At 71.4% G+C, this 227301-nt stretch carries 200 protein-coding genes, 1 tRNA gene, 6 pseudogenes and 2 riboswitches (2 of these 209 only partly in view); of the genes and pseudogenes, 87 read left to right on the top strand and 120 right to left on the bottom strand.

The annotated features are described in order from the left end of the window. Nucleotides 1–652 carry the 3' end of a helix-turn-helix transcriptional regulator gene (locus K3769_RS37915; RefSeq protein ID WP_267030743.1) on the top strand. The gene continues 2276 nt to the left of window position 1, outside the view, so 652 of the gene's 2928 nt are visible here — the last part of the coding sequence; its start codon lies off the left edge, out of view; its stop codon occupies nt 650–652. Nucleotides 653–675: 23 nt separating this feature from the next. Here K3769_RS37915 and K3769_RS37910 read toward each other — a convergent pair whose 3' ends face one another. Further along, nucleotides 676–1470, bottom strand: a complete 795-nt coding sequence (locus K3769_RS37910) for an SDR family NAD(P)-dependent oxidoreductase (protein ID WP_267030742.1) — start codon at nt 1468–1470, stop codon at nt 676–678. A gap of 248 nt (nt 1471–1718) precedes the next feature. Between K3769_RS37910 and K3769_RS37905 the strand changes: the two genes are divergently transcribed. Then, on the top strand, nt 1719–2384 hold the full coding sequence (locus K3769_RS37905) for a GAF and ANTAR domain-containing protein (RefSeq protein WP_267030741.1): 666 nt from the start codon (nt 1719–1721) through the stop codon (nt 2382–2384). 72 nt (nt 2385–2456) lie between these two features. Here K3769_RS37905 and K3769_RS37900 read toward each other — a convergent pair whose 3' ends face one another. From K3769_RS37900 to K3769_RS37890, 3 genes and pseudogenes are all read right to left on the bottom strand, one after another. Further along, on the bottom strand, nt 2457–3464 hold the full coding sequence (locus K3769_RS37900) for a LysR family transcriptional regulator (protein WP_267030740.1): 1008 nt from the start codon (nt 3462–3464) through the stop codon (nt 2457–2459). Nucleotides 3465–3852: 388 nt separating this feature from the next. Beyond that, a pseudogene (locus tag K3769_RS37895) lies at nt 3853–3993 on the bottom strand (hypothetical protein); the annotation flags it as partial. Between the two features lie 52 nt (nt 3994–4045). Further along, nucleotides 4046–5008, bottom strand: coding sequence for a zinc-binding dehydrogenase (locus K3769_RS37890; RefSeq protein WP_267030739.1), 963 nt, complete (start codon nt 5006–5008; stop codon nt 4046–4048). A gap of 109 nt (nt 5009–5117) precedes the next feature. Between K3769_RS37890 and K3769_RS37885 the strand changes: the two genes are divergently transcribed. Next, entirely contained in the window at nt 5118–5753 is a 636-nt protein-coding gene (locus K3769_RS37885; protein WP_267030738.1) for a TetR/AcrR family transcriptional regulator, read from the top strand. Nucleotides 5754–5789: 36 nt separating this feature from the next. Here the strand turns inward: K3769_RS37885 and K3769_RS37880 are convergent, their stop codons facing one another. Both K3769_RS37880 and K3769_RS37875 read right to left on the bottom strand, forming a co-directional pair. After that, on the bottom strand, nt 5790–6905 hold the full coding sequence (locus K3769_RS37880) for a DNA alkylation repair protein (protein WP_267030737.1): 1116 nt from the start codon (nt 6903–6905) through the stop codon (nt 5790–5792). A 242-nt stretch (nt 6906–7147) separates the two neighbouring features. Then, nucleotides 7148–7600 (bottom strand): ATP-binding protein, encoded by a 453-nt coding sequence (locus tag K3769_RS37875; protein WP_267030736.1) that lies wholly within the window; start codon nt 7598–7600, stop codon nt 7148–7150. A gap of 177 nt (nt 7601–7777) precedes the next feature. Here K3769_RS37875 and K3769_RS37870 point away from each other — a divergent pair, with 177 nt between their 5' ends. Then, nucleotides 7778–8143, top strand: a complete 366-nt coding sequence (locus K3769_RS37870; RefSeq protein WP_267030735.1) for an STAS domain-containing protein — start codon at nt 7778–7780, stop codon at nt 8141–8143. A gap of 195 nt (nt 8144–8338) precedes the next feature. After that, a complete protein-coding gene (locus K3769_RS37865) occupies nt 8339–8674 on the top strand; it encodes a YnfA family protein (RefSeq protein ID WP_267030734.1) in 336 nt (111 codons plus the stop codon). Nucleotides 8675–8764: 90 nt separating this feature from the next. Here the strand turns inward: K3769_RS37865 and K3769_RS37860 are convergent, their stop codons facing one another. The 15 genes from K3769_RS37860 to K3769_RS37790 all read right to left on the bottom strand — a co-directional run bounded on the left by K3769_RS37860 (nt 8765) and on the right by K3769_RS37790 (nt 25015). Beyond that, entirely contained in the window at nt 8765–9913 is a 1149-nt protein-coding gene (locus K3769_RS37860) for a DUF475 domain-containing protein (protein WP_267030733.1), read from the bottom strand. Between the two features lie 440 nt (nt 9914–10353). Continuing rightward, nucleotides 10354–11715, bottom strand: coding sequence for an NAD(P)/FAD-dependent oxidoreductase (locus K3769_RS37855; protein ID WP_267030732.1), 1362 nt, complete (start codon nt 11713–11715; stop codon nt 10354–10356). A gap of 163 nt (nt 11716–11878) precedes the next feature. Beyond that, complete coding sequence (locus K3769_RS37850) at nt 11879–12820, bottom strand: SGNH/GDSL hydrolase family protein (protein ID WP_267030731.1); 942 nt, start codon at nt 12818–12820, stop codon at nt 11879–11881. A 134-nt stretch (nt 12821–12954) separates the two neighbouring features. Beyond that, nucleotides 12955–13536 (bottom strand): tellurite resistance TerB family protein, encoded by a 582-nt coding sequence (locus tag K3769_RS37845; protein WP_267030730.1) that lies wholly within the window; start codon nt 13534–13536, stop codon nt 12955–12957. Between the two features lie 168 nt (nt 13537–13704). Continuing rightward, a complete protein-coding gene (gene ssuE / locus K3769_RS37840) occupies nt 13705–14262 on the bottom strand; it encodes an NADPH-dependent FMN reductase (RefSeq protein WP_267030729.1) in 558 nt (185 codons plus the stop codon). Nucleotides 14263–14365: 103 nt separating this feature from the next. Beyond that, the gene (locus K3769_RS37835; protein ID WP_267030728.1) at nt 14366–15145 is read right to left on the bottom strand and encodes an alpha/beta hydrolase; all 780 of its coding nucleotides are present in this window, start codon (nt 15143–15145) and stop codon (nt 14366–14368) included. 1 nt (nt 15146) lies between these two features. Next, on the bottom strand, nt 15147–16211 hold the full coding sequence (locus K3769_RS37830; protein ID WP_267030727.1) for an LLM class flavin-dependent oxidoreductase: 1065 nt from the start codon (nt 16209–16211) through the stop codon (nt 15147–15149). 9 nt (nt 16212–16220) lie between these two features. Further along, entirely contained in the window at nt 16221–17561 is a 1341-nt protein-coding gene (locus tag K3769_RS37825; protein ID WP_267030726.1) for an LLM class flavin-dependent oxidoreductase, read from the bottom strand. A gap of 66 nt (nt 17562–17627) precedes the next feature. Continuing rightward, nucleotides 17628–18503 (bottom strand): ABC transporter ATP-binding protein, encoded by an 876-nt coding sequence (locus K3769_RS37820; protein WP_267030725.1) that lies wholly within the window; start codon nt 18501–18503, stop codon nt 17628–17630. Then, on the bottom strand, nt 18500–19453 hold the full coding sequence (locus tag K3769_RS37815) for an ABC transporter ATP-binding protein (RefSeq protein WP_267030724.1): 954 nt from the start codon (nt 19451–19453) through the stop codon (nt 18500–18502). The genes K3769_RS37820 and K3769_RS37815 overlap by 4 nt, the downstream gene beginning before the upstream one ends. After that, nucleotides 19453–20340: an ABC transporter permease gene (locus K3769_RS37810; RefSeq protein WP_267031719.1), complete on the bottom strand. Its 888-nt coding sequence runs from the start codon at nt 20338–20340 to the stop codon at nt 19453–19455. The genes K3769_RS37815 and K3769_RS37810 overlap by 1 nt, the downstream gene beginning before the upstream one ends. 2 nt (nt 20341–20342) lie before the next feature. After that, nucleotides 20343–21371: an ABC transporter permease gene (locus K3769_RS37805; RefSeq protein ID WP_267030723.1), complete on the bottom strand. Its 1029-nt coding sequence runs from the start codon at nt 21369–21371 to the stop codon at nt 20343–20345. A 63-nt stretch (nt 21372–21434) separates the two neighbouring features. Further along, nucleotides 21435–23009 carry an ABC transporter substrate-binding protein gene (locus tag K3769_RS37800; RefSeq protein ID WP_267030722.1) on the bottom strand — a complete coding sequence of 525 codons (1575 nt, stop codon included), beginning with the start codon at nt 23007–23009 and terminating at the stop codon, nt 21435–21437. Between the two features lie 606 nt (nt 23010–23615). Beyond that, nucleotides 23616–24521, bottom strand: a complete 906-nt coding sequence (locus tag K3769_RS37795; protein ID WP_372515187.1) for a DsbA family oxidoreductase — start codon at nt 24519–24521, stop codon at nt 23616–23618. 47 nt (nt 24522–24568) lie between these two features. Continuing rightward, on the bottom strand, nt 24569–25015 hold the full coding sequence (locus K3769_RS37790; protein ID WP_267030720.1) for an RrF2 family transcriptional regulator: 447 nt from the start codon (nt 25013–25015) through the stop codon (nt 24569–24571). A 138-nt stretch (nt 25016–25153) separates the two neighbouring features. Between K3769_RS37790 and K3769_RS37785 the strand changes: the two genes are divergently transcribed. After that, nucleotides 25154–25678, top strand: a complete 525-nt coding sequence (locus K3769_RS37785) for a cupin domain-containing protein (RefSeq protein WP_267030719.1) — start codon at nt 25154–25156, stop codon at nt 25676–25678. A 30-nt stretch (nt 25679–25708) separates the two neighbouring features. Here the strand turns inward: K3769_RS37785 and K3769_RS37780 are convergent, their stop codons facing one another. Both K3769_RS37780 and K3769_RS37775 read right to left on the bottom strand, forming a co-directional pair. Then, nucleotides 25709–26146: an ankyrin repeat domain-containing protein gene (locus tag K3769_RS37780; RefSeq protein WP_267030718.1), complete on the bottom strand. Its 438-nt coding sequence runs from the start codon at nt 26144–26146 to the stop codon at nt 25709–25711. Nucleotides 26147–26313: 167 nt separating this feature from the next. After that, nucleotides 26314–26387, bottom strand: a tRNA-Met gene (locus K3769_RS37775). A 505-nt stretch (nt 26388–26892) separates the two neighbouring features. Here K3769_RS37775 and K3769_RS37770 point away from each other — a divergent pair. The 3 genes from K3769_RS37770 to K3769_RS37760 all read left to right on the top strand — a co-directional run bounded on the left by K3769_RS37770 (nt 26893) and on the right by K3769_RS37760 (nt 29434). Beyond that, a complete protein-coding gene (locus K3769_RS37770) occupies nt 26893–27492 on the top strand; it encodes a cysteine hydrolase family protein (RefSeq protein WP_267030717.1) in 600 nt (199 codons plus the stop codon). 10 nt (nt 27493–27502) lie between these two features. Continuing rightward, nucleotides 27503–28411 (top strand): GlxA family transcriptional regulator, encoded by a 909-nt coding sequence (locus K3769_RS37765; protein ID WP_267030716.1) that lies wholly within the window; start codon nt 27503–27505, stop codon nt 28409–28411. A gap of 156 nt (nt 28412–28567) precedes the next feature. Beyond that, entirely contained in the window at nt 28568–29434 is an 867-nt protein-coding gene (locus K3769_RS37760) for an ANTAR domain-containing protein (RefSeq protein WP_267030715.1), read from the top strand. 169 nt (nt 29435–29603) lie between these two features. Here the strand turns inward: K3769_RS37760 and K3769_RS37755 are convergent, their stop codons facing one another. After that, complete coding sequence (locus tag K3769_RS37755; protein WP_267030714.1) at nt 29604–29822, bottom strand: hypothetical protein; 219 nt, start codon at nt 29820–29822, stop codon at nt 29604–29606. A 665-nt stretch (nt 29823–30487) separates the two neighbouring features. On the opposite strand from K3769_RS37755, the gene K3769_RS37750 reads away from it, so the two are divergent. Together K3769_RS37750 and K3769_RS37745 are read left to right on the top strand one after the other, a co-directional pair. Continuing rightward, nucleotides 30488–31540, top strand: coding sequence for a glucose 1-dehydrogenase (locus K3769_RS37750; protein ID WP_267030713.1), 1053 nt, complete (start codon nt 30488–30490; stop codon nt 31538–31540). 532 nt (nt 31541–32072) lie between these two features. Then, nucleotides 32073–33605, top strand: coding sequence for an alanine/glycine:cation symporter family protein (locus K3769_RS37745; protein ID WP_267030712.1), 1533 nt, complete (start codon nt 32073–32075; stop codon nt 33603–33605). A gap of 34 nt (nt 33606–33639) precedes the next feature. On the opposite strand, the gene K3769_RS37740 is transcribed toward K3769_RS37745, so the two are convergent. Then, nucleotides 33640–33798: a hypothetical protein gene (locus K3769_RS37740; RefSeq protein ID WP_267030711.1), complete on the bottom strand. Its 159-nt coding sequence runs from the start codon at nt 33796–33798 to the stop codon at nt 33640–33642. Nucleotides 33799–33996: 198 nt separating this feature from the next. Here K3769_RS37740 and K3769_RS37735 point away from each other — a divergent pair, with 198 nt between their 5' ends. Together K3769_RS37735 and K3769_RS37730 are read left to right on the top strand one after the other, a co-directional pair. After that, on the top strand, nt 33997–34482 hold the full coding sequence (locus K3769_RS37735) for a hypothetical protein (RefSeq protein ID WP_267030710.1): 486 nt from the start codon (nt 33997–33999) through the stop codon (nt 34480–34482). Next, the gene (locus K3769_RS37730; protein WP_267030709.1) at nt 34479–34793 is read left to right on the top strand and encodes a winged helix-turn-helix domain-containing protein; all 315 of its coding nucleotides are present in this window, start codon (nt 34479–34481) and stop codon (nt 34791–34793) included. Before K3769_RS37735 ends, K3769_RS37730 begins: the two co-directional genes overlap by 4 nt. Before the next feature lie 169 nt (nt 34794–34962). Here the strand turns inward: K3769_RS37730 and K3769_RS37725 are convergent, their stop codons facing one another. From K3769_RS37725 to K3769_RS37710, 4 genes are all read right to left on the bottom strand, one after another. Beyond that, nucleotides 34963–35397 (bottom strand): STAS domain-containing protein, encoded by a 435-nt coding sequence (locus tag K3769_RS37725; protein ID WP_267030708.1) that lies wholly within the window; start codon nt 35395–35397, stop codon nt 34963–34965. Nucleotides 35398–35760: 363 nt separating this feature from the next. Continuing rightward, nucleotides 35761–37089, bottom strand: a complete 1329-nt coding sequence (gene nhaA / locus K3769_RS37720) for a Na+/H+ antiporter NhaA (protein WP_267030707.1) — start codon at nt 37087–37089, stop codon at nt 35761–35763. A 414-nt stretch (nt 37090–37503) separates the two neighbouring features. Next, nucleotides 37504–38175 (bottom strand): STAS domain-containing protein, encoded by a 672-nt coding sequence (locus tag K3769_RS37715; protein ID WP_267030706.1) that lies wholly within the window; start codon nt 38173–38175, stop codon nt 37504–37506. Continuing rightward, complete coding sequence (locus tag K3769_RS37710) at nt 38060–39565, bottom strand: SulP family inorganic anion transporter (RefSeq protein ID WP_267030705.1); 1506 nt, start codon at nt 39563–39565, stop codon at nt 38060–38062. Before K3769_RS37710 ends, K3769_RS37715 begins: the two co-directional genes overlap by 116 nt. 410 nt (nt 39566–39975) lie before the next feature. Between K3769_RS37710 and K3769_RS37705 the strand changes: the two genes are divergently transcribed. From K3769_RS37705 to K3769_RS40995, 3 genes are all read left to right on the top strand, one after another. After that, the gene (locus K3769_RS37705; protein ID WP_267030704.1) at nt 39976–40389 is read left to right on the top strand and encodes a MerR family transcriptional regulator; all 414 of its coding nucleotides are present in this window, start codon (nt 39976–39978) and stop codon (nt 40387–40389) included. A gap of 262 nt (nt 40390–40651) precedes the next feature. Beyond that, complete coding sequence (locus K3769_RS37700; protein ID WP_267030703.1) at nt 40652–40804, top strand: hypothetical protein; 153 nt, start codon at nt 40652–40654, stop codon at nt 40802–40804. A 366-nt stretch (nt 40805–41170) separates the two neighbouring features. Continuing rightward, the gene (locus K3769_RS40995; protein ID WP_308216445.1) at nt 41171–41302 is read left to right on the top strand and encodes a hypothetical protein; all 132 of its coding nucleotides are present in this window, start codon (nt 41171–41173) and stop codon (nt 41300–41302) included. 434 nt (nt 41303–41736) lie between these two features. Here K3769_RS40995 and K3769_RS41300 read toward each other — a convergent pair whose 3' ends face one another. Then, nucleotides 41737–42306, bottom strand: coding sequence for a DUF3885 domain-containing protein (locus tag K3769_RS41300; RefSeq protein ID WP_435369377.1), 570 nt, complete (start codon nt 42304–42306; stop codon nt 41737–41739). Between the two features lie 233 nt (nt 42307–42539). Here K3769_RS41300 and K3769_RS37685 point away from each other — a divergent pair, with 233 nt between their 5' ends. Next, the gene (locus K3769_RS37685; protein ID WP_267031718.1) at nt 42540–43157 is read left to right on the top strand and encodes a DUF6000 family protein; all 618 of its coding nucleotides are present in this window, start codon (nt 42540–42542) and stop codon (nt 43155–43157) included. A 55-nt stretch (nt 43158–43212) separates the two neighbouring features. On the opposite strand, the gene K3769_RS37680 is transcribed toward K3769_RS37685, so the two are convergent. Next, on the bottom strand, nt 43213–43974 hold the full coding sequence (locus tag K3769_RS37680; RefSeq protein WP_267030701.1) for a hypothetical protein: 762 nt from the start codon (nt 43972–43974) through the stop codon (nt 43213–43215). Nucleotides 43975–44767: 793 nt separating this feature from the next. Between K3769_RS37680 and K3769_RS37675 the strand changes: the two are divergent. Beyond that, a pseudogene (locus K3769_RS37675) lies at nt 44768–45179 on the top strand (AAA family ATPase); the annotation flags it as partial. A 195-nt stretch (nt 45180–45374) separates the two neighbouring features. After that, the gene (locus K3769_RS37670; RefSeq protein ID WP_267030700.1) at nt 45375–46115 is read left to right on the top strand and encodes a DUF4142 domain-containing protein; all 741 of its coding nucleotides are present in this window, start codon (nt 45375–45377) and stop codon (nt 46113–46115) included. A gap of 950 nt (nt 46116–47065) precedes the next feature. On the opposite strand, the gene K3769_RS37665 is transcribed toward K3769_RS37670, so the two are convergent. From K3769_RS37665 to K3769_RS37645, 5 genes are all read right to left on the bottom strand, one after another. Further along, the gene (locus K3769_RS37665; protein WP_267030699.1) at nt 47066–47602 is read right to left on the bottom strand and encodes a MarR family winged helix-turn-helix transcriptional regulator; all 537 of its coding nucleotides are present in this window, start codon (nt 47600–47602) and stop codon (nt 47066–47068) included. A gap of 34 nt (nt 47603–47636) precedes the next feature. Continuing rightward, nucleotides 47637–48680 carry a PP2C family protein-serine/threonine phosphatase gene (locus K3769_RS37660; protein ID WP_372515115.1) on the bottom strand — a complete coding sequence of 348 codons (1044 nt, stop codon included), beginning with the start codon at nt 48678–48680 and terminating at the stop codon, nt 47637–47639. 842 nt (nt 48681–49522) lie between these two features. Then, nucleotides 49523–50464, bottom strand: a complete 942-nt coding sequence (locus tag K3769_RS37655) for a DNA-directed RNA polymerase subunit alpha (protein ID WP_308216443.1) — start codon at nt 50462–50464, stop codon at nt 49523–49525. Nucleotides 50465–52112: 1648 nt separating this feature from the next. Beyond that, the gene (gene arsB / locus K3769_RS37650; RefSeq protein WP_267030697.1) at nt 52113–53225 is read right to left on the bottom strand and encodes an ACR3 family arsenite efflux transporter; all 1113 of its coding nucleotides are present in this window, start codon (nt 53223–53225) and stop codon (nt 52113–52115) included. Next, nucleotides 53222–53530 (bottom strand): ArsR/SmtB family transcription factor, encoded by a 309-nt coding sequence (locus K3769_RS37645; protein ID WP_267030696.1) that lies wholly within the window; start codon nt 53528–53530, stop codon nt 53222–53224. The genes arsB and K3769_RS37645 overlap by 4 nt, the downstream gene beginning before the upstream one ends. Before the next feature lie 92 nt (nt 53531–53622). On the opposite strand from K3769_RS37645, the gene K3769_RS37640 reads away from it, so the two are divergent. From K3769_RS37640 to K3769_RS37630, 3 genes and pseudogenes are all read left to right on the top strand, one after another. Then, on the top strand, nt 53623–54036 hold the full coding sequence (locus K3769_RS37640; protein WP_267030695.1) for an arsenate reductase ArsC: 414 nt from the start codon (nt 53623–53625) through the stop codon (nt 54034–54036). Continuing rightward, complete coding sequence (locus tag K3769_RS37635; protein WP_267030694.1) at nt 54033–54443, top strand: thioredoxin family protein; 411 nt, start codon at nt 54033–54035, stop codon at nt 54441–54443. The genes K3769_RS37640 and K3769_RS37635 overlap by 4 nt, the downstream gene beginning before the upstream one ends. A gap of 33 nt (nt 54444–54476) precedes the next feature. Continuing rightward, nucleotides 54477–54617: pseudogene (locus K3769_RS37630) on the top strand (ribonuclease domain-containing protein); the annotation flags it as partial. 9 nt (nt 54618–54626) lie between these two features. On the opposite strand, the gene K3769_RS37625 reads toward K3769_RS37630, so the two are convergent. From K3769_RS37625 to K3769_RS37555, 15 genes are all read right to left on the bottom strand, one after another. Then, nucleotides 54627–55439, bottom strand: a complete 813-nt coding sequence (locus K3769_RS37625) for an ABC transporter ATP-binding protein (protein ID WP_267030693.1) — start codon at nt 55437–55439, stop codon at nt 54627–54629. Further along, on the bottom strand, nt 55436–56410 hold the full coding sequence (locus K3769_RS37620) for a FecCD family ABC transporter permease (protein WP_267031717.1): 975 nt from the start codon (nt 56408–56410) through the stop codon (nt 55436–55438). The genes K3769_RS37625 and K3769_RS37620 overlap by 4 nt, the downstream gene beginning before the upstream one ends. Nucleotides 56411–56478: 68 nt before the next feature. Next, nucleotides 56479–57516 (bottom strand): ABC transporter substrate-binding protein, encoded by a 1038-nt coding sequence (locus K3769_RS37615; RefSeq protein ID WP_267030692.1) that lies wholly within the window; start codon nt 57514–57516, stop codon nt 56479–56481. Nucleotides 57517–57652: 136 nt separating this feature from the next. Beyond that, nucleotides 57653–62002, bottom strand: a complete 4350-nt coding sequence (locus K3769_RS37610) for a non-ribosomal peptide synthetase (RefSeq protein ID WP_267030691.1) — start codon at nt 62000–62002, stop codon at nt 57653–57655. Further along, nucleotides 61989–62246, bottom strand: coding sequence for a phosphopantetheine-binding protein (locus K3769_RS37605; RefSeq protein WP_267030690.1), 258 nt, complete (start codon nt 62244–62246; stop codon nt 61989–61991). Before K3769_RS37605 ends, K3769_RS37610 begins: the two co-directional genes overlap by 14 nt. Before the next feature lie 37 nt (nt 62247–62283). Further along, complete coding sequence (locus K3769_RS37600; RefSeq protein ID WP_267030689.1) at nt 62284–63882, bottom strand: long-chain-fatty-acid--CoA ligase; 1599 nt, start codon at nt 63880–63882, stop codon at nt 62284–62286. Then, a complete protein-coding gene (scoD, locus tag K3769_RS37595) occupies nt 63879–64427 on the bottom strand; it encodes a (2E)-enoyl-ACP glycyltransferase (RefSeq protein ID WP_267030688.1) in 549 nt (182 codons plus the stop codon). Before scoD ends, K3769_RS37600 begins: the two co-directional genes overlap by 4 nt. Beyond that, nucleotides 64424–65320 carry a (3R)-3-[(carboxymethyl)amino]fatty acid oxygenase/decarboxylase gene (scoE, locus tag K3769_RS37590; RefSeq protein WP_267030687.1) on the bottom strand — a complete coding sequence of 299 codons (897 nt, stop codon included), beginning with the start codon at nt 65318–65320 and terminating at the stop codon, nt 64424–64426. Before scoE ends, scoD begins: the two co-directional genes overlap by 4 nt. Before the next feature lie 58 nt (nt 65321–65378). Further along, a complete protein-coding gene (locus K3769_RS37585; RefSeq protein ID WP_267031716.1) occupies nt 65379–66743 on the bottom strand; it encodes an MFS transporter in 1365 nt (454 codons plus the stop codon). Nucleotides 66744–66811: 68 nt separating this feature from the next. After that, nucleotides 66812–67564: an aspartyl/asparaginyl beta-hydroxylase domain-containing protein gene (locus tag K3769_RS37580; RefSeq protein WP_267030686.1), complete on the bottom strand. Its 753-nt coding sequence runs from the start codon at nt 67562–67564 to the stop codon at nt 66812–66814. 188 nt (nt 67565–67752) lie between these two features. Next, nucleotides 67753–68442, bottom strand: coding sequence for a sigma-70 family RNA polymerase sigma factor (locus K3769_RS37575; RefSeq protein WP_267030685.1), 690 nt, complete (start codon nt 68440–68442; stop codon nt 67753–67755). Nucleotides 68443–68656: 214 nt separating this feature from the next. Further along, entirely contained in the window at nt 68657–69397 is a 741-nt protein-coding gene (locus K3769_RS37570) for a hypothetical protein (protein ID WP_267030684.1), read from the bottom strand. Between the two features lie 18 nt (nt 69398–69415). After that, nucleotides 69416–69940, bottom strand: a complete 525-nt coding sequence (locus K3769_RS37565) for a copper chaperone PCu(A)C (RefSeq protein ID WP_267030683.1) — start codon at nt 69938–69940, stop codon at nt 69416–69418. Next, a complete protein-coding gene (locus K3769_RS37560) occupies nt 69937–72312 on the bottom strand; it encodes a heavy metal translocating P-type ATPase (protein ID WP_267030682.1) in 2376 nt (791 codons plus the stop codon). The genes K3769_RS37565 and K3769_RS37560 overlap by 4 nt, the downstream gene beginning before the upstream one ends. Continuing rightward, entirely contained in the window at nt 72312–72605 is a 294-nt protein-coding gene (locus K3769_RS37555) for a hypothetical protein (protein ID WP_267030681.1), read from the bottom strand. The genes K3769_RS37560 and K3769_RS37555 overlap by 1 nt, the downstream gene beginning before the upstream one ends. Before the next feature lie 235 nt (nt 72606–72840). Between K3769_RS37555 and K3769_RS37550 the strand changes: the two genes are divergently transcribed. Genes K3769_RS37550 through meaB form a run of 3 tightly spaced genes read left to right on the top strand, consistent with a single transcriptional unit; the run spans nt 72841 to nt 77830 of the window. Continuing rightward, nucleotides 72841–74649 (top strand): methylmalonyl-CoA mutase family protein, encoded by a 1809-nt coding sequence (locus tag K3769_RS37550; RefSeq protein WP_267030680.1) that lies wholly within the window; start codon nt 72841–72843, stop codon nt 74647–74649. Continuing rightward, nucleotides 74649–76835 (top strand): methylmalonyl-CoA mutase, encoded by a 2187-nt coding sequence (scpA, locus tag K3769_RS37545; RefSeq protein ID WP_267030679.1) that lies wholly within the window; start codon nt 74649–74651, stop codon nt 76833–76835. The genes K3769_RS37550 and scpA overlap by 1 nt, the downstream gene beginning before the upstream one ends. Next, nucleotides 76832–77830: a methylmalonyl Co-A mutase-associated GTPase MeaB gene (gene meaB, locus K3769_RS37540; RefSeq protein ID WP_267030678.1), complete on the top strand. Its 999-nt coding sequence runs from the start codon at nt 76832–76834 to the stop codon at nt 77828–77830. Before scpA ends, meaB begins: the two co-directional genes overlap by 4 nt. Nucleotides 77831–77841: 11 nt before the next feature. On the opposite strand, the gene K3769_RS37535 is transcribed toward meaB, so the two are convergent. Next, nucleotides 77842–78171 carry a hypothetical protein gene (locus K3769_RS37535; protein WP_267030677.1) on the bottom strand — a complete coding sequence of 110 codons (330 nt, stop codon included), beginning with the start codon at nt 78169–78171 and terminating at the stop codon, nt 77842–77844. Nucleotides 78172–78375: 204 nt separating this feature from the next. Between K3769_RS37535 and K3769_RS37530 the strand changes: the two genes are divergently transcribed. Then, entirely contained in the window at nt 78376–78681 is a 306-nt protein-coding gene (locus tag K3769_RS37530; protein ID WP_267030676.1) for a hypothetical protein, read from the top strand. Between the two features lie 214 nt (nt 78682–78895). On the opposite strand, the gene K3769_RS37525 is transcribed toward K3769_RS37530, so the two are convergent. Both K3769_RS37525 and cobN read right to left on the bottom strand, forming a co-directional pair. Further along, on the bottom strand, nt 78896–79537 hold the full coding sequence (locus tag K3769_RS37525) for a superoxide dismutase (protein ID WP_267030675.1): 642 nt from the start codon (nt 79535–79537) through the stop codon (nt 78896–78898). 149 nt (nt 79538–79686) lie between these two features. Continuing rightward, nucleotides 79687–83280 (bottom strand): cobaltochelatase subunit CobN, encoded by a 3594-nt coding sequence (gene cobN / locus K3769_RS37520; protein WP_267030674.1) that lies wholly within the window; start codon nt 83278–83280, stop codon nt 79687–79689. A gap of 91 nt (nt 83281–83371) precedes the next feature. Further along, a riboswitch (cobalamin riboswitch) is annotated at nt 83372–83447 on the bottom strand. Between the two features lie 100 nt (nt 83448–83547). Between cobN and cobG the strand changes: the two genes are divergently transcribed. The 3 genes from cobG to K3769_RS37505 are packed head-to-tail and all read left to right on the top strand — an operon-like array spanning nt 83548 to nt 87081. Continuing rightward, nucleotides 83548–84918 carry a precorrin-3B synthase gene (gene cobG, locus K3769_RS37515; protein WP_267030673.1) on the top strand — a complete coding sequence of 457 codons (1371 nt, stop codon included), beginning with the start codon at nt 83548–83550 and terminating at the stop codon, nt 84916–84918. Next, the gene (locus K3769_RS37510) at nt 84899–85561 is read left to right on the top strand and encodes a precorrin-8X methylmutase (RefSeq protein ID WP_267030672.1); all 663 of its coding nucleotides are present in this window, start codon (nt 84899–84901) and stop codon (nt 85559–85561) included. Before cobG ends, K3769_RS37510 begins: the two co-directional genes overlap by 20 nt. Then, nucleotides 85558–87081: a precorrin-2 C(20)-methyltransferase gene (locus tag K3769_RS37505; RefSeq protein WP_267030671.1), complete on the top strand. Its 1524-nt coding sequence runs from the start codon at nt 85558–85560 to the stop codon at nt 87079–87081. Before K3769_RS37510 ends, K3769_RS37505 begins: the two co-directional genes overlap by 4 nt. A 42-nt stretch (nt 87082–87123) precedes the next feature. Here K3769_RS37505 and K3769_RS37500 read toward each other — a convergent pair whose 3' ends face one another. Next, complete coding sequence (locus K3769_RS37500) at nt 87124–87891, bottom strand: cobalt-precorrin-6A reductase (RefSeq protein WP_267030670.1); 768 nt, start codon at nt 87889–87891, stop codon at nt 87124–87126. Nucleotides 87892–87909: 18 nt separating this feature from the next. Between K3769_RS37500 and K3769_RS37495 the strand changes: the two genes are divergently transcribed. Further along, nucleotides 87910–89082 carry a cobalt-precorrin-5B (C(1))-methyltransferase gene (locus tag K3769_RS37495; RefSeq protein ID WP_267030669.1) on the top strand — a complete coding sequence of 391 codons (1173 nt, stop codon included), beginning with the start codon at nt 87910–87912 and terminating at the stop codon, nt 89080–89082. Nucleotides 89083–89116: 34 nt separating this feature from the next. On the opposite strand, the gene cobM is transcribed toward K3769_RS37495, so the two are convergent. Then, entirely contained in the window at nt 89117–89866 is a 750-nt protein-coding gene (gene cobM, locus K3769_RS37490) for a precorrin-4 C(11)-methyltransferase (RefSeq protein ID WP_267030668.1), read from the bottom strand. Further along, nucleotides 89863–91215 carry a precorrin-6y C5,15-methyltransferase (decarboxylating) subunit CbiE gene (gene cbiE / locus K3769_RS37485; RefSeq protein WP_267030667.1) on the bottom strand — a complete coding sequence of 451 codons (1353 nt, stop codon included), beginning with the start codon at nt 91213–91215 and terminating at the stop codon, nt 89863–89865. The genes cobM and cbiE overlap by 4 nt, the downstream gene beginning before the upstream one ends. A 205-nt stretch (nt 91216–91420) precedes the next feature. Between cbiE and K3769_RS37480 the strand changes: the two genes are divergently transcribed. From K3769_RS37480 to K3769_RS37465, 4 genes are all read left to right on the top strand, one after another. After that, nucleotides 91421–92128 carry a winged helix-turn-helix domain-containing protein gene (locus tag K3769_RS37480; RefSeq protein ID WP_267030666.1) on the top strand — a complete coding sequence of 236 codons (708 nt, stop codon included), beginning with the start codon at nt 91421–91423 and terminating at the stop codon, nt 92126–92128. Continuing rightward, nucleotides 92125–93420, top strand: a complete 1296-nt coding sequence (locus tag K3769_RS37475; protein ID WP_267030665.1) for a sensor histidine kinase — start codon at nt 92125–92127, stop codon at nt 93418–93420. The genes K3769_RS37480 and K3769_RS37475 overlap by 4 nt, the downstream gene beginning before the upstream one ends. A gap of 96 nt (nt 93421–93516) precedes the next feature. Then, on the top strand, nt 93517–95466 hold the full coding sequence (locus tag K3769_RS37470; RefSeq protein WP_267030664.1) for a glycoside hydrolase family 9 protein: 1950 nt from the start codon (nt 93517–93519) through the stop codon (nt 95464–95466). Nucleotides 95467–95510: 44 nt separating this feature from the next. Then, complete coding sequence (locus K3769_RS37465) at nt 95511–96368, top strand: class I SAM-dependent methyltransferase (protein WP_267030663.1); 858 nt, start codon at nt 95511–95513, stop codon at nt 96366–96368. A 78-nt stretch (nt 96369–96446) separates the two neighbouring features. On the opposite strand, the gene K3769_RS37460 is transcribed toward K3769_RS37465, so the two are convergent. Then, complete coding sequence (locus K3769_RS37460; protein WP_267030662.1) at nt 96447–97469, bottom strand: LacI family DNA-binding transcriptional regulator; 1023 nt, start codon at nt 97467–97469, stop codon at nt 96447–96449. Nucleotides 97470–97849: 380 nt separating this feature from the next. Here K3769_RS37460 and K3769_RS37455 point away from each other — a divergent pair, with 380 nt between their 5' ends. The 6 genes from K3769_RS37455 (at nt 97850) to K3769_RS37430 (ending at nt 106321) form a co-directional block, all read left to right on the top strand. Further along, nucleotides 97850–99217 (top strand): extracellular solute-binding protein, encoded by a 1368-nt coding sequence (locus K3769_RS37455; protein WP_267030661.1) that lies wholly within the window; start codon nt 97850–97852, stop codon nt 99215–99217. A gap of 118 nt (nt 99218–99335) precedes the next feature. Continuing rightward, nucleotides 99336–100244, top strand: coding sequence for a carbohydrate ABC transporter permease (locus K3769_RS37450; RefSeq protein WP_267030660.1), 909 nt, complete (start codon nt 99336–99338; stop codon nt 100242–100244). A gap of 2 nt (nt 100245–100246) precedes the next feature. Then, a complete protein-coding gene (locus tag K3769_RS37445) occupies nt 100247–101134 on the top strand; it encodes a carbohydrate ABC transporter permease (protein ID WP_267030659.1) in 888 nt (295 codons plus the stop codon). A gap of 102 nt (nt 101135–101236) precedes the next feature. Beyond that, the gene (arfA, locus tag K3769_RS37440; RefSeq protein WP_267030658.1) at nt 101237–102754 is read left to right on the top strand and encodes an arabinosylfuranosidase ArfA; all 1518 of its coding nucleotides are present in this window, start codon (nt 101237–101239) and stop codon (nt 102752–102754) included. Between the two features lie 88 nt (nt 102755–102842). Then, nucleotides 102843–104039, top strand: coding sequence for an exo-alpha-sialidase (locus tag K3769_RS37435; protein WP_267030657.1), 1197 nt, complete (start codon nt 102843–102845; stop codon nt 104037–104039). A gap of 329 nt (nt 104040–104368) precedes the next feature. Then, nucleotides 104369–106321, top strand: a complete 1953-nt coding sequence (locus tag K3769_RS37430; protein WP_267031715.1) for an FAD-dependent oxidoreductase — start codon at nt 104369–104371, stop codon at nt 106319–106321. 75 nt (nt 106322–106396) lie between these two features. Here K3769_RS37430 and K3769_RS37425 read toward each other — a convergent pair whose 3' ends face one another. The 10 genes from K3769_RS37425 to K3769_RS37380 form a co-directional block, all read right to left on the bottom strand. Continuing rightward, entirely contained in the window at nt 106397–106975 is a 579-nt protein-coding gene (locus tag K3769_RS37425) for a TetR/AcrR family transcriptional regulator (RefSeq protein WP_267031714.1), read from the bottom strand. Nucleotides 106976–107016: 41 nt separating this feature from the next. Further along, complete coding sequence (locus K3769_RS37420) at nt 107017–108543, bottom strand: MFS transporter (RefSeq protein WP_267030656.1); 1527 nt, start codon at nt 108541–108543, stop codon at nt 107017–107019. A gap of 143 nt (nt 108544–108686) precedes the next feature. Beyond that, nucleotides 108687–109208, bottom strand: a complete 522-nt coding sequence (locus tag K3769_RS37415) for a hypothetical protein (RefSeq protein ID WP_372515113.1) — start codon at nt 109206–109208, stop codon at nt 108687–108689. 109 nt (nt 109209–109317) lie between these two features. Then, nucleotides 109318–110505 carry a glycoside hydrolase family 64 protein gene (locus tag K3769_RS37410; protein ID WP_267031712.1) on the bottom strand — a complete coding sequence of 396 codons (1188 nt, stop codon included), beginning with the start codon at nt 110503–110505 and terminating at the stop codon, nt 109318–109320. Nucleotides 110506–110655: 150 nt separating this feature from the next. Next, a complete protein-coding gene (locus K3769_RS37405; RefSeq protein WP_267030655.1) occupies nt 110656–111693 on the bottom strand; it encodes a glycoside hydrolase family protein in 1038 nt (345 codons plus the stop codon). A 44-nt stretch (nt 111694–111737) separates the two neighbouring features. Beyond that, nucleotides 111738–113024, bottom strand: coding sequence for a TRAP transporter large permease subunit (locus K3769_RS37400; protein WP_267030654.1), 1287 nt, complete (start codon nt 113022–113024; stop codon nt 111738–111740). 3 nt (nt 113025–113027) lie between these two features. Next, on the bottom strand, nt 113028–113621 hold the full coding sequence (locus K3769_RS37395) for a hypothetical protein (RefSeq protein ID WP_267030653.1): 594 nt from the start codon (nt 113619–113621) through the stop codon (nt 113028–113030). After that, nucleotides 113618–115762 (bottom strand): hydantoinase/oxoprolinase family protein, encoded by a 2145-nt coding sequence (locus K3769_RS37390; protein WP_267030652.1) that lies wholly within the window; start codon nt 115760–115762, stop codon nt 113618–113620. Before K3769_RS37390 ends, K3769_RS37395 begins: the two co-directional genes overlap by 4 nt. A gap of 88 nt (nt 115763–115850) precedes the next feature. After that, nucleotides 115851–117464 (bottom strand): FAD-dependent oxidoreductase, encoded by a 1614-nt coding sequence (locus K3769_RS37385; protein WP_267030651.1) that lies wholly within the window; start codon nt 117462–117464, stop codon nt 115851–115853. 174 nt (nt 117465–117638) lie between these two features. Further along, nucleotides 117639–118742: a LacI family DNA-binding transcriptional regulator gene (locus K3769_RS37380; protein WP_267030650.1), complete on the bottom strand. Its 1104-nt coding sequence runs from the start codon at nt 118740–118742 to the stop codon at nt 117639–117641. 413 nt (nt 118743–119155) lie between these two features. On the opposite strand from K3769_RS37380, the gene K3769_RS37375 reads away from it, so the two are divergent. The 7 genes from K3769_RS37375 (at nt 119156) to K3769_RS37345 (ending at nt 130139) form a co-directional block, all read left to right on the top strand. Beyond that, complete coding sequence (locus K3769_RS37375; RefSeq protein WP_372515186.1) at nt 119156–120574, top strand: glycoside hydrolase family 76 protein; 1419 nt, start codon at nt 119156–119158, stop codon at nt 120572–120574. A 435-nt stretch (nt 120575–121009) separates the two neighbouring features. Beyond that, nucleotides 121010–122584 (top strand): glycoside hydrolase family 43 protein, encoded by a 1575-nt coding sequence (locus K3769_RS37370; protein ID WP_267030648.1) that lies wholly within the window; start codon nt 121010–121012, stop codon nt 122582–122584. A 212-nt stretch (nt 122585–122796) separates the two neighbouring features. Further along, on the top strand, nt 122797–124965 hold the full coding sequence (gene helR, locus K3769_RS37365) for an RNA polymerase recycling motor ATPase HelR (protein WP_267030647.1): 2169 nt from the start codon (nt 122797–122799) through the stop codon (nt 124963–124965). Nucleotides 124966–125031: 66 nt separating this feature from the next. After that, entirely contained in the window at nt 125032–125685 is a 654-nt protein-coding gene (locus K3769_RS37360; protein ID WP_267030646.1) for a maleylpyruvate isomerase N-terminal domain-containing protein, read from the top strand. Nucleotides 125686–125765: 80 nt separating this feature from the next. Then, nucleotides 125766–126545: an SDR family NAD(P)-dependent oxidoreductase gene (locus K3769_RS37355; RefSeq protein ID WP_267030645.1), complete on the top strand. Its 780-nt coding sequence runs from the start codon at nt 125766–125768 to the stop codon at nt 126543–126545. 30 nt (nt 126546–126575) lie between these two features. After that, nucleotides 126576–126793: riboswitch (cobalamin riboswitch) on the top strand. 165 nt (nt 126794–126958) lie between these two features. Then, on the top strand, nt 126959–129277 hold the full coding sequence (gene metE, locus K3769_RS37350; protein WP_267030644.1) for a 5-methyltetrahydropteroyltriglutamate--homocysteine S-methyltransferase: 2319 nt from the start codon (nt 126959–126961) through the stop codon (nt 129275–129277). 427 nt (nt 129278–129704) lie between these two features. After that, the gene (locus K3769_RS37345; RefSeq protein WP_267030643.1) at nt 129705–130139 is read left to right on the top strand and encodes a cupin domain-containing protein; all 435 of its coding nucleotides are present in this window, start codon (nt 129705–129707) and stop codon (nt 130137–130139) included. Nucleotides 130140–130152: 13 nt separating this feature from the next. Here K3769_RS37345 and K3769_RS37340 read toward each other — a convergent pair whose 3' ends face one another. The 5 genes from K3769_RS37340 to K3769_RS37320 form a co-directional block, all read right to left on the bottom strand. Continuing rightward, nucleotides 130153–130605 (bottom strand): MerR family transcriptional regulator, encoded by a 453-nt coding sequence (locus K3769_RS37340; RefSeq protein WP_267030642.1) that lies wholly within the window; start codon nt 130603–130605, stop codon nt 130153–130155. A gap of 178 nt (nt 130606–130783) precedes the next feature. Beyond that, entirely contained in the window at nt 130784–131620 is an 837-nt protein-coding gene (locus tag K3769_RS37335) for a carbohydrate ABC transporter permease (protein ID WP_267030641.1), read from the bottom strand. Beyond that, entirely contained in the window at nt 131617–132621 is a 1005-nt protein-coding gene (locus tag K3769_RS37330) for a carbohydrate ABC transporter permease (protein ID WP_267030640.1), read from the bottom strand. The genes K3769_RS37335 and K3769_RS37330 overlap by 4 nt, the downstream gene beginning before the upstream one ends. Nucleotides 132622–132623: 2 nt before the next feature. Continuing rightward, the gene (locus K3769_RS37325; RefSeq protein WP_267030639.1) at nt 132624–133928 is read right to left on the bottom strand and encodes an ABC transporter substrate-binding protein; all 1305 of its coding nucleotides are present in this window, start codon (nt 133926–133928) and stop codon (nt 132624–132626) included. A gap of 86 nt (nt 133929–134014) precedes the next feature. Next, complete coding sequence (locus K3769_RS37320) at nt 134015–135256, bottom strand: aminotransferase class V-fold PLP-dependent enzyme (protein ID WP_267030638.1); 1242 nt, start codon at nt 135254–135256, stop codon at nt 134015–134017. Nucleotides 135257–135504: 248 nt separating this feature from the next. On the opposite strand from K3769_RS37320, the gene K3769_RS37315 reads away from it, so the two are divergent. Further along, on the top strand, nt 135505–136215 hold the full coding sequence (locus K3769_RS37315; RefSeq protein WP_267030637.1) for a FadR/GntR family transcriptional regulator: 711 nt from the start codon (nt 135505–135507) through the stop codon (nt 136213–136215). An 87-nt stretch (nt 136216–136302) separates the two neighbouring features. Here K3769_RS37315 and K3769_RS37310 read toward each other — a convergent pair. Next, nucleotides 136303–138069: pseudogene (locus K3769_RS37310) on the bottom strand (FAD-binding dehydrogenase); the annotation flags it as partial. Between the two features lie 222 nt (nt 138070–138291). Between K3769_RS37310 and K3769_RS37305 the strand changes: the two are divergent. After that, on the top strand, nt 138292–139464 hold the full coding sequence (locus K3769_RS37305; protein WP_267030636.1) for a PucR family transcriptional regulator: 1173 nt from the start codon (nt 138292–138294) through the stop codon (nt 139462–139464). A gap of 9 nt (nt 139465–139473) precedes the next feature. On the opposite strand, the gene K3769_RS37300 is transcribed toward K3769_RS37305, so the two are convergent. From K3769_RS37300 to K3769_RS37290, 3 genes are all read right to left on the bottom strand, one after another. Beyond that, nucleotides 139474–141108, bottom strand: coding sequence for a phytoene desaturase family protein (locus K3769_RS37300; RefSeq protein ID WP_267030635.1), 1635 nt, complete (start codon nt 141106–141108; stop codon nt 139474–139476). Nucleotides 141109–141151: 43 nt separating this feature from the next. Further along, nucleotides 141152–141628, bottom strand: coding sequence for an SRPBCC family protein (locus K3769_RS37295; RefSeq protein ID WP_267030634.1), 477 nt, complete (start codon nt 141626–141628; stop codon nt 141152–141154). A 70-nt stretch (nt 141629–141698) separates the two neighbouring features. Beyond that, a complete protein-coding gene (locus tag K3769_RS37290) occupies nt 141699–142595 on the bottom strand; it encodes an SDR family oxidoreductase (protein WP_267030633.1) in 897 nt (298 codons plus the stop codon). 308 nt (nt 142596–142903) lie between these two features. Between K3769_RS37290 and K3769_RS37285 the strand changes: the two genes are divergently transcribed. The 5 genes from K3769_RS37285 (at nt 142904) to K3769_RS37265 (ending at nt 147821) form a co-directional block, all read left to right on the top strand. Further along, nucleotides 142904–144292 carry a glycoside hydrolase family 43 protein gene (locus K3769_RS37285; protein WP_267030632.1) on the top strand — a complete coding sequence of 463 codons (1389 nt, stop codon included), beginning with the start codon at nt 142904–142906 and terminating at the stop codon, nt 144290–144292. Nucleotides 144293–144369: 77 nt separating this feature from the next. Next, nucleotides 144370–144762 carry a TOBE domain-containing protein gene (locus K3769_RS37280; RefSeq protein ID WP_267030631.1) on the top strand — a complete coding sequence of 131 codons (393 nt, stop codon included), beginning with the start codon at nt 144370–144372 and terminating at the stop codon, nt 144760–144762. A gap of 235 nt (nt 144763–144997) precedes the next feature. After that, entirely contained in the window at nt 144998–145840 is an 843-nt protein-coding gene (gene modA, locus K3769_RS37275; protein ID WP_267030630.1) for a molybdate ABC transporter substrate-binding protein, read from the top strand. Next, complete coding sequence (gene modB, locus K3769_RS37270) at nt 145837–146709, top strand: molybdate ABC transporter permease subunit (protein WP_267030629.1); 873 nt, start codon at nt 145837–145839, stop codon at nt 146707–146709. The genes modA and modB overlap by 4 nt, the downstream gene beginning before the upstream one ends. Next, complete coding sequence (locus tag K3769_RS37265) at nt 146706–147821, top strand: ABC transporter ATP-binding protein (protein WP_267030628.1); 1116 nt, start codon at nt 146706–146708, stop codon at nt 147819–147821. The genes modB and K3769_RS37265 overlap by 4 nt, the downstream gene beginning before the upstream one ends. 423 nt (nt 147822–148244) lie before the next feature. Here the strand turns inward: K3769_RS37265 and K3769_RS37260 are convergent, their stop codons facing one another. Then, nucleotides 148245–148472, bottom strand: a complete 228-nt coding sequence (locus K3769_RS37260; RefSeq protein ID WP_267030627.1) for a hypothetical protein — start codon at nt 148470–148472, stop codon at nt 148245–148247. 96 nt (nt 148473–148568) lie between these two features. Then, nucleotides 148569–148706 (bottom strand): hypothetical protein, encoded by a 138-nt coding sequence (locus K3769_RS37255; RefSeq protein WP_267030626.1) that lies wholly within the window; start codon nt 148704–148706, stop codon nt 148569–148571. A 446-nt stretch (nt 148707–149152) separates the two neighbouring features. On the opposite strand from K3769_RS37255, the gene K3769_RS37250 reads away from it, so the two are divergent. The 3 genes from K3769_RS37250 to K3769_RS37240 all read left to right on the top strand — a co-directional run bounded on the left by K3769_RS37250 (nt 149153) and on the right by K3769_RS37240 (nt 154337). Beyond that, entirely contained in the window at nt 149153–149674 is a 522-nt protein-coding gene (locus K3769_RS37250) for a P-loop NTPase family protein (RefSeq protein ID WP_267030625.1), read from the top strand. Between the two features lie 227 nt (nt 149675–149901). Then, nucleotides 149902–153126, top strand: coding sequence for an alpha-L-rhamnosidase (locus tag K3769_RS37245; RefSeq protein WP_267030624.1), 3225 nt, complete (start codon nt 149902–149904; stop codon nt 153124–153126). Nucleotides 153127–153221: 95 nt separating this feature from the next. After that, nucleotides 153222–154337 (top strand): AI-2E family transporter, encoded by a 1116-nt coding sequence (locus K3769_RS37240; protein ID WP_267030623.1) that lies wholly within the window; start codon nt 153222–153224, stop codon nt 154335–154337. Between the two features lie 99 nt (nt 154338–154436). On the opposite strand, the gene K3769_RS37235 is transcribed toward K3769_RS37240, so the two are convergent. Beyond that, nucleotides 154437–156041: a hypothetical protein gene (locus K3769_RS37235; protein WP_267030622.1), complete on the bottom strand. Its 1605-nt coding sequence runs from the start codon at nt 156039–156041 to the stop codon at nt 154437–154439. Between the two features lie 137 nt (nt 156042–156178). Continuing rightward, the gene (locus tag K3769_RS37230; RefSeq protein ID WP_267030621.1) at nt 156179–157222 is read right to left on the bottom strand and encodes a medium chain dehydrogenase/reductase family protein; all 1044 of its coding nucleotides are present in this window, start codon (nt 157220–157222) and stop codon (nt 156179–156181) included. Nucleotides 157223–157365: 143 nt separating this feature from the next. On the opposite strand from K3769_RS37230, the gene K3769_RS37225 reads away from it, so the two are divergent. From K3769_RS37225 to argG, 3 genes are all read left to right on the top strand, one after another. Beyond that, a complete protein-coding gene (locus tag K3769_RS37225) occupies nt 157366–158079 on the top strand; it encodes a TetR/AcrR family transcriptional regulator (protein WP_267030620.1) in 714 nt (237 codons plus the stop codon). A 296-nt stretch (nt 158080–158375) separates the two neighbouring features. Continuing rightward, on the top strand, nt 158376–159476 hold the full coding sequence (locus tag K3769_RS37220) for a M23 family metallopeptidase (protein ID WP_267031711.1): 1101 nt from the start codon (nt 158376–158378) through the stop codon (nt 159474–159476). Between the two features lie 83 nt (nt 159477–159559). Beyond that, the gene (argG, locus tag K3769_RS37215) at nt 159560–161014 is read left to right on the top strand and encodes an argininosuccinate synthase (RefSeq protein ID WP_267030619.1); all 1455 of its coding nucleotides are present in this window, start codon (nt 159560–159562) and stop codon (nt 161012–161014) included. Nucleotides 161015–161137: 123 nt separating this feature from the next. On the opposite strand, the gene K3769_RS37210 is transcribed toward argG, so the two are convergent. Both K3769_RS37210 and K3769_RS37205 read right to left on the bottom strand, forming a co-directional pair. Further along, nucleotides 161138–162250, bottom strand: coding sequence for a winged helix DNA-binding domain-containing protein (locus K3769_RS37210; protein WP_267030618.1), 1113 nt, complete (start codon nt 162248–162250; stop codon nt 161138–161140). 3 nt (nt 162251–162253) lie between these two features. After that, entirely contained in the window at nt 162254–162850 is a 597-nt protein-coding gene (locus K3769_RS37205) for a DinB family protein (RefSeq protein ID WP_267031710.1), read from the bottom strand. A 107-nt stretch (nt 162851–162957) separates the two neighbouring features. Between K3769_RS37205 and K3769_RS37200 the strand changes: the two genes are divergently transcribed. Together K3769_RS37200 and K3769_RS37195 are read left to right on the top strand one after the other, a co-directional pair. Beyond that, complete coding sequence (locus tag K3769_RS37200) at nt 162958–163980, top strand: helix-turn-helix transcriptional regulator (protein ID WP_267030617.1); 1023 nt, start codon at nt 162958–162960, stop codon at nt 163978–163980. An 84-nt stretch (nt 163981–164064) separates the two neighbouring features. Then, nucleotides 164065–165075, top strand: coding sequence for an NAD-dependent epimerase/dehydratase family protein (locus K3769_RS37195; RefSeq protein ID WP_267030616.1), 1011 nt, complete (start codon nt 164065–164067; stop codon nt 165073–165075). Between the two features lie 26 nt (nt 165076–165101). Here the strand turns inward: K3769_RS37195 and K3769_RS37190 are convergent, their stop codons facing one another. The 4 genes from K3769_RS37190 to K3769_RS37175 all read right to left on the bottom strand — a co-directional run bounded on the left by K3769_RS37190 (nt 165102) and on the right by K3769_RS37175 (nt 169454). After that, entirely contained in the window at nt 165102–166550 is a 1449-nt protein-coding gene (locus K3769_RS37190; protein ID WP_282566186.1) for an NF041680 family putative transposase, read from the bottom strand. A gap of 149 nt (nt 166551–166699) precedes the next feature. Continuing rightward, on the bottom strand, nt 166700–167290 hold the full coding sequence (locus K3769_RS37185; protein WP_267027046.1) for an SMI1/KNR4 family protein: 591 nt from the start codon (nt 167288–167290) through the stop codon (nt 166700–166702). Nucleotides 167291–167440: 150 nt separating this feature from the next. Then, nucleotides 167441–168556, bottom strand: a complete 1116-nt coding sequence (locus tag K3769_RS37180; protein WP_267030615.1) for a sensor histidine kinase — start codon at nt 168554–168556, stop codon at nt 167441–167443. Continuing rightward, entirely contained in the window at nt 168549–169454 is a 906-nt protein-coding gene (locus tag K3769_RS37175) for a response regulator transcription factor (protein ID WP_267030614.1), read from the bottom strand. Before K3769_RS37175 ends, K3769_RS37180 begins: the two co-directional genes overlap by 8 nt. Before the next feature lie 103 nt (nt 169455–169557). Here K3769_RS37175 and K3769_RS37170 point away from each other — a divergent pair, with 103 nt between their 5' ends. The 3 genes and pseudogenes from K3769_RS37170 to K3769_RS37160 form a co-directional block, all read left to right on the top strand. Continuing rightward, on the top strand, nt 169558–170316 hold the full coding sequence (locus tag K3769_RS37170; protein ID WP_267030613.1) for a glycosyltransferase family 2 protein: 759 nt from the start codon (nt 169558–169560) through the stop codon (nt 170314–170316). After that, on the top strand, nt 170313–170930 hold the full coding sequence (locus K3769_RS37165) for a TIGR04282 family arsenosugar biosynthesis glycosyltransferase (RefSeq protein WP_267030612.1): 618 nt from the start codon (nt 170313–170315) through the stop codon (nt 170928–170930). The genes K3769_RS37170 and K3769_RS37165 overlap by 4 nt, the downstream gene beginning before the upstream one ends. 8 nt (nt 170931–170938) lie before the next feature. Further along, nucleotides 170939–171493: pseudogene (locus K3769_RS37160) on the top strand (methyltransferase domain-containing protein); the annotation flags it as partial. A gap of 326 nt (nt 171494–171819) precedes the next feature. Here the strand turns inward: K3769_RS37160 and K3769_RS37155 are convergent. Beyond that, nucleotides 171820–172314, bottom strand: a complete 495-nt coding sequence (locus tag K3769_RS37155; RefSeq protein ID WP_267030611.1) for a hypothetical protein — start codon at nt 172312–172314, stop codon at nt 171820–171822. Continuing rightward, the gene (locus K3769_RS37150) at nt 172314–173564 is read right to left on the bottom strand and encodes a molybdopterin-dependent oxidoreductase (RefSeq protein ID WP_267030610.1); all 1251 of its coding nucleotides are present in this window, start codon (nt 173562–173564) and stop codon (nt 172314–172316) included. The genes K3769_RS37155 and K3769_RS37150 overlap by 1 nt, the downstream gene beginning before the upstream one ends. 113 nt (nt 173565–173677) lie before the next feature. Here K3769_RS37150 and K3769_RS37145 point away from each other — a divergent pair, with 113 nt between their 5' ends. Next, the gene (locus tag K3769_RS37145) at nt 173678–175150 is read left to right on the top strand and encodes a hypothetical protein (RefSeq protein ID WP_372515112.1); all 1473 of its coding nucleotides are present in this window, start codon (nt 173678–173680) and stop codon (nt 175148–175150) included. A gap of 196 nt (nt 175151–175346) precedes the next feature. On the opposite strand, the gene K3769_RS37140 is transcribed toward K3769_RS37145, so the two are convergent. The 9 genes from K3769_RS37140 to K3769_RS37100 form a co-directional block, all read right to left on the bottom strand. Next, entirely contained in the window at nt 175347–175754 is a 408-nt protein-coding gene (locus K3769_RS37140) for an STAS domain-containing protein (protein WP_267030609.1), read from the bottom strand. 147 nt (nt 175755–175901) lie between these two features. Beyond that, a complete protein-coding gene (locus K3769_RS37135) occupies nt 175902–176408 on the bottom strand; it encodes a DUF5990 family protein (protein ID WP_267030608.1) in 507 nt (168 codons plus the stop codon). A gap of 64 nt (nt 176409–176472) precedes the next feature. Continuing rightward, on the bottom strand, nt 176473–177432 hold the full coding sequence (locus K3769_RS37130; protein ID WP_267031708.1) for an SMP-30/gluconolactonase/LRE family protein: 960 nt from the start codon (nt 177430–177432) through the stop codon (nt 176473–176475). Nucleotides 177433–177632: 200 nt separating this feature from the next. Further along, a complete protein-coding gene (locus K3769_RS37125) occupies nt 177633–178568 on the bottom strand; it encodes a helix-turn-helix domain-containing protein (protein WP_267030607.1) in 936 nt (311 codons plus the stop codon). A gap of 55 nt (nt 178569–178623) precedes the next feature. Beyond that, entirely contained in the window at nt 178624–180774 is a 2151-nt protein-coding gene (locus K3769_RS37120) for a xanthine dehydrogenase family protein molybdopterin-binding subunit (protein ID WP_267030606.1), read from the bottom strand. A gap of 25 nt (nt 180775–180799) precedes the next feature. Next, nucleotides 180800–181792, bottom strand: coding sequence for an FAD binding domain-containing protein (locus K3769_RS37115; protein WP_267030605.1), 993 nt, complete (start codon nt 181790–181792; stop codon nt 180800–180802). Further along, nucleotides 181789–182544, bottom strand: coding sequence for a (2Fe-2S)-binding protein (locus K3769_RS37110; protein WP_267030604.1), 756 nt, complete (start codon nt 182542–182544; stop codon nt 181789–181791). The genes K3769_RS37115 and K3769_RS37110 overlap by 4 nt, the downstream gene beginning before the upstream one ends. Before the next feature lie 134 nt (nt 182545–182678). Beyond that, entirely contained in the window at nt 182679–183104 is a 426-nt protein-coding gene (locus K3769_RS37105) for a DUF6003 family protein (protein ID WP_267030603.1), read from the bottom strand. A gap of 98 nt (nt 183105–183202) precedes the next feature. Further along, nucleotides 183203–184312, bottom strand: a complete 1110-nt coding sequence (locus tag K3769_RS37100) for a hypothetical protein (RefSeq protein ID WP_267030602.1) — start codon at nt 184310–184312, stop codon at nt 183203–183205. A 221-nt stretch (nt 184313–184533) separates the two neighbouring features. On the opposite strand from K3769_RS37100, the gene K3769_RS37095 reads away from it, so the two are divergent. From K3769_RS37095 to K3769_RS37075, 5 genes are read left to right on the top strand one after another with little or no spacing between them, the layout of a single operon-like run. After that, a complete protein-coding gene (locus tag K3769_RS37095) occupies nt 184534–184722 on the top strand; it encodes a hypothetical protein (protein ID WP_107014931.1) in 189 nt (62 codons plus the stop codon). Nucleotides 184723–184734: 12 nt separating this feature from the next. Beyond that, a complete protein-coding gene (locus K3769_RS37090; RefSeq protein ID WP_267030601.1) occupies nt 184735–185451 on the top strand; it encodes a hypothetical protein in 717 nt (238 codons plus the stop codon). A 35-nt stretch (nt 185452–185486) separates the two neighbouring features. Further along, complete coding sequence (locus K3769_RS37085) at nt 185487–186524, top strand: DUF6895 family protein (protein ID WP_267031707.1); 1038 nt, start codon at nt 185487–185489, stop codon at nt 186522–186524. Continuing rightward, complete coding sequence (locus tag K3769_RS37080) at nt 186521–187441, top strand: DUF6895 family protein (protein WP_267030600.1); 921 nt, start codon at nt 186521–186523, stop codon at nt 187439–187441. Before K3769_RS37085 ends, K3769_RS37080 begins: the two co-directional genes overlap by 4 nt. Further along, nucleotides 187438–188562: a serine hydrolase domain-containing protein gene (locus tag K3769_RS37075; RefSeq protein ID WP_267030599.1), complete on the top strand. Its 1125-nt coding sequence runs from the start codon at nt 187438–187440 to the stop codon at nt 188560–188562. Before K3769_RS37080 ends, K3769_RS37075 begins: the two co-directional genes overlap by 4 nt. An 11-nt stretch (nt 188563–188573) precedes the next feature. On the opposite strand, the gene K3769_RS37070 is transcribed toward K3769_RS37075, so the two are convergent. Next, nucleotides 188574–189956 (bottom strand): carbohydrate-binding protein, encoded by a 1383-nt coding sequence (locus K3769_RS37070; RefSeq protein ID WP_267030598.1) that lies wholly within the window; start codon nt 189954–189956, stop codon nt 188574–188576. A 276-nt stretch (nt 189957–190232) separates the two neighbouring features. Continuing rightward, a complete protein-coding gene (locus tag K3769_RS37065; protein WP_267030597.1) occupies nt 190233–191897 on the bottom strand; it encodes an alkaline phosphatase D family protein in 1665 nt (554 codons plus the stop codon). 289 nt (nt 191898–192186) lie between these two features. Here K3769_RS37065 and K3769_RS37060 point away from each other — a divergent pair, with 289 nt between their 5' ends. Both K3769_RS37060 and K3769_RS37055 read left to right on the top strand, forming a co-directional pair. Next, on the top strand, nt 192187–192450 hold the full coding sequence (locus tag K3769_RS37060) for a hypothetical protein (RefSeq protein ID WP_267030596.1): 264 nt from the start codon (nt 192187–192189) through the stop codon (nt 192448–192450). Nucleotides 192451–192485: 35 nt separating this feature from the next. Further along, the gene (locus K3769_RS37055) at nt 192486–193052 is read left to right on the top strand and encodes a hypothetical protein (protein ID WP_267030595.1); all 567 of its coding nucleotides are present in this window, start codon (nt 192486–192488) and stop codon (nt 193050–193052) included. Nucleotides 193053–193204: 152 nt separating this feature from the next. On the opposite strand, the gene K3769_RS37050 is transcribed toward K3769_RS37055, so the two are convergent. After that, nucleotides 193205–193384, bottom strand: a complete 180-nt coding sequence (locus K3769_RS37050) for a hypothetical protein (RefSeq protein ID WP_282566321.1) — start codon at nt 193382–193384, stop codon at nt 193205–193207. A 110-nt stretch (nt 193385–193494) separates the two neighbouring features. On the opposite strand from K3769_RS37050, the gene K3769_RS37045 reads away from it, so the two are divergent. Beyond that, nucleotides 193495–193989, top strand: coding sequence for a hypothetical protein (locus tag K3769_RS37045; protein WP_267030594.1), 495 nt, complete (start codon nt 193495–193497; stop codon nt 193987–193989). Between the two features lie 4 nt (nt 193990–193993). On the opposite strand, the gene K3769_RS37040 is transcribed toward K3769_RS37045, so the two are convergent. After that, nucleotides 193994–195073: a protein kinase family protein gene (locus K3769_RS37040; RefSeq protein WP_267030593.1), complete on the bottom strand. Its 1080-nt coding sequence runs from the start codon at nt 195071–195073 to the stop codon at nt 193994–193996. Between the two features lie 211 nt (nt 195074–195284). On the opposite strand from K3769_RS37040, the gene K3769_RS37035 reads away from it, so the two are divergent. After that, entirely contained in the window at nt 195285–196475 is a 1191-nt protein-coding gene (locus K3769_RS37035; RefSeq protein WP_267030592.1) for a PP2C family protein-serine/threonine phosphatase, read from the top strand. 201 nt (nt 196476–196676) lie between these two features. Here K3769_RS37035 and K3769_RS37030 read toward each other — a convergent pair. Continuing rightward, nucleotides 196677–197012 (bottom strand): annotated as a pseudogene (locus tag K3769_RS37030) (transcriptional regulator); the annotation flags it as partial. A gap of 876 nt (nt 197013–197888) precedes the next feature. On the opposite strand from K3769_RS37030, the gene ppk2 reads away from it, so the two are divergent. Continuing rightward, nucleotides 197889–198863: a polyphosphate kinase 2 gene (gene ppk2, locus K3769_RS37025; protein WP_282567414.1), complete on the top strand. Its 975-nt coding sequence runs from the start codon at nt 197889–197891 to the stop codon at nt 198861–198863. A gap of 55 nt (nt 198864–198918) precedes the next feature. On the opposite strand, the gene K3769_RS37020 is transcribed toward ppk2, so the two are convergent. Further along, on the bottom strand, nt 198919–200568 hold the full coding sequence (locus K3769_RS37020; RefSeq protein WP_308216440.1) for a protein kinase domain-containing protein: 1650 nt from the start codon (nt 200566–200568) through the stop codon (nt 198919–198921). 471 nt (nt 200569–201039) lie between these two features. Here K3769_RS37020 and K3769_RS37015 point away from each other — a divergent pair, with 471 nt between their 5' ends. Further along, on the top strand, nt 201040–201477 hold the full coding sequence (locus K3769_RS37015; protein WP_267030589.1) for an ATP-binding protein: 438 nt from the start codon (nt 201040–201042) through the stop codon (nt 201475–201477). A gap of 143 nt (nt 201478–201620) precedes the next feature. Here K3769_RS37015 and K3769_RS37010 read toward each other — a convergent pair whose 3' ends face one another. The 4 genes from K3769_RS37010 to rpmG form a co-directional block, all read right to left on the bottom strand. Further along, nucleotides 201621–202187: a snapalysin family zinc-dependent metalloprotease gene (locus K3769_RS37010; RefSeq protein ID WP_267030588.1), complete on the bottom strand. Its 567-nt coding sequence runs from the start codon at nt 202185–202187 to the stop codon at nt 201621–201623. 204 nt (nt 202188–202391) lie between these two features. Next, nucleotides 202392–202514, bottom strand: coding sequence for a type B 50S ribosomal protein L36 (gene ykgO / locus K3769_RS37005; protein ID WP_266801006.1), 123 nt, complete (start codon nt 202512–202514; stop codon nt 202392–202394). A gap of 85 nt (nt 202515–202599) precedes the next feature. Further along, nucleotides 202600–202860, bottom strand: coding sequence for a type B 50S ribosomal protein L31 (locus K3769_RS37000; protein ID WP_267030587.1), 261 nt, complete (start codon nt 202858–202860; stop codon nt 202600–202602). A gap of 46 nt (nt 202861–202906) precedes the next feature. Beyond that, nucleotides 202907–203071: a 50S ribosomal protein L33 gene (rpmG, locus tag K3769_RS36995; RefSeq protein WP_107014951.1), complete on the bottom strand. Its 165-nt coding sequence runs from the start codon at nt 203069–203071 to the stop codon at nt 202907–202909. Nucleotides 203072–203272: 201 nt separating this feature from the next. Here rpmG and K3769_RS36990 point away from each other — a divergent pair, with 201 nt between their 5' ends. Continuing rightward, complete coding sequence (locus tag K3769_RS36990; RefSeq protein ID WP_267030586.1) at nt 203273–206230, top strand: SpoIIE family protein phosphatase; 2958 nt, start codon at nt 203273–203275, stop codon at nt 206228–206230. Nucleotides 206231–206353: 123 nt separating this feature from the next. Here the strand turns inward: K3769_RS36990 and K3769_RS36985 are convergent, their stop codons facing one another. The 3 genes from K3769_RS36985 to K3769_RS36975 form a co-directional block, all read right to left on the bottom strand. After that, nucleotides 206354–207907 (bottom strand): CYTH and CHAD domain-containing protein, encoded by a 1554-nt coding sequence (locus tag K3769_RS36985; protein ID WP_267030585.1) that lies wholly within the window; start codon nt 207905–207907, stop codon nt 206354–206356. A gap of 270 nt (nt 207908–208177) precedes the next feature. After that, nucleotides 208178–208495 (bottom strand): AzlD domain-containing protein, encoded by a 318-nt coding sequence (locus K3769_RS36980; RefSeq protein ID WP_267030584.1) that lies wholly within the window; start codon nt 208493–208495, stop codon nt 208178–208180. Next, nucleotides 208492–209256 carry an AzlC family ABC transporter permease gene (locus tag K3769_RS36975; RefSeq protein WP_267030583.1) on the bottom strand — a complete coding sequence of 255 codons (765 nt, stop codon included), beginning with the start codon at nt 209254–209256 and terminating at the stop codon, nt 208492–208494. The genes K3769_RS36980 and K3769_RS36975 overlap by 4 nt, the downstream gene beginning before the upstream one ends. Before the next feature lie 49 nt (nt 209257–209305). Between K3769_RS36975 and K3769_RS36970 the strand changes: the two genes are divergently transcribed. After that, entirely contained in the window at nt 209306–209911 is a 606-nt protein-coding gene (locus K3769_RS36970; protein WP_267030582.1) for a CGNR zinc finger domain-containing protein, read from the top strand. Here K3769_RS36970 and K3769_RS36965 read toward each other — a convergent pair. Then, a complete protein-coding gene (locus tag K3769_RS36965; protein WP_267030581.1) occupies nt 209881–210258 on the bottom strand; it encodes a DUF952 domain-containing protein in 378 nt (125 codons plus the stop codon). The genes K3769_RS36970 and K3769_RS36965 overlap by 31 nt on opposite strands. A gap of 170 nt (nt 210259–210428) precedes the next feature. On the opposite strand from K3769_RS36965, the gene K3769_RS36960 reads away from it, so the two are divergent. From K3769_RS36960 to K3769_RS36935, 6 genes are all read left to right on the top strand, one after another. Next, a complete protein-coding gene (locus tag K3769_RS36960) occupies nt 210429–212018 on the top strand; it encodes a sulfite oxidase (RefSeq protein WP_267030580.1) in 1590 nt (529 codons plus the stop codon). A 98-nt stretch (nt 212019–212116) separates the two neighbouring features. Then, entirely contained in the window at nt 212117–212776 is a 660-nt protein-coding gene (locus tag K3769_RS36955) for a fasciclin domain-containing protein (protein ID WP_267030579.1), read from the top strand. A 241-nt stretch (nt 212777–213017) separates the two neighbouring features. Next, nucleotides 213018–213242, top strand: coding sequence for a hypothetical protein (locus tag K3769_RS36950; protein ID WP_267030578.1), 225 nt, complete (start codon nt 213018–213020; stop codon nt 213240–213242). 58 nt (nt 213243–213300) lie between these two features. After that, the gene (gene hemC, locus K3769_RS36945; protein WP_267030577.1) at nt 213301–214236 is read left to right on the top strand and encodes a hydroxymethylbilane synthase; all 936 of its coding nucleotides are present in this window, start codon (nt 213301–213303) and stop codon (nt 214234–214236) included. Nucleotides 214237–214374: 138 nt separating this feature from the next. Beyond that, nucleotides 214375–214944, top strand: a complete 570-nt coding sequence (locus K3769_RS36940) for a TetR/AcrR family transcriptional regulator (protein ID WP_267030576.1) — start codon at nt 214375–214377, stop codon at nt 214942–214944. Nucleotides 214945–215003: 59 nt separating this feature from the next. Next, nucleotides 215004–216176 carry a GDSL-type esterase/lipase family protein gene (locus K3769_RS36935; RefSeq protein ID WP_267030575.1) on the top strand — a complete coding sequence of 391 codons (1173 nt, stop codon included), beginning with the start codon at nt 215004–215006 and terminating at the stop codon, nt 216174–216176. A gap of 9 nt (nt 216177–216185) precedes the next feature. On the opposite strand, the gene K3769_RS36930 is transcribed toward K3769_RS36935, so the two are convergent. From K3769_RS36930 to K3769_RS36915, 4 genes are all read right to left on the bottom strand, one after another. Next, a complete protein-coding gene (locus K3769_RS36930) occupies nt 216186–216647 on the bottom strand; it encodes an ATP-binding protein (RefSeq protein WP_267030574.1) in 462 nt (153 codons plus the stop codon). Nucleotides 216648–216783: 136 nt separating this feature from the next. Next, nucleotides 216784–217446, bottom strand: a complete 663-nt coding sequence (locus K3769_RS36925; RefSeq protein WP_267030573.1) for a YceI family protein — start codon at nt 217444–217446, stop codon at nt 216784–216786. Nucleotides 217447–217701: 255 nt separating this feature from the next. Beyond that, entirely contained in the window at nt 217702–219258 is a 1557-nt protein-coding gene (locus K3769_RS36920) for a hypothetical protein (RefSeq protein ID WP_267030572.1), read from the bottom strand. A gap of 174 nt (nt 219259–219432) precedes the next feature. Beyond that, the gene (locus K3769_RS36915) at nt 219433–219750 is read right to left on the bottom strand and encodes a hypothetical protein (RefSeq protein WP_267030571.1); all 318 of its coding nucleotides are present in this window, start codon (nt 219748–219750) and stop codon (nt 219433–219435) included. 447 nt (nt 219751–220197) lie between these two features. Here K3769_RS36915 and K3769_RS36910 point away from each other — a divergent pair, with 447 nt between their 5' ends. Continuing rightward, complete coding sequence (locus K3769_RS36910) at nt 220198–222768, top strand: SpoIIE family protein phosphatase (RefSeq protein ID WP_267030570.1); 2571 nt, start codon at nt 220198–220200, stop codon at nt 222766–222768. 39 nt (nt 222769–222807) lie between these two features. On the opposite strand, the gene K3769_RS36905 is transcribed toward K3769_RS36910, so the two are convergent. The 4 genes from K3769_RS36905 to K3769_RS36890 all read right to left on the bottom strand — a co-directional run bounded on the left by K3769_RS36905 (nt 222808) and on the right by K3769_RS36890 (nt 226220). Beyond that, nucleotides 222808–223578: a YqjF family protein gene (locus K3769_RS36905; RefSeq protein WP_372515111.1), complete on the bottom strand. Its 771-nt coding sequence runs from the start codon at nt 223576–223578 to the stop codon at nt 222808–222810. Nucleotides 223579–223662: 84 nt separating this feature from the next. Beyond that, nucleotides 223663–224094 (bottom strand): hypothetical protein, encoded by a 432-nt coding sequence (locus tag K3769_RS36900; protein ID WP_267030568.1) that lies wholly within the window; start codon nt 224092–224094, stop codon nt 223663–223665. A gap of 122 nt (nt 224095–224216) precedes the next feature. Then, nucleotides 224217–225701 carry a DEAD/DEAH box helicase gene (locus K3769_RS36895; protein WP_267030567.1) on the bottom strand — a complete coding sequence of 495 codons (1485 nt, stop codon included), beginning with the start codon at nt 225699–225701 and terminating at the stop codon, nt 224217–224219. A gap of 315 nt (nt 225702–226016) precedes the next feature. After that, nucleotides 226017–226220, bottom strand: a complete 204-nt coding sequence (locus tag K3769_RS36890) for a cold-shock protein (RefSeq protein WP_107014974.1) — start codon at nt 226218–226220, stop codon at nt 226017–226019. A gap of 339 nt (nt 226221–226559) precedes the next feature. Between K3769_RS36890 and K3769_RS36885 the strand changes: the two genes are divergently transcribed. Continuing rightward, nucleotides 226560–227301 carry the 5' portion of an NAD(P)H-dependent amine dehydrogenase family protein gene (locus K3769_RS36885; protein ID WP_267030566.1) on the top strand. The gene runs 332 nt beyond the window's last position, so the window shows 742 of its 1074 coding nt (coding positions 1–742); its start codon is at nt 226560–226562; its stop codon lies off the right edge, out of view.

Here is a 227301-nt window from a genome sequence, read left to right as displayed (position 1 = left end):
CGGCCCGGACGGCGGCCACTTCGCCGTACGCATGCTGGTCATGCCCTGCTACGTGGAGGCCGCGGTGCTCGCCGGACAGCGGGCGGACGCTCACGCCGTCGTCGAGGAGTTCGCGCTGTGGGCACGCTTCGGCGCGGACGTGCAGGCGCCCGCCCAACTCGCCCGCTGCCGGGCGCTGGTGGCCGACGCGGACCGCGCCGACGCACTGTACGAGGACGCCCTCGCCCTGCACGCGCGGGCGGGCGGTGACTTCGAGCAGGCGCGTACGCGGCTCCTGTACGGGAAGTGGCTGCGCAGACGGCGCAGACTTCGCGAGGCGGGCGGCTGCCTGCGGGCCGCGCTGGTCGCCTTCGAACGCTGCGGCGCCCGTATCTGGGCGGACCAGGCGCGTGCCGAACTGAGGGCGAACGGCGTGGCCCCGGCCGCGGCGGGGGCCGGGGCGTTGGAAGGCCTCACCCCGCAGCAGCTGCGGATAGCGCGCTGTGTGGCCGAGGGTGCCACGAACCGGGAGGTGGCGCTGCGTCTGGCGGTGAGCACCCGCACGGTGGACTATCACCTGCGGAAGGTGTTCGCCGTGCTCGGGGTCCGCTCCCGGGTGGAGCTGTCACGGATGGTGGAGCGGCCGGGCGTGGACGGGTCACGCCCTGCCTGAGGAGGCCCGCGGGGCCGGCCGCGTCAGGGCAGGATGGAGTCGACGTATCCGCCGTCGACCCGCAGCGCGCCTCCCGTGGTGGCCGAGGCCTGGTCGGAGCTGAGGTAGACGACCATGTTCGCGATCTCCTCCGGCTCGATCAGCCGTTGCAGCAGGGACTGTGGCCGGTGCTCCTTCATGAAGGCACGCTGGGCCTCGTCCCACGGCAGGTCACGGTCGACGAGCCCGTACACGAAGTCCTCGACCCCTCCCGTGTGCGTGGGGCCGGCGACGACCGAGTTCACCGTGACTCCGGTGCCGGCCGCCTCCTTCGCGAAGCCCCTGCTCACCGCGAGCAGGGCGGTCTTCGACATGCCGTAGTGGATCATCTCGGCGGGGATGACGACCGCCGAGTCGCTGGCGATGTTCTGGATCCGCCCCCAGCCCCGCTCGGTCATGCCTGGCAGGTACGAGCGGATCAGGCGCACGGCCGCCAGCACGTTGACCTCGAAGTAGCGGCGCCATTCGTCGTCGGTGATTTCCAGTGGGTCGGCGGACCCGAAGATGCCGAGGTTGTTGACGAGGATGTCCACGCGCGGCACGGCGTCCACCACCCGGGCCGCTCCTTCTTCGGTGGTCACGTCCGCCGCCACGGCGATGACGTCCGCGCCGGGTACGTCCTTGGCCAGTCGGGCCGCGCTCTCCTCGGCACGCTCCGCGCTCCGGCCGTTGACCGCGACCCGGGCGCCGGCCCGGGCGAGGCCTTCGGCGATCGCCGCGCCGATTCCCTGGGTGGACCCGGTGACCAGTGCCGTGCGGCCGGTCAGATCGATGCGCATCGCACACGCCCCTTCCTCTGCTCCAGCTGTTCTTGCTCTCCTCGCTGTGCGTTCGTCGGTTGGGTACCCGTTCAGCCACTCCCGCAACAAGGGGCGCCTGCTCAGAGCCCTCGGGCTTCTCGCGCCGCCGCGAAGACTGGTCATCTTCCGTTTGGAGGTGTCCTGGACGGATACCCGGACGGGATTCCGCCGTACAGGATCCCGTCGCGGCGGTGCTCCGAGGAAACGTGTGGAGAGTGAGGCCGAACATGGTTGTTGACCGGTGGCCCGCCGAAGCGGTGGTGCAGGCAGCCGCCGGGCCGGACCACGAACGCGAAACGCCGCAGCGGGTGGCGGAAGCCCTCTGCGAGGCCCTGCCGGTGGACGCGGTCACCCTGGCGCTGTGGACGGAGAAGCCGCACCGGCGGATGCTGCACGCGACGAACCCGGCGGCGGAGCGCCTGGAGGAGCTGCAGTTCGAGGTGGGCGAAGGCCCCTGTGTGTCGGCGGCGGCGCTCGGCCGGCCGCTCATGGTCGAGGACCTCCAGGGGACCGTGACCCCGTGGCCCCTGTTCGGTCCGCTGGCCCGCGAACGGCTGTCCACGGTGGGTGCCATCTACGCGTTTCCGCTGGTGGAGGGGGCCGCGCACCTGGGGACGGCGGACATGTTGCGCTTCGAGGCCGGCCCGCTGGGGGCCGAGGCGGAGGAGGCCGCGAGGCTGGCCGTACGGGCCGCGGCGCTCATCCTGCTGACCGCGAAGCTCGCCCCCGCGCTGGACGTCCACTGGAAGCGCACCCATGTGGCGACCGGCGTGATGGCCGAGCGGCTGGGAATCACCCCGGCCGAGGCGCTGACGCGGCTGCGCTCCACGGCCCTGGGGACGGGCCGCCCCCTGCCCGACCTGACCGAGGACGTCCTGGCCCGGCATGGCTAGGCACGCCCGGCGCCTGGTCCTGAGCGACGCGACGTCCGGCAACGCGGTCCTTCCGTGGGGGAAACACTCGCGTCAGGCCGGTCGTGCCAGGCGTCCCGGCAGCTGCGCCGCCAGGTGCTCGATCAGCGCGGTCACCCGCCGCGGCACGTCCCCGTCGTCTTCGACCAGAGCGTAGATGTCGGCCGCGGGCGTCGTGACGTGCGGCAGGACACGGACCAGGTCGCCGCGCTCGACATGGGGCCTGACATGCCACACCGAGCGCATGATCACGCCTCGGCCCTCCAGGGCCCAGCCCGTCACGATGTCCCCGTCGTTGCTCTGCGGCGCACCCCGCACCCGCACCTGACGCGGATCGCCGGCGTCGCCGAACCGCCAGAGCGCGTCGTCCCCCTCGTTCTCCCGCAGGACGATGCAGTCGTGCCGCGCCAGATCCTCCACGCGGGTGGGCGCACCACGTCGTGCCCGGTACGCGGGCGACGCGCACGGCACCCGGCGGTTCTCCGCCGGTCGGCGCATCCGCAGTGAGGAGTCCGGCGGACTTCCCACGTGCACGGCCACGTCGAAGGTGCGCCGATGCGGGCGCAGGAGCAGCGCCGACGTGTGCAACTGCACCTGGAGTTGGGGGTGCGCCGCCGCGAACTCCGCCAGCAGCGGGGCGACATGGGCTCGCCCGAGACCCAGGGTCGCCTGGACGACCAGGGCGCCGCGCAGCTCCCCGGACCGTTCGGTCACCAGGTCCTCCAGCTCGCTGAGCCGGTCGAGGATCGAGTCGACCCCGCTCGCGTACAGGGCGCCCTCCGAGGTCAGTACCAGCCTGCGTGTGCCCCGCTGGACGAGACGCACGTCGAGCCGGCTCTCCAGTGCGCTCAGCCGCTGGCTGACCACCGGGAGGGACCAGCCGAGCCGGCGCGACGCCGCGCTGACGGCGGTCAGTCCGGTGACGGCGACACAACTGCCGCCCGACGCCGCGAGGGGCTTCATCTCGGTGCGCAGCCGGGACACCAGGTCGCTGGTCCGCTGGGTACGCGGTCCGGTGTCGGGGATGATCCGGATGCGTGCGGCCGACTCGTCCTCGGCCACCTCGACGCCGCTGACGTCCGCGATGCCCTTGACCTCCCGCAGCCTGCCCTCGACGGCGGTGGCCGTCGAGGCGACGGCGGCCGGGTCGTCGTCCTCGACAAGGATGACGAGCGGGCCGTTCGCCCCCGGGGCCGAAGACGTCCCCGACCACGTCGTAGGCCTGACGGCTCGACGTCGTGGTGGGGCTGTTGCCCTCGTCGGTCAGGGCGAGCTTGAGCTGCATCGCCGGGAGGGCGAGCGCGACGAGGGCGACGGTTCCGAGGATCAGCGTACGCACCGGCCGACGCAGTACGCCCTCGGTCCAGCGCACACCCGTGGAGGGCCCGCCCGGCTCCCGTGCCGCTCGGCGGCCCCAGCGGGTGCGGGTGCCGGCCCTGGGGATGAGTCTGTGGCCGCACATGCCCAGCAGTGCGGGGAGCAGTCCCAGTGCCAGTACGACGGCGGCGGCGACGGCTCCCGCGGACGCAAGACCCAGGGAGGTCAGCAGCGGGACACCCGCCGCCGAGAGTCCGGCGAGCGCGATGACCACGGTGGCCCCGGCGAAGACGTTTCTCCGGCTGAGACCACGCTCTCCGCGGCGGTTACGGCGTCAGCACGATCCTGCCGAAGACCTCACCGTCGTCCATCCTCCGGTGGGCCGTCACGGCCTGGTCCAGCGGCAGCACCTCATGCACGACCGCCGCCAGTTCGCCCCGGCCCGCCGCGGCGAACTGCTCGCTCCGTACGGCATGCCGGTCGCCCGAGGGGACGGTGTCCGCGCTGAAGGTGGCGAAGCTCAGCGACCTACGGAACGCGTCCATCATCTTCGTACCGAAGTCCGCCGGCGGCTGACCCGCCACGACACCGACGACGACCATGCGGCCGTTCGGAGCGAGCCTGTCGAAGAACGACGGCATGTCGTCACCGGCGACGATGTCGATGATGACGTCGTAGTGCGCGGGAGCGCCCTGGCCGCCCTCGCCGGAGCGGTCCAGTACCTGGGTCGCGCCCAACCGGCGGAGCCGCGCGCCGCGTTCGGCCGACGAGGTGGTGACCGCCACCGCGGCGGCACCGCCCTGGGCCGCCAACTGGACGGCCATGACGCCGATACCGCCCGCCGCGCCGCGCACCAGGACCGTCTCGCCGGGGGTGAAACGGGCGTGCGCCAGCGCGTAGTGGGCCACGACTCCGGAGCTGCCGAGCGTCACCGCGTCCGCGGCGGAGAGGTCGTCCGGGAGGGGAAGGATCTCCCGCACCGGGACCACGGCCTGTTCGGCGCAGCCACCTCCCGTGCCGGTGAAACCCCACACCCGACGGCCGACCCATGACGTGTCGACGCCGTCGCCCACCGCGGTGACCGTGCCCGCCGTCTCGCTGCCCGGGACATGCCCCTCCTCGAAGCCGTAGGCGGCCAGCGCGCCACTTCGGATCACGGTGTCCACCCCGCCGACGCCCACCGCCTCAGCAGCGATCAGTACCTGTCCGGCGGCCGGTGAAGGTGTCGGCAGGTCGACCACGGCCAGACCTTCGGGGCCTCCGTACGTCCGGATCACGATCGCCTTCAAAGCCGTCTCCCTGTGCTCGTACCGGTACGCCGGGCCCGCGGGTCCCGGCGCCTGCTGCCACCTCCGGACGTTAACGGACGCCCCCGTCCACTTGGGTAAAGTGAGAGAGGTGACCGATCGTTTGCCTCACACGCTGCGTTCCGACGCCGTGGACAACCGCGACCGCATCCTCGACGCGGCCGGGAAACTGTTCGCGGCCGAGGGCCTGGACGTGCCGATGCGGGAGATCGCCCGGCGCGCCGCGGTCGGTCCCGCCACCCTGTACCGCCGCTTCCCGACCAAGCAGGCACTGATCACGGCGGTCTTCGCGGACCAGGTGCGCGCGTGCCGTGACATCGTCGACGACGGGTGCGCGGATCCCGATCCCTGGCGGGGCTTCTGCCAGGTGATCGAGAAGGTGTGCGAACTGCACGCACGCGACCGCGGCTTCACGGAAGCCTTCATGTCCACGTTCCCCGGCGCGCCGGGGAACGTGGACACGGGCCGCGCGTACACGATGCGTGCGGTCGCCGGGCTGGCCCGGCGGGCCCAGGAGGCCGGGCGCCTGCGTCCCGACTTCGTCCTGGACGACCTCGTTCTCATGCTGATGGCAAACAAGGGGATCCACACCGCGTCGACCGATGCCCAGGTCACGGCCTCCCGGCGCTTCGCCGGCTTCGTGATCCAGGCGTTCGAGGCCCGTCCCCCGCACGCACCGCTGCCGCCCTCGGCACGGTTGGCCCTCTCGGAACCCGCTGACGTCTGACCGACGGCACCTGGCGGAGACGTGCGGGCGGGGCGCTCATGGCGCGTCCGGGGCCCTCAGTTCGAAGTCGGCGCGGGGTGTCGCGACTCCGTTGATCTGCAGGGCGATCGCGTGCGGTCCGGGGTGGTAGCGGCGGGTGGTGATCGGCCGGAACGAATGCTCCCGCGCGATGTCGATCCGTTCGCCCGGCGCGAGGGTGCGGGTGGTGAGTTTGAAGGTCTTGCCGGTCTGGCCGCCGTTGGCCTTGCGATGGTGCACGACGTAGTCGATCGTGAGCCGCGCCTCGGCGTCGCCGGTGTTGCGGATCGACGCCGTGAAGCGGACCGTGCCGCCGAACGGGACGTCGTTCCGGTCCAGTCGGGGACCCTCGACCTCCACGGTCGCGGGTGCGAAACCGAGCAGTTCCAGGGCGCCGGGGTGCCCTCGTTTGACCAGGGTGCGCAGCCCGTGGCGCACCAGGCGCTCGGTGCCCGCGCCGGGGCTCTCCAGCCAGCGGCGGGCCGTGTCGACGACGACCTCGGGATGGTCGCGGCTGAGGTCGTTGAGATGGTTGGCGACCGAGCGGCGTACGTAGTCGCTCTCGTCCCGGTGGAGGGCGTCCAGGATGGGCACGGTCACCGCGGGACGGGCCAGGATGTCCGGGACCCGTACCGCCCAGGGAAGGTAGGGACGAGTGCCTTCGGAGGCCAGCCTGCGCACGTCGGGGTCGGCAGAACGGGTCCACTCGTCCACGACGATGCCGAGGGCCCGGTCGAGATCGTGCCGCAGCAGTGTCCTGAGGGCGAACTCCGAGGACAGCCGCCCGGTGAGACTCGCGAGGAGGTCCATCGCGTCGTCGAAGGTTGCCGCTCCGCTCTCCTGGACGGCGCGGGTGGCGAGCGCGGCGGTCACCGGCCAGATCAGCCAACCGGTGAACTGCGGGGCGTCGTCGCGGGCGACGCGTACGGTCCGGGCCAGCGCGGCGTAGTCACCCGGGAGGTCCGCGAGCAGGGCGTCGCGCAGCAGATCGGCACGCTCCCGCAGGGACAACGGATCGATCAGCCCGGGCGCCGCGCGCAGCGCCGTCAGTTCGGCGTCCGGGGCGGCGACCTGGATGGCATGCGTGAGGCTCTGCACGGTGTGGCGGCCGATGAGCTCGTCGGCGAACGGCATGGCGGTCCCTCTGTCGGGCGAGACACTGCGGGGCGGGCGGTGGCGGGCTGCCGGTCCAGGCTACGAGCAGATCCGGACAGGTACGGTCCTGGCCTCGCGGGAGCCGGCCGCGAGCGTCGGCGCCTGCGGTCGGCGCCTGCGGTCGGCGTCTGCGGTCGGCGTCTGCGTCTGCGTCTGCGTCTGCGTCTGCGTCTGCGTCGAAGAGGGTGGTGCGTTCGCCCCAGGCCGTCGACCCGGGCACCTTACGGGTCGGCCAGGGCGATGCGGGCCGTTATCCGCTTGCCGACCGGCTCCGCGTGGATCCGCAGGTCCTGGGCCACGGCCTTGACGATCTCCAGGCCGTGCTGGCCGACCCTGCCCGCGTCGGCGGCATGCGCCTCGGGGACCGTCGGATCGCTGTCCCACACGATGACGTCCACGGTCTCGCAGGTGACGCGCAGCTCCATCAGGGCGGGCCCGGGAGCGTACTTGCAGGCATTGGTGACCAGCTCACTGACCACCAGCTGGGTCAGATCCAGCACGCGGGCCGTCACGGGCGCGCGCCGCTCGGTGCGGACCCGTTCGAGGAAGGCCGCGGCGTGATGGCGGGCCTCGGCGATGCATCCGTCGCCCCCGCCTATGGCGAAGCCGGTCTGTATCGCATGTCTGTCCGACCCGGTACAGCCGTCACCGTCGTCGTGGGATCCCACCGGCATCGCCCTCATTCTCCGTTCACAGGCGCTCCGCTACCCTTCGCCCCGCCATTCATGCATCGTACAAATGTGCTCTCCGGCACAACTGTGTGGGTGCATGAGGTAACGCGTTCGGGCACAATGGCCGGGCACCTCGTGGCCCGGGACGAGTCCGGGCACACAACCGCAGTCGAGGAGACGGTGACCCCCATTCAGAGCGTGGATCAGCCAGGCCGGCTCTCCGTCGAGCACTCCGCCATCGGCGGCATCCGAGTCGTGACCGTGCGAGGCGAGATCGACCACACCGTCAAGGACATGCTCGGCAAGGCCCTGCTGCCGCCCGACGGCACGACGCGTCCGCGGACGGTGGTCGACCTCAGCGGTGTGACCTTCATGGACTCAAGCGGGATCAGCGTCTTCATCGGCGCGTACCAGGCCGTGAGTGCCACAGAGGGCTGGCTGCGCATCGCCGGCGCGCAGGAATCCGTGCTGCGGATCCTGCAGATCGTCGGCATGGACACGTTGATCAGTTGCCACCCCACCATCGAACAGGCCGTGAACGCCTGAGCGCACGCCCGGGCACCCGCCTCGCCGGTCGCCTCGTGCGCCCGGCCGGTGGGGCGGTCGGCCGGTGGGGCGGTCGGCCGGCCGCAGGTGGGCTGTGCTCAGCCGTCCCTGCGCGCGCGGCGCGTCCGCGCAACTGACTCAGGGGGCGTCGGACGTTGAAGGCGCGCGCAGGGTACGCGGGTAGGGTCGGTCGTTATGATCGTCGCTCGTTCCGTCGCCCTGTTCGTCGTCGCCGCCCTCTTCGAGATCGGCGGCGCCTGGCTGGTGTGGCAGGGCGTCCGTGAGCACAGGGGCTGGATCTGGATCGGCGCCGGCGTCATCGCGCTCGGCCTCTACGGTGTGGTCGCCACCTTCCAGTCCGACGACAACTTCGGTCGTATCCTCGCCGCTTACGGCGGGGTCTTCGTCGCGGGATCGATCGCCTGGGGCATGGTCGCCGACGGTTACCGCCCCGACCGCTACGACATCGTCGGCGCCCTGGTCTGCCTCACCGGCATGGCGGTGATCATGTACGCTCCCCGCTCGCACTGACGGGCCCCACCCTCGCCGTCGGCGGCGGAGTGGGGCCCTGGAGGACACATCGACGTCACAGAACGGACGTACGTACGGCCGGCCGGGGCGTCAGGTACCGGTCACGGCCCTGCTCTTGTCCGGATCGGCGGGGTCGTCCGAGCCCTCCTTGGCGAGTGCCTTGTTGCGGCGCACGGAGGACCAGAAGGACCAGGCGATCAGGACGACGCCGACGAGTCCGGTGATCACCTCGTTGATCTCGTACTGGATGGTGACGAGGAGGATGACCGACAGGGCGCCGATCGCGTAGTGGGCGCCGTGCTCCAGGTAGACGTAGTCGTCGAGGGTGCCCTGGCGGACCAGGTACACGGTCAGCGAACGGACGTACATCGCGCCGGTACCGAGGCCCAGGGCCATCAGGACGATGTCGTTGGTGATGGCGAAGGCACCGATGACGCCGTCGAAGGAGAAGGACGCGTCCAGGACTTCGAGGTACAGGAACATGAAGAAGGCGGCCTTGCCCGCCAGGGCGACCGCGGAGCGCGGTTTCCCGGTGCGTTCGGCCTCGCCCTGCGCCTCCTGCTCCCGTTCCTCGTCCTCTTCGATCCGGTTCTCGAAGTGGCCGGAGAGACCACCCACGATCATGTACGTGACCAGGCCCGCGATACCCGAGAGCAGGACCGTTTCCGCCTTGTCGGCATGCGCGCCACCGTGCTGGTGGGCGTGGGCCGCGAAGGTCAGGGAGGTGATCAGCAGCACGATCAACGCGATGCAGACCGACAGCATGTCGACCTTGCCGAGCTTGGCGAGCGGGCGCTCCAGCCAGCCGAGCCACTTGATGTCACGGTCCTCGAAGATGAAGTCGAGGAAGATCATCAGCAGGAAGATGCCACCGAAGGCGGCGATCGACGGGTGGGCGTCGGTGACCAGTTGCTGGTAGCGGTCCTTGTCCGTGAGGGCGAGGTCGACGGCCTCGATCGGGCCCATGGAGGCGCTGACCGCCACGATGACGACGGGGAAGACCAGTCGCATACCGAACACGGCGATGAGGACACCGACGGTGAGGAAGATCTTCTGCCAGAAGGCGTTCATCTTCTTCAGGATTCCGGCGTTGACGACCGCGTTGTCGAACGACAGGGAGATCTCGAGGATGGCGAGGATCGCCACGATGCCGAAGCCGGTCCACCCTCCGTAGAAGACCGCTGCGGCCAGGGCGAGCGCGGTGACCGCGAACGACCAGCCGAAGGTTTTCAGAAGCACTGGTTACCCCATCGTGTGGTGGGGGGCCGTGGGCCCCGTTGCGCTGTTGTGTGGTGGATGGTGTCCGCGTGGTGCGTGGGAGGTGACGGGCAGACGGGCACGTCGATGGTACCCACGCAGGTCCCGCTGTTCCCGCGGTGATGTGCGGAGGCTCTGTGCCGGTCGGCCGCCCCCTGTTCCGGGGCTGTCCGCGAGATGCCGACGCGCGGCTCGGTCCGGAAGGGGCCGTCGTGGCCGACTTCGTCCCCCGCATTCTCCCGGAGCGGTGCGCGGACGGCGTCGGCGCACTCGCGCGGCACCCCGGGCGAAGTGATGGGCGCACGCCGCGAACCGGCGTGCGCCCCACCTCCGTACGCCCGGGACCACCCGGGTTCCACGTCACTCTCCCGGCACCGGACCTTCGGGCACCGCGTCTTCAGGCACCGGCAGGGACGCGCTCGTCACCCGGCCGCGGTGCGCTCCCGGATCTCCTCCGGCGTCAGATACGCGTTCGTGTACTCGAAGTCCCGCAGCGTCGCGGGCGTACGCGACTGGAACCCCGTGCGTACGAAATCGTCGCCCGCCAGGGAGTTCAGCACCCAGTTCGTCGCCACCCGGGCCTTCGCCACGTTGGTGCGCAACGCCGCCCAGTGGTAGCCGCGGGCGGCCACCAGCGCCGGCAGGCCGCGCAGCTCGATGCCGAGCGGCTTGGACACGGCGTCGAAGCCGCCGAGGTCGACGACGAGTCCCAGGTCCTTGTGGACGTACGGCGTCATCCGCTGCCCGCGCAGCGAGGCGATGACGTTGTCGGCGACGTGCCTGCCCTGGCGCATCGCGTGCTGGGCGGTCGGCGGGCAGACGGCGCCCGCCACGTCCTTGGCCTCGTCCGGTACGGCGGCGGCGTCACCGAGAGCGAAGACGCCGTCGTGGCCGCGCAGGGACATCTCCGAGCTGACGGCGAGACGCCCCTTGATCGTCTCGGCGCCCAGGGTCGCGATGAGCGGGCTGGCCGCGACTCCGGCGGTCCAGATCAGCGTGTGGGTCGGGATCACCCGGCCGTCGGTGAAGGTGACCTCGTCGGGGCCCGCCTTCTCGATGGACACGCCCAGGGAGACGTCGATGCCGCGCCTGCGCAGGATCTGCAGGGCGCTGTCGCCGAGTTTGTCGCCCAGTTCGGGCATCAGCTTCGGCGCGATGTCGATCAGATGCCACTTGATCAGCTTCGGATCGAGCCTGGGGTAGCGCTTGACGGCGTTGTGCGTCAGGCGCTGCAGGCACGCGGCCGTCTCCGTACCGGCGTAGCCGCCGCCGACCACCACGAACTGGAGCCGGGCCGCCCGCTCGGCCTCGTCGTGGCTGGCGTCGGCGATGTCGAGCTGCGAGATCACATGGTCACGGATGTACGCGGCCTCGGCGAGCGTCTTCATACCGCGGGCGTTGTCGGCGAGGCCCGGGATGTCGAAGGTACGGGTGACGCTGCCCGGTGCCAGCACGATCCGGTCGTACCGCTCGTTGACGATCTCGCCGGTGATCTTGCGGACGACGCAGACCTTGGCCTTCACGTCCACGCCGATGGCGCCACCGGGAATGATGCGGGTGCGGTACCTGCGACTGCGGCGCAGCGACACCGCGATGGACTGCGGGGTGAGTACCCCCGAGGCGACCTGCGGCAGCAGTGGCAGGTAGAGCTGGTAGGAGAAGGGTGTCACCAGCGCCAGGTCGGCCTCGTCGGGTCCCAGCTTGCGTTCGAGGCGGCGTACGCACTCCACTCCCGCGAAGCCCGCTCCCACCACCAAGATCTTCGGTCGTACCACGATGTTCATCCCTTTCACCGGCCGCGTACTGTCGGGCTCCCCCCACTCCCCTGTGCCCACGAGTCCCCTCATCGCACATGGTGATCCCTCAACGAGACGAGCCGACGTACCTCCCGAAACCGGCGAGTCGGCTCCGGGAGGGGGTGCAAAGCGGACGGGAAGGGGTCATCCGTCAGTGGCCGTGCCCCTTGCGGAGCTGCTTCAGTACGGCACCGGCCATGGCCGCCTCGCCCTTGGCATTGGGGTGTGCCGGGGCCGCGGGCGAGGCCGGCTGCAGGGGTTCGACCCAGCGGACCGCGGGGGCCTTGCACATGTCGTGGCCGATCGTGGGCCCGTACGTGTCGACGTACTCCGCGTGGTTCAGCTTCGCCACCGCGCGCATCATCAGGTTCAGGCGCTTGCCGGTGTCGCGCAGATACGGGAAGTCCTTCGCCGCGAACGGGACCGAGGGGTAGCAGCCGCTGCCGTCCTCCGGCAGGAGATCCGGGTAGCCGACGAGGAGCACGCGCGCGTGCGGCGCCCTGGCGTGCACGGCCCGCAGTACGGCGGCGATCTTGGGCGCGGTGTCGAGGATCTTCAGCGTCAGTTGGTCGGCGCCGGACGCCGACGTGTAGTGGCGTTGGCACGGATTGCCCGCGAGGTCCTGCGCACTCAGTTGCGCGCAGGTGGTGATGACGGAGCCGAACCCGAAGTCGTTGCCGCCGATCTGGACGGTCACCAGGTCGGTGCTCCGCCGCAGGGCGTTGAGCTGCGGCGGGTTGGTGCCCTGCGCCTTCCACATGTGCTCGGTCGTCGCACCGCTGCAGCTCACGTCCTTGAACGTGGACACTCTGCGCTCCGCGGCGACGAGTGAGGGGTAGTTGCGGTCGGAGCGGGCGCAGTTCGCGTCCACCTGCTTCGGGATCAGGGGACCGGAGGTGTACGAGTCGCCCAGCGCGGCGTAGTCCGTGCCCTTGCCATGGCCGCCACCGTGCCCTGTGCCGGGGCCGCCCCCGTGTGCCGCGACGGGCCCCGCGGAGGCGATGACGAGGGCGCAGCCGCTGACGGCTGCCGCCACGGCGGTCGCCCGGCGGCGGTTCGATGCGGGCCTGTCGTACCGGGTGCGACGGTTCATCGAGGTTCCCCCTGGGTGCGGACGGTGAATGACTGCCCTTGTATACCGGCCGGTTCAGTCCCGGGGCCAGAGCTGGGAGTGCCTCGTGTTCTCGTCCGCCGCACCCTGCGGCCGGCCGGAGCCGGCCGCGTCCCTCAGACGCCGAACTCCGTGGGCGAGAGCCCGAGTGCCGTGCAGGCCTCACGGATCGCGTACTGCTCGGACGCCTCGAAGTGCCCGTCGGCGCCCGCGACGACCATGCCGGTCTGGACGACCGCGCGAGCCTCCGCCGGCTTCTTGGCCGCCTTGGCGATGTCACGCAGCGCCTCGGCCTTGCCCTGTTCGAAGTTGGCCGTGAGCCGGTCCACGTGCTGGTTGAAGCGCTGGCGCAGCTGGTCCGCGGGGAAGTTCTGCAGCACCTCGTTCGAAGCGATCAGCTCCTCCACGCGCTGCCGCTCCGCCGGGTCGACCCGGCCGTCGGCCGCGGCCACCAGGGCGCACATCGCCATGCTGGCGTCCCGGTACGAACCGCTCTTCAGCTCCGCCTTCGCCGACGCGAGCTGGGACTTGAACAGCCCGAGCAGCTGGGCCTTCGAACCACCGGAGGAGCTCGGGGAACCGGCGGAGGACGAGCCGGGCGCATGGCCACCGTGCTGCCCCTGAGCCGTCCCTCCCCCGCCGCTCCGGGACTGCTGGAGGTTCTTCGCCTGCTCTTTGAGCCGGTCGAACATCGCCACTACTGCCACCTCGGCTTCTGCTGTTGCCTGTACGCGGTCGATTCCCGCGCCCGGGTTGATTCCTGTGCGCGGTCCGTCAGTTGAACGGCCGCCGCCACAGGAGAGGTTCCCGATTGGCAAAGGTAACGTAAAAAGATCATGTGCAGGGGCGAGACGGGCAAACCCGGTCTACCCCACGGGCGCCAGTACCGTCGTCCGACCGCCCAGCGCGACGGAGAACTGGTCCGTGACCTGGGCCAGCGCCTGCGCCGCACCCGGCGCGACGGTCAGGCTGCCGTCGTCCCCCGCCGTGATGTCCTTGTCGAGCGTGAACCAGCCCTGGACGATGTGCGCGGCCCCCATGGAGCTGAGGACCGGCCGCAGCGCGTAGTCGATGGCCAGGACGTGGGCCGTGCTGCCGCCGGTGGCGAGCGGCAGGACCGTCTTGCCGGCCAGCGCGTACTGCGGGAGCAGGTCCAGCAGGGACTTCAGCAGCCCCGAGTAGGCGGCCTTGTAGACGGGGGTGCCGATCACCACTCCGTCCACCCGCTCGAACAGGGCCGTGGCCGCGACGACGGCCGGGTGCCGGAAGTCGGCACCGAGCAGCGCCTCGGCGGGCAGCGTGCGCGCCTCCAGGGAGACGACGTCGTGCCCGTGGTCCCGCAGCCGGTCGTCCAGGTGGCGCAGGAGTCGCGTGGTGCGGGAGGTGGCCGAAGGGCTTCCGGAGACGGACAGAATCGCGGCCATGAGGGGACCTTTCAGGATGCGGGGTGCGGACGGGGCGCGTGAGGGGTGGGGCCGGGGTCCGTGAGGGGTGGGGCGGGGTCCATGACAGGCGAGGCAGGACCCCTCACCAGTCGCTGGTCTCCACGGTGATCAGGGGGACCAGTTCGTTGCGCAGGGCCTCCAGGAAGGTGACGATCTCGGCCGCCACCGAGCGGTGCTGCAGATCGTTCAGCACGTCGTGGTGAGCGCCGCGGACGGTCGACAGGCGGGCGCGGGGCAGGGACTTGGCCGTGCGGACGAGCGCGTCGTGGTCCGCGAGGGGGTCGGCGTCGCCGACGAGGATCAGCGCCGGTACGTCGGCCTCGTTGCCGTGGGCCGCGGCGAGCAGCGCCTCCGGCACGGGCTCGCCGAGTGCGCCCCGGCGTACGTGGGTGTCGTCCGTGAGCCGGCCACGGTGGGCCGGGCAGGATGTGCGTACGTCGAGTTCGTCGTCCCAGGTGCCGGCGGTGGCGGCGCCGACGGTCGGGCCCGGGAGCCCGGCGAGTACGAGGGCGTCCGGGCGCGGGCCGGCCGGGGTGTCGGCCGCGCCGACGAGCGCGGCCACGGCGAGGGCCCCGGTGTCCGCGCCCAGGAGCACGAGCGGGCGGACGATCCCGTCGGCGGTGCCGTCAGCGGTGCCCTCGGCGGCGGCGGTCAACCGGGCTCCGAGGGCGGCCAGTTGGCCGTCCGGAACGTCGGCGTCGATGACCGGGGCATCGACGACCCGGACGCGGTAGGCGTCGGCGGCGAGCCGCCTGCCCAGCCGGGTGTAGGTCTCGCGGGTCTCTCCCCTGCCGGGTACCACGATGACGGTGCCGCGGGTGCGCAGGCCCTCGGGGGCGTGGTGGTCGGTGTATCCGGTCATGTCAGACTCCTGCGGGTGCGGGTGCGGGTGCGGGCTCGGTCGCGGGCTGCCAGCCCAGGGCGGGCGCCACCTCGGTCGCGATGAGTTCGAGGGCGCGGACGGCGGTGTCGTGGTCGAGGACCGCGGGGTTGAACTGGGTGATGAGGTCGGTCGCGAGGGGCAGCGCCCGCTCCCGCCGCAGCTCCGCGACGATCTCCTCGGGGGCGCCGTGGAAGCAGTGGAAGCGGCGCAGCGCCTCCTCCTGAGCGAGGCCCTTGGGGAAGGCCCCGCTCTCTGCCATGCGCAGGGCCGCCCGGTGCACGTCGTCCCCGATGTGCCGAAGCGCCGTGCGCCGGTCCTTCGCCGGGAACACGAACCGGGACAGTCCGATACGCGGGCGCCGCGGCCGGTCCCACGCCGCCAGGTACGCGTCGGCCCAGGGCCGCTGTATCTCGTCGGTGGGCGCGTCGAACCCGTACGCCGCCCGGTTGAGCAGCAGGTTCGAACCGCCGGCGGCGGCGTGCCGCGCGCCCGGCCCGCTGAAGACGCCCTGCCGGATCCGGTCGGAGAAGTCCCCGGGCGCGGGCTGGACGCGGAAGCCGGGCGTGCGCACCTCACCGCCGGCCAGGGCTGCGCGCAGCACGTCCAGGTGCTCGGTGGTCAACTCGCGTTTGCGGGTGGGGTCCCGGCCGAACGCGGCGTACTCCAGCTCGCTGTAGCCGCTGCCGACGCCGACCTCGACGCGGCCACCGCTGAGCGTGTCGACGACGGCGACGTCCTCGGCGAGGCGGACCGGGTCCTCCAGCGGCAGCACCGTGATGGCCGTACCGAGGCGGATGCGGGTGGTGTGCGCCGCGGCGTGGGCGAGGAACGTCCAGGGTGAGGAGAGGCCGCCGCCGCTGTCTGGGTCGTGGTGCTGGGCGACCCGGCCGACGTCGAAGCCGAGTTCGTCGGCGACGACGAAGAGTTCGGCCGCGTTGCGGTAGGTCTGGGCCAGGTCGGTGGTCCGGCCCTGGACGTGGGTGAGGAAGCCGAGTCTGAAGCGCGGTGTGACGTCGTGCCCGGCCGTCAGCGGCAGTTCGCTCATGTGTCGCCCTCAGTGGTCCGCGAGGCCGGGCTCGCGGGTGTGGCGGTTGGCGGGGACCGGCAGGCCGAGGTTGCCGCGCAGGGTGTCGGCCGCGTACTCGGTGCGGAACAGACCTCGCTTCTGCAGGATCGGGACGACACCGTCGACGAAGAGTTCCAGGTCGGCGTTGTTACGGAAGGCGAGGTTGATGCCGTCGAAGGTGCCCGCGTCGAACCACTCCTCGATGGTGTCGGCGACGGTCCCCGGCGCCCCGACGAACGGCGAGCTGCGGAACTCACGCACCGACTCGGCGACTTGACGCAATGTCAGGTTCTCCGCCTTCGCCCGCTCGATCAGCTTGGACGCTCCGGTCCGGCCGCCCTTCTCCGCGAGATGCGCCACGTCCGGGAACGGCGCGTCCAGGTCGTGGGCGCTGAAGTCGTACGCGCCGAAGGAGCGGCCGAGGAGCGCGAGGTTGCCCTGGAAGTCGTTGTCCTCCTCGAAGATCTCCCGCTCGCGGCGCCTGGCGGCCTCGTCGGTGGCGCCGACGACCGGACCGCCGTGGATGAAGATCTTGATGTGCTCGGGGTCGCGGCCGTACGAGGCGGTGCGCTTCTTGATGTCGGCGTAGTACTCCTGCGCCTGCCGCAGTGAACCGCCCGGCGCGTAGATGCCCTCGGCGACCCGTGCGGCGAGGTCACGGCCCTCCTCCGAGACGCCGGCCTGGAAGATGACCGGCTGGCCCTGCGGCGAGCGGGAGAGGTTGAGCGGTCCGGCCACCTTGAAGTGCTCGCCCTCGTGGCCCAGTTCGTGCAGTTTGGCGGGGTCGAGGAAGACGCCCCGCTCGACGTCCGCGGGGAACGCGTCGTCCTCGTACGAGTCCCACAGACCGCGGGCGACCTGGACGAACTCCAGGGCCCGGCCGTAGCGGGTGGCGTAGTCGAGGTGTTCGTCGAGCCCGTAGTTGCGGGATGTGCCGGTGTCGAAGCTGGTCACCACGTTCCAGCCGGCCCGGCCGCCGCTGATGTGGTCGAGCGAGGCGAACCGGCGGGCGAGGTTGAAGGGTGAGTTGTAGGTCGAACTCGCTGTGCCCACCAGGCCGATGTGCCGGGTGTGGGTGGCCACCGCGGACAACAGGGTCAGTGGTTCCAGGCGGTTGAGGTAGTGCGCCGGGTAGGTCGCGTTGATGAACTGGCTGTCGACGATGAACAGGGCGTCGAAGAGGGCGTGTTCGGCCGCCTGGGCCTGCTTGATGTAGTAGTTGATGTCGATGCTGGCGTTCTTCGCGACGCTCGGGTCCTTCCAGAGACCGTGCTGGCCGGGGCCGCCGACGCCGTAGGGGTGCAGGGCGAGGTGGATGATACGGGGCATGGGGGTTCCTCTCGGTGAAACGCTGGAGTGCGCTGATGACGCGTCGCTGAGGTACTGGTGATGCGCTCAGGCGTGCAGCAGCGCGCGGAGGCGGTCGCGTTCGGCCCGGTCGGCCGAGGCGCCGCGCAGGGTGGGTGCGGAGCCGACGAGCAGCCGGGTGTAGACGTGCCGGGGGTCGGTGACGACCTCGCGGGCCGCACCCACCTCGACGAGTTCGCCCTGGTAAAGCACGGCGATACGGTCGGCGATCCCGGCGACGGACCCCAGGTCGTGCGAGATGAAGACGAGGGCCGTGCCCGCCGCGCGCAGGTCCTTGAGGATCCGCAGGATCTGGACGCGGTTCGCGGAGTCGAGGGCGCTGACCGGCTCGTCGAGGATGACCAGCTCGGGCTCGGTGACCAGCGCCCGGGCCACCGCGACCCGCTGGCGCTGACCGCCGGACAGCTCCCCCGGCAGCCGGCCGAGCAGGTCCTCGGAGAGCTGGACGCGGGCGAGGAACGTACGGGCCCGGTCGGCCGCCTCCTGCCGGGCGACGCCCTGGATGAGCAGCGGCTCGATCAGGGAGTCCTCGATGGTGAGGTCGGGGTCGAGGCTGCGCAGCGGATCCTGGAAGACGTACTGGACGACGCCGCGGCGGCGCAGCCCGCGCCACTGACGGCCGCCGTACGCCCCGACGTCCTCGCCGCCGATGACGATCCGTCCGGAGGAGGCGCGTACCAGGCCCAGGACGGTGCGGGCGAAGGTGGACTTGCCCGATCCCGTCTCGCCGATGATGCCGACGGTCTCCCCGGGTGCGACGCTCAGCGAGACGTCGTGCAGGGCGCGGCGGCGCTGCCGGCGGGGCCCGTAGTGCACGTTCAGGCCGGTGACCTCCAGGACGGCCCGCCCGTCCGCCGCCGTGTCGGCGGGCCGCCGGCCCCGCGCATGCCCGGTGGTGCTCATGCTGTCTCCTGCGGGGTGCGGAACTTCTCCAGGCCGTACTGGTCGTGCTCGGCGATGAGCAGTCGGGTGTACGCGTGGCGCGGATGGTGGAGCACTTCGCTCGTCGTGCCGTGTTCCACCACCTCGCCCTCGCGCATGACGAGGACCTCGTCGCACAACTGGGCCACGACGGCCAGGTCGTGGGAGACGACCACCAGGGCGAGACCGGCCCGTTCGCGCAGTTCGGCGAGGAGGTCGAGGATCTCGGCCTGGACCGTGACGTCGAGGGCGGTCGTCGCCTCGTCGGCGATGAGGATCTGCGGGTCGGCGGCGATCGCCGCGGCGATCAGGACGCGCTGGAGCATGCCGCCGGACAGTTCGTGGGTGTACTGGCCGTACACCAGCTCCGGATCGCGCAACTGGACCGCCCGCAGCAACTCGACGGCACGGTGGCGTGCTTCGCGCCGCTTGAGGCCCTTCTTGACCCGGACGACCTCGGCGATCTGCGCGCCCACCCGGATCGAGGGGTTGAGATAGGACGCCGGGTCCTGGAAGACCGCGCTGATCGTGGCGCCGCGCAGGGCCGTCCACTGCTGCGGGGTCAGGGTCGCGATGTCGGTGCCGGCGATCTCGATCGAGCCCGCGGAGACCTCGAAGTGCGGGGGCAGGATGCCCAGGGTGGCGCGGCAGGCGAGGGTCTTGCCGCTGCCCGACTCGCCGACGATGCCGACCGTCCTCCCCGGGGTGAGTTCGAAGCTCACGCCGTGGACGATCTCGCGGTCGGTGACCCGGTCGCTGACGCGCACACCGCGCACGGCGAGCACGGGTGCGGCCGTCGCGGAGGTCGCGGCCGTAGCAGGCGTCGCGGCCGTCGCGACGATCTCGGCCGCTGTACGGGGTTCAGTCGGCGTACGGGGCTCGGCGGCGCGCGGGAGCGTGCCGGGGGTGGCCTTCTCGGACAGCGTGGTCATCACGCACCTCCGGTGGATACGGGATCGGGCTTGCCGAGGCGGTTGGCGCGGGCCTTGCGGGTGTTGAGGAACGCCCGGCCCGCTTCGCCGGAGACGTCGCGGATCGCGTCCGCCAGCAGATTGCTCGCCCAGACGGTGATCATGATCAGCGCCGCAGGGGCGAGGGGCGCCCACGGCTGGTAGCTGAGGTAGCCGAGGTCGGAGGCGAGCAGCCCGCCCCAGGTGGGTGCGGGAGGCTGGACGCCGATGCCCAGGAAGGTGAGGCTGGAGACGATGACGAAGCCGACGCCGATGGTCTGGGCGAATGCGACGGCGATCGGCGGGAGCACCTTGACCCAGACGTGCCGGCGGACGATCCAGCCGGTCGAGGCACCCGCGACGAGCGCGGCCTCCACGTACGGCGAGCGGGCGACCGCCAGGGTGGCGGCGCGGGCCACCCGGTAGAAGAGCGGGGAGACGAGAGCGCCGGTGACGAGCATGGCCTGGGTGATGCCGTTGCCCAGCAGCGCGATGACGGCGACCGCGAACAGCAGGAACGGCAGGGCGACCAGCGTGTCGGCCAGGCGCAGGGTGAGCCATTCGAAGGTCCGGCCGAGGTAGACGGACAGGATGCCGGGGATCGCGCCGACCACCAGAGCCGTCACGGCGACTTCGAGGGAGCCGAGCACGCTGACCCGCGAGCCGTCCAGGAGCCGGCTGAAGGTGTCCCGGCCGAGGTGGTCGGTGCCCAGCCAGTGGGATCCGGAGGCCGCGGCAAGGGTGTTGTCGCTGGTGGCCAGGGGGTTCTGCGGGGCGAGCAGCGGGCCGAGGACCGCCAGCAGCGCGATCAGGGTGAGGATGACCACGGCGATCCGGCCGGAGGTCAGGGTGAGGACGCGGCGCACCATGGTCATACCCCCCGCTGGGATGCCGGTGTGACACGTGCCAGCACCAGGTTGACGATCAGGTTGAAGAGGACGACCAGGACGATCGACACGACGAGGACGCCCTGTACGGCCGGTACGTCACCGGCCTGCGCGGAGTCGTTGGCGAACCTGCCGAAGCCCTGCAGACCGAAGATCCACTCGGTGACGACGGAGGCGCCGACCAGGGCGGGGAACTTGAGGCCGAGGGTGGCCAGGGCCGGTCCGATGCCGTTGCGGAGCACATGGCCGAGGAAGATCCGACGGGGACTCAGACCCCGTACGACCGCGCCCGTCACGTAGTTCTCGCGGAAGGCGGCGACCAGACTGCCGCGGAGCTGGCGGGCCACGTCCGCGACCACGTCGAAGCTGAGCGCGAGCGCCGGGAGCGTGATGTGCGCGAGCCACGGACCGAAACCCTGCTCCGCCGGGATGTATCCGGCGGAGGGGAACAGTTCCAGCCCCACGGCGAAGACCGCGACCAGCACGATGCCGACGACGAACGCGGGCATCACCGAGATCAGGGTGACGAAGCCGGTGATGGCCCGGTCGATCCAGGTGGTGCGCTTGAGCGCCGCGAGGGTGCCGAGGGTGAAGCCGAGGACGACGCCGAGGATCAGCGCGAACGTGGCGACGGACAGACTCACTCCGAGGCCGAGCCCGATGAGCGTGGAGATGTCGGCGCCGTTGGTCCAGCTGCTGCCGAGCTGTCCGTGCAGGACGCCGGTGAACCAGTCCCAGTACTGGACCAGGAAGGGCCGGTCGAGACCCCACTGGGCCTCGACCCGGGCGACGGCCTCGGGGGTCGCCTCCTCGCCCAACTGGATCCGCGCCGGGCTGAGTCCGCTCATCGACCGCAGCGCGAACGTCACGAAGGTCGCGACCAGGAAGACGGGCACGAAGATCGCGACCGACCGGGCCAGGGTGACCAGGAGGCGGCCGAGCGTGTGCCGCACCCTGCTCCCGACTACCCCGCGACGGCGGGCCGGCGGGGCCTCTTCCGCGGTCGTGCTCATGGGTTGCCCCTCTCTGTGATGGACTGTGTGCTGGACCGGTGGTGAACAGGCGCCCGACGGCGGTCAGTTGTCACCGGAGATGGTCACACCGGTCCAGTCGATGTGCGCCGGGTTCTTCGGCAGGTCGGAGATCGACCTGCTCTTGGCGATGAGGTTCGGCTGGGAGTAGGTGAAGACAAGTGCCTTGCTCTCCAGGCCGGCCCGGGTCGCCGCCCGGAGCACCCGCGTGTAGTCGGGTGCGTCGAGGGGGGTCTCGCGCACCTTGGCGATGGCGGCCTCGAAGCCGTCCGGCTCGTAGGGTGTGCTGAGGTTCAGCGGGCCGTCGGGGCCGAAGTGGGCGGTGAGGGTCTGCGCCGCGGAGTCCCGGCCGGTGGTGCCGTACAGCGAGAACGTCAGGTCCTTCGCGAAGAACGGGGTGGCCCAGTTCTTGTCGATCTTGATGGTGACCTTGATGCCCACCTTCGCCAGCTGCGACTGGACGATCTCCGCCTGCGGGTCCTCCGCCGGGACGACCAGGTTCAGCTTGATGTCACCGGACTTGTAGCCCGCCTCCGCGAGGAGCTTCTTCGACTTCGCCGGGTCGTAGGGGTAGGCGTCCTCCGACTCGGGGTCGTAGGCCTCGTACCCCTTCGGGAACGGCTGGTCGGTCACCTCGCCGTAGCCGAAGGTCAGCTTGTCGACGAACTCCTCACGGTTGACCGCGTGGCGTACGGCGTCGACGACCTTGTCGTTGTCGAACGGCGCCTTGTTGACGTTGAGGCTGAGGTTGGAGGCGTTGAAGCCGGGCTGTACGAAGACGTCCAGGCCGGCCTTCTTGGCGGCGGACGCCTGGCTCGGGTCCAGGTCGGCGAAGTTGTAGACACCGGTCCGCAGTCCGGAGACGACGGTGGAGGCGTCGGGGGCCGAGGTCAGCTCGACGTTGTCGATGTGGATGTTCTTCGCGTCCCAGTAGTCCGGGTTCTTCTTCAGGAGCGCCTTGGTGCCCGGGATCACCTGGGTGACGACGAACGGGCCCGCGCCGACCGGGTTCTGGTCCAGCTTCCCGGGGTTCTTCGCCGCCTTGGGGCTGGCGATCTGCAGCACCCGCTGACCGAGCAGCTGGGGGATCTGGTAGTCGACCTGGCTGAGGTGCAGGACCGCGTCGAGGCCGTCGGCCTCCACCGACTCGATGGAGGTCAGGTCACCGAAGAGCGCCGAGTTCTTCTGCTTCTGCGCCCGTTCGACGGCCGCCTTGACCGCGGCGCCGTCGACGGGCTCGCCGTCGCTGAACTTCAGGCCGGAGCGGAGGTGGAAGGTGATCTCGTCACCCTTGTCGTTGTACTCCCAGCTTTTGGCGAGGTCGGGAACGGCCTTGCCGCTCTCGTCCGTGCGCGTCAACGAGGCGTAGGCGAGGGCGAGTTCGCGGAACTGCGCGCCGCTGCCCCCGACGACCGGGTCCCAGTGGGTCGGGAAGTACGAGGAGGTCCACTTCAGTGTGGAGCCGCCGCTCGAGGCGGCGGAGTCCCCGCCGCAGGCGCTCAGCACGGGAGTGAGCACGGCGACGAAGGCGGTTCCGAGGGCTGCGGCCCGCAGGCGGCCCGCCCCTCTGGACGAACGGCGGTCCGCTCCGGGGCGGCGGGTGATGAGGTGAGCGGGCATCTCGTTCTTCCTGTGGCGGGCTCCGGCCGGGGCCGGGGCACAAGGAGCGGGGCAGGAGGACCGGACCCCTTCGCGAGGCGGCACGTCGAACTCGGCTCCGGCCGGGCAGCACGGACATGCCGGGGAGAGCGCCGGAGCGCGCTCGGGGCGCGCGGCGCTCAGGGCAGGAGCGTGCGGGATCGCGGGACTGTCCGGGATCGCCGGACTGCCGGACTCAGGGCTGGAGGAGCCGACGGGCTCGCGGAGGGGCGGGCCGGGAGGCGAAAGGTGTGCGACGGGGCACGGATAGGGAGACGCAGAGGCGGGCACGGCTCGACCGAGCACTGGACGGCCAGCACGGGAGAAGGCGAGGGGTGTCAGACGTCTGCGGAACGGGGACCGGGACCGTGACCGGAACGGGGGCCGGGGCCGGGTCGGCGGAGGGTCAGCGACAGAGTGCGCTGCTGGTGCGCCGCAGGTCCACGTAGCGGCACACCACACCGGGGTGCGTCGTAAGCATGGTGCTCATCCTGGGGGCTCCCGCAACCCGCTGTCAATGGACACCAATTGGTGTCTCATTGGGCGGGACGTCGTCCGTCGCAGTTCACAGCCTCGGCCGGGACGGGCTCAGGGTACGGCGGGGTGGGTCGCCGCCTCGTCGGGGTGCAGCCACAGGGGCCCGCCCGCCGTGTCCACCCGCACGGCACCCGGGGGCGGCCAGTGGCCCTCCGTCAGCAGCGCCCGCTCCGGGTCGGTCAGGCTGCGGTAGCGCTCCAGCGCGTGCGCCGGAGCGAGCCGGGCGGGGGCCGCCGGCAGCCCGGGACTCAGTTCTCCGACGGCCGCGACGTACGCCTCGAAGGGCTGCCGGCCGGGTACGACGCGGTAGTCGCCCGCGGTCCGGACGAGCAGGGTCGGCAGGGCGTACCGGTGTCCGCCCTCGGCGGTCTCCTTGGCCGTGCCCGGATGGGGCGACCCGTTCCACGGGGCCTGGGCGGAGAGCACCTCGGGCACCGGCCGGCGGGCCTCCAGGCGGTCGGCGCGCACCTGTTCCAGCACCGCCGCCGAGGCGGCGTCGACCGCGAGCCGCCGCGGATCCAGATCCGGTACGCCCCGGACCGCGGCCAGCGCCGACTCGGTGGTGTCCGCGGGCTCGCCGAGCACGAAGACGCTCTCCCGCAGCCGCCGCAGCGCCCGTTCGGCCACGTCCTCACCCTGTCGGGCGGCGGCCTTGGCGACGAGCGAGGAGGGCCAGGAGTCGGCCGGCATCCGACTGAGCCGCACTGGGCGCGGGGCGCGGCTGTGCGAGCTGACCTCCTCGATGTACCGCGCGTACCAGGCCGTCTCCGCCGCCGGGTCGGGCGGCGGATCGTCGTCGTGATCGAAGAGGATCGCGTACGCCCGCCGCCAGCGGACCCGGCCGGCCAGCGCCGCCCGCACCGTGCGGAAGACGGGCTCCGATCCCCAGGCCCAGGGGCACAACGGATCGGTGTACTCGACGACTTCGACCGGAGGCGACGCCAACACCTGTGCCAGTGATGGCAGTTGAGGGAGCGGGCGTGGCTGCGCCTGAGGGGTGTCCGTCACGCCAGCGCCCCCGCCACACCCGCCGCCTCTGTCGCGCCCGTCGCTCCGCCGGGGAGCAGCGAGGTCAGCGTCACGCCGCCGAGGACCGCCGCGGCACCCGCTTCGACCTCTCGCCACACATCGGGCAGCCCGCTCGCGGGGCCCGGATAGACGAGGTCGGCCAGCGGCTCGCCGCGCAGGGTGATCAACTCGCCGTCCACGGCACGGGTGACGTCCAGCAGGGTGATCTCCTCGGCCGGTCTGCCGAGCCAGTAACCGCCCTCGCAGCCGCGCTGGCTGCGTACCAGGCCGGCCCGGCGCAGTTCACCCACCACGGACTTCAGGAAGCGGAACGGGATCTCCTGCGAGGAGGCGATGGCTTCACAGGTGAGCGGGCGGGAAGGTTCGCGGGCGAGCTCCAGCAGCGCCCTCATGGCGTAGTCCGCCTTCGCGGAAATATGCATGCGCTCATCATGCCTGAGGAGCGGGCAGGGCCGCGGGTCTCCGGCCGCTTGTTTCCTTCATTGCGGGAACATTGCCGCAGGTGAAAGCCAAAGGACACCTCTTGACATCCTTTTCGGGGCCGCTCTAGCGTCGCCGCCATGAGCGAGCCGCTGACGACCCCCGGTGAGGGTTTCCACCCGCACCTCCACGACACTGAGGACCGGTCGAACGCGCCCCTGCGCAGTCGGCTGCACCACATCCGCGCCGGCTCCCTGGACGGCGACACGGCCCAGAGCGGCGGTATGCGCAGGTTCGCCGCTGTCAGCGGCAAGAACGTCGGCTCCGAGAAGCTGTGGATGGGCCAGACGCATGTGGCTCCCTCGACGGCTTCGTCCGACCACCACCACGGTGAGTCCGAGACGGCCATCTACGTGGTGAGCGGGCACCCGGAATTCGTCTTCGTCGACGACTCGGGCCACGGCGGATCCGAGGGCGGGGAGCCGCAGGAGGTACGGCTGCGGACCTCGCCCGGCGACTACATCTTCGTACCGCCGTTCGTCCCGCACCGGGAGGAGAATCCGGACCCGGAGGACGAGGCGGTGGTCGTCATCGCCCGCAGCACGCAGGAGGCGATCGTGGTCAACCTCCCCCGGCTGTACGCGCTTTCGCCGGACGAGTCCTGACGGGCGGAAGGGATCCGGGCCGGGGGCGCGTCACCTGACGACCGGGCCGGTCGTCCGAGCGCGGGTGGCAGCGAGAAGCACGTCGATCGTCTCCGGGTAGGGGCCGGTCATGGCCCACTCCAGCGGGGAACGGCCCGTGCCGTGGTCCTCGCGGAGCCGGGGATCGGCGCCGTGCGCCAGCAGTGCCCGCACCGTCTCGACGTGTCCCCAGCAGGCGGCCCCGCACAAGGGTGTGCCTTCCGCGCCGCGCCCGCTCTCGGTGTCGGGCCGGGCCCCGGCCGCCAGCAGACGGAGGACATGGGCCGTGGCGCCGTGGACCGACGCGGCGTAAAGGGGCGTGGTGCCTTCACTGTCGGCGGTCTCGGGGTCGGCCCCGGCCCGCAGGAGGGCGTCGACCCGGCCACTGTCACCGAAGGCCACCGCACTGACGAGCCGCCGGGCCATCTTCTTCCGCCGCCGCCGGTTCACCACACTCCAGACCTCGTATCCGACGTGCTCGGCCGGTACTCACAGCTCCAGGATCGTCCGGCCAGTGGCTGTCGCTCGGACGGTATCGGCGGCTCCGGTGCTGTGGCCAGTCGGTTTTCGGGACGACAGAGGGTCCGGACCGTTTCGGTCCGGACCCTCTTCGACAGTAGCGGGGACAGGATTTGAACCTGCGACCTCTGGGTTATGAGCCCAGCGAGCTACCGAGCTGCTCCACCCCGCGTCGACATCACCCACCGTACGCCATCATCGAAAGCCCCGATGACCACCCGCCGCCGCGACCGCGGTGCCGGTGCTGTGCATCGGTTGACAACGCGGGTAGTTGAAGAACGCAGCCGGCACCGCGCGGGATCGTCCTCGCGGCGGCCGGGGCGCGCGGGAGTACGCCCCGACTCGAAGGAGCCGGGAGGACGAGGGACCAGGGTCCGCGCGGAACCTCGCGGGACGCGGACTCCGGTTTCCCGGTTGGCGTGGTGGTCTCTCCGGGCCCGGGGGCCGGGGGGCCGACTGCTGGTACCCGCCTCGGCGGGCGGGTCGGCCGCCCGTGCGGGAGCCGGTGTCTCTGTCCGAAAGCCTAGAACGTCGCCGGTACGGGACAAGAACGCGTTTCGGCCCCGCCGGGCCGTTGCCGCTGTGGCGCCCGGCGCCCCGAGTGGTGACCGGATCGGTCCGCTTCGGGACCCGATACGGCGTGTCGCGACGCCCGTCGCGTGGCTCAGACTCTGGGCATGAACCGCGCACTGATCGTCATCGATGTCCAGGAATCCTTCCGCGCCCGTCCGCTGTGGGCGACGATCTCCGACCCGAAGATCGCCGACCAGGTGAACCGGCTCGTCCGGATCGCCCGCGCCGCCGGGGATCTCGTGGTGTGGGTACTGCACCACGAGCCCGGCAGCGGCGACGTCTTCGACCCGGCCCTCGGCCATGTCCGGCTCATGGAGGAACTGGAGCGGACGGAGGAAGAGCCGTTGATCCACAAGACCTCGCACAACGCCTTCACCACGACCAACCTCCAGCAGGTGCTGACCGCACACGGGGTCCGCGAACTCGTCGTCTGCGGCATCCGCACCGAGCAGTGCGTGGAGACCACCACCCGTGTCGGCAGCGACCTCGGCTACCAGGTCACGTTCGTCACCGACGCGACCGCGACCAACCCCATCCCGCACCGCGACGCTCCCGCCGACCGGAGCGTGGCCGACCTGCTGGCCGACCCCCGTACGCTCTCCGCCGACGAGGTCCTCAGGCGCACCGAGTACGCACTGGCCGGACGCTTCGCCACCATCGCGACGGTCGACGAACTGGAGGCCGCGGCAGAGCGTCCGGCATGATGACCGGATCGTGAGCCACATCGTCTTCTTCCTGGTGCCCGGAGTCCATCTGCTGGACCTGGCCGGCCCCGCGCAGGTCTTCTCCACGGCCGACGACTTCGGGTACCCGTACACGCTCTCCTACGTCGCCGAACGGCCGCAGATCCGCACGGCGCAGGGGCTGCCGCTGGTGGCCCGGCTCGACTGGCCGGAGCTCGGGCCCGATGACCTGGTCGTGGTGCCCGGGTGGCGGGCGGGCACCCTGGCCGACAGCCCCGCCATCGGTCCCGCCCCTCTGCGGGCGCTGCGGGACCACCACGCCCGGGGCGGCACGGTGGCCAGCGTCTGCGCCGGGGCCGAGGCGCTCGGTATGGCCGGCCTGCTGGACGGCCGCCACTGCACGACCCACCACGACGTGCAGGACGAGCTGGCTTCGCGTCATCCGCGGGCGCTGGTCGTCCGGGACGTCCTGTTCACCTCGGACGACCGGGTGGTCACCTCGGCCGGTATCGCCAGTGGCATCGACCTGGCCCTGTACCTGGTCGCGAACCGGCACGGTCCCGCGGTCGCCGCCCAGGTGGCCCGGGAGATGGTCGTCTACGCCCGCCGCAACGGCCACGAACCGCAGTCCAGCGCGATGCTCCGGCACCGTTCCCACCTCGACGACACCGTGCACCGGGCCCAGGACCTGATCGACGAACGCTTCCAACAGCCGCTTCCCCTGCCCGTCGTGGCCTCGGCCGTGGGGGTCAGCGAACGCACGCTCACCCGTCTCTTCAGCCGCGCCACCGGGCTGACGCCCCTGCGCTATCAGCAGACCCTCCGCCTCGAACGGGCCCAGCACCTCATCAGCCACGGCGCGACCATGGACGCCGCCGCGCGCTCCGTGGGCTTCGAGGACCCGCGCATGCTGCGCCGCCTGCGCGCCCGCCGCAGGTGACCGCGATCTGAAGGGGTCTCAAAGGGGTCTCATCTGCCGGTAAAGTTGCGCCGGTGCTTGGGCAATAGGCACGCGTCCTCCATGGACCTCACCGTCGAACGTGAGGCTCATGCGAGTTTTCCGTCGCGCCCAAGCAGCTGTAAGGAAGACCGTGCCGTGAGACAGGAACCCCCTCACCCACTCCCCCGCAACACCCCCCGTTCCACCGGCACGCCGGAGACCGAGGAGACGGCGGCGCAGCGCAACCGACGTCTGGCCCACATCGGTGTCGCCCACGCGCAGCGGGTGCTGACCGCTCGTTACGGCCTCGCCTCGCAGCAGGAGGCGTTCGAGCTGCTGCGGCAGATCTCGCAGCAGTCCAACATCAAGCTGCACACCCTGGCCGATGCCGTACTGCACACCGCGGCCCCCGACACGGACGCCGAACTGTGGTTCCCGGGACGCGCCCGCTACAGCCCGCCGCCGCTTCCGGACCTGGCGGTGGACGAGTCGAGCCGTACCCATCACGGAGTGGTGCTGAGGAAGGCGCTGCGGCGGGTGCTGCACATCACCGAGACCGCCATGGGCAACGTACAGCTGTCGGAGCAGGGCATGCTGCGCCTGGAGAAACACACCGGGCTGAACCGGGAGTTCACCGAGTTCTTCGCCTTCGTACGGGATTCCACGACGTCCTGCGCGCAGTCCGCCGAACAGCGCCGGCAGGTCACGGTGAAGGACGTGGCGGTGGCGGACGTCTTCGACGAGGCGTCCCGGCACGCGATCCTGCAGACCGGCAGCCGGGCCGCCCACAGCGTGCCGCTGATCGGCCGCAAGGACCGGGTCGTGGGCGTCATCTCAAGCCATCACGCACAGCCGCTGACCGATTTCACCCGTGCACAGCTCTCCGCGCTGGAGGAAGTCGGCACACGGGTGGGTGACTGGCTGCTCTGGCACCGGTACACCATCGTCCTGGACGCCCTGGAACAACTCCACGCCACCGCCACCGCCACCGCCCAAGGCACTCGGGGCATCCAGTCGGAGTGACCCGCCGGCCGACGGCACCGGCCAAGGCGCCGACCGTCCGTCACCCTCCGGAGGGACCCATGGCTGTCGACCCCGACAGGGCAGCTCTCCATGCCTTCGGTACGCGAGGCCCGGAGGGGCTCTTCGTCATGCTGGATCTGCCGCGGATCACGCCGGACGGCCGGGCGTCCTACGAGGGTGCCGCCGCGTTCCTGAGGCAGTACGGCGGCGGGCTGCTCCACGCGGGGGACGGCGGTACGTCGCTGGTGGCCGAAGCCGGGCAGGCATGGGACGCCGTGCCGCCGGTGCGCTTCACCTCCCGGGAAGCCGACTTCATCCGACCGCCGTTCGATTCCAGCGTGCCCGCCGTCTCCAGCACTTCGTCACCCGCGAACTTCAGAAAAGACACTCCGACTTCCCGGCCAGCCCGTCATGTGCGCCTTGTCGCGACTCCAGAACACCGACACGGGTGCAGGACGCCCGGTTTCACCGACCGCTGAGGCGCGCGCGGCCTGTCACTCCTTCCCACCGGGCCGGACCAGGTCTCGGCGACCACGGTCCGCAAGGTACAGCGATGCACAGGGGTGGCTGAGTCGACTCCACCGGCTGGCCGGATCCATGTCCTTGAGCGGGTCAGCGCTCTGGGTTACGGCGTGACAGAGGCCGGGGCAAGGAGGGGCCCGAAAGGACCCCGCACGTTCGGTCGGACGCCTCAGGTCGCCGTGGCCGTGAAGCAGGTCGTCGGCGAACTCCTCATTGCCGACCGGCCACGTAGCGCTGACGGCGTCAGCGGGTTTGCCGAGCGTGTGCGAGGTTACGCGTCCACCAGGCAGGTCCGCGTTCTCCGGGACGTGCTGCCCGACCTGCTCAATGCTGCCGGGTGGTCGGCATCCCCGACGGACCGTCACGGGACAGCGTCATCGCCACGGCTGTCCCGGCCACCCTCCGCGAGCCGATCGCGCCGCGTCCTGGCCGTCACCTGGTCGGCAGCCCGCAGCCCTGCCGACCGGTAGGCCGGCCGGTGCGGCGGGCAGACACGACTGTGAAGCGATCACGAGAGAGGCAGCACATCCCATGCGCGCACTGACCGTACGGCCCGGCCGGCAGAACTCGCTCGAACTGCAGCACCTGCCCACTCCGTCCCCGGCCGACGGTGAGCTGCTGGTGCGGGGCCTGGCGCTCGGGGTCTGCGGAACGGACCGGGAGATCATCAGCGGGGAGTACGGGTGGGCACCATCCGGCCATGACCGGCTCCTCCTCGGGCACGAGTCACTGGGACGGGTCGAACAGGCCCCACCGGACAGCGACTTCTCGGCCGGCGATCTGGTGGCCGGGGTGGTGCGCCGGCCTGACCCCGTGCCCTGCGGTGCCTGCGGCCATGGGGAGTTCGACATGTGCCGCAACGGCCGCTACACGGAGCGGGGCATCAAGGAGATCGACGGTTACGGCGCCCAGATGTGGTGCGTGGAGGCCGCTTACGCCGTGAAGCTTCAGCCGCATCTCGAACGGGTCGGTGTGCTCATGGAACCGGCCTCGGTCGTGGCGAAGGCATGGGAGCAGGTGGAGCGCGTGGGCGGGCGCTCCTACTTCGAGCCGAAGCGTGTACTGGTGACCGGCGCCGGGCCGATCGGCATGCTGGCCGCTCTCCTCGGTACACAGCGCGGACTGGAGGTGCACGTTCTGGACCGTGTGGCCGACGGCCCCAAGCCCGCGCTGGTACGCGGCCTCGGCGCCGCGTACCACACCGGCGAGGCCCAGCGGGTGATCGGGAAGGTCTGCCCGGACGTCATCATCGAGGCCACCGGAGCCAGCGCCCTGGTCTTCGCCGCACTGAGGGGCACCGCCCCGTACGGGGTGGTGTGCCTGACCGGTGTCTCACCCGCCGGCCGCAGCATCACGGCGGACGCCGGCAGCATCAACCGGGAGATCGTGCTGCAGAACGACGCCGTGGTCGGCTCCGTCAACGCCAACCTGCACCACTTCCGCCAAGCCGCCGACGCCCTGGCGAAGGCGGACCGGAACTGGCTGGAAGGTCTGATCACCAGGCGCGTCCCGCTCGCACAGGCCGCCGAGGCGTTCGAGGCGCGGCCGGACGACGTCAAGGTCGTCGTCGACCTCCAGGACTGACCGGCCGAGACTGCCTCCTTCCGACCGGCGTCGAGCACGACGAGCGGTGCTGCCCTCGTCCAACACAGCGGTTCCCCGCTCCTGCCGGACCGGCGATCCACCGCGTCCTGCTCCCCACGGCTGGAGCGGGACGTGCGGCTCCGCCCGCCGCATCGGGCAACGCGTCGCCCGCATCCGGACGTGTGCGGAATGCGCGGACATGGGCGTCGGGCCGCGGCAGAGGCCGTTCGGGCCTTGCCGTCATGACCGTCCGACCAAGTGTGTCCTGACTCGTTCACCGGATCTCCGTGGGCGTTTGCTCAGGGGACACTCAAATCCGGATAACGACCTTGTCACCGCGTCAGGCAACCGCACACGTGGGCACGTTCATGTGACGTACGACACTAAAGGATTGGCAAAGAACATGGTAGGACTTCCCCATTCCGTCGCGACGACGCCCGTGCTGCAGCCGGAAACACCGACCGCACCCGGTGCGTACGACGCCCACCGCACTGCACGACGCCAGCACGTCCCCGCGCCCTGAGGTAGGCAGATGTCACTCGACTCCATCACCCGATCCATCGACGACGCCGTCAGCGACTTCTTCGAACCCGTCGCCGAGAAGGTCGGCGAGATCGTCTTCTACGCCGTTCCCGTCGGAGACACCGAACTTCCCCTCATCGTCGCCTGGCTCGTCGTCGCGGGCCTGGTCTTCACCACCTGGTTCGGACTCGTACAGGTCCGCAACTTCACACTCGCGATCAAAGTGGTGCGCGGGAAATACGACGAAGACGGTTCTCCGGGCGAGGTCAACCACTTCCAGGCACTGACCGCGGCGGTCTCCGGCACCGTCGGCCTCGGCAACATCGCCGGTGTCGCGGTCGCCGTCTCCATCGGTGGCCCCGGTGCCACCTTCTGGATGATCCTCTGCGGCCTGCTCGGCATGGCGACGAAATTCGTCGAGGTCACCCTCGGCGTCAAATACCGTGAACAGCACGCCGACGGCACCGTCTCCGGCGGTCCGATGCACTATCTGCCCAAGGGCCTCGCCGAGCGTTTCGGCAGCAACGGCGCCAAGCTCGGCAAGGTGCTCGCCGTCCTCGCCTCCATCATGATCCTTTTCTTCGGTCTGTTCGGCGGCAACCTGCTCCAGGCCAACCAGAGCTACGCGCAGATCGCCTCGACCGTCGGCGGAGACGACGGCTTCATGGCCTCCTCGGCCGGCGCCGTACTCTTCGGACTCGTTGTCGCCGCCCTGGTCGGCCTCGTCCTGCTCGGCGGCATCCGCTCCATCGGCTCGGTCACCAGCCGACTGGTCCCGGCGATGGCCGGCATGTACGTCACGGCCTGTCTGGTCGTCATCCTGACCAACGTCACCGCGGTGCCCGACGCGATCCAGGCCATCTTCCAGGGCGCGTTCGAGGCCGACGGCGTCACCGGCGGCGTGATCGGCGCGCTGATCGTCGGCTTCCAGCGTGCGGCGTTCTCCAACGAGGCCGGCCTGGGCTCCGCCCCGATCGCACACTCCGCGGTCAAGACCAAGCACCCCGCGAGCGAAGGTCTCGTCGCCCTGCTGGAACCGTTCATCGACACGGTCGTCATCTGCACCATGACCGCGCTGACCATCATCATCGCCAACCCGGCCAGCTGGGCCGAGGCCCGCGAGGGCGAGAGCATAGGCGGCGTCACCATCACCTCCGACGCCTTCGAGACCGTACTGCCCTGGTTCCCGAACCTGCTGACCGTCGCGGTGCTGCTGTTCGCCTTCTCCACCATCCTGACCTGGGGTTACTACGGCCTCAAGGCATGGTCGTACCTCTTCGGCAAGAGCAGGACGAGCGAGATCACCTTCAAGGTCGTCTGGAGCGTGTTCGTCGTCCTGGGCTCCCTGCTCTCCCTCGACTCGCTGATCAGCCTGGCCGACTCCGCACTCTTCCTGCTGTCGGTGTTCAACATCATCGGGCTCTACCTGCTGGCCCCCGTCGTCAAGCGGGAACTCGCCTCCTTCACGGACTTCGTCCGGAACCGCGGTACCCAGGGCTCCGCCGACCCTGAGAAGAAGGAGCCGGTCGCAAAGAGCGTCTGACCTCCGCGGCCCGGCTCCTGACTCGTAGGCAGCCCTACAGGACATCGGTACGGGGTCCGGCATCCCTGTTCACCTCCATCTCGCGGTGAACAGGGATGCCGGACCCCGCGCCGCCGACGCCGCGTTCTACGACGCCGGTCTCGCTCCGCTCGGCGGGGAGCGATTGATGGATCTCGATCAGGTCATCGGCCATGACGCCGCTGAGCCGGCTGCGAGGCGGGCGAGGCGCACACACCCTTCGCGGCCGACGAAGGAGTGATCGTGGTGCCCCACCGGGTGCGACGCGCGGTCGGGCTCGACGTAACGGCAGCAATGCGCTGCCGGGAAAGTACTTGCCGGATGGGAAACCCCACGCTACTTTCCTGACAGGAAAGTACTGCGAGGAGGGCAAATGACCGACCAAGTACGGCCGGAAGAGGCCGCGCGCGCACTCACCGAGATCGACCAGCGGCAGGAGCAGATCATCCGGATGGCCAGCCTTCCCCGCTGGTTCTGGGGGGCCATCGCCTTCCTGACGGTCGCGTTCGCAGCGGTCGTCGACACCACCCGAGGTGGCCTCGTCCAGGGGATGGCCACCGCCTTGTTCGTGGCCGGTGTGCTCACCACTGTCGGGTTGGTGGCGTTCCGTTCGGCCCGTAGCGCCCAGCCGCACAACAGCCTGTTCGGCCCCCGTATCATGGCCGCGGACCTGGCCTTCGCGGTGGTCATCGTCGGCGTATCGCTGGCGGCATCGCTCACCCTGAAGGCGTCCGGGGTTTCGTACGCCGCGACCGTTGCTGCTTCGATCACCGCCGTGGTCCTTGTCATCGGTGGACCGATGTACACGCGGTACCGTCAGGGCCTCATACTCGCAAACCGGTCCGGGAGCCGACGGTGATCACGCCCAAGTTCGACGAGCTGATCCACGCACCCACCCGGCTCTCGCTCGTCTCCCTGCTCGCGGCCACCGAGTGGGCGGACTTCCAGTTCCTGCGCGACAGCGCCGGCCTGTCGGACTCTGCCCTGTCGAAACAGCTCACGACGCTTGAGGGCGTCGGCTACATCGAGATCCGTAAGGGTTTCGTCGGAAAGCGGCCCCGCACGTCGGCGAGGCTCACCAGCGTCGGCCGGACGGCCTTCGACCAGCACGTCGCGGCTCTGCAGGAGATCGTCGCCAAGGCGGGCGCGTCAGTGCTCCCCTCGACCTGAGAGGCGCAAGGAAGGCGCCCTTGACGGCAACGGTGACCGCAACGGCGGCTCCAGCCACTGCCATTGGCCGTACGTCAGATCACCCCGAGGCATTCCACGATCGGTTCACGACCTTGGTCAACATCTCACACACGGCCTGGTTCGTACGCTGCGCACACAGGACGACGGGTCATACGCCGTCCCGGAGCGGAAGGTGAGCGCTCAGTCCGGCTCTGTGCGCCGCGGCCCGGACGACTGTGCCGACGTGGGCGAACAGCACGTCGACACCAGCCACGGACAGCGCCTGGCGGATACCCAGCAGGGTATAGAGACCGGCCGAGTCGCAGAAGGTGATGTCGGACAGGTTCAGCACCAACACGCCGTCTGTGGAACGGGCAGCGAGTGAGGCCAGGTCCTCGCGAAGCTCGGGTGAGGTATCGGCGTCGAGTTCGCCCGCGAGGTACAGCTCCAGCCGCGGAGGCAGGCCCTTGCTCGCTCCCCGACGCACCGACAGTCTGGGGGGCCAATCCCTCGCCGAGGGTTTCCAGAGATGCGTCGCGTCCCCGCCGTCCACCGGAACCGCTTCGTCTGCCTCGTCGTCGGGGGCGGGTCGAGGTGGCTGCATCAGATCTCCGGGATCGCTCGGCTACAGATGCCGACCAGACTTCCCGGCGCTCCAGGAGGCGCCGGTGGCGCCTCCATGACTCCATCTTTGCATACAGCAAGTGACGAGGCCCATCGCTGCACCACGAAACTCACTCTCGACGTGCACGTCGAGAAGGATGCGGCCGCTCTGGGCAGTACTGATGGCACAGACTTCGGAATGCTCCAAGGAACAGCTGACGGGCACGTTCTCGGCCCTGCCCTTCGCGCTTTCCGTCGCTTGGAGGGCTTTGCGGGGCGCCCTGTGCTCATGGACTGTCAGGGCACCGAAGTTCGGAACGGCATCCCGACACCGCCGGGTAGGGCGCCACGACGGGGGCGGCCGTCAGCCGGACGTGCCGTCCTTGGGGGCCTGCTCGGCTGTCATCCGGGCGGCGCGTTGGTAGATGTCGGGGATGCCGTCCGCGTCCGCGTCGAGGTTCTCCTCCTCGTACAGGCGCCGGTAGAGCCGGTTGCGCAGGCGCAGGATCAGCACGGCCAGGAAGGCTGCGGTGAGGGAAGCGATCAGCACGGCGGCTTTGACGTGCTCGCTCAGTGCGGTACCGGGGAAGGCGAGTTCGCCGATGAGCAGGGCGACGGTGAAGCCGATCCCGGCGAGGACCGAGAGGCCGAAGACGTCGGCCCATGCCAGGTCCGGATTGAGCTGGGCACGGGTGAAGCGGGCGGCGAGACAGGTCCCTGCGAAGATACCCAGGGTTTTGCCCAGGACCAGGCCTACGACCACGCCCAGCGGTTCGGGGCTGGTGAACACCGTGCCCAGATCGCTGACGGAGATGCTGACCCCGGCCGCGAACAGGGCGAACAGCGGCACGACGACACCGGCGGAGAACGGGTGCACCAGATGGACGGTGCGTTCGGCCGGTGAGGCCTTCTCGCCCTGGTCGCGCGTGGTGCGCAGGATCAGGCCCATGGCGACGCCGGCGACGGTGGCATGAACACCGGCGTTGTACATCAGGGCCCAGATCATGATTCCCAGGGGCACGTACCACCACCAGCCCGTCACCCGCCACCGCTGCAGAAGGTGGAAGACGGCCAGTCCGGCGACGGCTCCGGCCAGCGCGTAGAAGTTGAGGTCGGAGGAGAAGAAGACCGCGATGACCAGAATCGCCCCGAGGTCGTCGACGACGGCCAGGGTGAGGAGGAAGGCGCGCAGGGCGGCGGGCAGATGGGTCGAGACGACCGCCAGGACCGCGAGGGCGAACGCAATGTCGGTGGCCATCGGCACCGCCCATCCCTCCATGTTCCCCCCGCCCGCCCCCGCTATGGCCGCATAGAGGGCTGCGGGCACCGCCATACCGCAGAGCGCTGCGATGACCGGCAGCGCGGCGGTGGCGGGGGTGCGCAGTTCCCCGACGACGAGTTCGCGTTTCAACTCGATGCCGGCGACCAGGAAGAACACGGCCAGCAGTCCGTCCGCGCTCCAGTGGCCGACCGACAGGTCCAGACCGAGAGCGGGGATACCGAAATGGAAGTCGCGTACCTGCTCGTAAGAACTGCTGACTGGGCTGTTCGCCCACACCAGCGCAACCACGGCGGCGGCCAGCAGAACCAGGCCTCCGACGGTCTCCGTACGCAGCGCGCGAGTGACGGCCTGGCGCTCCGGCAGAGGGAGCAGGCCAAGGAACGGAGGGCGGGAACGCGGGGCAGCGGCCATGGGGGACAGACCTCCGGAAGAACGGGTGGCGGCGGGCACACGGCCCCTATGTCGCCGACCAGACTTCCCGGCACACCCCGCATCAGCTGACGCGTCCCTTACACCCTAACCACGGTCAGTCAGCCACGCTCAGCTCACTCCCTCTATCCGCCGCTCTCCTGACCTGCGTTCACGGGGTCCGGCAGACGGCACGAAGCCGGGTGATGGCCTGCTGAACGTCGTCGAAGGCGCGCTCCTCGTCGCGGGGACCGACGCGGGACGTGGCAAGGAGGCTGCCACGGGCACTGCGGATGCGTGCGTAGGCATCGAAGCAGGTGAGGACTTCCTGGACCGCTGTCTCCTGCGGGCTGTCGGAAGGCGGGACGGATGGGCTGTGACGGGGCGGCATCGCAGAACTCGTATCTCGTGGCACGGCTACGGATCGGGGATGAGAGGTGCGTCCATGAGCCGCTGCATGCCCGGTTCCCTCAGCACGTGCAGGCTGTGCCGGTCGGCGTGCGTGATGGCGAGCCGTGTGCCGCCGCGGCCTGCGGCGGCTGCGGTGGCCAGCAGCAGCGCGCCGGCGTCCGGGGAGAGGTAGGTGACCCTGGCGAGGTCCACTTCCAGGACGCCGGGAGCCCGGTCGAGGGCTCGCAGGAGTCTTCTTCGCATGCGGGGGGGGGTCTTGACGAATGTCACCTCTCCCCGCAACCGGACCACGGTGCGGTGGCGGGAAGGAGGGGGCGTGAGCGGCACGGGAGGCCTTTCGGGCGCGACGGACACGTCGCCGACCAGGCTTCCCAGCACACCACTCCTCTCGCGCAGCGAGGGAGCTGTCGTCAGGGGACGCGTTGCCGCCGCCGCCCCCACGGCCTGCGTACGGGGCCGCCGTTCGGGCTTCGGGCCGATGGCCGGGACGGAGCCTCGGGTCCGGTTGAAAGCGGCGAGCCCCGACCGACGGCCGGGGCTCGCTCGGGTGTCGTGTGGGCGGTCAGTGGCCGCCGGTGAGTTCGCCGGTGAGTTTGCCGTGCAGGTCGGCGCTGGGGTCGTTGAGGCCGATGATCTCCACCGTCTTGCCGCGCTGCTTGTACTTCGTCTCGACGGCATCCAGAGCGGCGACCGAGGAGGCGTCCCAGATGTGCGCGGCGGTGAGGTCGATGACGACCTTGTCCGGGTCGCCGGCGTAGTTGAACTGGGTGACGAGGTCGTTGGAGGAGGCGAAGAACAGTGCGCCGGTGACGGAGTAGACCACGGTGGCATGGTCGGGGTCGGTGACGGCGGTGACGTGGGCGAGGTGGGCGACGCGCTTGGCGAAGATGACCATGGCGGTGAGGGAGCCGACGACGACGCCGATGGCGAGGTTGTCGGTGGCGACCACACAGGCGACGGTGACGGCCATGACGGTGATCTCGCCCGCCGGCATCCGCTTCAGCGTCTTCGGCGCGACGGAGTGCCAGTCGAAGGTCGCGAAGGACACCATCACCATGACGGCGACCAGCGCCGCCATGGGGATGTCGGAGACGACCGGGCCGAAGACGATGCACAGCACCATCAGGAACGCGCCGGCGAGGAAGGTGGAGAGGCGGGTCCGGGCGCCGGAGACCTTCACGTTGATCATCGTCTGGCCGATCATGGCGCAGCCGCCCATGCCGCCGAAGAACCCGGTGACGATGTTGGCGACGCCCTGCCCGATCGACTCACGGGTCTTGGAGGAGTGCGTGTCGGTGATGTCGTCGACCAGCTTGGCCGTCATCAGCGACTCCATCAGGCCGACCAGGGCCATGGCGAGTGCGTAGGGGGCGATCGTCGTCAGGGTGTCCAGGGTGAAGGGCACGTCGGGCAGGCCCGGCACCGGCAGGGAGGACGGCAGCTCGCCCTTGTCCCCGACCGTCGGCACCGCGATCCCGGCGGCCACCGTGACGACGGTCAGGATGACGATCGAGACGAGCGGAGCCGGGATCACCTTGGTGACCTTCGGGAAGAACACCATCAACGCCAGCCCGCCGATGATCAGTGGGTACACCGCCCAGGGCACGTCGTGCATCTCGGGGACCTGGGCCATGAAGATCAGGACGGCGAGGGCGTTGACGAAGCCGACCATCACGCTGCGGGGCACGAACCGCATCAGTTTCGCGACCCCGAGTGCGCCGAGGGCGATCTGGATGACGCCGGCCAGGATGACGGCGGCGACCAGGTAGCCCAGACCGTGCTCGCGGTTGAGCGGGGCGATGACCAGGGCGACGGCGCCGGTGGCGGCGGAGATCATGGCGCGGCGTCCGCCGACGACGGAGATGGTCACGGCCATGGTGAAGGACGCGAAGAGACCGATCGCTGGGTCGACCCCGGCGATGATCGAGAACGAGATCGCCTCGGGGATCAGCGCGAGCGCGACGACCAGGCCGCCCAGCACTTCGGTGCGCCAGACCTTCGGGTCGGACAGCCAGCCGGGCTTGAGGCGGCGCAGCCGCGCGGCGGGAGTTGCTGCGGTGGAGGACAAGGGGTGGTACCTGTCGTGCTCGGGCACATCCCACCTCGGCGAGTGCCGGGGCGGGCGTGCGGGAAGAGCGCGGGAGACCGGAGCGATGCCCCGCGGGCGGCCCGACAAAGGGCGGGCCGGGAAGTCGAGAGGGTGGAGCCGGAGCCGGAGCCTTGCGGGGCCGCGCAGCTCACATCGGGGAGTGGAACCTCACGGCGGGCACGCGGCGGCGATCGGCGTCATGGGCTCGCGCACGCGTCTCTCCTGCAAGAATCATTTCTTTGCCGGGGGCGTCATCGGCCCCGGAACGGCTGCAACGGGACAGCCTGGGCTGCCCTCACCATCATCAACTCTACCCTAACGTTAGAGTAGGGATAGACGAGTCGCACGGGACGCGGCACACCAAGACAAAAAGGGCCGGGACACACCGCGTGGACGACCAGCACATGCAGATCGGCGAAGTCGCCGCACGGACCGAGCTGTCCCTGCGCACCATCCGCCACTACGAGGAAACCGGCCTGGTCATCCCGTCCGCCCGCTCCCAGGGCGGTTTCCGCCTCTACACCGAAACCGACGTCGCCCGCCTCATGGTCATCCGCCGCATGAAGCCGCTCGGCTTCACCCTCGAGCAGATGCGCGACCTCCTGGACGCCACCGACCGCCTCGACGGCACGTACGACCTCGAAGTCGATGAGCGCGAGATGCTGTTGGAACGCGTCCGCGCCTACGAACAAGCAGCCGCCGAACAGGTCGAAAAGCTGCGCGTCCAGCTGAGCCGCGCGGAGGACTTCGCCGCCACCCTGCGCGGACGGCTGCCTGAAACCGGTCATACACAGCAGCAGTAACACCTGGGGACCTGGGGCTGCCAGCCCGGGGCGCTCGCTGCCCCCACTCCCCCTCGCGCCGGCCCACACACAGGGTGGGTGGCGACGGCTGAGCCCTCCGAGAATCACAGCGTTCGGCAACGAAATCGCAGTTGCGGCCGACAGGACGGCGCCCCCTGGCGACCCCGTGGGGGCTCCAGAAGCGCTCATGGGAGCAGGAGGAGCAGGTCGGTGGACCCGTGGAAAGGGCGTCTCACCGCTCCCCGAGCTCAATGACGTAGTCATGCGTACGTTTTCCGAAGCGGCCACCGGCTTCCCGTCCCTGTTGTTCACCGCTGCCCTCGTCGTCGTCCTCGGGTTCTGGCTCCTCGTCGCGGGCTGGGCGGTCCGCGCCGACAGTTTCGACCCGGACGCGGATCTCGCGCCTGGGGCCTGAGCGGCGTACCCGTCGCGGTCGCGCTCTCCGTGCTGACGGCGTTCGCCTGGCTGCTCAGCCTCGGCGCGGTCGTCCTGCTGGATGCCGTCGTGTCCGCGGATCTCGTCGTGGGGCTGGCTGAGCTCGCGGTGCCGGCCGCTGCTCCTGTCGCCGCCTGGCACATGACTCGCCTGTTCGTACGACCGCTGCGTCGCCTCTTCCCCGACGGACCCGAAGCCTCTCGGACTGCCGAGGTTCTACTGGCGCAGAGCACTTGTTTTTCAGCTGCTGTATTCCTGGGCGAGAGGGTTCGTTGGCCCCTTCTGCGTGGCCCTGAGCCGTGGGAATTCGCTGGTCGAAACCGGGCCCGTACGGGATGCTGCACGCGTGATCGAGCGAGAAGCCGCCGTTCGGGCTGTCGAAGAACAGCTGGAGCGCGACTATCAGCAATGGCGGGCTGTGAGCACGGCCGCGGTGAGGATGGCTGTGGTCCGTGTCGAGGAGCACGAGCTGGTGTGAATCGTCTCCTGGCAGTCCGAGGAGTTCGCAAGCACGCGGAACTCGAAGTACATGCTGGTCGGCAATGGCCGTACCTGGTCGACCGCGTCGACGGGGGACTACACCAGATCGGCGTCGTCTCTGCGGTAAACCGGGGAGTGGGAGAACGACTACCGGGCCCGAATACGTGGGTTGCCGGTCCGCACTGCAGTAGACGACCTGCACGATGCGCTCTGCGGAGTCGCCGCTACGCACGGACGCATGCACGCTGCGCGGACACTGCGCCAGAGGTTGCCGATGCTCTCGCCTGCGGAGGCCATCGAGTACGTGAGCACCCTGCTGGACGGTGGGGCGCCCGCGCGCCTTGTGGCCGTCGCCACCAAGGAACTCGTGGAGCCTCTCAACCCGGTACTTGCGGTGAAGACCATTTCGAGTGGAGCAGTGATCCGAACCGGTCAGAGACCCGACGGATGACGGGAAAGCCAGTCGGCATGCCGATCGCGCACCCGGTCCCGTTCCTCGGACGTGGCGAGGAAGACGTCGGCGCCACCGTCGTAGGGGTGATGGATGCGCTGCATCCGGGTGTCGGTGATGAGAACGCCCGCCACCTTGTCGTCGGCGATGTCTCGGAGCGACTCGTCGATGCAGCCTCGCCGCCAGGGCCGGCGGGCGGCGAAGAGGTGGCAGTACGTGCGGAACTCAGGGTCAGGATCGTCCTCCAGCAGCAAGCTCTGCCAATAGCCCGTGACGGGTTGCGATGAAGGAACCTCGGCTTCCGTCGTCCAGAGCGGAGTGATCACGTACACGTCCGCACCAGCGAACAACTCATCGAGGACGGTGTTGTAACGCTCCAGGACGACGGTGTACTCGCTCTCGTCATCCGCGTACCGCTTCGACTCTGGCAGGCTGTGAAAACGTACCCAAACGTCCCGATACGGGTCACGGAGCTTGTACCCAACCGGAGGGCAACTAGGCCAACTCCGCTGCCACAGCTCCGTCAAATCCGCCTGCCCGTATCCAGACACCCGCCGCACTCGCCCCTCCCGGTATGGACTCACCGACGACCATGATGCCGGGGCTCGCCCTCGAGGGAAACCGACTTCTCAACTGTCACTTCGCCGGCCGCTGATGCGGCCCGGTCCAGTCGCGCTTGACGAATTTCGTCCAGTCCGACGCGCTGGTCGCGGTGAGGGCGGCCGACGAGGCGGGCAAGGAATGGGCTGGCCTCGTTGCGCACCAGCAAGGCAAGATCGGCCGTGTGATACGCGATCCCCGTGACGATGCCGAGTTGCTGGCCCTGGTTCGCCGCTATGTCACGCCCGAGAGGCGTTATCTGAAGCTCGGCGGCAGCTTGCTGCGCATGCAAAGTCCTGAGTACGACCGATTCATGCGAGATCTCCGTGAGGACGCGGGACTCATCACCGCAGATGAGATCACCACGCTTCTTGAGGGCAGTTGGAGAGAACGGAGAACTGCGGCTTGGCTCGTAGCTGTCTCCCGCAGGACCGAGTTCCGTGAGCGCCTCGGGGAACTCCTGCTGGCCAGCGAGGTCTGCTGCGTGGGGCTGGCCGACAGCGTGGCCCTGGCCAGTTTCGGAACGGCGCGCGACGCTGATCTGCTCGCCACCTACCTTGATCGCTACCTCCGTCGCCCTGACCTCGCGTACGACCAGACCGTCGTCATGGGCGCTCTCCAGTTCATCGACCTGAACCTTGGAGGTGGTCGAGCCGACCGCTTCCGAGGACCGGGTGGCCCGTGGCAACAGTGGCTCCAGGACGCACCTCACATGCAGGACGACTCGGACCCCACCCGTTTCTACTTGAGCCTCATTCGTCGGCTCGGCGCATTCGTCGACGAATGCGCCGAGGCTCTATGACCTCCCCCATCTTGCGGTGGTCTCTCGGGACCATGGCCGCCGCCCGGGGGAGCAGTCAGATCTGCGTGCGGGACGCGATGCAGTCGAACCAGTCACGTCTGGCGTATCCGGTCCAGCGGGTGGCATTGCTGATGCTGGTGCCGGTGAAGTCAGCGAGCACGGAGGCCGGCAGGTCTGTGGCCAGTGCGAGACGAGCATTGTTGCGGCCGGCACGAGGTGCGATGCCGTGTCGACGGAGCTTCAATTTGAGGTAGGTGGCGCCGAGAGGGCGGGCGGGCTCCTGGCCGGGAAACAGCCACGGTGTTGTGCTGGCTGTCTGATCGAACTGCCAGCGTGCCTGGCACCCGTCGCGTTGCGCACGGACCAACTGGGCGACTTCGGGCGGCAGCGGAAGACGATGGCCTGCGAGGTTGAGTGCCACCGTCTCGTTGTTGTCTATGACGTCGTTGTCTATGACGTCGCGCACGGTGAGTTCGAGCAGTTTGGTGTGCTGCAGCCCGAAGAGGAGCGTCAGGGCACCAGCCGTACGAACATCGAGAGGCAGAGAATCGTCGCCGAGACACCGGTGCAGCTGCTCGGTCTGCTCCTCGTCCGTCATGAAGACGCTGGGTGCGGCGATGCGTGCCCGGGGAAACACGAGTTCGCCGACAAGGCCCCGACCTCGCGCCCAGGTGACGAAGGCACGCACCTCACGACGTTCTACAGCCCCTTCCTCCAGCCACATCTCGAGTTCTGGCTGTGTGAGTTCCCCGAGAGCGGTGCCGTGCTCGTCGAGCCAGTCAAGCAGTTCCAGGGCCCGGCGCAGTCGCGATCGCATCTGGTGCTGTGTGCTGGCGCGTAGCGGGCGGTGCCGGTAGGCCCGGCGGATGCGGTGGAGGAGATACCAATGGGTGAAGGGGGTGACGAGCTGCCGCTGAGGGAGCGGGTGCCTGGGCCAAGAGTGCGTCCGCCCAGCGGGGCAGGGCCTCCAATCGTTCGTCGCGCGACGGCAGTACCGCGGCGACGACGAGGACGTCGCGGATGTCGCGAGTGGTCGGCGTGTTGGGGAGATCGTCGAGCTGTTGGTGGGTGATCTCCTCATCGGAAATGGCTAGCTGGGACAGGAGGTCGGGCACTCCGGCGCGGGTCAGCCAATGCGCCGCTCTGCGGGGGTGTCCTGCGGTGGCGAGGGCCGAGTGGAAGTTCTGCCGCTGCGCGGGGACCGTTGTGTCTTGTCCTCCGAGAGCTTCGGCCAGTTGTTTCGTGGTGAAGCAGCGGGTGCACAACTGCTCGCGGAAGATTCTGTCGCTCGTGCCGCAGCCCTGGCACGCGTAGGTGAGATCGACTCCAGCGCAGGGTCCGCAGATGCCGGCCCCTGCTTCAGTGGAACCGATGAGTGGACGTGGCTCTTCGCACAGAGCACAGGCGCCGGGGCGTGCGCGCACTGCCGCGTAGCAGTGGACACACCCTGCCCGGCGACGTCCAGCGCGTGACCGCGCCGCCTGAGCCTCCCCTCGTCGGGGCAGGGCCGTCCGACAGCACCCGCCCGTTCGCTCCCGCACTTCACCTTCCCTACGCCGCGAGGACGTCACCCATGGATGCCACCACCGTGGGCGTCGGCGCGCTCGTCGCAGGGCTCGTACCGCAGCGTGAACGAGATCGCCCAACGCATCCAGCCCACCATGAACAACAGTGAGCTGACCGCCGTCCTCGACGCCCGCCACACGGCCGAGGCCCAGACCCTCACCACCCGCGCCGAGACGAACTTGCTGAAACTGGCCGAACTACGCGGCACCCTCAGCCCCGAACAGGCCACACGCTGGACTTGAGGCGAACACCGCATACGTCCGCGCGCAGACCTTCGGCGGACCCGAAAGCGACCCGCTCACCAGGGCAGTCGCCACCCTCGGCGTGCTCGCCGACCGCATCGCGGCCGTCGAATCGGCCATCACCCACGACACCGGCCCACAACACGCCCCGTCGCACGACACATCCGATCACCGACCCCGACACGCGCTGAGGTGGTCCTGGCATCGTCCATGACGGTGTGCCGACCCACGCCCCTTGCACGGCGGCGGCGATCTCTTCTCCGCCCCTCGGTGTGCGCGGCGTGAGCGCCTGTCACCGGCACGTGACGCGGGAGAGCACGCGTTGTACAAATTTTACTCTGAGCAATGATTGCCTTGTGCTTCTCTTACGTACCTCCTGTGGACCGGGTCGTTCAGTTCAGGAGGCAGCATGCGTGTCACGCAGCGCACGGCAGGGACCGTATTCGTGATCGGGGGGCTGGTCGTGACGCTTGCCGCGCTCGCCTATCCGGCTCTTCTCGGGGTGGAGAAGACCACCACCAGCCAGGACCGCATCATCGCCAACACCCGGTACGGGCCCCTGACCGAGGCCGATCGGGATTTCGTCGTCAAGGTGCGGGCCGCGGGGCTCTGGGAGCACCCCCTCGGGCTCATGGCCATGGAGCGTGGGACCACCCCCGCCATGAAGGAGGCCGGCAAGCACCTGGTCGCCGGGCACTCCGGGCTCGACGAGATGTGCCGGAAGATCGCCCCCGAGCTGGGCGTCACCCTGCCCAACCAGGCCAGCCCGCAACAGCAGCAGTTCGTGGCCACCGTGGACGGGAGCACCGGGAAGCAGTTCGACACGACCGCCGTCAACATCATGCGCGTCACGCACGGGCAGATCTTCCCCGTCATCGCCAAGATCCGCGCCAACACCAAGAACACCATGGTCCGTCAGCTCGCCGACCTGGCCAACGACACCGTCCTCGACCACATCACGGTGCTGGAGAAGACCGACCTCGTCAACTACGACCAGGTCAACTTCCAGCAGACCAGCCCGCCCAAGCTCCCCAAGGCCGAGCTGACCCCGCCCGCCCCGCAGCCCGGCTCACCCGTCCTCGTCCTCGACGAACCGCCCGGCCTGGACGTGAACACCACGTCCCCGACTCCCAGCCCCGCCGTCGGGTGATCACCGCGAAGACACCTCGACGGCGCCGGGCTCCCCCGCACCCCTGGCCCGGCATGCCGGAGACGGTGTGCGAGAGCCGGTACGAGCGCACAACCGCGGCTCCGCAGCCGACGACCAGAGCGGCGGCCCAGGGAGCCAGCTCACGAAGCGACCCCGCCGCGGAAGCCCTCGCCTGCCGGCCACGCGGAGGCACGCTGCCCTTCGAGTCGTACACGACGGTGAGGGTGTCGCCCGGCCGAGTGGTTCGCCCGCACCCCCGCCAGATGCGGGACCTGAGAGGTGCGCCGTCCTGGTCGATCACCGAACACAGGTAGCGACCACGGGCCGAGGGTGTCTGCGGTCCGCCCTCCACCGATGTCACGACAACGGGTTCCGTCCGTCCCCGTTCGGCCAGGACCATGCCTGCTGCCGCCTGTGGCGCCTGGAAGGCGAGGCAGACTCCGAGCAGTGCGACGATACCGATGAGCGCCCGGCCGGCCCGTACCGCACAGAGATAGAGCGTCAGCGTCGCGGCGCAGACCAGGCCACCCTCTCCGTCCGCCAACCCCGCCACTCCGTACCAGGCGCCGGCGAGAGTGACACCGACGGTCAGTGCCACGGTCACGGTTCCGGCCAGGAATCCTTCAACAGCCAGTCGGCACGGTGGCAGACCGACGAATTCGGCAGGTCCCCAGACCATCGTCCGCAGATGGGTGAGCAAGTCGGGCCGCGAGACGAATCGGCGCCCAACTCGATGACGCATGCTTGCGCCCTCCTTCGTCATTGCCGTCCGACCGGGCCCCAGCGCTGCGCCACCGTCGGCAGATGACCGTGCAGCCGGTTCCGGGCGGCACGCGTGACCCTGGGCCGAAACGGGCAGGCGGCAGCTCCCTCTCAGGTTTTCCTTGCATTATGCAAGACAGCATGAGGAGGCAGAAACGCGGTTCGCGTCCGGCGCGGGCACCGTGTCCTCAGGCGTCGCGCAGGGCCGGGCCGTCCAACGACCAACCCAGGGGGTACGGCTGCGCATCGTCCATCGCCGGCGCGGGGGGCTCTCCCCCGGCCTCACTGAACGCCGTGAGTGCCTCGATCAGGGCTGATCGCTGGCCCGGTGCCAGCCGCTCGACAATGGCCGCGATCTCCGCATGCCGCCGACCGGTGACGTCTGCGACCGTGCGTCGCCCCAACTCGGTGAGCTGCAGCAGGGTCTCGCGCCGGTTGTCGGGGTTGGTCTGCCGGTCGGCCAGCCCTGCCGCGATCAACCGGTCGATCATACGCATGGCAGTGGAAGGGGCCACCTGGAGCAGTTCGGCCAGAGCGACCAGCTTGGTGGCGCCGCGGGTGGACAGCACGACCAGCATGCGGAACTGCGGAAGGGTCACCCCTTCCTCGACCGCCGCCAGGGAACGCGCGGAGACCGCTACCAGCAACCGCGAAGCGGTCAGCACCGCTCGGGTCACCGCATTGACATCATCCACAGCCCTCGCAGGGCGCTCGTACTCCGGCATATGTCCTTTGTACCGTGCCGAAACCCCTGCCCACTCAGTCAACCGGGGCAGATTTTCCTTTCCCATGACCGTGATAGCGCAACAGCAGCATCGCGGCATCGTCATGAGGCGGCCCCACCGCGTGCTGAGCCAAGTCCTCACGCAGTGCTTCCAGTGCACGGTTCGCGCCGGTTTCCTTCAGCAGGTGCACACGCTCCGCGAGCGGATAGAAGCGTCCGTCGCCGTCGCGGGCCTCGGTCACACCGTCCGTGTACAGCAGCAACTGTTCGCCCGGCACGAAGCTCACGCTGTAGGGCTCGGGTCCGCTGACCCCTTCTATCCCCAGGCCCAAGGGCGGTGCCCATGACGGAGGATCGGGAAAGTCGGCGCGGCCGTCGCGGCGTACGAGCATCGGGGCCGGGTGGCCGTAGTTGAGGAACACCGCTTCATGGTCCGAGCCGATCTGCGCAAGAACGGCGGTGACGAACTTCTCCCCCTCCAACTCGCGGGCCACGCTGCGCTCCAGACGCTCGCCGAGTCCGATCAGATCCGGCTCGTCGTGCGCGGCTTCGCGGAACGCGGCAAGGACCACGGCAGCGGTCTCCACGGCGGCCAGCCCCTTGCCCTGCACATCACCGACGATCACCCGGGTGCCGTGCGGGGAGGCGACGACCTCGTACAAGTCCCCGCCGATCCGCGCTTCGGCGACGGCCGACGTGTAGGACACCGCCGCCTGCAACGCGCCGGCAGTCAGCGGCACAGGCCTCAGCAGCACCCGCTGGGCGACCTCCGCGATCGACCGCACACTGGCCAGCTCCACCTCCCTGCGCGCACGCATCAGGGCAGCCGCGATACCCGCGCCTGTGACACCGGCCACGGAGACCAGTGCCGTGAACCCCCGCCGCCCGTCGAAGAGGTCGTCGTACAGACCGAGACCGATGCAGAGCATCAACGCCACCGTGCCGATCAGCGCCGTGAACCGCCACCCGCCGATCAGGCCCGAGAAAGCAGGACCGAGCGACACCAACGGCAAGAGGCCCACCCCCGGCCCCGCCACGACATCGGCGACAGCGACCACCAGCATCACCGCGACCGGCATACAGAACAGCACCGCCCCACTTGCGGACGGCCGTTTGTGGATCATGACACCCTCCGGCGGTCTCCGGGACTGTAGGAGTCACCTGCTCCACAGACTTCCGCTCCTAATTTAGACTATGCAAAGATCCCCCTGGCGAGGGGCTTTCAGCCAGGCCTTTATCGAATCGAGTCAACGGTCCGCCGCCCCCGCACAGACTCGGACCGGCGACTTGCGCTCCGAGGACTCACTGCCGACTGCGGCGCGCGGTAGGGAATTTGGTGCTGACCGCCAGGCGCAAGGTGCGGGCGGTGCTGCATGACCCGCTCCGCCACCCTGTCGATCGAGTGCCAGCGCTGCAGCGATCCTTTCCGGAGTCGGCCTGCACGGCCACGAGCCAGCATGGACGTCATGCACGACGTCACCCCTCCCACCGCTCCCGGACAGGTCGTGGTCATTGCTCCAGATCCGGAGGACCTGCCGTGCTGCACGGCGGACGGGCCACCGGGACCAACTGGGCGGGTTCTTCGTTGAAGCGGGTCACACCGTGCGGCCCCGGCCGTCAGCTGTCCGTCCCGGGCCGCCGGCCGTAGCTCTCAGCACCCCTTCGACACACCGGTAGTTGACCGACTGCCGGGCATACGCACATTCCGCGCACCGGCACAGGCGAACCTCGGCGCTGCCGCCAAACCGCCGGGCGAGTTCGTGAGCGGAATATCAGCGCCGGCGACCGCCAGGTCGGGCGATCCCTTCGGCACGCCGACATGTCCTCTTCGGGCCTGGGAACGCAGCGGCGCCCGGACAGCGCGCAGCAACTCCACCAGGGAAGTCCGGACCACGCAGCGATTCCCTTCCACGACCACGGATCAGGGCTGGCTGTCCTTCAGGGCCAGGCCCATGTCGCCCAGCCTGGCCTTGATCTCGTCGATCGACTTCGCACCGAAGTTGCGGATGTCGAGCAGGTCGGCCTCGGAGCGGGCGACGAGCTCACTCACGGAGTGGATGCCCTCACGCTTGAGGCAGTTGTACGACCGAACGGTGAGCTCGAGCTCCTCGATCGGCATCACCAGCTCGGCGGCGAGGGCGGCGTCCGTCGGGGACGGGCCCATGTCGATGCCCTCGGCGTCGATGTTGAGCTCGCGCGCCAGACCGAACAGCTCGACCAGGGTCTTACCGGCCGACGCCATGGCGTCACGGGGACGCATGGCCTGCTTGGTCTCGACGTCGACGATCAGCTTGTCGAAGTCGGTGCGCTGCTCGACACGCGTCGCCTCGACCTTGTACGTGACCTTGAGAACGGGCGAGTAGATCGAGTCGACCGGGATGCGCCCGATCTCCTGACCGACCTGCTTGTTCTGCACGGCGGAGACGTAACCGCGACCGCGCTCGACGGTCAGCTCCATCTCCAGCTTGCCCTTGCCGTTGAGCGTGGCGAGGACGAGGTCGGGGTTGTGCACCTCGACACCGGCCCGCAGGTAGATGTCGGCTGCGGTGACCAGACCCGGGCCCTGCTTGCGCAGGTACACCACAACCGGCTCGTCGTGCTCCGAGGAGACGACCAGCTGCTTGATGTTGAGGATCAGGTCGGTGACATCCTCCCTGACGCCCGGCACGGTGGTGAACTCGTGCAGGACACCGTCGATCCCGATGCTGGTGACAGCGGCACCGGGGATCGAGGAGAGGAGCGTACGACGGAGCGAGTTGCCGAGGGTGTAGCCGAAGCCCGGCTCCAGCGGCTCGATCACGAACCGGGAACGGAACTCGTCGACGACCTCTTCGGTCAACGAGGGACGCTGAGCGATCAGCACAGGGTGTTGCCTCCAGTGGTTTGGCGCCGCTGCGTGAAGCCGCGGACGTTACGACGCTCGCATCTGTTCCTTCTTGCCTCCCTCCTTGTCCGCGCCGTCAGCGAGCCGATGACGATGACGTGACTGCACCGGTGCGCCCGCACAGACCGGTCGTCGCCCCGACCCGGCCCGGATGTCCGTCACCGCACCCATCGGTACCACCGGCATCCAGGACAGCACGGTCCGGCTCGATGCCGGCTTCCTGCCGTTCATGACGTACTCGACGGTCGCAGTACTACGAGAGCGGCCCCGCGCCTCTCCATGCCTCCCCCTCCCTACCTTTAGACTATGCAAAGGTTAGTGGTGCACTGCTTTCAACCTCAACCTTTTACCGGATTGAAGCCGAAGGCCGGTGTTTCCCATGGAGGGCGGCCATGACGCGCGAAAACGCCACACCCCGCCGGCCCGCCTCCCCAGCGGATGGGGGCGCCTGGTCGCGCGGCTACCAATCCTCCTCCCCACGTGGGACTGGAGCCCTCTTCGGAAAGCGGCGGCTTCTGCTCCGCGTCGGCTGTGTCAGCGGCCTGGACCGCATGGTGGTCCTGGAGTCGGTGGCCTGCGATCCCAACGCCTGCACCTGGATCGAAGCCTCCGGGTTCGGGTCACAGGCCGACTGGTACCGGTATCCCCGCGAGCAGTCGAAGACCCTCCGCCGCCTCAGCAACAGCCCGCACGCCGTCACCGCCGACTTCTTTTCTCCCAGAGAAGGCGCCGAGATCATGGCCGCGTACACACACCGGCAACCCCGGACAGCCCGCCGCCTCTGCGCGTGCATGGGCCTGCCGAGCCCGGAGACCGCCGCCCAACGCGCAGAGCGATCGCAGGTGACTCCACGGTCCCTCCGGGGAGAGGCTCCGGGACAGAGCCTCTCCGTCGGCCTGCCCCAGACCACCGCCGACAGCGGCGGCCGGATGACGACGCGATTGTCCACACGGCCGCCGTCGTGGGCATCGCTTCGCCCGCGGTGCGGGGTGTCCGGACCGTCCGCGGGCTGCCGGGCCAGAAGGCCCTCGACGACATGGGACGGAGCACCGTACGCCACAGGAACGGAGGCGTCGCCGCTTCTGTCTGGGGGGGCCGTCCACGCGCAGGGATAAGGAGACGTGCGCGCCCTCCGCGATGACCTCCGCTTCCACGCGCCCGGCACCTCACTGGCGGCGACGTACGGCATGTCCGTCGTACCCGTCCCGTCTGCTGTCGCGGCACGGTATCGGTCAGTCCTCGGCGCCCGCCCGGGCCGTCCTTCGTGCTGCTCCCGCGCCGGGATCAGCTGGCACCCGATCCTCCCCGCCGGACCGTCCCGTCACCGCGTCCCGTCACCGCGTCCGGCCACTGCCGCATCCCACGGCACTGCGGCGGTTCGAGGATCCACCGCCGCAGGCGGGCCCTGCATACACGTCCCATGTGTTCCCGTGCGCCCCGGAGACACAGGTGGTAGCCGGCCGCGAGCCCGGACTGACCACCGCCACCGATCACCACCAGCGTGCGCTGCTCGCTCACTACGAGGTGAAGATGGAGTCGGCGGTCTGAGGGCAGCACTCCGTATGAGCACGGTGGGCCGCGGCGCAGACACCGCATAGCAGTCGGCGTACCGGCGGCTCGATGGCCATCAGCTCTCCCGCGAAGCAGCCGTCAGTTGCCGGTCGTCGCTGAACTTCCGTCGCCAGGCCAGGGATACGTACACGAGTGCGATAAGGACCGGCACCTCGATGAGCGGGCCGACGACACCCGACAGCGCCTGTCCGGAGGTGACGCCGAAGGTGGCGATGGCTACCGCGATGGCCAGCTCGAAGTTGTTGCCGGCCGCCGTGAAGGCGAGCGTCGCCGTACGGTCGTACGCGAGGCCGATCACCTTGCCGAGGGCGAAGGTACCGAACCACATGACCGCGAAGTACACGAGCAGCGGAAGCGCGATGCGGACCACGTCCAGCGGCTGGGAGGTGATCGTCTTTCCCTGCAGGGCGAAGAGGATGACGATCGTGAAGAGCAGGCCGTACAGGGCCCAGGGGCCGATCTTCGGGAGGAAGCCGGACTCGTACTTCTCGCGGCCGAGCTTCTTCTCTCCGATGCGACGGGTCAGGAAGCCTGCCAGGAGGGGGACGCCGAGGAAGATGACGACGTTCAGGGCGATCTTCCACATGGAGATGTCGAGGTGCTCGCCGTCGCCGAGGCCGAGCCAGCCGGGCAGCAGATCGAGGTAGAACCAGCCGAGCAGGCCGAACGCCAGAACCTGGAAGACCGAGTTGAGCGCGACAAGCACCGCGGCGGCTTCGCGGTCACCGCAGGCGAGGTCGTTCCAGATGATGACCATTGCGATGCAGCGGGCGAGCCCGACGATGATCAGGCCGGTGCGGTACTCGGGCAGGTCCGGCAGGAAGATCCAGGCGAGCGCGAACATGATCGCGGGGCCGATGATCCAGTTGATGACCAGTGACGAGGCCATGAGCCTCCGGTCGCCGGTGACGGCGTCGAGCTTGTCGTATCGGACTTTGGCCAGGACCGGGTACATCATGATCAGCAAGCCGACGGCGATGGGCAGTGAGATGCCGCCGATCTCGACCTTGGCGAGGGCGTCGTTCAGGCCGGGGATGAGCCTGCCGAGGCCCAGACCGAGGGCCATGGCGGCGAGGATCCAGACGGCGAGGAAGCGGTCGAGCGTCGACAGCTTCGCGACGACTGAGGGCTCCCCGGCGGTGGTCGTGGGTGCTTCGGCGGGAGTCACGGACAGGCCCTCTTGTTGTCGGCGGCGTTGCGAGCGGACTCGGCCAGGTCGGCGAACCGACCGGCGAGGGATGCGATGACGTCCGGGCGGATCTTGTAGTACGTGTAGCGGCCGCACGGCTCCGTCTCGACGACGCCGGCCTCGCGCAGCACTTTCAGATGGTTGGAGAGGTTGGTCTGCCGAGCACCGGTCTCCTCCACGAGGTGGGTGGTGCACAGCGTCTCTTTGGCGAGCAGAGTCACGATTTGCAGCCTGAGCGGGTCCGCCAGAACCCGGATCAGGTCAGTGTCGACTGACGTCATCATGTACTGATACTTTCATATCAGTGGTGGCTGACACCACCAGGCACTGAAGTCAGTCGCGCCTGATGTCTTCGCGAGACAAGAGAGACACCCTGATGTCCGACAAGCCCTCCGTGCTGTTCGTCTGCGTCCACAACGCAGGCCGATCCCAGATGGCCGCCGCGTGGCTGACCCACCTGGCCGGGGACCGCGTCGAGGTCCGCTCCGCCGGATCCAACCCGGGCGCCGACGTCAACCCGGCCGCGGTCGAGGCCATGCGCGAGGTCGGCATCGACATCTCCGCCGAGGTGCCGAAGATGCTCACCGTGGACGCGGTCAAGGAGTCGGACGTCTGCATCACGATGGGCTGCGGCGACACCTGCCCCGTCTTCCCCGGCAAGCGATATCTGGACTGGCAGCTCGACGACCCGGCCGGCCAGGGCGTCGAGGCCGTTCGCCCGATCCGGGACGAGATCAAGCTGCTGGTCGAGGGCCTCATCAAGGAGATCGCGCCGGGGCCGCAGGCATGAGCACCAGTACGGACGTCCGCGAGGTCATCGTCATCGATTCGGGCCCCTCGGGTTACACCGCCGCGCTCAAGGACGTCCTCAAGAGCGGCAAGCCCGTCCTCGTCGATTTCTGGGCACCCTGGTGTGGCCCGTGCCGCCAGATCGCACCGTCCCTGGAGGCGATAGCGGCCGAGCACGGCGACGCGATCGAGGTCGTCAAGCTGAACATCGACGAGAACCCCGCGATCGCCCAGAAGTACGGCGTGACGTCCATCGCTGCAATCAAGCACCGCAGCAACAAACCGAGCAATGCCCCGTACCGAACCGTAAGTGACGGACAGCAGTCGGGCGATTATTCAAGTAATCGTCACTCCGATTCGACCCGCATTCGACCCCGCACCCGACCACACAAAGAAAAAAGGGCCTGAGCTGCATAGATACAGCGCCAGGGAATCAATCATTACTTCCACGAGTACACGGTGATCACGCCCGGCTCCTCCACGCGCGGTGCCCGTCGCATCGTCACCGGTGAGGAAGTCCGGGAGGACTACTACACATCGGACCACTACGCCTCGTTCAAGCTGGTCAACTACAGCTGCTGACAGGCACGTTCAGGAACTCTCGCCCCGCGGACCCCCCACTTCTCCCGGCCGCGGGGCGAGTGGCCTGGCCGCGTACGTGATGCGCACGACGCCGTCCGCGTGTCTCTCCGTCCCGCCCTGTACGCCGAAGACCTCGCGCAGCAGCTGCGGCGTCAGAACCTCCAGGACCGGACCCGCCGCCACCACCGCGCCCTCGTGGAGCACGACGAGACGGTCGCAGAGCCGGGCGGCCAGGTCGAGGTCGTGCAGGACCGCCAGGGTGGTGATCCCCGTGCTGCGGATGAGGTCGAGCAGTTCGAACCGGGCGCGGATGTCCAGGTGGTTGGTGAGTTCGTCCAGGACCAGCAGGCGTGGCTGCTGGGCGAGCGCGCGGGCCAGCAGGACACGCTGGCGTTCGCCGCCGGACAGGGTGGCGTAGTCCCGGTCCGCGAAGGGCCCGACCCCGCAGCGGTCGACCGCCTCGGCCACCGCCCGGTGGTCCTCGGTGCCGTCCCTGTCCAGCAGACCGTGGTGGGGCGTCCGGCCGAGGGCGACGATCTCGGTCACCTTCAGGCCGGTCGTCGTGGCGGCGTCCTGGAGCACGGCCGCGGTGCGGCGGGCGGCCGTCCTGGACGACAGCTCCCAGACGTCGTCGCCGCCCACCCGGACCACTCCCCCGGCGGGCCGCAGCGAGCGGTAGACCGTGCGCAACAGGGTCGATTTGCCACTGCCGTTGGGGCCCACGAGCCCGACGACGTCGCCCGGGGCGGCCTCCAGGCTCGCCTCGCGGAGGATCGGCTCGCGGTCCAGGGTGACGCGGAGTCGGTCGACGGTCAGTTTCATGCGCTGTCCAGGCTCGTGCTGCGGCGCAGCAGCCACAGGAAGAACGGGGCGCCGAGCAGGGCGGTGAGGATGCCGAGCGGCAGTTCGTTCGGGCGGGTGAGGGTGCGGGAGAGCAGGTCGACGGCCACGAGGTAGACCGCGCCGAGGAGCGCGGTCAGGGGCAGCAGTCTGCGGTGATCGGCCCCCGTGGTGAGCCGGACCAGGTGCGGGATCATCAGGCCGACGAAGCCGACCCCGCCCGCGACCGCGATGACGGTGCCGGTGAGCAGTGCGCTGATCACCAGAAGGACGGCGCGCAGCCGGTCGACGTCCACGCCGAGAGCGGTGGCGGACTCGTCACCGGCCAGCAGGGCGTTGAGCCGCCGCCCGAACAGGGTGAGCAGGACGGTGCTCGCCAGGACCACCGCGGTGACGGTGGGCAGTTGGTCCCACTGGGCGCCCGCGACGCTGCCGAGCATCCAGAACATCACCGTACGCAGTTCGGTGGGGGTCGCCAGCAACTGGACGAAGCTGGTCAGCGACAGCAGGACGTACCCGACCGCGACCCCGGCCAGGACGAGCCGGGTGGGGGCCAGTCGGCCGCGACGCCGCCCGAGGGCGAAGACCAGGGCCCCTGCCGCCAGTGCGCCGACGAACGCCGCGCCGGACACCCCCAGTCCGCCCAGTCCACCGAGGGCGGCACCGCCGAGGGTGATGACCAGCACGGCGCCCAGGGAGGCCCCGTACGAGAAGCCCAGCACGACGGGGTCGGCGAGCGGGTTGGAGACCAGGGTCTGGAGGACCGCGCCCGCGACGGCGAGTCCCGCGCCGACCAGGGCCGCCAGGGCGACGCGGGGTGCTCGGAACGTCCACACGATCTGGTCCAGCCCCGGGTCGCCGGTGGCTCCGCGGCCGGTGGCGTGGTGCAGGAGGACCGACCAGACGTCGGCCAGGGGGATGTTCACCGCGCCGATGCTCACCGCCACCACCATGACGGCGACGAGGAGGACCAGCAGTCCGACGGCCGCGAACGACACCCGCACGCGGCCGGGGAGGGGCTTCAGAACCTGTCGGGGTGGAGCATCCCGGCGATCTTCGCGACGGCCAGGTCGTTGCTCGGGCCCAGGTACATCGAGTCCGACAGGGCCACGTACGTGTTGTTCTTCGCGGCCGGCCACTGGGGGAACTCCTTCAGCAGTTTCCTGGCGTACGCCGCCGGGTTCGGGTCGTTGTAGCCGATGACGACGAGCGCGTCGACGTCGGTGGCCGCCACCTTCTCCTTGCTCAGGTCGGCGAAGGAGGTCCTGGACGCCGACTCGAAGGCGTTGCCGCCGCCCGCCTTGGCGAGGATGTCGTTGTAGATGCCCTTGGCGACGACCGAGCTGAAGTCGTTGCCGCCCATGGCCATGTTGGAGAAGAGGACCATGACCTGGGGCCGCTTCTCGCCCTTCACCTTGGCGGAGACGCCGGCGATGGTCTTCCGCGAGGCGGCGATCAGCTGCTCGGCCCGGTCGCTCCTGCCGAAGACTCTGCCCATGTCCCGCAGGAGGGTGTAGCTGTCCGCGATCGTCATCTTCGAGGTGTCCTGGTCGCAGCCCTGCGGGGAGACGTAGGTGGCCGCTCCCACGTCCTTGAGCTGCTCGCGGGTGGCGAAGCCGTTCTTCTCGTCGAAGCCGTAGGAGGTCGTGGACAGCACCAGGTCGGGGCGCAGGCCGATCATCGCCTCGCGCGGGACGTCGTAGGCGTCGTTGAGCTTGACGCCTCCGTCGGGGAGGCCCTTGATGGCCTCGGCCCGGCCCTCGACCTCGGACCTCCCGTACGTCTGCTGGTTGGCGACGATGCGGTCGCCGAGGCCGAGGGCGAGCAGGGTGGAGACCTCCGCCACCGAGGCGCCGTTCATGACGACCACGCGGCTGGGTGCCTCGGTGAACTTCTGGGGCGACCCGCAGTTGTCGAGGGTCACCGGGTAGCCCGACTTCGCCGCGGCGGCTGACGCCTCGCCCGCGGCGCCTGTCTTCTCCGTCGCGTCGGCGCAGGCCGTCGTGACCAGACAGAGTGCGCCGGCCAGGGCGACGGCGACCGGCCGTTTCTTCGACATGCGGGGCTCCTTGCTTCATGGGCGATACGTGGGTGATGTGTGGGCGGTACAGGGGCGGTGCGCGGGTGGTTCGGCCGCGTACGGCGCTGTTGCAGTAGTCGGAGAAGGGAACTCGTGAGTTCCCGTGCGCCCGCGACTACTTCGCCGGTGGGGGCAGAAGTCCGCCGGTGACGCAGTGGTCGAGGTAGCGGAAGACGAGGGCCCGGTCGACGGGCGGGTATGTGATGCCGCTGCCGCGCAGTCCGTTGCGCACGTTGTCCGAGCGAATGCGGCCCAGCCGGAGGTCCGCTCCGGTGGGCTCCGCGTCCCGGGAGTCGAAGAAGGCGAGCGTGGTCGCCGCCGCCGAGGCCGAACCGCCGGCCGTGTGCGCGGAGCGCGCCAGTTCGGTGCGCCACCTGGCCGTGGTCATGCGGCGCAGCGGGTAGCCGTACTCCTCCAGCCAGTCGTACAGGTCGTCCAGGCGTACCGGGTCGGTGGCCGCGTGGTTGAAGACGGTGGCGTTTGGGGGCTGTTGTACGAGGCTGAGGTGGACGAGGGCCTTGGCCACGTGGTCGACGGGTGTCCAGGTCTCCTCCTCGAACAGGTCGGGGACGAGGCCCGCGGGCACTCCCGCGCGCAGCACGCTCCACAGGAAGTCCCGTTCGTTCACGTAACCGGTGGTGTACGGGCCGACGACCCGGCCGAGCCGGTGCACGGTGACGGGCAGGCCTCTCTCCGCGGCCTGTTCCAGCAGGCGTTCGGCCGCCCACTTCGACTGCTGGTAGCCGGATCCGAGTCCGAGGTGCGGCGGGAGGAAGGCCTCCGGTACTTCGGGGCTGAGCGCGCGTGACGGGGCGACCGAGAGGGTCGACACATGGTGGAGGGGGGTCGAGCGGGCCGCCGCCATGCGCAGGAGGTCCCTGGTGGATTCGGTGTTGGCGGCGCGGAGCGTGGCGTACTCGCGCAGGATGCTGACGGTCGCCGCGTTGTGGAAGATCGCCCGGCAGGTACGGCCCAGTTCCTCGAAGAGGGCTTCACCGAGGCCCAGTCGGGGGCGGGTGAGATCCGAGGGGATCGCGGTGACGCGCCGCAGCGCCGGGTCCGGAAGGTGGATCCGGTGGACCTTCAGTGCCTCCTGGATACGGGCGGTGGCCTCGGCGGCGGTCCGGGCCCGGACGGTGCAGACGACCTCCGGGCCCACGCCCGTACTCAAGTCGGTACCCGTGCCCGTCAGGAGTTCGGCCAGCAGGTGCACGCCGACGAAGCCGGTGGCGCCGGTCAGGAGGATCCGGTCGGATGTGTGTCCTGCCCGGGGTCCGTGACCGGGCCGGGGCCGGATGTCCGGGTCGAGGACGGTGTCCGCGAGCAGGGTGGCCGGAAGGCGGGCGGCGGCGGACGGCTCCCGGACCAGCACTGCCCGCTGCGCCTGTTGCCGCAGGAAACCCGCCAGCCCGGCGGGGGTCGGGTGCTGGAAGAGCCAGGCGACCTTCACCTCCCGGTGGAGTTCGGTACCGAGGCGGCCCGCGACCTGGATGGCCTGGAGGGACTGGGCGCCCAGGTCGAACACGTCGTCCCGCGCGGTGAGGGCGGTGACGCCCAGAACCCGTTGCCAGGTGTCGGCGACGGTCCGCTCCAACGCGCTGTCCGACACGGCCTCGTACGCGCCCTGTGTGCCGTCGGCCGTGCCCGCCCGCACGCCTGGGCCGGACACCCTCCGCAGCAGCGCCTCCCGGTCGGTCTTCCCCGAGCCGGTACGAGGCACGTGGTCCAGGAACTCGACGGCGGAGGGGATCATCGCGCCGGGGAGCGTCGCCCGGAGATGGTCCCTGAGCAGGGTCGCCGCCGGGGGCGGGCCGTCCGGGACGACGAAGGCGACCAGACGGCGGGCCCCGTCCTCCCGTACCTGTCCCACCACGGCGGTGTCGCGGACCGCCGGATGGGAGAGAAGCGCGTTCTCCACCTCGGCGGGGTGCACACGGTGACCGCTGATCTTGAACTCCGCGTCCGACCGGCCCAGATACCGCAACTGCCCGTCGTCGCCGAGCCGTACCAGGTCACCGGTGCGGTAGGCGCGGGGTGCGCCGGGGAGCCGGTCGAGCGGGGCGAAGCGGGACGCGTCCGGTGGCCGGGCGCCCCGGTAGCCGAGTGCCAGGTTGTCGCCCAGGAGGTGGAGTTCACCGTCGACGACGGCGGCGCGGGTGCCGGGGAGCGGCCGTCCGATGGGGACGTCCCCCGCCGCGAGGGACGCGTCGTGCAGGTCGGCGACGGTGGCGACCACGGTCGCCTCGGTGGGCCCGTAGGTGTTCAGCAGCCGCACCGAGGTGCCGACCGCCTTGCGCCAGCGGTCGACCCGTTCGGGCAGGGCGGCCTCCCCGCCGATCACGACGGTACGTATCCCGGCGGGCAGAGCCGGGGCGTCGGCGGAGCCGGCCGACAGCGCGTGGGCCAGCTCGTGCCAGTAGGCGGTGGGCAGGTCGAGGAAGGTGATCCGCAGCCGTGCGCAGGCGTTCAGGAAGCCGGGGACGGAGTCGGTCATGTCCTCGTCGCGGATGACGAGTGTGGCGCCCCGGCACAGGGTGAGGAAGACCTCCTCAACGCTCGTGTCGAAGTGCAGGGGGGCGAACTGCAGGACGCGGTCGTCCTGTTGGAGGCCGTAGCGGTGGGTGGCGGCGGCGACGAAGTGCGCGAGGGCGCGGTGGCCGATCTCCACGCCCTTGGGGCGCCCGGTGGAGCCCGAGGTGTGCAGGACGTAGGCGAGGTCGTCCGGCGTGGGTGCGGAGGGCTGCCGGGCGCCGGGGCCGTGGTGCGGCTCCTCCCGTGCCGGTTCGGTGGTCAGGACGAGCGCGGGGCGGGCGTCGTCCAGCAGTTCCGCCCTGCGTGCCGGAGTCGCCGTCGGGTCGAGCGGGCAGTAGGCGGCTCCGGAGAGCAGGACACCGAGGACGGTGGTGACGGCGTCCATGCCGCGCGGCAGGACGACGGCCACCAGGTCACCGGGGCCGATCCCCCGGGCGGTCAGCCGACGGGCGGTCAGCCGTGCCGAGTCGAGCAGTCGCGCGTAGGTGAGGGTTCGCCCGGCATGCTCGACGGCTACGGATCCGCCGCGCCGGCAGGCGTGTTCGGCGATCAGGTCGAGGACCGGGCGGGCGGGGGCGGGCAACGGACCGCCGTCCAGGACCTGGAGGGCGGCGGGGGCACGTGGGGCGCCGAGCGCCGCGTGGGGAGCGGCGAGCGCCTGGTCGAGCAGGAGGAGCAAACCTTCGTGGAACGCGGAGAGGGCGGCCTCGTCGTAGAGGTCGGGGTGGGCGTCCACCGCGATGCGCGGTCCCCCGCCCTCGGCGCGGTCGTACACGTTGACGGAGAGATCGTCGACCGGGCCCGCCGAGACGTTGTGGACGGTGCTGGGATGTCCGGCGAAACTCAGGTCGTACGCGAAGGGCATGATGTTGACGCCCGGCCCGGACAGCCGGCGCTGTCCGCCGACGAGCTTGAGGTCCCGTCGCAGCCGCTCGTAGCGGTAGCGCTGGTGCGGCAGGCCCGCCCGCAGTTCGGCGGAGATCCGCAGGGCCAGGTCGCGCACGCTGTCCGACGGGGAGACGGCGACGCGCAGGGGCAGGATGTTGCGGACCATGCAGGGCACGCGCAGGGCGACGGAGCCGAGCCGGCCCATCGTGGGCAGGCTGAGGACGATCTCCGGTGCGCCGGTCGCGCGGTGCAGTTGCGCGGCCGTCACGGCCAGCAGGATCTCCGACCAGGTGACCTTCAGCTCGCGGGCGACCGTGCGCAGGGCCTTCGTCCGGGCCGCGCCGAGATCGGCCGCCCGGCGGTGGAAGGTGCGGGCGGGCAGCGCGGTGCGGCCGGCCGGGGTGGCCACCGGTGGACGGTCCGCGAACCGGTCCGTCCAGTAGGCGCGGTCCTCGGCGAAGCGGGGCGAGTGCAGGTAGGCGCGTTCCTCGTCCCGTACGGCGGACAGGGTGCCGAAGCCGCTGTCGCCCGTCGGCTCGCCCTTCGCCAGGGCGGTGTAGACCTGGGCGACGCGGCGGGCGACGAGCGACAGGCCGAAGCCGTCGAGGGCGATGTGGTGCACCCGGTGGTACCAGAGGTGTTCCTCCGGTGCGACGCGCAGCAGGGCGTGGCCGAAGAGCGGACCGTGTGCGAGGTCGACGGGGCGGGCCATGTCCGTGTCGATCCAGGCCAGGGCGGTCGCGTACGGGTCGGGCGCGGCGGTGAGGTCGGCGGTGTGCAGCCGCCAGTTCCCGGCCGGGGTGTCCCGCTGCCGTGGGCGGCCGTCCGCGGCGACCGCGAAGGAGACGTTCAGGGCGGGGGTCTCGGCCACGACCTGGTGCAGGGCGGAGTCGAAGAGGGCCGGGTCCACCGGTCCGGCGATGCGCACGTACTCGGCCGTGTTGTACGCGGGGCTGTCGACGTCGAGTTGCTGGCCGGTCCAGATGGCCTCCTGGGCGGCGAGCAGCGCGTGGCCGCACGTCACGGCGTCGTCATGCGCCGGCACGGTCCGCTCCCTCCTGGCGTGCGGAGAGCAGGTGCCACCACTGGGCGAACGAGGTGCACTCGGCGAGTTCTACGAAGTTCACGTCGACGCCGGTCTCGCGCCAGCGTTCGATGAGGGTGACGATGCGCAGGGAGTCGAGGCCCGCGAGGAGGGGGCTCTCTTCGAGGTCGACGTCGTCGGGCCGCTGGTAGAGGAATTCCGCCAGGTCCGCGCGGAAACCCTCCAGGGTGAGGGGAGCAGGCATGTGGTCTCTCTCGTTGGCGCGTCGGGCTGTGCCGCGGTCAGTTGACCTTGCGGGCGGAGGCGCTCCAGAAGCGGTCGCGCAGTTCCCGGCGCAGGATCTTGCCGCTGGGGTTGCGCGGGACGCTGTCGATCAGTTCGTAGCGGGCCGGCAGCTTGAAGCCCGCGAGCCGCGGCACGAGGAAGGTGTGCAGGTCCCGGGGTGTGGGAGGCCGGTCGGGGACGGGGACGACGAAGGCGTGCACATACTCGCCCCACCGTTCGTCCGGGGCGCCGACGACGACGGCCTCGGCGACGCCCGGGTGGGCTTCCAGGGCGTTCTCGATCTCGGCGGGGTAGACGTTCTCGCCGGCGACGAGGACGGCGTCCTTGATGCGGTCCCGGATGACGACGTATCCGTCCTCGTCGAGGTATCCGGCGTCCCCGGTGTGGATCCAGCCGTCGACCAGGACCTCCGCGGTCTTCTCGGGCAGTCCCCAGTACTCGACCATGTGCGCGGGCGTGGCCAGACAGACCTCTCCGACCGCGCCCGGGGGCAGTTCGCGCCCCTCGCCGTCGATCACCTTGGCGCGCACGCCCGGGTAGGGCCGGCCGGCCGCCTGCAGGAGCGGACCGCCGGCTGCATGGGCGGCCGGTGGCAGGCACACCGCGGTGTTGCCGGTCTCGGTGAGGCCGTAGATCTGGGCGAACTCGCAGCCCACGACGGTGAGGCTCTCCTCCAGGAGTGCCTCGGAGATCGGGGAGCCGCCGTAGACGACCTTGCGCAGGGTGGTGAAGTCCCTTGCACCGACGCCGGGTTCACCGAGCATCATGCGGAGCATGGCGGGCACGACGCAGGCGGTGGTGATGCCGAGGTCCCGGATCAGGTCGACGGCCGCGCGGGCGTCGAAGGCGCGCATCGCGACGACGGTCGTCCCCGCGTTGAAGTTCTGGGTGGCCCACCACAGGCCGCCGACGTGGAACCCGGGGATGCCGATCAGCGCGATGTCGCCGGTACGCCAGTCGATCCAGTCCAGCCCCTCGCTCGCCAGGGCGTCCCGGATCGCGAAGAAACTGCGGTGGGCGAGGACGACGCCCTTGGGCAGTCCGGTGGTGCCGCTGGTGTAGAGCTGGGCGACCGGGGTGTCGGGCGTGATGTGCGGCGCGGGCTCGGTGTCCGGGCGAGTGTCCAGGTCGGTGTCCGGGTCGGTGTCCGGGTGGGATGCCTTCCACGCGGGGAAACCGTCGTCCAACGCGACGATCGTGTCGGGAGGCGCGCCCGGCATCCGCTCGACGGTCGGCCCGAACTCGGTCTCCAGGAAGAGCAGTCGGGCGCCCGAGTCCTGAAGGATGTGGCCGACCTCGGGCGGGGCGAGCCGCCAGTTGACGGGCACGAGGACGGTGCCGCTCTTGGCGCACCCGAACAGCACCTCGTAGTAGTGCTCCGACTCCTTGCCCAGGTAGGCGACGCGGTCGCCCGGTCCCAGGCCGGCGGCTCGGAGGGCGCGGGCGATGCGGTTGCTCTCGCCGTGCAGTCGCCCGTACGTCAGGGTGCGGCCCTCGCAGAGCACGGCGGGGGCGGCGGGCCGGTGCTCGGCGTGGAAGCCCGCTGTCCGAACGAGCGTGTGGAGCTGGGGGTGGTGGAGTCTGTCCATGGTCATGCAGCTCCCGTCCCGGGTCGGGGGACGTTGACGAACGCCAGGACCGCCTTGCCGTCGCACCGGCCCGTTTCGGCGTCCCAGTAGCGGTAGACGGTCTCCGCGTGCAGGAAAGGGGAACCGTCGGCCAGGGAGCGGCTGGTGACGGACCGGAATTCCATCTCCCCTGAAAAGGAGCGGGGGTCGACGGGTCGCCGGAAGTTCGCGGCGAAACGGGCGATGAGAATGTCGGGGAGCTGATGCTTCCAGAAATCGTCCAGTGTCCAGGACTCGAACCCCGCCAGCAGCCCCTCTTGCACGGACTTGGCGACGAGGTAATACATCATCTGGTTGTAGCAGATGTTCACCTCGACGGAATTCAGGTGCCCGGTGTCGTCGATGTAGCACGACTCGGGGATCGCGAACTCGCAGCGGGCGGACGCCTGTCCGGCGCCCTCGGAGACGACGACGGCCGACCGCAGGTATCTGCAGTGTTCCTTGTAGGGCGTGAGCACCCGCGCCAACAGGTGCTCGTCCGTGGGGTGCTCGGCGGCGAGGAGGGCGGTCATGCCGCCTCGATTCCGTCGTGCAGTCGGCGTTCGTCGTGCACGGTGACGCGGAAGGAGACGGTGGGCTCGGGGGTGGCCGTGTGCCGGGCGCGGTGGATGAGGCTGCGGTTGTCCCAGACCAGCAGATCGCCCTGCTCGAAACCCTGCAGGTGGACGTTGTCGTGCGCGAAGGTCTCGTCGAGCTGCCCGGTGGCCTCGAACAGGCGCTTGAGCACCTGCTCCTGCTCGTCGAGCGGTTTCCCGGCCCGGTCCTCGATGCCGACGGTGAATCCCTCACTGAGGTAGAGGACGGTCTCGCCGGTCATGGGGTGGGTGAAGGTGGTCGGCTGCGTGACGGCCGGGGTCTTCCGCTCTACCTCCTCGATGATCTCGGAGATCGGCCGGTAGACGTCCTGGGGCCGGATCTTGAAGTACTTGCGCACGGAGTGCCGGCAGTACGTGCCGTCGATCTCCTTCTTGAGTGCCTCGGACAGTCCTTCGTACGCCCGGCCCATGTCGATGAAGTACGTTCCCCGGTTCCCCTCCGGAATCACCTGGGGGTATATCAGGGTGATTCCGAAGGGGTCCGGCATGAACTGGTAATCGGCGTGCCAGAACTTGCCGGTCCTCGGTACGCCTATCTGCTGTCCGTTCTCCGGGACGTTGGAGGAGACGAATATCTCCGTGACCTCCGGGTGGTGGTACATGGGTTCGTAGTAGGTCTCCGGGCGGCCCAGTCGTTTGCCGAGTGCGAGGAAGTCCTGGGGAGAGAGGTGCTGTCCCTTCAGGACGGCGATCTTCTTCGTGTAGACGGCGTTCTTGAGGGCGTCGATGTCGGCGTCGGAGGCGTCGGTGTGGTCGAATCCCTCGACGACCACGCCGATCGCGTCGCCGGGCTGGTCCTGGATGTGCATGGGGTTGCCTTTCCGGGGAGATCGGCCGGGATGCCGGCCGACTGCGTGTGCAAGGTGCTCAGGACGTCGTGCTGTCCGTCGTCCGGTGGCGGGCGAACAGCGCGAGCGCGCCGCAGCCGATGCCCGCCGCCGTGACGAGGACGGCGGTACGGATGCCGTCGAGGAGGGCGGGGCCGGAGGCGTTCTGCCCGATGCCACCGGCGACCGCGACCAGCAGGGCGAGGCCCACGGCTCCGCCGACCTGCAAGGCGGTCGACGCCATGCCGGAGGCGACGCCCTGGTCCCCGGGGGCGACGCCGGCGGACGCGGTGATCCACAGGCCCGTCCAGGCGGCTCCCTGGCCGAGGCCCAGCAGGACGATCCCCGGCAGCAGCGCGGGATATGAGCCGTGCGAGGTCAGCGCCGGAGCCAGTGCCGCGGCTCCGGCAGCACCCAGCGCCATCCCGCCCGCCAGCGTGCGGCGGACGCCGAGGACGGACACGGCCCGCTCGCCTGCCCGCGTACCGACGGCGACCACGAGGGCGGGTACGAGGAAGGCGAGCCCGGTGGCGGCTGCGCCGTATCCCCGGACCGAGCGGAAGTACAGGGTCAGGAAGTACGGGACCGCACTGAAGGTGGCACCGAACAGGGCGGCGCTCCCCATGGCGGTGCGCAGACCGCGGTGGCCGAGCAGCCCGGCCGGTACGAGCGGATCGCGGGACCGGCGCTCCACCACGGCGAAGAGCGTCAGCAACCCGGCGCAGAGCACGGCACTCCCGAGGACCGTGGGCGTCGGCCGGCCCTCGGCGGGCGCCCGCACCAGCACGTACACCAGGAGGGTGATCCCGGCCGTCGCCGACAGCGCACCCGCCGCGTCGAAGTTCCGCGAGCGGTCCCGCGGTCCGTCGGCGGGGAAGAGCAGTCGGCCCGCCACCGCGAGCGCTCCCGCCACGGGCACGTTGACGAAGAACACCGACGGCCAGCCGAACGCCTCCACCAGCACTCCGCCGAGCAGGGATCCGAAGCACAGGCCACCGGCTCCGGCGGCGCCCCAGACCGCGAGAGCACGGTTGCGGTCGCGCCCTTCCGCGTACAGGGTGCCGATGACGGACAGCGTCGCCGGGAACAGCAGAGAACCCCCGATGCCCTGGACCGCCCGGACGGCGACCAGTACGCCGGGTGACTGCGCCAGGCCGCCCACCAGGGACGAGCCCGCGTAGAGCAGCGCCGCGACGACGAACATCCGGCGTCGGCCGAGCAGGTCCGCGGCCCGGCCGCCCAGCAGCAGGAAGCCTCCCGTGGCCACGACGTAGGCGCTCACCACCCACTGCAGGTCGTGGTCGGAGAAGCCCAGCCCGGCGCCGATGTCGGGCAGGGCGACGTACACGATGTTGTAGTCGAGCGAGATGACGAGCTGCCCCAGTGCCAGCACCGCAAGCGGCAGTCCGAGAGGGTTGCGGGGCAGGGGTCCCGTCGGCTCTGTCGCGGGCCTCGTCGGTCGCTTCCGGGGCCTCACTCGTCCCGCACGAGCCGGCGAACCTCGGTCACGAGGGCCCGCAGTGCCCGGCGTTCCGCGACGGTGGTCTCCGGATGCCAGAGGTCGATGAGCAGACAGGTCCGCGGTGCGGTGCCCTCGTTGCGCGCCTCGTGTTCGAAGGAGTAGTCGAAGAGCAGGCATTTCCCCTCCTCCCACGAGCGCGTTTCTCCCGCGACCGTGATGCCGCACCCGTCGGGGATGTCCACGGCGAGATGCAGGTTGATGCTGAAGTTCCACAGGTCGTTATGGGGTTCGATGACGGCGCCGGGCAACAGCGTGGAGAAATGGCATTCCAGGAGGGGGCACAGGATGCCCGTGTCCACGGCGAAGTCCTTCACCACCCGGTGAGCGGTGGGGACGACAGCGGCCGATTCCTCGACCAGGTCGCCTTCCCGGAACAGATAAAGCGCCTTCCAGTTCCGCTGCCGTGTCAGATAGTGCTCGTAGTCCGGGAACGCCTCGCGGCGGGCGGTCCACGCGGAGCCGAACTCCTTCTTGATCAGTTGGCTGTTGGCCTCCAGTTCGCGGACGAAGGGGGCCAGTTCCGCGTAGGCGTGGGGGTCGTGCCAGGGGGTGGGAGAGATTCCCGGCATGACCCACTTGGCCGCCCTCTGCAGTGGATGTCTTTCCTCCCTGCCGGACACGAGCATCTGCTCGACCCGGTCGATCGAATCCTTTCCGAACCCGTCTCTGATCGCGGCGAAGGCGTTCTCTATCTCTGGTGTCACACGGTTCTCCATGTCCCGCGTCCCGGCCCGCCGACGGCCTCTCGCGGTGGCCGGCTTTCCAGGTCTGCGCTTTCATCTCAGTAGTCGGCCGCCGACGCATGGGAGTTCCCGGGAATTCCGGGGAACTCCCATTGATTCGCACGGACTCACACGGACTCACACGGACTCACTGTGAATCACGGGCGATCTCAGCCGGCCGTGGTGGCGGGGAGGCGCGACTGCTCCGCCTGGGCGAGGAGTTCGACGAGAGTCGCGCGGGCCCGTGCCACCCGCGAGCGGATCGTCCCGACGGCGCAGCCGCTCAACGCGGCGGCCTCCTCGTACGCCAGCCCCGCGAGTTGGGTGAGGACGAACGCCTGGCGGCGCTCGGGCGCCAGCGCGTCCAGCAGGTCGAGCAGCGCCACCCCCTCCTCGAAGCCGGGCAGTCCGCTCGGCCGTGCCCGGTCCGCGCAGGTCGTCCAGTCGTCCGTGTCGGCCAGTCGCGGCCGTGCGGCGGCGTACCGCAGGCTGTCGACGACCGTGCGCCGGGCGATGGACAACAGCCAGGTGCGGGCCGAGGAGCGCCCCTCGAACCGGTGCAGGCTGCCCAGCGCCCGTAGGAAGGTGTCCTGCGCCAGGTCGTCGGCGAGCTGGCGGTCGGCGCCGACGTGGGTGAGGTAGCGGACGACGTCGGGGCGCAGGGCGCGCACGAACCGGTCGACGGCATAGGGGTCGCCGCCCCGGGCGGCCAACGCCCAGGCGGTGGCCGACTCGTCGCGCGCCGCCGACGTACCGGGTTCCGCCGACGTACCGGGTTCCGCCGACGTACCGGGTTCCGCCGTCGTACCGGGTTCCGCCGTCGTACCTGGTTCCGCCGTCGCTCGGTGTTCTGCGGTCATAGGGGTCATAGGGGCCATAGGGGTCACCTGTAGGTCCTTCTCGGGTTGCGGGGTCCCGCGCGTCGGCATGCCGATATGGCGACACAGCCACACAGCGACACATCTGCCTGCCGACGCGCGGCATCGCGCTCGGGCGCCGCGAGCGCCACGACCGGGCAGTTGACGGCTTGGGGGCTTGGGGGCTTGGGGGAAGCTGTTCAGGAAGCCGGCTGTCTCAGACGACAGCGGTTCCGATCGGCGGCCCCCGAGAAGTGAACGGGTCGGCGAGGGGCGCCCTGGGTGCCCGCCGAGCCCGCTCGCGCAGCAGCCCCCGGGCCGGCCGGTACGCCGGAACGGACAGGACCTCGGTCGGCAGGCGCAGCGGGGCGGCCAGCCGACCCGCGACGGTCCGCAGCAGACGGAACGCGGCCCGTTCGCCGTGGGCCAGCCACAGACCACTGAGCAGGGCGGCCGACACATGGGCGGCGAGCATGCCGAACGACGACGCACCACCCAAGTCGTGCGCCATGGCCGGGTGATCGAGGTGCGTCATGTGCGCCGCATGCGTCATGTGCGCCGCATGCGTCATGTGCGCCGCATGCGTCATGTGCGCCGCGTCCATGGGCATACCGTTTATGTCGCCGCCCATGGAGTGCCCTATGGAGCCCGTGTCGGCGCCCCCCGGCACCGGCCAGGCCCCCGCCCCCGTCTCCCACCGGGTCCCCGACCGGCCCCAGGAGAAGACCGAGTGGAGAGCGGTCTGGGCGAGGACGGTCGCGATCACCACCAACCAGAGCCCGCGTTCGCGGCCCGCCAGGAACCAGCCGACGGCGCACGTGTCGGCGAACCCGGCGGCCACCGTCCACCGGGGCACGGCGGCACCGGACATCAGCGTGTGCCCGAGCGCGGCGAGCAGCACGCAGACGGCGGCGAACACCGCGGCCCGGATCGTGCGCGCGCCCCACCCGGTGGTCATGACGGCCTCATCCGGCGGTCACGTCCCTCCCTGGCCGGGCCGGTCCACGACCGCGACGCTCCGTACGGCCCCGCCGCGCTCGAAGTGCAGGGTGAACGTCACGAGGTCGCCGATCTCCCAGTCAGGGTTCGCGGGCACGATCACGTCGAGGCTGTCCGGGGACATGGCGATGCTGTCGCCGGCCGCCACCGGGACCGAGGTCACCGTCCGCGCGGAGGCCGAACGGGCGCCGGTCATGCGATGGCGGCTGAGGCGGGTGGCACCGTCGGTCCCGGCGGCCGTCACTTTGAGCAGCCGGTCCGCCGAGCCACCCGTGTTGGTGATCCGGAAGAAGGCCGCCGTCTCCGGGGTGTCGCCGGTGGGCAGGAACAGGCGTCCGCCGGTGACCGTGATCCGGGCCGGGCCGCCCGCGTTGCCGAGGACGGTCCAGATACTCAGACCGCCGAGGGCGAGGACGGACACGGCGACGGGCGCGAGGGCGGCGAGCAGGGTGTCGGTGAGCCGACGGCGCGTCGGCCGCCAGGGGGACTGCCGTTCGGTCATCGGGTACGCCTCCGGGCCGCGGGCGAGGGCTGCCAGGCGCGCAGGCGCAGGCTGTTGGCGACGACCAGCACCGAGCTGGCCGACATGGCCGCCGCGGCGAGCATCGGATTCAGCAGGCCGACCATGGCGAGCGGCACGGTGACGGCGTTGTAGCCGAAGGCCCAGACGAGGTTGACGCGGATGGTGCCCAGCGTGCGCCGGGCGAGCAGGATCGCGTCCGCGAGGGCCTCGACGCCGCCGCGCACCAGGGTGACGTCGGCGGCCCCGATGGCCACGTCGGTGCCGCTGCCCATGGCGATGCCCAGGTCGGCACCGGCCAGCGCGGCGGCGTCGTTCACCCCGTCGCCGACGACCGCGACCCGGTAGCCCTCCTTCCGCAGGTCCTGTACGAGATCGGCCTTGTCCTCGGGCGTGCGGCGGGCGTGCACCTCGTCGATGCGCAGGGCGGCGGCGACGGCCGCGGCGGGCGCCTGCCGGTCGCCGGTCGCGAGCACGGGGCGCACTCCGAGGTGGCGCAGCCGCTCGACGGCCCGGTAGCTCCCGGGCCGTACGACGTCGCCGAGCGCGATCAGGGCTTCGACCGTGCCGTCGACCCGGACCACGACGGGCGTGTGGGCGGCGGCTTCGGCCGCCGCCAGGGCGTCCGCGAGCGCGGCGGGCAGTGCGTCGTCCGGGGCGAGGACTTCGACGAGCCGCCCCTCGACCCGGCCGCGCACGCCCCGCCCCGGCAGGGCGCTGAACTCGCTCACCCCAGGGAGTCCAGGCACCGCAGACACTCCAGCCGGCCCAGGCACTCCGGACTGGTCGACATCGATCGCCCGCGGAACTCCCGGCCGCCGTCGACCGGCGGCCGGCTCCCGCCGCGCGTACGCGGCGACGGCCCGGCCGAGCGGATGTTCCGAGCCCTGCTCCACGGCCCCCGCCAGCCGCAGCACCGCGTCCCTGCCGAGTCCGTCCGGCACGGCGGTGACCGCGGTGACGCTCATACGGCCGGAGGTCAGCGTGCCCGTCTTGTCCAGGACGACGACGTCGACGTGCCGCAGCCCCTCCAGGGCCTGCGGGCCGGTGACGAGGACGCCGAGCTGGGCGCCCCGGCCGGTCGCGGCCATCAGCGCGGTCGGCGTGGCGAGGCCCAGCGCACAGGGGCAGGCCACGACCAGGACGGCCACGCACGCGGTGACGGCGGCCTGCGCGTCGGCCCCGGCGCCCAGCCAGAACCCCAGGGTGGTCACGGCCAGCGCCAGCACGACGGGTACGAACACACCGGCCACCGTGTCGGCGAGCCGCTGGGCGCGCGCCTTGCCGGTCTGCGCCTCGGTGACCAGCCGGGTGATACGGGCGAGCTGGGTGTCCGCGCCGACGGCCGTGGCCCGTACGAGCAGCAGCCCGCCGGAGTTGACGGCCCCGCCGACCACGGCCGAACCCGGCCCGACCTCGATCGGCTCGGCCTCGCCGGTGACCAGGGACAGATCCACCGCGGAGCTGCCCTCCGTCACCTTCCCGTCGGTGGCGAACCGCTCCCCCGGCCGCACCACGAAGACCTGGCCGGTCCGCAGCCGCGCGATGGGGACGAGCCGTTCGGTGCCGTCGACGCGGACCGCCACCTCCTTGGCGGCGAGGCCTGCCAGCGATCGCAGCGCCGCCCCGGTCCCGCGCCGGGCCCTCGCCTCCAGGAAGCGGCCCGCCAGGACGAACAGCGGTACGGCGACCGCCGCTTCGAGGTAGACGTGCGGGACGCCGTCCGCGACGGAGGGTACGAGCGTGAACGGCATCCGCATCCCGGGATCGCCGGCCCCGCCGAGGAAGAGCGCGTACGCAGACCAGGAGAAGGAGGCCAGCACGCCCAGCGACACCAGGGTGTCCATCGTCGCGGCGGAGTGCCGCAGCCCTCGTACCGCGCGGGTGTGGAACGGCCAGGAGCTCCACACGGCGACGGGCGCGGTGAGGGCGAAGCACAGCCACTGCCAGTTGCGGAACTGCAGGGCGGGCGCCATCGACAGGACGAGTACGGGCAGGGAGAGCAGGGCCGTGACGATCAGCCGGTCGCGCGCGGACCTCGCCTCCCCGGCACCGTCGTCGTCCGTACCGTCGCCGCCCGTGCCTCCGTCGCCCGTCGTTTCCGGCTGTTCGCTCCTGGGCGGTTCCGGCAGGGCGGCGGTGAATCCGGCCTTCTCCACGGTCGCGACGAGTTCGCCGGGGCCGATGCCCGCCGGATGGGTCACCCGGGCCCTTCCGGTGGCCAGGTTGACGGTCGCCGTGACCCCTTCCAGTCTGCCCAGCTTCTTCTCCACCCGGTTCACGCAGGCCGCGCAGGTCATCCCGCCGACGGTCAGATCGGTGGTGACCAGGGTGGTCACCGGTTCCGCGCCCATCAGCGGTCTCCCTCGTGCGTGTCGCCCATATCGCCCATGCCGCCGCCGTCCCCCGTATCGCCGCTGTCCCCCATGTCGTCGGCCCCTCCGTTGCCGGGGCCCGTACCGGTACCGGCCGTACCGGTCGAGCCGTGCATCGCGGGTGCGACCGGGCCCACGGACGCTCCGGCGGCCCAGGAGACCGTGAAGAGGAGGGCCAGCAGCAGGAAGAAGCCGCAGAGGGCCGGCGGGGGTACCGCTCTTCTCAGCAGCGGGGCCACACCGGTGGCGGGGGTCTGCCGGGGCTCGTCCATCAACCGCGTCTCCAGGTCACGTCGTACGGCGTCGCCGGGAGCGCGCCGAACCGCCTCAGTAGTCGGGTCGGCCGCGAGTCGGGTTCCTCGGTGCGTCTGTGGCCCGCGTCACACGAGTGGCGGTGTCGGGGGCGTGGCTCCGCGGGCGGTGAGGCGGAGGTCACCGAGGCCGCGAGGGCAAGGTCACAGGCTTCGCCTCTGCTGTGACTCGAGGAATCTGTCCTAGCATCCGAGCATGACGGTCCTGCCCAACGACGGGCTCTCGCTGGCCGCCGGGTTTCCTTCCGCGACACATGAACAGTGGCGACGCCTCGTGGCGGGCGTGCTGAACAAGTCGGGCAAGGAGGTCTCGGACGAGACGGCGGAGGCAGCCCTGTCCACCGCGCTGGAGGACGGGCTCGCCACCCGGCCTCTGTACACGGCGCACGACGAGGCCCCTGATCCCGGGTTCCCCGGCTTCGCGCCCTTCGTACGAGGGGGCAGGCCCGACGGGAACACCGTCGGCGGCTGGGGCGTACGCCAGCGGCACACGACCGCCGACGGTGCCGCGGTCCTCGCGGACCTGGAGAACGGCGTCAGCTCGCTCTGGCTGGTCGTCGGCGAGGGCGGTTTCCCCGTCGCCTCGCTCGCGCAAGCCCTCGAAGGCGTCCTCCTCGACCTGGCGCCCGTCGTCCTCGACGCCGGACGTGACACCGAGCCGGCCGCGCGGGAACTGCTGCGGCTGTACGAGGAGCGGGGCGTCGCCAAGGACGCGGCACGCGGCAGTCTCGGCGCGGACCCGCTGGGTTACGAGGCGCGCAGCGGGCAGGCGTTGGACTTCGCACCGGCCGCCGCCCTCGCGCGGCGGTGCGCCGAGGAGTATCCGGGGCTCCGGGCGCTGACCGTGGACGCGCTGCCGTACCACGAGGCGGGCGGTTCGGCCGCGCAGGAACTGGGCGCTTCCCTGGCGACCGGTGTCGCCTACCTGCGGGAACTGACCGAGGCGGCACTCTCGACCGAACAGGCCTGCGAACAGCTGGAGTTCCGGTACGCGGCCACCGCGGACCAGTTCCTCACCATCGCCAAGCTGCGCGCCGCGCGCCGGCTGTGGGCGCGGGTCACCGAGGTGTGCGGGGCGCCGCGCGCGGGAGCGCAGAAGCAGCACGCGGTGACCTCACCGGTGATGATGTCGCGCCGCGATCCGTGGGTGAACATGCTGCGTACGACCATCGCCACGCTCGCCGCCGGAGTGGGCGGCGCCGACGCGGTGACCGTGCTCCCCTTCGACCACGCCCTCGGGCTGCCGGACGCCTTCGCCCGTCGTATCGCCCGCAACACCTCGACGATCCTGGTCGAGGAGTCGCATCTGGCCCGGGTGATCGACCCTGCGGGCGGCTCCTGGTACGTGGAGCGGCTCACCGACGAACTCGCCCACGCGGGCTGGGAGTTCTTCCAGCGGATCGAGGGGCTCGGCGGTCAGGCGGCGGCCCTGCGTTCGGGCCGTCTCGGCGAGGATCTGGCGAAGACCTGGGAGGCGCGCGGCGCGAAGCTCGCGAAGCGCCGCGAACCCATCACCGGGGTCAGCGAGTTCCCGAACCTCGGCGAGCGCGTTCCGATGCGTGAGCCCGCGCCCGAGCCACCGTCCGGCGGGCTCCCGAAGGTGCGCCGCGACGAGGCGTTCGAGGTGCTGCGGGCCCGCTCCGACGCGCATCTCGCCGCCACCGGGGCGCGGCCGCGCGTCTACCTGGCATCCATCGGCCCGGCCGCCGCGCACACCGCACGGACCTCCTTCGTCTCGAACCTCCTCCAGGCCGGCGGCATCGAGCCCGTCACCGAGGGCGCCTTCGAGGACAGCGGGGCCACCGAGGCGTGTCTGTGCTCCAGCGACGCGCTCTACGAGGAGCAGGCCGCGAGCACGGCTCAGGCACTCAGGGCCGCGGGGGCCCGTCACGTGTTCCTGGCCGGCCGCCCCGGGCAGTACCCGGATGTCGACGCGTACGTCTTCGCGGGCTGCGACGCCGTCGCCGTGCTCTCCGCCACCCTCGACCGTATGGGAGTGTCCTGATGGGAATCCCCGACTTCTCCGGGATCCAGCTCGGGACCCCGACCGCCGGTTCCGACCCGCACACCGGCGCCGACGAATGGCGTGCGGCCGTCAAGCAGGCGACCGGCAACGACGAGGCGTTCTGGGAGACCCCGGAGGGCATCGCGGTCAAGCCGCTGTACACCGGGCACGACCTGGAGGGCCTCGACTTCCTGGAGACGTACCCGGGCGTCGCGCCGTACCTGCGCGGCCCGTACCCCACGATGTACGTCAACCAGCCCTGGACGATCCGCCAGTACGCGGGCTTCTCGACGGCCGAGGAGTCCAACGCCTTCTACCGGCGCAACCTGGCCGCGGGCCAGAAGGGTCTGTCGGTCGCCTTCGACCTGCCGACCCATCGCGGCTACGACAGCGACCACCCGCGGGTGACGGGTGACGTCGGCATGGCGGGCGTGGCCATCGACTCCATCCTCGACATGCGCCAGCTGTTCGACGGCATCCCGCTCGACCGGATGTCCGTGTCGATGACGATGAACGGCGCCGTGCTGCCGGTCCTCGCGCTGTACATCGTGGCGGCGGAGGAGCAGGGCGTACCGCCGGAGAAGCTGGCCGGGACCATCCAGAACGACATCCTCAAGGAGTTCATGGTCCGCAACACCTACATCTATCCGCCGAAGCCGTCGATGCGGATCATCTCCGACATCTTCGCGTACACCTCGCAGCGGATGCCGCGCTACAACTCGATCTCCATCTCCGGCTACCACATCCAGGAGGCGGGCGCGACGGCCGACCTGGAGCTGGCCTACACCCTCGCGGACGGTGTCGAGTACATCCGGGCGGGCCGTGAGGTGGGCCTCGACGTGGACGCGTTCGCGCCGCGGCTGTCGTTCTTCTGGGCGATCGGCATGAACTTCTTCATGGAGGTCGCCAAGCTGCGGGCGGCGCGCCTGCTGTGGGCGAAGCTGGTGCGGCAGTTCGACCCGCAGAATCCCAAGTCCCTGTCCCTGCGCACCCATTCGCAGACCTCGGGCTGGTCGCTGACCGCGCAGGACGTGTTCAACAACGTGACGCGTACGTGTGTGGAGGCGATGGCGGCGACGCAGGGCCACACCCAGTCGCTGCACACCAACGCCCTCGACGAGGCGCTCGCGCTGCCCACCGACTTCTCGGCGCGCATCGCCCGCAACACTCAGCTGCTGATCCAGCAGGAGTCGGGCACGACCAGGGTCATCGACCCGTGGGGCGGCAGCGCGTACGTCGAGAAGCTGACGTACGACCTCGCGCGGCGGGCCTGGCAGCACATCGAGGAGGTCGAGGCGGCGGGCGGGATGGCCAAGGCCATCGACGCGGGCATCCCGAAGCTGCGTATCGAGGAGGCGGCGGCCCGCACCCAGGCCCGGATCGACTCGGGCCGCCAGCCGGTGATCGGCGTCAACAAGTACCGCGTGGAGACCGACGAGCAGATCGACGTCCTCACGGTCGACAACTCCTCCGTGCGCGCCCGGCAGATCGAGAAGCTGCGGCGGCTGCGGGCCGAGCGCGACGAGGGCGCGTGCCGGGACGCGCTCGACGCGCTGACCCGGGCGGCCGGCGGCGAGGGCAACCTGCTGGAGCTGGCGGTGCGCGCGGCCCGCGCCAAGGCCACCGTCGGGGAGATCTCGGACGCGCTGGAGAAGGTGTACGGGCGGCACGCGGGCCAGATCCGTACGATCGCCGGTGTGTACCGCAACGAAGCAGGCGAGTCCCCGTCCGTGGACCGCACCCGTGCGCTCGTGGACTCCTTCGAGGAGGCCGAGGGCCGCCGGCCGCGCATCCTGGTGGCCAAGATGGGCCAGGACGGGCACGACCGCGGCCAGAAGGTGATCGCGACCGCCTTCGCGGACCTCGGTTTCGACGTCGACGTGGGCCCGCTGTTCCAGACCCCGGGCGAGGTGGCCCGGCAGGCGGTGGAGGCGGACGTGCACGTCGTGGGCGTCTCGTCGCTGGCCGCCGGGCACCTCACGCTCGTCCCGGCGCTGCGGGAGGAGCTGGCGGCGGAGGGCCGCGAGGACATCATGGTGGTCGTCGGCGGGGTGATCCCGCCGCAGGACGTGCCGACGCTGCTGGAGATGGGCGCGGCGGCCGTGTTCCCGCCCGGGACGGTGATCCCGGACGCGGCGTACGACCTCGTCCAGCGGCTCTCGACCGGCCTCGGGCACGACCTGTGATCGGACTCGACACCTACGTCAAGGGCGTACTCGACGGGAAGCGGGCGCTGATCGCGCGCGCCATCACGCTCGTCGAGTCCACCAGGCCCCAGCACCGCGCGCTGGCACAGGAGTTGCTGACCGAGCTGCTTCCGTACAGCGGGCGGGCCCGGCGGATCGGCGTCAGCGGGGTGCCGGGGGTCGGTAAGTCGACGTTCATCGACGCGTTCGGCACGATGCTGACGGGGCTCGGGCACCGGGTGGCGGTGCTGGCGGTGGACCCGTCGTCCAGCCGTACGGGCGGTTCGATCCTGGGCGACAAGACGCGGATGGAGCGGCTGGCCGTCGACCCGGCGGCCTTCATCCGCCCCTCCCCCACCGCCGGCACCCTCGGCGGGGTGGCGAAGGCGACGCGCGAGTCGATCGTCGTCATGGAGGCCGCGGGCCACGACGTGGTGCTGGTGGAGACGGTCGGCGTCGGCCAGTCGGAGACCGCGGTCGCGAACATGGTCGACTCCTTCCTGCTGCTGACCCTGGCCCGCACCGGGGACCAGCTCCAGGGCATCAAGAAGGGCGTCCTGGAACTCGCGGACGTGATCGCCGTCAACAAGGCGGACGGGCCGCACGAACGCGACGCCAAGGCCGCCGCGCGGGAACTGGCGGGCGCCCTGCGGCTGATGCACGGCAAGGACGCGGCCTGGACGCCGCCCGTACTGAGCTGCAGCGCCCGCGAAGCGGCCGGCCTGGACACCGTCTGGGAACGCCTCGAACAGCACCGCACACTGCTCGACTCGACGGGCCGGCTCGCCGCCAAGCGCCGGGATCAGCAGGTCGACTGGACCTGGACCATGGTCCGTGACGAACTGCTGGGCCGTCTGCACGCCGATCCGGCCGTACGCGCGCTCACGCCCGGCCTGGAGGAGCAGGTGCGGGGCGGTGAGCTGACGGCCACGCTCGCCGCCGAGCGGATCCTGCGCGCGTTCAACGACCCGGGGGCGGGCGACGGCGAGGGCTGACGGTCAGCGGGTCACGGCGTGCTGTCCCGTACGTCGAGGTGGGCCCACGGGTCGTCGACCCGCTGCGCCCCGGCGGCCTCCTCCTGGGCGGCTGCCTCGGCGGCGGCCTCGGCGGCGCGCTTCTTGAACGCCACGGTTCTGCGGGCCTTGGCGATGACCTCGTCGTGGTCCCAGCCGAAGGTCGCCGCGTCGAGCCGGGCGTTGAAGGCGGTCAGCAGCTCGGGCCTGATCTCCGCGAGCGCGGTGCGCAGCTCGGCGAGCGTCTGCGGGCCCTGGGCGAACTCGAACTCGTACGGGTCCGAGGATGCCTCTGAGCTCGGCTCGTGCGGTAGCGCGGACATGTGTGTGACCTCCGGTCGTGATGTCTTCACGGTACGCGGTCGAGGTGGCTTCCGTGCAAGCAGGACCGCTCTCCGACGGGGGTATGCCAGGACCGTTTGCCACCGTTACGTGCCCGCAAACGGCCTGGCCACGGGTCGGTGACGAGCGCATCACGATGGCGTCCTCGGGCGTAGCCGGTCGCCCGGGCCTTCGTTGAACGTGCCATGACGATGGGTGACGGGGGCGGTCCCCCGGTTTTCTTCGCACGAGCACCGGCCACCTCCTGGCCGGACGACGGGAGCGACTGCCGTTGGTGCAGCATCCTCCTCGGCCCCGCCTCCTCCGCCGCCGGATCCACGCCGGGGGAGCACGGCCGTGTCCCGTTCACCGGGTGGCGCCCCGACGGCTTGCGGGGCCGGTCGGAGCGGGTGCGGCCGGTGATGCCGCGGCTCGCCGCGCGGGCCGTGTCGGCCGTGGCGGCAGTGGTGTCCGTGCTGGCTCTGGTCGCGTGGGGTCGCGCAGGCGCGTGACACCGGCGCCGCGCGCCATGTGTCCGCCCCGTGCCACCTCCCCGTGCCACCGCGCCGCGCGAAGTGCCACGAAATGCCCTGCCGCGGCACGGCGACGAACTCCGCCCTTCCTGCGAGGGTGACAGAGGCCGCCGCCCTGGTCGGCGATGGCGGCGGCCCCCGGCGGGCGCGCGGCCGAGGCGGTGACGGGTCGGCCGGACAGACCGCTACGGCGTCAGGGCGCGAGCAGCAGGCTGTCGCCGCGCTCCTTGGCAGCTGCGTGACGGCGGGCCACGTCCTGCCAGTTGACGACGGCCCACATGGCGTCGATGAAGTCGACCTTCTGGTTCTTGTACTGGAGATAGAAGGCGTGCTCCCAGGCGTCGAAGACCAGGATCGGCGTCGAGCCCTGCCCGACGTTGCCCTGGTGGTCGTAGACCTGCTCGACGATCAGCCGGCCGCTGAGCGGCTCGTAGGCGAGGACGCCCCAGCCGGAACCCTGCGTGGTCGCGGACGCCTTGGTGAGCTGCGCCTTGAACGCGGCGAAGGAGCCGAAGGACTCGGTGATCGCGTCCGCCAGCCCACCCACACCGTCCGCGGCCAGGGGCTCGCCGCCGCCGTCGCCGGTCATGTTGTGCCAGTAGATGGAGTGCAGGATGTGGCCGGAGAGGTGGAAGGCGAGGTTCTTCTCCAGGCCGTTGATCGAGCCCCACGACTCCTTGTCGCGGGCCTCCGCGAGCTGCTCCAGGGTGTCGTTCGCGCCCTTCACGTACGCCGCGTGGTGCTTGTCGTGGTGCAGTTCGACGATCTGCGGGTTGATGACCGGTTCGAGCGCCGCGTAGTCGTACGGAAGCTCCGGGAGCGTGTAAACAGCCATGTCCAACATCCTTCGGCCTGGTCGGTACTGCTATTGCAACTCATGTGCAGTTGCACGCTAGCAGCAGAAGATCCGGGATGCGGCCGGTCAACGCGGCGAGGCCCGGAGGGGTTTCCCCTCCGGGCCTCGCCGCACGCTCGGGTCCGGGCTCAGTCCTCGCCCTCCAGGTCCCCCTCCGTCTCCAGGTACACCTGGCGCAGCGCCGCCAGCACCGCCGGGTCCGGCTTCTCCCACATCCCGCGGGACTCCGCTTCGAGCAGCCGCTCGGCGATGCCGTGCAGGGCCCACGGGTTGGCCTGCTGCAGGAACTCGCGGTTGGCCGGGTCCAGCACGTACGTCTCGGTGAGCTTGTCGTACATCCAGTCGGCGATCACGCCCGTGGTGGCGTCGTAACCGAAGAGGTAGTCGACGGTGGCGGCGAGTTCGAAGGCGCCCTTGTAGCCGTGGCGGCGCATCGCCTCGATCCACTTGGGGTTCACGACCCGGGCGCGGAAGACGCGGGAGGTCTCCTCGACGAGCGTGCGGGTGCGGACCGTCTCGGGCCGGGTGGAGTCGCCGATGTACGCCTCGGGGGCGGTGCCGCGCAGCGCCCGGACGGTGGCGACCATGCCGCCGTGGTACTGGAAGTAGTCGTCCGAGTCCGCGATGTCGTGCTCACGGGTGTCGGTGTTCTTGGCGGCGACCGCGATGCGCTTGTACGCGGTCTCCATCTCGTCCCGGGCGGGCCGGCCGTCAAGTTCCCGGCCGTAGGCGTAGCCGCCCCACACCGTGTAGACCTCGGCGAGGTCGGCGTCGGTGCGCCAGTCCCGGGAGTCGATGAGCTGGAGCAGACCGGCGCCGTACGTACCGGGACGGGAGCCGAAGATCCGGGTGGTGGCGCGCCGTTCGTCGCCGTGTTCCGCGAGGTCCGCCTGGGTGTGGGCGCGGACGAAGTTCGCCTCGGCCGGTTCGTCGAGGGAGGCGGCCAGGCGTACGGCGTCGTCGAGCAGGCCGATCGTGTGCGGGAACGCGTCGCGGAAGAAGCCCGAGATGCGCAGCGTCACGTCGACACGGGGGCGGCCCAACTCCTCGTACGGGATGGGCTCCAGGCCGGTCACCCGGCGGGAGGCGTCGTCCCAGACGGGGCGGACGCCGAGCAGGGCGAGGGCTTCGGCCACGTCGTCGCCGGCCGTGCGCATCGCGCTGGTGCCCCACAGGGAGAGGCCGACGGAGGTGGGCCAGTCGCCGTTGTCGGTGCGGTAGCGCTCCAGGAGGGAGTCGGCGAGGGCCTGGCCGGTCTCCCAGGCGAGCCGGGAGGGGACGGCCTTGGGGTCGACCGAATAGAAGTTCCGGCCGGTCGGCAGGACGTTGACCAGGCCGCGCAGGGGCGATCCGGAGGGGCCCGCGGGGACGAAACCGCCGTTCAGGGCGTGCACGGTGTGGTCGAGTTCGGCGGTGGTCGCGGCGAGGCGCGGGACGACCTCGCGGGCGGCGAACTCCAGGATGGCGGCGACCTGTTCGCCCTGGTCGGCGGGGACGGCGGCCGGGTCCCAGCCGGCGTCGTCCATCGCCTGGACCAGCGCACGGGCCTTGGCCTCCGCCTCGTCGGCGGTGGTACGGGTCGCGGCCGACTCGTCCAGGCCGAGGGCCTCGCGCAGGCCGAGCAGGGCGGCGCTGCCACCCCAGATCTGGCGGGCGCGCAGGATGGCGAGGACGAGGTTGACGCGGTCCGCGCCCTTCGGCGGGTTGCCCAGGACGTGCAGGCCGTCGCGGATCTGGGCGTCCTTGATCTCGCACAGCCAGCCGTCGACGTGCAGCAGGAAGTCGTCGAAGCCGTCGTCCTCGGGGCGGTCCTCAAGTCCCAGGTCGTGGTCGAGCTTCGCGGCCTGGATGAGGGTCCAGATCTGGGCGCGGATCGCGGGCAGCTTCGCCGGGTCCATGGCTGCGATCTGGGCGTGTTCGTCGAGCAGTTGCTCCAGGCGCGCGATGTCCCCGTAGGAGTCCGCGCGGGCCATCGGCGGGACCAGGTGGTCGACGAGGGTGGCGTGGACGCGGCGCTTGGCCTGGGTGCCCTCGCCCGGGTCGTTGACCAGGAACGGGTACACGAGGGGGAGGTCCCCGAGGGCGGCGTCCGGACCGCAGGCGGCGGACAGGCCGGCGTTCTTGCCGGGCAGCCACTCCAGGTTGCCGTGCTTGCCGAGGTGGATCATCGCGTCGGCCCCGAAACCGCCGTCCGCGTGCGCGGCGGCGATCCAGCGGTAGGCGGCGAGATAGTGGTGCGAGGGCGGCAGATCCGGGTCGTGGTAGATCGCGATCGGGTTCTCGCCGAAGCCGCGCGGCGGCTGGATGAGGACCAGCAGGTTCCCGCGGCGCAGCGCCGCGAGCACGATGTCGCCCTCCGGGTTGCTGCTGCGGTCGACGAACATCTCGCCGGGCGGCGGGCCCCAGTGCCGCTCGACGGCGGTGCGCAGCACCTCGGGCAGGGTCGCGTACCAGCGCTTGTAGTCGGCCGCCGGGATACGGACCGGGTTGCGGGCCAGTTGTTCCTCGGTGAGCCAGTCCTGGTCGTGGCCGCCCGCCTCGATCAGCGCGCGGATCAGTTCGTCGCCGTCGCCGGAGACCAGTCCCGGGATGTCCTCCTCGGGCCCGAAGTCGTAGCCCTCGCCGATGAGTCGGCGCAGGATCGCGACGGCGCTCGCGGGGGTGTCGAGGCCGACGGCGTTCCCGATCCGGGAGTGCTTGGTCGGGTACGCGGAGAGCACCAGGGCCAGCCGCTTCTCGGCGGCCGGGATGTGCCCGAGGCGGGCGTGGCGGACGGCGATCCCGGCCACCCTGGCGGCCCGCTCGGGGTCGGCGACGTACGCGGGAAGGCCGTCCTCGTCGATCTCCTTGAAGGAGAACGGCACGGTGATCAGGCGTCCGTCGAACTCCGGGACCGCGATCTGGCTCGCCGCGTCCAGCGGTGAGACGCCCTCGTCGCTCTCCTCCCAGGCGGTCCGCGAGCCGGTCAGGCACAGGGCCTGCAGGATCGGGATGTCCAGGCCGGTGAGGGCGCCCGCGTCCCAGGACTCGTCGTCGCCGCCCGCGGAGGCCTCGGCGGGCTTGGTACCGCCGGCCGCGAGGACGGTCGTGACGATCGCGTCGGCCGCCCGCAGCTCCTCGATCAGCTCCGGCTCGGGGGCGCGCAGGGAGGCCACGTACAGGGGCAGCGCGCGCCCGCCGGCGTCCTCGACGGCGTCGCACAGGGCGCCGACGAACGCCGTGTTGCCGCTCATGTGGTGGGCCCGGTAGTAGAGCACGGCGACGGTCGGGGCGCCGGGGACCTCACGGGCGGTGCGCTCCAGCGGGCCCCAGGTCGGGGCGGGCGCGGGCGGGTCGAAGCCGTGGCCGGTCAGCAGGACCGTGTCCGAGAGGAAGCGCGCGAGCTGGTCGAGGTTGTCCGGGCCGCCGTGGGCGAGGTAGGCGTGGGCCTCGGCGGCGATGCCGATGGGCACGGTGGAGGCGGCCATCAGCTGGGCGTCGGGGGCCTGTTCGCCGGTGAGGACGACCACCGGGCGGCCGTCGGCGAGCAGCAGGTCGAGGCCTTCCTCCCAGGCGCGCAGCCCGCCGAGGAGACGTACGACGACCAGGTCGGCGCCGTCCAGGAGGGCGGGGAGGGCGTCGATGTCGAGGCGGGCCGGGTTGGCGAACCGGTAGGGCACCGGACCATCGGCCGCGCGAGCGCTGAGCAGGTCGGTGTCGGACGTCGACAGCAGGAGGATCATGTGGCGTCGGGCCTTCCTCGGGGTCCGCGCCCCGGGCGGTGGTGGAATGGGTCCCCCGTGCGCACGCGCGAACTCGTGAGCTGGGGAAAGGGAGTTCCTGACTCACCCGGACGTCTCCGTCCGGGCTCACAGTGGCGGGACCGCGCCGGCTTCGCACCGGCTTCCTCCCCTGTCGCCGTGGTGGCGTGGCGGACCGGATGATCCGCCGAAAGGAATAGTAAGGGTCGGGGAAAAAGGGCGGGGCATACAGCCCGCGGGAACGTGGGTATGCTCGCCGCCATGTCCTCGGCTGCCCTCCGTCCATCGTCCCAGGCCACAGCGGTCTCACGGGACCGCGGTGACGCCTGCCCGGGGACCCTGCGGCTGCACGCGGCGGACGACGGGGCGCTGGCCCGGGTCAGGATCCCCGGCGGTGTGCTGACCGTCCGCCAGGCCGAGGTGCTCGCCGACGCGGCACAGCGTCTGGGCGACGGTGACATGCATCTCACCTCGCGCGGCAACGTCCAGCTGCGCGGACTGGCGGACGGGTGCGGGACCGAACTGGCCGGGCTGCTGACCGGTGCCGGGCTGCTGCCCTCGCGCGGACACGAGCGGGTGCGCAACATCGTCGCCTCCCCGCTGTCCGGTCTCGACGGACGGGGTCTGTGGGACGTACGGCCCTGGCTGTCGGCCCTCGACGCCGCGCTGTGCGCGAGCGAGGCGGCGCGGGCCCTGTCGGGTCGTTTCCTGTTCGCGCTGGACGACGGGCGCGGGGACATGTCCGGCCTCGAAGCCGACGTGACGGTACGCGCGGCGGCGGACGGCGGCGCCCGGCTCGCGCTCGGCCCGGCGGGCCGGGCACTCCATGTGTCCGCCGAGGACGCGCCCCGCGCCGCGCTGGTGGCCGCGGAGGCGTTCCTGGCGGAAGCGCTTCTGGAGGCCGAGCGGGCGAGTGGGACACGTGCCTGGCGGGTGGCCGAGCTGGCGCTCGCGGACGACGAGTTGACCGCGGCGGCCGGTCGTCGTCTGACGGCGGAGGGCATCGCGCACGAGTGGCGGGCGCGGGAGACCGGCCGCGCGGACGGGCCGCCGCCGGGAGCGGTCGGGGACGCCCTGTCCGTGCACGTTCCGCTGGGCCGCCTCACGGCGTCGCAGTGGCGGGAGTTGACGCGGGCCGCCACCGGCGAGCTGCGGCTGACCCCGTGGCGCGGTGTGGTTCTTCCCACTCCGGGGACGTCCGCCGCGCGGCGCACCGAGGCGCTGGCCCGCCTCGACGCCGTCGGCCTCGTCACCGACGCGGACTCGCCCTGGCTGCGCGTCGGCGCCTGTATCGGCCGGCCGGGCTGCGCCAAGTCCCGGGCCGACGTACGGGCGGACGCCACCGCCGCGCTCGACGCGGTCGGCACAGCGCGCCACCGCGGCGGCCTCCCCCTGTACTGGTCCGGATGCGAGCGCCGCTGCGGACACCCGCGGGGCGAACGGATCGACGTCGTCGCCGCCCCGCAGGGGGGTTACCGGCTGTCCGTCGCCGCACCCGGACACGACGAGGCACGCACCGTCGCCCTGGACGCCCCCTCCCGTCTCGCCGCCGTACTGGCGACCCTCACTCCACGACCTCCCGAGCCCGAACCCGAGCCGTATGACGACCGAGAGCAGTGAGAAGAACACCGTGACCACGTACGACTACGAGAAGGACGGCGCGGCGATATACCGCCAGTCCTTCGCCACGATCCGCGCGGAGGCGGACCTCGCGGCGCTGCCCCCCGACGTCGGCCAGGTCGCCGTACGGATGATCCACGCCTGCGGAATGGTCGACCTCGTACGCGACCTCTCCTACACGCCGGACGTGGTGTCGCGGGCCCGCGCGGCCCTGCGGTCCGGCGCGCCGATCCTCTGCGACGTCCAGATGGTGGCCAGCGGGGTGACCCGCAAACGGCTGCCCGCCGACAACGACGTGCTCTGCACGCTGTCCGACCCGGCCGTCCCGGAGCTGGCCGCGAAGCTGGGCACCACGCGCAGCGCCGCCGCGCTGGAACTGTGGCGCGACCGCCTCGAGGGTTCCGTGGTCGCCATCGGCAACGCCCCCACCGCCCTGTTCCGCCTCCTGGAGATGATCGAGGAGGGCGCGCCCCGTCCGGCAGCCGTCATCGGCGTCCCGGTCGGCTTCATCGGCGCCGCCGAGTCGAAGGACGCACTCGCCGCGCACCCGTCCGGCCTGGAACACCTGGTCGTACGCGGCCGTCGCGGAGGCAGCGCCCTGGCCGCCTCCGCTCTCAACGCGATCGCTAGCGAGGAAGAGTGAACGGCGAGAACGGGAAGAACGGCAAGAACGGCAAGAACGGCAAGCTGTACGGGGTCGGGCTCGGGCCCGGCGACCCGTCCCTGATGACCGTGCGTGCCGTCGGGGTCATCGCCGAGGCGGACGTGATCGCCTACCACAGTGCCCGCCACGGACGGTCCATCGCCCGCTCGATCGCGGCCGAGCACATACGCGAGGACCACATCGAGGAGCGGCTGGTCTATCCGCTCACGGTGGAGACCACCGATCACCCGGGCGGCTACCAGGGCGCCATGGACGAGTTCTACGCCGAGGCGTCGGCCCGGCTCGCGGCGCACCTCGACGCGGGGCGCACGGTGGCGGTCCTCGCCGAGGGCGATCCGCTGTTCTACGGCTCGTACATGCACATGCACAAGCGGCTCGTCGACCGCTACGACACCGAGGTCATCCCCGGTGTCACGTCCGTGTCCGCCGCCGCGGCGCGGCTCGGCACCCCGCTCGCCGAGGGCGAGGAGGTGCTGACCATCCTGCCGGGCACGCTGCCCGAGGAGGAGCTGACCGCGCGGCTCGCCGCGACGGACGTGGCCGTGGTGATGAAACTGGGCCGTACGTTCCCCAAGGTGCGGCGCGCGCTGGAGAGTTCGGGGCGGCTGGACGAGGCCCGGTACGTCGAGCGGGCCACCATGGACGGAGAGCGGGTCGGCGAACTGGCCGACGTGGACCCGGAGTCGGTGCCGTACTTCTCGGTGGCCGTGCTGCCCAGCCGGGTCGACGCCGAGCGGCCCGTGCGGGAGCAGGGCGAGGTCGTCGTGGTCGGCACCGGGCCCGCCGGACCGCTGTGGCTGACCCCCGAGACACGCGGCGCCCTCGCCGCCGCCGACGACCTGGTCGGCTACACCACCTACCTCGACCGGGTGCCGGAGCGGGCCGGACAGCTCCGGCACGGCTCGGACAACCGGGTGGAGGCCGAGCGCGCCGAGTTCGCGCTGCAACTGGCTCAGCGGGGGCGGCGGGTGGCCGTCGTCTCCGGCGGCGACCCGGGCGTCTTCGCGATGGCGACCGCCGTGCTTGAGGCCGCCTCGCAGAAGGAGTACGCGGACGTCCCGGTGCGCGTGCTGCCGGGGGTGACCGCGGCCAACGCCGCCGCCGCCCGCGCGGGCGCCCCCCTCGGCCACGACTACGCCACCCTCTCCCTGTCCGACCGGCTCAAGCCGTGGGAGGTCATCGCCGAACGGCTGCGCGCCGCGGCCTCGGCGGACCTGGTGCTGGCCCTGTACAACCCCGGTTCGCAGAGTCGCACCTGGCAGGTGGGCAAGGCCCGTGAGCTGCTGCTCGAGCACCGGGCTCCGGACACGCCGGTCGTGGTCGCCCGGGACGTGGGCGGCGCGGACGAGCGCGTACGGATCGTGCGGCTGGCCGATCTCGACCCGGATGAGGTCGACATGCGGACGGTGCTGCTGGTCGGGTCCTCGCAGACCCGGGCCGTGCGGCGCGGGGACGGCGAGGAGATCGTCTGGACTCCTCGGCGATATCCGGAGGGGTGAGGTCGGCTCCGCCGGGGGTGCGCCGCGCCGTTCCCCGCGTCCCTACGGGGTGTTCCGCGGAGGGGCGCCCGGCACGGGGTGCCGCATGACCCAGCGGGCCGCCGCCTCGGGGGTGGCGACCTCGGGGACGCCCTCGGGGACCGGCGGCCTGCGGACCACGATCACCGGGACCCCCGCCTCCCGCGCCGCCGTCAGTTTCGGAGCCGTGGCGGCGGCCCCGCTGTCCTTGGTCACCAGGACGTCGACGCGGTGGCGGCGCAACAGCTCACGCTCCCCGTCGAGGGTGAAGGGGCCCCGGTCGAGCAGCACCTCCATACGGGCCGGGTACGGGGGCTCCGGCGCGTCGACGGACCGTACGAGGAACCACAGGTCGTCCAGGTGCGCGAACGCGGCCAGGCCCATGCGGCCGGTGGTCAGGAAGACGCGCCTGCCGAGCCCGGGCAGCAGCCGCGCCGCCGCCTCCAGCGAACCGGCCTCGTGCCAGGCGTCGCCCTCGACCGGGTCCCAGCCGGGTCGGCGGAGCGCGAGCAGCGGAACCTGGGCGAGGGCCGCGGCGCTCGCCGCGTTGAAACTGATCGTGCCGGCGAAGGGATGGGTGGCGTCGACGAGCACGTCCACCGCGTGCTCGCGCAGCCACGCGGCCATCCCCTCCGCCCCGCCGAAACCGCCGACGCGGACCTCGCCAGGCGGCATCCGGGGGTTGGCGACCCGCCCGGCCAGGGAGCTGGTCAGTGCCAGGCCGGGGGTACCGTGCAGGAGCCCGGCCAGCCGCCGGGCTTCGGTCGTTCCGCCGAGAATCAGTACGTGCATGGAGATCCGGGTCCGTTCATGAACAGCGAAGAGCAAGGTGCCGGTGCTGACACCGGTCTCGGTGTCGGTGCCGACGTGGGCGAGGCGAAGGGCGGGCGCGGCGCCCAACTCAAACACACCGGGCTGCGGCCCGGCTGGACCACCGGCGCCTGTGCGACCGCGGCCACGACCGCCGCGTACACCGCGCTGCTGACCGGGGAGTTCCCCGACCCGGTGACCATCACGCTGCCCCGAGGGCAGACGCCGTCGTTCGCGCTCGCGGCCGAGGAGCTGACGGACACGTACGCGATGGCCGGGATCGTGAAGGACGCGGGCGACGACCCCGATGTCACGCACGGCGCGCTGGTCCGGGCCACGGTCCGGCGGCTGCCCGTGGGCGCCGGGGTGGTGTTCCGGGCGGGCCCGGGGGTGGGCACGATCACCCGGCCCGGCCTGCCGCTGGCCGTCGGTGAGCCCGCCGTCAACCCGGTCCCCCGCCGGATGATGAGCGAGCACGTCGCCGAGGCCGCGGCCCGGCACGGCGGCACCGGCGATGTCGAGATCACCGTCTCGGTCGACCACGGCGAGGAGATCGCCCGCTCCACCTGGAACCCGCGGCTCGGCATCCTCGGCGGTCTGTCCATCCTCGGCACCACGGGCATCGTGGTGCCGTACTCGTGCTCGGCCTGGATCGACTCGATCCGGCGGGGTGTGGACGTGGCGCGGGCGGCGGGGCGTACGCATGTCGCCGGGTGCACGGGATCGACGTCGGAGAGGACGGTCGTCGCCGAGTACCGGCTTCCCGAGGACGCGCTGCTCGACATGGGCGACTTCGCGGGCGCGGTGCTCAAGTACATCCGCCGGCATCCCGTCGACCGGCTGACCGTCTGCGGCGGCTTCGCCAAGCTGTCCAAGCTGGCCGCGGGACATCTGGACCTGCACTCCGGCCGCTCCCAGGTCGACAAGGGGTTCCTCGCCGAACTGGCCCGGCGCGGCGGCGCGGACGAGTCACTCGCCGCTGAGGTGGCCGGGGCCAACACCGGTCTGGCCGCCCTCCAGCTGTGCATGGCGGCCGGGGTGCCGCTGGGCGACCTCGTCGCGACGACCGCGCGCGACGAGGCACTGGCCGTGCTGCGGGGGGCGCCGGTCGCGGTCGACGTCATCTGCGTCGACCGGGCGGGCACGGTGGTGGGGCGCAGCACGGTGGCCTGAGCGCCCCACGACGTCAGGGCGTGCTCACGCGGCATCAGCAGGCATGGCGTTCGCGGTCGGCCGAGTACAGGTGGCTGTCGCGGAACTGCTCAGCGCCCAGGGTCCGGCCGACCATGATGACGGCGGTCCGCAGCACGCCCGCCTCCTTCACCTTGCCGGCGATCTCGTCGAGCCTGCCGCGGATGACCAGCTCGTCGGGCCGGGAGGCGTAGGCGACGACCGCCGCGGGACAGTCGGCGCCGTAGTGCGGAAGCAGCTCGTCGACCACCCGGTCCGCGTACCGGGCGGCGAGGTGCAGCACGATGAGCGCGCCGCTGCGGCCGAGGGTGGCCAGGTCCTCCCCCTCCGGCATCGGGGTGGCGCTGTGGGCGACGCGGGTGAGGACGACCGTCTGTCCGACGGTCGGCACGGTCAGCTCCCGCTTCAGGGCGGCAGCGGCGGCGGCGAAGGCGGGCACACCGGGGACGACCTCGTACGGCACCCCGGCCGCGTCCAGCCGCCGCATCTGCTCGGCCATCGCGCTGAACACCGACGGGTCGCCGGAGTGCAGCCGGGCCACGTCGTGCCCCTCCTCGTGCGCGCGGACCGTCTCGGCGATGATCTGGTCGAGGTCGAGCCGCGCGGTGTCGATCAGACGGGCGTCCGGCGGGCATTCCGCCAGCAGTTCACGCGGGACCAGGCTGCCCGCGTACAGGCAGACGTGGCAGGCGGCGAGCGTACGGGCGCCGCGCACCGTGATCAGGTCGGCGGCACCGGGTCCGGCGCCGATGAAGTACACGGTCATCTGTCTGCTCCTGCGGGATCGTCGGCTGTCTTCTGCGCGGTCTGCTCCAAGGACTCCTGCACAGGTTTTCGTACGGGCTTCTGTACGGGCGTCTGTACGGGCTTCTGTACGGCCCACTGGGTCACCGGCATCGACTGCCGCCAGCCGGTGAAGCCGCCCACCGGCACGGCGTGCGCGACCGCGAGCCGCACCAGCTCACCGCCGTGGCGCCGGTAGGCGTCGGCGAGCAGGGCCTCGGACTCCAGGGTCACGGTGTTGGCGACCAGCCGTCCGCCCGCCGGCAGCGCCTGCCAGCACGCGTCGAGCAGGCCGGGCGCGGTGAGCCCGCCGCCGATGAACACGGCGTCGGGCGGCGGGAGTTCGGCCAGGACGGCGGGCGCGGCACCGGTGACGACCCGTAGCCCCGGCACGCCGAGCCGGTCGGCGTTGCGGGTGATCCGCTCGGCCCGTGCCGGGTCGCGTTCGACGGTGACCGCCCGGCACGAGCGGTGCGTACGCAGCCACTCGATCGCGATCGAACCCGAGCCGCCGCCGATGTCCCACAGCAGTTCGCCGGGCGCGGGAGCGAGCGCGCCGAGCGTGGCGGCGCGGACATGCCGCTTGGTGAGCTGCCCGTCGTGCTCGTACGCCTCGTCCGGCAGCCCCGGTACGGCACCGAGCCGCAGGGCGTCCGGGGCCCGCCGGCACTCGACGGCGACGATGTTGAGGGGGTCGCCGGACGGGCGTGCCCAGTCGTCGGCGGTCGCCTCGCCCGTCGTACGTTCCTTCGCGCCGCCGAGCTGTTCAAGGACCCGCATCCGGCTGGGGCCGAAGCCGCGGTCGCGCAGCAGGGCGGCGACCTCGGCGGGGGTGCCGGCGTCCGCGCTGAGCACGAGGAGCCGTCGACCGTCGTGCAGGGCTGCGGCGAGGCGGGCGGCGGGCCGGCCGACCAGGGTGACGACCTCGACGTCCTCCACGGGCCAGCCGAGGCGCGCGGCGGCATGGGAGACGGAGGAGGGGTGCGGCAGGACGCGCAGTGCGCCTGGTCCGTCGTCGTGGACCTCGCCGAGCACCTCGGTGAGGGTGCGGCCGATGCCGTAGAACATCGGGTCGCCGCTGGCGGGCACGGCGATCCGGCGGCCGGAATGCGCCGCGAGGAGGGCGGGGACGGCGGGGCGCAGGGGCGAGGGCCAGGTGATCCGTTCCCCGGGGCACTCCGGTGGCAGCAGGTCCAGCTGGCGCGCTCCCCCGATCAGGACCTCGGCGTCGCGAAGCGCCGTACGGGAGGGTTCCGGCAGGCCTTCCCAGCCGTCGGCCCCGATCCCGACGACGGTGACGGCGGGCTGCGGTCCAGGTCGTGCGGGGGTCACTGCTCGGCACCTCGGAATTCGGCGGCGGGTCGCGAGGGGTCTCACGAACGGGTGTCGGGACGGCTGTCGCGACGGGTTTCGGGACGGGGTTGCGGGACGGGCAACAGGAACGCACTTTACGGGGCCCCGACCTGCGCACCTGCGCGCGGGTACGCGGGCCGGACCCGCCGTGGACCCGGCGTCGGCAGCGTCTAGGCTCCAGGTCATGCGCGTATTGGTCGTGGAGGACGATCCCGAGTTGGGGCCCGTCGTCGCAGCTCGGCTGCGGGAGGCCGGGTTCGCCGTGGACCTCGCGCGGACGCTGGCCGAGGCCGACCTCAAACTCTCCGTCAACGGCTACGACTGTGTCGTGGCCGACCGCTCGGTCCCGGACGGTGACTCGCTCACGCTGCTCGCCGCACACCGGCGCAAGGGGTCGGCGCTGCCCTTCCTGCTGCTGACGGCGCTGGACTCGGTGAGCGACCGGGTGGCCGGCTTCGAGCACGGGGCGGACGACTACCTGGTCAAGCCCTTCGCCTTCGCCGAACTGGTCGTCCGGGTGCGTGCGCTGTGCCGCAGGGAGCAGCCCGCGCGGTTGCCGGTCCTGCGGGCGGGCGACCTGGAGATGGATCTGCCGAGGCGCCGGGTGTCCCGCGCCGGAGTGCTGCTCAGCCTCTCCGCCAAGGAGTTCGCGGTGCTGGAGGTGCTGCTGCTGCGCGCGGGTCAGGTGGTCACGCGCACCGAGCTGATCGAGAGCTGCTGGGACGAGGCGAGCGAGCCCATGTCCAACGTGGTGGACGTCCTGATCGGCCAGCTGCGACGCCGGCTCGGACCGCCCGACCCGATCGGAACGGTACGCGGCGCCGGCTACCGGCTGGAGGGCACCGACCCGGACGGTACCGACCAGGGGCGGGCCGCGGAGGCGCGGACGTGATCCGCCTCCGCCGCCCGGCGGCCACGTCCTCCGTGTCGCCGGCCGTCGCCCGGCTGAAACGCACCCGCCGGTCGATGACGCTCCTCTTCGCCGGGACGACGGCGGCCTGTCTGGTGGTACTCGCCACCGTCGCCGTCCGCATCGATGCCGAGTCCCGCCGGTCCGGCCTCGACCACGAGGTCGACGGCCGGGCGGTCGGTCTGTCGCGGGCGGTCTGGTTCGACGACGGCGCGTTGCACCTGGAGCCGCTGCGCGAGGACGAACTCGCCCGCAGCGCCGAGGTGCTGGCCGTCCTGGAGGTCGCCCCGGGAGAAACGCCGTCGGTGTGGAACGTCGTTCCCGCCCGGTCGGCCCTGCCTCGCGAGGACTGGCTCGACCATGTCTGGCAGGACGTCCTGGAGGAGCAGGAGACCGTCGTCCTCAGCGCCCCCTCCGAGAAGGGCGAGCGGCTGAGGTGGGCGGCGGCTCCCGTCTGGGACGGCGACCGGATCGGCGCGGCCGTGCTGGTCGGCACGGCACTGGCGCGCAGCGAGCACGATCACGACCTGCTCGTGCGCTGGCTGGCCCTCGGCTGTACGGCCCTGGTGTGCTGCGCGGCGGCCGTCGGCCATCTGCTGTCCGGCCGGGCCATGCGTCCCGCTCTCGTCGCGCTGGGCCGGCAGGAGCAGTTCCTGGCCGAGGCGGCGCACGAACTGCGGACACCGCTGGCGACGTTGCGGCTGGTGGCAGAGCGGGACGGTTCCTCCGAGCAGACGGTGCGGCTGGTGGACCGGTTGAGCCGGCTGGTCACCGGGCTGCTGGCCAGGGCGCGCACGGAGGCCGGTACGCAGCGGGTCGAGCTGGTGCCCCTGCGCCTCGACCAGTTGGTGGAGACCACGGTCGAGGAACTGCCGGAGCACGGGAGCGTCACGGTCACCGCCGAACCGGTGGTGGTGCCCGCGGACCCCGACCTGCTGGCCCAGGCGGTACGGAACCTGGTGGAGAACGCCCAGCGGCACGGGGGTCCGGCGGGTTCGCCGGTGGAGGTCACCGTCACTCCGGGGCTCGTACAGGTCCGTGACCACGGAGCGGGTGTACCCCTCGCGGACCGCGAGCGGGTCTTCGGGCGGGGGGTCACCGGAGCCGGGTCGGCGTCGGACGCCACCCCCGGGACGGGTGCCGGCCTCGCCATCGTCCGCTGGGTCGCGGAGTTGCACCACGGCACCGTCCACCTCACGGACGCGCCCGGCGGCGGCCTGGTCGCCGAACTCCGGCTCCCGGAACACCCACCCCGGACGCCTCCGGCTCCGTAACCGCCCGGCGCCACAGGCCGAACCCGTACCCCCGCGCCTCCGCCCCACCCACCCCTCCTCATCTTCCTCTCATGCGGGCTCCGGCACGGTGGACGCATGAACTCTGCGCGCACACCCCGGCTGCTGGTCGTCGCAGCCGCGGGACTCGGCACCCTGCTCGTCGCCGCGGGCCTGCACGGCTCGCTGCCCTTCGGCGACGGCGGGCCTCCCTCGACCGAGGTGGCCGTCCGGGTCGACCAGGTCGGCTACGCGCGCGGCGAGCCGAAACGGGCCTACGTCATGGGGCCCGCGGCAGCGCTCGCGGGAGCGCGCTTCAAGGTCGTCGTCGCCGGATCCGGCGACGTGGTCACGGCGGGGAGGCTCGGAGCCGTCACCGGCCGCTGGAACGGCACGTACCCGTCGGTGCGCGCCGTCGACCTCTCCGCGCTGAACACGCCCGGCACCTACCGCCTCGTCCTGACCGGCAGTGCTACCGGCCGCTCGCCCGCCTTCCGGGTCGCCGGAGCGCGCGAACTGATGACCCCGCTCGTACGCGACAACGTGCGTTTCCTCCAGGCACAGCGCGACGGGGCCGAGGTGTTCACCGGCGACCCCCGCAACGCCCTGCGGCACGGCCCCTCGCACCTGGCCGACCAGGACGCGACCGTCTACGAGACGCCGGAGTACGACGAGGAGGGCACCGAACTGCTCGACGAGGAGCTGACCCCGGCCGGGGAGCGGGTCGACGTCTCGGGCGGCTGGTTCGACGCGGGGGACTTCCTCAAGTTCACCGGCACCACCTCCTACTCGGTGGCCGAACTCCTGCTCGCAGAGCGGGACCTGCCCGGGATGCCGGAGCTGTCCGCCGAGGCCTCGCACGGGCTGGCCTGGCTGGACAAGATGTGGGACGGCGACACCGAGACCCTCTACACGCAGGTCGGCATCGGAGCGGGCAACGACGCCGTACGGACGGATCACGACGTGTGGCGGCTGCCTGAGGCCGACGACCGGCTCGACGTGTCGCCCGGCGACCCGGACTACACGATCAAGCACCGGCCGGTCTTCCGCGCGGCCGAGCCGGGCGAGGGGGTCAGCGCCAGTCTGGCGGGGCGGGTGGCCGCGGCCTTCGCCCTCGCCGCGCAGCGCGCGGCCCCCGACGACCCCGAGCGGGCCCGGGAGTGGCTGGACAAGGCAGCCGCCGTCTACGCCTTGGCCGACACCGCCCCCGATCCCGACGAGCCGCCCCTGACCGCGATCCCGGGGAACTTCTATCCCGAGGACTCCTGGCAGGACGACATGGAGTTCGGCGGCGCCGAACTGGCCCTGGCCGCACAGGCACTCGGGGACGAACGGGAAAGTGACTGGGCCGACGACGCGGCCCGCTGGGCCGGGGCGTATCTGCGTTCCGACGTCCTGGGCACCCTGGGTGTCGCGGACGTCAGTGCCCTGGCCCACGCGGACCTGGTCACCGTCCTGGACGGCGGGCGGACGCACGGGATCGCGGCGGAGGACCTCTTCGAGGACCTGCGGCGCCAGGTGGAGGACGGGGTCGACCGCGCCGGGGACGACCCGTTCGGCGCCGGTGCCGTCTACGACGACTTCGACGCCGTCCCGCACGCCTTCGGACTGGTGGCCACGGCCCGGCTCTACACCCGCGCCACCGGGGACACGCGGTACGCGGCCTTCGCGAGCCGTCAGCGCGGCTGGGCCCTCGGCGCCAACCCCTGGGGAACCAGCTTCATGATCGGTGCGGGCGAGGTCTACCCGCACTGCCCGGAACACCAGCTCGCCAACCTCAGGGGCAGCCTCGACGGGACGGGCGACATTCTGCGGGGAGCGGTCGTCAACGGCCCCAACGCCGCCGCGAAGCTGGAGGAGTTGAACAGCTTTCCCACGATGAAGAAGTGCACGGCGGCCCCGCCGGACGGCGCCTGGAGCGACTTCGACGGCAAGGGCGCGCGTTACCTGGACGACGTGGGCGCCTGGCAGACCGTGGAGCCCTCCCTGGACTTCACCACGACGGCCCTGCTGGCCTTCACCCTGACCGCGCGAGCCGGCGAACGGTAGTCTCACGCAGACGCTCCGACGGAGATACCGGCCGAAAGGCGGACATGACCACCGACTGGGAATGGGACGACACCCTGTTCCTCGGAACGGCCGCCCACTACCGGCGCGGCAGGCTCCCGTACGCCCCCGGGCTGACCGACGCGCTCGCCGGGATCCTCGAACTCGACGGGCGAGGACGCCTCATCGACGTGGGCTGCGGGCCCGGCACGATCGCCCTGACCCTGGTCGACCTGTTCGGTGAGGTCGTCGGCGTGGACCCGGACCGCGGAATGATCGCCGAGGCCGCTCGTGAGGCCGCCGAGCGCGGCGTGAGCGGGAAGACGCGGTGGGTGCGGGCCCGGGCCGAGGAACTGCCCGCCGGTCTCGGGACGTTCGGCGTCGCGGTCTTCGCCCAGTCCTTCCACTGGATGGACCAGGACCTGGTGGCGGCCACCGTCAGGGACATGCTCCGGCCGGGCGGAGCGCTGGTGCACATCTCCGACCTGAAGACGACGACCCGGACCGCCGAAGGCCTCCCGCATCCGACCGTGCCGTACGCGGCCCTGGAAGAGCTGGTGAGCCACCACCTCGGGCCGGTGCGCCGGGCCGGCCGCGGCGTGCTGCCGCACGGGACGCGCGGGGGCGAGGCGGCCGTCTTCCACCGGGCCGGACTCACCGGCCCCCAGCGGCTCGTCGTGCCCGGCGGCCAGGCCCTGGAGCGCACGAGTGACGACGTCGTCGCGGGCGTCTTCTCGATGTCGTTCTCCGCCCCGCACCTGTTCGGCACAGACCGGGACGACTTCGAGGAGGACGTACGCCGAGTGCTGCGGGCGGCCTCCCCGGCCGGCCGCTTCTCCGAACGCCAGCCGGGCACCGAGATCTTCGTCTGGCGCACGGCTCCCACGGCCGAAGGACTGTCCTGACCGCTGCGGGTCGGGCCGAAGGGCCGGGACCCCGCTCTTCCCGGCCGGGACTCGCCCCTCCGGCTCCCTCTCGGCTTCCTACTCCGACTCGGCCGTCCGCGTGCTCTCCCGTACGACCAGTTCGTAACCCGCGATGAGTCGCGTGTGCGGGGCTTCCGCGTCCGTGGTGATCCTGTGCAGCACGGCGTCCACGGCCAGTTCGGCGATCTCCCGCTTGTCCGGTGACACGGTGGTCAGTGACGGGACGCTGTAGCGGGTCTCCTGGATGTCGTCGAAGCCCACGACCGCCAGGTCCCGCGGCACGCGCAGGCCGTGCTCGTGCGCCGTGCGCACCGCGCCGGAGGCGAGCAGGTCGCTGAAGCAGAAGACGGCGTCCGGGGGCTCGTCCAGGGCGAGCAGGACCCGCATGGCCGCGGCCCCGTCGGCGCGGGTGAACTCGCCGGTGTCCGGGACGAGTCGGGGGTCGTGCGGCACACCGGCGGCGTGCAACGCGGTCAGGAAGCCGTGCATGCGCTGCACGGTCGTGGCGTGGGCCCGGTCCGAGGGCCGGCCGATGACCCCGATGCGCCGCCGGCCGAGCCCGAGCAGGTGCTCGGTCGCCTCGCGCGCCGCCGCGGAGTTGTCGATCAGTACGTGATCGGCCGGGATCTTGTACGACTGCTCGCCCAGCAGGACGAGGGGCACCCGGCGCTCACGGTTGGCGAGCATCGTCTCGTCGAGGCAGAGCGGGCTGAGCAGTACCCCGTCGATGAGCGGGTCGCTGAGTCCGCAGGCGATGCGCAGTTCCTCGGCGGGGTCTCCCCCGGTGTCCTCGATGAGGACCGTGCAGCCGCGCTTCTTGGCGGCGGCGATGACCTCGGCGGCGAGTTCCGCGAAGTACGGGGCGACCAGTTCGGGCACGGCCAGCGCGATGATGCCGCTGCGGCCCGTGCGCAGATGTCGTGCGGAGGCGTTGGGCTGGTAGTCGAGTTCGGCTATCGCGCGCAGCACCCGTTCGCGGGTCTGTTCCGCGACCCGGACCTCGCCCCGGACGACGTTCGAGACGGTCTTGATCGATACGCCCGCACGCTCGGCGACGTCCTTGAGGCGTGCACCTGCCATGGCGGTCGCCCCTCCCTCCCCCGACTTCCTTCCGGCCGACGACCGACCTGCGACGTCTGCACGGCCCGCACGGCCGCACGTCCCGCTGTGCTCCGTCACGCGTACCGGTCCGGTGTGCTGCTCAGCGTAAGCCATGTTCCAACGTTGCAATGGCTCAGCTTCCCAGTTGGGCGATATGCACCGATACGGTGTCGGCGGGCCGCCGAACAGGAAGTTCACGCAGAAGTGTTGACGCCGGATTTCCTCGGGGATACAACGTTGTAACCGCCTCGAAGCAGTGACCGGCGGATCGGTTCGCTCGCCCATTCCAACGTTGTACTCCTTTGTTGGGCTCCCTAGTTGTACTCCTTGAGTTTTCCGCCGTGGAAGGACGCATGCCCATGCGGGACCGCACGCCGCACACCTCCCCGCCCGCTCCGTCCCGGCGCCGGCTGCTGCGCGGCACCCTGTCGCTCGGTGCCGTCGCGGCCTCGGCCGCGGCGCTCGGCGGCTGTGACAGCACCCTCGCGCAGGGGTTCACCGGCGGGTCGCCCACCCCGGACCGGCTGAACTTCTGGAATCCCTTCACCGGCGGTGACGGTGAGCGGCTGCTCGCGATGCAGGCCGCCTACCGGGCCGGGCACAGGAAGACGGACCTCAAGTCGGCGACCTTCGTATGGGGCAACCCGTACTACACGAAGCTCACCCTGGCCACGCTCGGCGACCGGCCGCCGCAGGTCGCCATCAGCCACCTGTCGAAGGTGCCGACCCTCGCCGAGGCGGGCCTGCTCGCCGAGATCCAACCCTCCGATCTGGCCCGGCACGGGCTGACCGAGGACAAGTTCGACCCGCGGCCGTGGAAGAAGTCGCAGCTGGACGGCAAGCTCTACGCCATCCCGCTCGACACCCACCCCTTCGTGCTCTACTTCCGTACCGACATCGCCGAGAAGGCCGGACTGCTCGACGGCAAGGGGCGGTTGACGGACGTGGACGGGCCCGACGCGTTCATCGACGCCCTGCGCGCCGCGAAGGAGGTGACCGGGCAGTGGGGCGGTTCGATCGCCTCGGTGAAGGACGCCTCGACGCAGTTCCGGCTCTTCTGGTCGTTCTACCGGCAGATCAGCGGCGGTGACCTCGTCGCCGACCAGGGCAGGAAGGTCGTCATCGACACGGAGGCGGCGGCCGAGGCCCTGGCGTACATCCGGCGCCTCACCCAGGAGAGGGTCGTGCCGACGACCACCGACGGCCCGGGCGCCATCACGATGCTCACCACCGGCAAGGCGGGCTTCCTGATGGACGGCGTATGGCAGGTCCTTACGGTCCAGGGCTCCAAGGTGAAGTTCGACATGCGGCCCCTGCCGCGGATCTTCGACGACGCGCCCTACGCCTGCGCCGCCGACTCGCACTCCCTCGTCCTGCCCAAGGCACCCTCCGAATCGGCCCAGCGCCTCGACCTGTCGCTGGGTTTCGTCGCCTCCCTGCTGGGTTCCAGCAAGCTGTGGGCGGAGGGCGGACACATCCCCGCCTGGCTGCCGACCCAGCGGACGGCGTCCTACCGGGCCCTCGAACCGCAGTCGCACTACGCCGCTGCCGCCGACGGGGCCGCCTACGACCCGGCCGCCTGGTACGGGGGCGCGGGCAGCAGCCTGCAGATCGTCATCGGTGACGCCGTGACCTCCGTGTTCACAGGCGCCGGCAGCCCGACGGCCGGCGCCGCCCGGATGAAGCGCGAACTGCGCGAGCTGGCGAGCCGGACCTCGCCCGTGTAGTCCGCCGGCCCGCGCGCTTCCACCGCGCTCCGCGGCTCGCCCACTGTCTCCACCACGGCCCCCAGCGGGCCCCCGCACGTCGTGAGATCCCGTATGTCCTGACTGAAAGGGCCGTCCCATGGCCACGACCACCGCACCGACCAAGGCCCCGGGCAGAGGTGACCGCTGGGCAGGTCCGGGGATGCTGTTGCCCTTCTCCCTGTTCTATCTGCTCTTCCTGGTGGGGCCGCTGATCTACACCGTCGTGGCCGGCTTCTTCGACACCAGCCTGCTCAAGTCGGGCCTCGGCGACTTCGCCGGTCTCTCCAACTACTCGGCCGTGCTGGGCGACAGCGAGTTCTGGCGCACGCTCAAGAACACGCTGTGGTTCACCGTGCTGACCACCGTCCCCCTGGTGCTGCTCAGTCTGACGCTGGCGATCCTCGCCGACCGCTTCGTCCGGGGACGCTGGTTCTTCCGCTTCGCCTTCTTCGCGCCGTTCGTGCTGCCCTCGGCGGTCGTCGCGCTCATGTTCACGTTCATCTACGCCGACCAGGTGGGCCTCGCCCAGCAGGCCGCGACCTGGGTCGGCGTGGACACCCCGCCGTCCTGGCTCGGCGACCCGGACTGGGCGATGATCTCCATCGCCGCCGCCACCGTGTGGTGGACGCTCGGCTTCAACTTCGTCCTGTACCTCGCCGGTCTGCAGGACATCCCGCGCTCCGTGCACGAGGCCGCGGCCATCGACGGAGCCGGCCCCTGGCAGCGCATCCGCCATGTGGTCGTGCCGATGCTCGGCCGCACCACGACCCTCGTCACCGTCCTCCAGGTGGTCGCCTCCCTGAAGGTCTTCGACCAGATCTACATGCTGACCAACGGCGGCCCCGACGGAAGCACCCGGTCCTCTCTCCAGCTCATCTACGACACCGGCTTCGTCGAGGGCCGCGTCGGCTACGCGTCGACCGTCTCGCTGCTGCTCTTCGTGGTGATCCTGCTGGTCTCGCTCGTCTGGTTCGCCCTCGTCCGCCGCGCCGAGAAGGAGCGCTGATCATGACCGCCACCGCCACACCGCCCGTGACCGAGCAGCAGACACCCGTGGCCGGGCCGCGCCGGAAGTACGACGCCGAGCGCCTGTTCAACCGGGTGGCCCTCGGCGTCCTCGTCGCCTTCTCGCTGCTGTGGCTGGTGCCGCTCGCCTGGGCGCTCGCCACCTCGATCCGGCCCGCGCAGGAGGTCATCACCGACCCCACCAGCTGGTTCACCGCCCACCCCACCCTGGCCGCGTACGGGGACATCTTCGACGCGGGGAAGCTGCCCTACTGGTACGCGAACAGCTTCATCACCTCGATCCTGACGACCGTGCTCACGGTGGTGGCCGGCTCGCTCGCCGCCTTCGCGCTCTCACAGACCCGTTTCCGGGCGCGCCGCGTGGCGTTCGTGATGCTGCTCGCCGGCATCATGATCCCGGGTCAGGTGCTGATGATCCCGCAGTTCCTGGCGCTCCAGGAGGCGGGTCTGCTCAACACCTACTGGGGAGTCGTGCTGCCCCAAGTACCCAATGTCGTGGCCGTGTTCGTCTTCAAGCAGTTCTTCGACGGCATCCCGAGGGAACTCATCGACGCGGCCCGCGCGGACGGCGCGTCCTGGCTGCGCACATACCGGCAGATCGTCATGCCGATCTCGCGTCCGGTGATCTCGGCGGTCACGATCTTCGTGTTCGTCGGGGTCTGGAACAACTTCCTGTGGCCCCTGCTGGTCGTCACGGACCCGGAGATGATGACGCTCCCCGTCGGACTGACCTCCGTCCAGGACGTCTTCGGCGTCCCCTACGCCCAGTTGATGGCCTCGGCCGTGCTCGGCGCCATCCCGCTGCTCGCCGTGTTCGCGCTGTTCCAGCGACGCATCGTCGAGGGCATCGCCGGAACGGGCCTCAAGTAGTCCCACCCGTAGGTGCCTCAAGTAGTCCCACCCGTAGAGGCCTCAAGTAGGGCCACCCGTAGGACAGTTCCACCGATCTTCCTTCCTGAGAAAGGCTCCAGCATGCCGCACACCGCTCGGTTCGCCGTCGACCCCGAGTTCACCGTCGGGGACGTGGACCCGCGCCTGTACGGAACGTTCGTCGAGCACATGGGCCGCTGCGTCTACACCGGCATCCACGAGCCCGGGCACCCCTCGGCCGACGCCGCCGGCTTCCGCACGGACGTCGCCGACCTGGTACGGGAGCTCGGTACGGGCCTGGTCCGCTACCCCGGGGGCAACTTCGTCTCCGGCTACCACTGGGAGGACGGCGTCGGCCCGGCCGCCGACCGGCCCCGTCGGCTCGACCTGGCCTGGCGCTCCATCGAGACCAACCAGGTGGGCACCAACGAGTTCCTCACCTGGGCCAAGGAGCAGGGCCTCGACCCGATGATGGCCGTCAACCTCGGCACGCGCGGCATCGACGCCGCCCGCGCCCTGGTGGAGTACTGCAACCAGCCCGGCGGCACCGCCTGGTCCGATCTGCGGATCAAGCACGGCTACGCGGCGCCGCACGACGTCAAGCTGTGGTGCCTGGGCAACGAGATGGACGGCCCCTGGCAGACCGGGCACAAGACGGCCACCGAGTACGGACGGCTCGCGGCCGAGACCGGCAAGGCGATGCGCCAGGTCGACCCGACCATCGAACTGGTCGCCTGCGGCAGCTCGAACGCCGCCATGCCGACCTTCGGCACCTGGGAGCGCGAGGTCCTGGAGCAGACGTACGACGACGTGGACTACCTCTCCCTGCACGCCTACTACGAGGAGTTCGACGGCGACCGCGCCAGCTTCCTGGCCTCCGGGGCGCACATGGACCAGTACATCCGCGACGTGGTCGCCACCGCGGACCACGTGCGGGCCGCGCGCGGGGCGAAGAAGCACATCAGGCTCTCGTTCGACGAGTGGAACGTCTGGTACGCCGCCCGTTTCGTCGGCGAGCGCAACCTGGAGACCGCCGAGACACCCCGGCTGATCGAGGACACCTACAGCGTGACCGACGCCGTCGTCGTCGGCTCGCTGCTCATCACGCTGCTGAAGAACGCGGACCGGGTGGCCATCGCGTGCCTGGCCCAGCTGGTCAACGTCATCGCCCCGATCCGCAGCGAACCGGGCGGCCCGAGCTGGCGGCAGACCATCTTCCACCCGTTCGCCCAGGCGGCCAGGTTCGCCACCGGCAAGGTGCTGCGCACCGAGGTCACCGGGACCCGGATCGACACCGAGCGGCACGGTGACGTGCCGGCGCTCGACACCGTGGTCACGTACGACGAGGAGAGCGGCGCGGTGACCGTCCTCGCCGTCAACCGCGGCCAGGAGGAGTCACTGGACCTGCGGGCCGAGCTGCGCGGCGCGCTGTCCGGCCACCGCGTGCTGGAGCATCTCGTCCTGGCCGACCAGGACCCGGACGCCGTCAACACCCAGGCCGAGCCGGACCGGGTGACCCCGCGCGCCGGGGGCGGGGCCCAGGTCACCGCCGACGGCGCGCTGGAGGCGGCGCTCGCCCCGGTGTCCTGGAACGTCATCCGCCTGGTCCCCGGCGCCTGACCCGCCGTTCGCCGCACCTTGCCGTGTGACGTCGCCTTCGGCGTCACCGACCGAACAGATCCGACCCCCACCCCATTGGGAGCATCTGATGTCGGCAAGACCACGCACCCCCGTCCCCCCACTCCGCCCGGCCGCGCTTCTCTCCGCGCTGGTCGCGCTCCTGGCGGCCCTGCTCACCGCGCAGACCGGCACGGCCGGCGCGGCGACCGGCACCGTCCTGCGCAACGACACCGGCCTGTACCCCCGGGCGATCCGTCTCGCGCACAGCGGGAGCGCCAACGGCCGTGTCCTGTCGTCGGTGGTCACCTTCTCCGGCGACAACGGACTCGGGGCCGTCTACGAGAGCACCGACTCGGGCGGATCCTTCCGCCAGGTGGGCGCGGTCGGTGACCCGGAGGCGGCGGGCGGGCAGGGACTCTGCTGCTCCACGCTCTTCGAACTCCCGCGGGCGATCGGCGGCCTGCCCGCGGGCACCCTGCTCTGGGCGGCCTCGGTCGGCCAGGACGAGACGAACCGGCGCATGGCCCTGCGCGTCTTCAAGAGCAACGACGTGGGACGCACCTGGAGTTACCTGTCCACCATCGCGACCGCGGGCAGCACCGGCGGCCTGTGGGAGCCCGAGTTCTCCGTCGACGCCTCGGGGCGGCTCGTCGCGCACTACTCGGACGAGACCGACGCGGCCCACAGCCAGAAGCTGATGGCCGCCCGCACCTCGAACGGCACGACCTGGACGGGCCACCACGCCACCGTCGTCAGCCCCCTCGTCTCCGACCGCCCCGGCATGGCGGTCGTCCGCAAGCTCGGCAACGGCACCTACTTCATGTCGTACGAGATCTGCGCCGCCTCCGGCCAGTACCAGTGCGTCGTGCACTACCGGACCTCGGCGGACGGCTGGGACTGGTCGAGCGGGCCCTTCCTCGGCCACCGGCCCGAGACGGCCGACGGCAAGTACTTCAAGCACGCCCCGACCGTGGCCTGGTCCCCCGAGGCCGGCAATCCCCTCGGGCGGCTCTTCCTGATCGGCCAGGTCCTGTACAACAAGGACGGCACGGTGGCCGCCGGGAACAACAGGACGGTCTGGGTCAACAGCGCGGGCGGCAGCGGTACGTGGCGGGAGATCCCGGCACCCGTCACCGTCGCGTCGACGGTGGTCGACTACTGCCCCAACTACAGCTCGGCCCTGCTGCCGTCGGCGGACGGCACCAGCCTGCTGGAGATCGCCACCGACTGGGACGGTGCCATATGCAAACCCTACTTCGCCACCAAGCCCGTCCCGTCCTCCTGAGCCGCCTCGCAGCCTGACCTGTGGGCCGATACGCGACACCCCGTCACGTACCGGCCCACAGGCGCGCGATGACGGTCGGGGCCTCCTGCGCCGGCACCTGTCCGCCCCAGGGCCCTGTCGATGACCGTCGCTCCACGGAGGTGTTCCCAGGATTCGGGGTGAACGTCCGGTTCGCGCATGGGCGTTGACCAGTAGGCCCGTCCTGTGCCGGAACGAGTGGTTTGAGCTCCCCGTCCGTGTGAATGCCCTGGTTCCGCCCCGGCCGTACGCCAAGCATGATCTTGATGAGTACACATGACACGAACACTTCCGACCTGGCCACCCCGGACATGACCGCTGCGGGGCCGCCCGACACGAACTGCGCACCGCTGACACGGCGTTCGGTGGTCACGGCGACCGGTGCCACGGTCCTCGCCGCCGGGCTCACCACGGCCACGGCCGTTCCCGCCACCGCGCTGAGCCCGGCCGCCGCACCCTCCGCGGCGCCGGCCGGCATCGATCCCGCGGCGTACACCACGGTCGCCCGCGCCATCGTGGTCTTCGACAAGGACGACAAGTCCCTCGTCCCGTCCTATCTGAAGGCCATCGAGAGCGGGCTGCCGTCGAGCGGGGCCAAGGCCTCGAAGCGGGTCCTGATCGTCGGGGCCGGTCCCGCCGGTCTGCTCGCCGCCGATCTGCTCAACCGGGTGGGCCACGACGTGGTCGTCATCGAGGCCAACGACAACCGCGTGGGCGGCCGGATCAAGACCTTCCGCAAGGGGGGCCACGAGAACGGCGAGCAGCCCTTCGCCGACCCCCACCAGTACGCCGAGGCGGGGGCGATGCGGCTGCCCGAGAGCCACCCCCTCCTGATGGCGCTGATCAAGAAGTTCGACCTCCCGCGCCAGGAGTTCCTGCTGGTGGACGTGGAGGTCGACAACCCGGCGAAGCGGGCCAACCGCTCCTGGATGCACATCAACGGCGTCCATATGCGCAAGGCCGAGTACGAGCAGGACCCGGCGAGGATCAACGACACCTTCGGCGTCACGGGCCCCAACCGTACGAGGACCGCGGCGGCCATCCTCGCGGACGCCCTCGAACCGGCACACCTGCTGATCCGCGGCAAGGAGGGCACGGCCCTCGTCGAGGGATGGGTCAAGGTCCTCAAGCGGTACGGCCACTGGTCCATGTACCGCTATCTCACCGAGGTGGCCGGGCTCGACGTCAGGACCATCGACCTCGTCGGCACCGTCCAGAACCTCACCTCCAGGCTCCATCTCTCCTTCCTGCACAGCTTCCTGGGCAGCGCGCTGATCGACCCCAGGACGAAGTTCTGGGAGCTGAAGGGCGGCACCGCGAAGCTCGTCGACGCGCTGTACGCGCCGGTCAAGGGCAAGGTGCGGCTCGACAGGCGTGCCGTGCGCGTCGAGCGCGGCAACGGCAAGGTGCGGGTGCACACCGTGTCCGAGGACTGCCAGACCGGCAAGGGGGGCACCACGGAGGTGTTCGAGGGCGACGAGGTGATCGTCACCGTGCCCTTCTCCGGGCTGCGCCATGTGGCCTTCGACCCGCCGCTGACGTACGGCAAGCGCCGGGCCATCACCGAGCTGCACTACGACGCGGCGACCAAGGTGCTGCTGGAGTTCTCCCAGCGCTGGTGGGAGTTCACCGAGCGGCAGTGGGAGGAGGCGCTGGACTCCATCGAGGACGGCCTGTACACGAAGTACAGGAACGGCCAGGTGAGGGACGGCAGGCACCTCGGCGCCCACCGGACCGTACGGGATCTGGGGGTGACCGTCCCCGGCGACCTCAAGAAGTGTTTCGGCGCCTTCCGGCCCGCCGTGCTCGACGACCCCGAGGCCGCTCATGTCCGCGGTGGCGGCTCGGTGAGCGACAACGCCAACCGGTTCATGTTCTTCGAGCACGCCCACCCGATGGAGGGCAGTGCCGGAGGTATCGTCCTCGCCTCCTACAGCTGGTCCGACGACGCCCTGAAGTGGGACGCGTACGCCGACGAGGAGCGGTATCTGCGCGCCCTCGCCGGGGTGCAGGCCGTCTTCGGACGGCGCTGCGAGGTGTTCTTCACGACCAAGTGCAAGACCCAGTCGTGGATGCGCGACCACTACGCCTACGGTGAGGCCTCGGTGCTCTTCCCCGGCCAGCACACGGAACTGTTCCCGGACATCCCCACCTCGGAGGGGCCCATCCACTTCGCGGGGTGCCACACGTCCATCAAGCCCGCCTGGATCGAGGGCGCCCTGGAGTCCGCCGTCAGGACGGCGTTGAAGGTCCATACGGGCTGACGGTGTCCGTTCGGCCGACGGGACCGGCAGGGCTGACGGGGCTGACGTCCACGACCGGTCGGCCCCGTCGGCGGCTCACGGTGTCAGGTGCGCCTGGACAGCGGGTGCGTACCGTGCCACGACGGCGTCGAGCGGTGCCGCGCGCACGTCGCCGCCCCGCGCGATGCCGTACATCACGCCGAGGCCGAGCAGCATGCCGACGGCGAGTTCGGCCCGCAGGCCGGCGTCGGGGCCGTCCAGGCGCAGGGCGAGCCGGTCGCTCACCTGGGTACGGAAGTTGGCGCGGAGTGTGTCCCCCTGGGTGCCCTGGAGCGGTGCGAAGACGATCCTCAGCAGCGGGTCGGCGCCGCGTTCGCTCTGGCTGACGAGGACGTGCCGGACCATGTGGCGTCCGAGGTCGGCCAGTGGCGCGTCCAGCAGAGCGGCGGCGTCCTCCTCGAAGGACATCACGCGTGCGAAGAGCGTCTCCTTGTTGCCGAAGTACTTCATGATCAGGGGAGGGCTGACCCCGGCCCGTTCGGCCACCGCCCTGAGGGTGATGTCCGCGTGGGCGTGGCGCGCGAGGAGGTGCCGGGCCGCGCGCAGGATCGCCGCCTTGGTGGCCTCGGCGTCCCGGCGTCCCGGACCGGCGCTCTCCGGCTCCCCGACGGACATCGCGGTGGACCTCTCGAAGGATTCCGAGGACTTGGCGGACCTCATGCGTCTCCTGCTCCCTCCAGCAGATTTCCCGCCGCCGGTCCGCCGCGCCGCCGGCGCGGCCACCGGCCGGGCTTGTCCCGCTCATCGCTCCCCGGTATCGCCAGGGCCATCGCGCATCCTGCCAGCGCGACCGCCCCGGCCATCGCGAAGGCCAGCAGATAGCCCCGCAGGCTGGGCAAAAGCAGTCCGCCGACCGGGCTGATGTGATGCACCAGTACGGCGGCCACGGCGGCGCTGCACACGGCCTGGCCGATGGTCCGCATCAGCACGTTGACACCGCTGGCGGAGCCGGTCTGCGCGGCGGGCACCGCGCCCAGGATCAGCGTGGGCAGCGCCGAGTAGGCGAGCGCGGTGCCCGCCGACACGATGGCGCCGCCCAGGATGATCACCCACAGGTCGCGGCTGTCCAGGATGCGTATGCCGTACCCGCACGCGATGACGACGGCCCCGAGGGCGAGCGTCACACGCGGGCCGCGTGACAACGAGATACGGGCCGAGACCGGTGATAGGAACAGCATGATCACGCCGCTGGGCAGCAGGCACAGCCCGGCGCCGACGATCGACAGACCGAGTCCGTACCCGGTGCCCTCGGGCGCCTGGACGAGCTGGGCCGTGACCAGGGAGTTGGCGTAGAAGGAGAATCCGACGAGCAGGGCGGTCAGATGCGGCAGCGCCACGCGCGGCCGGGCGGCGAGCCTGAGGTCGACCAACGGCCGTTCGGCGCGCAGTTGCTGCCACCACCACAGGGCCAGGGCGACCACGAAGCCCGTGAACAGCCCGATCACCGGCATGCTCCCCCAGCCCCATTCACCGCCCTGCGAGACGGCCAGGAGCAGACAGACCAGAACTGTGGCCAGGCCGAGCGCGCCGGGCGTGTCGAATCTGCCCGGGTGCCGTACGGCCGACTCGTCCACCGTCCACGCGGCGAGTGCCAGGCCCGCCGCACCGAGCGCGGCCGACACCCAGAACATGGTGTGCCAGTCCGCGTACTGGACGATGAGGGCCGCGAGCGGCAGGCCGAGCGCCGCGCCGATGCCGACCGTCGAACTCATCAGGGCGACGGCGGAGACGGTCCGCTCGGGCGGCAGCACGTCACGCAGGATGCTGATCGACAGGGGCACGACGGCCGCCGCGGCCCCCTGGAGCGCCCGCGCCGCGATCAGCACCCGGATGTCCGAGGTCAGCGCGCACAGCACCGACCCGGCCGTCATCAGCGAGAGGGCGAGGAGCAGCACGCGCTTCTTGCCGTACATGTCTCCGGCGCGGCCGAGCACAGGGGTCAGCACCGCGCCCGCGAGGAGCGTGGCGGTGACGGTCCACGACACGGCGGCGGCGGAGGACCCGGTGAGCCGTGGCAGGTCGGGGAGCAGCGGTACGACGGCGGTCTGCATCACCGCCATCAGGATGCCGCCGTACGCGAGGACCGGGACGGTCAGCCCGGCGCGCAACCCGGCCGGAGAGGTGGACCGCCCGGCGCGGGTCGGCTCCGTCGGTATCGACTCCGTGGGTGTCGGCTCCTGCATGGCACTTCCCCGGGCGCGAGACATGGCATGGTGAACAGCCATTCAACCTAGCGGTTGAATGGCTGTTCACCAACCCGTTCGGGGTACTGGTGGATGCTGGTGAATTCTCATTCACCCGCTCCTCGGTGATGCCTCCCGTGCCCTTATGGAGCTTTCGGGCCGGGTGCGGCCGTGCGCGCGGCGTCCAGGTCCTCGATGGTCCCACCGACCTTCGCGCGCAGTGTCTCCAGCATCTTCGGCTTCGCGCTGATGGCCCACTGCGGGCCGACCAGGTATTTGCCTCCGTACATGGAGGCGCTGTCGAGCCAGGTCAGCTTGTACTTCTCGGCGGGGAAGGTGGTGATGAGGTAATCGCCGTCGGCGGTGTCGCAGACGCCCTCGCGCAGTTCGTCCGCGTCGGTCCGGATCGTGACCTTGCAGCCGGTCAGGTCCGCGATCACCTCGACCTTGGCCGGTGCCACCACGCCGGCGGAGGGGGCGGACATCGCGGAGGTCTCCGCGGAATCGCCCTCCGCGCTCTTGTCCGTGTCACCGCCGCAGGCCGTGGCCAGCGGCAGCAGGGCCAGGCCGCCGACCAGGGCGAGGCCGCGCACCGCGCGGGCGACGAGGGGGCGGCCGGTACGTCGTCGCTGCGGCTGCGGTGACCGCGGTGGCTGCTGTGGCACGTGCCTCTCCGTATCCGTGCTGGTCCCGCGCGAGCGGGCAGGTGTCCACCAGGGATACGGAGGAGGCGTACGGGCCGTTCAGCGCCCCCGCTCAGCGCTGTCGGATCTCTCAGCTGAACGGGTCGAGCGTGATGTAGGCCGTGTTGGGGTTGCTGTCGTTGACCAGCGACTCGTGGGCGCCGACGTCGTCGAACGCGAAGCCGTAGGCCTTGCCGTCGGCCATCTGCTCATGGATCTTCTTGGCGTAGTGGTTGGTCACCGCGTCCTGGTAGAAGTTGGCCGAACCACTGTCGGGCTGGTTGGGGTTGGAGAGGAGCGTGGAGCGGTTGTAGCCCGCGCACAGGGTGCGGGAGATCGGGCCGCGGACGAGGTCGTTCGGCGCGTCCAGGTTCTTGTAGCAGCCGAAGACGCTGTCCGAGTCGGGCTTCTGGAACGAGGTGACCACCGCCCCGGCGCTGTTGGTGAAGTTCATGACGTTGCCGGAGACCCGGCCGAAGTACTTGGTGTTGGGCTGGTCGGCGAAGGGTGTCACCGTCAGCGTGGAGCTCGCGTACTTGGTCCACACCCGGTTGATGTAGTCGTTCATCACGGTGCTCGGCAGCGCGCCGGCCTCGATGCCGTGCCCGGGGGCGAGCGCGCGCAGGACGGTGCCGTCGGAGCGGGTCTTGATGAGGTTGGCCCAGCCGCCGGACTGGCTCCGCAGGGAGTTGAAGAAGGCGTTGTACCCGCCGGCCTTCAGATGCCCGGTGGTCTTGACCGCGCCCGCCGCGTTCTTGACTCCCACCGCGTAGGGGGCCGAGAACATGTCGACCTGCGTGCTGTTGATCCACAGCCCGCCGTCGTTCAGGGTGTACTCGGTCCAGTTGAAGAGGATGTTCGCGTTCGGGTCGGACGGGTTCTGCACAGCGGGCTGTACGAGACCGCCGGTGGTCAGCTTGAAGACCAGCTTCTGGCCGTACGAGAAGTAGACCCGGCCGGAGAACTTCGGCATACGGATCGTCTTGGTCTGGCCGTTGGCCGGTCCTGCGATGGAGGCGTCGGGCGCCGGGGTCGGCGGGTTGCCGCCCGCGGGCCAGGCGTGGAACGTGCCGTTGGCGTCGGCCCACCCCTGCTGGCCGGTCGAGAGCAGGGTCCCGATGACGTAGACGTACACCTGGTCGCCGCGCCCGGAGCTGTTCTTCAGTTCGAGCGGGATGGTCGTCGGCACCGCGGCCTCGGCGTGGGACACGGGTCCCACGGTCGTGACTCCCGTGGCGACGGCCGCCGCGGCGACCAGGGGCACCAGCATTTTTCGCATGGCAAGCACGTCGTCCTCCTAGCAGGTGGAAGCGGACCGTTCGGCTCCTCATGAGAGCGCTCTCAGAGTGCTCCCATGAGGCGAACACGTCAAGGTCTAGACCAACATCGACTGCCGTCGACCTGCCGGAGAGAGGGGTGGGCGCGCTCGTCAGCCGCGGGCCATCGCGATCGAACCCGCGAGCCGCTCCCCCGCCTCGTAGATCATGTACGGGACTCCGCCGTCCGTACCGAACGACGGGGCGGCAGCGCGGCCGTTCTCCGGCGCGGCGCTGCGGGAGTTGTAGAAGACGCCGAGGTGCGTGCGCTTGCTGAAGTCGTTGCCGACCTCGGTGATCATCATGTCGCCGCCGCTCGCCTTGTCCTTGTTGTAGACGACGTACGTGCTGTTGTCGCGGTGCAGCAGGTGGGGGCCGCCGACGTTGACGGCACCGACGTCCGTGTGCCGCACGAGCGGCTGCTGGTCGAAGGTCCAGTTGCGTCCGTCGGCCGACCAGCCCCAGTGGATGTCACGGTGGTTGGAGGTGTTGTTCAGCATGAAGAGCATCACGAAGTGGGCGCCCCGGGACGGCAGTTCGTGGGGGAAGACCCGGGCGTACGACGTCTCGGTCGTGCCGCTGGGCAGCATGGACGTGGACAGGACGACCTTGTCGTAGGTGAAGTTGATGCCGTCCTTGGAGCGGGCCAGCCGCGTCGTGGTGTTCTCCCCGTGGAAGTACATCCACATCTCCTTGGAGGCCTCGATCCACATGACGTGCGCGGACGCGACATGACTGACCTTGTAGTGCGGCTGCCAGTTGTTGGAGACGATCGGGTTGTTCGGGTACTCCGTGAACGGGCCTTCGAGGGAGTCGCCGTAGGCCAGGCAGATGCCGCCGGGCGCGTCGTGCGGCCCGTAGTACAGGTAGTACCTGCCCAGCGGGTTGGCGAGGCGGCCGGCCGTGCCCCGGATGCACGGGAAGATGATCTCGCCCGTCGGGTTGTACTTCAGCTGGGACGGGGTGAGCAGGGTGCGGACGTACTTGTAGTCGGGGAATCCGCCGGGCGCGGCGGCAGCGGCCGGGGCGGCGGCCCCGTCCGCGGAGAGGGCGGGGGCGGCCGGGGCGGTGAGCCCGCCCACGGTCAGGGCGGCGCCGGTGGCGGCACCGGCACGCAGGAACAGACGACGGGCGGGACGCGGCTCGTTCATGGTCGACTCCAGGAAGAGAGGCGGGGGGGGCGGTCGGAGGTCGGTCAGAGGTAGGTGGCGGCGGTGACGCACAGCCCGCCGAGCGCGACGGCCCACACGTACGGCAGGGTGCGTACCATGACCTGCTGCGGGGAGACGCCCGCGTACTGGGCGGCCCACACGGTCTGGGTGCTGGTGGGGTCGGCGACACCGAAGACCTGGTTGTACGAGGTGGCCATGCCGAGGACGACCGCGGCCGGGTAGATCCCGGTGGAGATGAGGACACCGGCGATCCCCGCGCCGAGTCCGAACACGTTCAGCGGTCCCCGGTACAGGCACAGCGGCACGAGCAGGGTGAAGACGCCCACGAACAGCACGGCGTTCTGCGGGCTGACCGCCTTCACCAGCGGTTCCAGTGCCTCGACCGCGCCCGGGAGTTTCACCGCGGCCAGCAGGATGCCGATGGCGATGAACAGGGCGATCGGCGGGGCCGCCACCTCGAATCCGCCGTACAGGGTGCGCAGCAGGCGCTTGTTCATCTCGCGGGGGCGGGTGGTGGTGACCAGCGCGTACAGGACGCCGGCCAGCAGGGAGGGGATGATGGCGAGTTCGAAGCCCAGGGCGAGGATCAGCGGTACGGCCGGGGTGAGCAGGGCGTACCAGGGGGCGTCGCCGAGCCGCTGCCGACGGTTCGGTGAACGGGGCTTGTCCTGCACGGACTTGAGGGACCAGGTGTGTTCGACGCCCCGCCGCCGCGACTCGACGAACACGTACAGGACGGCGGCCACCAGGGCGAACGGGAACAGCTTCACCATGAAGCCGCGGACGGTCTCGACGGGCAGTTCCAGCGCGGTGGAGAAGAACTGCCACAGCGGCAGTTCGAAGGGGATGCCGACGGCGATGCCCATGAGGATGGTCCCGGCGGCGGTCACCTTGGGGATGCCCACCGCGATCATGGCGGGGATGCCGATGAGGCCCGCGAGCATGGCGGCGGGCGCCGATCCGGTGACGGTGCCGACGAGCGCGGAGACGGCGAGGACGCCGAGTGCCACGACGACCGGGCGGTCCCCGCCGAACTCGACGATCTTGCGTACGAGGGTGGCGGCGACCCCCGTCTCCTCCAGGAGCTTGCCCAGCCACGAGCCCAGCACGATGGCGATCATGGTGGCGGCCAGCGCGGGGGCGCCCTCCTGGAGGACCGTGTCGATGACGCTGTTCTCGCCGGTCAGCGGTGCGCCGGCGACGAAGGCGATGACGACGGCGAGCAGGACGAGCGCGAACGCCGTGGGCAGTTTGCGGGTGAGCATGGCGGCGACACCCGCGGCCATGACGAGCAGGATGACGACACCCATGGCTCAGTTCTCTCTTCCTGGCGCGCCGACCGCGGCGGCCAGCGCGGCGGTCAGCAGGAGGGGGCTGCGGCCGAGTCCGCAGACGGTACGGGCGTAGGCGTGGGCGGCGATCTCCTCGGCCCCCGCGACATGGGCGAGGACCCGCAGGCGGCCGAGCCGCAGCGCGGTGTGCCCGATCGCCTCCTTGAGTGCGGTCCTGGTCGCCCTGTGGTGGAAGTGCTCGTGCGCGCTCTCGTGGGCGAGGGCCGCGGCGCGCACGGACCCCACGGGGTACCAGTGGCGCCAGCCGAGTTCGTCGATGAGCCGCTCGGCGCGGTCGACGGTGTCGACGTAGATCTCGACCGTGGCGGGGCGCGAGGTGTAGCGGGCGAGCAGCAACTCTTCGAGTCCGTCGTCGCGTTCCACGATCCGGGCGCCGCACGGGCCGGGTTCGAGGGCCGCGCCGAAGGCGTCGGCGGCCTCGGCCCAGCGGCGCAGGAGGGCGGGGTCACGCCCCTCGTGGGTGGGCGTGCCGGCGAGCAGCCGTACCGCGAGATCGAGGTCGTCGGTGGCCTGCTGGGCGACCGGGTCCGTGGTGGTCGCGTGGGCGCGGGTCATGAGCGCACCTCCACCACGGCCACCACGGGCTCGTCGGCGGCCCGGTCGCGCATCTCGCTGCGGGCCAGGGCCAGCAGCGGCTGCGGTTCGAGGACTCCGGAGAGGTCGGCGATACGGGAGCCGAGGAGCAGCCGCAGCGCGGGCGCCCGGACACCGCCGTCGCCGTACGACGTGGCCTCGCGGACGAGGTTGCTCAGCAGTTCGGGGGCGGCGCCCACGGTGGTGGCGGCCACCTGCGCGTCGGCCGCGTGCAGCCGTACGACACCGTCGGCGTCCACGACGCGTACGGGGTGCCGGGTCGCCCGCAGCCGGCGGCGCACCTCGGTGCCGTAGACCGTGTGGGCGGGTGTGCCGGCGAGGACGGTGACCCGGTCGGGGTCGGTCTTGAGGCTGGCTGCGGCGGCGGCGAGGCGTTCGGAGTCGTCAGCGCTGTGCGAGCGGTCCTGGGTACGCAGTTCGGTGGCGCCGGTGGCGATGGCGCGGACGGTGCTGGTCTGCGGGTCGACGGTCACCTCGACCTCGACTCCGTCGGCGGCGGCGCCCTGGGCGACGACGGCCTGCTCGGCCTCGGCGCGTACGGCGAGGATCTGTTCCTGGGTGGCGCCGGGGATGATCCGTTCGATCTGCTCGCGCACCAGGGCGAGGGCCACCCCGATCGGGCTGATGACCTCGTTGTGCCGGGCGATCCGGCCCTCCATGCCGGTGAGGGCCGCGAGGTGCGGGGTGACGGTGGCGGCTCCTCCCCCGCCGCCGACGAGGACGGCGGTGTCGGCGTCGAGGCGGTAGTCGCGCACGATCTTGTCCACCACCGACTTCACCTGCTCGGCGCCCGCGTCGAGGATGCGGGCGGCGGCCGTCGGCACGTCCACGCCCAGGGCGGCGGCCAGCGGGGCGATCGCGGCCTTCGCGGCCTCCTGGTCGCAGCGCGCGAAGTCCCCTTCCGGGACGCGGCCGAGAGCGTTGGCGGCGCACGTCATGGTGATCGCGTACCGGCCGCCCGCCGCGTCCAGGACGGCGTGGTCGGCCGGGTCGTCGGGCATCGGGCGCACGGTGGCCAGGGTGGCGTCGCGCAGTTCGTCCAGGTCGGCGAAGCAGGCGTAGGGCAGCCCGGCGATATGGGCGCTGCGCGGTCCGACGGCCGTGAGGCGGGCCTGGCTGCCGTGGGTCAGGTCGACGCGGACCATCGAGCCGCCGCCGACCCCGACCGTGCGGACGTCGAGGGCGTTGAGGTACGAGGTCCTGCCGAGCATCGTGGCGTGCCGGACGGCGACCTTGCCCCGGCGTACGACGCTGATGTCGGTGGAGGTGCCGCCCGTTTCGAGGAAGACGCCCTCGCTGATCCGCTCCTGCATCAGGGCTCCGGCGACTCCGGCCGCCGGGCCCGACAGCACGGTCAGCAGCGGGCGCCTGCGCATCTCGTCGAGCGCCATGACCCCGCCGTCGCAGCGCATGACCATGAGCGGCGCGGTGATGCCCGCCTTGGTGATGGACGAGTCGACGAGATCGGCGGTGGCGAGCATGCGCGGCAGGATGGCCGCGTTGACGACGGCGGTACGGGTGCGCTTGTGCAGCCCGTACAGCGAGGTGATCTCGTGCGCGGCCGTCATCGGGAGCCCGGCGGCGCGGGCGGTCTCCAGTACGGACTGCTCCCCTTCGGGCCGGTCGACGGCGAACGGCTCGGTGGCGACGAGGACTTCGGCCCCCGCCGCGGTGACCTGCTCGACCGCGGCGCGTACGGCGCTCGTGTCGTCGGGGTCCGCCACATGCGCGTAGGCGAGCGGAAGCTTTTTGCCGGGGGCGAGTTCGAGCCGGCCGAGGGCGGCGAGCCGGCGGGTGAGGACTGCGCCGGGTCCGGTGCCGATGCCGATCAGGCCGACGGTGGCGACGTCGCCCTCCAGCAGGGCGTTGGTCGCCTGGGTGGTGCCGTGGGCCAGGAACGCGACGTCGGCGGGATCGCGGCCGACCTGCTGGAGCAGTTGGTCCAGCGCCTCGACGATGCCGTGGGCGACACCGTCCTCGTGATGGTGGCTGGTGGGGACCTTGACCTGGCCGAGCAGGCTCAGTGTTGTGGCGTCCACGGCCACGGCGTCGGTGAAGGTTCCGCCGACGTCGATGCCGACGCGGATTCTGTGGGTGGTCATGTCTGGGCACCTCCTTGTGCTCTGTCAGTCATGCGCGACACCGGACGGGCCGGACCGGCCGGGCAGCCGGTCCGCCCGCCCCTCGCTCTCAGTAGCCCCGTACGTCGGGCCAGTGGCGCTGCACGCCGGCCCGGTCGAGGCCGCGCGCGAACTCCTCGAACCGCTTGTCCTCGGCCTGCACCTGGTGGGGTTCGACGTCCTCGGCCAGGCAGTGGGCGGCGAGCGCGCCGGCGACCTCGCCGATGTTCCACTCCACCGGGTGGAGCCGGTAGCAGCCGTTGGTGATGTGGGTGGTGCCGATGTTCTTGCCGGCGGGCAGCAGATTGCGGACCCGCCTCGGCACGAGTGCGCCCAGCGGGATCTCGAAGGGCACCGAGCCGATGTCGATGTAGTTGTCTCCGCCGGTCGAGGGGTGCAGGTCGATGCGGTAGTTGCCGACTCCGACGGAGTCCCGGTACTTGGTGCCGCCGTAGGGTCCGACCAGGTCGATCGCCACGTCGTGCTCGGTGACGGTGGTGACGGCCCTGATCCGGCGCGACTCGCGGACGTAGGGCGCCTTGGCGAGGCCGTCCGGGGTGCCGGTCACGTCCGGGCGCGGACGCAGGCCCGGGAATCCGGTGCCGCCGTCCTGGCGGGGCGCCTCGGTCTGCAGCCAGTACAGGACCGACAGCGACAACTGCCGTGCCCCGGCGACCGCTTCGGCGCCGGTCTCCGCGCCCGCCCCGACGAGCGGCTTCAACCAGTAGTCGTTGAGCGGCCAGTTGACGAGGGTGATGTCGGAGTCGAAGGCGCCGGGGCGGTGCATCCTGCGCGCCAGGATGCGGCGGAAGCCCCACAGCTCCTTGTCACCGGCGTCCGCGCTCTGGTCGGCGCTCACGGCGAGCGGGTCCAACTCGGGGTTGGGCTCGAACGTCCGCGGTACGGACTCCAGGGAGCGGGGGTCCGGTGCCTGGAAGCCCAGCAGGGGTCCGGGCCAGAAGTCGGGCCGGTACGCGCGCCAGAAGTCGTAGTCGGCGGGCCGCTCGACGGTGTGGTCCTCGCCCTCGTGGTGGGAGAGCGCGAAGCACACGGTGATGCCCTGCTGGTTGAGCGGCTGGGCCTCGTCCGGGGCGTGCGGTTCGTCGTACTCGGACCGCGCCTCGGCTCCGGTGACGTGCTCGACATCCGCGAGGTCGAGGAGTTCACCGGTCTCGGTGGCGTCGATCACGTATCGGGCACGGACGGTGACCTGCCGGCCGCCGTCCTGGCAGTGCTCCAGCGTCACGGACCGTACGACATCGTTGTCCGCCTCGGCCGCGACGGGCCGGTGGTCGGTGAGCACGGTCAGCCGGCCGGCGGCCCGGTGGGGCGCGAGCATCGCGTCGATGACGGCGAGCGCGACGCGCGGCTCGTGACAGAGCTTGCTCACCCGTCCGGCGCCCGGGTTGAGGTCCGGGAGGGCCAGCGCCTCGGCGCGCAGCGGGTACCACTGCCGGTAGAACTGCCTTATGCCTTCGCGCAGTTGACGGTACGTGGCGGTGGTGCCGAACTGCTCGACCCAGGGGTGCTCGTCGGGTGGCACGGCCTGCGAGGTGAGCTGTCCCCCGAGCCAGTCGGTCTCCTCGGTGAGCACGACGGTACGTCCGGCCCGGCAGGCCGCCAGCGCGGCGGCCACGCCGCCGAGCCCGCCGCCCACGATGAGGATGTCGGCTTTCGGAATCACGCTTCTCCTTGCTGGTGGTTCAGCTGCTCTTCTTCTGCTGGTGCAGCAGGTGGTTCGGCTGTTGGTACAGCCGGTGGTTCGTCCGGCGATGCGGTCATCGGCTCGTCCGGCGGTGCAGGCATCGGTTCGTCCGCCGGTTGGCCGGGGGTCCGACCCGTGCGCCGCGCGCCGGTGTCAGGGCCGTGCCGGTGGGCTCCCGGTGGTCGCACCCGCCCGGAAGGCGCAGGTGACCAGGGGTTCCTCGGCCGCCTCCCCCGCCACGAGTGCGGCCAGCATGCGGACCGCGGCGGCGCCCAACTGGTGCCGCGGGACGTCGAATCCGGTGGGCTGGGGGTCCCCGGCGAGGTCGGAAGGAGGGCTGCCGAGGAGCGCGAGGGACAGGTCGTCCGGGTAGCTGAGGCCGGCCTCCTCGACGGCTGTCCGCAGGGCTCGCCAGGCACCCCCGGTGTCGGTCTCCTCCGCGACGAAGGCGGTGACACCCTCGGCGAGCCAGCTCCGCAGCCGTTCGGGGGTGACCTCGCGCCGGGGGTCGGCGCAGCGGAAGACGGCCTCGGACCCACCGGGCAGTCCGGCCGCCTCCAGCCCTTCCAGGAAGCCCCGTTGACGGTCGGTGGAGGCGGGCGCGTCGTCGTCCTCACGGACCAGGACGATCCGGCGGTGCCCCAGGGAAGCCAGGTGCCGGACCACCTCGCTGCTCGCGCTCACGTAGTCGGCGCCGACCCAGGACAGGCCCTCCAGCTCCTCGCGGCGGCCGAGGTGCACCACCGGGAAACCGTCGGCGACCATCCGTTTCAGCTCGGCAATCGGTACATGGCGGCCGAGGAACAGGCAGCCGTCCGCGAGCCGGACCCGGTTGAGCGCCTCGGGACCGGCCGCCTTGGCACCGCCGGAACTCGACCCCGTGAAGAGCACCAGGTCGTAACCGCGTGCGGCGGCCTCCCGCTCCACACCGACGAGGAAGGGGTAGTAGGAGTGCTCCACGTCCGTCGGGAAGGTGGCCGTGAAGCTGTAGACGCCGAGCAGGTTGTTGCGGGCCGCCGCCAGCCGCTGGGCCGCCGGATCCGGTACGTAGCCGAGGCTGCGGGCCGCGTCGAGCACCCGCTGCCGTGTCTCGTCCGAGATCGCCGAACCCTGGGCCTTGGCCGACAGCACGAGCGACACCGTGGCCTGGGACACTCCGGCCAGCCGGGCGACCTCCGCCTGCCGCGGCCGGGACGTGCGTCCGGTCGCCGCGGGGGTCCGCCCACGTCTGGGTCCCTTCCTGGGCTGCTCCACCATGCTCCTCACCCGGCCGCCGTGGGCCGCCACCCAGCTTGCTAATGCGTATAAGTAATGCGCATTAGCAGAACTGTGGAGTGTCCGCACGGCATCGGTCAAGGGGTGCGACACGACTTCTTGGCCCGGCGGCCGACCACCGGATCGTCGCCGGATTCACCGCCGGGGTCGCCACCCGGGGTCGCCACCCGGGTCGTTACCAGGACCGCCGCCAGGTTTCTCCGGCGAGCGCGGTGGACCATGACCATTGAACCGGACCATTGACCCGTCAACCGGTTCCGGTTAGCGTCCACGCCGAGCCTTTCCCAGGATCAGCAGCACCTGTGCCCCCACCGCAGTGTTCGGCAAGCCTCGGGAGTTCATCCATGCGCGTCTTGCGATCGTCGTTCGCCGCTCTCACTCTCGCTCTGACAACGATGTCAGCCCTGGTCGTGCACTCCGCGCCGCCTTCCTCCGCGGCGCCCTCGGTCGCCGCGGCGACCGTGTGCAACACCTACTGCGACGCACGGGATCCGGCCCTCAGCGGCCAGGACCGCAGACCTGTCTCCGCCACGCTCTTCTCGCGGACGTTCGAGCTGCACTTCGACGACGCCGACGCCATGGGCTGGGCCTCCGTCGGCAACGGCGCTCCCGGGGACGAGGTGTGGCTGGACCGCTCCTACGACGGCGGCCGGACCTGGGCCTCGAACAGCCGCCTCGGCGCCACGAAGATCCCGGCGGGCCGGACGGGCTGGCGGACGCTGATGTACAACGTCGACGACTGGGCGGGCCACGGCGTCGGCGCGCTGCGCGCCTGCGGCAAGGCCGCCGACCGCACGGACGTGGTCTGCACACCGTGGGCCCGGTCCACCTGGAACGCGGGCAACCGGCGCACCGCGGCGGCGACCGCGCAGATGCAGTTCTACAACTACGGCACCGGCCTGTTCGACACCACCGGCTGGTGGAACTCGGCCAACGCGCTGCACGCCGTCATCGACAACATCCGGGTCACCGGCATGCAGAGCTACCGGTACGCCATCGGCCGCACCTACGATCTGCAGGTCAACGCGGCCGACGGGCAGTTCCGCAACGACTACATCGACGACACCGGCTGGTGGGGCCTGACCTGGATCGCGGCGTACGACCTCACCGGCGACCCCCGCTATCTGGCCACGGCACGGGCCGACGCGGACTACATGGCCTCCTACTGGGACAACACCTGCGGCGGCGGGGTGTGGTGGAGCACCGCGAAGACGGTCAAGAACGCCATCCCGAACTCCCTGTACATCGAGCTGAACGCCGCCCTGCACAACCGTATCCCCGGCGACACCACCTACCTCCAGCGTGCGAAGGCGGACTGGAGCTGGTTCCAGGGAACCGGCATGATCAACGCGGACCAGACGGTCAGCGACGGCCTGAGTCTGAGCACCTGCAAGGTCGGCGACAGCACGGTCTGGTCCTACAACCAGGGTCAACTCGTCGGCGGCCTGGTGGAGTTGCACAAGGCCACGGGCGACTCCTCGGTGCTCGCCGCCGCGCGCCGGATCGCCGACGCCAACACCGTGTCGAGCAAGCTCAACACCTCGGCCGGCATCCTGAGGGACCCCTGCGAGTCGGGGGACTGCGGCGCGGACGGGGCGTCCTTCAAGGGCGCCGACGTACGCGGCCTGGCGAAGCTGAACGCGGTCCTGTCCGACCGCCCCTACACCACCTACCTCAACAAACAGGCCGCCCAGGCCTACGCCGCCGACCGCAATCCGCTCGACCAGTACGGTCTGCGCTGGTACGGCCCGCTGGACAAGACGGACGCCGCGCGCCAGCAGAGTGCCCTCGATCTGATGAACGCGGCGTCCTGAGGCGGCGTCGTCCGTCCCGGGGGGTCGCCGGGCGGGCCGGACGGCGCGGGTCGGCCGGGCGGGCCGGGTCGGGTCGGTGGATGTGTTGACGACCGCCCACCGCCCACCGCCCGGCGCGGGGCGAGTCGCAGAGGTGCGGGCCCGTCGGGGCTGAGCGCGCAGTTCCCCGCGCCCCTCAAAAGCCCAGTGTCCAGGCGCCTTTCGAGGTGCGGGCCCCTTGCGGCTGAGCGCGCAGTTCCCCGCGCCCCTGAAAAGCCCTGCGTCCAGGCCTCATTCGAGGTGCGGGCCCGTCGGGGCTGAGCGCGCCGTTCCCCGCGCCCCTTAAAGACCCGACGTCGGCGTTTGCGGAAGCGCTTCGACGTAAGCTCCGCGAAGCCCGTCCAAGGGCAACCGTGGGCACTTCCTCGGCCGCACTGCACGTTCACAGGGACGGACATGACGTACTTCGACAACCCCGTCATCCCGGGCTTCAGCCCCGACCCCAGCGTCTGCCGGGTCGGTGACGACTACTACCTGGCGACGTCCAGTTTCGAGTACGTACCCGGCGTACCCCTGTGGCACAGCCGCGACCTGGTGCACTGGCGGCTGATCGGGCACGCGCTGGACCGGCCGTCGCAGTTGGCGCTGCCCGACACCGCCCCCGCCTCCACGGGCGTGTACGCGCCCACGCTGCGCCATCACGACGGCCTCTTCCACCTGATCACGACCGTGGTCGCCGGCGCGGGCAACATCCTGGTCACCGCCGAGGAGCCGGCGGGGCCCTGGTCGGACCCGGTACCGGTCGGCGTCCCGGGCATCGACCCGGACCTGGCCTGGGAGGAGGACGGAACCTGCTGGTGCGTGTTCTCGGACGGCGGGATCCGAGGGGTCCGCCTCGACCCGGAGTCCGGCGAACCGCTGGGCGATCCGGTGCCGATGTGGTCGGGCAGCGGACTGCAGTATCCCGAGGGCCCGCACCTCTACCGGATCGACGGCTGGTGGTACCTGCTGCTGTCGGAGGGCGGCACCGAGCGCGGCCACGCCCTGTCGGTGGCCCGGTCCCGTACGCTGCCGGGCCCTTTCGAAGCGCATCCGGCCAACCCCGTCCTGTCCCACCGCAGTACGAGCCATCCGGTGCAGAACACCGGCCACGGCGATCTGGTGCAGGCGCAGGACGGCACCTGGTGGATGGTGTTGCTGGGCACCAGGCCCCGGGGTGACACACCCATGTACCACGGCATGGGCCGGGAGACGTTCCTGGCGCCGGTGCGGTGGGAGGACGGTTGGCCGCTGCCCGGACCGCTGGAACCGCGTGCGCAGGCTCCGGCGCTCACCCCGCACCCCTGGCCGCGGGAGCCGGACCGCGACCACTTCGACTCCCCGTCTCTCGCGCCGTGCTGGGTGTCTCTTCGACGGAGCGACCCACAGGCCGTCCGGCTCGACGAGCGGCCGGGCCACCTGGTCCTGCACGCCCGCGCGGACAGTCTCGACACACCAGGCGCGCTCTTCGTCGGGCGCAGGCAGCGCGATGCCGACTGCACCGCGCGCACGCTGGTCGAGGTCCTCGACGGCGGCCGGGGCGGGCTCGCGGTACGCCTGGACGAGGCGCACCACTACGAGGTGGAGGTGGCCGACGGGACGGTCCGCGCGGTCGCCAGGATCGGCCCGCTGAGCCACTCGCTCGCCGAACGGACCGTGCCCGCCGGTCCGTTGGGACTGCGCATCGACATCACGACCTCCGACGTCCTGCCGCCCACGGTCATCTCCCGCGACCCGGCGACGGCTCCGCCGCCCGGCCTGCGCGCCGGCGGCCCCGACACACTTCGGCTGGGTTACGAGACGGACGGCGGTGTCTTCGAGGTCCTCGCCGAACTCGACGGCCGCTATCTGACCACCGAGGTCGCCGGGGGCTTCACCGGCCGTGTCCTCGGCATGTACGCCACGCGGGGCAGTGCGGCCTTCGACTGGTTCGAGCTGAGGTCCGGGGCGGAGGCCGACACGGGCTCCGAGAGGGCCGCGGCAGCTTCCTGACCTAGCGGCGGGCGATGAGGGCAAGCAGGAACAACCACTCCTTGCCACTCTCAACTTATAGCGCACCGGGGGGCTTGCGGCAAGGCCCCCGTCCTGCTGCAGAATCTCGCACTCAAGACGAGTAACTGCGGAAGAGGGTGATTCACGAAGTGCGTGCGTTTTTGCCGGTTCATGGGCCGCGCGGTGACATCGAACCGGGAGGAGCCGATGACATGGACTCTTTGACCACGAGCGCGTTCGACCTTCCCGACCACCTCTCCCCCAAGGCGGACCCGCTGCTGATCGGCGGCGACGAGAAGCACTTCGCGGCCATCGCGGAGACCCTCGACCAGACCATCGCCGAACTGTCCGACCGTCTTGACGCCGAGCGCAGGGCGCCCGGCGGCATCGGCCGGGAGGCGATGGAGCGCGACGCGGAGATCCATCGGCTGACCGCCCGGCTGCGCGCCCTGCGCCGTTTCGGCCTGGACCTCTGCCTCGGGCACGTCGTGAGCGCGGACGACCCCGAGCCGCTGTACATCGGACGGCTCGGCCTCACCGACAGCGCCGGACGGCGGCTGCTGACCGACTGGCGCTCGCCCGCGGCGGAGCCGTTCTTCGCGGCGACCCACGCCAACCCGCTGGGGTTGGTGAGCCGTCGCAGGTACCGCTGGACCCGCGGCCGGATCAGCGACTACTGGGACGAGGTGTTCACCGCCGACGGCCTCGAAGGACACGCGGCGCTCGACGATCACTCCGCCTTCGTCGCCAGTCTGGGCAGCACCCGCTCCAGCCGGATGCGGGACGTGCTCACCACCATCCAGGCCGACCAGGACGCGATCATCCGCGCCGGCTCCCCTGGCGCGCTCGTCGTCGACGGCGGCCCGGGCACGGGCAAGACGGTCGTCGCCCTGCACCGGTCCGCCTACCTCCTCTACTCCGACCCCCGTCTCGGTCACCGCCGGGGCGGCGTCCTGTTCGTCGGCCCGCACCAGCCCTATCTGGCGTACGTCGCCGATGTCCTGCCCAGCCTCGGGGAGGAGGGCGTGCGGACGTGCACGTTGCGGGACCTCGTCGCCGAGGGGGCCGGAGCGCCGGACGAGACCGACCCGGACGTGGCGTCCCTCAAGTCGTCCGCGCGCCTGGTCGGGGCGGTCGAGACGGCCGTCGGGTTCTACGAGGAGCCGCCCACGCAGGGGATGACGGTCTCCACACCCTGGTCCGACGTGCGGCTGAGCGCCGACGACTGGGCCGAGGCGTTCGGGACGCCGGGCCCCGGTGTGCCGCACAACGAGGCACGTGACCAGATCTGGGAGGCCCTGCTCGCGATCCTGCTGGACAGGCTCGACGACGACGTGCCTCCCGAGCTGTTCCGCCGGGCGCTGCTGCACGACGAGGAGCTGACCGGGACCCTCGACCGCGCCTGGCCCCTGCTCGAAGCGGCCGACGTCGTCGGAGACCTGTGGTCGGTGCCCGCCTATCTGCGGATGTGCGCTCCCTGGCTCGGCCCCGACGACGTACGCAGGCTGCAGCGCGCGGACCCGCAGGCGTGGACGGTGTCCGACCTGCCGATCCTGGACGCGGCGCGGCAGCGGCTCGGCGACCCGGAGTCGGCGCGGCGCAGGCGCCGGCACGAGGCCACCCTCGCCGCCCAGCGCGAGCGCATGACGCAGGTCGTCGACAACCTGATCGAGGCCGCGGCCGACTCGGGCGCCGACGGCGACGACGGCGAGGGCCTGGTGAGGATGTTGCGCGGCGAGGACGCCAGGGTCAGCATGGTCGACGAGTCCGAACTGTCCGTCGCCGAACCGGATCTGCTGGCCGGCCCGTTCGCGCACGTCGTCGTGGACGAGGCGCAGGAGCTGACCGACGCGCAGTGGCAGATGCTCCTGCTGCGTTGCCCGTCCCGGAGTTTCACCATCGTCGGGGATCGCGCGCAGGCCAGGCACGGGTTCACCGAGTCGTGGCGGGAGCGGCTGGAGCGGATCGGGCTCGACCGGATCGAGGTGGCCTCGCTGAGCATCAACTACCGGACCCCGCAGGAGGTCATGGCGGAGGCCGAGCCGGTCATCCGGGCCGCGCTGCCGGACGCCAACGTGCCGACCTCCATCCGCAGCAACGGTGTTCCCGTCGTCCATGGATCCGTCGCGGACCGGGATTCGGTCCTGGACACCTGGCTCGCCGCGCACCGGGACGGGATCGCCTGCGTCATCGGCGATCCGACGTTCCGGGCGACGCCCCGCGTCCGGTCGCTGACCCCGGAGTTGTCCAAGGGGCTCGAATTCGACCTGGTCGTCCTCGTCGACCCGCAGACGTACGGGACCGGGATCGCGGGAGCGGTCGACCGCTATGTCGCGATGACCCGGGCGACGCAGCGACTGGTCGTCCTCACCGGCGACTGAGCCCGGCCGGCCCTCCCCTCCGTATGCGCGCTTGTCCGCGGTCGTGTTCGGGCATACCGTGCCGCGGTGAAGCTCTTCTCGCTCGCCTGGAACGCATTGCGCACGGCGGTCGCCGAAGTCCCGGACGAGGACTTCGAGCAGCCGTCGGGCTGTACGGGGTGGCTCGTGCGGGATCTGGTGTGCCACCTGGTCATCGACGCCCAGGACATCCTGATCACCCTAGCCACCCCCGCCGACACCGAGCCGACCGTGGACGCGGTCACGTACTGGCAGCTCGACGGGGCCCCGGCCGGCGAGGATCCGCTGGACGCGCTGATCCCCCGGCTGGCCGCCGCGTACGGGGAGCCGGGGCTGCTGAAGTTCCACTTCGACGACGTCGGTTCCGCCGCGGGCCGCGCAGCCGGACTCGCCGATCCCGCGGCCCGTGTCGGCACCCGTGACGAGGTGCTGACCGTCGGCGCGTACCTGTCCGTGTACGTGCTCGAAGCGACCCTGCACCACCTCGACCTGATCGCCCGGCTGACCTCGACCGGCGGGCCGCCCGCCGAGACCCTGGCGGCGGCTCGCGCGGCGCTGGAGAGGATCGCCGGGACGCCGTTCCCGGCCTCGTTCTCCGACCGGGCCGCGCTGCTGATCGGCACCGGCCGGCGGACGCCGACCGACGCGGAGAGGACCGCCCTGGGCACCTTCGCCGAACGGCTCCCGCTCGTACTGGGCTGAGATCCTGTGTCATCTCCCCGGCCGGGTGGATCCGCGGCCCCGCCGGTCCGCCCCTGGTGGGGCCCTTCTAGGGTGCCGTCATGGACTCGCAGCACTACCTCGCAGAACTGTTCTCCCTGGACGGCCGGGTCGCCCTGGTGACCGGTGGCAGCTCCGGCATCGGGCGGGGGGTGGCCGAGGCGCTGGCCCGCGCCGGGGCGAGCGTCGTCGTCGTGGCGCGCGGGCAAGCGGAACTGACCGCCACGGTCGAGGAGTTGGAGGCGCTCGGCTGCAGGGCCGCCTGGGTGGGCGCGGATCTCGGTACGCGTGAAGGCGTGCGCGAGGCCGCCGAGCGGGCCGTCGAGGCCTTCGGTGAGCCCGACATCCTCGTCAACTGCGCCGGGGTCAACCTCCGGCCGCCGATGAGCGAGCTCAGCGACGAGGTCTGGGACACCACCATGGCCCTGAACCTGGACGCGCCCTTCCTGCTGGGCCGGCGTTTCGGCCCGGCCATGGCGGAGCGGGGCTTCGGCCGGATCATCCACGTCACCTCGCAACAGGCTCACCGCGCCTTCGTCCAGAGCGGTGCCTACGGCGTCTCCAAGGGGGCGCTGGAGTCGCTGGCCCGCTCGCAGGCGGAGGCCTGGTCGCCGTACGGGGTCACCGTCAACACCCTGGTGCCGGGCTTCGTGATGACCCCGCTGAACCGGCGTCTGTCGTCCGACCCGGAGAAGGTGGCGGCCCTGGCGGCGCGCACGATGGTCGGTCGCAACGGCCTCGCGGAGGACTTCGCGGGCGCGGCGGTCTTCCTGGCGAGCGCCGCCTCCGCGTACGTCACCGGGCAGTCGGTCTTCGTCGACGGCGGCTTCTCCGTGCACTGAAATGTTTTCCACGACCGGTCCGTGACCCGTAGGGTGGCCGGTGCAGCTGGTTCGCCCCGTCCGCCAGGCGGGTGCGTCGCAAGAGGGAACCCGGTGGGAATCCGGGACTGCCCCGCAGCGGTGAGTGGGAACGACCGCCGTCACACGCACTGGGCCCGGCCGGGTCTGGGAAGCGACGGCCAGTAGGTGTCCTCCGCAGGGAGGATGTGCCCGCGAGTCCGAAGACCTGCCAACTGCCCGTGCGCGAACCATTCGCGCGCGGAGATCCCGGTGACCTCGTGGGCGGGTCGGCGTACTTGTTCCGGCGGACGGCCGCGCGCTGCGCGCGGCTCGGATTCCGTCCGGTTCGTCACCCCTTCGCGTTCACGTCCCGTCCCGGGATCCCAGGGAGATATCTCGCGAAGGAGATTTCCGTGACAGCGCAGTCCGCAGCCGCGGCGGCCCGGGCCACCGTGTACGGCTACCCCCGCCAGGGACAGCACCGGGAACTGAAAAAGGCCGTCGAGGGCTACTGGAAGGGCCGGGTCGACGCCGACACCCTCCGGATGACCGCCGCCGGCCTGCGCCGGACGAACTGGCGGCAGCTGGCCGAGGCCGGCGTGCACGAGGTTCCCACCGGTGACTTCTCGTACTACGACCACGTCCTGGACACCAGCGTCATGGTCGGCGCGATCCCCGAACGCCACCGCGCCGCCGTCGAGGCCGACGCGCTCGACGGCTACTTCGCCATGGCGCGCGGCACCCAGGACGTGGCGCCGCTGGAGATGACCAAGTGGTTCGACACGAACTACCACTATCTGGTGCCCGAGTTGGGCCCGGACACCGTCTTCACGGCCGACTCCGCCAAGCAGGTCTCGGAGCTGACGGAAGCCCTCGCGCTCGGGCTCACCGCACGTCCGGTCCTCGTCGGACCCGTCACCTACCTCCTGCTCGCCAAGCCCGCGCCTGGCGTGGCCGCCGGCTTCGACCCGCTGACGCTCATCGACCGGCTGCTGCCCGTGTACGCCGAGATCGTCGCCGACCTTCGCGCCGCGGGGGCCGAGTGGGTGCAGCTCGACGAACCGGCTCTGGTTCAGGACCGCACGCCCGCCGAACTGAACACCGCCACCCGCGCCTACCGGGATCTCGGCGCCCTGACCGACCGGCCGAAGCTGCTGGTCGCCTCGTACTTCGACCGGCTCGGCGACGCCCTGCCGGTCCTCGCCAAGGCCCCGGTGGAGGGCCTGGCGCTGGACTTCACCGGGGCCGCCGCCGCCGACCTGGACGCGCTGGCCGCCGTGGGCGGGCTGCCCGGCAAACGGCTGATCGCCGGAGTGGTCGACGGCCGCAACATCTGGGTCAACGACCTGGAGACCTCCCTCGCCACGCTCGGCACCCTGCTCGGACTGGCCGGCCGGGTCGACGTGGCAGCCTCCTGCTCCCTCCTCCACGTCCCCCTCGACACCGCCGCCGAGCGCGACATCGAGCCGCAGATCCGCCGCTGGCTCGCCTTCGCCCGGCAGAAGACCACCGAGATCGTCACGCTGGCCAAGGGGCTCGCGGGCGGCACCGGCGCGATCGCCGCCGAACTCGCCGCCAACCGGGCCGACCTGGCCTCCCGCGCCGGGTCCGCGATCACCCGCGATCCCGCCGTACGAGCCCGGGCCGCCGCCGTCACGGACGCCGACGCCCGCCGCTGCCAGCCGTACGCCGAGCGGGCCGCCGCCCAGCGCGCCCACCTCGGTCTGCCGCTGCTGCCGACCACCACCATCGGCTCGTTCCCCCAGACCACGGAGCTGCGCACGGCGCGGGCGGACCTGCGGGCCGGGCGAATCGACGGCGCCGGGTACGAGGAGCGCATCAGGGCCGAGATCGGCGAGGTCATCTCGTTCCAGGAGAAGACCGGCCTCGATGTGCTCGTGCACGGCGAACCCGAACGCAACGACATGGTCCAGTACTTCGCCGAGCGGCTCACCGGATACCTCGCCACCCGGCACGGCTGGGTCCAGTCCTACGGCACGCGGTACGTTCGCCCGCCGATCCTGGCCGGGGACATCTCCCGCCCTGAACCCATGACGGTGCGCTGGACGACGTACGCGCAGTCGCTCACCGCCAAGCCGGTCAAGGGCATGCTGACCGGGCCCGTCACCATGCTCGCCTGGTCCTTCGTCCGCGACGACCAGCCCCTCGGTGACACCGCCCGGCAGGTCGCCCTCGCCCTGCGCGACGAGGTGAACGACCTGGAGGCGGAAGGGACTTCGGTCATCCAGGTGGACGAGCCCGCCCTGCGCGAGACACTGCCGCTGCGCGCCGCCGACCGTCCGGCGTACCTGGCGTGGGCCACCGAGGCGTTCCGCCTCAGCACCGGTGGCGTGCGTCCGGACACCCAGATCCACACGCACATGTGCTATGCCGAGTTCGGTGACATCGTGCGGGCCATCGACGACCTGGACGCCGATGTCATCAGCCTGGAGGCGGCTCGCTCACACATGCAGGTCGCCCGTGAGCTGGCCGCGCACGGCTATCCGCGCGAGGCCGGGCCCGGGGTGTACGACATCCACTCCCCCCGGGTGCCGGGCGCCGACGAAGCGGCGGCGCTGCTGCGCGCGGGACTTGAGGCCATTCCCGCCGAGCGCCTGTGGGTCAACCCCGACTGCGGTCTGAAGACCCGGGCCTGGCCCGAGACCCGCGCGTCCCTGGAGAACCTGGTCGCCGCGGCCCGCACGATCCGTACGGAGCTGTCCGCGTCCTGATCCACGCGGCGGGCCGGGAGTGCGGACACGGAACCCGCCTCCCGGCCCCTGCTTTGCGCTTCCCCCGGTCACTGCTCCCGCTGCCGCACCGGGAGGTGCGGCGGCTGAGCGCGGTGCGCATCCCGGGCGGGACGGGGGTCGGCGCGCTGTCCTCGCACTTCCTGATGCAACTGGCGCGGCGCATGCGGGAACTCACCCCCGCCGACGCCACCAGACTGTCCACCCCGACTCTCGCTGCAGTGCGCGGAGACCAACGACCTGTGCGCCGACGCGTGACAACAGGCCCGGCCGTACAGTGCGGCCTGACTTCGCCAACTGGGCTCCATACACGGCCAGTTGATGGATTGCCATACCAACAGGGCCAGCGTGGCTCTATGTTCACTGCGGCACCTTGCCGCACGGATTCCTGAACCTGGAGGCACTGCCCATGCGTACCTCGTTCCGCACCGCGGTGGTCGGCGCGGTCGCCGCCGTCACCGTCCTGGCCGGGGGAACGGCCCACGCCACCCCGCCAGGCCCCGGAGTCACCGGCACCCTGATCGCCCAGAAGACGGTCGGCGGCACCGACTACGTCGTCCGGGAGATCACCGTGCCGCCCGGCCAGGCCACCGGCTGGCACTACCACGACGGCCCGCTCTACGCGTACGTCAAGCAGGGCACGCTGAGCCACTTCGACTCCACGTGCGCCTCGGACGGTGTGTATCCGCGGGGCAGCACCGTCCAGGAGCCGGCGGGCTCGGGCAACGTCCACATAGGCCGCAACCTGGGTGACACCCCGGTCGTCCTCACCGTGCTCTACGTACTGCCGCACGGCGCCCCCTTCTCGCAGGACGCCCCGAATCCTGGGTGCGCCTTCGAGTAGGGGCGGAACCGGCTCAGGCCGTGGGCGCCCGGTCACGGGTCCGGTCGCGACCGCGGTCCCTTTCCCGGTCACGGTCCCGGCTCAGGCGCTTGCGGAGCGTCTGGGCGAACTCCTCAGCCTCCGCCAGCTGCGCGCGGAGCTTCTCCACCTGCCAGACGGCATGCTCCTCGTACTCCCGCACGCGCCGCAGCAGGGACTGCCGCTCGTACGCCGTCATCTCCTCGTCGGAGTCGAGGCGGTCGGTGACGGCGAGCAGGTCGCGCATCTGCTCCAGGGTGAAGTCGAGCGGCTGCATCCGGCGGATCGCCTTGAGCCGCGCGACATCCTCCCTGGTGTAGAGGCGGAAGCCGCCCTGGGAGCAGGCGGAGGGCGCGACCAGGCCGGTCGCCTCGTAGTGACGGATCGTGCGCAGCGCCAGCTCCGTGCGCGCGCCGACCTCGCCGATCTGCATGTGCTCGCTGCTCATTCGGGCGCCCTACCTCGTCTGTCTCGTCTGTGTCCGCCGCCCGGGCATGGGGCGGTGGACGTCGATCGCTACCGTGACGTCGAGGTAAAGTATGTGATCATCAGGCCGGTTCCGTGGTGCTCCCACTCCGTGGGGCGGAAGAAAACTTCCCGTGGCCCGTGGCGCCCCGCGACCTCCCTCAGCCCTTCACCGCCCCCGCCGTGAGCCCCTGGACGATGTGCCGGCTGGCGAAGGCGAACAGGATCATCGTGGGCAGGATGGTCAGGACCGCCGCCGCGGACATCGAGCCCCAGTCGATGTTGAAGCTGGAGATGAACCCGTTCAGGGCGGTCGGCACGGTCTTGTTGCTGTCGCTGTTCATCAGCGTCACCGACAGGAACAGCTCGTTCCAGCAGTTGACGAAGTTGAAGATGAACGCCGCGATGATGCCGGGCCGCATCACCGGCAGCAGCACCCGGAACAGCGCCCCGAACCGGGACAGGCCGTCGATCATCGCGGCCTCCTCCAGCGCGTCCGGGATGTTCTCGAAGAACCCCCGGAGCATCACCGTGCAGAACGGGATGCAGACCGCGATGTAGACGAGGATCAGCCCGAGCCGGTTGTCGACCATCTTGAGGTCGGTCATCAGCAGGTACAGCGGCCCCAGCGCGATGAACGTCGGGATCATCTGGGTCACCAGGGCGGCCATCAGCAGCGCCGACTTCGTACGGAACTCGAAGCGGGCCAGTACGTACGCCGACAGCATCGAGATGACGGTGGCGATCGCGGCGGCGACGGTCGCCACGATGAGGCTGTTGGTGAGGTAGACGCCGAAGTCGGCCTTGCCGAACAGTCCGCTGTAGTTCTCCAGCGAGAAGTGCTCGGGCCAGTAGGCGATCGGGAAGGCGAAGATGTCCCCGGGCGCCTTCAGCGACGTGATGGTGATCCAGTAGAGCGGGAAGACGGTGAAGACCAGCCACAGCCCCAGGAAGGTGAACTTGGTGGCCCGGCCCGCCGTGGACTCCTTGCCGATCACGGCTTCACCTCTCGCTTCTCGCGCGTGGCCAGAAGGAAGAAGACCGCGAACACCAGCAGCGTGGCGACGACGATGAGGCCGAGCGCGGAGGCTCTGCCGTAGTCACCCTGCTGCGTGATCTTGATCATCCACGTGGTCACGATGTGCGTCTCGTTGTTCGGTCCGCCGCCGGTCATCCCGAAGATCAGGTCGGGGAAGTTGAAGATCCAGATGACACGCAGCAGCACGGTCAGCGCGAGGGTGACCCGGATGTACGGAATGGTGATCTGGAAGAGCGTGCGCGCCTTGCCGGCGCCGTCCAGCGCCGAGGCCTCGTACAGCTCCTCGGGGATGGACTGCAGCGCGGCGAGGATCATGATCGTGAAGAAGGTGACCCCGTACCAGATGTTGGCGACCACGACGGCGAACATCGCGGTCTTCGGGTCGGCGAGCCAGGCGACCGGCTCGTCGATCAGGCCGACCTTCTGGAGCAGGTCGTTGACGACGCCGAACTCGCTGTTGAACATCCAGCGGAACAGGATGCCGATGAGGAAGCCGGAGATCGCCCAGGGGAAGAAGATGAGCGCCTGGTAGAGGCCGCGGAAGCGGAACCTGCGGCGCAGCCACAGCGCGAGGGCGAAGCCGATGACCAGCTGGGGCACGATCGAGCCGAACACCCAGATGGCGGTGTTGCTCAGCACGGTGCCCCAGGCGGGGTCGGCGAAGACGTCGCGGAAGTTCTGCAGGCCCACCCAGGAGGTGTCGGTCAGGTCCGTCAGGTTCCAGTGGCGGAAGGCCATCTGGCTGCCGGCGATCATCGGGTAGTACGTGAAGACCGCCACGAAGATCGCGGCCGGGGCCATGAAGAGGGTGATGAGGAAACCGCGCCGAGCGGTGAACTCGGGCTTGCGGCGGCCTGGTGAGACCTTGCGGACGGGCCGGGCGCCCCCGTTGCCGGAGGCTCCCGTCGAAGCTGTCTTGGCCGTCTGCGTCGTGGACGTCGTTTCGGACGCGGTGGGCATGGCTAGTTCCCCTGCTGCCGCTTCTCGGTCCAGTACGTGTCCCAGCCGGCCAGCAGTTCCTTGGGCGTCGTCTTGCCGAGGACCATCTTCTGGATGTCGGCGTCGGCCTTCTGCTGCCACTCGGCCCACCAGGCGACCCCGCGCGGCTGGCTGACGTTGAGGTAGGTGTCCGGATTCTCCGTCATGGTGACGTAGCTGGACCAGGGACCGGTCTTGTAGAACGGGTCCTCGGCGGCCGACTTGAGGATCGGCACCAGGCTGTTCGTCTTGGTGAAGTCCGTCGACGCCTTGCCCTCGGAGAGGAACTCGACCAGCTTGACGGCTTCCTTCTTGTGCTTGCTGCCCTTGGCGACACCCCATCCGGCGGTGGCCAGCGGCTGTACGGTCTTGCCGCTGGGGCCCGCCACCAGCGGGGCGGTACTCCACTGGTCCTTCTTGATGGACTTGGACTCCGAGACGGTGGCGATGACCTCGGGGTCCTGCAGCAGGAAGGCCGTCGAGCCGTTCGAGAAGCCCTCGACCATCTCCGGGTAGCCCCAGGAGACGGACGACTTCGGGGACGCCTCCTTGAAGAGCTTCAGGTAGGTCTCCATGGCGTCCTGCGCCTCGGGCGCGGAGAAGATCGTCTTGCCGCTCTTCAGCTTGAAGCCGTCGGCGGCGTCGATCTCGTCGGCCACGTACGCCTCGATGATGGCGGTGGCGTTGCCCTGGGCGTTGGCTCCGCCGCGGAAGGCGTACCCGTACTTGCGCTTGCCCGGGTCGTGGATGGCGGAGGCCTGTTCCAGCAGGTCGTCCCAGGTGGCCGGCGGCTTGCTGAAGCCGGCCTCCTTGATCAGGTCGGTGCGGTAGAAGACGCTCAGTCCGTAGAAGCCGTACGGCACGAAGTACGTCTTGCCCTTGGCGTCCTGGGAGGCCTTGACGGCGTTCTCCGTCATCGCCTCCCAGCCCTTCCAGCCGGTGAGGTCCTTCTTCATGTCGTAGATCCAGCCGTTGTTCGACCAGGGTCCGACGGTCGTGTCCCGCACTTCGAGGGTGTCGACCCCGCTGCCGGACTGGAGCATCTGCTGGATCTTCTGGTCGGCCTGCTCGGTGGGCGGCGAGATCAGGTTGACCTTGATCTTGGGGTTCTGCTTCTGGAAGTCCGCTATCAGGCCCTTGATCAGGTCCGTGCGGGCGGGGTTGGTCAGGCTCTCCACCATGTTGAGGGTGACCGTGCCGTCGGCCTGGGAGCCGCTCATGCTGCTACAGCCGGTCAGGACCATCGTGGCGGCGGTGCCGAGGGCGAGAGCTGCCGTCCTTCTTCTCATCGCGGGGACCTCTTTCTGTGCTGCTGTGCCGGGGGACAGGCGTTACGGACGCCGGGGTGCGTGCGGGTCGTGGGCTGCGGGCGTGGTCATGCCCCGCCCTGGTGTTCGCGGGCCGCGCGGGCCCAGCGGCCGAGGAGGGGGACGCAGTCCTCGGCGAAGTACTCGTAGTCGGCGGCGGTGTTGTAGACGTGGGCGGACAGCCGCATGTAGCCGATGCCGTCGAAGCTGGTGAAGGCCGCCTCGACGCCGAGTTCGCGGGCGGCCCGGTCACGCAGCGCGTCCGCCTCGATCCGGCTGCCCGCCAGCCCGTCCGGCAGCCGTACCAGCCGCATGCCCGGGACCGGCATGCCCACGTCGACCGTGCCGGTGACGCCGGTCAGTTCGGCGAAGGCCGCGCCGATGACGCGCTCGCCGTAACCGGCCAGGTCGTCCATGTACCGGCGGGCGGTGTCCCAGCCCCAGGTGGTCTCGACGAAGTCCAGGGCCGCCGGGGCCGCGAGATAGCCGGTGGCGTCGATCGTGCCCTGCTGGTCGAAACGGTCGGGGTACGGATCGGCGGCGCCCCACGAGTCGATCAGGGGGTAGAGCTCCTCGCGCAGCTCGCCGCGGGCGACCAGCGTGGCGGTGCCGCGCGGTGTGCAGCCCCACTTGTGCAGGTTGCCGACCCAGAAGTCGCAGGTCAGGCCCGCCAGCGGGGCCTCGATCAGACCGGGGGCGTGCGCGGCGTCCACCAGGAGCGGGATACCGCGCCGACGGGCCTCCGCGCCGACCAGCTCCACCGGCAGCCGGCGTGCGGTGGCGGACGTGATCTGGTCGAGGACGATCAGATCCGTGTCGTCGTCGACCGCGGCCATCACGGCCTCGTACGCCTGCTCCTCGCTCGCCTCCAGCGGCACCCCGGCGGTACGCACCTCGCCGCCCCAGCGCCTGGCGAGGCGCTCGGCGCCCATGGTCACCGCGCCGTAGCCGTGGTCGGTGACGACGATGCTGCCACCCCTGCGCCGCTGGAGCGAGGCGAACACGACGCTGATGCCGGCGCTCGCGTTCGGCACCAGGGCCACGTCGTCGGGGGCGACCCGCAGAAAGGCCGCGAGGTCGATCCGGGCGGCGGCGATCCGCTGCGGCAGGGCCGGGAACCACACCACCGGCGAACTGTCCATCTCGGCGCGGAACTCGTTCTGCCGTTCCTGGGCGACCAGCGGCACCGCCCCGAACGAGCCATGGTTGAGGTGCTTCATGACGGGGTCCAGCGACCACGCCCGGGCCGCGGGACGGCCGTCCGCCAGCAGCAAGGGACGCGGGGCGGTGGTGACCTCGGTCTCGCTCACATCACTCCACATCTACCGAACCCGAGTGCCCGCCGACAGCAGGTCTGCAGTCCGCAGACATCTGACATCGGGCGGGACACGTATGATGACTCGGCATCCTGCACGGCATTTTTGCGCCACGCAAGAGGTAAGCAGCGTTAGTCATCAGATGACTTTGGACCGATACAGCAAAGACATCTGATGACCGGGAGTCGCTAGAGTGCCCGAGGGTTACGGTGCTGCCGCCGGCCCGCCACGGGAGGAATCGGATGTCCGCAGTCGACAGGGCGTTCCACGGCCTGCGCCACATGATCGCGACAGGGCGGCTCGGGCCGGGTGAGCGCATTCCGCCCGAGGCCGAGCTGGGCGAGGAGCTGGGGGTGTCCAGGGGGCCCCTGCGCGAGGCCGTACGGATGCTGTCGGCGCTCGGTGTGGTCGAGCCGCGGCACGGCTCGGGGACCTATGTGTCCCAGCTCAGGCCGGAGGACATCATCGGCAGCCTCTCCCTGACCCTCGAACTCCTGCCGCTGACAGGCCTGTTGGAGGTGTACGAGATCCGGCGGGTGCTGGAGGCGCATGTCGCGTCCAAAGCCGCCGCACGGCGGACCCCCGAGACGGTGAAGTCACTCTTCTCGCTCATCGAGGCCATGGAGGCCACCGAGGACCCCTCCGAGGCCTCGGACCTCGACCACCGCTTCCACGCCGAGATCGCGCGGGCCGCCGAGAACCCCACGCTGGCGTCGCTGCTCGCGGTGTTCCGCGCGCGCTCCCGCAAGTACCAGATCTTCACGCTTCCCGAGGGTCCTGAGCTGCGGCGCAAGAGCGACGCGGACCACCGGGTGCTGGCGACCGCGATCGCCGACCGGGACCCCGGAGCGGCGGCGGGGGCCGCGGAGGCACATGTCACGCAGACGGAGCGGTGGTTGCGGGCGTTCATGCCGCCGGTGGAGGAACAGGACACCGACGGCGTGCCGGACTGACGCGCCGTTTCCCGCACCCCTGGGGGATGCACCCGTCCGACGGCCCGGCCCACCGCCCTTCCGGGGCGCTCCCGGAAGGGGGTCCGGCCGGCCCGCCGCCCGTCCCGAGAACAGGCACCCGCCCAGGAACGTCCCCTCCAGGGACCGGTACCCGTGGACGCCGCCCCCGCCGAACCCGGAGACCTCCCCGGCCGCGTACAGACCGGGCACCGGCGTGCCGTTCGCGTTCAGGACCCGGCCGGAGAGGTCGGTCTGGAGGCCGCCGAGGGTCTTGCGGGTGAGGATGTTGAGGCGAACGGCGATCAACGGCCCGGCACTCGAGTCCAGGATCTTATGCGCCGCCGCCGTACGGCTGATGCTGTCGCCGGGGTAGGCGAGGGCGTTGCGGATCCCCATGACCTGGAGGTCCTTGGTGTACGGGTTGTCGATCTCCCGGTCGCGCGCCTCGATCTGGCGTTGCAGGGCGGCCAGGTCGATCAGGCCGTCGCCGGTCAGTTTGTTCATGCCGCGGACGAGTTCGGACAGGCTCGTGGCGACGACGAAGTCCACGCCGTTCTTCTTGAATTTCTCGATCGGCTCGGGCGTCTGCCAGATGCGCGAGAGCAGCTTCCAGATGTTCTTCTCGGTCAGGTCGGGGTTCTGCTCGGAGCCGGAGAGCGCGAACTCCTTGGCGATGATCTTCTGGGTGGTGACGAACCACGAGTAGTCGTACCCGGAGGCGGTGATCGACTTCAATGTGTGGAGGGTGTCGTAGCCGGGCAGGTCGGGTGCGCCGAACCGCTTGCCGGTGGCGTCGAACCACATGGACGAGGGGCCCGGCAGGATCCGGATGCCGTGGCCCGGCCAGATGGGATCGTAGTTCCTGAGGCCCTCGGTGTAGTGCCACATCCGGTCGGGGTTGACGATCCGGCCGCCCGCCTTCTCGGTGATCGCGAGCATCCGGCCGTCCACATGGGCCGGGACTCCGGTGATCATGGTCTTGGGCGGGGTGCCGAGCCGGGCCGGCCAGTTCTGCCGTACGAGGTCGTGGTTGGCGCCGATGCCGCCGGAGGTGACGATCACGACCGGGGCGCGCAGCTCGAAGTCCCCGACGACCGTGCGCGAACTGGGCTTGCCACGGGCGGCGTTGCTCGGCTCCAGGACGGCACCGCGGACGCCGGTCACCGCGCCGTTCGTCGTCACGAGCCCGTCGACGCGGTGCCGGAACTTGAAAGTCACCTTGCCGTCCGCGACCGCCGCCCGCACCTTCTTCTCGAAGGGTTCGACGACCGCGGGACCCGTGCCCCAGGTGACGTGGAAGCGGGGCACCGAGTTGCCGTGGCCGTCCGCGAGACCGCCGCCGCGCTCCGCCCAGCCGACGATGGGGAACCACTGCACGCCCAGGCCCGCGAGCCAGGACCTCTTCTCGCCGGACGCGAAGTCCACGTACGCCTCGGCCCACTTGTAGGCCCAGTGGTCCTGGCCCGTCGTGTCGGTGAGGCCGCGGTCGAAGCCGGCGGTGCCCAGCCAGTCCTGCCAGGCCAGTTCCTGGGAGTCCTTGATGCCCATCAGCCGCTGTTCGTCGGAGTCGACGAGGAACAGGCCGCCGAAGGACCAGAACGCCTGGCCGCCGAGGTTCGTCGCCGGTTCCTGGTCGAGAAGCAGCACCCTGCGACCCGCCGCGGCCAGTTCCGCGGTGGCGACCAGGCCGGCCAGCCCGCCTCCGACGACGATCGCGTCCGCGTCCGAGGCGGCGGACGAGGCCGCGAAGGCGGGGGCGGTCGCCTGCGCCAGGGCGGTGGCGGCGAGCGCGCCGCCCGCCGCCGTCAACGCGCGACGCCGGGTGATCGCGGCCAGGGCCGGTGAGTTCTCCATGGACTGCCTTCCGGAGGAGACGGAGGAGATGCGAGACGGGGATACGGGGGATGTTCCTGGGGCGGCTGCACTGTTACCGTCGGTAGCCCACAGGGAACCAGTTCGTCACAGCGATGTGGTAGTGGCCGGACACCAACGTGCGGACGGCTTCGTTGTGGCCCGGCGACAGCGCGGCCGACTCACGGGTGGATCGCTGGCGGATCGCGGAGGGAGAATCCACGCATGACTGTCGTCCACGAGCGTGAACCGGTCATCGAGATCCTGCGGACGATGGCCGTCGACGACGACGTGTGCGGCGAACTCGTCCGCGCGGCCCGGGCCCACTCCCCCGAAGTCGCCCGGCTCACCGAGGCGGAGAGCCGCTCCCATGTCACCGCCATGATCCGCGCCGCCGGTGAGTGGTTCGCCACCTTCGACGGGGTCGAGCAACAGGACTTCACGGCCGCCCTGTTACTGGGGGCGGACCGGGCGGGCCAGGGCGTCGCGATGACCGCGGTGCTGCGAGGGGTCCAGGCCGGGCTGGGCCGCGCGCTGGAGATCACCGTCGAGCGCTGCCGGGCGGCGGGCGTGCCGGACAGCACGCTGCTCGGCGTCGTCCTGCGGCTCAACGAGTACGGCGACGCGATCGAGCGCCATGTGATCAACGGCTACCGGGCCGCCGAGCGGACCACCCCGCACGAGAGCACCGAGGTCCGCACACACGTCCTCCGCAGGCTGCTGGTCGGCGGAGTCGTACCGTCGCCGCTGGAGATGGCCGGGGCCGGGATGCGGCCGGGCGGCGGCCCCCACCACTGTGTCGTCGCGGACGCGGGCGACCCCGCGGCGGCGCGCCTCCTCACGGACCGACTCACCGGACTCGGCGCGGTGTCGGGCCTGATCGAGGGGCGGCCGGCCGGCCTGTGCCGACGGATGCCCGGGATCGGGGAGGCGGGGTCGTCGGCCCTGGTCGTGGTCTCACCCGCCGCTCCGCTGGAGGAGATCCGCCCGCTGTACCGGCTCTGCGTCCGGGCCGTGGACATCGGTGCGCGGCAGGGGCGTCAGGGCCTGTACGAACTGACCGACTTCGCCGCCGAGATCGCCCTCGACGACCAGCCGCTGCTGGGCACGCACCTGAGCGCCCGGCTGCTCGGCGCCCTCGACGAGTCGGACGCCTTCCACCGCCAACTCGCCGTCACCGCGCTGACGTTCCTCGACAACGGCCGCCGTCTCGACCAGAGCGCGACGGCCCTGTTCACCCACCCCAACACCGTCCGCTACCGGCTCGGCCGCCTCCAGCAGATCACCGGGCACCCGCTGACCGACCTGGCGTCCGGACCTCTCGCCGAACCGCTGAGCACCCTGCACTGGCGGTGGGCCCTGACCACCTGGCTCCGGCGGGACCCGAAGCCGCTGTAACCACCGTGTTCAGCTGCCGAGTTCGGGCCTGCGGTCCCCCTTGCGGTCGCGGCGGGCCAGCAGCCGCTGGGCACGGGTCAGGCCGTTCGGGAGGTTCCTGCGCAGGGCGGCCCGGGCGGCGTTGGAGCCGGGGGCGCCGTGCACCCCGCCTCCCGGGTGTGCGGAGGCCGACGCCAGGTAGAGGCCCTTGACCGGTGTCTCCGGGCGTCCGGTGCCCGGGACGGGCCGGAACACGAGCTGCTGGTGCAGGGCCGTGGTGCCGCCGTTGATGGCACCGCCGTGGAGATTGGCGTTGAGTGCCTGGAGGGTGGGCGGTGCCAGCACGCGCCGGGCCCGGATCAGCGAACGGAAGCCCGGCGCGAAGCGCTCGACCTGCCGCTCCACCCGGTCGGCCATCAGCTCCTGCTCCTTGGCGTCCCAGCTCCCGGTCAGTCCGTCGTCGCCCGCGTCGCCCTTGATGCGGTGCGGGACATGGGTGTACGCCCAGGCCGACTCGGTGCCCTCGGGCGAGCGGGTGGGGTCGGCGGTCGTCATCTGTCCGAACAGCGCGAACGGCCGGTCCGGTACCTGTCCCATGGCGACCTGTGCCGCGAAGCGGGTCAGCTCGTCGACGCCGTCCGCCAGGTGCACGGTTCCCGCCCCCGCGGCCTCGGGTGCCTGCCACGGCACCCGGCCGTCGAGGGCCCAGTCGACCTTGAAGGTGGCGAAGTCCCACTGGAAGCGGCGCAGATCGGCCAGTACCTGCGGAGGGAGGTCGGCGCTGTCGACCAGCTCGCCGTACAGCGCGGGAGCGGACACGTCCGCGAGGACGGCCCGGGCGGCGGACACCGTCTCGCCACCGGCCGTGCGCACCGCCACCGCCCGGCCCTCCCGGACGACGACGCGGTTCACGCGCTCGCCGCACCGCAGGACCCCGCCGCGCTCCTCCAGCCGCCGGGTCAGCGCCCGGATGAGGGCGCCCGAACCACCGACGGGGACGGGAAATCCGTAGGTCTGGCCCAGCATCGACATCAGCCAGCCGAAGCCGCCGCTTCCCGCGGCCTCGGGGGCCAGGTCGGCGTGGAGGGCGTTGCCCGCCAGCAGCAGCCTGCCGCCCTCACCGCGGAACTCCTCCTCGCCGAGACGCCGTACCGGCAGCACCATCGACCGGGCCAGCCGCAGCCCGCCGGCGGTCCGCAGGCGCAGGGCCAGGCGGGCGCCCGCGCGGACCGGCGGGAAGGGCGTGAACAGCGCTTCCAGCAGGTCGGGGCGGAGCCGGTCCCAGACGCGGTGCAGCTCCCGCCAGGCGTCGCCGTCACCGTCGGCGAAGACGTCCAGGGACGCGGCGGTGTCGTCGAGGTCGCGTCCGAGCACGGCGCACCGGCCGTCGGACAGCGGGTGGGCCAGGACGCGGGGGGCATGGCTCCAGCGCAGCCCGTACCGCTCCAGGTGGAGTCCGGCGAGGACCGGCGAGGCGGCGGCGAGGGGGTAGAACGAGCTGAAGAGGTCGTTCGCGAAGTCCGGGTCGACCCCGTGGTCGTGCCGGACCCCGCCGCCTGGCTCGTCCTGTTCCTCCAGGACTTCGACGCTCCAGCCCTCGTCGGCCAGCAGGTTGGCGGCGACGAGCCCGTTCGGGCCGGCTCCGATGACTACCGCGTCCGGCATGGCCGCCTCCCGTCCCGCTGACGTGTCGTACGCAGGACGCCCGTCATGCCGGCCTCGGCTCCGTGCGGGCGGGCCGGGACCCGGACTGCCCGTCGCCCTCGCACACCTCGGCGAGCCGCTTGAGCATGGCCCGGTGCCGTAGCTGGATGATTCCCTCCACGGCCACGTTGTGCAGGGTGCCACCGGCCCCCTGCAGCGGATGCTCGTCGATGATCACCAGTGTGTACTCGCCCCAGGGCCGCAGCTCGATGGCGACGCGGGCCGTGCCGAGCGGGCCGGCGATCGCCTCCAGTTCCAGCTCGCGCTCCTCGACGCACGCCCGTACGACCGACTCGTTGCTCAGGGTCCAGAGCCCGGCCTTCACCTCGTAGCCGATCGCGGAGTGCACCTGCGGCCACTGGCCGCGCACGGGGTACGAGGACGCGGTCCCCACGACCCAGTCCGCGTACCGGGTGCCGTCGGCCAGGACGGCCCACACCTCGCTCGGACTCTTCTTGATGAGCCTGTGGCGTACGGCCACCTCTGCCTCCCTCGTGTCGCACCCGTTCGGTAGCGGAGTGATCGGTGCCGAGTCCCCCGGCATCCGGAGTTCAACCGAGTGGCGGCCCACCGCTGCCGCTGCCGTCGGGGCCGTCGGCCCGGCCGCCCGCGCCGAGCAGGCCGGTGGGGCGGAAGGGCTCCCGGGCCGCCAGCCGGGGCAGCGCCCGGCGTGACACGCGCAGCACGACCGGCGGCAGCGCGGCCCGGCCCAGCTGGGCGGCGACCAGCCAGCCGGGCACGTACACCGAGGTGCGGCGGCGCTCGACGGCCCGCGCGAGACGGGCCGCGACGTGCTCCACCGGATAGACGCGGCGGGCCGGGGGCGGCATGTGGCCCCGCAGTTCGCGCAGCACGGCGTGCCGGTCCGCGTCACGGATCATGTCGGTGTCGGTCCAGTTGAGGTAGGCGATACCGACCGCGACCCCCTGATGCGCCACCTCGGCCCGCAGCGAGTGGGCGAAGGCCTCCACCCCCGCCTTGGAGGCGCAGTAGGCGCTCATCATCGGCGAGGCGCCGATCGAGGCCAGTGAGGCGACCTGGAGGTGATAACCCGCCGTGTCCACCAGGTCCGGCAGGAAGGCGCGCGCGGTGATCGCGCTGCCGGTGAGATTGACGTCGATCACCCGGCGCCAGGACGCCGCGTCCGATTCGGCGAAGGGGCCGCCCTCGGCGATGCCCGCGTTGGCGATCACCACCGAGGGCTTGCCGAGCGTCGCGCGCACGCCGCGTGCGGCGTCGGCCATACCGGTGTCGTCGGTGATGTCGACCTCCCAGGCCGCGGCCGGGGCGGGCAGTTCGGCCGCCAGGGCCTCCAGCGCCGGTTTCTCGTGCCCCAGGAGGGCGAGGCGGGCCCCTCGGCGGGACAGGTCCCGTGCCAGGGCGGCGCCGAGGCCGCGGGCGGCTCCGGTGACCACCACCGTGCGGTCACGCAACGGGTCGTGTTTCACGGGTCTCCCTTCGTGCCGGGCGCGGGTCGTCCCCGATGTGCCGGGATCCGTTCCTCCCCGAGCCGACGGGGTTATTTCCCGGTGACGGCCGGACCCGGATGCGCGGTCGGGGCGTCCGGTTCCCATCCGACCACGAGTCGGTGGGCACCGCCCGCGTACCTCACCGGCCACACCGGCCTCGTCGGAGTCATTGACGCGCCTCGGGCCGCACTCTAATTTCTGATCGATCTCCCGAACCGCGTTCGAAATACCGACCCACGGCATCCGCCGGGGCTCTTCGTCACGCCCGCACCCGTTTGGAGACCACGATGAGCGCACGACCCAAGCCGTCCCGGCGCCTCTTCCTCGGCATGGCCGCCGCCACTCCCCTGGCCGCGTCCGGTGTGCTGACCCTCGGCGCCGGCACCGCCCACGCGGCGGACTCGGCGTACGTGATGTGCTACTTCACCGAGTCGACCAGCCTCGGCCTCGGCACCGACTACGGGCTGCATCTCGCCGTCAGCACCGACGCGCTCAACTGGACGCCGCTCAACCAGAACGGCCCTCTGGTCACCCCCACGGCGGGCGCCCTCGGTCTGCGCGACCCGTTCCTGCTGCGCAAGCGGGACGGCACCTTCGTCGTCATCGCCACCGACCTCAAGGGCACCGACTGGAGCTACAACAGCCAGTACATCCACGTCTGGGACTCCGCCGACCTGCGCACCTTCACCGGTTACCGCCGGCTCAGGCTGCACGACATGACCACGCACAGCTGGGCGCCCGAGGCGTTCTGGGACGCCGGCCGGGGCCAGTACGCGGTCATCTACTCCTCGGTCGACTCGAGCGGCCACAACGTGATCATGGTGAACTACACCAGCGACTTCGTCACCGCGTCGGCCCCGCAGATGTTCTTCGACCCCGGTTACGACGTCATCGACGGAGACATGGCCGTCGGGGTGAGCGGCTACAACTACCTCTTCTTCAAGAAGAACCAGACGCTGGTGGCGGCCAGGTCCACCTCCCTCGATCCGGGCAGCTTCACGGAGTTCAGCGCGGGTGTCGCGCACGGCGGCACCGAGGCCCCGACCGTGGTCAAGTCACTGACCTCGGCGAACTGGTACCTCTGGGGAGACACCTACACTCCGAACGGCGTCTTCTACGCCTGGCAGTCCAGCAACCTGGCCTCCGGCACCTGGACCGCGCTCGACCAGAAGACCTACACGCAGCCGGTCAACTCCAAGCACTGCGGCATAGCGACGATCACCACGACCGAGTACGACAACCTGCTCGCCAAGTGGGGTGCCCCGGCCTGGAACCGGCTCAAGTCGTACAACTACCCGGACCGTTACGTCCGCCACGCCGACTACGCCGCCCGCATCGACCCCTACCCCTTCGACCCGTACACCGACTCCCAGTGGAAGCTCGTCCCGGGCCTGGCCGACGGCTCCGGGGTCTCCTTCCAGTCGGTGAACTACCCCACCCGCTATCTGCGGCACTACAACTACGCGCTGCGACTCGACGTCAGCGACGGCACGCCGACGTTCGCGGGCGACGCGACCTTCCACCGTACGGCCGGTCTCGCCGACTCCTCCTGGGCGTCGTTCCGCTCGTACAACAACCCCACCCGTTACATCCGCCACTCGAACTACGTACTGCGCATCGATCCGGTGTCGACGGCCGCGGAACAGCGGGACGCGACGTTCCGCGTCGGGTACTGACGCCCGGGAGCACTCGCGTACTGACGCCCGGGGAGCACTCGCGTACCGCGCGTCGGTGATCGCCTATCTTGGCGCGTATGCAGTCATACACGATCGGCCAGGCGGCGCGTCTGCTCGGGGTGAGCCCGGACACCGCGCGTCGCTGGGCGGACGCGGGCCGGATGGTCACGCACCGGGACGAGGGCGGGCGGCGCGTCATCGACGGCAAGGACCTGGCCGCCTTCTCCGTCGAGCTCGCCAGGAGCGACGGCGAGGAGGACGTCTCGTACACCTCCGTCCGCAACGCCTTCCCCGGCATCGTCACGGCGGTGAAGCTCGGCGACGTGGCCGCCCAGGTGGAGATCCAGGCAGGACCGCACCGGCTGGTGTCGCTGCTGACGCGGGAGGCCGTGGAGGAGCTGGGCCTCGAAGTGGGGGTGGAGGCCACCGCCCGGGTCAAGTCGACGAATGTACATGTCGACCGGACGTGACGACGGCACACGGGCAGCACCTTCCGGGCCCCGGACAACCCAAGAACACGCGACCTCCATACGAACGCACATGCAAGCCATCCACGCCCCTGCCCCAGCTTGTGCGAAGCGACAGTAAACTTTTCCCTCGCATCTGCGGCAGTATCATCGACGTGGTCGTCGGACGACCGCGGACGGTCCGTCAGGACCGCGACTGACGATGGGGTCCGTGAGGACCAGAGGGAGTGGACCCGTGATGACCCGTACCGCACGCCGGACCCGTAGGACCCGCAGGACCCTTCGGGCGGCCGGTGCGGGCGCCGCCGCCCTGCTGGCGCTGAGCGCCTGCTCGTCGTCCGACGACGACACGTCCGACGCGTCCGACGCGTCCGGGGTGTCCGGGGTGTCCGGGGTGTCCGGGGTGTCCGGCACGGTGACCGTGTTCGCCGCGGCCTCCCTGAAGGAGAGCTTCACTACGCTGGGCGAGCGGTTCGAGAAGGAGCACCCCGGCACGAAGGTCACCTTCAGCTTCGGGGGCAGCGACTCACTGGCCGCGAGCATCACGGGCGGCGCCCCGGCGGACGTGTTCGCCTCCGCCAGCCCCAAGACGATGAAGATCGTCACGGACGCCGGGGACGCGTCCGGGACGCCCGCCACCTTCGCGCGCAACCAGCTGGAGATCGCCACCCTGCCGGGCAACCCCGACAAGATCGCCTCCCTCAAGGACCTCACCGGTTCGGGCCTCAAGGTCGTGCTGTGCGACAAGGAGGTGCCCTGCGGCACCGCCGCCCAGAAGGCCCTCGACGCGGCCGGGCTGAAGCTCACCGCGGTCTCCTACGAGCAGGACGTCAAGGCGGCTCTGACGAAGGTCCAGCTGAAGGAGGCCGACGCGGCGGTCGTCTACAAGACCGATGTGCACGCGGCGGGTGACAAGGTGGAGGGCGTGGAGTTCCCCGAGTCGGCCGACGCCGTCAACGACTACCCGATCGCCACCCTCAAGGACGCGCAGAACACGGAGGGCGCCAAGGCGTTCATCGCGCTGGTGCGGTCCGCCGAGGGCCGGCGGGTCCTGACCGGGGCGGGGTTCCTCAAGCCGTGACCCTCCCCGTCGACAAGTCCGGCGCCGCGACCGACACCCTCCGGGGCGGGCCGCGGCGCCGGCGCGTCCGGACCGGCGAGGGTACCGGTGGCCGAGGCGTGCCCCTGCCGCTGCTGGTGCCCGCGCTGATCGGCCTGGCGTTCCTGGTCGTCCCCCTGATCGCCCTGCTCGTACGCGCCCCCTGGCGGAGCCTGCCCGACCTGCTGACCAGCGCCGAGGTGTGGCAGGCGCTCCGGCTGTCCCTGGTCTGCGCCACGGCGGCGACCGCGGTGAGCCTGGTCATCGGCGTGCCGCTGGCCTGGCTGCTGGCCCGTGTCGAGTTCCCCGGCCGCGGCCTCGTACGGGCCCTCGTCACCCTGCCGCTCGTCCTGCCGCCGGTCGTCGGCGGTGTGGCCCTGCTGGTGGCGCTCGGCCGCAACGGCATCGTCGGCAAGTGGCTCGACTCCTCGTTCGGGATCACGCTCCCCTTCACCACCACGGGGGTCGTCATCGCCGAGGCGTTCGTCGCCATGCCGTTCCTCGTCATCAGCGTCGAGGGGACGCTGCGCGCCGCCGACCCGCGCTACGAGGAGGCCGCCGCGACGCTGGGCGCCTCCCGCTTCACGGCGTTCCGCCGGGTCACGCTCCCACTGATCGCGCCCGGTATCGCGGCGGGCGCGGTCCTCGCGTGGGCGCGGGCGCTCGGCGAGTTCGGTGCGACGATCACCTTCGCGGGCAACTTCCCCGGCCGTACGCAGACCATGCCGCTGGCCGTCTATCTGGCCCTGCAGAGCGACCCGGAGGCCGCCATCGCCCTCAGTCTGGTCCTGCTGGCCGTGTCCGTCGCGGTGCTGGCGGGCCTGCGCGACCGATGGATGACGGCACGATGACCGAACCCCGTCACGCCGCCGAAGCCGCCGACGCCCCCCACGGCGTCCGAGCCGGCGCCTATGGCGCCGACGCCGGCCTCGACGCGCGTCTCGTCGTCGAGCGCGGCACCTTCCGCCTCGATGTGGCGCTGCGTGTCGCGCCCGGCGAGGTCGTCGCCCTGCTCGGCCCGAACGGCGCGGGCAAGACCACCGCCCTGCGCGCCCTCGCCGGTCTGACACCGCTCACCGCCGGGGGCCGCCTGCGGCTGGACGGCACGGCGTTGGAGCGTACGCCGCCGGAGGGCCGCCCGGTCGGCGTCGTCTTCCAGGACTACCTGCTTTTCCCCCACCTCACCGCCCTGGACAACGTGGCGTTCGGACCGCGCTGCCAGGGCGCGAGCAAGGCGGAGGCACGGGCGCGGGCCGCCGAGTGGCTGGGCCGGCTGGGGCTCACGGAGCACGTCGGCGCCAAGCCGCGCCGGCTCTCCGGTGGCCAGGCCCAGCGGGTCGCCCTGGCCCGTGCGCTGGCCACCCGCCCCCGGCTGCTCCTGCTCGACGAGCCACTGGCCGCCCTGGACGCCCGGACACGTCTGGAGGTACGGGCCCAGCTGCGCCGCCATCTGGCCGACTTCGAGGCGGTCGCCGTGCTGGTCACGCACGATCCGCTGGACGCGATGGTGCTGGCCGACCGGCTGGTCGTGGTCGAGGACGGCCGGGTCGTCCAGGAGGGCGCCCCGGCCGACATCGCCCGGCGTCCCCGTACCGACTACATCGCCCAGCTGGTCGGTCTGAACCTCTACCGGGGCGAGGCGGACGGGCATGCGGTCCGCCTCGACGCCGGTCCGTCCATCACCACCACGGAGGCCCTGCGCGGCCCGGTCTTCGTGGCGTTCCCGCCCAGCTCGGTGACCCTCTACCGGGATCGTCCCACCGGGGTCAGCGCCCGGAACCTGTGGGCCTGCGAGGTCGCGGGTCTGGAGACCCACGGCGACCAGATCCGCGCGGACCTCACCGGCGCGCTGCCGCTCGCCGCGGACCTGACCACGGTCGCCGCCGCGGAACTCGACCTGCATCCGGGGGCGGCGGTCTGGGCGGCGGTAAAGGCCACGCAGACCCACGCGTATCCGGTCTGAACGGCTTACGCGGCACACGCGGCCCACGCTGCTCGTGTGGATGACTCAGCATCGACCGGCGGCGGGTCCGGTCGTGGGAGCCGGGGTGCCCCCGGGGCAGGCCTGGGCGGTTGCCGGGCCGGCGAGGGCCTTGAGGCGTTCCTCGGAGATGCTGCCCGGCTCCGCTCTGCAGAGGGGTGGAGCGGTGTAGACGGTCGGAGCGGTGTGCAGGGTCGGCGCTGAGCCGGTTGTCCGCGGGCAACCGCGCCCTAGGGTCTGTCTGACAATTCCCGTCGTCGCCCGTAGGGCGGCTGCGCGGCGTCAGGTGCGTGCTCTCGGTGTGCCGGGCGTAGAGCCTCGTACTGGACGTACTTGGCTCTGCGCCCGGTGCGGCGAGAGTGCGTGCATGGCGCCGCGCGGCAGACGGGAATTGTCAGACAGACCCTAGGGCGCGGAGCCCCAGTCGTGCGGTCGCCCGCCGCGCCATTCCACCCAGCCCGGATCGTCCAGCAGCTCGGCCGGGGAGGACAGTCCGGCAGCCGCCAGGAGCGCGATCAGATCCTGGTCGGAGTGGGCCAGACCCAGGATCTCGGCCCCGCCGTCCCGGTGCACGCTCACACGTCGGCCGCCGCTCGCGGTGGGCCTGTGCACCACGATCAGTGGGCGTTGCACGGGATCCAGGGTGTCTCTCCCCCTCAGGTCGAGGCCGCCCGGTCCGGGCACGCGCGTCGCCGGTCACGGCGCGCGGCGGGACGGGCGGCGGGAGCGTCAGCGGGCCCGCGGTGCCCCCCGTCGCCGCTGGGCCAGCGGGGGCGGAGGCGGCGAGAAGGTGTCCTCGTCCTCGTCCAGTTCCGGCAGCTCGATGGTGTACTGCGGCTGGAGGAAAAGACCGTGGTGCTGGGGCACGGCAGACGAAGCCGCCGCGTCCTGAACGGGACGTGCAGGGTCGCGATGCGAAGAGGCAGGCATCCAAAACCATCCGGAGTCGGGAGTCGCGCGGATCAGAGGCGGAGCTGTCGACCGATGAGCATCGGTACCTGCTACCTCGCGCGCTACTGCCCATTAGATCCTATCGGCGCCCGGAGAACGAAAGGGCGCGGTACGCGGAGTGGTTTGGATGGGCGATCCGCGTCCTGGACAACTGCCCGCGGCGGAGGCACGGGGTGGTTCGCAGCCACCCGCGGCCCACCAACGGACCGGGCCCTTCACACCCGCGTTCCAGCAGATCCGGCCCCGGCATACGCGGCAGGCCGGGTGCCCCGCCGGCAGGTCCGCCGCGGTGCGCAAGCCGGCGATCCCCGCCCGCAGGACCCCGGTCCGGCCGGAATCCGGCCCCGCTATAGGCTGCGCCCGTGCAGCGGATCTTGGTGGTGGGTGTCACGGGTGCGGGTAAGTCCACGCTCGCCCGGGCGGTGGGCGAGCGCCTGGAGCTGCCCTACTACGAGATGGACGCGCTGTATTTCGCCGGTCCCGGCTGGGCTGCCAACGACACCTTGGTCGAAGACGTCGAACGCCTCACGTCCGAACCTCGCTGGATCGTCGACTCGCTCGGATATCCGGAAGTCCGCGATCTGCTCTGGGAGCGCGCGGACACCGTCCTGTGGCTCGACTACGGCAAGCGCGTGGTCATGCCCCGGGTCCTGCGCCGCTCCGTCAGGCGCACCGTCACCCGCGAGAGCATCTTCGGCGGCAACCGGGAGACCTGGGCGGGCTGGCTGAGCAGGGAGCACCCGGTCTGGTGGGCCTGGTCCCAACACGCGGGCCGGCGCCGGGAGATCGAGCGCCGGACTCGTGATCCGCGGTTCGCGCCCCTCGACACGCTCCGGTTCTCCCGCCCCGGCGACACGGCCGCCTGGCTGACGTCCGTGGCCTGAACCGCCCCTCCCCACCGACCGGAGCGGCGGAACAGCCTCGGGCGCGACCGATTGAAACCGTTCAATCCTCGGCGCCCCGGGCCGATCAAGGGTCACTCCAGCAACGACCGCATCCGACGTCCCGTCAAGAATGTGCTGCACACTCATTGACCCTCGCCCCGCCCGCCCCTACGTTCACCCGCAGTGAATCGATTCACCCCTACGTCCTTACTGCCTGAGGAGTCTCAGTGATCAGCAGGAGGAACATCCTGGCGGGTACGGCGGCGGCGATGGCCGTCACGGCGAACGCCGTCGGCACCGGATCCGCCCTTGCCGCCCCCGCCTCCGCGACCGCACCGGCCGGGGCAGGCGCCCGTCGCAGCGCCCTGCGCGTCACCGCGCCGACCGTCGAGTACGTACGACACCCCCTCGGCATCGACGCCCCACACCCCCGGCTGAGCTGGCCGATGGCCTCGGACAAGCCGGGCGCGCGGCAGAGCGGCTACCGGATACGCGTGGCCTCCAGTGCCGCGCGGCTGCCGGAGCCGGATGTCTGGGACAGCGGAAAGGTCGTGTCCGAGGAGTCCGTCCTCGTCCCGTACGCGGGCCCGCCGCTCAAGCCGCGCACCCGGTACTACTGGTCGGTGCGCGTGTGGGACGCCGACGGCGGCGCCTCGGACTGGAGCGAGCCGTCGTGGTGGGAGACCGGACTCCTGGACGCCGCGCAGTGGTCCGCGAAGTGGGTCTCCGCTCCCCCGGTCCTCACCGACGCGCCGACGCTCGAAGGCGGCTCCTGGATCTGGTTCCCCGAGGGCGACCCGGCCAACAGCGTCCCGGCGGTGACCCGTTGGTTCCGCCGCACCCTCGATCTGCCCGACGCGGTCACGGCGGCGACGCTGGCCATCAGCGCGGACAACGTGTACACCGTCTCCGTCAACGGCACCGAGGTGGCCCGCACCGATCTGGAGACGGACCAGGACGGCTGGCGCCGCCCCGCCGTCGTCGAGGTCCTCGCCCAGCTGCGTACGGGGAAGAACGTCCTCGCGGTCTCGGCCACCAACGCGTCCGAGGGGCCCGCTGGGCTGATCGCCACCCTCACCCTGCACACGGCCTCCGGAGAGCGGCGGATCGTCACCGACGACGCCTGGAGATCGACCGACAAGGAGCCCGCCGCAGGCTGGCGCGGCACCGACTTCGACGACGGCGCCTGGCCGGCGGCGAAGGAGGCGGCGGCGTGGGGAGCCGGGCCGTGGGGGAAGGTCGTCCCCGCCTCGTACGCGGCCAACCAGCTGCGGCACGAGTTCCGGCTCCCGCGCAAGAAGGTGGCGCGCGCCCGGCTGTACGCCACGGCCCTCGGCGTCTACGAAGCCCACCTCAACGGCCGCCGCGTGGGCCGCGACCAGCTCGCGCCGGGCTGGACCGACTACCGCGAGCGCGTCCACTACCAGACCTACGACGTCACCTCGCTCGTACGGTCCGGGGCCAACGCCATCGGCGCGTGGGTGGCACCGGGCTGGTACGCGGGCAACGTCGGTATGTTCGGGCCGCACCAGTACGGCGAACGCCCGGCGCTGCTGGCCCAGTTGGAGGTCGAGTACACCGACGGGACACGCGAGAGCGTCGTCTCGGACAGCGACTGGCGGGCCGCGTCCGGGCCGATCGTCTCCGCCGACCTGCTGAGCGGCGAGACGTACGACGCGCGCAAGGAGACCGCCGGCTGGACCTCGCCCGGCTTCGACGACGGGGCCTGGCTGGACGCGGTGCGTACCGCGGCGGACGCCGTTCCCCCTCGGATCGAGGCACAGGTGGACGGCGCGGTCCGGGTGGCCAAGGAGCTGCCGGTCCGGAAGGTGACCCGGCCCAAGCCGGGTGTGTACGTCTTCGACCTGGGCCAGAACATGGTGGGTTCGGTACGGCTGCGGGTCTCGGGAGCGGCGGGCACGACCGTCCGGCTCAGGCATGCCGAGGTGCTCAACGCGGACGGCACCCTGTACACCGCGAACCTGCGGACCGCCGCGGCGACCGACACGTACACGCTCAAGGGCGGTGGGCGGGAGACGTACGAGCCGCGGTTCACCTTCCACGGGTTCCGCTATGTCGAGGTGACCGGGTATCCGGGCACTCCCACGGCGGGAGACCTCACCGGTCGGGTGATGCACACCTCCGCGCCCTTCACCTTCGACTTCGAGACCGACGTCCCGATGCTCAACACCCTGCACAGCAACATCACCTGGGGGCAGCGCGGCAACTTCCTCTCCGTCCCGACGGACACGCCCGCGCGTGACGAACGCCTGGGCTGGACGGGCGACATCAACGTCTTCGCGCCGACGGCCGCCTACACGATGGAGTCCGCCCGGTTCCTCACCAAGTGGCTGGTCGACCTGCGCGACGGGCAGACCGCGGAGGGCGCCTTCACCGACGTGGCACCCATGGTGGGCACGGTCGGCAACGGGGTGGCGGGCTGGGGCGACGCGGGCGTCACGGTCCCCTGGGCGCTGTACCAGGCGTACGGCGACCGGCAGGTCCTGGCGGACGCCTGGTCCTCCGTACAGGCCTGGCTGACGTACCTGGAGAAGAACAGCAGCGGGCTGCTGCGGCCGGACGCCGGGTACGGCGACTGGCTGAACGTCGAGGACGAGACGCCCAGGGACGTCATCGCCACCGCCTACTTCGCCCACAGCGCCGACCTCGCGGCCCGTACGGCCAAGGAACTCGGCAAGGATCCCGCCCCCTACGCCGATCTCTTCGGGCGCGTACGGGCCGCGTTCCAGAAGGCCTATGTCACCGCCGAGGGCCGGGTGAAGGGCGACACACAGACGGCGTACGTGCTCGCCCTGTCGATGGACCTGCTGCCGGACGGGCTGCGGGCGGCGGCGGCCGACCGGCTCGTCGCGCTGATCGAGGCAAGGGACTGGCATCTGTCGACGGGCTTCCTCGGTACGCCCCGGCTGCTGCCCGTGCTGACCGAGACCGGGCACACCGAGGTCGCCCACCGGCTGCTCGCCCAGCGCTCCTATCCCAGCTGGGGCTATCAGATCGACAAGGGCTCCACCACGATGTGGGAGCACTGGGACTCCATCCGGCCCGACGGCAGCTTCGAGGACCCGGGCATGAACTCCTTCAACCACTACGCCTACGGGTCGGTGGGCGAGTGGATGTACACGAACATCGCCGGTATCGCGGCGGGCCGGCCCGGCTACCGCGAGATCGTCGTCCGGCCGCGGCCGGGCGGGGGTGTCACCTCCGCCCGCGCCACGTTCGCCTCGGTCCGCGGGCCCGTCTCCACGCAGTGGCGGCAGCGGTCCGGCACGTTCACCCTGACGTGCTCCGTGCCGCCCAACACCACCGCCGAGGTGTGGATCCCGACGGACGCTCCGGACGAGGTCACCCACACCGCCGCGACGTTCCTGCGCCGTGAGGACGGGTGCGCGGTGTACCGGGTCGGTTCCGGCACCCACCGCTTCAGCGCGTAGCGCGGCGGTCCCGCGGCGGCGTCCAACACACCCTGGACGCCGCCGCGTTGGCGGGGCTCCGCGGATGCGCGGTGGCCTGCCCATAAGGTGCTCGCATGTCTGCCTCGCTGAGTTCCGCCAGATCCCGCGCCGCGCTGCGCGCATCGGCGCGTATTTCCGTCGAGCTGCTGCTGGTCCTGGTGATGACCGCGGTGGCTCTCTGGCTCCTGGGCCGGATGTGGTCCGTGGTGTGGCCACTCATAGTGGGCCTGCTCTTCACCACACTGACCTGGCCCGTGGCCCGCTTCCTGCGCCGGCACGGGTGGCGGCCCGCACTGGCCGCCTCCGCGGTGACCGTGCTGTTCCTGCTCCTGGCCGCGGCCGTGGTGGCACTGATCGTGGTCCCGGTGGCCTCCCAGTCGGGCGAGTTGACCGACGGGGTGGTGGACGGCCTGCACAAGGTGCGGGACTGGGCCGCCGGGCCGCCGCTGAACATCGGCGAGGCCGAGATCTCGGGTGCCGTGGACGACGCGGTGAAACGCGTCCGCGAGAGCGCCGGGAACATGGTCGGCACCTTCGTGACGGGCGTGTCCACCGTGGTCGACGGTGTGGTCACCGTCGTCCTGGCGGTCTTCCTGATGTTCTTCTTCCTCAAGGACGGCCCCCGGTTCCTGCCCTGGCTCGGCCGGCAGCTCCCCGGCCGGCTCGCCACCGACGTCCCGACCGTGGCGGCCCGCAGCTGGGACACGCTCGGGTCGTTCGTCCGTCTGCAGGCGGCCGTGGGACTGCTCGACGCCGTCTTCATCGGCATCGGCCTGTGGATCGTGGACGTCCCGCTGGTGCTTCCGCTCTCGGTGCTGACCTTCGTCTCGGCGTTCGTGCCGATCGTGGGCGCCATGTTCGCCGGCTTCGTCGCCGTGCTCATCGCCCTGGTGTCCAACGGTCTGACGGACGCGCTGATCGTGCTGGCGATCATCCTCGTCGTGCAGCAGTTGGAGGGCAACGTCTTCCAGCCCATCATCCAGGGCCGCGGGCTCGGACTGCACGCGGCGGTGGTCCTGCTCGCGGTGACGCTCGGGGGCAGTCTGGCGGGCGTGGTGGGCAGTCTGCTGGCCGTTCCGGTCGCCGCGGTGGTCGCCGTGTTCTGGAACTACCTGCGCGAGCAGCTCACCGAGCCGCCGGGGGAACAGGACGCCGGAGAGCCGCGTACCGACGGCGCCGTCCCCTCCTGAGGGCCACCGACGCGCGCGACCGGCCCGGATCACCCTCGTGGAGGGAGGTCCGGGCCGGTCGTCGACGGGCTGCGGTCGGCCTTCAGCGTCCTGCTGCCGTCACCAGCCGTCCTCGGACGAGGACTCTATGACGCGGCGCCGCCGCCGGCCCCTGCTGCGGGCGCGGGACGGGGCGGCCTGGCTGCTCACCATGTAGTCGTCGTCGGTCTCGGCCCCGGCGTCGTAACGGCTCACGCTCCGCGCGCGGCTCTGCGCCCGGGAGCGCTGCCCGGCGGCACGGCTCTGCGCCCGGTAGGTGCCGGCCTGGTACTGCGAGCTGCTTCCGGGGTAGTCGTCGACGTCGTAGGTGTCGCTCCGGGCGGCCACCCGGCTGCGGCTCCGCCCGCGGCCACGGCCGTCGTCGAAGGGGTCGCCGCCGCCGTACGAGAAGAAACCGTCGACGTCCGGGCGGGCCGTGCTGCGCGTACGGACATGGCTGCGGGCGCGGCTGCGAGCGCGGCTGCGGGACCGGGCACGGTCACCGTCGTCGTCGCCGAACGTGCTCGCGCCGCCGTACTCGTACATGCCCTCCAGGTCCGGCGCGACCGAACGGGCACGGCTACGGCCCCGGCTGCGAGCGCGGCTGCGGGACCGGGCACGGTCACCGTCCTCGTCGCCGAACGTGCTCGCGCCGCCGTACATGCTCTCCGTGTCCGGCGCGACCGAACGGGCACGGCTGCGGGCGCGGCTGCGAGCCCTGCTGCGGTCGCGGTAGGAAGTGTCGAGCTCCCGCGGGCTGTGGCTGCGGTCGCTGTCGGCCAGGTCGGGGTAGTGGCTGAGGGACTGACCGTCGGACGCGCCGTACGAACGCAGCTGGGGAGTGCGCGCCCCGTACTGCCGCATGAGCTCGTCCTGCCGCTGCGCGTCCGGATAGCGCCGGCTGCGCAGGGTGTCCCGCATGCCGGCGAGGTCGGCCTGCTCCTGCGGGATCATGCGGCGGGTGCGCTGCCGCTGGCCGGGGCCCGTGTAGTACGGGATGCGCGGGTTGCTGTGGACCATCGTCTCGAAGCTGCGGTCGGACTGACGGCCCGCCGTCGTGTTCGTCGCGCTGTGGAAGGAGGGGATGTCGTAGCCCGCCTGGTTGATGGCGTACGCCCCGAAGGGGTCGTCGCGCCGCAGGGCGTCCTCCTGCGCGTCGCGGTACTGGCGGGAGTTCAGCCCGGTGCGGCCGACCCTGCTGCTCGTCCCGGTGCCGTCGTGCTCACGGTGGGCACGGTGGGTCTCGTAGTAGGCGGGCAACTCGTTCTCGTGTGCCCTGATCTGCTGCCCGGCCGGCCCCGCGGTGCGTCGGCGCTGACCGCTCTGCCGGCTCGCGGAGTTGAACCCGATGGCGTGCTCGGACTGGTGCGTGCGGTTGCCGTCGATCGACGACCCGAACTCGTCCTCCAGGTCCAGGCGTTCGTTGTTCCGGTAGCCGTAGGTGCCCCTACCCGGCGGCAGACCGCTGCGCTGCACGGACACGGTGGACTGCGGGCCCTGCCCGGAGAGCGCGCGGCTGACGGCCGCGTTGCCCGCGAGGCGCTGCAGATTCAGGACCGACGCCGCCCGCGGTGAACCGTTGCCGCCCGATCCCCCCGAGGTGTCGGCGGTGCGCCCCGCGTTGTCGCGCGGCGGCCTCGCCAGAGGTGTCCGTCCAGCCTTGTCCGGCTCTTCACGCGCCTGCACTCGCCGCTCCCGGGGTGTTCAACAACCGATCGGTCCTAGTTCACCTGAGGGTCTCATTCCTCTTCGCGGGGCCCCAGAGCCGCGAGGGCACCCCTGGTGCCTGTCGGGGCAACGACCCTGCCCCGGGGCCTGTCGCCCTACGGATTCAGTACGACCTTGCCGGCGACGGTGCCCGATTCGGCCAGGCGCAGCGCCTCGGCGGCCCGGGCGAGCGGCAGTTGGGCGGCGATCTGGGCCGTGACCTCGCCACGCCGGTACGCCGCGAAGACCTGGGTGAGGTCGGCGCGCAGCCGGGCGCGGAACCGGTTCCTGGCCAGGGCACGGCCGGCCCAGACATTGAAGAAGTGGGCGCGGCGGCGGTTGGGCAGCGCGTTCCACAGCCACACCCGGCCGAGCAGTTTGAGCACGGGCCACTGCTTGGAACCCTCGTCGTCCCGGGTCGAGGCAGTGCCGTAGGCGACGAGCGTCCCGCCGGGCGCGAGGAGTTGCCAGGAGTCGACGATGCCCCGGCCGCCGACGTGGTCGAAGACGGCGTCCACTCCGCCGGGGGCGAGTTCGCGGACGCGCGCGGCGACGTCCTCCGTGCGGTGGTCGACGGGTACGACTCCCTTCGCCACGAGCGTCTCGTGGTGGCGGGCGGACGCCGTGCCGATCACCTTCACGCCCGCGGCCCGGGCGAGCTGGACGAGGACCGAGCCGACACCGCCGTTGGCGCCGAGGACCAGGACGGTCCGTCCCGCGCGGACGCGTGCCGTGCGGTGCAGCATCTGCCAGGCGGTGATGCCGTTGACCACCAGGGTCTCCGCCTGGGCCGCGCCGATCCCGTCGGGCACCTCCACGACGTCCGCCGCGTCGACGAGCACGTGGGTGGACCAGCCGCCGACCTTCAGCAGGGCCGCCACCCGGGTGCCGACCAGGCCCGGATCGACACCCTCACCCGTGGTCAGCACCGTTCCGACCAGGTCGTAGCCGGGCACGAAGGGGAACGGCGGCTGGTCGAAGTAGCGGCCCCGGCGCATCTGCTGTTCGGCGAAGGAGACGCCGGTCGCCTCCATCCGCACCAGGACCTGACCGGGGCCCGCGACGGGGACGGCTCCGCGCCTGACCTGGAGGCCCTCCGGCTCCACCTTGCCCGGCAGGACGACCTCGACGAGTCCTTCGGCGTTCACGACGACCTCCATGGCGCTGCGCTCGGCCTCACAGCTCTTGACTGACTGCTTCTTGCGTTCGTTAGAAGTTGTAACTCACACTGCGCCGTACAGTCAATAACGCCAGTGATAACCTCTAACTTGACGCGACGCGCCGACACGGAAAGCGGTACGGCATGACGGACACGGGGACAGGCACGGGGACGGCCACCGGCACCGGCACCGGCACCGGCAGGGAGACGCGCGGCGAGACCCCTCGCGAGCGCTACCGCACCCAGGTCCGTGCGGAGATCAAGGCGCACGCCCGGGAACAGCTCGCTGCGGCGGGGGCCTCCGCGCTCTCCCTCAACGCGATCGCCAAGCGGATGGGCATGAGCGGCCCCGCGCTCTACCGGTACTTCGCCAACCGCGACGAGCTGATCACCGAGCTGATCCGGGACGCGTACCGCAGCCTCGCCGACACCTTCGTCGCGACCGCCGCCGCCGACGGTCCCGACCCGTCCGCGCTGGCCTACGCCCTGCGCGACTGGGCCCTTGCGGACCCGCACCGCTACTTCCTCGTCTACGGCACGCCCGTACCCGGCTACCACGCGCCCGACGACATCACCGGGATCGTGCGCGGGATCATGGCGACCCTGCTCGACGCCTGCGCCGCGCTGCCCCCGGACCCTTCCGTGACACCGTTCCGCTCGCACCTCCAAGAGCACCGGCGGTGGGCGGGCGACCACCCCGCCGAGCCCGCGGCCCTGCACCGCGCGCTGACCTTCTGGTCCCGGCTGCACGGGGTGCTGTCCCTGGAGCTCGCGGGCCACTTCACCGGGACGGGGTTCGACCCCGCGCTGTTCTTCGCGGCCGAAGTGGACGAGCTGACCGGGACGTCGGCACCCTGACCCCGGAAGGTCTGCCCGTTCGGGCAGGCTCCTGTGCCTCCGCGCCTCGTGTTACCCGCGGGGCGGCACGTTAGCGTCGTGCGCGTGAGCACCATGACCACAGTGCGTGAGCACCACGACCACAGTGATCGCCGCGGAACGCAGCGCGGTGCAGGGGGAGTTCGCCGGTGATCGACGGCCGGTCGGACGGAACGGGGACGGGGACAGCGGGCCCGCGGACGGCACCGGCCGACGCGTACGGAGTCGAAGCCGAAGAGGCGGTCGAGGACACGGGGACGGGAGGGGCGGCCGGACCAGTGACCGGAGAGCCGGTCGAGAAGTCGGTCGAGGAGCCGCCGAAACAGCGTCCGAAGCGGGTCCGCCGCGGCCCGGGGCCGTTCACGCTGCTCGTACTGCCGGGGCTGGTCGCGCTGATGGGCGTGGCCGGCTTCCTGGCCTACAACGGCAACCTCGCCGACGCCTGGCCGCAGGGCTCCGAACCCGACCCGACCGCCACGAACAGCGTGGACGCCTCGTACATCCCCTGGCTCCGCAAGGCGGTCGCGGACTGCGAGGTCGTCAAGCCGTCGGTGCTCGCGGCCCAGATCGACCGGCTCTCCGGCTGGAGCAACGACGCGGGAGCGCTGTCGGGCGAGAAGGGCATCGCCGCGTTCACGGACGCCCAGTGGAAGAAGTGGGGCAAGGACGACGACGGCAACGGCCGCTCCTCCCCCCGCGATCCGGCGGACGCCCTGATGGCACTCGGCCGCAAGGACTGCTCCCTGGCCGAAAAGGTGACCGGCCTCAGGACCGAGGGAGTCGTCAACGGGGACCTGGTGAACCTCACCCTCGCCGCGTACGCGTCGGGTACGGACGCCGTGGAGAAGGCGGGCCGCGTGCCCACCGACGCGGAGGCCTACATCAAGGAGGTGAAGTCGCTCGCCTCGCGCTACGAGTCGGTCGACCGGGAGAGTTCCGGCGGCGGTGGCACTGTGAACCAGGTACCGGGCGCCGTCCTGGCCGCACCGGTCGCCGACCTCACCGTCACCTCGCCCTACGGGTCGCGCGAACACCCCCTGACCGGGGTGACGAAGCTGCACACCGGGGTCGACTTCGCCTCGCCCCAGGGGGCCCAGGTCTCCGCCGCGTCCAAGGGCCAGGTCGTGTTCGCGGCGATGACGAAGGCGTACGGGAACCGCGTGGTGATCGACCACGGCACCATCGACGGCAAGCGGCTGGAGACGACGTACAGCCATCTGCTGGCCCTCCAGGTGTCCGTCGGGCAGGCGGTGGAGGCCGGGACGCCGGTCGGGCTGGTCGGCTCGACCGGTCTGTCCACCGGCCCTCACCTGCACTTCGAGGTGGTTCTCGACGGGTACTACGCCGATCCCCTGCCCTGGCTCAGGCCCAGCACCTGAGCCGGGCGGATTCGAGTGCGGTCACTCAGCACCTCACTCAGCCCCTCGTTGCATGTTCATGCGCGGTGATGCATAATCTTCCTATGTCTAAGGTCCTCACCTCCCTTCCCGCCGGCGAGCGCGTCGGTATCGCCTTCTCCGGCGGACTCGACACCTCGGTCGCGGTCGCGTGGATGCGCGACAAGGGCGCCGTTCCGTGCACCTACACCGCCGACATCGGCCAGTACGACGAGCCCGACATCGCCTCGGTGCCCGGCCGCGCCAAGGCGTACGGTGCCGAACTCGCGCGCCTGGTCGACTGCCGTGCCGCGCTGGTCGAGGAGGGGCTCGCGGCGCTCACCTGCGGGGCGTTCCACATCCGCTCGGGCGGGCGGGCGTACTTCAACACCACGCCCCTCGGCCGTGCCGTCACCGGCACCCTGCTGGTCCGGGCGATGCTGGAGGACGACGTTCAGATCTGGGGTGACGGCTCGACCTTCAAGGGCAACGACATCGAGCGCTTCTACCGGTACGGGCTGCTCGCCAACCCCCACCTGCGGATCTACAAGCCCTGGCTGGACGCGGACTTCGTGACCGAGCTCGGTGGCCGCAAGGAGATGTCGGAGTGGCTGGTCGCGCACGACCTGCCCTACCGCGACAGCACGGAGAAGGCGTACTCCACCGACGCCAACATCTGGGGCGCCACCCACGAGGCCAAGACCCTGGAGCACCTGGACACGGGTGTGGAGACCGTGGAGCCGATCATGGGCGTCCGGTTCTGGGACCCCGAGGTCGAGATCGCCACCGAGGACGTGACGATCGGCTTCGACCAGGGCCGCCCGGTCACGATCAACGGCAAGGAGTTCGCCTCCGCCGTCGACCTGGTGATGGAGGCCAACGCCATCGGCGGCCGGCACGGCATGGGCATGTCGGACCAGATCGAGAACCGGATCATCGAGGCCAAGAGCCGCGGCATCTACGAGGCGCCGGGCATGGCCCTGCTGCACGCCGCGTACGAGCGCCTGGTCAACGCGATCCACAACGAGGACACGATCGCCCAGTACTACAACGAGGGACGGCGCCTCGGCCGGCTGATGTACGAGGGCCGCTGGCTGGACCCGCAGGCCCTGATGGTGCGCGAGTCGCTGCAGCGCTGGGTCGGCGCGGCCGTCACCGGCGAGGTGACCCTGCGGCTGCGGCGCGGTGAGGACTACTCGATCCTCGACACCCGCGGCCCCGCCTTCAGCTACCACCCGGACAAGCTGTCCATGGAGCGCACCGAGGACTCGGCGTTCGGCCCGGTGGACCGGATCGGCCAGCTCACCATGCGCAACCTCGACATCGCCGACTCGCGCGCCAAGCTGGAGCAGTACGCCGGGCTCGGCCTGATCGGCACCGGCAGCCCCTCCATCGGTGCCGCGCAGGCGGCCTCGACCGGGCTGATCGGCAGCATGCCGGAGATGCCGCAGGGCGGCGCCGAGGCGATCGCGTCCCGCGGCGAGGTCTCCGCGGACGACGAGCTGCTGGACCGCGCGGCGATGGAGTTCGGCACGGACTGATCTCCGGTCGCGGCAGGACGGACGACTGATGGGCGGGCCCGGCGCACACAGCGCCGGGCCCGCCCATCGGTTCGTTCACCGGGCCCGCCCATCGTTTCGTTCAGCGCCGGATCAGCGGCCGGATCAGTGGGCGGCCTCCGTGATCCGGATGCCGTTGCTGTCGCCGTCGGACAGGAACGCGGCCAACGCCTGAGCCTCCTCGGCCACGGCGGCGCGGTCGGCCCGGGAGAAGCCGTGCAACGGGGTGACCGTCACGGTGCCGTCCTTGCCGGCGGTCCAGGTCGCGGCGACCCGCCCGCCGACCAGGACGACCCGCTCACCGGCCACCGACAGACCGCGGTGTGCGTCGTCGATGATCCGGCCACGGTCCTGGTAGCCGAGGATCGCGTTGTCGAACGCCGGCAGGAACCGCACCGGGACCGGTGTGTCCGGGTCGGGGCGGGGAGCGTCGGGCAGGTCCAGCAGCTCCCGGCCCCGCTCGTCACGGAAGGCCACCAGCTCTCCGCGTACGGCCGCGACGGCGGCGGGCAGTCCCGCCAGGCCGCACCAGGCGCGCAGATCGGCCGAGGCGGCGGGGCCGAACGCGGCCAGATAGCGCCGGACCAGCGCCTGGCCCACCGGGTCTGAGCCGTCCCCGTTCGGCGGATCGGCCTCGCGCCCCAGCCAGGAAGAGAGCGTCACATTGCGTACCCCCGCTCTCGTCCGCCACAGCCCGCGCGGCGGAAGCTGCGCCATCGGCACGAGAGCGGCGATCAGCATCTCGCCCAGCGCCCTCGGCCCCGGGTCCGGCCAGCGCTCCCCGACCGCCCGCGCCAGCTCGGTCATCGTGCGGGGCTCGCCGTCGGCCATGACGGCCCGGCCGGCCGCCGCGAGCTCGTCGAGGTCCACCCCGGTGAGCTCACGGCGGTAGGTCCCGAGCACCCGTTGGCGCAGCATCGCCGTGTGCCGTCCCCGCCACGCCAGCGCGTCGTCGGCGGTGACGAGGTGGACGGTGCGGCGCATCAGGTGGGTGCGCACCACCTGCCGCCCGGTCATCAGGTCCGAGAGCGCCGAGGGGTCGAAGGCGGACAGCCTGGACCATAGCCCGACGAACGGCTCCTGCGGCTCCTGTGCCTGCAGCCCGCCCAGGTGGGCGACGGCGTCGAGGACCGGCAGATCGGCGCGGTCGAGCAGCAACTGCCGGGCCAGCGTCGCGCGGTTGAGCGCCCGGGTGCCGAGAACGGTCGACGTGCGCACCGCTCAGGTCGCCTTGCGGCCGTCGATCGACTCGCGCAGGATGTCCGCGTGTCCGGCGTGCTGGGCGGTCTCCGCGATGACGTGCATCAGCACCCGGCGGGCGCTGTGCACCGACCCCGGCTCGTTCCAGGGCGCCTCGGGCAGCGGGTGCGTCACGGACAGGTCGGGCAGCTGTGCGACGACCTCCTCGGTCCGGGCGGCCACCTCCTCGTACCGTTCAATGATCCCGGCCAGCGTGTCGCCGGGCAGCATCCGGAAGTTGTTCTGGTGGTCGATGGCCCACTGCGGGAACTCGCGTGCGGTACCGGACGCGAAGTCGGCCCAGGTGACACCGTCCGGCAGGTCGAAGCTCATCGCGGACGGGCCCTCGATCACGAAGCGCAGCCAGCTCTCCTCGACGGCCGCGACATGCTTGATCAGTCCGCCGAGGGACAGCGTGCTGACCGTCGGGCTCTGGCCGGCCTGTTCGTCACTGAGACCGTGGGCCGTGGCCGTCAGAGCCGCCCGGACGGTCGCGAGCTCGGCGAGCAGGTCGCTCCGCTCGGGGTCGAGGCCGGGCCTGGGAGCGGTCGTGGTGGTGACGTCGGTCGCGTCGGTCATGGTGATCGGGTCCTTCTTCTCGTCGGTGGCCGTGCGGTCGGGCACAAGAAGACGATCCCAGCAGAAGAGGTCAGGTTGTGGCCGCTACATGCGTGCACCATGGAGCCATGCCGAAAACATCAGCGCGCCTGCTGTCCCTGCTCTCGCTGCTCCAGGCACGCCGGGACTGGCCCGGTGCGCTGCTGGCCGAGCGGCTGGACATCAGCCCGCGCACCGTGCGCCGCGACGTCGACCGGCTGCGCGAACTCGGCTATCCCATCGTGGCCTTCAAGGGGCCGGACGGCGGGTACCGCCTCGACGCGGGTACGGAGCTGCCGCCGCTGCTGTTCGACGACGAGCAGGCCGTGGCCCTCGCCGTCGCGCTCCAGATCGCGACCGCCTCCGGCGCCGGTATCGGGGAGGCGGCGGTGCGCGCGCTGGCCACCGTGCGGCAGGTCATGCCCGCGCGGCTGCGGCACCGGATCGACACCCTTCAGGTCACCGCCGTCGAACGGCCCGCGTCCCGGTCGGTACCGCAGCTCGACAGCGGGGTGCTCCTGACGCTCGGTGCCACCGTCCACGCCTGCGAGGTACTGCGCTTCGACTACACCTCGGCGAGCACGACCGCGACCGCGACGGCTGAAGCGGCTGCGGCGCCGGCGCCGCCGCGCAGGGTCGAGCCCCACCACCTCGTCACCTGGGGCGGGCGCTGGTATCTCGTCGCCTGGGACCTGGACCGCGAGGACTGGCGGACCTTCCGCGCCGACCGGATCACCCCGCGTGTCCCCACCGGCCCCCGCTTCGTCCCGCGCGAGCTCCCCGGCGGCGACGTGGCCGCCTTCGTGGCCGCCAGGTTCCGCGGCGCCGACGGCTCCGGCGACTGGCCCTGCCGCGGAGAGGTGATCCTCGCCAGACCCGCCGGCGACGTGGCCCGGTACACGCAGGACGGAGTCGTCGAGGCGCTCGGACCGCAGCGGTGCAGGGTCACCCTCGGTTCGTGGTCGTGGGTCGGCCTGGCCGCCACCCTCGGCCGCTTCGACGCCGACATGGAGGTCGTCGGCCCCGCCGAGCTCAAGGACGCGTTCGCCCAGCTGGCCCGCCGCTACGCCGACGCCGCATCCGACCGGGAGGACACGGCGCAGGCCGGCTGACGCCGGAGGGCGACCTCTTACGGACCGGTGACGTGGTGCGCGTACCCCTGCTCGGAGGCATGGGAGCGCCCTAGGGTTCGGCACATGCGTGTACTGGTCACCGGCGGTGCCGGGTTCATCGGGTCCCATGTCGTCGAGGCGTTGCGGGCGGGGGGACACGAGCCCGTGGTGTTCGACCTACGAGCCGCAGGAGGAGGGACGGGTGCCGACGTCCGTGACGGCGACGCGGTGTCGGCGGCCGTCTCCGGGGTCGACGCGGTCTGTCACCAGGCGGCGATGGTCGGCCTGGGCAAAGGGGTCGCGGACGCGGCCGAGTACGTCTCCCACAACGACCTCGGTACCGCCGTGCTCCTGGCGGCGATGGCCGAGGCAGGGGTGCGCCGGCTCGTGCTGGCCGGGTCGATGGTCGTGTACGGGGAGGGCCGGTACTCCTGTGCGCGGCACGGCGGGGTGCGCCCCGGACCGCGGTCGGCCGCCGATCTGACGGCGGGCCGGTTCGAGCCGCGGTGCCCGTCCTGCGGCGCGGACCTGGTGCCCGGTCTGGTCCGCGAGGACGCCCCGGCCGACCCGCGCAACGTGTACGCGACGACCAAGCTCGCGCAGGAACACCTGGCCGCCGCGTGGGCGCGCTCGACGGAGGGTACGGCGGTCTCGCTGCGGTACCACAACGTCTACGGGCCCGGGATGCCGCGCGACACCCCGTACGCCGGTGTCGCCTCGTTCTTCCGTTCCGCGTTGGCCCGCGGCGCCGCTCCACAGGTCTTCGAGGACGGCGGCCAGCGGCGGGACTTCGTGCACGTACGGGACGTGGCGGCGGCCAATGTGACGGCGCTTCAGGCGGATGCGGCGGGCGGCGCGCTGACGGCGTACAACGTCGGGAGCGGGGAGCCGCACACCGTCGGCGAGATGGCCCGGGCGCTGGCCGACGCGCACGGCGGGCCCGAGCCCGTGGTGACCGGCGAGTTCCGGCTGGGGGACGTACGGCACATCACCGCGGACTCGTCCCGGCTGCGGACCGAGCTGGGCTGGCGGCCCGAGGTCGGATTCGCCGAGGGCATGCGGGAGTTCGCGGTGGCGCGCCTGCGGGGCGAGTGAGCCGGGGCCCGCGCTCAGCTTGTTCTTTATGGTCCGAGTCGGTTTCGTTCAGTGATGCTTGCTGATCGCTTCACGGTTTTGCCCACGTCGTAGTGGGCGGTGGGTCGCCGGTTCTTCGAGCCAGCTGGCCGTCCGGGACCGGGTGTTGAGGGTTTGGGCGCACGGGCCGGACAGAGCAGGTGCGGGCGGAGGTTCCTGAACCCCCGGCGAACTCGGGCCGGGGTGAGCCGGCCGGGCTCGGCCGGTTTCTCCCACGGCCGTCTCAGGTCGGTGGCCGCCTGGCGGAGGAGACGGAGCTGAGTGTGGGCCGCGATGACGATCCAGGTCCAGCGTTCGCCGGCCTCGGGGGTGCGGAGTTTCGGCCGGGTCCAGCCCAGGGTCTGCTTCATCAGTCGGAACGTGTGCTCCAGGTCGAAGCGCCTCAGGAACGTCTGCCAGCGGACATCGACGTCCTCGCCGCTCACGGCGGTGGCCGACGACCACAGCCAGAGGGGCAGCGGGTCCTGGCCCCCGGGCAGGCGGTCGACCTGGAGATGGATCAGCGTGCCTTCGATGACGGGGAGTTCGCCGGTGTGGTCGATCCACGCGGAGCGGGTGGTCAGGCGGGGGTGGATGTGGTCCCAGGCCATCGCGCGGGCAGTGCCGTACCGGTCGGTGACCTGCACGGTTGTCGCGTCGGGCTCGCCCCAGGTCTCCGGCTTGGCGAAGCGGAACTCCCCGCCGTGCTTGGGCGGGTGGCCGCCGCGGGGGTGGGCCAGGTAGTACTCCTCACGGGAGGGCGCCGGGCGGCGCATGACCCGGTCCGTGCGCATCCGCCCGAGGACCTCGACCGGGAGACCGCCGAGGAGGTGGGCCATGCGCGGGGCGTCGTAGCCCGCGTCGAAGACGATGAGGATGTCGCGGTCGCCGACGTGCCAGCGGCCCATCTCGATCAGGTCCGTGACCACCCGGCGGAGCTGGGCGGCGGTGACCTCGGCGACGTCGTCGGCGGGTCCGAGGCGGACGGCGTCCAGGAACTGGCACCAAGACGTCCGGCCCGATTCGAGGGCGGCGACGAAGGAGTACGGCCAGCCGGGGATGAATTGGTCCGAGGACCGGCCGCTGCGGCCGTAGACGTGGCAGAACAGACGATCCGCGCTGGTCGGGGCGTCGGGACGGAGCCAGTTGCTCACGTCGACGGCGAGGACAAGGCGCCCGTCGGCGGCCTGCGGCATGGGCAGGCCAGCCAGTACCTGCCGCAGCCGGGGCACGTCGATGGTCCCGTTGTTCAGCGCGTCGTACATCGCGCCGTGACCCCGCCGGTGCTCGGCCACCAGCGTCAGGTCCACCGGCGTTCTCACCGGTCCGTCCGCGCACAGCAACGCGTCGGTGAGGTCGAACAGTTCGTCCCCGCGTGCGGTCAGGCAGGCGAATAGATCGTCCCGGTAGCGTGACGCCACCAGGAACGGCTCTCCCTCTACATCTTGATGCAGCAAACCCACCCCGCGGCCTTCGCCTGTCCTGCGTCTCTGCGCCGGAGTTCAGCATCAAGCGACGGCCGCCGTGCTGTCGCGCAGTTCCGGTTTTGCGATCAAGTTCGAGGAAGCGTTCGAGCGGTCGAGTCCGCGACCTGGGTATAGAGGCGCTACTCGGCCCGCCACCAGCCCTGTCCGACGTGCCAGTCCCTCACCCAGTGCAGGAAATCGCCCCCCGGTTGATCGGACGGGCGGTCGGAATAGGGTGCGGCGCATCCGTCTCTGAGCCACCACACCCGGCCGCGTTGCGGCCCGGTCACCACCAGCGTCCAGTACTCACCGGGTCTGTCGCTGCCCAGCAGCACCGAGCCGTGCTGGTAGGTCTGGTGCAGCAGAGACGAGTGGCGGGTGTGGTCGTAGTAGTCGTACTCCCACTGCCACTCCTCCTCAAGAGGGAAGGGCTGGCCGGGCACGCGTACGGCGGCGCCATCGAACGGCTCCGGGCTCATCCAGCAGTCCGCTTCCCAGACGGCCCAGCTGTCCGGTTTCTCTCCCAGGGGCAGCAGACCACCTTCGTCAGGCGGACCATCGTCGGTACCGTTCGCGATCTCGGTCACGAAAGTGCGATACGGCTCCGGCAACACCACCCCGTGCCTTCGCTCCCACGCCCGAAGCTCGTCCCTGTCCAAAGGGCGGTGACGGACCTCTGCCGGAAAAGCTTCACGCAGGACGGCTATCGCACCCGAAATCGCATCTTCCACGCCCTACAGGTATCACCCGGCACTGACACTCTGGCCTCGGACCACTGCACGCAGCAGGTTAAAAGACAAGCTCAGAGCCTGCGGCATATCCCCGGCCGGGCGCGCGGCGTCTGGCACGCACGCTGATCCGACCGGGGTATACACAGGCTCTCAGGTGCCGGCCGCCGCGGGCAGGGTCACTTCGAAACGGCAGCCGCCGGAGATGTTGCGTACGGTGGCGCGGCCCTGGTGGGCCTCGACGATGCCCTGCACGATGGCGAGTCCGAGGCCGGCGCCGGCCGGGGGCGTACGGGCGTCGGTGCCCCGCCAGCCCGTGTCGAAGACCCGCGGGAGGTCCTGTTCGGGGATGCCGCCGCAGCCGTCGGTGACGGACAGGACGACACCGTCGGCCGAGCGGGCGGCGGCCACCGCGACCGTGCCGTCGGCCGGGGTGCGCCGGATCGCGTTGACCAGGAGGTTGCCGAGGACCCGGCTCATCTCCTTGCCGTCCACCTCGACCGGCACCGCTTCGACGAGGTCGCCCACCAGCCGCACCCCGTGCCGGCGGGCGAGCGGGTCCGCGCCGGCGAGGGCGTCGCTGACCAGGTCGTACAGCGACATGCGGGACAGGGACAGCGCGAGTGTTCCGGCGTGGATGCGGGAGAGTTCGAAGAGGTCGCCGACCATGTCGTTGAGGTGGTCGACCTCGGTACGGATCTGGCGCAGATAGCGCTGGGGGTCGGCGGCCACGCCGTCCTCCAGCGCCTCCGACATCGCGCGCAGCCCGGCGAGCGGGGTGCGCAGGTCGTGCGAGATCCAGGCGACGAGTTCGCGGCGGGAGGACTCCAGGGCGCGCTCGCGCATCCGGGAGTCGGCGAGTCTGGCGCTGGTGGCGGCCAGTTCGCGGCTGAGCTCGGCGAGTTCGGCGGTCGCCGGGGTGCCGGGGGCGGTGAAGTCACCGCCGTCACCGAAGGACCGGGCGGCGACGGCGAGTTCGCGGCTGCGGGCGACGACCCACCGGCCGAGCAGCAGCGCGGTGACCATGGAGACGACGGCCGCCATCGCGACGACCGTGGTGACGACGCTCAGGTCGTGCGGGGACAGGAACATCGCCTGCGCCACGGCCAGCGTCCCGGCCAGCATCGCGGTCACCGCCACGGCGACCACCACGGCGAGGGACTGCGTGAGCGAACGGTGCCGGATCAGCCGCAGGGCCGCCGCTCCGGCCAGTCCCGCGACCGCGGCGCCCGCGAAGGCGTACAGGGCGATGAGCAGGGTGCTAAGCATGGTCGGTTTCTTCCTGGCCGGCGGTGTCGGAGGCGGGGGCGGGTGCTGGGGCCGGGGTGTTCCCGGCAGTGGGCCCGGGGGTGTTCCCGGTGAGGTGGGCGTCGTCGCCGGTGGGGTCGAAGCGGTAGCCGACGCCCCATACCGTCTGGATCAGCCGGGGCCGCGCCGGATCGTCCTCGACCTTGCCGCGCAGCCGCCGGACGTGGACGGTCACGGTCGACAGGTCACCGAAGTCCCACCCCCACACCTCGCGCATCAGATCCTCCCGGGCGAACGCGCGGCCCGGATGCCGCAGGAGGAAGGACAGCAGGTCGAACTCCCGCAGGGTGAGGGCGAGTTCCGTGCCCTGCTTGGAGGCGCGGCGCGCGGCGGGATCGACGGTGAGGCCGGCCGCGCTCAGCGGCCGTGCGGCGACGGCGGGCCGGGTGCGGCGCAGTACCGACTCCACCCGCAGCACCAGTTCGCGCGGGCTGAACGGCTTGGTGACGTAGTCGTCCGCGCCCACTTCGAGGCCCATGACGCGGTCGTCCTCGTCGCCCCGGGCGGTGAGCATGATGACGGGCACCGGTCCGCGCTCGCGCAGCCGCCGGCACACCTCCAGGCCGTCCATGCCGGGCAGCATCAGGTCGAGGACCACGAGGTCGGGCCAGTGCGCGGCGGCGCGCGCGAGCGCCTCGGGGCCGTCTCCGGCCCGGTCGACGCCGTAGCCGGCGCGGTCGAGGTATCCGGAGACGACCTCGGCCACGGTGGGGTCGTCGTCGACCACCAGGATCCGGGCGCCCCCGGCGGAACGGGACGCGGCGGGCGGGGCGGTCTGCGAGGCGATCCGAGGGTCGGCCTGAGGGGCCGCCTGCGGGTCGGCGCGAGGAGCCGGGGTCGGTTCGTGCGGCTGGTGCATGCGCCCAGCCTCGCACCGCGTCGTGCGCCGTGCCGCCGGTCGGCCCCGACGTCCCTGTTTCGTAAGGAGCCGATGTCCTGAATGCGCGTTTCGCGTTCGTAGGGTGAAGGGCGTGACAACCCCTCCTGCCTCACCTCCTGTCGACGTGGTCCTCCCCTGCCTCAACGAGGCCGAGGCCCTGCCCTGGGTCCTCGGCCGGATCCCGCCCGGCTGGCGGGCCGTCGTCGTGGACAACGGCTCCACCGACGGCTCGGCCGAGATCGCCCTCGCTCTGGGCGCGCACGTCGTCCACGAACCGCGCCGCGGCTTCGGGGCCGCCTGCCACGCGGGGCTCACCGCCGCCACCGCCGACATCGTCTGCTTCTGCGACTGCGACGCCTCGCTCGACCCCTCGCTCCTCGTTCCCTTCGTACGGCAAGTACGGGAAAGGCAGGCCGACTTGGTGCTGGGCAGACGCCGCCCGCAGGGCCGGTCCGCCTGGCCCGCCCACGCCCGGGCCGGCAATCTCGCGCTCGCCCGGCTGCTGCGCCGCCGCACCGGGCTGCGGCTGCACGACCTCGGACCGCTGCGCGCCGCCCGGCGCGAGCCGCTGCTGGCCCTCGGGCTCACCGACCGGCGCAGCGGCTATCCGCTGCAGATGGTCGTGCGCGCCGCCGACGCGGGCTGGCGGATCGACGAGCACGACGTTCCCTACCTGCCCCGTACGGGCTCCTCCAAGGTCACCGGCACCTGGCTCGGCACCTGGCGGGCCGTCCGGGACATGAGCCGCGTACTGGCCGAACCCGCGTCCCCCGCCTCGGGCACGGCCCGCACCCAGGGCCAGGAGCCGGCCCCGACCGCCCAAGGAGGCACCCACCGATGACCACCCTGCTCGTCATCGCCAAGGAGCCGTTGCCGGGGCGGGTCAAGACCCGGCTCACTCCGCCGTTCACCCCGGCGGAGGCCGCCGCCCTCGCCGAGGCGGCCCTCGCCGACACCCTGAGCGCCGTGGCCGCCACCCCCGCCACCCGCCGGGTGCTCGTCCTGCAAGGGACGCCCGGCCCATGGCTGCCGCCCGGCTTCGACGTCGTACCGCAGTGCGGCGGAGGTCTCGACGAGCGGCTGGCCGCGGCCTTCGCCTGCTGTGACGGACCGGCCCTGCTCATCGGGATGGACACGCCCCAGGTCACTCCGGCCCTGCTCAGCGTGGACCTCACGCAGTGCGACGCCGTTTTCGGGCCGGCCGAGGACGGCGGTTTCTGGGCGCTGGGCCTGGCCGAGCCCGATCCGCGGCTGCTGCGCGGGGTGCCGATGTCGACGCCCACCACCGGGGCCGCGCAGCGGGAGCGGCTCATCGAAGCCGGGCTGCGCGTGCGCGATCTGCCGCCGCTGCGGGACGTCGACACGGCCGCCGACGCCGAGGCGGTCGCCGCGCTCGCGCCCCGGGGCCGCTTCGCCGCCCGTCTCGCCGGACTCACGGCGGTCACCGGACGATGAACCGACCCATGAACGACTCCCCCGTGAGCGACCTCGTCCCGCCGCAGGCCCAGTCCGCGTGGGCCGGCGCCGACCCGTACACCCGGGCGCTGCGCACCGGCCACGGCCCCCTTTTCCTGCGGCGGTCCGACGGCTGGCTGCTGCCGTTGGAAGTGGAACGCTGGTGTGCGCGCGCCGACGCGGTGGACCTGGAGATCCTGGACCGGTGCGAGGGTTCCGTGCTCGACATCGGCTGCGGGCCGGGGCGGCTCGTCGCGGAACTCGCCGGGCGGGGACGGCGTGTCCTCGGCATCGACGTCAGCGCGGCGGCCGTCAGCCGGACCGAGCGGCTCGGCGGGCCCGCCCTGCGCCGCTCGGTCTTCGAGCCGCTTCCCGCCGAGGGCCGGTGGGACACCGCGCTCCTTGTCGACGGCAACATCGGTATCGGCGGCGATCCGCCGGCCCTCCTCGCGAGGCTGACCGACCTGCTGGTCCCGGCGGGGCTGCTGATCGCCGAAACCGTCCCGGTGGACGTGGACGAACGCGTCCACGTCCACATCACGGACGCACGCGGCCCGGACGCATACGCCCCGGACACGTATGCCACGGACCCGCACGGCCAGGCCCCGTACGGCACAGACCCGCACGGCACAGGGACGTACGGCACGGACACGCACGGTCTGGGGATGCGCGGTTCGGGGACGCGCGGTCCGGGGGCGTACGGGCCAGACCCGTACGCCCTGGACCCGCACGAGCCGGACCCGCACGAGCCGGACCCGCGTCACGCCGGTCCGCGCGAGGACGGTGTTTCCGGCGCCGTCGCGGGGGCGTCCGCGGCGTTCCCGTGGGCCCGGATCGGGACGCGTGCCCTGATGCGGTACGCGACGCGGGCCGGCTGGACCGTCGCCGCTCAGTGGACGGCCGGCGGACGGTCCTTCGTCGCCCTGCGCAGCCGGGACGTCGGCCGCGGCCTCAGCCGCAACAGGAACAACAGCGCCGACCCGGCGAAGAGGACCGCCGTGATCAGCAGCCAGCGGCCGAGGAAGCCGTCCGCCGGCAGCCCGGTCGCCATCCGGTACCGCCGGTCCACCTGACCGCCGATCAGCGGGAACCAGACCAGCAGGAGCAGCGCGGACAGGGCCGCCGGGACACGGACGTACATCGTCCGCTCCCGGTGGCCCGCCGCGTCGAACGCGCGGACGACCCCTCGGTCCAGCACCGCGTACAGCGGCAGCAGCACCAGGTCGTGCAGCAGGGCCGCCCCCACGAACCACAGGGCCACCCCGAGCCAGTCGTCGTCGAGCAGCCGTACGCCCGCATAGCCCGCGAGGGCGAACGAGCAGGCGAGCAGCAGGAGTTGCAGAGGACTGCCGGCACGTGCGGGAACTCCGCGGATCTTCCTCATCACAGGTCTCCGAACGTCAGGCGGGCCACCCATTTGGTGTTGAGCACACCCGGCGCCGCGGGCACGATGATCCGGGCCGGGTAGCCGTGGTCCGGGCTCAGGTCCTCGCCGTTGACCCGCAGGGCGAGGAGGGAGCGCGGGTCCGCCACCTGGTTGGCGCGCAGGGCGGCGTGGCGGAAGGCGCCGTGCCGCTGAAGGGACTCGACGAGGACGTCCGGCGGATCGCCGTCGTGGCCGACGAGTGCCGCGAGGTCGCGCAGCCGTACCCCGCGCCACCACTGGTCCGAGGTCGACCACCCCTCGACGCAGGCGATGGGCAACGCCGCACTGTGCTGCGGCAGTTCGAGCAGTTCGGCGCGGCTCAGCCGGACCGTGCCCGTGCGCCCCGTGACGACGAGCCGCCACGCGTCCTCGCCCGTCTCCGTCCTGTCGATGCCCGCGTAGGCGGCCGTCTTGTTGATCTGGAAGCCGTTCGGCCCGCTGCCCGGGTCGGCTCCGCCGTGCGGTGCGAGGAGCGCCGTGTGCCGCAGCGGCCCGTCGAAACTGCGCCCCGCCGTCGTCCCGAACAACAGCAGGGACCCGCCCCCGACGAACCACAGCGCCCCACGCCGGGAGACGGTCGCGGAATCGGGCCGGGGAGCGGTCAGCCCCTCCCCCGTCGGCGCCTCCCGCCCTTCCCGCATACGGCGTACGTTCCGTACGGCGGCCGGTGCCTTCAGTACGGCGTGGGCGAGGAACGCGGCGAAGAAGACCCACGCGCCGTAGAAGTGGAGCGGGTAGAAGGACCCCGGGAAGAGGTAGTCGAGCTGGACGTTGAGCACGCCGGTCACGAACTCGAACAGCGCGCCCCCGACCAGCAGCAGCAGTGAGATCCGCTCCAGCGCGTGCGCGAGCGAACGGGCGGGCGGCAGCGCGAACAGCTTCGGCACCACCGACCACAGTTTGGCGAGCAGGACGGGGATCAGGGTGACGCCGAGCGTGACGTGGACGCCCTGGGTGAGGCGGTAGAGCCAGTGCGGGTCGGTGGGCCACGCGAAGAGGTAGAAGCCGAGGATCCCCTTGTCAGGGGTCTTGTCGTTCACGGGTGACAGGCCGGGGTTGTAGGCGGCGTACGACAGCAGGCCCGTCACGAACAGCACGGTGATGCCGACGAGCAGGACGAGGCCGAGTACCGAGGTGAACCAGGGACCGCGCAGCGGACTGCGCCAGAAACCGGGTGAGGTGGGAAGCCGTGGGGAGTGGTCGCGCATGGCCCGACCGTAGGCAGGAAAGGGCCCCCGGGAGGGCCCGCGAACCATGACGAAACGCTGACGTCCGCGGGGCGGGCGGCTCGGGAGGGCTTCCGCCGCCCTAGCGTGCCCGTGTGATCCGTTCCCCGCTCCACACCTCTCTCCGCGACCTTCTCCGCAGCCCTCTCCGGGATTCTCTCCGGGACTCGCGGCGCACCCCGGCCCGGCTCGACCTGGCCGTGGCGTCGGCCGCCGTGCTCCTCGTCGTCGCCGCCGTCCTGATCGGCCGCCACATCGAGGAGACCGACCACACCCTGTTCGCGGACTGGCCTCCGCTGTGGGCCCGTTGGGAGCCGCATGTCGGGCCGGGCACGCCGGCCGCGGTGGCGGTCGCGCTCGGTGTCGTGGCGTACGGTCCCGTCCTCGCGGCGCGCCTGCCCTGGCGTGGGCTGCTGGGGGCCTCCTGGGCGGGCGCCATGGCCTGGATCTGGTCGCTGGCCCTGATCGACGGATGGCACCGGGGCATCGCCGTCCGGCTCACCACGCGCTACGAGTACCTCCAGGTCATCGACCGCTTCCACGACATCCCGGCCACCCTGCGGGACTTCACCCGCCACATCCCGCTCGGCTCGCCGGACCACTGGCCGCCCCATGTGGCGGGACATCCGCCCGCCGCCTCCCTCACCTTCGTCCTGCTCGACCGGATCGGGCTGGGCGGCGGCGGCTGGGCCGGGACCTGGTGCATCACGGTCGGCGCCACCGCCTGCGTCGCCGTACTGGTGACCGTGCGCAGGCTCGCCGACGAGGAGACGGCGCGGCGCGCGGCACCGTTCCTGGTGCTCGCCCCGGCGGCGGTGTGGATGGGCACGTCGGCCGACGCGTACTTCGCCGCGGTCGCCGCCTGGGCGCTCGCGGCGCTCGCAGTCGCCGTGACCGGGCCGAAGGGCCCCCGGACCGGCGCCGCCGCCTTCACCTCCGGCCTCCTGTTCGGCCTGACCTGCTATCTCTCGTACGGGCTCACCCTCATGACGGTGATCGGCGCGGGCGTGCTGTTCCTCGGGTGGAGCAGGGTCCGGGTGATCCCCCGTCCCGTCACCCTCGCCGTCCTCCTCGTCGCCGGTGCCGCCGTCGTGCCCACGGCGTTTACGCTCGCCGGGTTCGACTGGTGGGAGGCGTACCACGTCCTGGTCACGCGCTACTACGACGGCGCGGGCGGTATCCGGCCCTACGGCTACTGGGTGTGGGCGAACCTCGCGTGCACGGTCCTCATCACGGGTCTCGCGACGGCGGCGGGTCTGCGGCGGGCGGCCGTCGCGCTGGTCCGGGGGCGCCACGGGCTTCTGCCGCGGCGCGCAACGGAGGCGGGCGCCGCGTCGCCGGAGGCGGGCGCCAGGACCCGGCTCGCCGTGCTCGTCCTGTGCGGGCTGCTCGCCCTGCTGATCGCGGACCTGTCAGGGATGAGCAAGGCCGAGACCGAACGCATCTGGCTGCCCTTCGCGATGTGGCTGCTCCCGGCAGGCGCGCTGCTCGGCCGCCCCCGCGCCTGGCTCGGCGCCCAGGCCGTGCTCGCCCTGCTCCTCAACCATCTGCTGCTGACCGGCTGGTGAGGGGACGGTGACCGCCCTCGTGCCGCTCGTGAGGACACGATCACCATTCTTTACCTCGCCCGCCGCCCGAAGAACCGTATTTTCACGCGCGGGTGTGGCAAGTTGTACCTCAGCCGGTCCCGTCACTTCCCCCCGTAGTGGCGGGGCCGGCGCTTTTCGCGCCCTCTCGCTCGTCCTCCCTCGTCCCCGCTCGACCTCATTTGTCGTCGGGATCCGGCTCGGGGGGCCAGACGGGGCGCTCGGCCTCGGGGAGTTCCAGCAGGGCCAGCCCGACCGTGCGCCGCACGGGCAACAGCTCCGTACTGCCGGTCAGTGCGAGCAGTTCCGAGAGTCGGCGGCCCGCTCCCGCCAGGATGATCCTGCCGTCCCGGCGTTTCAGCAGCCATCTGATCGCGAGCAGACAGTTCAGCCCACGTGAGTCGCAGAAGACCAGAGCTGTCACATCGAGCACCACGTGCCGTCGCCCCGCGTCGACGATGGAGGCGAGGGTGCCCAGGAAGTACTCCTCGCAGCTCTGGTCGAGTTCGCCGCTGATCCGCAGGACCGCGCAGTGCTCGCAGTCGGTTATCCGGCTGATGGTCAGGCGGTGGGTCTGCGTGGACATCACACCTCCCGGTCGCGGTGCCACGGGCGCCCTGGGGCCCGACACCCGTACGCGTGCGTGTGCCCCGCTTTCCGGCCGGCAACGGCCTGAGGTGAAACTCTCTGTGCGCGGTGGAGCACGGCGAGCGCGGGCTGCGCGCCCCGCGCCTCAGGGGCCGGGGGCGTCCTTCGTGACGACGGGCGAGTGGGTGTCGCGTTCGGCGGTCCAGGTGACGTGCGGGGGTACGACCCGTGCGCACAGGGGGCCGCCCTGCGGGTCGGTCAGGCCCAGGCGCGCCACGAGCACACCCGCGCGGGCGGCCTCCGCGAGCACGTCCGCGGGGACCATGTCGAGCATGAGCTTGGCGCGCCGGAACATCGAGAAGACACCCGCCTCGTCGACCGTGCCCCAGGACAGGTAGACGAACCGGCGGCCCATCCGGTCCTGCACGTACGGGCCCCGCACCTCGGTGCCGGTCGCCGTGGCCGTCGCCGTGCACTCCAGGGTCCAGGTCGCCGACGGCGCGTCCCCCGGGTGCGGGTCGAGCAGTTCGCCCGGCCGGTCGCGGCGCTGGACGGCGACGTACAGGTCGCGGATCTCCAACGGGCCGTTGCGGCTGGTGGGCACGGGATGGGTCCGGCCCGGGAGGTCGACGGCTTCGATGTGGATGCGCATGACGCCATCATGCCGCCGTGGGGCGCCGCGGTTCCGTCCTGGGGCGGGGGGTGGTGGCCGGGCTCTACCGGTGGCCGCGCAGACGGGCGCGCAGCAGGTTGGGGTCGGTGGCCGTGGCATAGGCGGCGCTGATCACGTACACCTCCTTGCCGCGCAGCGCCACGGAGCTGGGGTTCTGGAGTCCGTCGGCGGTGTCCAGGACCGTGGCCGTGGCGCCGTCGGGCCGGATGCGCACGACCCTGTTCGTGGTGTTCAGCGTGGCCAGGACGTCGTCGCCGTGTCCGGTGAAGGCGAAGTCGTCGATGCCGACCAGGTCCGGGTCCGACGCCTTGACCTGCGGGGCGCCCGCGCGGTTCCCCGGGCGGATCGGAATGCGCAGGAGGGTGCCCCGGTCGAGGTTGGTCACCCAGAGCGCGCCGCCGTGCACCTTGGCTCCGTTGGCCCCGAGGAAACCGGTGGAGGCGAGTTCGGGCGCGGTGGACCAGGCGGTGGGGGTGCCGCCGGTGACGGGGACGGTCCACACCGTGCCGAGCACCGAGTCGGTGATGTAGAGGTGCTTGCCGCGTTCGTCCAGGGCCAGCCCGTTGGGCAGGCCGTCCGCGGGCAGTGCGGCGATGCGCTGCGGGGACTGCCCGGGGCGCAGCCGCCACAGCCCGGTGAGGTCGGCCGTACCGGTCGCGTACAGCACGTACAGGGTGCCGTCCGGGGTGCGGGCGATCCCGGTGGCGAGGGGGAAGCCGAGGGCGGGGGTGCCGGTTCCGCCGTCGGCGGGTGCGGGCAGCGTCGCGAGGACGCGGGTCGTGCCCCGCGGGCTCACCTCGGCGACCTGCCGGCTCGCCGCGAAGGTGACGGCCGCGGTGCCGTCGGGCAACAGGGCGATGTTCTCCGGCAGTTGGCCCGCGGACACGTCGAAGTGGGCGGCGAGCCGTATGTCGGTGAGCGGTTCACGGGCGGTCCGGGTGGGCGTGGCGTCGGCCGGCAGGGCCGAGGCGAGGGTGGCCGCGGCCACCGCGACGGCGGCCATGAGTGTCTTGATACGTCGGTTCGACGCGGAGTTCGCGATGGAGTTCGACGTGGAGTTCGACAGGCGGTTCGACATGGTTCCTACTCCGGTTTCGGGCATGCGGCAGCCGCGGTGCGGTGCCGAGGTCGAGGGCGCCCACCTGAGGTCGGGCGGGGCGGATCAGGTGAGGCGGATCAGAAGGTGGGGGACGCAGGTGCGGGTCAGGCGGGGCGGGTTGCGGCGCCGCGGTGGGGGCGATCCGTTTCCCGGGGCGCGGTGGCATGGGCGAGCAGCGCCAGGGCCGCCGCGGACGGGGAGCCGGGGTCGGCGGTGGCCACCACCAAGGCCGGCCCGTCCCCCTGCGGGCTCTGCAGTGTCTGCTGGGTGACGGTCACCGTCCCGACCAGCGGATGGCGCATCTCGTAGGCGGCGACATCGCAGGCGAGCACCCGGTGGTCGGCCCACAGCGTGGCGAACTCCCGGCTGCGCATGGTCAGTTCACCGATCAGCGCGGCCAGCAGGGGGTCGTCCGGGTACCGGCCGGCGGTCAGCCGCAGATTGCCCACGACGGCCCTGGCCTTGGCGGGCCAGTCGGCGTACAGGTCGCGGGTGTGCGCGTCCAGGAACACCAGCCTGGCCATGTTCGGCCGTCGCCCCGGCCCGCCCGAGCCCGGCGGACCTGATGCGCCGCCCGGGTCGTTCGGGCTGTCCGGGTCGAGGTGTCCCGCGAACAGCCCGTGTCCCGGCCGGTTCCAGGCCAGGACGTCGCTGCGGCGGCCGAGCACGAGGGCGGGCGTGCCGTCGAGGGACGCCAGCAGTGCGCTCGTCGCGGGGGTGACGCGTTCGGGGCGCGGCCGTGCGCCGGGCCCGCGCCGCCTCGGCGCACCGGCCAGGGTGTGCAGGTGGGCCCGTTCGGAGTCGTCGAGGCGCAGCGCGTTCGCCACGGCGTCGAGCACCTCGCGTGAGGCGTTGCGTGACTGGCCCTGTTCCAGGCGGGTGTAGTAGGGCGCGCTGATGCCGGCGAGCATCGCCAGTTCCTCCCGGCGCAGCCCGGGCACCCGGCGCCGCTCGCCGTAGGTCCGCAACCCGACGTCCTCGGGGCGCAGTCGGCTCCGGCGTGCCTGGAGGAACTCGGCGAGGTGCCCGTGCTCGTTCATGACACCGAGTATGCGGACCGCCGCCGGTCGGTGCCTCACCCTGCCGGGGTAGGGGTCACCAGGGTCCGGCGGGACCGCCGCTGCCTGCCGTGCCCTGTCCGGCTGTCCTCTCGGCCAGTCCCGCGAGGACCCGGTCCGGGGTCAGGGGCAGTTCGCGGTGGCGGACGCCTGTCGCGTGGTGGACGGCGTTGCCGATGGCGGCGGCCGTGCCGACGATGCCGATCTCGCCGATGCCCTTGCTGCCCATCGGGTTGAGATGGGGGTCGTCCTCGTCGATCCAGTGCGCCTCGATGTCGGGCACGTCGGCGTGGGCCGGGACGTGGTAGGCGGCGAGGTCGGACTCCACGAAGTCGCCGGACGCGGCGTCCATGGTGCTGCCCTCGGTCAGTGCCATGCCGAGCCCCATGGTCATGGCGCCGACGAACTGGGAGCGGGCGGTCCGGGCGTTGAGGATGTGTCCGGCGGCATAGACGCCCAGGAGTCGGCGTACCCGGACCTCTCCGGTCACCGTGTCGACCGTGACCTCGGCGAAGTGGGCGCCGAAGGCGTGCCGGGCGTAGGGGCTGTCGGCGTCGGCGGTGCCCGCCGTGTCGGCCTGGGTGCGCAGTCCCTCGTCCGGCAGGGGGCCGGTGTGTTCGGCCAGCGTCGAGGCCAGCCGCGTACACGCCTCGTGGACGGCCCAGCCCCAGGACGCCGTACCGGAGGAACCGCCGGCCAGGGGCGCGGACGGCAGGTCGCTGTTGCCCACTTCGGCGCGTACGCGGTCCAGGGGGACGCGGAGTGCTTCGGCGGCGACCTGGGCGAGGACGGTACGGGCGCCGGTGCCGATGTCGGTGGCGTTGATGCGGACGACGAAGTGGCCGTCGGGAGTCGCGTGGGCTTCCGCCCGCGCCGGGCCGGCCATCACCGGGTAGGTGGCGGAGGCCACCCCCGTGCCGACGAGGAGCAGGCCCTCGGGGCGCGCCCGGGGGCGGGGGTCCCGGTCCGCCCAGCCGAAGCGCCGTGCGCCCTCCCGCAGGCAGTCGACGAGGTGGCGGCTGCTGAACGGTTTGCCGCTGTCGGGTTCGGTGTCCGGCTCGTTGGTGACGCGCAGTTCCACGGGGTCCAGGCCCGCCGCGACGGCGAGTTCGTCCATGGCCGACTCCAGGGCGTACATGCCCGGTGCCTCGCCGGGGGCGCGCATCCAGGACGGGCTGGGCACGTCCAGCGGCACCACCCGGTGGGAACTGAGCCGGTGGGGCGCCGCGTACATGATCCGGCTGGGTACGGCGGCCTGTTCCACGAACTCCTTGATGCGGGAGGTGTGGGTGGTGACCTCGTGGAGGGACGAGGTGAGGGTGCCGTCCGCGGTGGCGCCGAGGCGGAGCCGGTGCAGGGTGGGCGCCCGGTGGCCGACGACCGCGGGCAGGAAGCGGCGGGGCAGGGCGACGGTGACGGGGCGTCCGGTCTCCCTGGCCGCCATCACGGCGAGCACCACATGGGGTCGCGGGGTGCCCTTGGACCCGAACCCGCCGCCGACGTGTTCGCTGATGACGGTGACGTCGTCCTCGGAGAGCCCGAACAGCGAGGCCAGGGTGGCGCGTACGGTCGTGGCGCCCTGGCTGGAGTCGTGCACGACGAGTCGGCCGCCGTCCCAGCGGGCGGTGGCCGCGTGCGGCTCCATGGGGTGGTTGTGCAGCGGCGGGATCCGGTAGTGGGAGTCGACGCGCACCTCGGAGGCGGCGAACGCGCTCTCGGGGTCGCCCTGTTCGCGGCGCGCGGGGAATCCGCCGTTGGCGTCCTCGGGCGTGTAGGCGTCGGGGTGGTCCTCGGTCAGGGTGACGTCGTGTTCCTCGACGTCGTACGCGACGTGGACCGCGGCGGCGCCGGCACGGGCCGCCTCCAGGGTCTCGCCGACGACGAGGGCGACGAACCAGCCGTGGTGCGGTACGCGCGGGTCCTGCAGCACGGAGAGCGTGGGATCGTCCGCGGGGGCGAGCCGGGGCGCGTTCTCGTGGGTGAGGACGGCGAGGACCCCGGGCAGTGCCAGGGCGGCCTCCGTGTCGACGGTACGGACCGTCCCGCGGGTGATCCCGGCGACCACCGGCCAGGCGTGGACCCTGCCGGGATCGGTCTGCTCGGCGGCGTAGCGGGCACTGCCGGTGACCTTGTCCCGGCCCTCCCGGCGCTCGGCGGGCGCGCCCAGCGCGCTGCCGGTGTCGGCCATGACTGCTCCTTCTGCTGGGGTGCGTTCAGGCGCTGGTGGGCGGGGCGAGCCGTCGCAGGGCGTCGACCGCGAGATTGCGGGCGAGCCGGACCTTGTAGCCGTTGTCGCGCAGCGGCTGCGCGGCGGCGAGTTCGAGGTCCGCGGCCCGCTCGAACGCGGCCGTCGTCGGCGCGGCGCCCAGCAGTGCCTCCTCGGCGAGCCGGGCCCGCCAGGGACGGTGGGCCACTCCCCCGAAGGCGAGGCCGACCTGCCGGACGACACCGCCCCCCACATCGAGCACGGCGGCGACGGAGGCGAGCGCGAAGGCGTACGAGGCCCGGTCGCGTGCCTTGCGGTACAGCGAGGGCAGCCCGGCCGTGGCGCCCGGCAGGACCACGCCGGTGATCAGTTCGCCGGGGCGGATCACCGTGTCCTGTTCGGGATGGTCCCCGGGCAGCCGGTGGAACTCGGCGACGGGCACGGTCCGCGGCCCGTCGGCGCCGTGCAGCTCGACCTCCGCGTCCAGGGCGGCCAGCGCCACGGCCATGTCCGACGGGTGCGTGGCGATGCACTGCGGGGAGTGCCCGAGCACCGCGTGGTCACGGTGTACGCCGTCCAGGGCGCCGCAGCCGGAGCCGGGAGCCCGCTTGTTGCAGGGTTTGCCGGTGTCCTGGAAGTACGGGCACCGGGTGCGCTGGAGCAGATTGCCGCCGGTGGTGGCCACGTTGCGCAGTTGCCCCGACGCCCCGGCCAGGAGTGCCTGGGAGAGCGCGGGCCAGCGGTCGCGGACCACGGGATGGGCGGCGAGGTCGCTGTTGCGGACCGTGGCGCCGATCCGGATCGATCCGTCGGACAGTTCGTCCACCGTGTCGAGGGGCAGCCTGCTGACGTCGACCAGCGTGGACGGTTCCTCCACGCCGAGTTTCATCAGGTCCACCAGGTTGGTGCCGCCGCCGAGATAGCGGGCGCCGGGATGGGCCGCGTACAGCTCGGCCGCCTCCTCGACGCTGTCGGCGCGCGCGTATGCGTAGGGTTTCACCGGATCACGTCCTCGACGGCCCGCACGATGTTGGGGTAGGCGCCGCAGCGGCAGAGGTTGCCGCTGAGCCGCTCGCGGATCTCGTCCGCGTCGAGCGCGACCGGCTGCCCAGACGGCGTGCTGGGATCCGTGACGTGCGAGGGGTGACCGGACTCGGCCTCGGCGATCGCGCCGACGGCGCTGCAGAGCTGTCCGGGCGTGCAGTAGCCGCACTGGAAGGCGTCGCGGTCGATGAAGGCCCGCTGGAGCGGGTGCAGCCCGGCGTGCGCCGGCCGCTCTCCGCCGCCCTCGCTGTCGGCCCCGTCGGCCCGGTCCTCCGCGTCACCACTGTCACCGTCGTCACCGTCGGCGAGTCCTTCGACCGTGGTGATGTCGCGGCCGTCCTGGGCCACGGCGGGCAGCAGGCAGCTGTTGACGCGGCGGCCGTCCACCAGGACCGTGCAGGCGCCGCACTGGCCGTGGTCGCAGCCCTTCTTGGCGCCGGTGAGACGCAGCTGCTCGCGCAGCACGTCCAGCAGGACGGAGCGGTGGTCGACGACGAGCGTGCGCGGCGCGCCGTTCACCCGCAGCGTGACCTCGGAGTGGTGGCGATCGGGTGACGAGGGGATGCGCGCACCCCGGGTGGCGACGCCCGCGTTCCCCGGGTGACCGGCCCCGTCGTCGGGGGCCGGGCCGGGCAGCGGGTTGTTCGCCGGGGCGTCCACCGGGCTGCTGCCAGGGCTGTTGTTCGGGCCGTTCCTTGGGCTGCCCATGCTGTTCATGACCTTCCGACGGCGCTTTGGACCACGCAGCTCACGTATCCAGGCTGCGGCTCGCCACACGTTCCCGCACGCCGGAATGCCGGAACGCCGGAGCCGTGGGGCGGGGTCCGGCGGCGGCCTCTTCGTCAGACGCCGGCCGCGGCGGTGACCGTCGCCGGGTCCTCGCCGGTCAGCTCCACGATGCGGTGCGGCGGGACACCCGCGGCCAGCGCCCGTCCGATCAGCTCGTCGCGCCCGTCCGTGATGTCGCGGTAGGACAGCAGCTGCTCCTCGATCCGCGCCAGGGCCTCCGGGCCGGTCCGCCCGCGCACCCGGCTCAGTTCCTCGTCGCTCAGCGGCACCGGCAGCCGCTCCACGCCCTCGGGAACGGAGTCCGTCTCCTCCGGCGGCAGCAGCCGCAGTTCCGGCGCGGTCGCCGTCGTCCCCTGGGCGTCCAGCCAGGCCCGTACCGCGGGAGTCTCCATGCAGGCGAGCTCACCGACGGCGGCCGGGGACACGCCGAGCCGCACGGCCGCGTCGTCGAGCAGGAACAGATAGGCGTCGTCGGTCATTCTCGGCACCTTCGCAACGGGGACTGGTCGACCTCCCTCTACCCCGCCGCCTCCGGATTACCGCCCCTCTTCGGGCGTCCCGGCGACCGCCGGAAGGGTCACGGCCGCGGTGTCAGGGCGCCCAGCACCCACGGCATGTGCTCCCGGCCCGTGACGACCAGCACCGGTACACCGCCGTCCTCGCACTCCAGGACCTGGGCCTCGCCCCGCAGACCCGTCGGGGAGGCGTCCGACCAGTACGGGTGGCGGACCCGCAGCGGGGTCAGGGTGCGCGGCACCGCCCGGCGGTGGGCCGCACCCGGATGGCCCATGGTCGTCGCCAGCCGGCCTGCGGCGGCCAGCAGATGGGTGCCGCGCTCCGCGTAGGGGACCTCGCCCAGGATCCGGCCCGGGAAGTGCTGCTCCCCGGTCGGCACGGAGGGCGGCACATCGATGGTGTCGTCACCGCGTCGGCGCAGGCGCAGGACCACGGCGATCGCCACGCAGACCGCGACCGCGACCGCGACGGCAAGGCCGACGAGGAGGAGCGCCGCCCCCATGTCGTCGGTGACCCACGGGGCGAGCCCGCCGACGACGGCCAGACACACGGCCGCGAGGAAGGCGACGCCGAGGTCCCAGGGGTGCGCCCTCCTCGCCGCCCGGGAGTGCAGCGCCGTCCAGAACCAGCACCACAGGAATCCCGTGCCGTAGAGGCCGACGGCGAGGCCCGGGGAGGCGACGACCTTGTAGTCGTCGCGCGGGTCCGCGTGGGAGTACTTGCGTCCGGCCGCGAGGTCCACGTACCGGATCCGTCCTCGCCAGTACGTGACCTCCACGTCCGCTCCCGGGGAGGCGACCGGGCGCTCCGTCGGGCTGCCGCCCAGTCGGGCGCGCCCCTTCGTGCCGTCCGCCGCCACGACGTACAAGTGGTATGAGGGCGTCTTGCGGCCCCGGACGTCCTCGGTGCGGTCGATGCGCGCGCTCACGGTCCGCAGGCAGTCACCGGACGCCCCGCCGCCGGGGCCACTGCCGTCCGAGGCGCATCGGGGCGCGGCCCTGAAGGCGTTCCCCTCGCTGATCGCGGCGGGCGTGCTGACCAGCAGCAGCCATGCCGCAACCAGCGCGCACACGGAGCCGACGGCGGCGGCGCCGATCCTCTGCCTACGGTTGCGCGCACGCCGAACCACGGGCGGCGCTTCGGTCGGCACTTCGGTCCTCAGGGGAGTCACCTGCACATTCTCCTGAGGAGACGGTCGACGGAACATGACTGAACTGAGCCCTGTACCGGGGCGGTTGTTGCCGGAATCCGGCAGGTGGCGCACCCGGCAGGAGAAGTTGAAAACACTACCGACTAAGACAAATCAAACTTCTATGAATAAGTCCGGGCATAACGGTCACCCGTACCTTCGAGAACCGAGAAGAACATGTCTCTCGCAAAGGGGATGGTGGTATGTCTTCCACCGAGTTTCTGACCGATGAGCTCACCGAGGTCCAGGGCGTGGACGTCGAGGCGGCACTCGACCCGGTCGAGGCCGACGGCTCGTACCGTGACAGCCGCGAGTGCGCGGCGCTCGCCCTGACGTCCGGGTCGACCTCACTCCTGCTGTCGCCTCCGACTCCGCGGCCGAAGAAGGGTTGACGGGACAGCCACATGGAACAGTCAGGCACTTCGACCCGCCTGGCGGACGCAGTGCAGGGCCTGACGTCGGAACTGGTCTCCGCTCTTCGGAGCGGGGGCCCGTTCGGTTTGGCCGGCAGCGTCCCTGGAGCCGACGGACCGGAGGCGGCCGACCGTCTCGCCCTCGCCGCCGTACGCGTGGTGGGGGCCGACGCCGTTCTGCCGAGCGTCCTGCGCCGCACGCCCACCGGGCCCGGCGACCTCGCCGTGCTCGGCGCGGCCGTGCACGCCTACCCGCCCCCCTCGGACGCCTCTCCCACCTCGGCGTGGAGCCACTGGGCCATGAGGCGGGCACTCTCACGGCTGGGCGGCACCCCGGACACCTCTGCCGACGCCACGCATGACGCGGCGCCCCGGGCGGCCTGGCTCGAGGGCGCCACCTGGCAGTCGCTGACCCATCAACTCGCCGTACTGGCCCCGCTCGCGGTGCCCGGCGAGGACTGCGCGGTGACACGCGTGGCCCGTGAGCGCCCCGTCGATGTCGCCCGGGGCTTCGTACGGGCGGTCCGACGCCGCGACTGGCTCCAGGCTGCGGGGGCCGGCCGCTGGCTGGTCCTCCTCGACGGAGTGCCGGACACGCTCGGACTGGAGGCCGGCCTCGCGTTCGTGGCGCAGATGGGCGGCACCGATCCCCGTGTGGCGCTGCAGGTCGAGGCCGCGCGGCTGATGCGGACCGGGGCGCCGGTGTGACGGCGCGCAATGTCCACGGGATCGGCGAGGCCGCGATGGCCTGGGTGTCCGCCCATCGCGAGGAGTTCGCCCTCGGCGACGACGCGCTCGCCGAGCACGCCGATGTGAACTTCACCTGGAAGCCCCTCGGCGAACTGGCCCAGGTGTGCGTGAGCATCCGCAGGCACACCGGATCCGCCGACCCGCTGCACGAGGCCGCCCGCGACCTGCTGGCCTACGCCTGGCGGCAGACCGGGCAGGGCGCCCTCTTCCTCGAACTGCAACGCCTCGAACCGTTCGCCACGTACCCGCTGGAGATCTACGCGGCGTTCGCGTCGGCCGGACTGCGCCACACCGGCTACGAAGAGGCCACCGCGACGGTGGCCCGTACCCGCGGCTGGCAGGTGACCGAGCAGGAACCCAACCGGCGCCTGAGCGTCCTCAACTCCGAGCGCCGCAGCGGGATCCCGCTCCACGCCGACGTGGAGCGGGCGCTCGGCCGCACCTGGCTCGGCGGTCTGCCGGAGCCGTGGACGTTCGAACGGGCCGCCGGGTACACGCTCACCCATGTGGTCTTCCACCTCACGGACTGGGGCCTGACTCCCCCCGGCATTCCCCCGCGGGTCGCCAACTACCTCCACCACTGGCTGCCTTCCTGGCTGGACACCTGTCTCGAGGACGAGCAGTGGGACCTGAGCTGCGAACTGCTGGCCGTCGCCGGCAGCCTGCCGGGCCCACCGGACCTCACCATGCTGCGGGAGGCCTGGGCGAAGCTCGGCCGGGCCCAGGACGTGTCCGGTGCCGTGCCGGAGGTGGGTTCAGGGCGCGAGGGCCAGCCGGTCGCGCACGACTTCGTCGGCTGCTACCACTCGACCCTGATGACGGCCTTCGCCGCCGTGCTGACCGTCGACCGTCTGCGTGCCCACACCACGGCCACGACCGCGTCGACCGCAGCGACCGGTGCGGGCTCAGGGGCAAGCGATCACGAGAGCGTGCCGGCGGGGCGGGCGCGCGTCTTCGAGCACGCGTCCCACGCGGCCCGCGCGCCCCGCGCCGCGCATCCGGGACCCGGCGGGCAAGGAGTGCCGAGATGACCAGCACCCGCCTCATCCACACCGTCGGGACCTGCGCCCTGGAGTGGCTGCACGCCCACCGGGACGGATTCCGTCTGGAGCAGGACGTCGACCCGGAGGTCGGCTTCCTGGAGCGCTTCAAACCGGTCGGCGAACTGGCCCTCATCTGCAAGGTGTTGTTCCGCGAGGGCGTGGCCGGCTCCCGACAGGCGCAGCTGGCCCGGCAGTTGCTCGACCACGCCTGGCGCGACACGCTGGACGGCGGCCGGATGCTGGTCCGCGGCCAGCGCATCGAGCCTCTCTCCCCCATCCCCTTCGAGGTCTATCTCCCGTTCAAGGAACTCGGCCACAGCCACCCCGAGGCCGAGGCGGCCTTCCGGCTCAACCAGCGGCTGGAGAGCTTCCACGCCTTCGAGCTGCCGCCGACGCGCCGGCTGGGGCTGTCCGCGTTCCAACGCCGCTTCGGGCTGCCGGCCAGGCCGCCGGAGTCCGAGGTGATCGGCAGGACATGGCTCGGCCGCACCCCCGAACCCTGGACCGTCGAGGGGCACATCGCCTACGACATCACGCACACCGTCTTCCACCTCACCGACTGGGGCGCAAACCCCGACGGCATTCCGGCTCCGCTCGCCGACTACCTCGCCACCTGGCTGCCGGCCTGGCTGGACGACTGGCTCGACCTGGAACGCTGGGACCTGCTCGGCGAACTGCTCGTCGTCGACGCCTGTCTGCCGTGCCCCACGCTGGACGAGCGGGCCTGGGAAGGCTTCGCCGCCGCCCAGCAGCCCGACGGTGCGATGCCCGCCGTGCGCACGATGCCCGAGGGGAACCCCGAGGAACTCTTCGACCTCGTCTACCACCCGACGCTCGTCGCCGCGTTCGCCTCCGTACTGGCCACGTCCCGCGCCCTGACGCGCCTGGCGCACGCACCGGCATGACACCGCGACCCGACCCCTGGCCGGGCGTCGCGCCCGGCCTCGCGGGTGAACTCCCGTCCTACCGCCCCGCCCAGGAGCAGCCCCCGGACGACGAGACGGTACGGGACCTGCTCGACGAGGCCGTCGACGCCGTGGACGCGCCCGACGTCGTCCTCGCCCTCTCCCGGGAAGGTCGGCGCACCGTGCGCTGCGGCGGCACCGGGCCGCCGCCGCCCGTTCCCCGCGATCAACTGCGCTACGAGATCGGCTCGGCCACCAAGACGTTCACCGGGCTGCTGCTCGCCCGGCTGACGCAGTCGGGCACCCTGTCCGCCGGTGCGCCCGCCGCCACCTGTCTGGACCCGGCGCGGCGGGCCGGCCGGGACCCCGTCACCCTCGCGCATCTGATCACCCACACCTCCGGGCTGCCCGCGCTGCCCGCCGACTTCTTCCTCCGCGCCCTGCCGACCTGGCGCACGGACCCGTACGCCGCCTATCCGGACCGGCGGGTGGTCGAGGCGTTTCTGCGCCACCGGCAGCGCCGGCGGCCCGGCACCCGCTGGCACTACTCCAACTTCGGTGTCGCCGTGCTCGGTCACGCCCTGGCCGCGGCCACCGCGACGCCCTGGGACGACCTGCTCGGCGCCCAGGTGCTGCGGCCACTCGGACTGAGCGGCACCGCGCTGCGGCCCGGCGGGCCGGACACCGACGCCACAGGACACCGCAAGGACGGCACCACTCCCGTGCCCCCGTTGACCGTCGGCGGCTTCCAGTCGGCCGGCGCCGTCCGGGCCACTGCGGCCGATCTGCTGACGTTCCTCGAAGCACACCTGGAACCGTCGGGCCCGTACACGCCGGGCCCGGCTCCCGCCGAGGGCACCCTGGCCGATGCCCTGCGGGCGGTACGCCGTCCGGTCCTGCGGCGCGGCTGGGGGCACCGGCATGTGCACACGGTGGCCTGGTTCCAGCACCCCACCGGCCGGGGACCGATGTACTTCCACTGCGGGGCCACACTCGGCCAGCAGGCCTTCCTGGGGTTCAGGCCCGACACCGGAACGGCGCTGGCCGCCGTGTGCACCCGCCGCTTCCGGGCCCGCGACACCTTCGTGGCGACGGCGTACGCGCTGCTGGCCGGGATGTGACCGAGTGGGTGTCAGAGGCGCTGCCACAGGGCCGGCGTGAGGCGGGGCTGCCACGCTCCCTGCGCCTGGTGCGTCTGCAGACACTCGTACGGGACGCCGTCGTACGTCACCCGGGTCCCGACCTCGTACACCCGGCCCGTGGTCCAGCCGACCGTCCGGCCGTCCACCGGGGCGGGCGTACCGCTCTGGGCCGTGGCGGTCCTGAGCGTCAGACCGTACGTGGTGAGCAGCGGGTTGATGGGCTGGTGGAAGGTGATGCCGCCGGTCTTGCAGTCGCCGCTGCCTCCGGAGGTGACGCCCTGGGCCTGGGTGCCGGACAGGTAGGAGCCCCCGGAGTCACCCGGCTCCGCGCACACGGTCGTACGGGTCACTCCGTTGATGTCGCCCTCGGCGTAGCTCACGGTGGTGTCGTGTTGCTCGATCGTGCCGCAGTGCCAGCCGGTGGTGGAGCCGGAGCGGCAGATGGCCGCGCCCACCAGGGCCTCTACGGAGCCGGCGACCTGCACGTTCGTCTCACCCTCGCCCTTGACGGCGGGCGTGGCGGTCCACTCGCTGTTGACGCTCACCCAGGACATGTCGTGGCCGGGGAAGACGGAGGCCTCGAAGGTGCCCTGGGCGACCTTGTTGAAGCCGGTGGTCCTGGCCCCCGCCTTCCCGCAGTGCCCCGCGCTGGCGAAGCCCTGCTGCTCCCCCTTGGTCACGGAGAAGCCCACCGAGCAGCGCGCCTTGTCGTCGATGTAGTAGGCGTCGCCGCCCCGGACGTCGTACAGGGCGCGCGGCCGGTCCGCCGACACCTTGACGTCCACGAGCCGCCGGTCGACTCCGGCGGCGGCGACGAGCTTGTCGGCGGCGGCGCGGCTCGTCGCCTGCACCGCCACCCGGTTGGTCCGTACGTCGACGTAGCGGACCGGTGTGTCCAGTGCGGTGCCCACCGCGGCTGCGTCCAGCTTCGCCCTGACGGTGTGGAGGTCCTTCAGCATGTTCTTGACGACCATCGCCCGGGCCCCGTCGGCCTTGATGGCGGCGACACCCGCGGCGTCGGTCGTGGCGACGGTCAGGCCGGCGGAGGTCGTGCCGTGCACCCAGGCGCCCGCGAAGTGCTTGCCCAGGACGTTCTGGAGCCGGCCGGCGCGGGTGCCCGCCTCGGCCTCGTTCACCAGCCGCGTCCTGGCCTGAGCGCCCGTCAGCCGCAGGTCGCGCTGCATCGCGCGCAGGACGACGGCAGAGGGCCGGTCGGCGCCGAGCGTCTGCGCGGCGGAGGAGGGCGCCGGCGCGGGAGGCTCGGCGTCCGCGGTCGTGGTGGCGGTGGCGGTCGCGGGCAGGGCGGTGAGCGCGAGTGCGCCGAGCACGGTCAGGGCGGTCCGGGCGGCTCCGCCGGCATGTCTGGGGACCATCGGGTGACTCCTCGTTCTCGGGTAACTAGGCCTTGCCGACATGGGCTCAGAAAATGTCCGGTTTCTCGCAGTTCGGCGCATCGGACGACACGAACGACCCGCCCGGCGGAGTACCGGATGCCGAGACGGCGCCCCACCGGGTACTGATGTCCCGCAGCCGTCCGGAGCTGTGCGTGGCTGTCCGGGACCGGTTGGGATCGGTGGGGACCGTGCGGGACCGGTGGGGACCGTGCGGGGGTCGTGCGCGGGAGGGGCGGCAGCGCGGCGGACGGCTCGTCAGACCGGCTTGAGGCCCGGGTCGCCCGCCTCGGTCACGAAGGACGCGGCGGTGGTGACCGGTGCGCCGGGTGTCGTCACGGCGGAGACGGTCCGGTAGTCGGCCCGGGCCTTCGCACGGTCCAGGGCGACCCGTACGTAACCGCGCCGCCCGTTGTAGAACTTCAGGTGCGGGTTGGCCTTGTGGTACGTGTCCCAGTTGCCGGGCCTGTCCGCGCCGTTCTTGCCACTGGCGACCGAGGTGGCGACGATCTCCGTGCCGAGCGTCTTCGACGCCGGGTCGTCGAAGTCCTCCTTGATGTCGAAGGCGTACCCGACGTGCACGTCCCCCGTCATGACGACCAGGTTGTCGACCCCGGCGGAGTCCGCGCCGTCGAGGACGCGCCGGCGCGAGGCCCGGTAGCCGTCCCAGGCGTCCATCGACGTCCTCGCCTCGGCGCCGACATCGAACCGGCGCTGCGAGAAGCACACCTGCTGCGCCATGACGTTCCACAGGTTCTCCGAGGCACGCCAGCCGTCGATCAGCCACTTCTCCTGCGCCGCGCCCGTGATGGAGCGTCGCGGATCGTCCGTCTCGGGGCCGGGAGCGTGCAGCGTGTCCCCGTACGCCTGGTCGGAGCGGTACTGGCGGGTGTCGAGGACGTCGAACTGGGCGAGGGTGCCCCACTGGAGCCGTCGGTAGAGCTGGGCGTCCGGGCCGTTGGGCAGCTGGGCGTTGCGCAGGGGCTGGTTCTCCCAGTGCGCCCGGTAGGCCGCCGCGCGCCGCAGCAGGAACTCCTGCGGCGGGTCGTTGTTCTCGCTGATCGCACCCGCGTAGTTGTTCTCGGTCTCGTGGTCGTCCCAGGTGACGACGAAGGGATGCGCCGCGTGGGCCGCCCGCAGGTCCGGGTCGCTCTTGTAGAGGGCGTAGCGCAGCCGGTAGTCGTCGAGGGTCTTGGCCTCGCGGTTGTAGAGGTCGGGCAGTTTGCGGTCCGTGTAGCCGCGCGCGCCGCCCGCCGAGTTGACGGCGTACTCGTAGAGGTAGTCGCCGAGGTGGAAGACCACGTCGACGTCGTCCTCGGCGAGATGGCGGTGCACGGTGAAGTACCCGTCGTGGTACGCCTGGCAGGCCACGGCCGCGTAGGTGAGCTTCGCGGTGGCGGCGGTGGTGGCGGGCGCCGTGCGGGTGCGGCCGGTGTCGCTGATCCAGGTCCCGGTCCTGAACCGGTAGTAGTAGACCCGGCCGGCGCCGAGGCCCTCGACCTCCACGTGCAGGCTGTGGTTGTACTCGGGGAAGGCGACGGCGGTGCCGCGGCGGACGGTCACGGCGAAGCGCTCGTCGGCGGCCACCTCCCACTCGACGGCCACGTACTGGCCGGGAAGACCGCCGCCCGGCTCGTAGGGATCGGGTGCGAGCCGGGTCCACAGCAGCACGGAGCCGGGGAGCGGGTCTCCGGAGGCGACGCCGAGCGTGAACGGATCCGTGGGGATCCTCCGCCCGTCGAGTTCCTTGGGGCCTGCCACACCCCGGGCCGGCAGGTTGGTGCCGAAGGCGAGGGCGGCGGCCCCGGCGGTGACCGAGAGGAAACGGCGGCGCCCGAAATGCGCCGCGGCGGCGCGCAGTTCGGGGTCGTGTCGTGACGAGGTGTCCTGCGTCAGCGCTCTGCGACGGCCTGCGGGGGCCATGGAGGCCTCCTCTCACGATTGACGACACGCACGGCGGACCCACCGGCTGCGTGCGAGCGGGTCACAGGACCGCAGGAAGTGGATCACCGCATGTTAAACAGATAAAGCTCACAAATCCGGCAGGCGCGGGACGCGTGGAGCGTCCGGGCCGGGCATCACGGGACGTGTCCGGGGCCCCGGACGGCCAACGTCCGCTTGTCTGGTCCGACTTGGCCGGTTGCGGACCTGGACGCGGGGTATGCGGGATCTCCGTACGAACGCGGGTGAAACGTGGAAGGGAAGACGAGTCATGGCATTGCGAGGCAGAACGACACCGCCGTCCGAGCTGGGCACGCTGGAGCGCGGTACCAGGCAGCGCGGGCAGCTGCGGGTACGCCTCATGGACATCGGGTGGACCGCGCTGTGCACCGTGCTGGCCCTGTGGGCCGTGTGGAGCGCCTTCGGCGTGGCGAACGGAGCGACCGACTGGGCCTACTGCGCCGTCGCCTGTGTCCTCCTCGCCATCACCCTGTCCCTGCGTGTCGCGACCGTCCGCCGGCGAACCCGGGTCTGAGCCCGAACCGGCCCGCAACCGAGGAGTCACGGACCATGGAACGCGTCAACACCCTGCTCGGCAAACACATCTGGCTGCAGTTCGCCCTGTCGGTCCTCGCCGGCAGCGTCCTGGTGATGCTCCTCTTCCCGGGGCCCTCCGCACTCTCCGTCGTGATCCGCACGACCGTCGTCTCGGCCGGAGCCATCGCCTCCGTGCTCGTCGCCCGCCGCTGGGAGAGGCGAGCCGCCGGCAGCACGGACAGCCTGGTCGTGCTGGACCGGAAGCTGCGCAGGGGCGACGTGCCCACGGACCCGGCGGAACGCGACGCCATGCGCGCACTGGTCGCCCAGCGCCTGCACAGCACACGTCACCGCGTACCGGCTCTGGTCTTCCTGACGTTCCTCTTCTGCGCGGTCACCGTCCTGACGGCCCTGACCGGCGGGCCGCGCCAGACGATCGGCCTCGCACTGCTCACGGTGGTCTTCATCGGCTGGAGCATCTACAACAGCTCACTCCAGCAGCGCCGCCTGCACACCATGGCCACGGCCCTGCACACCGACGAGCCCACGCGAGGGCCCGCCCACTCCGCGGCCCGGCCGCAGGCGCAGACGCAGCCGTAATCGCGGGCCTACGCCGAGCCGGGCGCCGCGGCAGTCAGCAGTCAGCAGTCAGCAGTCAGGCCGAGTTGGGTCCATCGCGGCCTCGGAACGCCTCCTCCAGCCACCATGATCCGCAGTTGCGGGTCACCTTCGCGTCGATGAGCAAAGGCCCATCAGGTACGAGTGGCACGGGAACGCCGGGTCGAAAAGGAGTGCGCGCGTCCGGCGTCGGAGTCGGGCGGCAGCCGGAACACCGGCGTCGACGACGACAACGGCGGTGTGAGGTCGACGACTTCGATGGAACCTCCGCGCAACCCGGACACCAGCGCGGCTAGAACGGGCGGCTCGGACACGCGGCCTCCTCCTACGGCGGAAGAACTGACAGCATGGCAGCCGGCACCGACAGTCGTCCCGGTCCGGTGAGCGGGGCGGGTTCACGGCGGATGGAGGCACAGTGCGCGCGATGCCCGGGAGCACGACGGCGGCGGCCGTGTGCGCGGTCACCGTACTGGGCCTGGCCGGTTGTTCCGCCGACGGCGGCGGGGACGCGGCGCGTTCGTCGGATCCTTCGGCCGGCGCCATGATCACCCCTTCCGGGCGTCCGTCTGCGGTGCCCACCGCCGGACCCCGGCAGAAACTGGTGACCATGACCGTCAGCGGCGGCTTCGCCGGTGTCCGGCGGGAGGTGGTCGTGCGCGGCGACGGCACCGTCCGCACCACGGACGAGGGCGACACCGAGGTACGCCGCAGCGGCGCGGCCCGGTTCGCACGGTTGCGTACGCTGCTCGCGGATCCGGCGCTGGACGACGTCCCCGCGTCGACCGTGGACAGGGGCGCGGCCGACCTCTTCCGGTACACGCTGCGCTTCGACGGCCGTACGGTCGTCACGGACCGCTCCGTCCGGCGGCCCTCGCTCGACCGGCTCATCGACGCCCTCGAAGAGTGGCTGCCGGCCTGACGGTTCACTCCGGTGCGCCGCCGGACGCGCCGCGGAGCGCGCCGATCCGGTGGAGTTCCCCGTGCGGGTACGGCGTGTGCTTGCTCTCGTCCGTGAGCCGGCGGATGAAGTCCGCCATCACCGCGGCGAGCGGCGCGTCGCGGCTGAGGACGGCCGCGATCCCCGCCGGCACTCCGGTGGGCCGCTCGCCCTCGGCGTACGCCTTCACCCGCGCCGCACGCCGGTCCCGTCCGTGCAGGGTGGCCACGAGCCAGTTCACCAGATAGCCGGCCGCGTAGCAGCGGTCGTAGCCGCGGTGGAGGTCGAAGAAGGCGCGCTCCTCGCGCGTCAGCTCGAACCGGGAGGAGAGGGCGAGGCCGTAGTCCGCGAAGTACAGGCGCTCACCGTCGGTGAGGATGTTCTCGAAATGGGCGTCGAAGTGCAGCAGGCCCCGGCTTTCCATGAAGGAGGTGCCTGCCTCCAGGCCGCTCTCCACCATGGCGCAGGCCCGGTCGGCGGCCTCGTCGCCGGCGGTCAGTCGCCGCCCCAGCCACTGGTGCAGGTTCTGCGGGACGTACTCCAGGAACAGCGCGATGCTCGCCGAGGAGTGCCGCAGGGCGTCGATCCGTCGGCGTACCGCCTCTCCGCCGCTGTCCCAGTCCGCGGCGGCCCGCTCCATGTCGGCCAGCTCCTCGTACAGGGGCGCCGAGTCCGGCAGGACCCGCCAGTGGTGCATCAGGGGGAAGCCGTCGTAGTCGCCCGTGAGCACCCAGTTCGTCGTCATCGTGTGTACGGCGAGTTCCCTCCAGGCCCCGAATCCCGGCCCGCCGACGCCGTACTGGCTGAAGAGCGGCAGCTCGAACAGGTTCGCCGTGGACCGGATGTTCCCCGGTCGTTGTTCGAGGTCGGTGAGGGGTACCCGCTTCACGAAGACCCGCGCGCCGCCGACCTCCAGCAGCGTCGTCCTGCCTCCGATACCGGCTCCGGTCGTCCCGGCTGCGTCCAGGAGTTCCTGGAGCGCCCGGTCACTGTGCAGGGCCAGGGCCGTGGACACGGCGCCATGGGCGGTGAGCCGCGCGTTCCGGCCCGTCCCCTCACGCTTCACTGCCGACTCCCTCGGTCCTGGGCCGCTCGTCCGGAGTACGACCGTCCGCGCGCGCCGAGGGTTGTGCGCGGGGTGGTGACCGCGTGGATCACGCACCTCGCACACGCCCCCAGCGCTCAGATATGTGTTCGAAACCACCCCCGTGAAGGGTCACCGTAAGTGAACTCGACGAAAGTCGGGGCAGAAGGAACGGATCCGATGGGAGGTCGTCGTGGATGGTGGAGATCTGGAACTGGGCGCGCTTTTGGCCTCTGCGGAGGCCTCGCCGCCCGGAGAGTCGGTCGACGTGGTGGCTCGCAACCTGCAGAAGCGCTTCGGCGCGGAGCAGGTGTCGTTCCTGTTCGTCGACCTCATTGGCCATCACCTCGTGCGGCTGACCGCGGCCGCCGAGGACGACGCCGAGGAGCGGTCCGAGCCGGTCGAGTTGCGCGGCAGCGTCCACGGCATGGTGCTGCAGAACCAGCGCCAGCACGTGGAGACGGACGCTCAGGGCAGTCAGCGCATCATCACACCCGTGTCCAACCGCGGGGACTGCATCGGCGTACTCGAAGTCACCCTGCAGCACGCGGACGACACCGTGCTGAGGCAGGTCCGGGAGGCGGCACACGCGCTGGCCTACATCATCGTCACGGACCGGCGCTTCACCGACCTGTACCACCTGCGTCGGCGCACCACCCGGGCCAGCCTGGCCTCGGAGATCCAGCATCAGCTGCTGCCCACGGCGTCCAGCTGCGAGGCGGCACAGTTCACCCTGGCCGCGGGGCTGGTCCCCGCCGACGACATCGGAGGTGATACGTATGACTACACGCTGGACCGCGACACCCTGCATCTGTCGATCACCGACGCGATGGGCCACGACACGGATTCCGCTCTGCTGGCCACGTTGCTGCTCGGGGCGCTGCGCGGGGCCCGCAGAAGCGGGTGCAACGCGGTCAGACAGGCGGAGCAGGCCCACCAGGCTCTGTTGAAGCACAAGCGGGGCCTGGCCACCGGGCAACTGCTGTGCGTGGATCTCGCGTCCGGCGTCTGCCGACTGGTCAACGCAGGACATCCCTGGCCGATGCTGCTGCGCGACGGGGTGGTCAAGGAGGTCGAACTCGCCGTCAACCTGCCGTTCGGCGTACCCGGGCCGGTCCCCTTCCGCGAGCAGCGACTGGACCTGCGGGCCGGGGACCGGCTGATACTGCTCACCGACGGTATGCAGGACCGCGGTGCCGCCGCCGTCGATCTGGCCGCGGTCGTCCATGACACCCGCGAGCTGCATCCCAGGGAGGCGGTCCGGATCCTGACGGCCACGGTCTCGGAAGCCTGCCAGGGCAATCTGAGCGACGACGCCACGGTCATGGTCCTGGACTGGCACGGCGACCGTGCGCCGGCCGGAGAGGCAGCCGCGGCGAGCTGACGGCGCACGGCCGCTGGCGGTCCCGCCTCGTACGGCGCTATCCCTTCCGCAAAGGGGCCTGCGGGATCTGCCGGTGGCCGTCCAGCAACGCGCCGCCGAGCGCGGTGGCGCTGTGATGCACACTCTGCCCGCGGCGCTGCGTGAGATCAGGCCCGAGTCACGCAGCGCCGCGGCGTGCTGGGAGACCGACGCAGGGGAGACCATGAGCCGCCGGGAGAGATCGCTGGTCGAGCCGCCGTGCTCCGCGACGGCCGCCAGCACCTCCGCGCGGGTTTTCCCGAGGAGGGCGCCGAGCGCCTCCCGGGCGTCATGGCCCCTGCCGCCGTCCGCCCGCGACCACCCGAGATCGTGGGCGACCGGGTAGACGACCACGGGAGGAAGACCGGGGTCGCGTAACGTGATGGGCGCCCGCCAGCAGAAGAAGGAGGGCAGCAGCAGCAGACCGCGGCCGTCGAGACGGATGTCTCGATCGTAGGCGCTGGCCACGGTGAGGACGCCGGGCTGCCAGCGGAGGGCGGGATGCAGGGTGGACAGCATGCCCTCGGTACCGCCGTCCAGTATCGCCCGGACCCGGACCGCGCGATCCGCTTCGATCGAATTCCGCACCTCGGACCAGTACGGCCGCAGCGCGACGTCGAAGTAGCCGCGCATGGCCGCGCCGAGGCTGCGCATCGCGTCGGAGCCCGCCTCGGCCAGCGACAGGGTCCGCGCCCCGAGGTTCCGGGCCGCGGCGAGCCGTGCGATGTCACGTCTGAGCCCACCGCGCGGGGTGGACAGGACGGCGTCGATACCCGCTTCCAGGCCCCCTCGATCGGGCGCAGGCGTGAGGAAGTCGGCTGAATATCCACGGGGCGGTGCGAGATCGAACAGCAGCCGGGTGCTGCCGGGCAGGCGGTTGCGGATGCGCTGCTTCCACGCCCCGAAGACCACCGATCCGTCGTTGCCGCCGAGCAGATGCAGGCTGAGCAGCAGCTCCCATAGAGGATCCGGGCCGCCTGCCATCCGGATACGGGCCATATCCGCGTCCGTGAAATGGAACTTGAGCATGGTGGTTCCCCCGTGTGCGTTCCTTACCTGACTCGTTCCGTACCCACTTAAGAGCCGCCAGGTGGGAGGGGAGTTGCACGAGGGCCGGGAACCGGGCGCGCAATGGCCGGATCCGTTCGGCCCGTCGCCGGTGCGGGCCGGCGGCCGGCCGCGCACGGCGTCGTCGGCTCGTGACGGTGATCCGCCGTGATGGAGCGCGTCAGCGGGGTACTGGGAGCAGCGACATCCGGGACGGGCGGCCTTGACGGGTTCCGCACGGCGCCCGGCGCTCGGCCGCATGCCCTTCTGACGGAGGCGGGGCTCGTACGCCGGTCCGTCGGCGGGCACGGCCGCCCAGGTACGAAGGGACCCCACGTGGCTGAGCCTCTGAACGCGCCTGCCTCCGACGGCGGAGAGGAGTCGTCCGTCGAGACGGAGTTGCTCGCCGGGCTGCTGGTGAACGAGGAGCGACCCGAGCAGCCGGTCCTCCTGGACGGTGAGGGCAAGCCCCTCGACACCTGGCGCGAGAACTACCCGTACGAGAGCAAACTGCGCCGCAGGTCCTACGAGCGGCAGAAGCGGATACTGCAGATCGAACTCCTCAAGCTGCAGAAGTGGGTACGGGAGACCGGCCGGCGGGTCGCCGTGGTGTGCGAGGGACGCGACGCGGCGGGCAAGGGCGGCACCATCAAGCGGTTCACCGAACGTCTGAACCCGCGCGGCGCCCACGTGGTGGCCCTGGACAAGCCCACCGAGAAGGAAGCGGGGCAGTGGTACTTCCAGCGTTACGTCCCCCATCTGCCGGGGGCCGGTGAGATCGTCTTCTTCGACCGGTCCTGGTACAACCGTGCCGGGGTCGAACGCGTGATGGGCTTCTGCACCCCGGCCGAGTACCGGCACTTCTACACGCAGGCGCCCATCTTCGAGAAGATGCTCACCGACGACGGCATCGTGCTGATCAAGTTCTGGTTCTCGGTGTCGCGTGGTGAGCAGCGCACCCGGTTCGCCATCCGCCAGGTCGACCCTGTCCGCCAGTGGAAACTGTCCCCCACGGACCTGGCCTCCCTCGACCTGTGGGACGCGTACACGGAGGCGAAGGTCGACATGTTCCGCGCCACGGACACGCCGTACGCGCCGTGGACCGTGGTGAAGAGCAACGACAAGCGCCGGGCCCGCCTCGAAGCGATGCGTCATCTGCTTCTGCGCTGCGACTACACGGCGAAGGACGAGGAGGCCGTCGGCACGGCCGATCCCCGGATCATCGGCTCCGCCAACACCCTCCTGGAAAGCGACGAGGAACCGACGGACCTCTCCCCCACCCCGCTGTCTCCCCATGCCGAGGGGCCTGGACGCCACCCGTAGGACTCGCGAAGGACCGGTCGGGCCGGCCGGCCGGTCAGTCCGGCAGGCCGGCCGGTCAGTCCGGCAGGCCGCGGAAGGTCGCCAGGAAAGCCTTCAGCGCCCGCTGATTGCCCGCGTCCTCGTAGTCGGCGGCCGGTGTCGCCCAGCGGATCGAGAAACCCTCGCCGCCGCCGATGAGGAATCCACGGCCGAAGGTGCGCACGCGCGTGCCCTCGGACTCGTCGACCCACTCCATGTCCGCGGCCTTGCGGCCCTGGTAGGTCGTCGCCCGGATCGCGCCCAGCCTGTCGTAACCGGACTCCTTGCTCAAGGAGGGCTCGACGGTGTCCCGCCACACGGCCACCGGGTCGGAGCCGACCCGCGTGCTGTACGTGACCGCCAGCTCCCGCGGGTCGCCGTCGGCACCGAAGACCACCCGGTACGAGCCGTCCTCGGCACGCTTCGTACCAAGACGATGCCAGCCCTTGGGAAGAGCGACCGCGAATCCCTCCGGCGCCGTGAAGACACGGAAGTCCGCCGGAAGCTTCCCCGAGGACGGGGAAGGGGAAGAGGAGGACGGGGATGAGGTGGGGGACGCGGAGGGCGAGGCAGAAGCCGTGCGAGAAACCGTGGGTGACGGTGGATCGGACGGTGGCGTACTCGCTTCGGTCCCGTTTCCGTCGCCGGTCGGGAGTACGGGGCCGGGGCGCGAGGCCGTCGCGTCGGACGCCGAGACGTCGTCGTCCCGCGAACCGTCGCCGGTCGCGGCGAGAGCGGTCATCGTCACCGCGACGACAGCGGCGACCGCCGTCCCGATCAGCGCCACGCGGCCGAGGTTCTGTCTGCCCCGGGCCACGCTCAGGACGCGGTGCGCCGAGGGCCGCGACGGGGGAAGCGACGCCTCGGCGGCGGGGTCCTCGTTCACGATACGGACGAGGGCATCGCGGACCACGGGCGCCGTCAGCCGTTCGGCGGGGTCCTTGCGGAGCAGCCCCTGCGTGATCCGGGCGAGCGGACCGGCGTGCCGCGGGCTGCGCAACGGAAGCCGCACGATCGCCCTGAGGGTCGCCTCCGGCCGGCCGCGGTCACGGAAGGGCGGGCGCCCCTCGGTCATCGTGTAGAGCAGCGCGCCCAGCGCCCACAGGTCGGCCGGCGAGCCGTACGACTCGCCCCGGGCCTGCTCCGGCGACGCGTAGGCGGGCGCGCCGATCCGTGCCCAGGGAGCGGCCCCCGCCAGACCGTACCCGGCGAGGACCACACCGCCGTGGTCGCGCACGAAGACCTGGCCCGGGCTCAGTTCGCCGTGCACGAGGCCCGCACCGTGCGCGGACTCCAGCACGCCCAGGACGTCGAGCCCGATACGGGCGGCCCGCGCGTGGTCGAGCGGCCCGTACTGGTCCAGGAACTCGCCCAGGGGCATGCCGTCGATCCATTCGACGACCGTCCAGAGACTGCCGGATTCCTCGACGACGTCGATGACGCCTGCCACGGCGCCCGGACACCGCACCCCCATGACCTGCGACGCGTGTTGGATCCGTGCGGCCGTCGGCCCGTCCCGGTGCTCCGTCGGACCGGGCGGCAGCGGCGTCTGCGTCAGCAGCCGGGGACGGGCGTACTCGATGTCCTCCCCATACCAGCAGACGCAGCCCACTTCGTGGTGGACGACCTCTTGGAGCCGATACCTTCCGGCGATCAACTCATTTGCAGCGGCACCCGTGTTACCCATGCCCATCCCTCGCTGAAGCCTTGCTCCCAGTCACCAGGAATACGCACTGAGCCATGTCCCGCGTTCAAAGGATCCGCGAGGATCCGCAATCGATGAACGCCGGTACTCATGCCGCGCCTTGTTCCGGTTGGCTCCGGGGGCGTCCTCGGGGAAATCACCCGGCGAAGAACGCGATCGCGAAGGAGGCGGGAAAGCGGGACGTGCGACCTCCCCAGGCTCCACGTCCCGCTTTCCCACAACAGGAGCCGACTACCCACACCTCCCGGGCTTACTCCCACCGGTATTCCACCCCTGCTCCAGGGCTGCCCCACAGTTGCTTCACGGCCGCTCGACCGCCGCTCTCGAATTTCGCCGACAGCGGATGCATAGGTTCCCGAAGAGGGGGTACGAGCGGGCGAGCACCGGGGGAGGACGGACCGCATGAATGCTTTGATCGAGGGCGGAGGCCGTATGGCGCCGCAGCGTGGCCGTATGGAAACCACTGTTGCTCTGGAAGGCGATTCGCTCTGTATCGCCGAGGCCCGTCATCTCGCGGCCGACTTCCTGTCACAGGCCCAGGCCGAACACGGCGTGCCGGTCACGGCCCGCGCGATGGACCTGACCCAGCTCGTGGTGAGCGAGCTGGTCACCAACGCCCTGAAGCACGCGCCGGGGCCGGTCCTGCTCGCTCTACGGATCGTCGGCGGCCTGCTCGATGTGGGCGTCTGGGACAGTGACCCGGCACTGCCGGCGGCCCGGGCGGCGGACCCGGGACGGGTGGGCCAGCACGGCCTGGAGATCGTCATGGCCGTCTGCGAGGACTTCGAGGTCCGAAGAGAACCGGTCGGCAAACAGATCACGGCCCGGATCAGGCTGCTCGCCGACACCGACACCGACACCGACGCCGACACCGACGCCGACGGCCGGTAAGAGGCGCAACCGATCGGTTCCGTACGCCCCGGAACGCGACCTCCGCTCGGGGGCGTACGGCTGCCCTCACCCGAAAGCAGTGCACCCGGCGCCGGGTGCCGGGTGCACTCGGCGCGGGTCGGGTGGGGCCGACTCGGGTCGGGTCAGCCCACGATCATGACGCCGAGCGGTACCGCTCCGGCCGTCCGCGTGAGCTCACCGCCGAAGTTGCCCTCGACCTCGGCCTTCTCCGCCGCGTTCGGGTAGGGGTTCGTGCACGCGGTGCCCGCGCTGGAACCGGACATCAGGCTCGAACACGGGCCCGGCTTGCGGTCGGGCAGACCGAGGATGTGCCCCAGTTCATGGGCCGAGATACGGATCGTGTTGTAGCCCTGATCGACCGCCTGCCGTCCGATGTAGACGGTTCCGTTGCCGAGCGAGGTGGTCTGGGCACGGGGCCAGCCGTTGTCCGCCAGGACCCGGATGTTGGCGCGCTGTCCGGACGCGACGGGCCGCAGTTCGACGGCGTCGACGCTTTCGTTCCAGATCGCGGCGCCTCGGTCCACCGCGGTCCTGAACTCCGCGGAGCCGCTCGCGTCGTAGGTCACGACCCGGGCGGCGGCGATGTGGTCCGCGACCGGGGCCGGGGCGGCCACGGCCTGGCCACCCAGCAGGGAAAAGGTCACCGCCAGGACGGCGGCGAGTCCACTGGTCAGCTTACGGACGTGCATGGTCGACCTCCTTGTGGGGGGAAGGTAGTCGTGCACATGACATGACATTCCCTGGCTCCCTGCCCAGCGAGGACGGCTGCCAATCCGTCAATTCGGCCGCGTGCGCCCGGGGCGACGAGGTCGACCTGGACCGTGACGACCATGACATGCAGAAGGGCCCGGCCCCCTCTCCGGGGACCGGACCCAACAGCGTGCCGTGCCGCGTCAGCCCTGACGGGCCTTGAAACGCGGATCCTTCTTGTTGATCACGAAGACCACGCCCCGCCGGCGCACCACCTGCGCTCCGGGCCTGGACTTCAGCGAACGCAAGGACTTGCGTACCTTCACGACCGCCTCCTCCTCCCGCCGGCACTCCGACCGGCCGTCATCGACTCATCGACTCAGCGTCTCGTCGGCTCACCGTCTCATCGGCTCAGCGGGTCGCCGACGCCGTACGGCCGTATCGCCGTTCGAACCGCTCCACCCGGCCCGCGCTGTCGACGACCCGCGCGTTCCCCGTGTAGAAGGGGTGGCTGGCCGACGAGACCTCCACGTCGATCAGCGGGTAGACGGTGCCGTCCTCCCACTCGATCGTCGCCGCCGAGGGGGCGGTCGAACGGGTGAGGAACGTGGCGTCCGAGGCGCGGTCGCGGAAGACGACCGGGCGGGACACGGGATGAATACCGAGCTTCATGGGGTTTCCTTCCTCACAGCCGTGCCCGGCAGGGCAACGGCCTGGTTCATCGCTCCTCACGGAAGAGGACGTGCTCCCCCGCCACCCGGTCGTACTTGCGCAGGACCAGCCGGTCGGGATCGTTCAGACGGCTCTTCCGCGTCACATAGGTCGCACCGGTCCCGGCCGTGGACTTCAACGTCACCACGGGACGCGTACCTCTGGCAGCCATGAACGCCTCCTTTCACACCCCCGGACCCCCATCTCAATTGATGGGGCCATGTCATTCACGTGCGGTACAACCGGCCCACCGGTGGATGTATTCCCCCACTCTTCCGAGGGTCCGGTCCCGGCGCCGGGCAGCCCGACATCGAGGTGTGTGAGTCCTGCGAAGCGAGGTTTCGTCCGAGGTCGGAGCGTTAAGGTTCGCCCTATGAACGCACGGCTGGATCTTCTCGGCACGGTGGCCCCAGGTGCCACGGAGAGCGAGGTCTTCCGGCTGGCGCTTCAGCACGCGATGGGAGAGCTGGGCGCGCTGGGCGGAGCGATCCATGTGCGCGGGCCCATGTCGGCCCTGCGACTGGTCTCGTCGGCGGGCCTGCCGTCCGCCCTCACCCGTTCATGGGAGATCGTCGACCAGGACGGCCCGTCCGCCCCGGCCCTGGCACTCCACCGGGGCGACGGCGTCTGGGTCCCGCTGGACTCCGGCGACGCCCTCCGGCCCGGAACCGGCCTCGCCGCCCTGCCGGTGTCCAGCGAGAACCGCCGCATCGGCGCGCTCACCCTGGTGACGGGCGACGGGGGCGAACCCACCTCCGCGCAGTGGGACTTCCTGCGGGCCGTCGTCGTCTGGGCCGAGGAGCGCATCCTCCAGGCGCCGATGCCGGCCGGGCCCGTCGACACGGAGCTGCACGGGGGACGTCTGCGCCAGGCGCTCAAGGAGGTCAGCGTCGGATCGTGGGACTGGGACATCCGTACGGGCGAGCTGATCTGGGACGAGGCGGCGCTGGAGCTGTACGGCACCGAACCCGCCGACTTCACCGGGCGGATCGAGAACTGGATGCGGATCGTCCACCCCGACGACCTGCCGTCCACCCTGGCGGCGGCGCAGCGCGCGATCCGCGACCACGCCGTGTTCGAGGCCGAGTACCGGGTGCGGCGGCCGGACGGCTCGTACGGCTGGACCCGGGCCCACGGCCGGGCGACGTACGACGACGGGGGCGAGGCCCTGCGGATGATCGGCGTGGGCTGGGAGAGCACCGAGTCCCGCAGCGCCCGTGACGCCCTCGGCCGCGCCCTGCGCCATATGAGCGACGGCTTCCTGTCCGTGGACGAGGGTTGGCGGATCACCTTCGCCAACTTGGAGGCCGAACGCACCCTCGGTTTCTCCGAGGAGGAGTTGTTCGGGCGCGTCCTGTGGGATCTCCCCTCCGCGCGGCGCGTCCCCGGCCTGGAGGAGCGCTGCCGGGAGGCCGCGGCCCAGGAGAGGCCGACCGGTTTCGACGTCCAGTCGCCCGGCACCGGACTCCTCTACCACCTGCGGCTGGTCCCCGGACCCGAGGGCCGCACGCTGTACTTCAGCGATGTGACCGACAAGCGGCGCCGGGCCGAGGAGCGCCGGTCCGCCGAGCTCGCCACGGCGGAGCGGGCGGCCCGGATCGCCGAGCTGACCACGGATCTCGCCAAGGCGACGACCACCCAGGACGTGGTGGAGGCGGTCGCCCGTCGCGTACTGCCGCCGTTCGCCGCCACGGGGCTGCTGATGCAGGTCGTCGAGGGCGACCGGCTCCACCACGTCGGTTCCGTCGGCTACCCGGACGCGTTCCTGGCCCTGCTCGACTGCCGCCCCCGGGGGCCGGGCGACCCCGCCTGGGAGCCGATCATGTCCGGCACACCGCTGTTCCTGTCCTCGCTGGAGGAGTTCGCCGCGCACTCGCCGGACCGCGTCGACATGCCCGCCCGGTCCGGCAAACAGGCCTGGGCGTTCCTGCCGCTGGCCGCGTCCGGGCACACGTTCGGTGTATGCGTCGTCTCCTTCGACCGGCCGCGCCTGCTCACCGACGAGGAACGCACGCTGCTGACCACGATCAGCGCCCTCGTCGCCCAGGCCCTGGAACGCGCCCGGCTCTACGACGCCGAACACGCCCGGTCCCGCGAACTGCAGCGCAGCCTGCTCCCCCAGGGGCTGCCCGAACTGGCCGCGTGCACGGCCGCCGCCCGCTATCTCCCCGCGGGCCAGGGCATGGACGTGGGCGGCGACTGGTACGACATCATCCCGCTCTCGGGCGGCCAGGTCGCCCTCGTCGTCGGCGATGTCATGGGCCACGGCCTGCCCGAGGCCGCCACCATGGGCCGACTGCGCACCGCCGTGCACACCCTGGCCGACCTCGAACTGCCCCCCGACGAGATCATGGGCCACCTGAACGACATCGTCGGCGGCCTGAACGAGGAGTCGTACGCCACCTGTCTGTACGCGCTCTACGACTCCACCACCCGAACCTGCTCCATCGCCCGCGCCGGCCATCCGCCGCCTGCCCTGGTGCATCCCGACGGCACCGTGCACTTCCCGGAACCGGCCGCCGATCCGCCGCTGGGCGCGGCGAAGCCGCCGTTCGAGACGGTCGAGATCACGGTCCCCGAGGGAAGTCTGCTCGTGCTCTACACCGACGGCCTGGTGGAGTCGGCGAAGCGGGACATCGACGCGGGCATGGCCGATCTGGCCCGGCTCCTGCACAGCACGCACGAGGACGGCACGGGCGCGGATCTGGAGCGCCTGTGCGACACCCTGACGGCCGGTCTGCTGCCGGCCGAGCAGCAGGCGGCCGACGACGCCGCGTTCCTCGTGGCCCGGCTGCACGCGCTGCCCGAGGACCGGATGGCGGCCTGGCCGCTCCCCCGGGACCCGAAGGCGGCCGGGGAGGCCCGCCGCCATGTGCGCGGGCAACTGGCCGACTGGGGTCTGGACGACCTCGTACCGACCACGGAACTGCTGGTCAGCGAGTTGGTGGGAAATGTCGTCCGGCACGCCAAGAGCCCGGTTCGGCTACGGCTGTTGTACGGCGCCCAGCTGATCTGCGAGGTTTTCGACGGCAGTCTGACGATGCCTCGGATCCGCCGTGCCACGGAGAGCGACGAGGGAGGCCGCGGACTGCAACTGGTCCGGGCGCTGTCCGAGCGCTGGGGGGTGCGCTATACGCGGACCGGCAAATGCATCTGGACCGAGCAGGTGCTGCTCGGTCCGGGCGACCGGTGTCCCTCGGCTCCCGACGCGCAGGACACGCAGGACACGCAGGACGCGATGTTCACCCCGGACATGTTCGCGACGGACCTGGAAGCCCTCCTGTCCGACAACTCCGGCACCTCCGCGGACGCCGGAGGCGGGGGCTCGTAGCGACGCGGGCTCGGCATGGGCGGGGCTCGACACGGCCGGGGGTCGAAGCGGCGGAAGCTGTGAGGGCGGCTCGGCTGTCGGCTGTCGGCTGTCGGCTGTCGGCTGTCGGCTGTCGGGGGGCTTCTAGCGGTCCAGTTTCTTGCGTAGGCCGGGAGCCGAGGCCAGATCCCAGAGGGCGGGCAGTTCCCGCTCACTGTTCTGCGCGCGGGCCTGCTCGGTGCCGTACAGCAGGCCCCAGGTGAAGCCGGCCTCGCCCGCGGTCTGGGCCACGACGGCTAGGTCCCTGAGGGCGCCCCGGGCCACCACGCTGTCCTGGTGGTCGCCGAGGACCTTCTGCACCGCCTTGACCCGCTTGCCCAGGCGCTTGGCCGGTTTCCCGAGGGCCGGGCGGGCCACCTCCGTCGCGTAGCGGACCTTCTTCGCGGCCTTGCGCGCCTCATGGAGGGCCACATCGCGCTCGGGGCCGGGCGACAGTTCCAGGGCGTCGGTCATGCGCCCGGCCAGTCGCCCGTACTCCTTGAGGACTGCCCTGGCCAGGACCTTCCGAGCGTCCTTCGCGGCCTTGGCCCGCAGCGGCGGTCGCTCCACGAGTGCGTCGAGGGAGTCGAGCAGGTCGAGGTAGCGCCGCGAGCCCAGCGCGTCGAGGCTGCGCAGATGCGACTCCGTGCTGTCGACGACGTTCCACACCCGCAGCCGCGCGGCGACGGGTCCGAGGACCAGTTCACCCGGCAGGGCCTCGATCTCCCCGCTGAGCCGCTCCATCAGTACTTCCTGGTCGCGCTCGGCGCCCAGTTCGCCCGCCAGCCACTTCAGTTCGCGGCGGATCTCGTCGGTGGCGTCCCGGTCGAGCACGGACCGGTAGGACCGCAGGCAGCTGCGCAGACGACGGCAGGCGACCCGCATCTTGTGCACCGCGTCGGGCCGGTCGCGTCGCACGGCCGGGTCGAGGGCCGTCAGGGCACGGATCTGCTCCCGTACGTACGCGAGGACCTGGGCGCCCGCCAGTTCGGGGTCCCGGACGGCGGACCCGTCGGACCCGTCGGACCTGTCGGACGCCTCGGCCGTGGTGGTCACGGTCTCGTCGAGGGCCCGGACCAGCTTGGACGGGGAGTGCGCCCGCGCGATGCCCTTCTTGCGCAGCTTCTTCTCCACGGCGTCGAGCAGCGCGGGATCGGCGTCCTCGGCCAGCTCGACCTCCAGTTCGTTCCACGCGGCGTGCCTGCCGTCCACGCGCAGGGACTCCGCCCGGACCGAGTCGACGCACAGCTCGGCACGCAGGGTGCCGTCGGCGTCAACGAGGTGGCGTACCTGGCGCGTTGAGCGGATACGGACCACCGGGGTCAGCTCCGCCCCGCGGGTGCGGGACCTGGTCAGGTCGAGCAGGGCGTCCGGGACGGTGTCGGTGAGGGGCGAGCGGATCTCCTCGCGGCTGTCGCCCGACAGCGGCAGCTTGAGATGCCAGCCGGCATCGGCGCCGCCGGTCCTGCGGCGCAGCACGGCCGAGGAGCCGGACAGGCGGAGATCGTCGGTGTCGTAGTAGACCGCGTCCAGCTCCTCGGGGCTGCGGTCGACGACCGCCGCGACACCGTCCACACGCTCCAACTCGGGCAGCCAGGAGGTGTCCGCGGGTGAAGGGACCTCGTACTTTCGTTCTGTCTCTCGCATCGACTGGACCATGTAGTACCGGTAGACACAACGCGCCGAACGAAACACGACTTCGGACAATGCCGGTCTTTCCGGGTGCCGGAGGGCAGCGGTTTTGGCCACCACGAGTACGTCACGCAGGGGCAGTTGCCCGAGTGGGCGCTCACACCCCAGCCCAGTCGGCCGTCCGCAAGGTGTCGGCGAATGCCGGCGCCTCCGCGTGCCCGAACAGTCCGGGGAGCCCGCCGGCGTGGACGAACACGGTCCTGCCACCCGGGACGATCTCGCCCCGGCGCGTGGACGTCAGCCCCACAGCAGTCTGATGAGCGCCGTGACGACCGTCCCGGCCAGGATCGCGAACAGGATGGGGGCCCGCAGCAGCCGTACGAGCGCCACCGTGGCGAGTCCGGTCAGCAGGGGTCCGTCCAGGCCCGACCACCGCGGTCCCGCCACATCGACGACGAGAAGTCCGGCGAGCAGCACCGGTGCGAGCAGCGCGATGACAGCGCGCGCCGCCGGGGGCAGCCGGCGGTCTCCGAGCACCGCGGGCCCGGCCGCCTTGAACGTGAAACTGATGACCGCGACGCAGACGACAGCCCACCACAGGTGCCCCTGGTTCACGATCCGCCCGCCTCCTTCGTGGCGCGGGGTACGAGTCCCTTGCGCAGCCCCAGCAGGGCCGCCGCACTCGCCCCCAGCAGTGCGAGGCCCGCCGGAACCCAGATGACCAGAGCGGCGGCGAAGCACGCGCCCAGCGCCGCCGCCGCGCGTGCCGCCCGTGACCCCCGCAGTTCGTCCATCAGGAGCAGCAGGAAGAAGGCCGGGAAGACGAGATCGAGGCCGAAGGACTCCACCAGGCTCTCCGGCGGGGCCACGACGACGCCCAGGGCGGTGCCCGCCACCCAGGCGGGCCACTGCACGGCGGTCGCGCCGAACAGTTTGTAGCGGTCGAACCGGCCCCCGCCCAGATGGGCGGCCACCCAGGACCCGTCCACGACGGCCTGGCCCTCCAGTGCCCGCCGGATCCGGCCGCCGCGCAGGTCCTTGGCCACGGCCACGCCCATGGGGATGAACCGGCCGTTGATCAGGGCGGCTGCCGCGATCGCCGTCGGCACTCCCCCGCCGCCCGCCAGGGCGGTGGCGAGGGCGAACTGCGCCGACCCGGAGAACACGACGAGGGAGCAGACGATGGGGGCGAGGACTCCCCAGCCCTCCGTGCGGGCGAACGCTCCGAAGGTGACGGCCAGGACGAATGCCGCCGCGGCCAGCCCCGCACCGACTTTGACGCCCGCGAGAAAGCCCTGCCGGCGGGAGTCACCGGCTGGACCGCGGGCCGTCGCCGGTGCGGCCGAGCTCTCGGCTTGCGGAGGTGTCCGGTCCATATCGCGAGGCTAACAGTCATCAGCGTCTATGGGTATTAGCATGACGAGCATGGAAACGACCGCGTCGGCATTGATCGGCGGTCACGTGGTGCTGGACTTCGCCAACACGGTCGCGTGGCGGCTCGACGAACGGCGTTCGGCGGACCGTGTGCCCGATGCCGTGGCTCTCCTCACCTGGACAGGCGCGAGCGGTCTGCTGTCCGCCGACCGGGTCGACGCGCTCCTGGCCGTCGCGGCGGACGACCGGGACGGCGCCGCGGACGCGCTGCGGGCGGCACGGCTGCTGAGGGCGGCGCTGCACCACCTGCTCGACTCCGCGGTGGACGGCCGCCCGCCCGGCCGCGAGGACCTGGGCGTGGTGCGCGGCTTCTTCCTGGACGCCTGGCGGCGGGCGGAGTTCGCGCCGGTTCTGCCCCTGCGCCCCGGGCTGGACGTCACGGTGCCGACGGATGCCGTACGGCTACTGGCGCTGGAGGCGGCGGAGCTGCTGTCCGGACCGCTCGCCCGGCTGCGGCGGTGTCAGGGGCCGGGCTGCGGCTGGTTCTTCCTCGACCGCAGCCGCAGCCATACGCGGCAGTGGTGCCGGAGCGGCGACTGCGGCAACCGCGAGCGGGTGCGGCGGCACTACGAACGCTCGCGCGGCTCCCAGGGCTGAAGGGCCACCGCCCGGCTGTCGTCGTCCCACCGGATCTCCAGGACGCGCTCGACGGCGTCCCGGTTCACGGGACCGAACAGATGGGGGAACAGGACGTCCGCGCCCACGCCGGGCGGCGGGACGGGGTCCGCCGCCTCGTAATCCAGCCTGGCCGTGAGGCGGGCCTCGTCGAGGACCAGCGCGAGCAGCGGCCTGGGCGAGGCCCGGTAGAAGGCGTTCACGACGGCCAGGGTGGTCTCCTCGTCGGGAGCGCAGTGGATGAAACCGTCCCCGGCCAGGGACGCAGGCGCGTAAGGGACCTCGGGGCGGGCGCTCCACTCACCGAGTGTGACTACGTGATAGATCATGATCCGGTTATACAACAGCGAAATTCCGCCCACATGAATTTGCTTAATCCGTAGCCCGGGGGCCCGCGGATTGGTCTGAAAAAGAAGTGCGCCGGATCGGGTGATCGACCAATCCGGGCGGCTATCGGGCCCGGATTCCCCACGTGACGGACGACAAGAAGCAAAAGCGAATGCGCCGCAGCCCGGTGCGGCCGGCGCTCGGTGCGCTCAGCGGCCTGCTGGCCGGTTTCGCCGCGCTCGCCGTCGCCGAACTGGTGGCCGCGGGGGTGCGTCCGCAAGCCGGTCCCGTCATCGCGGTGGGCGGCGCGGCGATCGACCGCACTCCCACGCCCGTGAAGGACTGGGCGATCCGTAATTTCGGCACCAACGACAAACTGGTCCTGCAGCTCGGGATTCTTGCCGCACTGGTGCTGTTCGCGATCGTCCTGGGTGTATTCGCTCTGCGGTACCGGCGGACCGGGGCCGCCGGAGTTCTGCTTTTCGGTGTGGTCGGCGCGGCGGCGGCGCTCAGCAGGCCCGACTCGACCGGCCTCACCGACGCGCTGCCCTCCGTGGTGGGCGCGGTGGTCGCCGCGGTGCTGCTGTACTTCCTGATCGGCAGGCTCCGGATCCGGGGCCCGGTGCCCGACGCGGCGGGTTCGGCGGAGGGGGACCCGTCCCGCGCCGCCGGCTGGGACCGCCGGGGCTTCGTGGTCCTGGCGACCGCTGCCGCCGCCGCGTCCGCCGGTACCGGACTGCTGGGCCGCGCCCTGAGCGGCTCGAAGAGCCGCGAAGCGGCGGCCTCCCGGGCGGACGTCGTACTTCCCGCCCCGGCCTCTCCGGCGGACGCGGTTCCGAAGGGTGCGCAGGTGCGGGTCCGCGACGTAAGCCCCTTCACCACCCCGAACAAGGACTTCTACCGCGTGGACACCGCTCTCGTGGTGCCCAAGGTGGACGCGACGACCTGGAAGCTGCGGATCCACGGCAAGGGGGTCACCCGTCCGGTCACCCTCGGCTTCGACGACCTGCTGCGGCGCGAACTGGTCGAGCGCGACATCACGCTCACCTGTGTGTCGAACGAGGTCGGCGGCCCGTACGTGGGCAACGCCCGCTGGATCGGCGTACGGCTGGCCGACCTGCTGGCCGAGTGCGGGGTGAAACCGCCCTCCAAGGGTGGCCGTGCCGACCAGTTGGTGTCCCGTTCCGTCGACGGCATGACGATCGGCAGCCCGGTCGAGGACGTCATGGACGGCCGTGACGCGCTCCTCGCGGTCGGGATGAACGGGGAACCGCTCCCCTTCACCCACGGGTTCCCGGTCCGGATGGTGGTGCCCGGCCTGTTCGGCTACGTCTCCGCCTGCAAGTGGATCGAGGACATCGAACTCACCTCGTTCGACGACTACGACGCCTACTGGGTCAAGCGGGACTGGGCGCGGCAGGCACCCATCAAGACGCAGTCCCGGATCGACACCCCCAAGCCGTTCGCCCGCCCCGAGGCCGGTTCGGTCATGGTCGCGGGGGTCGCCTGGGCACAGCACCGCGGCATCGACAAGGTCGAGGTCCGGGTCGACGACGGCCCCTGGCAGCAGGCCCGGCTCGCCGCCGAGGACTCCCGCGACACCTGGCGTCAGTGGTCCTACGACTGGCGGGCCACCAAGGGCGGTCACACCCTCACCGTCCGGGCCACGGACCGCACCGGCGAGGTGCAGACCGACAAGCGCACCGGAACCGTCCCCGACGGCGCGAGCGGCCGGCACTCGGTCGTGGTGACCGTCGAGTGACACCCCGGACCAACTCCCCTCAGCCATACACCCCGAGCCACATGTCCCACCCCCGAATGAACGCAGCTTCGGCTGTGTCAACCCATAGGAGAAACACCATGAACACCCGCATCAGCCGTATCGCCGTGATCGTGGCCGCCGCCACCGTTCTCCCGCTGTCCCTCAGCGCCTGCTCCGACAGCGGCAGCGACTCCGCCAAGTCGGACTCCTCCAGCAAGGCGTCGGCCGCCGCCACCGAGTCCGAGGACGGCATGGGCAGCTCCGGCGACACCGCTTCGAAGGACGAGCCGTTCGGTCCGGGCTGTGCCTCTGTGCCGAAGAGCGGTTCCGGTTCGTTCGACGGCATGGCCAAGGACCCGGTCGCCACGGCCGCCTCCAACAACCCGGCCCTGTCCACCCTGGTGACGGCCGTGAAGAAGGCCGGTCTGGTCGACACCCTCAACAACGCCAAGGACATCACGGTGTTCGCGCCGACCAACGACGCCTTCGCGAAGATCCCGAAGGCCGACCTGGACAAGGTCCTCGCCGACAAGGCCACGCTGACGAAGATCCTCACGTACCACGTCGTGGGTCAGAAGCTCGCTCCGAAGGACCTGGAGAACGGCTCCTTCCCGACGCTGGAGAAGTCGAAGCTGACGACCTCCGGCTCGGGCGAGTCGTACAAGGTCAACGACTCCGCGAAGGTCGTCTGCGGCAACGTGAAGACCGCCAACGCCAACGTCTACATCATCGACACGGTCCTGATGCCCACCAGCTGACAGACCTTCCTCGGCCGGCCGCCCGAGGGGGGCGGCGGTCGGCGGCCGGGCTCCCGTGACGGGGAGGAGAAGAGGTGGCCGCTTCGTAGGACGAGCCGTTCGGTCCCGGCCACCCCTGCCCGGTCGGACCCGGCGTGACGCCCGGCATGATGCCCGGTCCGATGCCCGGTGTGACGACCGCCCTGATGCCCGGTGTGATGACCCTTCCGGCGGACCCGGTGCCCACGGGTACGCTGCCTGCATGACGCAGGAGGGGTCTCCGGAGACGAGCGGGTCCAGTGACGCCGTCACGGCCTCGGTGTCCGGCGCGGAGATCACCACGACGGACTGCCGTCAGTGCGGCGCCAAGGTGAGCGGGCTCAACAACCGGTACGCGTGCTCGTACTGCGGCTGGGTCAACCACTGGGCGGAGGGTTCGACCAACCTGCCCTCGGCCGAGGACGACCTGGACCACCCGGGCCGCTGAGAACCCGTACGGGCAACGGGCGCAATCCGCGTGTGCCGCACGGTCTATCGTGGGACGTATGCAAGCTCCCGAGCTGATCCGCATCGTCTCCCGCGACTCGCCCATGGCCCTGGCGCAGGTGGCGCGCGTACGGGCCGAACTGGCCGCGCTCCATCCCGGGACGCGCACCGAGGTCGTCCCCGTCAAGACGACCGGCGACAAGTGGATGGGCGACCTCTCCCAGGTCGAGGGCAAGGGGGCGTTCACCAAGGAGGTCGACGCCGCGCTCCTGGCCGGCGAGGCCGATCTGGCGGTGCACTGCGTCAAGGACGTGCCCGCGGACCGGCCGCTTCCGGCGGGCACGATGTTCGCGGCGTTCCTCAAGCGGGACGACATCCGGGACGCACTGATCCACCCCGGCGGGCTCACCCTCGACGAGCTGCCGCCCGGCACCCGGATCGGGACCTCCTCCGTACGCCGCGTCGCCCAGCTGGCCGCCTCGCTTCCGCATCTGCAGTGCGTGCCGTTCCGGGGCAACGCGAACCGGCGCCTGGCGAAGCTCGCCGCCGGTGAGGCGGACGCGCTGCTGCTCGCGGTCTCGGGCCTGGAGCGCATCGAACGCACCGACGTGATCACCGAGATCCTCTCGCCCGAGACGATGATGCCGCCGATCGGCGCGGGCATTCTGGCCCTTCAGTGCCGGGAGGGCGACACGACGGTCATCGACGCCGTCAGCGCGCTCGGCGACCCGGCCACCCATCGCGAGGCGACCGCGGAACGCATGTTCCTGCACGTCCTCCAGGGTCACTGCAACTCGCCGATCGCCGGTTACGCGACGGCCGAGCGGGACGGTGAACTGTCCCTGCGCGCCTGCGTGTTCACCCCGGACGGCAAGACCCGGCTCAACGCCCACGAGTGGGCCGGCCGCCTGGACCCCGCCACCCTCGGCACGTCGGTGGCGGTAGCCCTCCTACGCCAGGGCGCCCGCGACCTGATCGACAACATCACCCACTGACCCCACGCCCCCGGGCACAGGGCTTTCAGGGGCGCGGGGAACGGCGCAATCTTTTCGTCTTTCAGGCGGCGTGGGCGCCCGTTTGCCTAAACCCTTTAGGCAAACGCATAATCGATCCACCCGACCGGGAGGACACCCATGGCCCGCGCAGGCCTGACCACGCCCCGCCTGATCAGCGCAGGCGCAGACCTCGCGGACGAGGTCGGCTTCGACCAGGTCACCGTCTCCGCCCTGGCCAGACGGTTCGACGTAAAGGTCGCGAGCCTCTACTCGCACCTGAAGAACTCCCAGGACCTCAAGACCGGCATCGCCCTGCTCGCCTTGGAAGAACTCGCGGACCGAGGCGCCACCGCCCTGGCGGGCCGCGCCGGCAAGGACGCCCTCTCCGCCTTCGCGAACGTCTACCGCGACTACGCGCGGGAGCACCCCGGCCGTTACGCCGCCGCGCAGCTCAAGCTCAGCCCCGAGGCCGCCGCCGCCAGCGCCGGAAGCAGGCACTCGCAGATGACCCGCGCCATCCTGCGCGGCTACGACCTCACGGAACCGGACCAGACGCACGCGGTCCGCCTCCTGGGCAGCGTCTTCCACGGGTACGTCAGCCTGGAGCTGAGCGGCGGATTCAGCCACAGCGCCCCGGAGTCCCAGGAGACCTGGTCCCGGATTCTCGACGCCCTCGACGCACTCCTGCGGAACTGGCCCGCCCAGTAGTCAGCGGCCCCGCCCGACAAGCCCTCTCTCTTCCCCCCAGATTCGACAAGGCCGAACCCATGATCACCACGCCCATCACCGAGGACCTCCTGCGCGGCGCCCTTGACCTGGAACGCACCGAACACGGCGTACTGCCGCACCGGCTGCCCGCCTGGGTCCGCGCCCAGTACGCCGACGGCCAGCTGGCCATGGCCGAGTCCCAGCCCTCCGGCGTACGGCTGGTCTTCCGCACCCGCGCCACCACCGTCGAACTGGACACCCTGCCCACCAAGCGGGTCTACACGGGGGCCCCGCCCCGTCCGGACGGCATGTACGAACTGCTCGTCGACGGGATCCTGGCAGGGCGGGGCAGTGTGCGGGACGGCAACACCCTGACCGTCGACATGACCACCGGGAGCGCCGAACTGCGGACCGGCCCGGTGGGCACCGTCCGCTTCACCGACCTGCCCGAAGGCGACGGCCACGACGGCAAGGACGTCGAGATCTGGCTGCCGCACAACGAGACCACCGAACTCATCGCCCTGCGCACCGACGCCCCGGTCGAGCGCGCGACGGACCGGGGCCGCCGGGTGTGGCTGCACCACGGCAGCTCCATCAGCCACGGTTCCGACGCCGCGGGCCCGACCGCCATCTGGCCCGCCCTCGCGGCCTCCCTCGGGGGTGTGGAGCTGATCAACCTGGGGCTCGGCGGCAGCGCGCTGCTCGACCCGTTCACCGCCCGCACCCTCCGGGACACCCCCGCCGACCTGATCAGCCTCAAGCTCGGCATCAACGTGGTGAACGCGGACGCGATGCGCATGCGCGCGTTCACCCCGGCCGTCCACGGCTTCCTCGACACGATCCGCGAAGGCCACCCGGACACACCGCTGTTGGTGGTCTCACCGATCCTGTGCCCCATCCACGAGGACACGCCCGGTCCGAGCGCACCCGACCTGGCTCACATGAGTGAGGGTCAACTGCGGTTCGTGGCCATGGGCGACCCGGCGGAGAAGGCGGCCGGGAAGCTGACACTGCGCGTCATCCGGGACGAGCTGGCGCGGGTCGTGGCACAGCGGTCGAAGGAGGACCCGAACCTCCACTACCTCGACGGGCTGCGCCTCTACGGCGAGGCCGACTTCGCCGAACTGCCGCTGCCCGACCAGCTCCACCCGGACGCGGCCACCCATCGCCGTATCGGCGAACGTTTCGCGGACCAGGTCTTCACCGCCGACGGCGCCTTCGCGGCCCGCTAGGGCTGGTCGTCAGAGGCCCTCCCGCGTGCCGTCCTCCGGCGCGCGGTCGCCCCCCAGGGGGTCGTCCCGCGACTCGGCCCCGGCCGGACGGAAGCAGGCCGTCACCACCTTGCCGTGCCGCTGGCAGCGCATCTCCCACTCGTCGGCGAGCATGCGTACGATCCCCACCCCGCGGCCGGACACCTCGCCGAGCTCCGGTTCCCGCTGCCTCGGCAGGGTCGGGTCCTCGTCGTGGACGCTCACATGGAGACAGTCACCGTCCCAGGTGAGCACCAGAGCCGCGTCGCTGCGCGCGTGCACATGGGCGTTGGTGAGCAGTTCGGAGACGGTCAGTACGACGGCGTCCACCGTGTCCGGCTCGGCCCTGGTCCACGGCAGCGACTCCAGATGCTCGCGTGTCCACTCCCGTCCGGCGCGCACACCGCCCGACACCGGAAACGAATGCGCCCAGCCCTTTGCCTTGACCGCCACCGACCCACTCCGTTCCTGCTGTCCGTCCGTCCGTACGTCTCCGCACGTTCGTGTCTACGGACCAGGTACCCGGCAGTCGCGTACACAGGCATCGTTTGTGGGCGTCAACGGGCTGCGCGACGCCGCCCGTCGCCGGTCAGCCGGGTTGCGGTGTGGTGCGGATGGCCGCGATGTCCAGTTGGAGGCGGACCTTGTCACTCACCATGGCGCCACCCTCGGCCAGCCTGGTGTTGTAGGTCAGGCCCCACTCGGAGCGGTTGATGGTGGTGGTGCCGTCGAAGCCGACACGCTCGTAGCCGAACGGGTCGGTGACATAGCCGATGTAGGTGAGTTCGAGGACGACGGGACGCGTCACGTCCTTGATGGTGAGGTCGCCGGTCATCCGGTAGACGTCGGGGCCGGCCAGCTTCACGGCGGTGCTGAGGAAGCGCATGTGCGGATAGGCGCCGGAGTCCAGGAAGTCACGGCCGGACAGATGGCTGTCGCGCTGGTCCACACCCGTGTCGACACTGGCGGTGGACAGGATGATCTCCGCACCCGAGCGGGACGGGTCGCGGCCGTCGAAGAACAGGCGGCTCTGGTAGTCCGTGAAGGCGCCGCGCACCGTCGTGACCATGGCATGCCGGACGGAGAAGCCGATCCGGCTGTGCGCGGGGTCGATGACCCAGTTCCCGGTCAGGGTCCTCAGGTCCGGTTCCGACTGGCCGGGCCGGGGGAATTCGGGTGGGCCGTCGGGCCGTTGCGGTTCGACGAGTGTGGCCGAGCGACGGGGAGAGGCACCTCGATTAAAAAGATTCACGACTCACCTAGCTATTTGCGCAATAGATATATCTGCAAGCCAAACCAAGATCCACAAGTTTACCGGATTCATACCCGCCATCGGCCCCGGCATCCCCGCCCGGCCAATAGGTCACAGAATCCACACACCCGTCACCGGGGACCCGCAGAAGGCACTGAGTGCCTCACCTGCAGAGATCCACCCGCCGACCGCCCCGCAGAAGAAAGGGCGATATGTACTGGGCGCCAGAATTGCACTGCTCTCAGGGTCGAACGGTCAGTAGCCGTACTTCGTCGTATACGCGCATTCGGTGTAGATGTACCCGGAGGACAGCTTGGCGGTGTCCGAGGCCGGGGAGTTTCCGAGACCGCTCTTCGATTTGTGCACGAAGTACGTCGTACCGACGGGCAGGCTGATGGTCCGCTGCGGATAGTTCTTGCCGCTGTCGCTGCACGGCTCGAAGCCCAGCGTCACCGTGCTGGCCAGGGAGTAGGAGGTGCACTTGCCGCAGGCCTTGAGAGTGAAGCTGCCGGTCACCGGGCCGGTGTACAGGACCGTGATGTCGTCGGGGCTGTCGTTCTTGACGGTGACGGATATGCCGCCGCCGGAGGCCGTGGTCGGCAGCCGCTTGCCCGCGGCGGGCACGGTCTGGGCGACCTCGGCGGCGATCGCGATCTTCTTGGCGCGGGCCGCGTTCTTGTGCTTCCCGGCGTTCTTGACGAAGTCGTTCATGGTGGTGACGGCCTCGGCGAAGCTCTTCTCCTTGTACTGGTCCACTCCGCACTCGTACGTACCCGACTGAGCGTTGCTCTCCGCCCGGTCGGCGCTCTTGTCGAGGGCCTGGGTCTGTCCGGCGCGCTCTCCCGGCAGTCCGACGATCTGGGAGTCGAGGGCTTCGAGGCGCTCGACGGCCTTGCAGGGGTCGTCTCCGCGCACGTCCCGCACGGCCTTGTCGACGGCCGTGGCGACCGAGGACTCCACCTTCGCGGCCTGTTCGGAGCGCGGGAAGGTCCGTAGCAGTTCGCCGTAGTGCGTCGCCCAGTCCGCGCTACCGCCGGACAGCGACTGCGCGCCGCACTCGTAGAGCGAGGTGGCCAGCCGGCCGTCGGGCCATGTCGCCAGCGTGCCGAGCTCCTTCTCGTCCATGGTGCGCGGGAGCGTGCGCAGGTACTTCAGCGGCGCCACCGCGGTGCAGTAGTTCTTGTCCGCGTAGGCGGAGGCGACGGTGGTGTAGAAGGTCCTGAGCCGGTCCGGGACCCGCTCGGCCGCCCGCGAACCGGGGTGATCGGCGCGCAGACCGCTGTAGACGCGCAGGGCACGGCGGTAGTCGGACTCCGCCGTCGGGAACTGCTGTCTTCCGGCCGCCCGGACCAGTTCGTCGGCGCGCTCCAGACGGTCCAGGAGCATCTGCTCGGTGGCTTCGTCGCGTGCGCCGCCGTACAGGGCGACGCCTCCGGCGGGCACGACCAGCAGCACGATTCCCAGGACGACGGCGATCCAGGGGGCCGGCGGCCAGGCCAGCCGGGTCCGCAGGCCCACGACCGCGCCGTGGACGGCCGCGAGCGCGAGCAGGACGACATACGCGACGAGGGCTCCGGCGGGCACCCCGTCCGGGTCCGCGGGCAGCGCCACCAGGAGCAGCACGCCCGTCGCGACCCAGCAGGCGGCCATCAGCCACCAGCGGCGCACCAGTGCGTAACCGAGCCCCAGTCCGCTGAGGTTCAGCAGTGCCACCCCGGCCGCTCTCCAGCCGTCCGCCGGTGCGGGCGGCGGCGCGGTGGGCATCGGTGGTACGACGAATCCGTCGCGGAAGTCATTGTTGTCCCAGGACATGACGGCTCCCCCAGTCAATCACGTCCGAAGTTCTATGACTTGTCAGCGTACGGTCAGTGACAAGAGGCCCACAAGGGGGAACGGCTCCTCAGGAACAACCGCCGACGGCAGCGGTGGTCCTCGGCGTGCCGTCGGCGTGGCGGCCCCGTCGTGCCGGGGCAGCCTTCGCCGCTCTCAGAACTCGCGGTCGATGCCGGTCACGAAGGCCGGGCCCAGGGGAGCGTCCTTCTCCGTGAAGCCGCTGTCACGCAGGGCCCGCGAGATCAGCTGGACCGCTTCGGCCTCGGCGCTCGCCTGGTCCGACGCCTCGACCTCGATCCGGGCGGAGAACATGCCGCCGTCCTCGACCGTCAGCAGGCTCAGCTCCTCGCTCTCCCCCAGGTCCGTGTTCTTCGGGTCCCGGGGGCGGAGCCTGCGCTCGACGTCGGAGCGCGCGGCGTCCTCGACACCGTTGACGAAGGTGCCGGGGACGGTGATGACGTACGTGGTCATGGGACTCCTCACGGGGCTGCGCCGGGTCGTCGAGGGCGGTACGGGCCGCACGGGACAAGGTCTGCGGTTGTCCTGATCCCGTGCGGTCGCTCCCTCGAACGGATCCGCTCCGTGCTCTGCTCCGCGAGCTGTCGCGATCCGCCTCTCCCGGCTCGTATGTGATCCACGTTCCACGTTCCCCTCCTTCGGCGGGAAATGCGGGCTGTTCCGTGCGGCGGGCGGACAAGGCACCCGACCGGCCTCTTCCTTCCGTACCTCGTGCGGTCCGGCGCCGGGGGCCGGTGAACCGGTGAACAGCGGTCCCCACCGGACGCACACGGTTCGCGTGCACCCCGGTAGCCTCATCGCCATCACGCGCGCAGTGCCTCTCCCGGGTGCAGGCGGGGGGCCTCGTGGCGCATTCTTGCTGTGTCAGCCACCGGGCGGCGCACGGACGAGGTAGGGCCGATGACTGGGAGAGCCGAGCACGGGAGCCGGATCCCCGGACGTCTGGACCCGCTGCTCACCGGGGTCACCACGGAGGCGATCAGCGCGGCCGGCGGCTTCGCGGGCGGCGTGTACCTGCGCTCCGGCACACCGGGACTGCTGCGGCTGGCCGTGCTCTCCGGACTGCCCGGCCCGCTGTTCCGCCCCTGGTGGCGGCTGCACGTGGACCGCAGGTTCCCGGTGGCGGACGCCTTCCGGCTGGGCGTCCAGGTGGTGCTCCCGGACGCGACGGAGACGATGCGCCGCTACCCCCAGTTCGCGGCGAGCCTGCCGTTCCAGTTCGGCTCCCTGTACGTGCCGGTCGTGGGCGGGTCGACGACGTACGGCGTACTGACCATTCTGCGGCCCGCCGCGTCGGACGCCACCGAGGTCCTGCCCGACCGTGACCGCATGGCCCAGCTGGCCGAGGACCTGGGACAGGCCCTGTGGAAGCTGGAGGAGGACGGCGAGCCGGACGTCGCCTGGGACGGCGAACCGCTCTGCGTACGGCCCCCGGCCACCCACCCTCCCGCCGCGCGCATCGGACGGTTCACCTGGGATCCGGCGTCCGACGTCGTGACCGCGGACAGCCGGCTGAACGCCCTGCTCGGTGTGCCGCCCGGCAAACCCACGGACACCCCGCGGGCGCTCGCGGACGCCGTGGCCGCCGCCGACTCCCAGCAGATCCTGACCGCGTTACGGGAGACCGCCGCGGGAAGACCGCCGCCCCTGCCCCTGCCGGTGCACGCGCCCGACGGCGGTCTGCGGCTGCTGGAACTGTGGACCCCGCAGGACACGGCCGGGTCGCCCGGGGCGTGTACGGTCCGGGGACTCGTCCTCGACCCGGACATCGGGTCGGCGGCGGACGGAGCCGCCGATCTGCTTCCCGAGGGGGTGTTCTGCCTCGACCGGCTGGGGCTCATCGTCTACGCGAACGAGCGGGCCGCCCGGCTCCTGGGCCGCCCTCGGACGCGGCTCCTCGGCCGTTCCCTGGGCGAGGAGGTGCCATGGCTGGAGCGCTCCGCCTACGAGGACCATCTGCGCGAGGCACTGCTGTCGCTGGAACCGGTGCACTTCCACGTCGTACGCCCCCTGCACCACGGCGAGGACTCCCCCGCGGGGCTCCACGGGGGCGGTGACTGGCTGGCGGTCTCCGTCTATCCCGGGCCCGACATCCTGACCTGCACCGTCGTCCCCGCCAACCGGATGGCCGACCCGGCCCCCGGGCTCGCGCCCCCGCCCGAGGGTTCCCCGGCGGCCGGTGCGCCTCGGCCCGACGGAGCCGCCGCCAGGGCCAGCTCCATGGCTCCGCTCTACCGGCCGATCGTCCTCGCCATCGCGCTGACCGAGGCGGTCACCGCGCGCCAGGTGTCCGCGGTCGTGATGCAGGAGCTGCTGCCGGCCTTCGGGGGCGGCCGGCTCGCCATCTATCTGCTCCAGGAGCGGCACCTCTACCTGGCCTGGGAGACGGGCTTCCCGCAGGGATTCCTCGCGCCGTTCGAAGGCGTCGGCCTCGACGCGCGGCTGCCGGGAGTGGAGACCCTCACCACCGGCCGCCCGCTCTTCTTCGAGTCGATGCAGCAGCTGGCAACCGCCTACCCGGGTGTCCCCCTCGACGCGACGGAGGGCTCCCGCGCCTTCCTGCCCCTGATCGCCTCCGGGCGTCCGGTCGGCTCCTGCATCCTGGGCTTCGACCGCCCCCGGGGCTTCAGCACCGAGGAACGCACGGTGCTCACGGCCCTCGCCGGGCTGATCGCGCACGCCATGGAGAAGGCCCAGCGCTACGACACCGAGGCCGCCCTGGCCCGCGGACTCCAGCAGGCACTCCTCCCCCGGCGCCTCTCCGCGCACCCGCGGGTGGAGACCGTCGGGCGCTATCTGCCGGGCACCCAGGGGATGGAGGTGGGAGGGGACTGGTACGACGTCGTCGAGTCGGGCGACGGGCTCGCCCTGGTCATCGGCGACGTCCAGGGGCACGGTGTCCAGGCTGCCGCCACGATGGGTCAACTGCGCAGCGCGGTGCGGGCTTTCGCACTCGGCGACCGGCCGCCGGACGAGGTCATGAGCGGCACCAACCATCTGCTGATCGACCTCGACCCCGGGCTGTTCGCCAGTTGCTGCTACATCCGTCTCGATCCGCTCACCGGTCTGGCCCGGGTGGCCCGGGCAGGGCATCCGCCGCCGATCCTCCGCCTCCCGGACGGCCGCACGCACGTCCTGGAGATCCCCGGCGGCGTCGTCCTCGGAGTCGATCCGCACGCCCGGTACCCGGTGACGGAGCTGCGGCTGGACCCCGGCGCCATCCTCGCGCTCTACACGGACGGCCTGGTCGAGACGCCCGGCGTCGACATCGACGAGGGCATCACCGCGCTGCGGGTGGCCCTGGCCCGGGCGGGTTCGCCGGCCGGACGTCCGGGGGGCCGGCCGGGCGGCAGGTCGCTCGCGGGGGTCGCCGACCGGCTCACCGCGAAGGCCCGGCACGTGGCCGACCGCCCGGACGACATAGCGCTCCTGCTCGCCACCCGCCGCTCACGGCCCGACCGCGACCGCTGATCCGGCACGGTCACCCACGCCGGGACCGGGCCGCGCTGCTCAGCGGCGTGGCGGGCCGCTCGTCGCACGGCCGAGGCGTACGGGGACTCCCGGTGAGTACAGCACGCTCACCGGCTCCCCTGTCGGCGTCGGCAGACCGGCCGCGCCGACCAGGTTCTCCTCGCACTCGACCAGCGTCGCGCGGTGCAGCGGCCAGCGCGGATGGTCGTTCGGCAGGAATCCGGCACCGCCGGAGAACGGCTTGTGCATGCCCCACCGGGCGGTCAGGAAGTGTTCGAGGCCGGTCGGTTCCGCCATCGGCTCCCCCGGCCTGACGACCAGGCGGCTGTACGCGCCGCGCGGACCCGGCAGCCGCCGCGCGCTGGTGTAGGCGACCGTGTCCTCGTCGGTCCGCACGGACATGCGGGACCACACGTAGGGCAGCCGGAAACCGAGGCGGCCCATGAGCACCGGCAGGAGCCGGGACGCGTCCATGGACCGGAAGACCACACCGCGCCGCCCGTACGCGTCGACCGAGTACAGCCGCACGTTGGTCTCCGGGAAGGAGCCGAAGTAGGGCACGCCGGGCAGCCGCAGCCAGCCTACCCGGTGCATACGGAAGGCGACCAGGCCGACGTAGGTGACGCCGTCGAAGGTGTCGGGGACGGTTCCCGTCGGCAGCAGCCCCGCCACGGCCGCCGGATCCACCGCCCAGTGCACGAAGGTCAGGTCAAGCCACTGCTGGGTGAGCAGCGGACGACGCAGGACGACCGGGGCGTCGGGGGTGATGGGTTCCGGCACGGAGAAGGTGATCGACACGGGTGCCAGCATCGCAGGGCGGTGCCCCGGACCGGGCAAGAACCCGTGCCGTGTGACGTGTCCGGCACCGGGCGGCCCGGTACGGGACAGGGGGCGTCAGACGTCGGTGGGCAGCCCGCTCACCTCGGCGATACCGCGCAGTTCCTCGTCCTGGCGCTGGCGCTCGCCGATGAAGTCGGCGATCTCCTGGCAGCGGGCGGGGTCGGCGGCGGTGCCCGAGTCGGTCACGACCCTGACGGGTCCGCCCTCCGCGGTCTCGATCTCGACGATCTCGTTGTCCATGCGCCCGGTGACGGCGACGGCCACGACGAGGGACGCCTCGTCACGGACCTCCTGCGAGACCTTGGAGCCCTCCTCGCCGTCCAGGCTCAGCTCGATCGGCCCGGCACGTTGCTCCTGCATCGCTTCGAGGACGGGTTCGACCATGCGCAGCAGCATCGCGTAGTCCGTGGGGTTCATACGGACACGCAGCAGATCGAGGTAAAGGTCCACGGGGCTGCTTTCCGGCGGAAACTCAGATTCAGTCATGGGACTCGACTTCCCCGATGTGGGCAGTGTGATCGCATCTGCGTCCAGAATGGTGGATCTCGGCGCCCGCCGCCGCCCGAAGCCCCCGACCCTCGCACATACGTGCGTTTCGACTGCCCGGTTCACGCGCCCCGGCGGATCCGGGCGGCCTTGCGGGCCTCCGCCGTCTGACGCGCCTCGGCCGTCCTGCGGGACTCACCACCGGACCGGCCCGGACGGGTCCCCATGCCCCGGAAGGGGGCGCCGCCGCGCGGAGGACGCTCCGCGGCCTGGCCGCTCCCGGCGATCGGGACACCGGAGGGCCTGCGCGCACCGGTGATCCGGCTCAGCTCGGCCTCGCCGGAACGGACCTGGGTGACCTGCGGCCTGATACGGGCGTCGGACATCAGCCGGGTCATGTCGCGGCGCTGCTGGGGCATGACCAGCGTGACGACGCTGCCTGACTCGCCCGCGCGGGCGGTACGGCCGCCGCGGTGCAGGTAGTCCTTGTGGTCGGCGGGCGGGTCGACGTTGACGACGAGGTCGAGGTCGTCGACGTGGATTCCCCGGGCCGCGACGTTGGTCGCCACCAGCACGGTGACCGCGCCGCTCTTGAACTGGGCGAGGGTGCGGTTGCGCTGCGGCTGCGACTTGCCGCCGTGCAGGGCCGAGGCCTTCACCCCGCTGCCGAGCAGGTGCTTGGTGAACTGGTCGACGGCGTGTTTGGTGTCGAGGAACATCAGCACGCGCCCGTCCCGGGCCGCGATCTCCGTGGCGGTGGCGTACTTGTCGGTGCCGTGCACGTACAGCACGTGGTGCTCCATCGTGGTGACGGCGCCGGCCGACGGGTCGACCGAGTGGACGACGGGGTCGTGGAGGTAGCCGCGGACCAGGAGGTCGATGTTGCGGTCCAGGGTGGCGGAGAACAGCATGCGCTGGCCGTCGGGCCGCACCAGGTCGAGGAGCGCGGTGACCTGGGGCATGAACCCCATGTCGGCCATCTGGTCCGCCTCGTCCAGGACCGTGATGCCGACCCGGTCCAGGCGGCAGTCCCGGCGCTCGACGAGGTCCATGAGGCGGCCCGGGGTCGCGACGACGACCTCGGCGCCGGAACGCAGCGCGCCGGCCTGCCGGCCGATCGACATACCGCCGACCACGGTGGTCATCCGCAGTTGCAGGGAGCGGGCGTACGGCGTGAGGGCGTCGGTGACCTGCTGGGCCAGCTCACGGGTGGGGACGAGGACCAGGGCGAGCGGCTTCTTCGGCTCGGCACGCCGTCCGGCCGTGCGGGCGAGGAGGGCAAGGCCGAAGGCGAGCGTCTTGCCCGAGCCGGTGCGGCCACGGCCCAACACGTCGCGGCCCGCGAGGGAGTTGGGCAGCGTGGCGGCCTGGATCGGGAAGGGCTCCGTCACGCCGAGGCCGGTGAGTGTCTGCAACAGCTCGGCGGGCAGGTCCAGTTCGGCGAAGGTGGACACCGCCGGGAGTGCGGGGGTGAGGGTGGCCGGTGGTGCGAACTCACCCTGCACGGCCGCGGGCCGCCGTCCGCCGCCGCCGGGGCGGCCGGAGCCGCCGGAGCCGCCCTTGCGGTTGTTTGAGAAACGATCATTCGTACGAGCTGAGCGGTTCATGGAGAACCTTCCTCGATATGGCACGTATCGAGGAATTCTCGGCGTGTACAAGCCGAACGAATTGCAAGAACGAGCCGGATGTAAGTCGAAAGCAGGCCTGCCCGGCCGACGCGGCACACCGGAGATACGGTGTCGGGCGGCGGGAATCCCCGGAAAAGAGAACGGGGCGGATCAGAAGGCCGGGGCGGGGTCGCGGAGTACGAGTGGACCCGAGCGGCCTTCGGCGGTCGGAGCCACACCCCGAAAACCTTGAAAAAGCAACAAGCTGGGGCCCCACCGCTAAGTGGGACCCCAGCCGCCTTGCGCGCTACAGCATCAGGCAGGAACGATGTTCTCCGCCTGCGGGCCCTTCTGGCCCTGCGTGACGTCGAAGGTCACCTTCTGGCCTTCCTGGAGCTCGCGGAAGCCCTGGGTGGCGATGTTCGAGTAGTGGGCGAAGACGTCGGGGCCGCCGCCGTCCTGCTCGATAAAGCCGAAGCCCTTTTCCGAGTTGAACCACTTCACGGTTCCACTAGCCATGTCATATCCCTTTCGGGGCAGTACCCGGGGGTCCGCACTGTGTGGACCCCTGTGACGCCGCAATTGACCCCGTCCGGAATGGAACGCCGGAAATACAAAAGTGCCCGACGAATACGAATTCGCCTGCGGCACTTGAAGTGTGCGGGAACTACAACTGCAACTGGATCAAGACTATCACGCAGAGCCCGTCAGGCAACGGCACAGCCGTACCGCCGGGAAACCGTTACCGACGGACCGCCGGCCCCCCGAAGCCCTCACGAGGGCCCTTGCACACCGGGCCACTGGCGAGGTCCGTGCAGGGCTATGGAAACTGACGAGTCGTCAGGTTACGCTCCGGGCATGATTCCCACGGTGGTCTGGGGTACCGGCAATGTCGGCCGCGCCGCGATCCGTGCGGTCGAGGCGCATCCGGCACTCGATCTCGCGGCCGTGCTCGTCCACACCCCCGGCAAGGCCGGGCGCGACGCGGGCGAGCTCGGCGGTCTCGGCCGGGGCCTGGGGGTCACGGCGACCGACGACATCGACGCCGTACTGGCCGCGAGCCCTCGGGCCGTCGTGTACGCGGCCTCGGGCGACATCCGGCCCGACGAGGCGCTGGCCGACATCGGCAGGGCGGTCCGCGGCGGTGCCGTGGTCGTCACCCCGTCGCTGTATCCGCTCTACGACCAGCGCAACGCCCCGCCCGAGTTCCGCGACCCCGTGCTGGCCGCCGTCGCCGACGGCGGCGGATCGCTGTTCGTCTCCGGCGTCGACCCCGGCTGGGGCAACGACGTCCTGCCCCTGCTGATGAGCGGGCTCGGCACGGTCGTCGACGCCATCCGCTGCCAGGAGATCTTCGACTACTCCACGTACGAGCAGGAGGAGTCGGTGCGGTTCCTGGTCGGGATGGGGCAGCCGATGGAGTACGAGCCGCTGATGCTGGCCCCATCGGTCCCCACCATGGTGTGGGGCGGGCAGATACGGCTGATGGCCAGGGCGCTGGGCGTCCAGCTCGACGAGATCCGCGAGACCCTGCAGCGCCGCCCGCTCGACACCACCGTGCGCACCCGGACGATGGGCGAGTTCGAGGCCGGTACCCAGG

This window comes from Streptomyces ortus (assembly GCF_026341275.1).
GTDB classification, from domain to species: domain Bacteria; phylum Actinomycetota; class Actinomycetes; order Streptomycetales; family Streptomycetaceae; genus Streptomyces; species Streptomyces ortus.
Note: the sequence above shows the minus strand (reverse complement) of the source record. Positions and strands in the feature narration are given on the sequence as shown.

Excerpts from the sequence above, each read along its gene's own strand:
- argG (WP_267030619.1), top strand. The coding sequence starts at position 159,560 with ATGTCTAAGGTCCTCACCTCCCTTCCCGCCGGCGAGCGCGTCGGTATC.
- K3769_RS37165 (WP_267030612.1), top strand. The coding sequence starts at position 170,313 with ATGACCACCCTGCTCGTCATCGCCAAGGAGCCGTTGCCGGGGCGGGTC.
- K3769_RS37140 (WP_267030609.1), bottom strand. The coding sequence starts at position 175,754 with ATGTCCACGCAGACCCACCGCCTGACCATCAGCCGGATAACCGACTGC.
- K3769_RS37645 (WP_267030696.1), bottom strand. The coding sequence starts at position 53,530 with ATGATGACGTCAGTCGACACTGACCTGATCCGGGTTCTGGCGGACCCG.
- K3769_RS37015 (WP_267030589.1), top strand. The coding sequence starts at position 201,040 with ATGGAAACCACTGTTGCTCTGGAAGGCGATTCGCTCTGTATCGCCGAG.
- K3769_RS37815 (WP_267030724.1), bottom strand. The coding sequence starts at position 19,453 with ATGACCACGCTGTCCGAGAAGGCCACCCCCGGCACGCTCCCGCGCGCC.
- K3769_RS37195 (WP_267030616.1), top strand. The coding sequence starts at position 164,065 with ATGCGTGTACTGGTCACCGGCGGTGCCGGGTTCATCGGGTCCCATGTC.
- K3769_RS37670 (WP_267030700.1), top strand. The coding sequence starts at position 45,375 with ATGCGTGTCACGCAGCGCACGGCAGGGACCGTATTCGTGATCGGGGGG.
- K3769_RS37530 (WP_267030676.1), top strand. The coding sequence starts at position 78,376 with ATGACGATGGGTGACGGGGGCGGTCCCCCGGTTTTCTTCGCACGAGCA.
- K3769_RS36975 (WP_267030583.1), bottom strand. The coding sequence starts at position 209,256 with ATGGACCGGACACCTCCGCAAGCCGAGAGCTCGGCCGCACCGGCGACG.
- K3769_RS37810 (WP_267031719.1), bottom strand. The coding sequence starts at position 20,340 with ATGGTGCGCCGCGTCCTCACCCTGACCTCCGGCCGGATCGCCGTGGTC.
- K3769_RS37080 (WP_267030600.1), top strand. The coding sequence starts at position 186,521 with ATGACCAGCACCCGCCTCATCCACACCGTCGGGACCTGCGCCCTGGAG.
- K3769_RS37280 (WP_267030631.1), top strand. The coding sequence starts at position 144,370 with ATGCAGTCATACACGATCGGCCAGGCGGCGCGTCTGCTCGGGGTGAGC.
- K3769_RS37790 (WP_267030720.1), bottom strand. The coding sequence starts at position 25,015 with ATGCATATTTCCGCGAAGGCGGACTACGCCATGAGGGCGCTGCTGGAG.
- K3769_RS37555 (WP_267030681.1), bottom strand. The coding sequence starts at position 72,605 with ATGGACGAGCCCCGGCAGACCCCCGCCACCGGTGTGGCCCCGCTGCTG.
- K3769_RS37300 (WP_267030635.1), bottom strand. The coding sequence starts at position 141,108 with ATGCCGGACGCGGTAGTCATCGGAGCCGGCCCGAACGGGCTCGTCGCC.
- K3769_RS37570 (WP_267030684.1), bottom strand. The coding sequence starts at position 69,397 with ATGACCACCGGGTGGGGCGCGCGCACGATCCGGGCCGCGGTGTTCGCC.
- K3769_RS37285 (WP_267030632.1), top strand. The coding sequence starts at position 142,904 with ATGAGCGCACGACCCAAGCCGTCCCGGCGCCTCTTCCTCGGCATGGCC.
- K3769_RS37105 (WP_267030603.1), bottom strand. The coding sequence starts at position 183,104 with ATGACCGACGACGCCTATCTGTTCCTGCTCGACGACGCGGCCGTGCGG.
- K3769_RS37525 (WP_267030675.1), bottom strand. The coding sequence starts at position 79,537 with ATGGCTGTTTACACGCTCCCGGAGCTTCCGTACGACTACGCGGCGCTC.
- K3769_RS36990 (WP_267030586.1), top strand. The coding sequence starts at position 203,273 with ATGAACGCACGGCTGGATCTTCTCGGCACGGTGGCCCCAGGTGCCACG.
- K3769_RS37620 (WP_267031717.1), bottom strand. The coding sequence starts at position 56,410 with ATGGTGGTGGCGGTGAGCATCGGCGCGGTGAACATCCCCCTGGCCGAC.
- K3769_RS37435 (WP_267030657.1), top strand. The coding sequence starts at position 102,843 with ATGTCGGCAAGACCACGCACCCCCGTCCCCCCACTCCGCCCGGCCGCG.
- K3769_RS37855 (WP_267030732.1), bottom strand. The coding sequence starts at position 11,715 with ATGAACATCGTGGTACGACCGAAGATCTTGGTGGTGGGAGCGGGCTTC.
- K3769_RS37225 (WP_267030620.1), top strand. The coding sequence starts at position 157,366 with ATGACGGACACGGGGACAGGCACGGGGACGGCCACCGGCACCGGCACC.
- K3769_RS37640 (WP_267030695.1), top strand. The coding sequence starts at position 53,623 with ATGTCCGACAAGCCCTCCGTGCTGTTCGTCTGCGTCCACAACGCAGGC.
- K3769_RS37075 (WP_267030599.1), top strand. The coding sequence starts at position 187,438 with ATGACACCGCGACCCGACCCCTGGCCGGGCGTCGCGCCCGGCCTCGCG.
- K3769_RS37680 (WP_267030701.1), bottom strand. The coding sequence starts at position 43,974 with ATGCGATCGCGACTGCGCCGGGCCCTGGAACTGCTTGACTGGCTCGAC.
- K3769_RS36940 (WP_267030576.1), top strand. The coding sequence starts at position 214,375 with ATGGCCCGCGCAGGCCTGACCACGCCCCGCCTGATCAGCGCAGGCGCA.
- K3769_RS37200 (WP_267030617.1), top strand. The coding sequence starts at position 162,958 with ATGCCGAAAACATCAGCGCGCCTGCTGTCCCTGCTCTCGCTGCTCCAG.
- K3769_RS37805 (WP_267030723.1), bottom strand. The coding sequence starts at position 21,371 with ATGAGCACGACCGCGGAAGAGGCCCCGCCGGCCCGCCGTCGCGGGGTA.
- K3769_RS37865 (WP_267030734.1), top strand. The coding sequence starts at position 8,339 with ATGATCGTCGCTCGTTCCGTCGCCCTGTTCGTCGTCGCCGCCCTCTTC.
- K3769_RS37910 (WP_267030742.1), bottom strand. The coding sequence starts at position 1,470 with ATGCGCATCGATCTGACCGGCCGCACGGCACTGGTCACCGGGTCCACC.
- K3769_RS37725 (WP_267030708.1), bottom strand. The coding sequence starts at position 35,397 with ATGCAGCCACCTCGACCCGCCCCCGACGACGAGGCAGACGAAGCGGTT.
- K3769_RS37830 (WP_267030727.1), bottom strand. The coding sequence starts at position 16,211 with ATGAGCGAACTGCCGCTGACGGCCGGGCACGACGTCACACCGCGCTTC.
- K3769_RS37735 (WP_267030710.1), top strand. The coding sequence starts at position 33,997 with ATGACCGACCAAGTACGGCCGGAAGAGGCCGCGCGCGCACTCACCGAG.
- K3769_RS37055 (WP_267030595.1), top strand. The coding sequence starts at position 192,486 with ATGGAACGCGTCAACACCCTGCTCGGCAAACACATCTGGCTGCAGTTC.
- K3769_RS37700 (WP_267030703.1), top strand. The coding sequence starts at position 40,652 with ATGCGTACGTTTTCCGAAGCGGCCACCGGCTTCCCGTCCCTGTTGTTC.
- K3769_RS37180 (WP_267030615.1), bottom strand. The coding sequence starts at position 168,556 with ATGCTTAGCACCCTGCTCATCGCCCTGTACGCCTTCGCGGGCGCCGCG.
- K3769_RS37430 (WP_267031715.1), top strand. The coding sequence starts at position 104,369 with ATGACCGCTGCGGGGCCGCCCGACACGAACTGCGCACCGCTGACACGG.
- K3769_RS37060 (WP_267030596.1), top strand. The coding sequence starts at position 192,187 with ATGGCATTGCGAGGCAGAACGACACCGCCGTCCGAGCTGGGCACGCTG.
- scpA (WP_267030679.1), top strand. The coding sequence starts at position 74,649 with ATGGGAATCCCCGACTTCTCCGGGATCCAGCTCGGGACCCCGACCGCC.
- K3769_RS37410 (WP_267031712.1), bottom strand. The coding sequence starts at position 110,505 with ATGCGAAAAATGCTGGTGCCCCTGGTCGCCGCGGCGGCCGTCGCCACG.
- helR (WP_267030647.1), top strand. The coding sequence starts at position 122,797 with ATGGACTCTTTGACCACGAGCGCGTTCGACCTTCCCGACCACCTCTCC.
- K3769_RS37205 (WP_267031710.1), bottom strand. The coding sequence starts at position 162,850 with ATGACCGACGCGACCGACGTCACCACCACGACCGCTCCCAGGCCCGGC.
- K3769_RS37425 (WP_267031714.1), bottom strand. The coding sequence starts at position 106,975 with ATGTCCGTCGGGGAGCCGGAGAGCGCCGGTCCGGGACGCCGGGACGCC.
- modA (WP_267030630.1), top strand. The coding sequence starts at position 144,998 with ATGACCCGTACCGCACGCCGGACCCGTAGGACCCGCAGGACCCTTCGG.
- K3769_RS37835 (WP_267030728.1), bottom strand. The coding sequence starts at position 15,145 with ATGACCGGATACACCGACCACCACGCCCCCGAGGGCCTGCGCACCCGC.
- K3769_RS36915 (WP_267030571.1), bottom strand. The coding sequence starts at position 219,750 with ATGACCACGTACGTCATCACCGTCCCCGGCACCTTCGTCAACGGTGTC.
- scoE (WP_267030687.1), bottom strand. The coding sequence starts at position 65,320 with ATGCACATCCAGGACCAGCCCGGCGACGCGATCGGCGTGGTCGTCGAG.
- K3769_RS37850 (WP_267030731.1), bottom strand. The coding sequence starts at position 12,820 with ATGAACCGTCGCACCCGGTACGACAGGCCCGCATCGAACCGCCGCCGG.
- K3769_RS37120 (WP_267030606.1), bottom strand. The coding sequence starts at position 180,774 with ATGGCCGACACCGGCAGCGCGCTGGGCGCGCCCGCCGAGCGCCGGGAG.
- K3769_RS36895 (WP_267030567.1), bottom strand. The coding sequence starts at position 225,701 with ATGAACCGCTCAGCTCGTACGAATGATCGTTTCTCAAACAACCGCAAG.
- K3769_RS37665 (WP_267030699.1), bottom strand. The coding sequence starts at position 47,602 with ATGCCGGAGTACGAGCGCCCTGCGAGGGCTGTGGATGATGTCAATGCG.
- cobM (WP_267030668.1), bottom strand. The coding sequence starts at position 89,866 with ATGACCGTGTACTTCATCGGCGCCGGACCCGGTGCCGCCGACCTGATC.
- K3769_RS37155 (WP_267030611.1), bottom strand. The coding sequence starts at position 172,314 with ATGAGGAAGATCCGCGGAGTTCCCGCACGTGCCGGCAGTCCTCTGCAA.
- K3769_RS37045 (WP_267030594.1), top strand. The coding sequence starts at position 193,495 with ATGCCCGGGAGCACGACGGCGGCGGCCGTGTGCGCGGTCACCGTACTG.
- K3769_RS37370 (WP_267030648.1), top strand. The coding sequence starts at position 121,010 with ATGACGTACTTCGACAACCCCGTCATCCCGGGCTTCAGCCCCGACCCC.
- K3769_RS37010 (WP_267030588.1), bottom strand. The coding sequence starts at position 202,187 with ATGCACGTCCGTAAGCTGACCAGTGGACTCGCCGCCGTCCTGGCGGTG.
- K3769_RS37880 (WP_267030737.1), bottom strand. The coding sequence starts at position 6,905 with ATGCCGTTCGCCGACGAGCTCATCGGCCGCCACACCGTGCAGAGCCTC.
- K3769_RS37150 (WP_267030610.1), bottom strand. The coding sequence starts at position 173,564 with ATGCGCGACCACTCCCCACGGCTTCCCACCTCACCCGGTTTCTGGCGC.
- K3769_RS37345 (WP_267030643.1), top strand. The coding sequence starts at position 129,705 with ATGCGTACCTCGTTCCGCACCGCGGTGGTCGGCGCGGTCGCCGCCGTC.
- K3769_RS37400 (WP_267030654.1), bottom strand. The coding sequence starts at position 113,024 with ATGGGTGTCGTCATCCTGCTCGTCATGGCCGCGGGTGTCGCCGCCATG.
- K3769_RS37875 (WP_267030736.1), bottom strand. The coding sequence starts at position 7,600 with ATGCCGGTGGGATCCCACGACGACGGTGACGGCTGTACCGGGTCGGAC.
- K3769_RS37305 (WP_267030636.1), top strand. The coding sequence starts at position 138,292 with ATGACTGTCGTCCACGAGCGTGAACCGGTCATCGAGATCCTGCGGACG.
- K3769_RS37480 (WP_267030666.1), top strand. The coding sequence starts at position 91,421 with ATGCGCGTATTGGTCGTGGAGGACGATCCCGAGTTGGGGCCCGTCGTC.
- K3769_RS37770 (WP_267030717.1), top strand. The coding sequence starts at position 26,893 with ATGAACCGCGCACTGATCGTCATCGATGTCCAGGAATCCTTCCGCGCC.
- K3769_RS36935 (WP_267030575.1), top strand. The coding sequence starts at position 215,004 with ATGATCACCACGCCCATCACCGAGGACCTCCTGCGCGGCGCCCTTGAC.
- K3769_RS36910 (WP_267030570.1), top strand. The coding sequence starts at position 220,198 with ATGACTGGGAGAGCCGAGCACGGGAGCCGGATCCCCGGACGTCTGGAC.
- K3769_RS37750 (WP_267030713.1), top strand. The coding sequence starts at position 30,488 with ATGCGCGCACTGACCGTACGGCCCGGCCGGCAGAACTCGCTCGAACTG.
- K3769_RS37825 (WP_267030726.1), bottom strand. The coding sequence starts at position 17,561 with ATGCCCCGTATCATCCACCTCGCCCTGCACCCCTACGGCGTCGGCGGC.
- K3769_RS37325 (WP_267030639.1), bottom strand. The coding sequence starts at position 133,928 with ATGAGAAGAAGGACGGCAGCTCTCGCCCTCGGCACCGCCGCCACGATG.
- K3769_RS37380 (WP_267030650.1), bottom strand. The coding sequence starts at position 118,742 with ATGGTGGAGCAGCCCAGGAAGGGACCCAGACGTGGGCGGACCCCCGCG.
- K3769_RS37395 (WP_267030653.1), bottom strand. The coding sequence starts at position 113,621 with ATGACCCGCGCCCACGCGACCACCACGGACCCGGTCGCCCAGCAGGCC.
- K3769_RS36955 (WP_267030579.1), top strand. The coding sequence starts at position 212,117 with ATGAACACCCGCATCAGCCGTATCGCCGTGATCGTGGCCGCCGCCACC.
- K3769_RS37625 (WP_267030693.1), bottom strand. The coding sequence starts at position 55,439 with ATGAAACTGACCGTCGACCGACTCCGCGTCACCCTGGACCGCGAGCCG.
- K3769_RS37315 (WP_267030637.1), top strand. The coding sequence starts at position 135,505 with ATGTCCGCAGTCGACAGGGCGTTCCACGGCCTGCGCCACATGATCGCG.
- cobG (WP_267030673.1), top strand. The coding sequence starts at position 83,548 with ATGCTCGCCGCCATGTCCTCGGCTGCCCTCCGTCCATCGTCCCAGGCC.
- K3769_RS37575 (WP_267030685.1), bottom strand. The coding sequence starts at position 68,442 with ATGACCGCAGAACACCGAGCGACGGCGGAACCAGGTACGACGGCGGAA.
- K3769_RS37405 (WP_267030655.1), bottom strand. The coding sequence starts at position 111,693 with ATGAACGAGCCGCGTCCCGCCCGTCGTCTGTTCCTGCGTGCCGGTGCC.
- K3769_RS37560 (WP_267030682.1), bottom strand. The coding sequence starts at position 72,312 with ATGGGCGCGGAACCGGTGACCACCCTGGTCACCACCGATCTGACCGTC.
- K3769_RS37085 (WP_267031707.1), top strand. The coding sequence starts at position 185,487 with ATGGCCTGGGTGTCCGCCCATCGCGAGGAGTTCGCCCTCGGCGACGAC.
- K3769_RS37820 (WP_267030725.1), bottom strand. The coding sequence starts at position 18,503 with ATGAGCACCACCGGGCATGCGCGGGGCCGGCGGCCCGCCGACACGGCG.
- K3769_RS37465 (WP_267030663.1), top strand. The coding sequence starts at position 95,511 with ATGACCACCGACTGGGAATGGGACGACACCCTGTTCCTCGGAACGGCC.
- K3769_RS37020 (WP_308216440.1), bottom strand. The coding sequence starts at position 200,568 with ATGGGTAACACGGGTGCCGCTGCAAATGAGTTGATCGCCGGAAGGTAT.
- K3769_RS37070 (WP_267030598.1), bottom strand. The coding sequence starts at position 189,956 with ATGGTCCCCAGACATGCCGGCGGAGCCGCCCGGACCGCCCTGACCGTG.
- K3769_RS37340 (WP_267030642.1), bottom strand. The coding sequence starts at position 130,605 with ATGAGCAGCGAGCACATGCAGATCGGCGAGGTCGGCGCGCGCACGGAG.
- K3769_RS37110 (WP_267030604.1), bottom strand. The coding sequence starts at position 182,544 with ATGGGCAGCCCAAGGAACGGCCCGAACAACAGCCCTGGCAGCAGCCCG.
- K3769_RS37125 (WP_267030607.1), bottom strand. The coding sequence starts at position 178,568 with ATGAACGAGCACGGGCACCTCGCCGAGTTCCTCCAGGCACGCCGGAGC.
- K3769_RS37450 (WP_267030660.1), top strand. The coding sequence starts at position 99,336 with ATGGCCACGACCACCGCACCGACCAAGGCCCCGGGCAGAGGTGACCGC.
- rpmG (WP_107014951.1), bottom strand. The coding sequence starts at position 203,071 with ATGGCTGCCAGAGGTACGCGTCCCGTGGTGACGTTGAAGTCCACGGCC.
- K3769_RS37130 (WP_267031708.1), bottom strand. The coding sequence starts at position 177,432 with ATGGCCGCCGTCGCGGTGGCCGCGGCCACCCTCGCCTCGGCCCTGCCG.
- K3769_RS37495 (WP_267030669.1), top strand. The coding sequence starts at position 87,910 with ATGAACAGCGAAGAGCAAGGTGCCGGTGCTGACACCGGTCTCGGTGTC.
- K3769_RS37510 (WP_267030672.1), top strand. The coding sequence starts at position 84,899 with ATGACGACCGAGAGCAGTGAGAAGAACACCGTGACCACGTACGACTAC.
- K3769_RS37745 (WP_267030712.1), top strand. The coding sequence starts at position 32,073 with ATGTCACTCGACTCCATCACCCGATCCATCGACGACGCCGTCAGCGAC.
- K3769_RS37660 (WP_372515115.1), bottom strand. The coding sequence starts at position 48,680 with ATGCCGGTCGCGGTGATGCTGGTGGTCGCTGTCGCCGATGTCGTGGCG.
- K3769_RS37535 (WP_267030677.1), bottom strand. The coding sequence starts at position 78,171 with ATGTCCGCGCTACCGCACGAGCCGAGCTCAGAGGCATCCTCGGACCCG.
- K3769_RS37800 (WP_267030722.1), bottom strand. The coding sequence starts at position 23,009 with ATGCCCGCTCACCTCATCACCCGCCGCCCCGGAGCGGACCGCCGTTCG.
- K3769_RS37390 (WP_267030652.1), bottom strand. The coding sequence starts at position 115,762 with ATGACCACCCACAGAATCCGCGTCGGCATCGACGTCGGCGGAACCTTC.
- K3769_RS37175 (WP_267030614.1), bottom strand. The coding sequence starts at position 169,454 with ATGCACCAGCCGCACGAACCGACCCCGGCTCCTCGCGCCGACCCGCAG.
- K3769_RS37065 (WP_267030597.1), bottom strand. The coding sequence starts at position 191,897 with ATGGCCCCCGCAGGCCGTCGCAGAGCGCTGACGCAGGACACCTCGTCA.
- K3769_RS37635 (WP_267030694.1), top strand. The coding sequence starts at position 54,033 with ATGAGCACCAGTACGGACGTCCGCGAGGTCATCGTCATCGATTCGGGC.
- K3769_RS37375 (WP_372515186.1), top strand. The coding sequence starts at position 119,156 with ATGTCAGCCCTGGTCGTGCACTCCGCGCCGCCTTCCTCCGCGGCGCCC.
- hemC (WP_267030577.1), top strand. The coding sequence starts at position 213,301 with ATGCAAGCTCCCGAGCTGATCCGCATCGTCTCCCGCGACTCGCCCATG.
- K3769_RS37420 (WP_267030656.1), bottom strand. The coding sequence starts at position 108,543 with ATGCAGGAGCCGACACCCACGGAGTCGATACCGACGGAGCCGACCCGC.
- K3769_RS37460 (WP_267030662.1), bottom strand. The coding sequence starts at position 97,469 with ATGGCAGGTGCACGCCTCAAGGACGTCGCCGAGCGTGCGGGCGTATCG.
- K3769_RS37230 (WP_267030621.1), bottom strand. The coding sequence starts at position 157,222 with ATGGAGGTCGTCGTGAACGCCGAAGGACTCGTCGAGGTCGTCCTGCCG.
- arfA (WP_267030658.1), top strand. The coding sequence starts at position 101,237 with ATGCCGCACACCGCTCGGTTCGCCGTCGACCCCGAGTTCACCGTCGGG.
- K3769_RS37600 (WP_267030689.1), bottom strand. The coding sequence starts at position 63,882 with ATGACCATGGACAGACTCCACCACCCCCAGCTCCACACGCTCGTTCGG.
- K3769_RS37470 (WP_267030664.1), top strand. The coding sequence starts at position 93,517 with ATGAACTCTGCGCGCACACCCCGGCTGCTGGTCGTCGCAGCCGCGGGA.
- K3769_RS37135 (WP_267030608.1), bottom strand. The coding sequence starts at position 176,408 with ATGCGCATCCACATCGAAGCCGTCGACCTCCCGGGCCGGACCCATCCC.
- K3769_RS37455 (WP_267030661.1), top strand. The coding sequence starts at position 97,850 with ATGCGGGACCGCACGCCGCACACCTCCCCGCCCGCTCCGTCCCGGCGC.
- K3769_RS37715 (WP_267030706.1), bottom strand. The coding sequence starts at position 38,175 with ATGCCGTCGAGACGAAGTACAAGCAGCGCGGCAAGACGGTGGAGATCA.
- K3769_RS36965 (WP_267030581.1), bottom strand. The coding sequence starts at position 210,258 with ATGATCTATCACGTAGTCACACTCGGTGAGTGGAGCGCCCGCCCCGAG.
- K3769_RS36905 (WP_372515111.1), bottom strand. The coding sequence starts at position 223,578 with ATGCTGGCACCCGTGTCGATCACCTTCTCCGTGCCGGAACCCATCACC.
- K3769_RS37090 (WP_267030601.1), top strand. The coding sequence starts at position 184,735 with ATGGAACAGTCAGGCACTTCGACCCGCCTGGCGGACGCAGTGCAGGGC.
- nhaA (WP_267030707.1), bottom strand. The coding sequence starts at position 37,089 with ATGGCCGCTGCCCCGCGTTCCCGCCCTCCGTTCCTTGGCCTGCTCCCT.
- scoD (WP_267030688.1), bottom strand. The coding sequence starts at position 64,427 with ATGACCGCCCTCCTCGCCGCCGAGCACCCCACGGACGAGCACCTGTTG.
- K3769_RS37550 (WP_267030680.1), top strand. The coding sequence starts at position 72,841 with ATGACGGTCCTGCCCAACGACGGGCTCTCGCTGGCCGCCGGGTTTCCT.
- K3769_RS36985 (WP_267030585.1), bottom strand. The coding sequence starts at position 207,907 with ATGGTCCAGTCGATGCGAGAGACAGAACGAAAGTACGAGGTCCCTTCA.
- K3769_RS36920 (WP_267030572.1), bottom strand. The coding sequence starts at position 219,258 with ATGTCCTGGGACAACAATGACTTCCGCGACGGATTCGTCGTACCACCG.
- K3769_RS37445 (WP_267030659.1), top strand. The coding sequence starts at position 100,247 with ATGACCGCCACCGCCACACCGCCCGTGACCGAGCAGCAGACACCCGTG.
- K3769_RS36960 (WP_267030580.1), top strand. The coding sequence starts at position 210,429 with ATGCGCCGCAGCCCGGTGCGGCCGGCGCTCGGTGCGCTCAGCGGCCTG.
- cobN (WP_267030674.1), bottom strand. The coding sequence starts at position 83,280 with ATGATCCTCCTGCTGTCGACGTCCGACACCGACCTGCTCAGCGCTCGC.
- K3769_RS36970 (WP_267030582.1), top strand. The coding sequence starts at position 209,306 with ATGGAAACGACCGCGTCGGCATTGATCGGCGGTCACGTGGTGCTGGAC.
- K3769_RS37095 (WP_107014931.1), top strand. The coding sequence starts at position 184,534 with ATGTCTTCCACCGAGTTTCTGACCGATGAGCTCACCGAGGTCCAGGGC.
- K3769_RS36950 (WP_267030578.1), top strand. The coding sequence starts at position 213,018 with ATGACGCAGGAGGGGTCTCCGGAGACGAGCGGGTCCAGTGACGCCGTC.
- K3769_RS36900 (WP_267030568.1), bottom strand. The coding sequence starts at position 224,094 with ATGACTGAATCTGAGTTTCCGCCGGAAAGCAGCCCCGTGGACCTTTAC.
- K3769_RS37565 (WP_267030683.1), bottom strand. The coding sequence starts at position 69,940 with ATGACCGAACGGCAGTCCCCCTGGCGGCCGACGCGCCGTCGGCTCACC.
- K3769_RS37905 (WP_267030741.1), top strand. The coding sequence starts at position 1,719 with ATGGTTGTTGACCGGTGGCCCGCCGAAGCGGTGGTGCAGGCAGCCGCC.
- K3769_RS37330 (WP_267030640.1), bottom strand. The coding sequence starts at position 132,621 with ATGCCCACCGCGTCCGAAACGACGTCCACGACGCAGACGGCCAAGACA.
- K3769_RS37000 (WP_267030587.1), bottom strand. The coding sequence starts at position 202,860 with ATGAAGCTCGGTATTCATCCCGTGTCCCGCCCGGTCGTCTTCCGCGAC.
- K3769_RS37605 (WP_267030690.1), bottom strand. The coding sequence starts at position 62,246 with ATGCCTGCTCCCCTCACCCTGGAGGGTTTCCGCGCGGACCTGGCGGAA.
- K3769_RS37500 (WP_267030670.1), bottom strand. The coding sequence starts at position 87,891 with ATGCACGTACTGATTCTCGGCGGAACGACCGAAGCCCGGCGGCTGGCC.
- K3769_RS37785 (WP_267030719.1), top strand. The coding sequence starts at position 25,154 with ATGAGCGAGCCGCTGACGACCCCCGGTGAGGGTTTCCACCCGCACCTC.
- K3769_RS37265 (WP_267030628.1), top strand. The coding sequence starts at position 146,706 with ATGACCGAACCCCGTCACGCCGCCGAAGCCGCCGACGCCCCCCACGGC.
- K3769_RS37355 (WP_267030645.1), top strand. The coding sequence starts at position 125,766 with ATGGACTCGCAGCACTACCTCGCAGAACTGTTCTCCCTGGACGGCCGG.
- K3769_RS37240 (WP_267030623.1), top strand. The coding sequence starts at position 153,222 with ATGTCTGCCTCGCTGAGTTCCGCCAGATCCCGCGCCGCGCTGCGCGCA.
- ssuE (WP_267030729.1), bottom strand. The coding sequence starts at position 14,262 with ATGGCCGCGATTCTGTCCGTCTCCGGAAGCCCTTCGGCCACCTCCCGC.
- K3769_RS36890 (WP_107014974.1), bottom strand. The coding sequence starts at position 226,220 with ATGGCTAGTGGAACCGTGAAGTGGTTCAACTCGGAAAAGGGCTTCGGC.
- K3769_RS37740 (WP_267030711.1), bottom strand. The coding sequence starts at position 33,798 with ATGGCCGATGACCTGATCGAGATCCATCAATCGCTCCCCGCCGAGCGG.
- K3769_RS37615 (WP_267030692.1), bottom strand. The coding sequence starts at position 57,516 with ATGTCGAAGAAACGGCCGGTCGCCGTCGCCCTGGCCGGCGCACTCTGT.